The organism is Mesorhizobium sp. ArgA1 (assembly GCF_053714375.1).
Genome location: NZ_JBSKBQ010000005.1, coordinates 110208 through 313141, shown reverse-complemented (window position 1 = coordinate 313141; position 202934 = coordinate 110208). Strand labels below are relative to the sequence as shown.

Here is a 202934-nt window from a genome sequence, read left to right as displayed (position 1 = left end):
TTCTTCCTGTCGCGGCGCTCGCTCAAGGCATCACCCAATTCCGGCATGCCGGTGTGGCAGGACAAGCTGTTCATCGGACTGGCCCGCACCGCTGCCGATGCGACCGAGTATTTCCAGATCCCGACCGGGCGCGTGGTTGAAATCGGCACGCAGGTAGCGATCTGACAGAGAGGCCGTGCCCGAAGGCACGGCCTTTGGCGTTCTGCGCTACGGCGTAGTTCTACCCAGCCAGCGCGGCGCTGTTCGTCTCCAGAAACTGCTTCAGCGGTACCGATTTGCGGCCTGAAAGCTTTTCGACCGCATCGGTCACCATGCCGAGATCACCGGCGCGTGCGGCGGCATCGAACGATACCAGGACCTTGGCGAAGGATTCGGGCAGGCCGGCCGACTTCATGCCCTCGGTCAAGGCTTCATCCGACAGCTGGATGACCTGGATCGGCTTGCTGGTGACTTCGGTGACGAACGCTGCGACTTCGGCGGCAGTGTAGGCCTTGGGGCCCGTCAGCGTGTAGGTCGTGCTTTCGCCGGTGTCCGAGGCAAGCCCGGCAGCGATCGCCGCCGCGAAGTCGTCGCGCCTGCCATAGGAAATGGCGCCGTCGCCAGCGGAAGTGTACCACTGGCCCGACGCCAGGATCTGCGGCAGCGCCATGAACAGGTTCTCACCATACCAGCCGTTGCGGAAGATCGTGTAAGGGATGCCGCTCGCCTTGATGGCTTGCTCCGTGTCGTAGTGGTCGGGCGCGAAGACCACCGGGGAGCCCGGCTCCGGGTTGGGCATCGAGGTGTAGAGCAGGTGGCCGACGCCTGCCTGTCTGGCTGCGGCGACGGCTGCCAGCTGCTGTTCGCGCCGCTTTCCCCGAACCTCGACCTGGTCGGTCGAGATGATCAGCGCCCGGTCGGCGCCGGCGAAGGCCTTGTCAAGCGAGGCCTGATCGTCGAAGTCGGCCGCCCGGACGGTGACGCCGCGCGCCGCAAGATCGGCGAGGTTGGCGGGCGTGCGGGTGGTGGCGATGATGCGGCTTGCCGGAACTTTTAGCGTGTCGAGCAGGTGGTTGATGACGCCGCGGCCGAGCTGGCCGGAAGCGCCGGTGACGAGAAGGGTTGCGGTCATGGGGGATCCTGACGTTTGCGCCGGAATGGCGGGTGCTTTGGTGGTCTCAAAAAGAGACCAGCACTAAAATAGGAATTGACCCCATGCCGTAAAGAAGGCAGTTTTCCGGGAGGTAGGCACACGCAGGGAACCAGCGATGGACGGCAAGATCGTCAATCTGAAATCGAAGATCGAGATCTACAGAGCCATGACGGGCGGCGCCAATTTCGGCGATTGCCCGGTTCGTGACGTTATCAAGGGCATCAACGGCAAATGGAGCCCATTGCTGGCGATGGCGCTGGCGGAAAAGCCTTATCGCTTCGGTGAATTGCGGCGGCTTGTGCCTGACATCTCGCAGCGCATGCTCACCCAGACACTGCTTGAGCTGCAGCGCGACGGCTATGTGCATCGCGAAGTTTTCCCGACCAAGCCGCCAAGCGTCGAATACAGCCTGACCGACCTCGGACGCTCGATGTTCGGCGCCCTGCATCAATTGATCCTGTGGGCGGAGCTCAACCACGACGCGGTGCGCGACGCGCGTGCCGGTTTTGATGCCGCCCAGGGCTGAACAGCCGAAGGGCCGCCGCGACTTGATTTCATCCGGCCGCTGAAGGATTGTCCCGGCCAGATCGGCTTGGGGACACTGGCATTTCCTACGATATCGCAATTGCAGGCGCCGGCCCGGCGGGGCTGGCCACGGCGCTCTATCTCAAACGCGCCGGGCATAACGTCACCATCTTCGAACGCTTCGAGGAGCCGAAGCCGGTCGGCTCCGGCCTGATCCTGCAACCGACAGGGCTGAGCGTGCTCGCCGATCTCGGCCTGATCGACGACATTCTGGCGCTGGGCAGCCGCATCGAGCGTTTGCACGGCGCCGATGCCGCCACCGGCCGCACCGTGCTCGCTGTGCGCTACGATGCGCAGCCCGGCGGACGCTTCGGGCTGGCGGTGCACCGGGCGGCGCTGTTCAACGTGTTGTTCCGCGCCGCACAGCGCCAGGGCATCGTCATCGAAACCGGCGTCGAGATCGAGACGATGGACGTGGGCGAGCGAGCGAACCTGGTCTTCGATACCGGGCGAAGGGCAGGGCCGTTCGACCTTGTCGTCGACGCCAGCGGGTCGCGCTCGAAGCTGCGCCGGTGCCTGAATGATCCGGCGGAACCACGGCCCCTTACCTATGGCGCGTTCTGGGCCTCGCTCGGCTGGCGCGAAGGCTTCGACGAAAATGCGCTGCTGCAGCGCTACGACAAGGCCAGCGTGATGATCGGCGTGCTGCCGATCGGCCGGCCGCAGCCAAGCGCCGAGAAGATGGCGGCGTTCTTCTGGAGCCTGAAGCCGGCGGATGTCGAAAGCGTGCGCGTGGCAGGGCTTGACGCCTGGAAGGCGAGACTGGTCTCGCTGTGGCCAGCGTGCGAGGCGTTCACCAGCCAGATCGACAGTTTCGACCAGCTGTCGCTGGCCCGCTATGGCCACCACACGATGAGGCTGCCCGCCGGACGGCGCCTGGCGGTGATCGGCGACGCCGCGCATTCGACCAGCCCGCAGCTTGGCCAAGGCGCCAACATGGCGCTGCTCGATGCGGCAGCACTCAGCCATGCGCTGGCGCAAGCGGGCGGCGTCGACGAAGCGCTGGAAGCCTATGCCAAAGCGCGCCGTTGGCATGTCCGGCTCTTCCAATTGCTGTCGCTGGCGCTGACGCCCTTCTACCAGTCGGACTCTCTGGCGATGCCCTTTTTCCGCGACAGGCTGGTGGCGACCATCGCGAAAATCCCGCCAGTGCCGGGCGTCCTTGCCTCAATGGTGGCCGGAACGCTGATCGATCCGTTCAGGCAGATCGGGCTAAGGGAAGCGCTGTGGCCAGATCATCCGGCGGGATCAGGTTCGACAGAAACGCCTCTTTCGCGCGCAGGAATTGACGCAGGCGCTGCGGATAGTCAGGCGCCACGGCGTCCCTGATCGAGGCGCGTTCGCTCAGCCTCTTGCGCCAGGCCTGGACCAGCGGCTTGCCGTCGAGAATGCCGAAACTGCCGATCTCATCGAAAGTGTCGAGATAGCGGAAGACCGGACCGTAGACGGCGTCGACGAGACAGAAGCGCTCGCCGGCGAACCATGGTCCCGTCTGGTCGGCCAGTTCGTTCTCTATGCGGTCGAACATGGCCGACAGTGCGCTGGCTTCGGCAAGAAAACCCGCCTCTGTCGACGCCGAGTAGAACCGGCCGATGGCATTCAGCGTCGCCGAACCGAACTCGATCCAGGCGCGATGGCGGGCGCGGGCGTAGGGATCGGCCGGGTGGAGCGGATTGGGCTGCGTTTCCTCCAAAAACTCGAGGATGACGGCGGATTCGAAGATCACCGTCTCGGCGCCATTCGCCTGCACGATGAGCAAAGGCACCTTGCCCAGCGGCGAGACCGCCTTGAACCAGTCGGGCTTGTCTGTGAGGTCGATGGTGACACGCTCGAACGGAACGCGCTTCTCGGTCAGCGAAATCGCCGCGCGCTGGACATAGGGGCACAGATGATGGCTGACGAGAATGAGCTTGTTGGTCATTTCATTCTTCCCAGGCATGTCACTCACCCCAGACATAGTTCAACGCGCCGTCCTCGACGCGCGTCGACAGGAACATCAAGCGGGATGCTTTTGGCGCCGGACCTTCGAGCCGGTCGCCTGATGCCATGTCGAAGGCGGCGCCGTGCCATTGGCAGACCAGCCTGCCGTCCTTGCAATCGAGCGGCCCGCCGAAATGCAGACAGACATTGGCGGCGGCGCGGATGCCATCACCACTGCGCCAGACATGGACCTCGCGGCCGAAGAACGGTGCGATCAGGCTGCCCGTCTGCGGGACGTCGGCGACTTTGCAGATTTCGTGTCTCATGGATTTTTCCAGATTGATGCGATTGCATGTATATAGATGCAGATGCATTGACAGTCAAGCTTGATGCAGTTGCATCTATCGTCTAGGATGCGGGCATGACCGAGAAAGCCACGCCTTCGCCGGAAGCCATCAAGGCCTGGGCCCGCCTGATGCGCGTTTCGCGCCAGCTCATCGAACAGGCAGAACAGGCTTTGAAGGACAGTGGTTTGCCGCCGCTCGACTGGTACGACGTGCTGCATGAGCTAGCCGAGGCGGGCGAGGGCGGGCTGCGACCGTTCCAGCTGACCGAGCGGACCCTGTTTGCGCAGTACAACATCTCGCGGCTGCTGGCGCGGCTCGAGGCTGATGGACTGGTCGAGAAGCTGAAGGTCGCCGATGATGGCCGCGGCCAGACCATCCGTATTTCGGCCAAGGGCCGCGAGATGCGCCGGCTGATGTGGGCGGTCTACGGACGCTCGATCACCGAGTTGGTCGGCGACAAGCTCTCGGGGGACGAGTTGAGCATGCTTTCGGCCTTGCTCGGCCGACTGCGCCACCCGCCGGCTACAGACTGAGAGGACTGCGCTGCGGGCCTGACGATATTCGGCCGGCTATCAGGCCGAATGGCTGCCCCAGAGATAGGCCAGCGTCGCCAGCACGCCCAATCCGGCGCGCACCAGGTGCATAGTGCCCCATTTGACGATCAGGGCTCTGGCTTGCGGATTGTCGACGCTCGCGTCCATCGCTTCCAGCACCTTGTTGGTCGGCATCATTACCATCAGCGTCCACGGCCATGGCAGGATGATCAGAATCGCTCCAACGAGAAAGGCGAAACCGCCGGTCTGCCACCAGCCGATCAGGCCGAGAACGCAGGCGACAACGGCGATCGACGCCTGCATCGCCGCGCCGCGCTTGTAGGAAGGCTGCCATTCCCTGAGCAGCGCCTTGTCGTCGAGGCCAAGCCGCGCCGGCTGTTCGGCGACGCTGACATAGATAGCGGCGCCGGCAAATGCCGCGGCGACCGTCAAGGTGAGCAATCCGACCAGCATCTTCTTTCCCGCGGCAGACATGAAGTGAACCGTCCGAGCAGAAATAGGGCTTGCAAGGGCAAGAGCAATACGGCATAGAACGGCGAACCGTAACGTACGGTACGGCTTAGCCGCGCATTGCTGGCTTGGCCCTGCCGCCGAGGAACGACTGTGTTGCAGGCAAGCGCCGACATCGACACCAGCGCGACGCTGACGGAGCGGCAGAAGGCCGTTCTGGACGCAGCCTTGCGCTTGCTGGTCGAGGAGGGCGACAATCTGACCATGACGGCGGTTGCGCGCCGCGCAAGCTGCTCCAAGGAAACGCTCTACAAATGGTTCGGCGACCGCGACGGGCTGTTGACGGCGACGGTTCAGTGGCAGGCCTCGAAAGTGCGCGTGGTGCCGGTCGATGGTGAAAAACTCGACCTTGCCTCGCTGACGGTAAGCCTCGAAGGTTTCGCCTCGGACTGGCTGAAGGTGATCTCGAGCGACACGTCGATCGCGCTGAACCGCGTCGCAGTCGGCCATGCCGGCTCCGGTAAGGATGATCTCGGCGCCATTGTGCTGGAGAATGGCCGCTTTGCACTGGCCAGGCGGCTGAAGCCGGTGCTGCTTGCCGGCAGGCAGGCAGGGCTGCTCGATTTTACGGACGCCGAAACGGCGTTCCGCAGCTTTTTCGGGCTGGTCGCCCGCGACGTGCAGATCCGTCTCCTGCTCGGCGACCGGCTGGAATTGACTGAAGCGGCGATCGGCGGCGACGCCGTCCGGGCAACGCAACAGTTTCTCGCTCTTTTCGGAGCAAAAACCGGGCCGCAAGGCCTCTGATTCATAAAACGGGAAGGAAGACCAAAATGCGTGTCTATTACGATCGCGACGCCGATCTCAACCTGATCAAGGGCAAGAAGGTCGCCATCATCGGCTATGGTAGCCAGGGCCGGGCGCATGCGCTCAACCTCAAGGATTCCGGCGCCAAGGACATCGCCATCGGCCTCAAGGCCGGCTCGCCGACCGCCAAGAAGGTCGAGGCCGACGGGCTCAAGGTGATGAGCGTGGCGGACGCCGCCAAATGGGCCGACCTGATGATGATGGCGACGCCCGACGAATTGCAGGCCGACATCTACAAGAACGAGATCGCGCCGAACATCCGCGACGGCGCCGCGATCGCCTTCGCGCACGGCCTCAACGTGCATTTCGGCCTGATCGAGCCGAAGTCGACGGTCGACGTCGTCATGATCGCGCCGAAAGGCCCCGGCCACACGGTGCGCGGCGAATACCAGAAGGGCGGCGGCGTGCCTTGCCTGGTCGCCGTCAACCAGGACGCTTCGGGCAATGCGCTCGATCTCGCTCTGTCCTACGCCTGCGGCGTCGGTGGCGGTCGTTCGGGCATCATCGAGACCAATTTCCGCGAGGAATGCGAGACCGATCTGTTCGGCGAGCAGGTCGTGCTGTGCGGTGGTCTGGTCGAACTGATCCGTGCCGGTTTCGAGACGCTGGTGGAAGCCGGCTACGCGCCCGAAATGGCCTATTTCGAGTGCCTGCACGAGGTCAAGCTGATCGTCGATCTGATCTATGAAGGCGGCATCGCCAACATGAACTACTCGATCTCGAACACCGCCGAATGGGGCGAATATGTCTCTGGTCCGCGCATCATCACCGCCGAGACCAAGGCCGAGATGAAGCGCGTGCTGAAGGACATCCAGACCGGCAAGTTCACTTCGGAATGGATGCAGGAGTACCGCGCCGGCATGTCCCGCTTCAAGGGCATCCGCCGCAACAATGACAGCCACCAGATCGAGGAAGTCGGCGCCAAGCTGCGCGCCATGATGCCGTGGATCTCGAAGAACAAGCTGGTCGACAAGGCCAAGAACTGATCTGCGATTTCATCGTTGAACAGAAAAGGCCGGCGGAGCGATCCGCCGGCTTTTTCACGCCTGTTATCGATCAGCGGTAAAACGCTCAGCCATAGTGCCAGTGCGGCTTCGGTTCGGTGCCGATGAACTCGACGCCGATCCGGTCTTCTCTGCGCCAGCGCACGATGGACTTGTAGCCGATGCCGTCGACCGGCACGTAGAGCAGGAATTCGTCCGGCACGCGCGCGTCGATCGGCACCTTCAGCTCGGCGCCGCCGGCATGCATGTTGCGCACCGTGCATGTGACCTCGGAATTGTTGAGGCCGGTCAGGATCGTCGCGCCTTTCAGCACGCGCTGCCGGTATTTGTTTCTCAGTTCGTTGTCGGCCATGAAGGCACGTCCTTCGCTGCCGGATTGGGCGCGGTCGTCAGATGGGGGCACCGTATCATGGATAGACCGAGCCGATAAACAGGTGGTTAGCGGCAAGAGATCCAACGCTCTCGCCCAAAAACGGAACGGCGCCGCGATGGGCGGCGCCGTCATGCATTGTCGCTTACAACTCAGCTATAGGGCGACCAGCATTGCTGGCGCGGGCCATTATAGGGCTGGAACGTGTTGTCCCAGGACCGGTAAGACCGGTAGCGGTCGTAGCACCACTGGACATGGGCGCTGGAAAGACGCTGCGTACGATAATAGCGCCGGGGCGCCGGCTGCACGTAGTAGCCGTTGTTGTAATAGCCGTTGTTGTAGATGCTGCCGAGGCCGAGGCCGAGACCCAGGCCGAGAACCGCGGCGGCGCCGGTATCAAAATCGCGGCTGTGACGATGGCGATGATGGCGCCAGCGCCAGTTGTCGTCGCCATTCCAGTTGTCGTTGTTCCAGTTGCCCGACCGGGCATAGCGACGGCCGTCGTGGCGACGCCACTGCCAATCGTTGAAGGAGCGGCGGTCATTGCCGCCCGCCCATTCGTCGCGAACCGGCGTGATCGTCGGGGCTGCGGTGCTTGACGGAATCGACAGGTCTGGCTGCAGGATCGGGCCGGCGGCGGACGGCGCCGTGAGACCCGAGACGATCCCGAGCGCTATCAGCCCGGATTTGACCGTGGAAGAAAAGAGCGAGTTCATTGCACTCTCCAAGAGATACAGGCCCCACGCCCAGAATACCCCAGGGAAGAGGCCTATTGATGGAACTTTCCATCTGAACGGAGGATGAACAGAAAGGTTCCATCAACCGTGGCGAGCAAGGGCGAGACCCTTGTTTTCGACACCGCTTGCAGGCAAAGGTCACGGCCATGTCGCTGCGCCTCGCCACCTTCAATGTCGAAAACCTGATGAACAGGTTCGATTTCTCCGGCTACCGCAACCAGCTCAACGAAGACCGCACGCTGGCGCTTTTCGACATTCAGAGCGAGGCCGAATACAGGATGCTGGAGCAGGCGCGTGCGATCGCGCAGTCCGACGATACGCGCCAGCTGACGGCGCTGGCGATAGCCGCCACGCGCGCGGACATCATCTGTATGCAGGAGGTCGACAACATCGAGGCCCTGAAGGCCTTCGAATATGGCTATCTCTTCAAGATGGTGGGCGAGGGCTACCGGCAGAAATACACCACCGCCGGCAATGATTCGCGCGGTATCGACGTTGCCGTGATGATGCGCAACGAGACGGCGCAGGGGCAGCCGATCGAATTCGTGCGCATGACCAGCCATGCCTATGTCACCTTCGAGCAGTTCGGCCTGTTCACGCCGGAGCTGGAGGCACTCGGAAACCAGGCCAATGATCGGATATTCCGGCGCGACTGCCTGGAGATCGACCTCAAGGTCGGCGGTGTGCCGCTGACGCTCTATCTCGTACATTTCAAATCGATGGGCTCGCCGCGCAACGGGCTCGACGGGCGCGAAGCGACGATGCCGATGCGCATCGCCGAGGCGCAGGCCGTACGACACATCATCGAGGAGCGCTTCAGCAAGGATCACGCGGCCGACAAGCGATGGGCGATCTGCGGCGACATGAACGACTACCGGCAGAGGGTGAAGATCGAGGGCGACGCCGTCGACGGCTACCGCTTCCAGGTGATCGACGAGAGCCAGTCCTGCATCAACGTGCTGACCGCTGGCGGCTTTTGCGAGAACGTCGTCGAGCGCCGGCCGGAGATGGACCGCTGGAGCTTCTATCACACGCGCGGGCCGAAGGAGCGGCATCTGTGCCAGCTCGACTACATCCTGTTGTCGAAGGGGTTGGCGGCAAAGAATGCGACGGCGGTTCCCGACATCATCCGCAACGGCCAGCCCTGGCGCACCATCTTTCCGGCTGGCCAGGCGGTGGAGCGTTTTCCGCGCGCCGGCTGGGACCGGCCGAAAGCCTCAGACCATTGTCCGGTGGCGATCACGCTGGACATGGCCTGAACGTGAGCTTCGACCTGCCGCGCAACGTCATCCTGCCGGTCGACGAAATCGACGTGCGCCTCGACCCAGGCCCGCATGCGTTCGAGCGCGACAATCAGCTGGCGATCGAGGAGAACTGGCGCCGGGAAATCGCTGCCAAGCCGGCACTGTTCGACGGCACCGTGGTGCTGCTCTCGGCGCTCGCCTGGCGCGACAACCGTCTGGTCGGGCGCTGTCACGCGGTAAAGTACTCGACCTTCATGTTGTGGCGACAGAACCGGCAAGGGAGCGGGGCCGAGCATGCCTATGGCCACGCCATGCTGGTCGCCGGCGACAATGCGCTGGTGGCGATCCGCATGGGGCCTCACACGGCCATGGCTGGTCGCGTCTATTTCGCCGCCGGCTCGTTCGAGCCAATCGATTTTCGCGACGGCCGCGTCGATGTCGATTTGAACATGATCCGCGAAGTGCGCGAGGAGACCGGGCTTGACCTGACGACAGCTGCGCGCGGCAGGCACTACCACGCGCTGTCGACTTCGACCGGCACGGTTCTCTTCCGCCGCTACCACGTCGATGAGCCGGCCAGTGAGATTGCGCGGCGCATCAGCGCCTTCGTCGCCACCGAGGCCGACCCGGAGATCGAAGGACCGGTGATCATCCGCCATGCCGCGGACCTGCCGGAGGGGCTGGCGCCGCATATGAAGCCCCTGGTCGAGTGGCATTTTGCCCGCAGCGGTGAGGACCCCTGATCAGGGGAAGAGCGGCGGCAGCGTCTCCTGTGACGCGCTTTCCCGAGGTTCCGAACTTGCTGCCGGTTGCGGCCGGGTCGGGGCGCCGTCGTCCTTGTAGTAGTAGCTGTAGCCGTTGATCGCCGGCGCGCCGCCGAGATGCGCGTAGAGAATTCTCGACCCCTCGGGGAAGAAACCTTTGCGGGTCAGGTCGATCAGTCCCTGCATCGACTTTCCCTCATAGACCGGATCGGTGATCATCGCCTCGGTGCGGGCTGCCAGCCGGATTGCATCGTTGGTCTCATCCGAGGGGACGCCATAGGCCGGATAGGCATAGTCGGGATTGATGACGATCTCGTCGTCGCGCACGGTGCGGCCGAGCCCGACGAGGGCGGCGGTGTCGTCGACGATGCGGCGTACCTGGGCGCGGGTCTGGTCGAGCGTACCGGAGGCGTCGATGCCGATCACCCGGTCGGCGCGGTCTTGCGCGGCGAAGCCGACGATCATGCCGGCCTGCGTCGATCCGGTCACCACGCAGACAATGATGTAGTCGAAGGTGAAGCCGAGCTCGGCTTCCTGGCTCGCCACCTCCTCGGCGAAGCCGACATAGCCCAGCCCGCCGAATTTGTGCACCGAGGCGCCGGCGGGAATCGGGTAGGGCATGCCGCCGGCGTCCTTCACCGACTGGATGGCGTCCTCCCAGCTCTTGCGGATGCCGATGTCGAAGCCGTCATCGACCAGCCGGCTGTCCGCGCCCATCAGCCGCGTCATCAGGATGTTTCCGACCCGATCGTAAACCGAGTCGTAGTGGGGCACCCATTTCTCCTGGATCACCACGCACTTCATGCCGATCTTGGCGGCGGTCGCGGCCACCATGCGCGTATGGTTCGACTGGACGCCGCCGATCGACACCAGCGTGTCGGCGCCGGAGGCAATGGCGTCCGGGACGATATATTCGAGCTTGCGCAATTTGTTGCCGCCCATGGCAAGCCCGGAATTGCAGTCGTCGCGCTTGGCGTAGACCTGCACCTTTCCGCCCAGCGCCGCGCTCAGCCGCGGCAGATGCTCGATCGGCGTCGTGCCGAAGGTCAGGGGATAACGTTCGAATTTTGCGAGGAGTGACATCGATCTGTCTCCGCCGTGATCGTTTTCGATCGGCGGAAGATAGGCGCAATTATGCGAAAGGTGCTCTCGAACTTGCGCCAACGATTCTTGCATGCTTCACAGATGGGCGATCCGATTGCCCAGATCATCCATGAAGGATCATCGAAATGGAAGAAGCTTCCACGCCGGCCCTTGACCGCATCGACATGAAAATCCTGCGCGCGCTCCAGGCTGAGGGGCGGCTGACAAATGCGGAACTGGCGGCCCGCGTCAATGTCAGCGCCGCCACATGCCATCGGCGCACGCAGCGCCTGTTTGAAGAGGGCTACATCACCGGGGTGAGGGCGGAGATCGCACCGGTTGCGGTCGGCCTTGGCGCGCTGGTCATGGTCGGCGTCGTGCTCGACCGTTCGACACCGGAAAGCTTCGCGGCTTTCGAAGAGGCCGTGCTCGAACTCAAGGAGGTGCTGGACTGCAATCTGGTGGCCGGCGACTTCGACTATCTCCTGAAGATCAGGGTCCGGGACATGGCCGATTTCAACAAGCTGCATGGGCAGAAACTGATCGCGCTGCCGGGCGTTCGGCAAACCCGCACCTTCTTCGTCATGAAGGAGGTCAAGGAGAATGCGAGACTGCCGTTCTGACAGGTCTCAAAGCGCTAAGTCAGCGTGGCGTCTTTTGCTGCGCCGCCTTGCGGTCGCTGCGGGCTGCGGCGACAAACAGGATGACGCCGAGACCAAGCAACCCGCCCATCGCGGTCCCCATCGTCTGGCCGACTACGCCCTGAAAATCGGCTGTGACGCGATCAGGATTGGCCATGCCGTAGCGGGCCAGATACCACCAGATGCTGGCAAGGGCGCCTTCGATGATGACCATCGCCAGGATCAGTCGTGCTTTCTTGCTCATTGCCACTCCTCGACCAGAAATGCTTTGCCCTAGCATCGCAGACCGGACGATGACAGTGTTGTCAGCGTCAGCAGGCACCCAAGTTGTGGATAGCAATTTACTCGTGCCGCAGCGCGTCGATCGGGTCGAGCCTGGCGCCGCGCAGCGCCGGGAAGAAGCCGAACACCATGCCGATCAGCGCCGAAAAGCCGACGGCAAGCAGGATGACCGCCGGGCTCGGCGCAAACGGTATGGCCAGCGTCGCCGAGGCGAGGCCGGCCAGCGCCAGGCCGATCAGGATGCCGATGATGCCGCCGAGCAGCGACAGCACCGTCGCCTCGACCAGGAACTGGATGAGGATGTGCTTTTCATGCGCGCCGATGGCCAGCCTGATGCCGATCTCGCGGGTGCGCTCGGTGACCGACACCAACATGATGTTCATGATGCCGATGCCGCCGACCAGCAGGCTGACACCGGCGACTGCGCCCAGCATGCCGGTCATGGTGGTGGTGGCGCTGGCCATGGCGTCGGCGATCTGGGTCATGTCGCGGATCGAGAAATCGTCTTCGCGGTCGGGCGTGATGCGCCTTGTATCGCGCAAGATGTCCTCGAGGCGCGGCTGCAGTTCGGTGGTCGGCGTGCGGTCATCGGCAGCGACATAGATGTTGTCGATGTCGCGGTTGCCGGCGATGCGGCGCTGATAGGCGGCGAGCGGCATCAGGACGACATTGTCCTGGTCCTGGCCGAAGCCGGTATAGCCCTTGGGTTCGAGTAGGCCGATGATCTTGCACGAGGTGCGGTTGACGCGGATGATCTCGCCCTCGGGATCGCCGGCGCCGAAGAATTGCTGGCGCACCGTCTCGCCGATCAGGCAGACGCCGGTGCCGGAGCGTGTCTCCGAATCCGAGAACGGCCGTCCTGAAACCAGCTTCCAGTCGCGCGCGTCGAGATAGGCGCTGTCGGTGCCGGTGACGCCCGAGGTCAGGCTCTCGGTGCCGAAGATGACACGCACCTGTTTTTGCGAGGCCGGCGCAATGGCGCGCGCCCCGGCCAGATGGGCGACGAGTGCGGCAACATCCTTGTCGGCCAGCGGCCGCACTGCCTGGTCGAGCCCGCCCGGTCCGCCCATGCCTGCCGGGCGGCCGGAACGGACGACGAGCAGGTTGGAGCCGAGCTTGGCGATGTCGGATTTGACCTTGGCCGTGGTGCCCGAGCCGATGGTCAGCATGGCGATGACGGCGGCGACGCCGATGACGATGCCGAGCAGCGTCAGGAACGAGCGCAGCACATTGCGGCGGATGGAGCGTAGCGAGAGGCGGACGGTTTCCCAGATCATTGGGCTACCTCGAGATCCTTGGAATCGGAAGCCACGTGGCCGTCGAGGAAGCGGATAGTGCGTTCGGCATAATCAGCGACGTCGGCCTCGTGGGTGACCATGGCGATGGTCAGGCCAAGCTCGCGGTTCAGCCGCGTCAACAGCTCCATGATCTCATGCGTGCGGGCGGTGTCGAGATTGCCGGTCGGCTCGTCGGCGACGAGAAGCGTCGGCCGGGTGACGATGGCGCGCGCGATCGCCACGCGCTGCTGCTGGCCGCCGGAGAGTTCGGCCGGCGTGTGGTGCTCGCGGCCGACAAGGCCGACCTCGGCCAGGGCCTGCATGGCGAGGTCGCGGCGCTCGCGGGCCGGAGCGCCGCGATAGATCAGCGGCAGCTCGACATTCTCCGCCGCCGTGGTGCGCGGCAGCAGATTGTAGCCCTGGAAGACGAAGCCGATATAGAGATTGCGCAGAAGGGCGCGGCGGTTGCGGTCGAGCCTGCCGGCATCGATGCCCATGAAGGAGTAGGTGCCGGCGGTCGGCGTGTCGAGGCAGCCGATGATATTCATCGCCGTCGATTTGCCAGAACCCGACGGACCCATGATTGCGACGAATTCGCCGCGCCGGATGGCGAGGTCGACGCCGGCCAGCGCATGCACCTTGGCTTCGCCCTGGCCATAACTCTTCCAGACCGTGTCGAAGCCGATGAGGGTCGCGCCCGCGGCCACGGCGTCAGCTCCGCAGCTGCGAGGCGGTGATAACCTCTGCGCCTTCGTCGAGGCCGAACGTGATCTCGGTCGACTCGCCGTCGGTGGAGCCGATCTTGACGTTGACCGGATGCGGCCGGCCATTCTCCAGCACGTAGAGCATGCGCGAGCCGTCGGTGGGCGCCTTCGCCGCGTCGCGCTGCCGATTGGGGCGGCCCATGCGGCCGGTGAACAGGTCGCTCAGGCTCCAGCCGCGGGCCGCCTGCTGCGCCGGCCGGTAGCGGAAGGCGGTGGAGGGTACGGTGAGCACGCTTTTGGCCTGCCTGGTGACGACCGAAACCGTGGCGGTCATGCCCGGCCGCAGCAGCAGCTCATTGTTGTCGACCTCGAGCCGCGCATTGTAGGTGACGACGCCATCTGTGGTGACGGAGGCATACGAGATGTCGCGGATCTCGGCGTCGAACGGCCGCTCCGGAAAGGCATCGACGGTGAAGCGCGCATGCTGGCCGGGTCTGACCGCGCCTATATCGGCCTCGTCGACCGCCGCCACCAGCTCCATGTTCCTCAAATCGGCGGCGATGATGAACAGCACCGGCGCCTGCAGCGAGGAGGCGACCGTCTGGCCGGGGTCGACCGAGCGGGTCAGCACGATGCCGTCGATCGGCGCATAGATGGTGCTCTTGGCAAGGTCGGTCTGCTGCGCCTTGAGGTCGGCCTCAGCGATGGCGAGATTGGCTTGCGCGCTGTCGAGCGCCGCCCTGGCGCGGTCGCGCGTGGCGGTTGCGGCTTCGAGCGACTGGTCGGTCGCCATGCCGCGTTTGGTGAGGGCTGCCGCGCGGGTCAGGGCGCTTTCGTTTTCCTGCAGTGTCACCTTGGCGGTCTCGACGGCTGCCGCAGCCGCCTTGGCGGAGGCTTCGGCGCGTTCGATCTGGACCTCGAGTTTCACCGTGTCGAGCGTCGCCAGCACGTCGCCCTTCTTGACCTGCTGGTTCTCTTCGGCCGAGACCGAACGGATGATGCCGGACAGTTCGCTTGAGATGTCGACCTGGGTGAGGGGCTGCAGCGTGCCGGTCGCCGACACCGCGACGGTGAGGTCGGCAATTGTGGCCGGCGTGGTGGTGTAGTCGATCTTGGCGGGAGCGCCGGCATACCATTGGTAGCCGGCGAGGCCGCCGGCAAAGGCGATCAGCGCCAGCAGCGCGTAAAGCCAGAAGCGGCGGCGGTTCTTGCGCACGCCATTTTGGTCGAGCCCCAGTGCCACCTCGATGGCGGAATCCGATTCCGTCTTTGGCAGATTGACAAGCTGGTCCACGCCGGACCCCTATGAAAGCGCAATGTCCCTATATGTGCACAGATCAGGCTTGGTGGTTCGAATATCAAATTAAATTTCGGCCATGTTCGGATTGAGGCGGAAGGTTTTCCAAGATGCAGACGCGCAATTACTTGCTCTACGATGTGTTCACGACCGAACGGCTGGCCGGCAATCCGCTGGCTGTCGTGCTCGACAGCAAGGGGCTGGATACATCAGCGATGCAGGCCATCGCCCGCGAGTTCAACCTGTCCGAATCGGTTTTCGTGCTGCCGCCGGACGATCCAAAACATCGCAACCGTATCCGCATCTTCACGCCCGACTATGAAATGCCGTTTGCCGGTCACCCGACCGTCGGCGCGGCGATTGCGCTGGCCGAACTGGCAGGCGAGGGCGACGCCGGAATCTTCGTGCTGGAGGAGAATATCGGCCCGGTGCGCTGCGCGGTGAGCAAGCATGATGGCGCCACCTTTGCCGAGTTCGACCTGGCCAAGTTGCCGGAGCCGTTGAAGCTGGAGGCCGACCCGCATGCGATTGGTGCTGCCCTTGGCCTGGCGCCGCACGAAATCGGCTTCGAGAATCACCTGGTATCGTTCTGGTCCGCCGGCGTGCCCTACGTCACCATTCCCGTCGCCAACCTGGAGGTGGTGGGCCGGATCAAGCTGGACAACCAGGCCTGGTCGGAACTGGCACCGCGCAAGAGCGAATGGGCTTTTGCCAGCCCGTATGTCTATTGCCGCCAGACGGTGAACCATGACAGCGCTTTCCATGTCCGCATGATCGTGCCGGGCACGCCATCCTACGAAGACCCGGCAACGGGTTCTGCTGCAGCCGCCTTTGCCGGCGCCATCATGCATTTCGACGGGCCGACCGACGGCATTTCGCAGCTGTGGATCGAGCAGGGGCTGGAGATGGGCAGGCCGTCGCGCATCCGGCTCGAGCTCACTGTCGAGGCCGGAAAACTGGCCTCCGCGCGCATAGGCGGCCATGCGGTGAAGGTGGCGGAAGGCAAGCTGTTCGTTTGAGCATCTGCGGCACTTCGGCGTTTTGTCGGGAAATGATTCCGGCAGGGCTGGACAGGACCGGTATCGGCGGCTATATGCCCGCCAACACCGGTTTTGCCGGTCGAGTGGGTGCGTAGCTCAGTTGGTAGAGCAGCTGACTCTTAATCAGCGGGTCCACAGTTCAATCCTGTGCGCACCCACCAAATTCCTCAAGGAATTCAGTGGGATATTATTTCGGAGCCGAAACGTTCGGTTGTCCGAAAAGCCATTTGGGCACGTTTTCGGGCACGAAGCCGGCCAAGGTGTTCCGCCCGTTCGTCGCCGGTCGATACCGGCATAGTCAGGAATGCAGGTGAAGAACACCGGCCGCTGATCCCGGCCGGCCGATTTGCGTCGCAATCCCTAGATGCGCGTAGTGCTATTCTCACGGCTACCAAAATGTCGCGTCGGCGCCGGCCGATCGGCGCTTCGCTCTTGGTCTGATCCGCCGCCCACCTCAATGATTCCGACCAGTGCGCGAACAAACTGAACCATATCGTTTGCCGTGATGGCTGCCTCATCAGGACTTTGCCCAATGTGCTCGGCGGCTGCGCAACATGACAGGCGGATGAGATCGTAGTGTGTATCCCTTTCATCCTCGGGAAACGCCGCTATTTTAAGGGCTCGGCGATGAATCAACCGCAGCAATTGTTCGAGAGCTGCTCCGACGACACTCATGCGTTTGCTCCGCATTGGTCGAGCGTTTTCCGGCGCTCCAGGGCGCGCGTTGTAACGTCGATGAGGGAGGTGGTTTCCCGTCCCCGTGATGTGGAGGGTGCGTCACAGCCGTTAATATATCGTTTCTTTCTAATATAAGACGCATCGCAGAAGCCGCCCTGCAACCAGGCTGGGGCCGGGCGCCTCCTCAGAAATCGTTCGTGTAAGCATCATTGTAAAGCAGGCGCCGGCTCACAAAAAGGCCCAGAAGCCGTAGCCGCCGGGCCAATTCATTGGCGCGCTCATCATGGAAGCCAGCTGGCAGTAGCAGCTGGGACGATGGCGAAGCCGGTGAGGAGCAGGTACGTCAAAGGTTGAAGTCGGTTCGCCCTATGGCGATCTCGCTGGGGCAACCGATCTGAGCGACGCTTAATGTCAGCACCACCGAGTTTTGAGTTGCTGTTATGCGTTTTGAATCTCTGACCATTGGAGACAGGCGTTCCGAGCTTCATCGACTTGTGCGTCTTCGCTTTCGGATTATGCGGCGCCTTGATGAGGTCGACCGCTCGGCAGACCTTGTCCTGTCGGCTGCGGCCGAGTTGATCGAAGCTGTCAAAGTTGAGCAGGCCCAGATGGTCAGGGAAGCCTTGCCGGAAAGCTGGACTTTGGGGCTGTGACGCAGGAGCAAGAGCACCGACGTTGGTTCTTGGCACCTCTTTCCTCCGAAGCCCTCTTGCGGCGTTGGTGACGTTCTCGACGTTTCGCGATTTTGGCGGTCTAAAATCTCCTTTTCGGTAAAAAGTGTCGGTGACGGTCTCTTCTCTGTCTCGTGTAACCGTCTCCGTCTCCGTCTCCGTCTCCGTCTCCGTCTCCGTCTCCGTCTCCGTCTCCGTAGTAAGAGACTGTTCGCGAACTGTTCGACAACGGTTCCGAGTCATGATGCCGACGCCTTGTCATGAAGTTCGTCCCGACGAGGCGCGAACCTCCCGCGTTCAAGGTTTCGATAGTGCTGGGGGGTAGCCGTTGCGGTTATCTCCGAGCCACACTGACAAAACGGGGCGGCCCAGATCTGGTTGCGCTGAGCGGTGTCTAGTTCTCCGAAACTCCGGCCTCGGCAAAGCTCGCCATCCTGGTATGGCATTCCAGCGCCGAGCGCACGATGTTGACAGCGAGGCAGGCGCCGGAGCCTTCGCCGAGCCGCATGCCGAGATCGAGCAGCGGCGGCAGGCCGAGCGCTTCGAGCAGGCGGCGGTGGCCGGATTCGGCCGAAACGTGGGCGGCAATGGTGTGGGCGAGGCCGCTTGGGTGCAGCCGTGCCAGGGGCGCTGCGGCAGCGGTGCAGACGAAGCCGTCGAGCAGCACAGGCACATTGTTGCGGCGCGCGGCGAGTGTGGCGCCGAAGATGGCGGCGAGTTCGCGGCCGCCAAGGGCGGCTGCGATCTTCAGTGGATCGGACAGTGCGGCGGCATGGCGCTCGAGGCCGGCTTCTATTGCGGTGACCTTGCGCTTCAGCCCGGCATCGTCGACGCCGGTGCCTCTGCCCGTCCATTTTTCCGCGCCGCCGCCGAACAGAGCGGTTGAAATGGCGGCCGCCGGGGTGGTGTTGCCGATGCCCATCTCGCCGAAGCAGACGAGGTCGATATCGCCGGTCACAGCGTCGTAGCCGGCCGAGACGGCTGTAAGGAAGGTCTTTTCGTCCATCGCCAGGGTCTGCGTGAAGTCACCGGTCGGATGGTCGAGGTCGAGCGGGATGACGTCGAGTTCCGCACCCGCGATGCGGGCAAGCTGGTTGATGGCAGCACCGCCGCCGGCGAAATTCGCCACCATCTGCACGGTCACCTCAGACGGGAAGGCCGATACGCCCTGCGCGGTCACGCCATGGTTGCCAGCGAAGACGAAGACTTTGACGCGGTCCAGCTTCGGCATGTCGCGGCCCTGCCAGCGCGCCAGCCAGGCGGCGATGGTCTCCAGCCGGCCAAGGCTGCCTTGCGGCTTGGTCAGCGTGTCCTGACGGCGGGCGACGGCATTGGCCGCGGCGTCGCTGCCTGTGGGCAAATCGAGGCAGGCTGCGCGCAGTTCATCGAGCGATTTGAAGGGCATGGGGGCAGGATCTCCAAAGATGATTCAGGAAAGGGAAACGGAAGCGACGAGCAGGACGGTGATCTCGCCAAGCTGCTGCAGGGCGCCGATCGTATCGCCGGTCTGGCCGCCGATCTGGTTGAGGCAAAGCGCGCGAAAGGCGCTGAAGACGAGGGCAAGCAGGATGAGCGCGGCAAGTCCGCCGCCGAGGCCCAGAGCCAGCAGGGCGACGGCGCCGATGGCGGCGCCGAGCACTGCGGTTTGCAGGGAGATATCGCCGGCGCCGGCAGACAGGCCGTCATGGCGCGCCGGCGCCGCCAGATGCATGAACGCGCCCAGCAGGCCGCGCGAGGCGGCATGGGCGGCAATCAGCGCAAACAGCACGCTGGTTGGATTGGCTATCTGCGACAACGCGCTCCAGCGGATGAGCAGCGACAGGCCAAGGGCCGAAGCGCCATAGGCGCCGATTCGGCTGTCGCGCATGATCTCCAGTTTTTTATCGCGGGTCTTGCCGCCGCCAAAGCCGTCGGCGACATCCGACAGCCCGTCCTCATGCAGGCAGCCGGTGGCGAGCAGCGTTGCGGCAAGGGCAAGTGCGGCCGCCGGACCTGCGGCAAGGCCGAGCTTTACACCGATGGCGTAGACAACGGCGCCAACCAGCGCCACGGCGAGGCCAGCGATTGGCGCGGCCCAGATCGCATCGGCAAGGCTGCGGCCGCGAAAGTCGAAGACCGGCAGCGGCAGCCGTGTGAAGAAGACGAGGCAGAGCGCGGTGTCGTCGAGCGCCTGCCGGGGTGAGGGAACTGTGCTCATCCGCACCTCGCAATGGCATGGAAAAAGGTGCCGCTGACATGGCCGCGCCGGTAGCCGGAAGCGCCGAGCGGATTGCCCTGGCCGTCCGCAAGGTCGGCGAGCGGCTCGTCATTGCCGGTGGCAGCCATCTGCGCATAGTGGAATTCGTGGCCGCGGATCAGCGCGCCCAGCGCCCCCAGCGGACAGGCGGCTCGCAGCCGCGCCTCGCGGTAGCCGAGGTTCATCTTGCGCTTGGCGAAGCTGGTGGAATGTCCGAGCAGGCCGAGCATGGCGTGCGTCTCGCCAGACGCGTCCTCCAGCGCTTCGCCCAGCACCATGAACCCGCCGCACTCGCCATGGATGGGTTTTGCCTCGGCAAACCTTGCCATGCCAGTGCGGAAATTCGTTGCCGCCGCGAGGCGCCCGGCGTGAAGCTCGGGATAACCGCCGGGCAGCCAGCAGACATCGCAATCCTGCGCCGGCGCCTCGTCGGCGAGTGGGGAGAACGGCACGATCTCCGCGCCGGCCTGGCGCCAATGGGCGGCGACATGCGGATACAGGAAGGTGAAGGCGGCGTCTTCCGCCAGCGCAATGCGGTGGCCGGGCGGTGGCAAGGCGTCACCGAAACTGCCCGCTTCAGGCGCAAACGGCGCGGCCAGCGCCATGATGGCGTCGAGGTCGAGCGATTTTTCGACCATGTCGGCGAGACGATCAAGATGCGCCATCAGGTCGGCATATTCGCCGGCCTGGACGAGGCCGAGATGGCGCTCCGGCAGATTGAGCGCGGGATCGCGCAAGATCGAGCCGACGACCGGCAGACCGAGTGCTTGGATGGCTTCGCTGCACAGCTTGCGGTGACGTTCGCTGCCGAGGCGGTTGAGCACTACGCCGGCTATGCGCACATCGGAATCGTAAGTGGCAAAACCCTTGGCCACAGCCGCCGCCGTCGTCGACTGGCCGGAGACATCGAGCACCAAAAGCACCGGCAGGTGGTAGAGCCGTGCCAGATCGGCGGCCGAGCCGGTGCGGCCTTGTGCGGCCGGTATGCCGTCGAACAGGCCCATGGCGCTTTCGAGGAAAATGAAATCGGCATCCTCGGTGGCGTTCCCCGCCAACGCATTGAGCAGATCGGGCGACATTGCCCAGCTGTCGAGATTGACGCCGGACAGGCCGGTCGCCGCAGTGTGAAAGCCGGGATCGATATAGTCTGGACCGGATTTGGCGCCACGCACTCTGATGCCGCGCCGGGCGAGAGCGCGCAAAATGCCGATGGTGACGCTGGTCTTGCCCGAACCGGAGCGCGGCGCGCCGATGATGATGGCGCGGGTCATTGATCGCCCGCCAGTGCCGCGCGCATGGCGACGATGCCGCCAACGACAATCAATGCCGGCGAGGCGAGCCCGGCAGCGGCGGCAGCCTCGGCGATAGTGGCAAGCGTGGCGGTGACAATGCGCTCCTGCGGCGTTGTCGCCGAAACGATGACCGCCGCCGGCGTCGATGGCGCCAGCCCGCCTTCTAGCATCGACGCGGCGATCACGGGCAGATTGGCCATGCCCATATAGATGACCACAGGCTGGCCGGTGCGGGCGATTGCCGCCCAGTCGAGATCGTCATCGGTGCCGGCGGCGTGTCCGGTCGCCAGGATGACCGCCTTGTTGATGCCGCGCATGGTAGCCGGGATGCCGGTGGCGGCCAGCGCACTCAGGCCCGATGTCAGGCCGGGCAGCACGCGGAACGGGATGGTTTCGCGCGCCAGCGCCAGTGCTTCTTCGCCGCCACGGCCGAAAATATAGGGATCGCCGCCCTTCAGCCTCACGACCCGGCGGCCTTCGCGCGCCAGCCGTACCAGGAGGGCGGTGATGTCGTCCTGCTTCATTGACGGCTTGCCGCCGCGTTTTCCCGCGAAGAACAACTCGGCATTCTCCGCAACGGCCACGACACCCGGCGAGACGAGCGCATCATAGACGAGGGCATCGCATTGGCCGAGTGCGGCCAGCACTTCCAGCGTCAGGCAGCCGGGATCGCCGGGGCCGGCGCCGGCCAGCCAGACATGGCCGGGCTCCAGCACGCGCGGCTTGAAGTTGAGCCGGGCGAGCGCCTGGTCGAGCGTGGCGCCGTTATCCTTGGTATTGCCGCTCACAATCCGTCCCGTCCGCGAAAACGCCGCTGGTAATGGGCGTCGTACAATGAACTCTCGCCAAACCCTTCCGCTGCCAGCGAGCGGCCGACGAAGATGATCGCCGTGCGCTCCATCGGGTCGGCGGCAAGCAGCGCCTCGATGGTGGCCAGCGTGCCGGTCAGCACGCGCTCATCCGGCCACGAGGCGCGAAAGACAATGGCCACCGGGCAATCGCCGCCATAATGCGGCGTCAATTCGGCGACGACACGGTCGATGGCGTGGATGGCGAGATGTATGGCGAGCGTAGCGCCGGTGCGGCCAAAGCCGGCCAGCGTTTCGCCGGGCGGCATTTTCGAGGCGCGGCCGGAGACGCGGGTCAGCACCAGGCTTTGCGCCACCTCAGGAATGGTCAGTTCGCGGCGCAGCGCTGCGGCAGCGGCGGCGAAGGAGGGGACGCCGGGCGTCAGCGTGTAAGGGATGCCGTGCCTTTCCAGCCGGCGGATCTGCTCGGCCACCGCACTCCACACCGACAGGTCGCCGGAATGCAGGCGGGCGACATCGTGGCCGGCCTTGTGGGCGGCCACATATTCAGCCTCGATCTCGTCGAGCGACATCGGCGCGGTGTCGATCAGTTTCGTTCCCGGCGTGCAGTGCTGCAGCAATTCGGGCGCGACGATCGAGCCGGCATGCAGGCAGACCGGGCAGCTTGCCAGCAGTCGCGCGCCGCGCAGCGTGATGAGGTCTGCGGCACCTGGACCGGCGCCGATGAAATGGACGGTCATGGCGCGTCTCCGCTGATGGCGATGGCGCAGGTGACCGGGCCGAGCACCGTGCGGGGCCCGAGCAGTTTTGCACCGGCGCCGGCGACGGCAAGGGCGGAGGCTTCGGAGACCGATGGCGTGCCGGCGCGTTCTTGCGAGAGATCGGAATGGCTGAGCACTGCCGGCGACGCGGACTGAAGGGCTGCGTCATCGACGATGATGACCGGAAGATTGAGCGTGCGGGCGGCGGCGGCGATCGCTTCTTCATCCTTCTTGGGCGCGGCTGTGGCCAGTGCGGACAGCGCCGTCATCGTCAGGCCGTGCGCTTCAACAGCGGTTTCGATAGCGGCGAGCACATCTTCAACGCTCACACCCTTCCGGCTGCCGATGCCCGCGACCATCATGGCTTCACCCAGCTCCATTGGGTGACCGGCATGGCCGGCCGCCAGGCCTGCATCGAGCCGACAGGGGAAGCGCGGGAAATGGTGATGCGGGTGAGATCGCCGCCACGCTTTGTGTGCTGGGCCAGAAGCAGCGCCTCCATCTCCAGCGTCACCGCATTGGCGACGAGACGGCCGCCGGATGGCAGCGCCTTGATGGCGGCATTCAGCACGCCGATGTCACTGCCGCCACCGCCGATGAAGATAGCGTCCGGCGTCTCCAGCTTGTGAAGCGCCTTGGGTGCCGACCCTTCCACCACGACAAGACCGGGCACGCCGCAATGCGCGGCGTTGCGGGCGATGCGTGCGGCGCGGTCGCTGTTGGCCTCGATGGCGACGGTGCGCATCGAGGGATGAGCGAGCATCCATTCGATGCCGATGGAGCCGGAACCGGCACCGATATCCCACAGCAATTCGCCACGCCGCGGTGCCAAAGCTGCAAGCGTCATGGCGCGGATATCGTGCTTGGTGATCTGGCCATCATGCTCGAACAGATGATCGGCGCGGCCAACGGTCAGCGCCAGGATGCGCGCTTCCGGTGTCGATTCAAGTTCGAGCGCCAGCACGTTGAGCGGATTGATATCTCCAAGATCGAAAGCGTCGGCACGAGCCGAGCGCTGCTTCTCGTTTGGCCCGCCGAGCGCTTCAAGGACCGTCAGCCGCGAAGCGCCGAAATCGAGCTCAGTGAGCAGGCGCGCGATCGCTGCGGGCGCGTCGCCGTCCGATGTCAGCGCCAGGATGCGCGCATTGGGCTGCAGCAATGGCCGGATCAGGTCGAGCGGCCGGCCATGCAGCGAGACGGTCTCGATATCCTGCAAGGGCCAGCCAAGCCGCGCCGCCGCCAGCGAAATGGCCGAGGGTGCAGGGATGACATGCATCTGCTCAGGCTTCACCTTGCGGGCCAGGGTGGCGCCGACGCCATGGAAGAACGGGTCGCCGGAGGCGAGCACGCAGACGCGCCGGCCGGCGAGCGCCAGCACGTTCGCCATGCCCGGATCGAAGGGAACCGGCCAGGAACGCGGCTCGCCCTTGGCGAGCGAAGCGACCAGTGCCAGATGCCGCTTGCCGCCGAAGATGATCTCGGCCTCTGCGATCAGCCGCTTGGCCTCGTCGCCGAGACCCGCTAAACCGTCCTCGCCAATGCCGACGATGGAGAGCCATCTGGCGTCGCGCGGACCCTTAGCAGGCATGATGACCCACCGCATTCTGATCCTCGGCGGCACCAGCGAAGCCCGGCAACTGGCGGGAAAGCTGGCCGCGCGGAGCGATCTGTCTATTACCCTGTCGCTGGCCGGCCGTACCGAAAGCCCGGTCGCGCAAGGCGTGCCGGTGCGCAGCGGCGGGTTTGGCGGCGTCGACGGGCTGGTCGCCTATCTCGGGGAGACTGGCATCGACCTGCTGATCGACGTCACGCATCCCTATGCCGCGCGCATTTCGGCCAATGCGGCGCAAGCCGCGCGCATTGCCGGCGTACCGATCGTTGCCCTGCGCCGCCCCGGCTGGGATCCGGCCGCAAGCGATCGCTGGACGCTGGCCGACACGGTCAGCGACGCCGCACAGGCGCTTGGGCCGGCGCCGCGCCGTGCGTTCCTGGCTCTCGGCCGGCAGGAGGTTGCGGCTTTCGAGGCGGCGCCTCAACATCACTATCTCATCCGCAGCGTCGATCCGGTCGAACCGAAACTGGCGGTGCCGGATGCGACTTACCTTTTGGCGCGCGGGCCGTTCCACGAGGCGGATGAACGCGTGCTGCTCGAAAGCCATCGCATCGATGTCGTCGTGTCCAAGAACAGCGGCGGCGAAGCGACCTACGGCAAGATTGCGGCGGCACGGGCGCTTGGCATCGAGGTGGTCATGATACGCAGGCCCGTCCTGCCGGGCGTGCCTTCCGCCGAAACCGTCGATGAGCTCGCCGCGCTGGTCGATCATGTTGTCGACCCTGTCGCGGAACGCGGCGTGTAGACCAGCGCCGGCTTGTCGCCACGCTTGATGATCCTGGTTTCCGGCGAACCGATAATGATGCAGGTCGCCATATCGGCCTTTTCGGCCTCGACATCGGCCAGCAGAAACACCTCGATACGCTCATCCGGCCTGCCGGCGGCGCGGCCGAAGATCACCGGCGTGGTGCCGGGCAGGATCGCGGTGAGGCATTCGAAGGCGCGGCCAAGCTGCCACGGTCGCGCCTTGCTGATCGGGTTGTAGAGCGCGATGACGAAGCCGGCGCCGGCCGCCGCCAAGAGGCGCAGTTCGATCAGGTCCCAAGGTTTGAGATTGTCCGACAGCGAGATGGCGCAGAAATCATGGCCGAGCGGCGCGCCGATCCGGGCGGCAACCGCAAGCATGGCGGTGACGCCGGGCACGACGGCGACATCGACGGCGCCCCATTCGGCCGGCCCGGCCTCGATGGCCTCGCAGACGGCAGCCGCCATGGCGAACACGCCGGGATCGCCGCCGGAGACGACGGCGACGTCATGGCCCTCGGCGGCCTTTGCCAGCGCGTCCCTGGAGCGGGCGAGTTCCTCGCGATTGTCGGAGGCGACGCGGGTCTGGTCCGGGCGCAGGTCCAGCCGGTCGAGATAGGGCTTGTAGCCATAGAAGAACTTTGCTTCCGCCACGGCGCGGCTGGCCTGCGGCGTCACCTGATCGGCATTGCCGGGCCCGAGGCCGATGACGGTAATGCGGCCGCTCATGGCTTGGCTCCCATTCCCATAACGCCAGGCCGGCCGGACCAGCCGGCGACCAGCACGATGGCGAAATAGGGCGCCTTGTCGTCAGGCTTGTCGGCGAGCTTCATCGAGACGCTGCCGGCCATGGTGCCGCGCTCGACATAGACGGCGCGGGCGAGTTTGCCGGTTGCCTCCAGCGCCCGCCTGATCTTGGGCAGGTTGCGGCCGACCTTCATGATGACGGCAGCATCGGTGTCGGCGAGACGGCGAGTCAGCTCGAACTCGCTCATCGTGCCGGGCAGCACGGTCAGCACATCGTCGCCCTGAACGATCGGCACACCGGTCTGCGACCAGCAGCCGGACATTGCGGTGACGCCGGGGATCACTTCAGTCGGGTAGCGGTGCGCGAGGCGCACATGCAGGTGCATGTAGGAGCCGTAGAACAGCGGGTCGCCTTCCGACAGCACGGCGACCATCCGGCCGGCTTCGAGGTGCTCGGCGACCTTCTCGGCGGACTGCTCGTAGAAATCGGTGATCTGCGAGCGGTAGTCGTCGTGATCCTTGTCGATCTCGGTGGTGACGGGATAGAGCAGCGGCAGTTCCAGCATGTCGGCACGAAAGCGCGCCTCGACGATGGCGCGGGCGTTGCTGTTGTTGCCGCGCTTGGCGAAATACGCCACGACATCGGCCTCAGCCAGGACGCGCGCGGCCTTCAGCGTCAACAGTTCCGGGTCGCCGGGACCGGTGCCGACGCCGACGAGGCGGCCTTTGGCCGACCCTTCTTGGACAAGCGCGTTCACAGGCCGGGCCTCGCCAGCGAATTGAGCGCGGCGGCGGTCACGGCGCTGCCGCCAAGCCTGCCGCGCACGATGGCGTAAGGCACGCCATAGGAATTCTCAGCCAGCGCATCCTTGGATTCGGCCGCGCCGACGAAACCCACCGGCATGCCGATAATGGCTGCGGGTTTAGGTGCGCCGTCGCGCAGTTTTTCCAGGAGATAGAACAGTGCCGTCGGCGCATTGCCGATGGCGACGATCGAACCGGCCATGCGCTCGCCCCAGAGGTCGATCGCGGCGGCCGAGCGGGTGTTGCCGATCTTCCTGGCGATGTCGTGCGTGCGTGCGTCGCGCAGCGTGCAAATCACCTCATTGCCGGCCGACAGCCGGGCGCGGGTGACGCCGTGGGAAACCATTTCGGCGTCGCAGAAGACCGGCGCGCCTGCTGCCAAAGCGGCGCGGGCGGCGGCAACGAAATCGCTGGAGAAAACGAAATGGCTGGCGGCCTCGACCTGGCCGCAGGCATGGATCATGCGGATGGCGACATCGGCTTCGGCGTCCGAAAAGCGCGACAGGTCCGCCTCGGCGCGGATGATGGCGAAGGAGCGCTCGTAGATCGCGTTGCCGTCATGGATATAGTCGTAGGCGGCCATGCTCATTTTCCGTTTTTAGTTTGGGCCTGTCGGTAAGCCTCGGCGATTGCCGCCGGCCCGAGCCTTGTCAGGCAGGCGGCGGCGGTTTCGCCTTGATATCGTGCGCTGCGGACCATTGCGGCGATGCGACCGATGCCGCGCGCGGCGTCATAGCCCGGCCTGTAGCCCGCAGGAAGGGCCTTTGCCGTCGCGTTCACGACAAGTCCGGCTCCGTTTTCGCCGCCGACCAACGTTAGCGCAGCCGGGCCGGGGTGCGCGCAGCCCTTGGCGCAACCGGAAATGTGGAGGGTGAAGTCGAGGATGTCGGCGTTTTGCGCGGCGATCGTCGCGGCGATGTCGCGGGTGGCGATGTGGCCCGAGGCGCAGGCAGGGGTGCCGGGACAAGCGGCAATGCGGATGCGCGGGTCGGTGGCGGTGGTGACGAAGCCGAGGGATTTTGCTTTGGCTTCGAGGAGGTGGTCGGCGGCGGCTGGCTGGCCGAGGAAGAGGAGAGCACGACCCGGGGCGAGGCGGATTCCTGATGTGCCGAGGGTGAGAGCCTGTTGGGCAAGCGCGATGAGCTTGTCGGCCGGCATGCTGCCGTAGGGGAGGCCGATGCCGAGGGCGGTGGCGTTTGCGGTCAGGTCGAAAGTTCCGATAGGTCGGCGATCCTGCACACCCCCCTCTGTCCTGCCGGACATCTCCCCCGGCAGGACAGAGGGAGGTGTGGCGGAGTGCCAACCTGCGAGAGAATTCAGCTGCCGCTCCGTCAAATCCCGCGCATGCGCCTCGCGGCCTTTTTCCGCGAGCATTCGGAGCGCGGCCACAGCAACATCGCGGGCCGTATCCGCATCAACCACCGCGAGCCGCCTCGCGTTCTGCCCATCGCCCGCGACAGACACTTGCCACTGAATTCCAGCATCCGCGCGAACCGCACTCAGCCTGACATCCGCGATCATCGCATCCAGCGTCAACTGCCCGCTGCCGTCGACAGCCACCGAAACCTTCGGCCCCAGCCGTGCCGTTAGCCCGGCTTCCTCAACTGCCATCCTGATCCGCTCAGCCAGAGCCCGCGGATCGGCGATCTCATGCGGATCGATGCCCGCCAGCGGCCCGGTCTCGACCGGCACGCCAGCGCGCACCGTGATCCCCAGCGCGTCGACCTCCGCCGCCAGCAGCGCCGCACTTTCCGCCGTGAGCCCGCGTATCTGCAAACTACCGCGCGCGGTGACTTCCATGATGCCGTTGCCGTGCCGCAGAGCGGTTTCGCAGAGTCCGATCAACGATTTGGGGGAAAGTCCTCCAGCAACCGGGTTGAGCCGCACCAGCAGGCCGTCACCGGTTTGCATCGGCGCCGACAGGGCCGGGCAGGCGCCGCGCCTTGAGAAGGCGTTCATGCCGCAACCCCAAGCGCCTCGGCCTCGGCGATCAGTGCGGCGAGATCGTCGTCGATGGAATTGCGCAAGGGATGCCACAGCCCACGTCGGCGCGCCGACAGGAAGCGTTCGGCAATGACTTTCGCGGCGGCGGGATTTTCGCGCAAGATGAAGGCACGCACCAGGGGATCGCCGACATAGGCGTCATGCACGGCTTCGATCAGCGCGCCGGAAATGGCGTGCGTGGTCTCGGCGAAGCCGATGAGACGGTCGACCGTCTCGGCGAATTCGGAGGCGCCGCGCGGGCCGTGCCGCATCTGGCCAGCGATGAAACGGGCGTTCACGGCACGCGCCCGCACCACCCGCGACACGGCTTCGCCGACCGAACGCGGCTTTGGCTTTTGCGGATCCGTGGTGTCGAGGACAATGACATCGGCATTTCGGCCCAGCGTCGCCAGGGCCGCCGAAAAGCCGCCGATGAAGGCGACATCGGCGGAACCTTCGAGAATGTCGCGGCCGGGGTCGTCGCCGGTGTGGACGAGAAGATCGGCCTCGGCGATGCGGGTCTCGAAGGCGCCGGGGGAGGCGATGCCTTCGCCGTCGGCGCCGCCATAGGCATGCGATGTGGCATCGAGATAGGCGCGGCCGATCTCTTCGCGCGCGCCCCAGTCGCCGCTGGCCAGAAGATCCTCGACGCCGGCGCCATAGGTGCCGGGCGAGGTGCCGAAGATGCGCGGACTGATCCTGCCGTCAGCGCGTGTCCTGGCGGCAAGCGGGTTTTCCGAATCCTCCTCATCGCGGGCGGCGACAGCGTTGGCGGCGGCATCGATCAGTGCGATCTGGGTCGGGAACATGTCGCGGAACAGGCCCGAAATGCGCCACGTCACATCGACGCGCGGGCGGCCGAGCGTGGCCGGCGGCAGCACTTCGATGCCGGTGATGCGACCGGTGGCCGTGTCCCATTGCGGCCGGCAGCCCATCAGCGCCAGGCCCTGCGCTATCTCTTCGCCGCCGGTGCGCAGCGAGGCCGAACCCCAGAGATCGATGACCAGCGAGCCCGGCCAGTCGCCATGCGATTGCAGGTAGCCGCGCACGACTTCCTCTGCAGCTGCCTTGCCGAGTTCGCAGGCGGTCGGTGTCGGCATGGTGCGCGGGTCGGAGGTGAATAGATTGCGGCCGGTGGGGAGCACGTCGGAGCGGCCGCGCGCGGGCGCGCCGGCCGGGCCTGCCTTGACGTGGCGACCGTCGAGCGCCGCCAGCAGCGCTGCCTTCTCGGCTTGCGCGCTTTGGCGGCGCATGGCGTCGGGTTCGTCGTCGGGCGCGCGACCGTAAATGTGCAGGCCATCCTTGATGGCGAAATCCTTGAGGTCGCAGAGCCAGGCATCGATGCGGCGCAGCGCCTCGTCGGGCGCGTCGGTTTTCGCGACGCCGGCTTCGGAGGCGAGACCGGTCTTTTGGGCGGTGTCGACTATCAGTTTGGCCAGCCGGTCGCGGCGGCGGCGGTCGAGGCCGTCGGCCTGGGCATATTCGTCGACCAGCCGCTCGAGCCTGTGCTGCTCCTCGTCCAATCCGGCGCCGGTCAGCGGCGGTGGCAGATGGCCAAGCGTGACAGCGGCGATGCGCCGCTTCGCCTGTGCGGCCTCGCCCGGGTTGGAGACGATGAAGGGATAGATGACGGGCAGCGAGCCGGTGACAATCTCGGGGAAGCAATTTTGCGAAAGTGCAACTGTTTTGCCCGGCAGCCATTCCAGCGTGCCGTGCGCGCCGACATGGATGATGGCATGAACGCCGAGCGATTTGCGCAGCCACAGGCCGAAGGCGATGAGGTCGTGGCGCGGGGGCAGCGTCGGGTCATGGTAATCGGCGCGGCGGTCGGCGGAACGGCCACGGTCGGGGGCAAGTGCGACTGTGATGTTGCCGAAGGTCGCGGCGCGGAAGGGGAAATGTGGGGTGCTCGCCGATGATTGGCGTTCCTTCACACCCCCCTCTGTCCTGCCGGACGTCTCCCCCGCAAGGGGGGAGATCAATCCGGCTTCTGGGATTTCGCCAATCGCCAACGATGGTGTTGCGCGGTTGGCGGAACCGCTGATCTCCCCCCTTGCGGGGGAGATGTCCGGCAGGACAGAGGGGGGTGCCTCGCGCAAACTTATCTCTTCTGCCTTTCCCCACGCCGCCTCTACCGCAGCAATAGCTTTAACCGGCAGACCCTTCGAGAAGTGGCGATACTCCTCCACCTCCAGCCCGTCGCCGCTCCGCTCCAGCAGATCCAGCAGCCCTCGCGGCGTTTGCGGAATCCCTTCAACCGCATAGCCCTGCGCCTTCAGGTCATGCAGCATCGCCAGCACGCTGGACGGCACATCCAGGCCCACGGCATAGCCGGTGCGGCCGGGCGCACTCGGATAATCCGGAATCAGGATCGCCAGCTTGCGCTCGGCGAGAGCTGTCTCCTGCAACCGGATGAAGGCCGCTACCCTGTCCGCGACCTGCTCCACACGATCCGGCTCCGGCCGGTTGGCGAAGGCGCGGTGGCCGAGTGCGGGATCGGTCTCGCTCTCGCCCTTGAAGGAAATCGCGCCGGCGAGGATGCGGCCGTCGAGTTCGGGCAGCACGACATGCATGGCGAGGTCGGCGGGCGCCAGGCCGCGCTGGTTCCTGTCCCAGACGTCGCGGCGTGTGGTGGCGACGATGACCTGGAAGACCGGCACGCCGGCACGGTCGAACAGGGTTTCGACGCCGGGTTCGGCGCCGGAAGCGAAGGCGGTCGCGGTGATGATGGCGGCGGGGTTTAGCGAGGCCAGTGCGGTTTCGACGAAGGCCAGCGACGTCGGGTCTTTCAGGCTTGAGATGAAGATCGGGACGGGGAGGATGCCGCGCTGCTTCAGCGCCTCGAAAAGGGCGTCGATAGGGGCGACATCGGCGGCCAGCAACATCGAGCGATAGAAGAGGATGGGGATGATGGCGATATTGTCAGCGTCGCGTTCCCGCCCACCCCCCTCTGTCCTGCCGGACATCTCCCCCGCAAGGGGGGAGATTGAGCCGTCATCGACGGTTTCGCCAATGGCAGATGCAGCAGTAGATCCCATTGTTGAGCTGGCAGAGGAGGGGCCGAGGCCGGCGACGGCTGATCTCCCCCCTTGCGGGGGAGATGTCCGGCAGGACCGAGGGGGGTGTGCAGGATTGCCAACCTCAATAACCCCACGCCCCGGCTCGTAATACCCCGCCTTAGGCACCGCGACCGGCTCAGCCGCCGCCCCACCGGACCCAGTCAGCCCCGCCAGCCGCTGCATCAGCGCCGTCATATTCGCTGGCCCGCCCTCGCGGAAATAGCCGAGCAGGGCGTCCAGCTCCGCGCGCGGCAGCGTCGAGGCTTCGATCAGCCTGAGATCCTCGTCATGGCTTTCGCCAGGCAGAAGCGCCAGGTTTATGCCCCGCTCACGAGCAGTCGCGGCAAGCTGGTCGCAGCCATAGCGCCACCAGTCGTAGCCGCCGAGGATGCGCACCAAGATCACCTTGGCGTGGCGGGCGACGCTGTCGACCCAGAGGTCGACGGACATGGGATGGCGGAGATCGCGGAGCGCGGCCAGCCGCATCGAGGGCAGGCGGCCGGCATCGGCCTTCCATGCCGCGGCGAGGCCGGCGAGGTCGCTGTCGGTGAAGGACAGGGCCACGATATCCGCCGGCGTCTGCCTGAGATCAACTGGCTCGGCGAGATCGTCGAGCGAGGCGGATGTGGTCGTGAGTATATGCATCGCTGCCCGTGTTTTCGCGTCAGCCGGCCAGTATAGCCTCGATCGCCGGGCGGTTCAGCCCCTTCAGGCCAATGACGACGAGGCGCGAGCGGCGGTCGTCCTCGGCGGTCCAGGCGCGGTCATAGTAATGGTTGACGCGCGGGCCCACGGCCTGCAGCAGAAGCCGCATCGGCTTGCCGCCGACATCGACGAAGCCTTTCACCCGCAACACATTCTCTTCCTCGGCAACGGTGGCGACACGCTTTGCCAGGTCATCCGGATTGGCGATTGAGGGAATGTCGACAATGAAGGTGTCGAAATCGTCATGCTCGTGGTCGAAGGCGCCGTCATGATGCGACTTGCGGTTCTCGATGTCGTCCTCGACGGCGAGGCCGAGGCCGAGCAGCACCGAGGGGTCGACCTTGCCATGCGCGGTCGGCACGATTTTTACGGCACGGGCGGAGTGCTCGTTGATGATGGCGTTGGCGCGGGTCGAACCGGCCGAGTCCATCAAATCGCTCTTCGACAGGATGATCAGGTCGGCGCAGGCGATCTGGTCCTCGAAGACTTCCTCGACCGGATCGTCGTGATCGAGCGTCTCGTCAGCTACGCGCTGCGCCTGAAGCGCGTCCATGTCGTTGGCGACGCGGCCTTCGGCCAGCGCCGGGCCGTCGACCACGGCGATAACGCCGTCGACCGTCACCCGGCTCTTCACGCTCGGCCACTGGAACGCCTGGACCAGCGGCTTGGGCAGGGCCAGGCCCGATGTCTCGATCAGGATGTGGTCGACCTTCGGGGTCAGCGCCAGGATCTGGTCGAGCGCCGGCACGAAATCGTCGGCGACGGTGCAGCAGATGCAGCCATTGGCCAGTTCGACGATGTTTTCCTCGGGGCAGGTGTCGATGCCGCAGCCTTTCAGGATCTCGCCATCGATGCCGATGTCGCCGAACTCGTTGACGATGATGGCGATGCGCTTGCCTCCCGCGTTTTCCAGGAGATGGCGGACCAGCGTCGTCTTGCCGGCGCCAAGGAAGCCGGTGACGACAGTGCAGGGAACACGGGAAACGGAAGCGGTCATGGTCAGTCCTTCAGCACATCGAGGGGTGGGATGCGGGCAACGAGGCCGCGCTTGAGGCTATCGGGCCGGCCGCGCCAGGGGATGAGGCCGTCGGTCGAGGTAGCGAAGAGTTTTGCGCCGGTGACGAGATCGGCGCCGCTGGTCGCGGTCAGATCGCCGAAGACATAGCTCCAGCAGCCATCGCGCAGGATCGCGGCGCTGAGCCTTCGCTTGCAATTGCCGAGGCATTCGACCGTGCGGACGCGGATGTTGTCAGCCGCCGCGGCGCGGCGTGTGTCGTCCGCCAGCAATTGGCCGGCGCGGGGATGGGCGTCGGAGCCGGTCTCGTCGCGGCAGGAGGCGCAGACGATGACGGTTACGCCAGCCAAGGCATCGCTATCGGCGGACGAAACATCCGCTGTGCCAGCCGAAAATCTGCTGTTCTGGTCCAAAAACCGGGCTCCTTGCCCGGAAACCCGCCGGGCGATCGGACTATATAGTCGCAGACGGCAGGTCTCCTGGCTCGCGAGTCGTCGCCTTGGTTAGCCGCCTTCCCGGTGTTACCCAGTGGCTTTCGGCCTTGGCTCTTCGCTTACAGTTGCGGGGACAGCCGCGGACTAGGGATTTTGTCCCGCACCGCATTCCCTCTTGGCCCTTGCCGTTGCGGGCAGGGGACCGTCTGGACCGGATTTAGGCTTTTGCGGGCAGCGGTGTCAACGCACGGCTACGACACGGCGATGTCGGTCAGCGCCGGGCCTAGATCGCCGGCTGGCGTCACTTCCATGCGCTCAAGCCCAAGCCAGCCCTGCATCTGCTTCAATTCCTCGAAGAGTTGGGCGGCTGTCTCCGTTGGCGCGCCGGGCTCGGCGTAGGCGGCATGGACGCGGAGCACGCTGGCGGGCCGATCGGCCTTGAGGTCGACGCGGGCGACGATGCGGTCGCCAAGCAGGAAGGGCAGGACATAGTAGCCGTATTGGCGCTTTTCGGCCGGGGTGTAGATCTCGATGCGGTAGTGGAAATCGAACAGCCGCTCCGAGCGCGAGCGCTCGAAGACGACAGGGTCGAACGGCGCCAGCAGCGCGCGAGCCTCGATTTTTCGGGGGATGCGGGCGTCCCGGTGGAAGTAAGCCGGCTTGTCCCAGCCTTCGACGCGCATCGGCAGCAGTTCACCCGTCTCGACCAGTTCCTCCAGCCGGCCCTTCATGTCGGTCGGCGACAGGCGGAAATAGTCGCGCAGGTCGCCGGAGGTCGCGATGCCATGGGCGCGGGCGGAAATGCGCAGCAATTCGCGATGCGCGTCCTCGGCGACCGGCACCGGCAGATCGAGGATCGCCTGCGGCAGCACGCGCTCGGGCAGGTCGTAGAAGCGCTCGAAGCCACGCCGGTGCGCCGTGGTGATGCGGCCGGCCCAGAACAGCCATTCGAAGGCATGCTTGGCATGGCTCCAGCCCCACCAGCCGCCAGAGCCCTTCTGGCCTTCCAGTGCCGAAGCGGCGATCGGGCCGCGCTCGGCGACCGCGCGATAGATCTCTTCGATATAGGCGGAATGTTCGCGGCCCCATTTGGCGAGGCCGAGATACATTTCGTCGCCCTGTTCGGCGCGCTGCATGCGCCAGCGCATCAGCGGGTACATCTCGACCGGCAGGAAAGAGGCCTCATGCGCCCAGTATTCGAACACGGTGCGCTTGCGGGTGACGGCGGCATTGTCGAGCAAAGCCAGCGGGTAGGGGCCAAGGCGCGAATAGAGCGGCATATAGTGGGCGCGCACCACGGCGCTGACGGAATCGATCTGCAGCAGGCCGGTGCGCGAGAGCACGCGGGCGAGGTGGCGGCGGTCCGGTGTGCCGCCTGGGCGCGGGTCGGTAAAACCCTGCGCGCCAAGGGCGATCCGCCTGGCCATGGCGAGCGATATTTTGTCCTTCATCAAGATGCCTTTGCCCCTGGTCCTGTTGCCGTATTTTTAGCCGGTGATTCCGGCCATGCTAGCAGGCTTGTGGCGGGAGACATGTCAGGAGACAAAAGTGGAGTAAAAAGTGAAGGAAATCAAACAAGAGCGGATCGGACCAGTTTTTCCCGACCTGCCGTCCAGCACTGCGTTTTGAACAAGGTTTGACTTGCTTCGCCGAAAGCCCTGCGCTAACCCTCGCCGCGTTGCAGCATAGGCACCTAAAACGGTTCAGCGGTTAAACTGTCACGCTTCCGCATTAGGGTTGGTTGCTGTAATCAACGTGGATTGGCCGCCAAGGGAAAGCCGCAGCATGAACGCACTGCTCAGTTCGTACCTGCCCATCGTCCTCTTCATCGCCGTGGCGGCGGTCATTGGCCTGGTGCTTATCATAGCGCCGTTCCTGGTGGCCTACCGCAGTCCCGATCCCGAAAAGCTTTCCGCCTACGAGTGCGGCTTCAACTCGTTCGACGATGCCCGCATGAAGTTCGACATCCGCTTCTACTTGGTGTCGATCCTGTTCATCATCTTCGACCTGGAAGTGGCCTTCCTGTTTCCGTGGGCGGTGTCGTTCTCGAAGATCGGCATGCTCGGTTTCTGGTCGATGATGGTGTTTTTGGCAGTGCTGACCATCGGCTTTGCCTATGAATGGAAAAAAGGAGCGCTGGAATGGGATTGAACGACAGTTCCGGTACGCTCGTTGCGCCGAAGCCCAAAGGCCTGATCGACCCCAATACCGGTCGTCCGGTCGGTTCTGACGATCCGTTCTTCCTCGAGATCAACAATGAACTCGCCGACAAGGGTTTTCTGGTCACCTCGACCGAGGCGCTGATCACCTGGGCACGCAGCGGTTCGCTGATGTTCATGACCTTCGGTCTGGCCTGCTGCGCCGTCGAGATGATCCATACGTCTATGCCGCGCTATGATTCGGAACGCTTCGGCGTTGCGCCGCGCGCGTCTCCGCGCCAGTCCGACATCATGATCGTCGCCGGCACGCTGACCAACAAGATGGCGCCGGCGCTGCGCAAGGTCTACGACCAGATGCCGGAGCCGCGCTACGTAATCTCGATGGGCTCCTGCGCCAATGGCGGCGGCTATTACCACTATTCCTATTCTGTGGTCCGCGGCTGCGACCGTGTCGTGCCGGTCGACATCTATGTCCCCGGCTGCCCGCCGAGCGCCGAAGCGCTGCTCTACGGCATTCTTCTGCTGCAGAAGAAGATCCGCCGCACCGGCACGATCGAACGGTAAATCCATGGCCGCATCCCTTAGCGAACTGTCGACCTATCTCGGCGAAAAGCTGCCGCATCGCGTCCATGACCCGGTGCTGGCCTATGGCGAACTGACGATCTCGGTCGAGCCCGGCGACCTGATCGACGTGGTGACTTTCCTGCGCGGCGATTCGGGCTGCCAGTTCATCTCGATCATCGATGTCTGCGGCGCCGACTACCCGTCGCGCGCCAAGCGCTTCGACGTTGTCTATCACCTGCTGTCGCCGAAGCAGAATTTGCGCATCCGCATCAAGGTCCAGGCCGACGAAGAGACGCTGGTGCCGTCGCTGACATCAGTTTATCCCGGCGCCGACTGGTTCGAGCGCGAGACCTATGATCTCTATGGCGTGCTGTTCTCGGGCCATCCGGATCTGCGCCGCATCCTCACCGACTACGGTTTCGAGGGTCATCCGCTGCGCAAGGATTTTCCGCTGACCGGGTTTGTCGAAGTCCGTTACGACGACGAAGCCAAGCGCGTCATCTACGAGCCGGTCGAGCTCAAGCAGGAATTCCGTAATTTCGATTTTCTTTCCCCTTGGGAAGGCACCGACTACGTGCTGCCCGGGGACGAAAAAGCCAAGACGAATTGAGGCGCCAGAATGGCCGAAACCTCCGTCCGCAATTTTAATATCAACTTCGGACCTCAACACCCGGCGGCGCATGGTGTTTTGAGGTTGGTGCTTGAGTTGGACGGCGAAGTGGTCGACCGCGTCGATCCGCATATCGGCTTGCTCCACCGCGGCACCGAAAAGCTGATTGAGCACAAGACCTATCTGCAGGCGGTGCCCTATCTCGACCGGCTCGATTATTGCGCGCCGATGAACCAGGAGCATGCCTTCGCGCTTGCCGCCGAGCGGCTGCTCGGCATCGAGGTGCCGAAGCGCGGCCAGCTGATCCGCGTGCTCTATTGCGAGATCGGCCGCATCATGTCGCACATCCTCAATGTGACGACGCAGGCGCTTGATATCGGCGCGCTGACGCCGCCGCTATGGGGCTTCGTCGAACGCGAAAAGCTGATGGTTTTCTATGAGCGCGCCTCCGGTTCGCGCATGCATGCGGCCTATTTCCGCCCCGGCGGCGTCCATCAGGACTTGCCGGCGAAGCTGGTCGAGGACATCGGCAAGTGGATCGATCCGTTCCTGAAGTCGCTTGACGATCTCGACAAGCTCTTGACCGGCAACCGCATCTTCAAGCAGCGCAATGTCGACATCGGCACGGTGTCCTTGGCCGATGCCTGGGCCTGGGGTTTTTCCGGCGTCATGGTGCGCGGCTCGGGTGCAGCCTGGGACCTGCGCAAGTCGCAGCCTTATGAGTGCTATTCCGAGATGGATTTCGACATTCCGATCGGCAAGAACGGCGACTGCTACGACCGTTACCTCGTGCGCATGGAAGAGATGCGCCAGTCGGCCAAGATCATGCGCCAGTGCGTCGACCTTCTGCTCGGCAAGGAAAGTACCGGCCCGGTATCGAACCTCGACGGCAAGGTGGTGCCACCCAAGCGCCAGGCCATGAAGCGCTCGATGGAAGCGCTGATCCATCACTTCAAGCTCTACACTGAGGGCTATCGCGTGCCGGCCGGCGAAGTCTATGCCGCCGTCGAGGCGCCGAAAGGCGAGTTCGGCGTCTATCTTGTCTCCGATGGCACCAACAAGCCCTATCGCTGCAAGCTGCGCGCCCCCGGTTTCGCGCATCTGCAAGCCATGGATTTCCTCTGCCGGGGTCACATGCTGGCCGACGTCACCGCCGTTCTCGGCTCCCTCGACATCGTGTTTGGTGAGGTCGATCGCTAAATGTCAGTCCGCCGTCTCGCAGAAGCCAGCGTCCAGCCAGCCTCCTTCGCCTTCAACCGGGCGAATGCAGCGGCCGCCAAGCAATGGATCAAGAAATATCCGAGGGGCCGCGAGCAATCGGCGATCATTCCCTTGCTGATGATCGCGCAGGAGCAGGAGGGCTGGGTCACCAAGGCGGCGATCGAGACCATCTCGGACATGCTCGGCATGCCGCGCATCCGCGGGCTCGAGGTCGCGACCTTCTACACGCAGTACCAGCTCAATCCGGTCGGCACTCGTGCCCATATCCAGGTCTGCGGCACCACACCCTGCATGCTGCGCGGGTCGGAAGCGCTGATGGATGTGTGCCGTTCGAAAATCCATCACGACCAGTTCCACACCAACGACAAAGGCACGCTGTCGTGGGAGGAGGTCGAGTGCCTTGGCGCCTGCGTCAACGCACCGATGGTCATGGTCTTCAAGGACACGTTCGAGGATCTGACGCCGGAGCGGCTGGCCGAGATCATCGATCTCTACGATGCGGGCAAGGGTGCCACGGTTCCCACAGGACCGCAGAACGGTCGAACCGGCTCCGAGCCGGCGCCTGGCCTGACGACGCTGACGAGCGAAAAGGCGATCCTCAAGGCGACGCGCGACAAGGAAGCCAAAACGGCGACCAAGGCTGCCAAAGCGGCGCCAGCCGCAGTTGCGCCGGCCGCTACGGTTTCGCAGGCGCCGGCCGCAGCGCCGGTTGCGCCGTCCAAGGCCGGCAAGCCAAAGACCGATGCTCCAGAGACCAGTCCGGCTCTGAAGTCGCCATCGCCAGTCAAGGTCGCGCCCGAGGTGGAAAAAGCAGCGAGCGTTGCCGCACCGCTGCATTCGGCTGCCAATGCCAATCTGGCTGCGCCGGAAGTCGAGGAGGTCTCGAAACAGCGTAGCGGCCCCAGGAGCAAAGCCGAGCCGGCGGCTGCCTTCAAGGCGCCGGAAGTCAAGATACCAGCCGCCAAGCCGGCAAAGCCGTCGCTGGAAGACAAGAACCGTCCGGCCGGCATCGACAGGCCGGCAGCGGTCGACGATCTCAAGCTGATCTCGGGCGTCGGCCCGAAGATCGAGGGCGTCCTGCATACGCTGGGCATCTTCACCTTCGCGCAGGTCGCTTCCTGGAAGAAGGCCGAGCGCGACTGGGTGGACGGCTATCTCGCCTTCCAGGGCCGTATCGACCGCGACGACTGGGTCGGCCAGGCCAAGGCGCTCGCCAAGGGCGGCGTCGCCGAATACATCCGCGTCTTCGGCAAGAAGCCGGTCTGAGGGACGAACAATGCTTCAGGATAAAGACCGCATCTTCAACAACATCTACGGCCTCTTCGACAAGTCGCTGGCCGGCGCCATGGCGCGCGGCGCCTGGGACAACACGCCGGGCATCATCGCCAAGGGGCGCGAGTGGATTGTCAACGAGATGAAGGCGTCGGGCTTGCGTGGCCGCGGCGGCGCCGGCTTCCCGACCGGGCTGAAATGGTCGTTCATGCCCAAGCAGAGCGACGGCCGGCCGAGCTATCTCGTTGTCAACGCCGACGAATCCGAGCCTGGCACCTGCAAGGACCGCGATATTCTGCGCAACGACCCGCACACGCTGGTCGAGGGGTCGTTCATTGCCGGCTTCGCCATGGGCGCGGTCGCCGCCTACATCTATGTGCGCGGCGAGTTTGTCCGCGAGCGCGAGGCGCTGCAGCGCGCCATCGACGAGGCCTATGAGGCCAAGCTGATCGGCAAGAACAACACGTCGGGCTATGATTTCGACATCTACATGCATCACGGCGCCGGCGCCTATATCTGCGGCGAGGAAACCGCGCTGCTCGAAAGCCTGGAAGGCAAGAAGGGCCAGCCGCGCCTGAAGCCGCCATTCCCGGCCAATGTCGGCTTGTACGGTTGTCCGACAACCGTGAACAATGTCGAATCGATCGCCGTGGCGCCGACCATTTTGCGCCGGGGTGCGGCCTGGTTCTCATCCTTCGGCCGGCCCAACAATGTCGGCACCAAGCTGTTTTGCATCTCGGGCCACGTCAACAATCCGTGCACCGTCGAAGAGGCGATGTCGATCCCGTTCCGCGAGCTGATCGAGACGCATTGCGGCGGCATTCGCGGCGGCTGGGACAATCTGCTCGCGGTCATTCCGGGCGGCGCTTCGGTGCCGCTGGTGCCGGCCGAGCAGATCATCGATGCGCCGATGGATTTCGACGCGCTGCGCGACCTGAAATCGGGCCTCGGCACGGCAGCTGTCATCGTCATGGACAAGTCGACCGATATCGTGAAGGCCATCGCGCGGCTGTCCTATTTCTACAAGCACGAAAGCTGCGGCCAGTGCACGCCGTGCCGCGAGGGCACCGGCTGGATGTGGCGGGTGATGGAGCGGCTGGTGCGCGGGGAAGCACAGAAGCGCGAGATCGACATGCTGCTTGACGTCACCAAGCAGGTGGAAGGCCACACGATCTGCGCGCTCGGCGATGCGGCGGCATGGCCGATCCAGGGCCTGATGCGGCATTTCCGCGGCGAGGTGGAGCGGCGCATCGACGAGTTTTCCCGCAACGCGCACCGGGCCGAACCGGTGATGGTGGCGGCGGAATAGACGACGACTTTTGGAATACGGGCGCAAGCCCAAGACTAAAGGCATGGGGCGGGGCAAACGAAGAAACGACCAGGAGAATTCTATGGCGCCGTATTCGAACCCTTTGATGCCCAATTTGGACCAGCTTGAGAAGATGAACCAGGATTTGACCAGGATGATGCCGAGGGAGATGGCCAGCGCCGTCAACCTTCTTGCGCATCCTGTCGCCGGTGCCGCCGCCATGTCGGCGCTGGGCTTCGGCCTCGCCAACCACGCCTTTGGCGTCTGGCTGGGCGCCTTGTCGGGCGCGGCCGAGGCTTCGCAGCGGATTTTCCAGCCGATCATCGACGATTTCGACCAACGCGCCGAGCGTTATTCGGAGACCGCCCCGGCCTCCAAGGCGCGCGCCGCGACCAAGACCCTGATCGCCGAGGCGCAGACCTTTGCCCAGGACGTGACCGATATTGCCGCCCGCACCGTCGATGCCGAGCCGGAGAAGGCGGTTCCGGTTGCCGAAGACGCGGCGACCGGGTTGATGCCGGAGGATTTCAGGCAGCCCAAGACCATTGCGCGTCCGTCCAAGCCGTCGGATCTCAAGGCAATAACGGGTGTTGGGCCGAAGCTGGAAAAAGTGCTGAACGGCCTCGGCATCTGGACCTTTGCCCAGATCGCTGCGTGGACGCCGGAAGAGATCGCCTGGGTCGAGGATTACCTGTCGCTCAAGGGCCGCATCGGCCGCGACGAGTGGACCCGCCAGGCGGCGGCGCTGACGCTCGCAGCCAAGGCGAAGAGGTAGGGGGCAGGCATGGAGGTCCACGACAGGAGCGATGTTCTCGATGTGCGCAATGCCATCGTCAGCAACTCCAGATTTGACGATGTGAACCTGTCGAACACGCAGTTTCACAACGTCAACCTGTCGGCGGCCATGGTGGACGACGCGAACCTCTCGAACGCGTTTTTCACCAATGTGAATATGAGCAACGTGAAGATAGAAAACGCTGAAGTCGCCGGCATGATGATCAATGGCATCAGGTTGTGCGATCTGTTTCAGGCATATGAGACGGCGCAGACCGCCGGGGGCAATTGATGGCAAAGCTCAAGGTCGACGGGAAAGAAATCACTGTACCCGACCACTACACGCTGCTGCAGGCGGCCGAGGACGCGGGCGCGGAAGTGCCGCGCTTCTGCTTCCATGAGCGGCTGTCGATCGCCGGCAATTGCCGCATGTGCCTGATCGAGGTGAAGGGCGGACCGCCCAAGCCGCAGGCCTCCTGCGCCATGGGCGTGCGCGACCTGCGACCGGGCCCGAATGGCGAAACGCCGGAAATCTTCACCAACACGCCGATGGTTAAGAAGGCCCGGGAAGGCGTGATGGAATTCTTGCTGATCAACCATCCGCTGGATTGTCCGATCTGCGACCAGGGCGGCGAATGCGACCTGCAGGACCAGGCCATGGCCTTCGGCGTCGATTCCTCGCGCTATCACGAGAACAAGCGGGCGGTCGAAGACAAGTATATCGGGCCGCTGGTCAAGACGGTGATGAACCGCTGCATCCACTGCACGCGCTGCGTCCGCTTCACCACGGAAGTTGCCGGCATTTCCGAGCTCGGCCTGATCGGCCGCGGCGAGGATGCCGAGATCACGACCTATCTCGAAAGCGCTATGACCTCGGAGCTGCAGGGCAACGTCATCGACCTTTGCCCGGTCGGCGCGCTGACCTCAAAGCCGTTCGCCTTCCAGGCGCGGCCGTGGGAGCTCACCAAGACCGAATCCATCGACGTGATGGACGCCGTCGGCTCGGCGATCCGCGTCGATAGCCGCGGCCGCGAAGTGATGCGCATCCTGCCGCGCGTCAACGAGGCGGTGAACGAGGAATGGATTTCCGACAAGACCCGTTTCATCTGGGACGGCCTGCGCACGCAGCGCCTCGATCGCCCCTATGTGCGCAAGGACGGCAAGCTCGCCCCCGCAAGCTGGGCTGAGGCGTTTGCTGCGATCAAGGATGCGGTGTCCAAGGCTGCGCCCGAAAAGATTGGTGCGATTGCCGGCGATCTGGCTGCGGTTGAGGAAATCTACGCGCTGAAGCAGCTCATGGCTTCGCTCGGCTCGAAGAACACCGATTGCCGCCAGGATGGCGCAGCACTCGATCCGGCGCTGGGCCGCGCCAGCTATATCTTCAACCCGACCATAGAGGGCATCGAGCAGGCCGACGCTGTGCTGATCATCGGCGCCAATCCGCGCTTCGAGGCTTCGGTGCTCAACGCCCGCATCCGCAAGCGCTGGCGTATCGGCAATCTGCCGGTCGGTGTCATCGGCGAGGTCGGCGACACACGTTATGACTATGAGCAGCTGGGCGCCGGTCCGGAATCGCTGAAGGATCTGGCCGACGGCAACGGCAAGTTCTTCCAGGTGCTGAAGAAGGCGACGCATCCGCTGATCATTGTCGGCCAGGGCGCGTTGGCGCGCGCCGACGGAGCCGCCGTGCTCGGCCAGGCGGCCAAGCTCGCCGCTGTCCTCAACGCGGCGCGGGCCGACTGGAACGGCTTTGCCGTGCTGCACAATGCGGCGGCCCGCGTCGGCGGCCTCGATGTCGGCTTCGTGCCGGGCGAGGGCGGCAAGAATGTCGCCGGCATGCTCGGCGACAGCGACGTGCTGTTCCTGCTCGGCGCCGACGAGATCGAAATGGGCAAGACCGGCGGCGCTTTCGTCGTCTATGTCGGCACCCATGGTGACGCCGGCGCGCATCGCGCCAATGTGATCCTGCCGGGCGCCGCGTACACCGAAAAGTCCGGCACCTATGTCAACACCGAGGGACGCGTGCAGCAGACCAACCGCGCCGGCTTCGCGCCGGGCGATGCGCGCGAAGACTGGGCCATCATGCGGGCGCTGTCGGATGTGCTGGGCAAGAAGCTGCCCTTCGATTCGCTGCAGCAACTGCGCGCCAAGCTCTATGGCGAATATCCGCATCTCGCCCGCATCGACCATGTCGAGGCAGGCAGTGCCGACGATATCGCCAAGGTGGCGAAGATCGGCGGGCGGCTGAACAAGGGCACTTTCACCTCGCCGGTCGCGGATTTCTATCTGACTAACCCGATCGCACGGGCCTCCGCCGTCATGGCGGAATGCTCGGCGCTGGCGAAGAGCGGCTTCAAGCAGGCGGCGGAATAAGCATGGACACTTTCTTCTTCCTCTATGTGGTGCCGGCGTTCTGGATTGTGGCCGAGTCGGTGCTCCTCATCGTTGTCCTGCTCATCGGCGTCGCCTATCTGCTTTATGCCGACCGCAAGATCTGGGCGGCGGTGCAGCTGCGCCGCGGCCCGAACGTCGTCGGCCCCTGGGGCACGCTGCAGGCTTTCGCCGACCTGTTGAAATTCGTCTTCAAGGAACCGGTCATTCCGTCCGGCGCCAACAAGGGCGTGTTCCTGCTGGCGCCGCTGGTGTCGGCCGTGCTCGCGATCTCGGCCTGGGCGGTCATCCCGGTCAATGCCGGTTGGGCGATCGCCAGCGTCAATGTCGGCATTCTCTATGTCTTCGCCATCTCCTCGCTCGAGGTCTATGGCGTGATCATGGGCGGCTGGGCGTCCAACTCGAAATATCCCTTCCTCGGCGCGCTGCGCTCGGCAGCGCAAATGGTCTCCTACGAAGTCTCGATCGGCTTCGTCATCGTCACCGTGCTTTTGTGCGTCGGCTCGCTCAACCTGTCGGACATCGTCATGTCGCAGCAGGACGGCCTGGGCACAAGGCTTGGCCTGCCCAACACCTTCCTCGACTGGCATTGGCTGTCGCTGTTCCCGATGTTCGTCATCTTCTTCATCTCGGCGCTGGCCGAAACCAACCGGCCGCCCTTCGACCTCGTGGAAGCCGAGTCGGAACTGGTTGCCGGCCACATGGTCGAATATTCCTCGACGCCGTTCCTGCTGTTCTTCCTCGGCGAATATGTCGCCGTGGTGCTGATGTGCGCGCTGGCGACGATCCTGTTCCTCGGCGGCTGGCTGCCGCCGTTCGACTTCGCGCCCTTCACCTGGGTGCCCGGCGTGATCTGGTTCGTGCTCAAGATCTGCCTGATGTTCTTCATGTTCTCGATGGTGAAGGCCTTCGTTCCGCGCTACCGCTATGACCAGCTGATGCGGCTGGGCTGGAAGGTCTTCCTGCCGATCTCGCTGGCGATGGTGGTTCTCACCGCAGCCTTCCTCAAGATCACGGGGTTTGCGTGATGTCCGTTCTCGGCCAGGCCGCCAAGTCCCTGCTGCTGCAGGATTTCGTCAGCGCCTTCTTCCTGTCGATGCGCCAATTCTTCGCGCCGAAGGAGACGATCAACTATCCGCACGAGAAGGGGCCGGTCAGCCCGCGCTTTCGTGGCGAGCACGCGCTGCGCCGCTATCCCAATGGAGAGGAACGCTGCATCGCCTGCAAGCTGTGCGAAGCGATCTGCCCGGCGCAGGCGATCACCATCGAGGCCGGCCCGCGCCGCAATGACGGCACGCGGCGCACCGTGCGCTACGACATCGACATGGTGAAGTGCATTTATTGCGGCTTCTGCCAGGAAGCCTGCCCGGTCGACGCGATCGTCGAGGGGCCGAATTTCGAATTCGCGACGGAGACGCGCGAGGAACTTTACTACGACAAGGACAAGCTGCTGGCGAATGGCGACCGGTGGGAGCGCGAACTGGCGCGCAACATCTCGCTGGATGCGCCGTACCGCTGACATTTGACGCATGGACGGGGCGAGGGGCCTCGTCTAAGGAACACGCAACTTGCCGGCCGGAGGCGGTCGCAAATATCGAACAGGACGAGCGTCCTGTTTCGGACAGGAACCCGGGGGATCCCCAATGCTGAGTGGACTAGAGGCGGCCTTTTTCTACCTCTTCGCCTTTGTCGCGGTGGCGTCGGCCTTCATGGTCATTTCGTCGCGTAACCCCGTGCATTCCGTGCTGTTCCTGATTCTGACCTTCTTCAATGCCGCCGGCCTCTTCATGCTGACCGGCGCCGAGTTCCTGGCGATGATCCTGCTCGTCGTCTATGTCGGCGCGGTCATGGTGCTGTTCCTGTTCGTCGTCATGATGCTCGATGTCGACTTCGCCGAGATGAAGGAAGGCGCCCTGCAATATGCGCCTATCGGTGCGTTGGTCGGACTGATCCTGGCGGCGGAGCTGATCGTGGTGCTCGGCGGCTACACCTTCGCGCCCCAACTGGCGTCGACGGTGTCGAAGCCGATCCCGGACCTCGCCGCGCGGACCAACACGGCCGCACTCGGCGACATCCTCTATACGGACTACCTCTACTACTTCCAGATTTCTGGCCTCGTGCTGCTGGTTGCCATGATCGGCGCCATCGTGCTGACGCTGCGTCACAAGGAAGGGGTCAAGCGGCAGTCGATCGCAGCCCAGGTCGGCCGCACGCCGGCAACGGGCATGGAAATCCGCAAGGTCAAGTCGGGCGAGGGGCTCTGAGATGGTCGTCGGCATCGCACATTACTTGACCGTATCGGCGATCCTGTTCACGCTCGGCGTGTTCGGCATCTTCCTGAACCGCCGCAACATCATCGTCATCCTGATGTCGGTCGAGCTGATCCTGTTGGCGGTCAACATCAATTTCGTCGCCTTTTCGGCGGCACTCGGCGATCTCGTCGGACAGGTCTTCGCCCTGTTCGTGTTGACGGTCGCCGCCGCCGAGGCGGCTATCGGACTTGCCATTCTCGTCGTCTTCTTCCGCAACCGCGGCTCGATCGCGGTCGAAGACGTGAACCAGATGAAGGGTTGACGGGGCTAACATGTATCAAGCGATCGTCTTCCTTCCGCTGCTCGGCTTCCTGATCGTCGGCCTGTTCGGCAATTCGCTCGGCGCCAAGGCCTCGGAATACATCACCTCGGGCTTCCTGGTGATCTCGGCCGTGCTGTCCTGGGTCGCCTTCTTCTCCGTCGGCTTCGGCGAGGGCGAAGTGTTCACCGTGCCCGTGCTGCGCTGGATCCAGTCCGGTGGCCTCGACGCCTCCTGGGCGCTCAGGATCGACACGTTGACCGTGGTGATGCTGGTCGTCGTCAACACCGTTTCGGCGCTGGTCCACATCTACTCGATCGGCTACATGCACCATGATCCGAACCGGCCGCGCTTCTTTGCCTATCTGTCGCTGTTCACCTTCGCCATGCTGATGCTGGTGACGGCCGACAATCTGGTGCAGATGTTCTTCGGCTGGGAAGGGGTGGGTCTCGCCTCCTATCTGCTGATCGGCTTCTGGTACAAGAAGCCATCGGCCAACGCCGCGGCCATCAAGGCCTTCGTCGTCAACCGCGTCGGCGATTTTGGCTTCGCTCTCGGCATTTTCGGCGTCTTCGTTTTGTTCGGCTCGGTCAATCTCGGCACCATCTTTGCCAATGCCGCGACCTTCATTCCGGCCGAAGGCGCTGAGCACGGTGCTGCTGTGCTGACCTTCCTCGGCTATGCGCTCGACAAGCATTCCGCCATGACCATCGTCTGCCTGCTGCTGTTCATGGGCGCCATGGGCAAGTCGGCGCAGGTGCCGTTGCACACCTGGCTGCCGGACGCCATGGAGGGCCCGACGCCGGTCTCCGCGCTCATCCATGCCGCCACCATGGTGACCGCCGGCGTGTTCATGCTGGCGCGCCTGTCGCCGCTGTTCGAGCTGTCGCATTCGGCGCTGACGGTCGTGACCTTCATCGGCGCCTTCACCGCCTTCTTCGCCGCCACCGTCGGCCTGGTCCAGAACGACATCAAGCGCGTCATCGCCTATTCGACCTGCTCGCAGCTCGGCTACATGTTCGTGGCGCTCGGCGTCGGCGCTTATGGCGCGGCCATCTTCCATCTGTTCACGCATGCCTTCTTCAAGGCGCTGCTGTTCCTCGGTTCGGGCTCGGTCATCCATGCCGTCTCCGACGAGCAGGACATGCGCAAGATGGGTGGTCTCCGGACGCTCATTCCCAAGACCTACTGGATGATGGTGATCGGCACGCTGGCGCTGACCGGCGTCGGCATTCCGGTGACGGTCATCGGCACCGCCGGCTTCTTCTCCAAGGATGCCATCATCGAGGCTGCCTTTGCTGGGCACAATTCGGTTGCCGGCCTCGCTTTTATCCTGCTGGTCATCGCCGCCTGCTTCACCTCCTTCTACTCCTGGCGGTTGATCTTCATGACTTTCCATGGCGAGCCGCGGGCGAGCCACGAGGTCATGCACCATGTCCATGAATCGCCGCCGGTGATGCTGGTGCCGCTGTTCATCCTGGCGGCCGGCGCGCTGTTTGCCGGCATTATCTTCCACGGCGCCTTCATCGGCGAGGGCTATGCCGAGTTCTGGAAGGCCTCGCTGTTCACGCTGCCGGACAACCAAATCCTGCACGAGATCCACGAATTGCCCTTGTGGGTCGAGCTGGCGCCGTTCGTCGCCATGGTCATCGGCTTTGCCGTCGCCTGGAAGTTCTACATACGCTCGCCGGAATTGCCCCGGAGTGTCGCCGCCAACCATCGCCTACTCTACGCCTTCCTGCTCAACAAGTGGTATTTCGACGAGCTCTATGACGTGCTGTTCGTGCGCCCTGCCAAGGCGCTGGGCCGGTTCCTGTGGAAGACCGGCGATGGCGCCATCATTGATGGGCTCGGCCCGGACGGAGTATCGGCGCGCGTCGTCGACGTCACCAACCGCGTCGTCAAGCTGCAGACCGGCTACCTCTATCACTATGCCTTCGCCATGCTGATCGGCGTGGCCGCACTCGTCACCTGGATGATGCTCTGATGACCGCCTGGCCAATCCTCTCGCTGGTCACCTTCCTGCCGCTGGTTGGTGTGCTGCTGATCCTGTTCATCAGGGACGACAGCGAAAACGCACGCCGCAACATCCGCGCCATCGCGTTCCTGACCACGGCGGCCACCTTCATCATCTCGCTGTTCATCTGGACCGGCTTCGACAATTCTCAGGCCGGCTTCCAGTTCGTCGAGAAGTTTGCCTGGCTGGATTCCGGCATCTCCTACCATATGGGCGTCGACGGCATTTCGATGCTGTTCGTCATCCTGACGACGTTCCTGATGCCGCTCTGCATCCTGGCGTCGTGGGAAGCGATCGACAAGCGCGTCAAGGCCTACATGATTGCCTTCCTGCTCCTGGAAACGCTGATGATCGGCGTGTTCTGCGCGCTCGACATCGTGCTGTTCTACGTCTTCTTCGAAGCCGGCCTGATCCCGATGTTCATCATCATCGGCGTCTGGGGCGGCAAGCGCCGCGTCTATGCCTCGTTCAAGTTCTTCCTCTACACGCTGGCCGGCTCGGTGCTGATGCTGCTCGCCATCATGGCGATGTTCTTCCAGTCCGGCACCACCGACATCCCGACGCTTCTGACGCACAACTTCCCGGCCAATATGCAGACTTGGCTATGGCTCGCCTTCTTCGCCTCCTTCGCGGTCAAGATGCCGATGTGGCCCGTGCACACCTGGCTGCCCGACGCTCACGTCGAAGCGCCGACAGCTGGTTCGGTGATCCTGGCCGCCATCCTTCTGAAGATGGGCGGGTACGGCTTCCTGCGCTTCTCCCTGCCGATGTTCCCGCTGGCGTCCGAAATGTTCGCGCCGCTGGTGTTCACGCTGTCGGTCGTCGCCATCATCTACACCTCGCTGGTGGCGCTGATGCAGGAGGACATGAAGAAGCTGATCGCCTATTCCTCCGTCGCCCATATGGGCTTCGTCACCATGGGCATCTTCGCCATGAACCAGGAAGGCGTGCAGGGCGCGATCTTCCAGATGCTGTCGCACGGCCTCGTCTCCGGCGCGCTGTTCCTGTGCGTCGGCGTCATCTACGACCGCATGCACACGCGCGAGATCGACGCCTATGGCGGGCTGGTCAACAATATGCCGAAATACGCCACGGTGTTCATGGTCTTCACCATGGCCAATGTCGGCCTGCCCGGCACCTCAGGCTTCGTCGGCGAATTCCTGACCATGCTCGGCGTGTTCCGGGTCAACACCTGGGTGGCGTTCTTCGCCGCCACCGGCGTCATCCTGTCGGCCGCCTACGCGCTCTGGCTCTACCGGCGGGTGATCTTCGGCGCGCTGACCAAGGAGAGCCTGAAGGGCCTGTTCGATCTCTCGACGCGCGAGAAGACGATCATCTACCCGCTGGTCGTGCTGGTCATCTTCTTCGGCGTCTATCCCGCCCCCGTCTTCGATGCCACGGCCCAGTCGGTCAAGGCGCTCGTCACCAATGTCACCGCATCCATCGGCGCCGCGCAGACCGCGGCGGCGAACTGACCAGAGGTTTTGCGAACCATGACGCCGGACCTTTATTCCAGTCTTTCGCTCTCGACGCCGGAGCTGATCCTCGCCATCGGCGCGCTGGCGCTCTTGATGGTCGGCGCCTATTCGCGCGCCAACATGGTCAACCTGGTGACAGGCCTTGCCGTCGCGGTGCTGGTGATCGCCGGCCTGTGGCTGGTCTTTTCCACGGGGCAGGGCAGCGCCTATGGCAACGCCTTCATCCAGGATCCCTTTTCCCGCTTCATGAAGGTGCTGTCGCTGGTCGGTTCGGCGGTGACGCTGGTGATGTCGATGCGCTTCGCCAAGCAGGAGCATTTCGACAAGTTCGAATACCCCGTCCTGATCCTGCTGTGCACGCTCGGCATGATGCTGATGATCTCGGCCAACGGCATGATCGGGCTCTATCTCGGCCTCGAACTGCAATCGCTGGCGATCTACGTGCTGGCTGCGATCAACCGCGACAATCTGCGTTCGACCGAAGCCGGCCTGAAATACTTTGTGCTCGGCGCGCTGTCGTCAGGCATGCTGCTGTATGGCATCAGCCTGGTCTACGGCTACACCGGCAATGTCGGCTTCCAGGAAATCGCCTCGGCGCTCGGCAGCGGCGAACGCCAGCTTGGCCTCGTCGTCGGCCTGGTCTTCGTTTTGGCCGGCCTCGCTTTCAAGATATCGGCGGTGCCGTTCCATATGTGGACGCCAGATGTCTATGAGGGCGCACCGACGCCGGTCACCGCCTTCCTTGCGGCAGCCCCCAAGATGGCGGCGATGGCGCTGATCGTGCGCGTCACCATGGGCGCCTTCAAGCCGATCGCCTCGGACTGGCAGCAGATCGTGGTCTTCATTTCGATCGCCTCGATGGCGCTCGGCGCCTTTGCCGCGATCGGCCAGACCAACATCAAGCGGCTGATGGCGTACTCCTCGATCGGCCATATGGGCTACGCGCTGGTCGGCCTTGCCGCCAACAGCGAGGCCGGCGTGCGCGGCGTCGCCATCTACATGCTGATCTATCTGGTGATGACGCTCGGCACCTTCGCCTTCATCCTCGCCATGCGGCGCAAGGAAGGCAATGTCGAGCAGATCAGCGATCTGGCCGGTCTATCCTCGACCAACCCGATCATGGCGACGATCCTGACCATCCTGATGTTCTCGCTGGCCGGCATCCCGCCGCTCGCCGGCTTCTGGGGGAAGTGGTACGTCTTCCTCGCCGCCATCAACACCAACCTCTACGCGCTGGCGATCATCGGCGTGCTGGCCTCGGTGGTGGGCGCCTATTACTATCTGCGCATCATCAAGATCATGTGGTTCGACGAACCCGCCGGCGGCTTCGTGCCGATGGCCAGCGAACTGCGCCTGGTGCTCGGCGTCAGTGGCGCCTTCGTGCTGTTCTATGTGCTGATCGGCGGTCCGATCGCGACCTACGCCGAAGCCGCCGCCAAGACATTTTTCTGAGCGGGATGGCATTTCGGCTGGCTCCAACCTCCGAGACGGAAGGGTTCCGGCTCGAGGTCCATGACAGTATCGGCTCCACCAATACGGTGGCACTGGACCATGCAAGGGCAGGTGACCCCGGCAAATTGTGGGTCGTTTCCAAGAAGCAGGAAAGCGGGCGCGGCCGGCGTGGCCGTGCCTGGGTATCGCCCGAAGGCAATCTGGCAGCGACTTTGCTCGTCATCACCGGCGGTGAGCTTCGCCTTGCCGCGACGCTGGGTTTCGTCGCCGGCCTGTCGCTGGCCGATGCGCTCGAGGCCGTCGTGCCGAAGGGCAGGATCGCAATCGGCCTCGATGGCGGCAGTGAGGGCAAAAACCGGTTCGAGCTGAAATGGCCGAACGATGTGCTGGCGTCCGGCGCCAAGCTGGCCGGCATCCTGCTGGAATCGGCCATTCTCGACGGCGGCCGTTTCGCGGTAGCGGTCGGCATCGGCGTCAATGTGGTGGCACATCCCACTGATATGCCGTATCCGGCGACATCGCTGCAGGCGCTCGGTGCTGCATGCGATGCCGAAACGCTGTTTCTGGCGCTGTCGGATGCCTGGACCGACAATGCCCGGCTGTGGGATGACGGACGCGGGCTCGACGCCATCAGGCGGCGCTGGCTGGCGCGCGCGGCCGGGCTTGGCGGCGAGGTTGCTGTCAGGATTGACGGGAGTGTCGTGCGCGGTACCTTCGAGACCATTGACGAGGACTGCCGTTTCGTGATCCGCGATGATGAGGGGTCGGTTGTGACGGTCGCCGCCGGCGACGTGCATTTCGGCGCAGTAGCGTCGGCAAAAGTTTAGGGGCTGGCCCCACATGGGGTAGAGCATGATGTTATCCGAAAACCGCTCACACTTTTCGGCATCATGCTCTAGTGGCCAGGAAGGGAAAGATTGATGGCGAAAGCGCAAAACGCCGAACTCGTCTTCGTGCCGCTCGGCGGCGTCGGCGAGATCGGCATGAACTTCGCCCTTTACGGCTACGGGCCGCCCAGTGCGCGCGAATGGATCGTCGTCGATGTCGGCGTGACCTTTCCCGATGCGGCGCATCCGGGCGTCGACCTGATCCTGCCTGACACACGCTTCATCGAGGAGAACCTCGCCAATCTGCGCGGCATCATCATCACCCATGCGCATGAAGACCATTACGGCGCGCTGCTCGACACCTGGCCAAAGCTGAAGGCGCCGGTGTGGATGACGCCGTTCAGTGCGGGCCTGCTGGACGCAAAGCGGCAGGGTGAGCAGGGCGCGCCGAAAATCCCGGTGTCGATCTACCGGGCCGGCGAAAAGTTCACCGTCGGGCCGTTCGAGATCGAGGCCATTCCGGTGGCGCACTCCATCCCCGAGCCGATGTCGCTGGCGATTACATCGCCGGCCGGTACCGTCATCCATACCGGCGACTGGAAGATCGATCCGGAGCCGACGATCGGTCCCAAGACCGACGAGACGCGTTTCCGCGCCTATGGCGACAAGGGCGTGCTGGCGCTGGTCTGCGATTCGACCAATGCGCTGCGGGAAGGCGAATCGCCGTCGGAAGTGGCGGTTGGCGAGGGCCTGAGGGGTGTCATCCAGAGCGCCGTCGGTCGTGTCGCGGTCACCACCTTCTCTTCCAATGTCGGGCGCATCGTCTCGATCGCCAAAGCGGCGCGCGATGCCGGCCGCCAATGCCTGGTGCTCGGCCGCTCGCTGAAGCGGGTCATCGATGTCGCCGACGAGCTCGGCTACATGGACGGGCTGCCGGAGTTCATCGCCGAGGAGGATTTCGGTTTCATCCCGCGCGAGAACCTGGTCATCATCTGCACCGGCAGCCAGGGCGAGCCGCTGGCGGCGCTGGCCAAACTGTCGCGCGACGAGATGAAGTCGGTGTCGCTGACGGCCGGCGACACGGTCGTGTTTTCCTCGCGCACCATTCCCGGCAATGAGAAGGCGATCCTCGAGATCAAGAACCGTCTCATCGATCTCGGCATCAAGATCATCGAGGACGGCGACGCGCTGGTGCACGTATCCGGCCATCCCCGCCGCAGCGAACTGCGCAAGATGTATGAATGGGTGCGCCCGCAAATCGGCGTTCCCGTGCATGGCGAGGCCGCACATCTGGTGGCGCAGGGGTCGCTGATGTCGACCTCCGGCATCGGCCAGGTGGCGCAGGTGCGCGACGGCGACATGCTGCGGCTGGCGCCCGGCCCGGCCACGATCATCGACCAGGTGCCGTTTGGCCGCATCTACAAGGATGGCAGGCTGATCGGCACCGACCAGGCGATGGGTATTCGCGACCGGCGCAAGCTGTCGTTCGCAGGCCATGTCGCGGTCAATGTCGTGCTCGACGACAAATATGAGCTGGCCGGCGATCCCGACCTGGTCGCCATCGGCGTCGCCGAGGCGGATGCACGTGGCGAGAACATGGAAGATCTGATGCTCGACGCGGCCGTCGGCGCGGTGGACTCCATCCCGCGCCAGCGGCGGAAGGACCTCGATCTGGTGCAGGAAGCGGTGCGGCGCGCGGTGCGCGGCGCCGCCAACGAAGCCTGGGGAAAGAAGCCGCTGGTGACGGTGTTCGTCACGAGATAGGCGAAGCCAAGCGCTGGTTCAGCTGGTGGCGGGAAGCCAGCGAAAGGTCCCGTCGACCTGCTCGATGTGCCCGAGACCCGGAAACGGCATATGATAGCCGGCGACAAGCAGCCGGTGTTCGGCGGCCATTTTCAGCAAGCGCTTGCGGGTCTCGACGGCCTGCTCCTTCTCGTCGTCGAGATCGGCCTGCCACTCAGGCCGCTGGATCGAAACGACAGAGTGCAGAAAGGCGTCCGACCAGATGAGCAATTGCTGCCCATCGCTCTCGACGTGAAACGCCAGCAACCCTGGGGAATGGCCGGCGGCTTCGATCGCGGTGATGCCGGGCACGACCTCGTCTCCCGGCGCTACGAATTGCGCCCGGTCGGCAAGGCCGATGCAGACGCGCCGGAACAGGTCGCGGTTGCTCAGTCTGGCTTCGCGCACAGCATCGGCTTCGGTCCAGAAGACGAATTCGGCCGCGCCGAAGACATAGCGCGCCCGGCTGAAAACGGTTTCGCCGTTGTGTACGAGGCCCCCGATGTGGTCGGGGTGGCCATGCGTGATGACCACCAAATCGATATCGGCGGGTTCGAGCCCGAGGTCTTGCAGGCATTGCAGCAGGCGACTGTCGGCGTCGCCGAAACCGGTGTCGAACAGGATTTTTTCCACGCCGGTGTCGACAAGCGTCGGGATGAAGCAATGCTCGTATCGATCAGGATCGATGAAGTTCGACATGGCGAGTTCCCGCACCGCGTCCGGCGATTGTCCAGGGGCGAAGGCAGCCGCGAGATTGTCGCGGAGATCGACGGCGTCGAGCAGGGCGGCGACCCTGAACGAGCCAAGATCGAAGCTGAAAACGCGGAGGCGGGCATCGGACATTGCCGTTTGTACTTCGCCGACACCGATTGGAACAGGCCGGCGGTTCACCCAAGTGCGACCTTGCGCGCCTCCGCAAAGGCTATTGATGTCGGCCGATTTGCCGTAAGACGCCAGAATGGAAGCTGGAGGTTTCATGCTGGGACGCCTGAACCATGTCGCGCTTGCCGTGCCGGATCTGGCGGCGGCGATCACCGCCTATCGCGACACGCTGGGCGCCCGGGTGACCGCGCCGCAGGCGCTGCCGGAGCACGGCGTGACGGTGGTGTTCGTCGATGTCGGCAACACCAAGATCGAACTGTTGGAGCCGCTGGGCGAAGGCTCGCCGATCGCGGCTTTCCTGGAGAAAAACCCCTCGGGCGGCATGCATCATGTCTGCTATGAGGTCGACGATATCCTTGCCGCGCGCGATCATCTCAAGGCGAGCGGCGCCCGCGTGCTGGGCGACGGCAATCCCAAAACCGGCGCCCATGGCAAGCCGGTATTGTTCCTGCATCCCAAGGATTTCTTCGGCACGCTGGTCGAACTGGAGCAGGCATGAGCTGGATTTCGTTTGCCGCGCTGTTCTTCATCACATGGTGGCTGATGCTGTTCATCGTGCTGCCGTTCAGCGTGCATACGCAGGATGACGATCACGACGTGACGCTGGGCACCGTTGCCAGCGCCCCGCGCGGGCCGCATATGCTGCGCGCCGTGATCCGCACCACCATCGTCACGGCTGTCGTCATGGGCATTTTCTACGGCTTGACGCATGGGCTGGGTTACAGCCTCGACGAAGTCCCGCACATCATCCCCGAAGCCAGCCAGGCACCGGCTAACTAAAGCACTTTCCTGCCGAAAAAATCGGGCGGGCAGCATGCGGCTTTTTGTGCCTATTTTCGGAGCATCGGACTCCAGTTTCGGCGCCTCGGGCTGAAGTTGGCAACTCCGCCCGCAAGCATAGCCAATCCTGATAGAATCGCGACCCAGATCACGTCGGCGCAAGCTCACGTGATTTGGCAACAGGTCGATCTAACCAGATGATTGGCCAAAAAAAATGCAAGGCACAAGGCCTTGCAATTTAAACGCGTTCCGATCTGTTTTCCGGTTTCCGGCGGCAGCGGGTAACCGCGCCTAGATCGCATCCTCCCAAGACTTTGACCGCGTAGGAGAGCAGATTTTTCTCTACCCTCTCGGTTATCGGGGCACACTAGCCTAACCCCGATGAAATTGTCACGCAGAATTTTGCCCGCAAATGGGCAATCCTGTGCTGCACTGCACAATAGTACGGCAGGCTTTGCTTGCGAAACGAACAACAGCGGCGCCGCCCAATGAATTTGGCCAGGTGTGCTGCGTCGCTCGGACGCGCAAAGCGTGTGTCAGCACTTTGCAGCCATGCCCGGCACCTTGCATCGAAAGCATCATCGTTTTCGGTTCGAAGGTCTTTGGAAGAAGAATCGATTTGCGATTTCGGGCCGGTGCGGCCGGTCGGGTTTCCATTCCGTCACGAAATAGCTATGAAGCCGGGGCAAGCAAGCCAACCGCGCCGATTCCGGTGCAGCCTCCTCTCTCACGGACCTGTCCATGCGTTTGTCGCAGTTTTTCCTGCCCATCCTGAAAGAAAATCCGCGTGAGGCCGAGATCGTCTCGCACCGGCTGATGCTGCGTGCCGGCATGATCCGCCAGCAGGGGCAGGGCAGCTTTTCCTGGCTGCCGCTGGGCAAGCTGGTTCTGGACAAGGTCTGCCGCATCATCCGCGAGGAGCAGAACCGCGCCGGCGCGCTGGAAATCCTGATGCCGACCATCCAGTCGGCCGATCTGTGGCGCGAAAGCGGCCGCTATGACGACTATGGCAAGGAGATGCTGCGCATCAAGGACCGACAGGACCGCGACATGCTCTACGGTCCGACCAATGAGGAAGTGGTCACCGAGATCGTGCGCGCCTACGTCAAGTCCTACAAGGACCTGCCGCTCAACCTCTACCATATCCAGTGGAAGTTCCGCGACGAGGTGCGGCCGCGCTTCGGCGTCATGCGTTCACGCGAGTTCCTGATGAAGGACGCCTATTCCTTCGACCTCGATTTCGAGGGCGCCAAAGCAGCCTATAACAGGATGTTCGTCTCCTATCTCAGGACGTTCACGCGCATGGGGCTGCAGGCGATCCCGATGCGGGCCGACACGGGGCCGATCGGCGGCGATCTCAGCCATGAATTCATCATCCTGGCCGACACCGGCGAGAGCCAAGTCTATTGCGACCGCGAGTATCTGTCGCTCCAGGTGCCCGGCGAAAACACCGACTTTGCCAACGACGGCGAGATCGCCGACATCGTCAAGACCTGGACGACACCCTACGCCGCCACCGACGAGATGCATGACGAGGCGGCCTGGGACAAGCTCGGCGAAGCCGAACGGGTCTCGGCGCGCGGCATCGAGGTCGGCCACATCTTCCATTTCGGCGACAAATATTCCAAGCCCATGGGCGCCAAGGTGACCGGGCCCGACGGCAAGGATCATTTCGTCTCCGGCGGCTCCTACGGCATCGGGCCGTCGCGCCTGGTGGCGGCGATCATCGAGGCCAGCCATGACGATAACGGCATCATCTGGCCGGACGCGGTGGCGCCGTTCGACATCGGCCTGATCAACATGAAGGTGGGCGATGCCGACTGCGACCGGGTCTGCGGCGAGCTCTATGCCGCCTTCACCGGCGCCGGCAAGGACGTGCTCTATGACGACACCGACCAGCGGCCGGGCGGCAAGTTCGCCACCGCCGATTTGATCGGTCTGCCCTGGCAGGTGATCGTCGGCCCGCGCGGCGTTGCTGCCGGCGAGATCGAGATCAAGAACCGCAGGACCGGCGAGCGCGAGACGCTGCCGGTCGCGGAGGCCAGGAAACGCTTCGGTGCAACCGCATGAGCGAAGCCGCGGCAGCGAAATCTCCGGTCGCCAAATCTCCGGTCGGCAAGTCGCCGGTCGCCAAGTCTCCAGTCGCTGGCCCGTTCTCCATGTTCGAACGCATGGTCGCCTGGCGCTATTTGCGGTCGCGCCGCAAGGAAACGGTGATCTCGGTCATCGCCTCGATCTCCTTCCTTGGCATCATGCTCGGCGTCGCCACGCTGATCGTCGTCATGGCGGTGATGAACGGGTTCAGGGCTGAGCTTCTGACCCGCATCCTCGGCGTCAACGGCCATCTGATCGTCCAGCCGCTGGATTCGCCGCTTGAGGACTATGCGCAGGTTGCCGCCCGCATCAACGGCGTGGCCGGCGTCAAATACGCCATTCCGCTCATCGACGGCCAGGTGCTGGCGCAAGGCAATGTCGGCGGCGGCATGGGCGCGCTGGTGCGCGGCATACGTGCTGAAGACCTCGGCAAGATCGCCATAGTCGCCCAAAACGTCAAACAAGGCACGCTTGACGGCTTCGATTCCGGCGAGGGCGTCGCCATCGGCAAGCGCATGGCGGAGAATCTCGGCCTCGTGCTCGGCGACACCATCACGCTGATCTCGCCGGAAGGCGATGTGACGCCGATGGGCACGACGCCGCGGCTGAAGGGCTACAAGGTGGCGGCGATCTTCGAAGTCGGCATGTCGGAGTATGACAGCTCCATCGTCTACATGCCGTTTTCGGAAGCCCAGCTCTATTTCAACATGGACGGCAGGGCGCAGACGATCGAGATCTATGTCGACAATCCCGATAATGTCGACGCGCTGAAACCGCTGGTCGACGTGGCGGCGCAGCGGCCGATCGACATGGTCGACTGGCGCCAGCGCAACGAGACGTTCTTTTCAGCACTGCAGGTCGAGCGCAACGTCATGTTCATGATCCTGACGCTGATCGTGCTGGTGGCGGCGCTCAACATCATCTCCGGCCTGATCATGCTGGTGAAGGACAAGGGCCACGACATCGCCATCCTGCGCACGATGGGCGCATCGCGCGGCGCCATCCTGCGCATCTTCCTGATGACGGGCGCGGCGATCGGCGTCACCGGCACGCTCGCCGGCGTGCTGCTCGGGGTGCTGATATGCACCAACATCGAATCGATCCGCCAGTTCTTTTCCTGGATGACCGGCAAGGTGCTGTTCAATCCGGAGCTCTACTTCCTCAGCCAGCTGCCTGCGAAGATGGACCCGCGCGAGACAACCTATGTCATCCTGATGGCGCTCGGCCTGTCTTTCCTGGCAACCGTGTTTCCGGCGTGGCGGGCCGCCCGTCTCGATCCGGTCGAGGCCTTGAGATACGAATGAAGTCCGAGATCATTATCGAGCTGAAGAGCGTCGAGCGGCACTATGTCCAGGGGCCGCGCAAGCTCACCATTTTGAACGGCGCCGATTTTTCGCTGAAGCGCGGCGAGATGGTGGCGCTGGTGGCGCCATCGGGCACCGGCAAGTCGACGCTTTTACACACAGCAGGGCTGCTTGAGCGCCCCGACGCCGGCGACGTCATTTTGGCCGGCCGCGCCTGCGGACGGCTTTCCGACGACGAGCGCACCGCGATCCGCCGCAACGATGTCGGCTTCGTCTATCAGTTCCATCATCTGCTGCCGGAGTTTTCGGCGCTCGAAAACATCATGATGCCGCAGCTGATCAAGGGGCTGTCGCGCAAGGAAGCGGCGGAGCGCGCGGCGCAACTGCTCGATTACATGCAGATCGGCAAGCGCGCCTCGCACCGACCGTCGGAACTGTCCGGCGGCGAGCAGCAGCGCGTCGCCATCGCGCGTGCGGTCGCCAACGCGCCCTTGCTGCTCTTGGCCGACGAGCCGACCGGCAATCTCGACCCGGTCACCGCCTCCTATGTGTTCGAGGCGCTGGGCGCGCTGGTCAAGCAGTCCGGTCTGGCTGCGCTGATCGCAACCCACAATCACGAGCTGGCCTCTCGGATGGATCGCCGGGTGACGCTGCAAGAGGGTAAGGTCGTCCCGCTGTAGGGCACGTCGATACTCAGGTGAGGCCGGCCTGCGAAAGGCGGCTTCCTGCGCTTCCGGTGCTCACGTACCCAAAAGTACGCTCCGCTCCGGTTCTCGGTATCCACCATTCTCGACTCGGCCTGACCTGAGTCTCGACATGCCCTGGGTCGGCGCTCGGCAAACGCGCATTTGTCTCGTCAACCTTTCCTTAACCCTGCCGAATTGATCGCTGCGATTTCCGGATAAGCCCGGATCGCGGTCGTTGACATTCGAACAAAATTAGAACAAATTATGAACATAGCAACAACAGGAGAGAGTTATGAGCGATCTTGTTCAGGACGTCGTTTCGTTGGTGTGCATGAGTGCGTTTCTCGTTTCCATGGCGGTCTGGATCGGCGCCATGTGATGGATCTGCGGTCCGCCGCAGTATGTTAGGGCGGGCAGGAGGGCGTTGCGCCGTTAAGCCTTTCTTGCCGCCATGACGCTAGGGTGCCCTGCCAAAGACGGGGAGCAAACGCCCAAGTGTCGCCAATCGTGACGGTCCTTCTCGTGGCCGGTAATCTCGGACTGATTTTCTTTTTGCTGACCGCGCCGCTCGGCTTGCGCACGGTGAGGCTCAGCCGCGTGGTGGCCATGGACCGGCAGCGCCTCTGGCAGGCGCTGTGGCCGCTCGGCGGCGATGCCGGCTGGTCAGGAGAGATACTCTCGGCCGAGCCGTTGGACGGGCAGGGCACGGCCCGCATCATGTTGTCTTGGGAAGGCCGTGACGGCCAGCCGATCGAGCGCAGGTCGCGCTTCGAAGACGTCGTCGAAGGCAGTCGTTTTTCGATGCGCGTTATCGAGGATACCGCCCTCGATGCTTCGTTCTGGAAGGATTTTTATGAGACCACCGAACTTGTTTCGGAAGGCGCCGCCACGCGGGTGACGCTCAGCCAGACCGACCGCTATCGCGGCGTCGCCTTCCTGGTGTTCCGCTACTTCGCCATGCGACGCGAGCTTGGCAAGCTGCAACATTGGGCGAGGACCGGACAGTATCGCAAGGGCGGCTGGTTCGAGCATCCGCTGAGCCAGGTCGGCTTTGCCATTCTGTCGGCCTTCATCCTGTGGCCGTTCTTCGGGCTCAATCGCGGTGGCTTTGCGCTGGCCTCGATCCTGACCTCAGTGGTCGCCCTGCATGAACTCGGCCATATGGCGGCCTTTCGGCTGACCGGTCATCGCAAGGCGCGGATGATCTTCATCCCGCTGCTCGGTGGCATCGCCATTGGCGGCCGGCCCTATGACAGCCGCTTCGAGGTCGCCTTCGTGGCGCTTATGGGTGCCGGCTTTTCCGCTTTCCTGGTGCCGCTGCTGATCGTCGCCAGCGGCTACGCGTCCGGCGAGGGGCATCGGCTGGCCGCGGCCCTTCTGGCGACGCTCGCAGGCTTTGCCGCATTGTTCAACATCGCCAATCTGGTGCCAGTTTGGAAATTCGACGGCGGCCAGGTGCTGCGCCAGATCTGCCCGGGTCCGATCATGCTGGCACTGGCCTCTTTTTCCCTGCTCTCTGCCTTGCTCGCGATCGGTTGGCTGGCCGGCTTTTCCCAAAGCTTTCTGCTGGTGGCGGGCGCTGTCTTTGCGATCCTCAGCCTGCTGACCGTGGGAAGCGGGGTAAAGCCGCGCCACGAGCTGAAGCCGATCCGCACCGTCGACCGTTTCGCCATGGCCGGCGCGTTGCTGGCAGTCTTCGCCATACACGGTTACGGGTTGTTGTGGGCCTCGGCGCGGTTGCTTTGAGCGTTTGATCAAGCCGAGGCGTCAGCCGGCCTTGCGCTCCGGTTCGGCAGAAATGCCTTCGGCCGCGCCAAAAACATCCTCGAAGGAAGACTTCAGCGCCAGGTCGAAATCGGTCATGGTCACGGGCAGGCCAAGATCGACAAGGCTGGTCACGCCGTGGTCTGGCACGCCGCAGGGCACGATGCCGCTGAAATGGCTGAGATCCGGTTCGACATTGACGGCGATGCCGTGAAAGCTCACCCAGCGCCGCAGCCGGATGCCGATGGCCGCGATCTTGTCTTCGGCCGGCGAGCCGTCGGGCAGGGAAGGGCGATCGGGTCGCACCACCCAGACGCCGACGCGGTCCACGCGGCGTTCGCCGCGCACGTTGAAGGCGGCAAGCGTTCCGATGATCCATTGTTCGAGCGCGGCGACGAAGGCGCGCACATCCTCGCGCCGGCGCTTCAAATCAAGCATCACATAGGCGACCCGCTGGCCCGGTCCGTGATAGGTGTATTCGCCGCCGCGCCCGGCGGCAAAGACCGGGAAACGGTCGGGGTCGATCAGGTCCTCGATGCGAGCGCTGGTGCCGGCGGTGTAAAGCGGCGGGTGCTCGACCAGCCAGACCATTTCGGCGGCCGCACCGGTGCGGATCGCCTCGGCGCGCGCTTCCATCAGGGCAAGCGCATCGGTGTAGCCGGTCAAACCGGGCTCGATGCGCCATTCGACGGATGCTGAACCGGGCAAGGGCAGGAAGGACGTGGCGATCTGGCTGCGTTCTGTCATGGCTTTTCGTTTTTCGCGCAATGCATGCCGGCTTCTGAAACCGCCTTGCGCCCTGGGGCGGAATGCATCTGCCCTTCATATGGCGGTATCAGGCTGAAACGTCCAGATATCAGCGCATTTCGGCCTTCCCCGCCGTTATGCCAATTCCCAGCGATTATTGCACGCCGCGCCCTTGTTTCGCCGGAAACGATTTGCTACACGCCGCGAGCCGGTTCGTTCCGGCTCCTACCACGGGCGGTCGTGGCGGAATTGGTAGACGCGCAGCGTTGAGGTCGCTGTGGGGCAACCCGTGGAAGTTCGAGTCTTCTCGACCGCACCATTGCCATGATTCAGTAAGTGGCTGATTTTAAAGTAAAATAGGCGGCTAGGCCGCCTTTTTTATTGGCAATTCGGTCAAAATTGCACTGCATGTTGCATCATGGGCAATTATGCGGCAAGCCGTTTCTGACAATAATGACCTGGAGCAGGGTCGAGCCGGACTGGAAGGTCGCCTCGGGGAACGGATCAGCTCTCAGCGCAAATCAACAACCGGCTTCGCTGACCCCTAGCTACTGCCTTAAGCCGTCATCACGACACGCCCAAAGGGGCGTCCCTCGATCAGATAGCGGAGAGCATCCGGCGCCTGGTTGAGCGGGAACGTCTTGGCGACGGTGGGCTGGAGCTTTTTTTCGGTCAGATATTCCCGGAGTTTCGCCTGTGCCGCGCCCAGCGTTTCCGGGGCGAACAGCCTCATCGTAAAGCCTCGGATCGTGGCGGCCTTCCAGATGATGTCGGTCACGTCGACTTCCGCCTCGCGGCCTCCGGCATAGCCGACAACGGCGAGCAGTCCGCCCTGGGCGAGTGACCCGACGGAGTCTTTTGTGAGCTTACCGCTTACGCAGTCGACAACGACGTCCACGCCCTTGCCGTCAGTAATGCGCATCACGCCGTCCTTCATGCTCTCCCTGGAAAGATCGATAACGTGTTCGTATCCCGCGGCCTTGGCCTGCTCGGTCTTGGCCGTCGTACTGGCCGTGGAAATGGCCTTCGAAGCTCTAAAGACCTTTGCGAGCTGCACCGCTTCCATGCCAACTGCACCGCCGACGCCCGGAGCAAGGATGGTCTGGCCTTGCTTGAATTGCGTGAATTCGGTGAGTACCAGATAGGCAGTCAGGTATCCTGCGCCCGCCAGGAAGGCAGCGGCGTGCGCGTCGTCAACATGGTCCGGTACTTTAGCCAGTCCGGCCGCGGGAGCGGCGACATATTCCCGCCAGGTGCCGTCAGCGACGAGGCCGAAGCCACGTCCGGTCACGAACACCCGGTCACCGACTGCGAAGTTCGCGGATTTGGATTCGACGACGATGCCCACACCCGTCTGGCCACCGATCCGCGGCAGGTTTTCGGCAGTTGCTGCGTAGAAGTGGCCGGACCGGAATGTGTTGTCGAGAGGGTTGATGCCGAACGCTTTCATGTCGACGAGAACCTCGCCTTCGGCCGCCTGGGGCTTCGGCAGGTCCACCACCCGGTTCTGATGGTAGTCGCCGTAAGCCTGATACTGGACTGCTTTCATGTCGAATTTCCTTCTGTGTCGGGATAAATGGTGATTGGAGCCCTCAGGCGGACTTCCGCGCGAGAAAAGCCTTGGCTGCGTGGGCGGCACCCCACAGGGATCCGGGGTTGATCCGGTCGGGGTAAAGCTCGATCATGTGATCATACAGCTCCTGCGCGGTGGCCGTCTGGCTATCGAGCCGATCGGAGGTCTCGACGTACTTCCGGGTGGCGACGAGATGCGCCGCTGCATGGTCTGGATCGAGCGGACCATGACCGACAACGACATGGCGCGGTTGGAGCGCGGAGATTTTGTCGATGGCGGCAATCCACTCCAGGCGTCCAGCATGATCGGACTCGCCAAGATACGGATGTGTGCCGTTGTAGGCAGCATCTCCCGCCACGACGAGACCTATCGATGGCACGAACAAACTGGTCGTGTGATCGGTGTCCGTGTGGCCGACCTCGATAGGAACGAGCTTGTCGCCTTCCAGCTCGAACCCGTCGGAGCCGACTTCGTCGGCGGCGACAAGCGTTTCAGGGATCTGGCCTGGAAATCGCTTCTCCCAGTTCTCGGCAACGAATTCGGGCGTAATGATCTTGCGCATCAGGGCGACGACCTGCGGCAGGGCGATCGCGCGGGCGGTTGGAAACCGTTTCAGAAGCAGTGCAAGCCCAAAAAAATGATCAGGATGGGCATGGGTGACGTAGATCCAGCGCAGGGTCTTGTGACGCGCCTCTATCCAGTCCGCGAGTTCGCTGTTCTGCTGGTCGCTGAGCACTGTGTCAACGAGAACCGCATCGCTGTCACCGTAGATGAGTGTGACCGCGTTCGATACCCATTTGAGGTCGTCCGTGCCGGACGGAACGCCTTGGGTTGCGCTAGCGCGCTTGCGGATAAACACGTCCCATTTCAGGGGTAGGGCACTCTTGTCTTTCGCCATGATCGCACTCCGACAAAGTGGTTTAATTTTGCAACTTGATTAGCTGTACGCGATTGGTTTAATTTTGCAACTAATTTTTTTCATGGTATGATCTGCCAGATCGTAGGGGCGGCCGTTGCCCTCGTGTTGAAGGGAACTGACATCTTGAAGGGAAAGCGCACAAATTTCGGGAAGAGCGCATGCGCCATAGCGCGCACTGTGGGCGAAATCGGAGACTGGTGGTCTCTGTTAATCGTTCGCAACGCATTCTATGGCACGCGTCGATTCAGCGACTTCCAGAAAAGACTGGGTCTAGCAAAGAACATTCTTGCTGCCCGCCTCAAGAAGCTGGTGGGCGAACGAATCCTTGAGATGGTCCCAGCTTCGGATGGCAGCGCTTATCAGGAATATGTGCTGACCGAAAAAGGCAGGGATCTGCATGTGATCATTGTCGCTCTCTGGCAGTGGGGTGAGAAGCACACATTCGAACCTGGGGAACTCAAGGCAAGCATGGTGGACAGCAAGCGCCACGAGGTGCTGCCGCCCGTGGTACTCAAGGCGGTGGACGGACGTGAACTCGACGGTTACGGATTTGAGTGGCAACGGTACGAGGGTGTTGATTTCCGCTGAGAGCTGACCCGGGGGGATGCGGATAAAAAGTTGGACTATTTATACGGTTAGGCCGAGTCTTCTTCGATATTCGACTGGACTTCGTGAGCCCAGGGATAATTTGATGCGCTTTTCATTGTACCATCGGATGTACGCGGCCGCTCTCCCTCCTCTCCGGCCTGCTCATCTGCGGCAGCTGCGTCGGGCGCTATGGCCTGTTCACACGAGACCGCTATGCCTGCCTCAACCACCAGCGCCGGGCCATCTGCGACAATAGCCGCACTATCACCCGTGAGAAGATCGAGCAGCGCCTACCCGCAACCAACACACTTCCAATGCGAACCGTCCGCATTTAGCTGCCATGAAGCGTGGAATTGTGGGGATCCTTAATCAGTATCCTTGCTACCGGGTCGCCAGACCATACGAGATCATACGAAGGATATAAGGTAGCTATCCATCCGCTAAGCCATTGTTTTTCTTGTAAGTTCCTACACCCTCCGGGCCTACCAATCTCGAAGGAAGGTGGCAAATCCGTGAGGACTCTGCGGCAGATCCCGGGCTTCTCAGTCGGCGATCCTCGACATGGGGTTCGTGGAGCGTATTCATATCTACCGAACCGGCGGCAAAATGCACTACCAATTGCACTACAAAAATTCAAAATATGACCGCTAACTATATGATTTATAACATTTAAATTTTTGTTCGCGTCTTCTCGACCGCACCAAAATTCACTCTCGATCCGTCGGTATCGCCGCCATCCAGAGCCAGACAGCGATCATGTCTCGACGTCCTGCTGTGTCTTGCGACCAGCAGCTCTCCCGCGAAGTGAGTACGAGCTCGGGCAGAAGTCATTTTTCCTCAAGCCATCGAACTTTAAAATCCTTTTTCTATCGAATTTGTAGAATTAGGCTTGAATAAGACCCCAGCACTGTTCGCCAAGTTCTGACGTCTTCGCCTCCAAAGTGACGATCGGCGCTTTGTACCAACCAAGACAACTCCGTTTTTCGGGGGTGCTCCGCCGATCGCTATGCGGCCGGCAAACGGCGGAGCTTTGCCAGCAGCCCGCGGTTTCAGAGGATAGAGGTTTCCATGACCAAGCTTGTCTCCGTAGATCAGATCATTCCGCAAGCCGATATTGTCCCGCTTACCGGACGTGTCGGCGCAGAGATCAGGAACATACGGCTTTCCGGCGACCTGCCGCAGCAGACGGTAGCGGCGATCAACCAGATCCTTCTGCGGCACAAGGTTGTCTTCTTCCGCGATCAGGCGCATCTCGACGACGTCGAGCAGGAGCGCTTCGCGCATCGTCTCGGCGACCTCGTGCCGCATCCGACCCAGGGTCCCGTCAAGGGAACGGCGTCCATTCTCGAGCTCGATTCAAGCCGTGGCGGCGGTCGCGCCGATCAGTGGCATACCGACGTCACCTTCGTAGACGCCTATCCGAAATTCTCCGTTCTTCGCGGCGTCGTCATACCGCCGGCCGGCGGCGACACCATCTGGTCGAACACGGCCGCGGCCTACCAGGACCTGCCCGAGCCGTTGAAGCTGCTCGCGGACAATCTCTGGGCGGTTCACAGCAACGTCTACGACTACGCTGCGGTCCGGCCGCGGGCGAGCGCCGCGGAAAGGAAGCACTTCGAGGAGGTCTTCACCTCGACGATCTACGAGACCGAGCATCCCGTTGTCCGCGTCCATCCCGAAACAGGCGAGCGCACGCTGTTGCTCGGCAATTTCGTGCAACGGCTGATCGGTCTTTCCAAGAGCGATTCAGCGCGGCTCTACGAGGTGTTCCAGTCTTATGTCACCGCACCGGAGAACACTGTTCGCTGGCGCTGGAAAGCCGGCGATGTGGCGATCTGGGACAACCGGGCCACGCAGCACTACGCAGTCAACGACTATGGCGATCAGCACCGGGTGGTCCGTCGCGCCACGGTCGACGGCGACGTCCCGGTCAGCGTCGACGGGCGTCGCAGCGTCACCCGCACCAAGGTTGCGAAGCCGGCGACCGACAAGGCTGCCTGAGCTCCAGGCCGCCTGAGGTCTGGGCCGCTTGAGGCGGGGTCGAACTTGAGGGGCCGCTGTTCAGGCGGCCTTCTTAGCCCGCGCCAGCGTATCGGCAACCACCACCCGAAGGGAGATACCGACCGCCACGTCGGCGTCGCAAATGGCGTGACCGACGGCGTTGCGCTTACCTATACTGCCCATGACAATTTCATCCAGGGGCATCGGGCATGTTGGGTAATTTTCGTGCGGTGGTCGTCGGTGGCGGCTGTGTCGGTGCAGGTATTCTTTATGGTTTGGCGAAGCGCGGCTGGAGCGATATCGCGCTGCTCGAGCGGACGCAGCTCACTGCCGGTTCGACATGGCATGCGGCGGGGCTGATACCCTCCTATGCCCGCAGTCTCAACGTCGGGCGGATGATCGCCAAATCCATTGAGATCTATGAGGGCCTCGAAGCCGAAACCGGCCAGAAGGTCGGCTGGCACAAATGCGGCCAGCTGCGCATCGCCAACACGCGCGACAGGCTCGACGAATACCGCAGCTATATCGATGTCGCCGAGGTTCAGGGCATACGGGCGCGGATCGTAGCGCCCGCCGAGGCGCGAGAAATCTGGCCGCTGCTCAACAACAGCGGCATGCTTGGCGCGCTCTATCACCCCGATGACGGTCACATCGCACCCGCCGACGTGACCCAGGCCATGGCCAAGGGTGCACGAGACCTCGGCGCAAAGATCCACCTCGGCACCGAAGTGACGGGATTCGAGCGGATGCCGGGCGGCGAGTGGAAGGTCAGAACCTCCCGTGGCGACATGGTCTGCGAACACGTAATCCTTGCCACTGGCAATTATGCACGCCAGACAGGCGCCATGCTGGGCCTCGACATTCCGGCAATTCCGATCGTGCATCAGTATTGGATCACCGACGCGGTGCCCGAAGTCGTGGAGCGCAAGCGGCAGGGCCTTCCGGAAATGCCGATCCTGAGGGACGAGGGTTACGAGGGCTATCTGCGTGAGGAGGGGGACGGGCTGCTGTTCGGCCCCTACGAGCGCACCGAACAGCTCAAGCTGTTCGCCGAAAATGGCGTGCCGGAATGGTTCGGCGCCGACCTGCTCGATGAGGATTTCGATGCCGTTTCCTGGAACTGGGAGCGGGCGACGGAACTCGTGCCCGCGCTCGGACGCGCCGGCATCAAGAGAAACGTCCGCGGACCGTTCCAGATGACGGCCGACGAGCTGCCGCTGATGGGGCCGGCCTGTGGGCTTGAGAACGTCTGGCTCGCCGAAGGCGTGCCGGGCGGCATCCTGTGGGGCGGATCGATCGGCCACTATCTTTCGGAGCGGATTGTCGAAGGCGGCAACAGCATCGATACGGCGGAACTGGATCCGAGGCGCTTTGGCGACCATGCCAACAAGAACTGGGCCCGGGAGAAGGTCCGGGAAGCCTGGGGCACCCACGCAACACAGCATTATCCGGGTCAGGACATGCCGGCGGCACGACCGCAGAAAACAGCTCCGTCCTACGACCTCCTGAGCCAGCTCGGCGCTGTGTGGGATGTGCTGAACGGCTGGGAAATGCCAAGCTGGTTCGCACCTTCGGGCGTCGAGGCTCGCAATTCGTACAGCTGGCGCTGGACGGCCAAGGGCACCTATGTCGGCGAAGAAGTCCAGGCGGTCCGGCAAGCCGTCGGTCTGGTCGAAATGACCCCGATGACGAAATTCGAGGTCAGCGGCCCGGGAGCCGAGCGCTGGCTCGACGGGATCCTCGCCAATCGCTTGCCGCGCCTCGGCCGCATCGCGCTCGCCCACCATCTCACGCCGGCAGGTGGCGTGCAGGCCGAATATGTCGTGGCGCGATTGCAAGGCGACCTGTTCTACCTCGTCTCGACGCCGCGCGCCGAGCGTTGGAACTACGACGACCTCAACCGGCTGCTGCCGAAGGACGGCAGCGTACAACTGCGCAACGTCACCAACGATCGCGGCAGCTTCACAGTGGTCGGTCCCAAGGCGCGCGACGTTCTGCAGCCGCTGACGGAGATCGATCTGTCGAACGAGGCTTTCCCCTGGTTCAGCGTGCAGTCGGCGACCGTCGGCCTGGCCAGCGACGTGCGGCTGATGCGTGTCAACTATTCGGGCGAACTCGGCTGGGAACTCTATCATCCGCTCTGCTATCAACGGCATTTGCTGGACGCGCTTCTGTCATCAGGTGAGGCGCACGGGCTCAGGCTGGTCGGGCTGCAGGCGCTGGAATCGCTGCGTCTCGACAAGTCTTTCCGCGCCATGTACCGCGACATGAACCTCGAACTGTCGGCCTGGGAGAGCGGTCTCGACCGCTTCGTCAGGCTCGACAAGGGTGACTTCATCGGCCGCGCCGCTCTGGGCGCGAAGCAGAAGCGGGGCCTGGCACGCCGGATCGTCACGCTGTCCATCGATACCGATGGCGCGAGCGCCTTTGCCTATGAGGGCGTCTATCGCGACGGCAGCCTTGTCGGCCGCGTCACGTCGGCGGGCTACTCCTACACGTTCGGCCATGACATAGCATTGGCGCTGCTGCCGCCGGAGCTTGGCACGCCCGGCACGGCGCTGGAGGTGTCAATTCTCGGCGAGCGGCGCCCGGCAACGGTGATTGTCGATTCTCCCTATGATTCGGAGGGTGCGCGCGGGCGCATGTGAGGGATCCATAGCACAGTCGTTGAGGTGCCCGCCGTCTGAACCTGACGCCGGAGGTTTTGAAAATCACGCCGCCTTCTTCGTCCGCGCCGTGGTCGATCAGCTTCGGACGATGACGCCAGGTGACGTTGGTCGCACTGCGAAAACCGAGCCTATCCGGTCCACCCCAGGCCGGACGAAATACAATTGATCGAGACAAGCAGCGCATCTGTCGCCCGCTTTTGATCCGCCGCGCCGGTATTCGCCCTGACTTCTCGCAGCAGATCGACCTGCAGCCGGTGGATGTCGTCCATCTGGCCCCGCAGGCTGTCGAAACGCCGCTTGAACATGGGAAAGCGCACGGAAAGGTCGCCTCCGGTGAGGTCGCGGATCAGGCGTCGCGTCAATTCGTACTCGGCGGCGATGCGCGTGTGGATTCTTGCCGCGGCATCGCTGTCGGACACCAGGCCGGCGTAGAGCCGCGCGATCTCCATGTCGGACTGGTAGAGCGTCTTCTCCGCCTCGTCGACGATCAAACGGAAGAAGCGCGAGTGTTCGAACATGCGTGCCAGAAGGTCTCGCCCGGCATCGCCGCGCACCGCGACGAAGGAACTCAGCGCGCTGCCGATGCCATACCAGCCAGTCAGCAGATGGCGGTTCTGGCTCCAGGCGAACACCCAGGGGATGGCGCGCAGATCGGCAATGCCGCCGGCGCCGAAACGGCGCTCCGGCCGTGAGCCCATTTTCAGCAGCCCCAGCTCCGCCACCGGGCTCGCCTGGTTGAAATAGTCGAGGAAGCCTGGCTCCGCCATCAACCTGGCATAGGAGGCCTGCGACATGCCGGCCAACGCTTCCAGCGCTTCCTCGAACTCAGGCGTTTGCTTCGCCTCGACATCGCTGGGTGAACCGACACTGTGGGCCAGCACGCCGGCGGCGAGGATCTCGAGCTGGTTGAGGCCGGTGCCGCGATTGGCGAATTTCGACGACACGACCTCGCCCTGTTCCGTCACCCGCATGGACCCAGTGACGGTGCCTGCCGGCTGCGCGGCGATCGCCCGGCCGGTCGGCGCGCCGCCACGGCTGACGGAGCCGCCACGGCCGTGGAAGAAGCTGATCCGGACCTTTTGCTTGCGCCCGACCGCCGCGAGGCGCTTCTGCGCCTTTGCCAGTTCCCAGTTGGAGGCCAGGAAACCGCCGTCCTTGTTGGAATCGGAATAGCCAAGCATGATTTCCTGGCGCGCGCCGAAATCGCGCACCGTGCGCCGTACCAGCGATGTGTCGAGCAAGCCGTTGAGGATGGCAGGGGCGGCCTGCAGGTCGGCGATGGTCTCGAACAAGGGAACGATCCGCAGCCTGATCGTGCCGCCGCTGCCGGTCGACAGCCCGCAATATTGCGCCAGCAGATAGACCGCGAGCAGGTCGTCGACCGAGCGGGTCATCGAGAGAACGAAACTGCCGACGGCATCGGCATCGGAGCCGGAAGTGGCGATGACCGCGAATGTCGAAAGCAGTTCTTGTGCTTCGGGCGAGAGGCGGCCGGCGTCGATCTCCAATTGCTCGCTTTGGCTGAGGGCTGAGCGTATGCGCGCCGACCACTGCGGCGTGCCGGCCGCGACGGGATCGGCGGTCAGCGCAAACAGCTCGGCCAGCACGCGGTTGACGACCGTGGAGTTCTGCCTGACATCGAGCGAGACCGTCCGAAAGCCGAAGCTTCCGACTTGCTGGAGCAGTGGCTGGACGAAACGCCTGGCCACAGCTCGGCCTCCGATCGCCTCAAGGACGGAAGACAGCCCGCTGAGATCGGCACCGAACGCTTCTGCCGAGGGGTACGCTGCCACACCGCCATCTCGCGTGGCCTCAAGCCGGGCCAACAAGGCCGAAGCGAACTGGCGCAGCGGTTCTTCAGGGTTGCGCGCGACGATGTCGTGCGCTTGTCCGCTTTTGTCGAGTGCCTTTTGCAGCAGCGGCGTGAAGCTTTCCGGCAGGTCGACGACGTTCGAACTGACGCTGAGCACCGTCACCAGCCGCTGCATTTGCGTCAGGTACCAGCCAATGGCGGTGTTGCGGTATTCGGCCAAGGCACGGGCGGTCATGGCGGCGGTCACGTTCGGATTGCCGTCGCGGTCACCGCCGATCCACGAGGCATAGCGCATGAAGGAAGGAATTCTGACCGGCTCTCCGGGATAGTGACGCTGGAAGGCGTCCTGAAGCTTGCCGTAGAGCTGTGGCGTCGCCTCGAAAATGACTTCGCGAAAGAAATGCAGGCCCCAGGCGATTTCGCGTTCGACCGTCGGGCGCTCCAGCCGCAATTCGCCCGTCATCCACAAAAGCTCGACCTCGCTTTCCAGATCGGCCACCAGAAGATCGCGTTCGCGTGGCGCCCAGCGCGGCTGGTCGAGCTCGGTCAGCTTGCGATAGATGCGGCGGTGGATTTCGAGAACGGTGACGCGTTTGGCCTCCGTCGGGTGCGCTGTCATGGTCGGGCCGACGCAGAGCCCGTCGAGTGTCGCCTGGACTTCCTGCGCCGAGAGGCCGTTCGCCGCCATCTGCGCGATCACGCTGGCGAAGGATCCGGGCACTTCGTCGGCGCCGGCACATTGTTCGAGTTCGCGGCGCGTGCGCATGGCAAGCAACTCATCTGATATCGCCAGCAACTGGAACCATACGCCGCTCGCCTGAAGGGCCGGGATGCGCTGTTCCGGGGCCAGCGAGACAAGCGACCTGCGCCCGCTCAGAACGGCGGCGATCTCGGGCTCGCGCGCGCTTGCGACCTGAAGCAGCAGCCGCAACAAAAGGCTGCGCTCGTCCTCGCGAAATTTTATGGGTTTGCTCTGTTCCAACCGCTTTCCTCCTCGGGCCGAGGTTGGCCTGTGGTCAGGCGACCCGATCTGGCACCGGGCGGCCCTCGAAGAAGGCGGTCAGGTTCTCCACCACCTTCATGCCCATCGCCACCCGCGTTTCCTCGGTCGCGGAGCCCAGATGCGGCAACAGGACCACGTTCTCCAGCCGCTTCAGTGCTTCTGGAACAGCCGGTTCGCCGTCAAAAACATCGAGGCCCGCGCCGGCGATTTCGCGCCTTTCCAGCGCACCGATCAGGGCGTCCTGATCGACGACGTCGCCTCGTGCCGTGTTGATCAGGAAGGCGCCGGGTTTCATCAGCCGCAGGCTGCGGGCGTCGATGAGGTGGCGGTTTTCCGCGCCACCCGGACAGTGCAAGGACACGAAGTCGGATGCCGTGAGCAGTCCTTCCAGGGTTTGCATCTGGACGGCGCCCATGGCGCGGGTCTCGTCGTCGTCGATCGGCGAGCGGTTGAAGAACACGATCCTCATGCCGAAACCGAAATGCGCGCGCCTGGCGGTTGCCTTGCCGATGCGGCCCATGCCGACAATGCCGAGCGTCTTGCCCGACACTTTCGCGCCGGCCATGTGCGTCGGCGACCAGCCGCGCCATTCTCCGGCGCGTAGCTGGCGCTCGCCTTCGCCGGTCCGCCGCGCCACAGCCAGGATCAGGCTGAGCGCCAGGTCGGCGGTGCAATCGGTCAGCACACCCGGCGTGTTGGTCACCACGATGTCGCGTTCGCGGGCGGCCGCGACATCGATATGACTGAAGCCGACGCCGAAATTGGCGATGATCCGGGTGCGAGCGGAGGATTCTGGAAACACCTCGTCTGGCAAGCGGTCGCTGACCGTTGCCAGGATCGCATCATAGTCGGCGAAAGCCGATCCAATCGCGGCCGGGCTCAAGGGCGTGTCGCTGATGTTGAACGTCGTGTCGAAGCGCTCGGCGAGGATCGCTTCGACCGCGGCCGGCCATTTGCGGGTGACAATCAAACGCGGTTTCATCTGACATCCTGCCAATCGACGGGGTTGGCGATGGCGCCAACCCTCACATTCCGGATATTCAGGCGTTGGCCTCACGCCGCTTTCTTCATCCGCGACAGCGTATCGGCCACCACCTCGCCGAAGGACGACGGCGTCGGCACGATGACGACGCCCGCGTCTTTGAGGATTTCGACCTTCTCCTGCGCCGACTCGCCGAAGGCCGAGATGATGGCGCCGGCGTGGCCCATGCGGCGGCCTTTCGGAGCGGAGAGGCCGGCGATGTACGCGATCAGCGGCTTCCTCATATTGTCGCGCGCCCAGATCGCGGCTTCGGCTTCCTGTGGACCGCCGATCTCGCCGATCATCACCACGGCGTCGGTCTCGTCATCCTGCTCGAACAGCTTCAGCATATCTTTGAACGAAGAGCCGTTGATCGGATCGCCGCCGATGCCGACGCTGGTCGAAACGCCGATGCCGAGCGCCTTCATCTGCGACGCGGCTTCGTAGCCCAACGTGCCGGAGCGGCCGACAATGCCGACGCGGCCGGGCAGATAGATCGAGCCCGGCATGATGCCCATCAGCGCCTGTCCCGGCGTAATGACGCCGGCGCAGTTCGGGCCGATCAGCCGCATGCGGTCTTCGTAGCGGTAGCGGCGCATGTAGCGTTTGACCTGCATCATGTCCTGCGAAGGGATGCCGTCGGTGATGCAGACGCAGAGCTTGATGCCGGCATCCGCCGCTTCCATGATCGAATCGGCGGCGAAGGGCGGCGGCACGAAGACGATGCTGGCCTCGGCGCGGGTCTCGCGCACCGCGCCCTTGACCGTGTTGAAGACGGGCAGGCCGAGATGCTTCTGGCCGCCCTTGCCGGGGGTGACGCCGCCGACCAGCTTGGTGCCGTAGCGCTTCATGTCCTCGGCATGAAAACTGCCGATCTTGCCGGTGAACCCCTGGACGATGACGCGGGTGCTGCGGTTGAGCAGGATTGCCATGTGTTCTCCCTCCCTCAGGCTGCTTTTTTCTTGGTGGCCGCGCGCCATGCGGCGACGGCCTTTTCGGCGGCTTCGGCCAGCGTGTCGGCAACGATCACCGCTTCGCCGGAATCGGCCAGGATTTTTCGACCTTCCTCGGCCTTGGTGCCGGAGAGCCGCACCACCAGCGGCACGGTGACGCCGACCTCGCGGATCGCCTTGATGACGCCCTCGGCGACCCAGTCGCAGCGGTTGATGCCGGCAAAGATGTTGACCAGGATGGTCTCGACATTCTTGTCGCCGAGCACGGCTCGGAAGGATTTCGCCACACGCTCGGGCGAGGCGCCGCCGCCAATGTCGAGGAAGTTGGCCGGCTCGCCGCCGGCGATCTTGATCATGTCCATGGTGGCCATAGCCAAGCCCGCGCCATTGATGATGCAGCCTATGTTGCCGTCGAGGCCGACATAGGAGAGGCCACGGTCGCTGGCGAAGGTTTCGCGCGGGTCTTCCTGGCTCTTGTCGCGCAGTTCGGAGATTTCCGGCCGCCGGAACAGCGCGTTCTCGTCGAACGACATCTTTGCGTCGAGCGCGATCAGATTGCCGTCGCGGGTCACCACCAGCGGGTTGATCTCCAGCATCGAGGCGTCGTAGTCGCGGAACACCTGGTAGCAGCTGAAGATGGTTTCGGTCGCCTTGCCGATCAGATTGTCCTCAAGCCCAAGCCCGAAGGCGATTTCGCGCGCCTGGAAGCGCTGCATGCCGACGCCGGGATCGACCGCCGCGCGGATGATCGAATCCGGCGCAGTCTCGGCGATCTCCTCGATTTCCATGCCGCCCGCTGCCGAAGCGACGATCATGACGCGCTCCTCCTTCCGGTCGAGGACGAAGCCGAGATAGAGCTCCTGCGCGATATCGACGGCTTCCTCGAGATAGAGACGCGAGATCAGTTTTCCGCGCGGGCCGGTCTGGTTGGTCACCAGCTTGCGGCCGAGCATCGCTTCGGCGGCGTTGGAAATCTCGTCGTCATTGACGCACAGCTTGATGCCGCCTGCCTTGCCGCGCGCGCCGGAGTGAACCTGCGCCTTCAGCACCCATTTGCCGCCGCCGATTTCGCGCGCCCTGTAGGTCGCCTGCTCGGGGCTGTAGGCCAGTCCGCCGCGCGGCACGTGCACGCCGTGGCGGGCCAGCAGTTCCTTGGCCTGGTATTCGTGGATGTCCATCTTGTCCTCCCGGTGTATTAGTGCGCGGCGACGCGGGCCTGGCCCGCGCGTTCGATCGCTTCGTTCACCACCAGCACGTTGCGCGCCATGCGCTCCGACGCGGCGTCGATCATCTTGCCGTCGAGCGCTGCCGCGCCCTTGCCGGCGGCCTCGGCCTCCTTCAGCACCTCAAGGATGCGCCTGGCGCGGGTGACTTCCTTTTCCGGCGGCGAGAAGACGTCGTTGGCAAGCGCGATCTGCGACGGGTGGATGGCCCATTTGCCTTCGATGCCCAGCGCCGCGGCGCGCCTGGCGCCGGCGATGTAGCCCTCCGGATCGGAGAAGTCGCCGAACGGCCCGTCAATGGCGCGCAGGCCATAGGCGCGGCAGGCGACGGTCATGCGCGACAGCGCGAAATGCCACTGGTCGCCGGGATAATCGGGGTTGAGGCCGCCAATGTTGACGGTGCGGGCCTTGCAGCTAGCGGCGTAATCGGCGACGCCGAAATGCATGGCTTCCAGCCGGCCGGGCGTGGCGGCAATCGCCTCGACATTGGCCATGCCGAGCGCGGTTTCGATCAGCGCCTCGAGACCGACGCGGGTCTTGTAGCCCTTCGCCATCTCGATCTGGCTGACCATGGCCTCGACCATGTAGAGGTCGGCCGGCACGCCGACTTTCGGCACCAGAATGGTGTCCAGCCTGTCGCCGGCCTGTTCCATGACGTCGACCACGTCGCGGTACATGTAATGGGTGTCGAGCCCGTTGATGCGCACCGAGACGGTCTTGCCCTTGGCGCGCCAGTCGATGTCGTTCAGCGCCTGGATGATGTTCTTGCGGGCGCGCTCCTTGTCGGGCGGGGCGACCGCATCCTCGATGTCGAGGAAGATGAAGTCGGCGGCGCTGTTGGCCGCCTTGTCGATCATCTCCGGGCTGGAGCCGGGAACCGCAAGTTCGCTGCGCTGCAGCCGCAGTTTCTTCAAATGGTTGATGGTGTGGCTCATCGTCTTGTCCCTCAGGCGGCTTCGGCGACCGGCACGGCGGCCGAGGCGCGGAAATGCTGGATGGCGGCACCGACACCGGAGCCTGGCGCCAGCCGGACGCCGCAATCGAGCAGCGTAAGTTCAGCCGCGGACAGAGAGGCCAGCACCATCACCTCGTTCAGCCAGCCGAGATGGCCGATGCGGAAGACCTTGCCGGCCACCTTGTTCAGCCCGCCGCCAAGAGAGGTCTGGTAGGCCCCGGCTGCACGCTTGACGACGTTGGCGCTGTCGATGCCTTCCGGCACCAGAATGGCGCTGACCGTATCGGAGTGCCATTTCGGCGCCTTGGCGCATAGCTTCAGGCCCCAGGCATCGACCGCCTTGCGCACGCCTTCGGCCAGACGATGGTGGCGGGAAAAAATGGTTTCGAGCCCTTCCTCGGCGATCAGGTCGAGCGAGGCGCGCAGGCCGCGCAGCAGCTGTGTAGCCGGCGTATAGGGAAAATAGCCGGTGTCGTTGGTACGGATCATGTCCTCGAAGGAGAAGTAGCAGCGGCGGTGCGTCGCCGTGCGCGATGCGGCGAGCGCTTTCTGGCTGACGGAGAGGAAACCGAGGCCGGCGGGCAGCATGAAACCTTTCTGTGAGCCCGAGACAGCGCAGTCGACGCCCCATTCCTCCTGGCGGAAGTCGATCGAGCCGATCGACGAGACGCCGTCGACAAACAGCAGGGCAGGGTGGTTTGCGTCGTCGAGCGCGGCGCGGCAGCCAGCGACATCGCTGGTGACACCGGTCGCCGTCTCGTTCTGGGTGCAGAAGACCGCCTTGATCTGGTGCGCCTTGTCGGCCTTCAGCCGCTCGGCATAGAGCTCGAGCGGCACACCCGTTCCCCATTCGCAGTCGATGACATCGACCTCGAAGCCGAGGCGCTCGGCCATGTCGACCCACAGATGCGAGAACTGGCCGAAGCGCGACATCAGCACGCGGTCGCCGGGGCTGAGCACATTGGTCATCGCCGCTTCCCAGGCGCCGGTGCCGGAGGAGGGGTAGATGAAGACGCGGCCGGTCTCGTTCTTGAAAACTTTTTTGATGTCTTCGAACAGCGGCAAAGTGAGATCCGGGAAGGACGCGGCGCGCATATCCTCCATCGGCAGGTTCATCGCCTGCCGGACCTGCTCGGGAATATTGGTCGGTCCGGGAATGAAAAGATGGGTGAAACCGGCCATGGTGCGAACTCCTCCTGATCCAGCAAAGCGGTGATGATGGGGAGTTTCGTTTCGACGGCTAAAGGCGACAACACCTTGCCGGGTAACATCTCACTGCCTGCGGGTGGGGGAGGCCTACCCGATCGGCCTACCCGGGTAGCACGGTGTTTGTCCTACCCGAAAGGTTGTTTCGAGGTGCGCCTTTCCCTCGAATAGAGGGCGACAGCCATGGCCCGATTGCGGACGTCGAGCTTGTCGTAGAGATTCTTGAGGTGGTATTTTACCGTATTCTCGGAAATCCCCGTCCGCGTTGCGATCTGCAGATTGGTCCAGCCGTCGGACAGCACCGCCAGCAGTTCGCGCTCGCGCACGGTGAGCTGCGCCAAGGGCGTGTCGTTGACCTTGTTGATGTCGATATAGGGGATGCAGATGCGGCCATGCGCGACCGCCAGGATCGTTTCGAAGATGATCGACGGGTCGTCGAACTGGAAGCAGTAGCCCTGGGCGCCGAGCCGCACGCACTGCTTCAGGATGCCGATGTCGTGGTCGTTGGAAAACACCGCGATGCGCACGCCGAGCTTGCGGCTGTGAACCTCGGCCAACACATCGGCGCCGTCCATGTCGGCGAGCTTCCAGCCGATGACGGCGACGTCGAATTCACCTTCCGCTGCCAGCTCGATGAAACGCCTGCCGCTTTGCACACAGGCCAGGAGCTCGAAGCGCCCGTCGCAGTCCAGCATTTCGCGTAGCGCCGATATCACGAGCGGATTGCGTTCGGCCACGACCACGCGCACGCGCCGTTCCGCGGTTGCCTTGGTTTCTGTCTGTGACCTGGTCTTCAAGGGCTTCCGGCTGTTCTGGTTGCGGGCCTGGGCGGGTCCGGCTGATATCGGGACCTGCATCATGACAATTCTGCCTCAACCGCTAGGGGGTGCTCTTTCCCCAGCGACATGCGCTGTCGCGCTGCCTTAAGCCGGTGGGGCATCGGTTTTTGATGGAAACGGCATCGTTGCTGCGGCTGGAGCGATCTTGCTGCCCGGTGTCGTCAATTGACCGGATAGGGTGTATTTCGTTTGATATTCCGTGCGTTAGGGCGATAGGTTCGCAAATCGAATCGTACTGCCGCTTCATGCTCTATTCCTAAGATTGCAGTTTGTCCGGAATCCTGATGGCGGGAGGCGCCGGTGGAAGGCGAACACGAACAGACGAGCGGCGCCAAAGCCGCTGACGACACCCACGTCGACATCTATGGCGAGGACGGCGTCGTTCTGTCGTCGTTCCTGGCGCAGATCGGCGCTGCCATCGCCGATCGCGACACGCTGACGCTGAAGCGCGAAGTCGACGACCTGCACCAGTCGGAACTCGGCGATCTGCTCGAGGCGCTGCACCCCGAACAGCGCCGCGCCCTGGTCGAGCTTCTCGGCACCGATTTCGACTTTTCGGCGCTGACCGAAGTCGACGAGGCGATCCGCCGCGACATCGTCGACAGCCTGCCCAACGAACAGATCGCCCAGGGCGTTCAGGACCTCGATTCCGACGACGCGGTCTACATTCTCGAAGACCTCGAAAAGGAAGACCAGGACGAGATCCTGTCGCAACTGCCGTTCACCGAGCGGATCAGGCTGCGCCGCTCGCTCGACTATCCCGAAGAGACGGCCGGCCGCCGCATGCAGACCGAGTTCGTCGCCGTGCCGCCGTTCTGGACCATCGGCCAGACGATCGACTACATGCGTGAGGACAAGAACCTTCCCGACCGTTTCAGCCAGATCTTCGTCATCGATCCGAGCTTCAAGCTGCTTGGGGCTATCGACCTCGACCAGATCCTGCGCACCAAGCGCGCGGTCAAGGTCGAGGAGGTGATGCATGAGACGCGTCACGCCATCCCGGCCACCATGGACCAGGAAGAGGCGGCGCGGGACTTCGAACAGTACGATCTTCTCTCCGCCGCCGTCGTCGACGAGAACGAACGGCTGGTCGGCGTGCTGACCATTGACGATGTCGTCGACGTCATCCAGCAGGAGGCCGAGGAAGATCTGTTGCGAATGGGCGGCGTCGGCGACGAAGAGTTGTCCGACAGCATCCTGTCGACCTCGCGCTCGCGCGTTCCCTGGCTGCTCGTAAATTTGCTGACCGCGTTCCTCGCAGCATCGGTGATCGGCCTGTTCGACCGCACCATCGAGCACATCGTGGCGCTGGCCGTACTGATGCCGATCGTGGCCGGCATGGGCGGCAATGCGGGCTCGCAGACCATGACCGTCACCGTGCGTGCGCTGGCGACGAAGGACCTCGACATCTACAATGCCGGACGCATCATCCGCCGCGAAATGGGCGTGGGTTCGATCAACGGCATCATCTTTGCCGTGCTGATAGGCATCGTCGCTGCGGCCTGGTTCCGCGATCCCAATCTGGGCGGCATCATCGCGGCGGCGATGATCATCAACATGTTCGTGGCCGCCCTTGCCGGCATCCTGATCCCGCTGTTGCTCGACCGCTTCAAGATCGATCCGGCGGTGGCGTCGGCGGTTTTCGTCACCACGGTCACCGACGTCGTTGGTTTTTTTGCCTTTCTTGGCCTGGCGACCTGGTGGTTCGCGGTGCCCTAGAGAAAGGGCAGCGCGGCCTCAATTGACTTTTACGTAAATGCCGTGCGACGTTCGTGTCGGGGTTTCACGCCGAGTCCGGCTTGGAACGGGGTTGATCGGAATGCGTTGGAAATGCCGGCGACCGGTCATTTTCCAATGTCCGACATTTGGAGCGAGAATGCGGGAATATTATTCGATCACCGAACTGACGCGCGAATTCGACGTGTCGACGCGCACGCTGCGCTTTTACGAGGATGAGGGGCTGGTGCAGCCGGTCCGGCGCGGCCGCACAAGGCTGTTTCGACCTTCGGACCGACATCTGATCCGCCAGATCATGCGTGGAAAGCGACTCGGCTTCTCGATCAACGAGATTCGCGAAATCATCCAGATGTACAAGGAGCCGCCAGGCGAGGTCGGCCAGCTCAACCTGATGATCAGGCGCATCGAGGAAAAGCGCGAGGATCTCAGGCAGAAGCGGCGGGATCTTGAAGAAACGCTGGCGGAACTCGACCAGGCGGAAGAGTCGTGCGTGGAGCGGCTGGTGGAGCTAGGGGTTAATACCTGAACCTTCGTCATTCTAGGGCGAAGCAGGAGCGGAAGCTCCGTCGCGAAGACCCTGGAATCCATTCCGTGACCTTGGCCGTGGAGTGCCGCGGCGCATAATTTCGCAACTCGCTGCTTGCTCCGCCCGTGGGCGTATCAGTCACTCGCCGAAGTACCGCTCTCAGATCCAGCGCCGGACCCGCTTGGCGTAGTCGCGATACTTCTTGCCGAATTTGGCCGCCAGCACTTTTTCCTCGCTCTCGATCGCGACCTTCTGGGTGGCGAAGGCCGCGATCAGCGCCAGCGGCAGGAACCAGACGATCCCTGAAACGAAGGCGGCGCCAATCAGCAGCAGCGTGTTGGCGAGATACATCGGATTGCGGGTGACGCCGAACGGGCCTGACGTCACCAGATGCTCCGGCACGCCATTGGGGTTCATGGTCGTCCTGGCCCGCATCATGGTGCGGATCGCGGTGAACCACAGTGCGGCGACGGCAAACAGCACCACAAAGCCGGCGGCGAACAAAAGGTCGCCCAGCAGGTCGCCGATCCAGGGCAGGGGATAGAGTAAGCCGAGCACGACACTGATGGCGATGGCGGCGCAGTAGATCAGCGGCGGCCACGGAATCAGTCCTCGTTTCGGCGGCCCGGGTTTTGGCGCCTTGTCGGTCATTGTTGCCCTCCCTGCGTCATCGGGCTCTCCTCCGTCTTGGCGGTGCAGATGCCGGCGAGTTCACCGAGATGCGCCTTGAACTCCGGGGTCTGGTCGCCATTGTAGAGCCGGTCGAATGCTGCCTCGCCTTGCAGCGTGTCCAGCATGCACACACAATAGCTGGCGCAGAACTCCGTGTCGCGCTGCTGTTCGCAGGATACCTGGCATTCCTTGAGGAACACCACTTCCCGTGTCTCGACCGGCGCCGGCGCGATCTGCGAGAACAGCCAGACACAGCCGAACAGCAACGGCTGGTGGATCAGGTAGAAAGCCAGGCTGTGGCGGCCGATGAAGGTGAGCGGCTTGGCCCAGCTTCCTGATGTCAGCGTCGCCAGCCGCGCCAGCACGCCGCTGGTGGAGGCGAGTTTTGCCGCGGCGATGCCGAAAAGCACCGCGCCGTACCATGGAAACAGCGGCACATAATCGTTGGAGCGCGGGTTGATCGCCGACAGGCCGACCCACCAAAGTGCTGGATGATCGAAGGCTTCGGATCGGAGATAGAGGGGGGCTGCGATCACCATCGCCGCCACGACCAGCGTCAGCAGCGCCGGCAGCCGCAGGAACAGAAGGCCGAGCAGGCTGGCCAGCGCGATCTCGTGCAGGATGCCGAAGAAGATGAAGCTGTCGGGCGTGATGAAATACGTGACCGCCGATATGGCCACCGCCGCGACGGCTACCATGGCGAACCGCTTCCAGAAGCCGTTCCAGCGGATCTGCCTGCCATGGGCGAGGAACAGGCTGACGCCGACCAGGAACAGGAAGGTCGAGGCGATGCAGCGCGCATAGATCTTCCACCAGCCGACGGCGGTAAGGCCGGGATCGGTGTAGTGGAAATTTTCGAGATCCCAGGTGAAGTGGTAGCTGGCCATGGCGATCAGCGCGATGCCGCGCACGATGTCGATGGCGACGATGCGCTTCGGTCGATCTCCAGGGGGTGCGGTATGAATGCTCATGGTCTCGCGATCTGAATCAGCCCTTGAAGACGACTATCACGGTTGCACCGGACAAAAGAAGGCCGCCCGCGCTTGCCTGCGGGGCGCATCGCGCATGCTGCATCAGCCGACGCTTGAGGCCTGCGGCGGAAGGCCTTTGACCGAATTCGTTTTTTGCCGGGAACGGATCGGTGTTCGCCACGCCCAGCGTGCTGGCGCGGTCTGCGGCTTCGCAACGTGGCGCTATCTGCCGAAGTCTCTCTGAGGATCAGAGCGCCGCGTGCCGCTCGCGCACCCAGTTGTGGAAGCGGTGCAGATCGTATTCCTCGGGCATCAGCACGCCCGCCTGGTGGCGCATCGAGCGCAGGCCTTTCTGGTTGATCTCGCAGATCGCGGCATCCTCCTCCAGCACCTGGGTGCCGAAGGCGACGACATTGTCGATGTCGGTCTCAGCCAGTGCCTCCGGCGCGAACAGCCATTCGGCGGTGAGTTCGGTCTGCTCGGGGCCGAGCGGTGTCAGCCGCACGGTGCGGACATAGTCGACATGGCCGACGATGAACATCGAGGGCAGATTGGTGGCATAGGTCTGGCCGGCCGCGCGCTCGGCCGGCGTCAGGCCGGAGAAGACCGGGCCATGGGCGTGTCCATCGCGCGACCAGGTCTCGGCGCCGGCGCGCAAGCCACCGGAAAACTCCGGCGCGTCATTGTCGGCATGGCGAACCCATTCGGGGTCGTCGTGCCGGCTCATCAGGCCGCGGCCGTAAATCGGCACCAGCCGCGACAGGTCCTTGTGGACGCCGGGGCAGTGCAAGCACTCGTTGAAGTTCTCCCAAAAGATCTTCCAGTTGCAGTTCATCACCTTGCGCAGCACATGGCCTGATATCAGCGTTTCCAGCGGCCAGTTGCCGAGGTTGCCGGATGCCGGATCGAAGGATGCCTGGGCCGAGCCGGTGGCATCCTCCTGCAGGTTGACGAAGACAAAGCCGCGCCAGACCGAGAGCGCCACGCGGTAGAGCGGATGGTCGGCCTTGTCGAAACCCTCGGGCAGCAATTTCGAGGGAACGCGCACGAGGTCGCCGCGCAGCGAATAGGACCAGGCGTGGTAGGGGCAGGTGATGAGCCGCGCCTTCAGCCGGCCCTCGCTCTCCTGGCACAGTTGCGAACCGCGATGCCGGCAGGTGTTGTGGAAGGCGCGCAGTTCGCCGGTGTCGTCGCGCAGCACGACGATCTCCTGCGTGCCGACGCGGAAGGTCCTGAACGCCAAAGGCTGGGCAAGGTCGGCCTCGCGGCAGACGAGCAGCCAGCTTTTGTACCAGATGGCGTCGAGATCGCGCTGGTAGCTTTCCGCGTCCCAATAGGCCGAGGACGGCAGCGTCGGTTCGGCCTTGGTCAGGCCGTTGTAGGGGGCGCGCTGGCTTGGATTGGGTTGCATGGCTGGCGTCCTCTAAGGATACGCCAGCCGACACCCCGGCAAATCGTTTGTCAATCAGGGTGCCGCATTGCCGGTTTGGGGCGCGGCGCATAATCATGTCGTGGATATGGGGGATTCGGAACGTGGCCGCACGACAGATGTCGCTTACGCCGGAATTGGTCGCGCGCTGCTGGCGCGAGATCGCCGACGCCGGACCTGACCCGGAGGCGATGCACCTCGATGACAGCGACTACGATGCGCTGCTGGACGAACTTCAGGCCGAACTCCCCGATAGCGAACCGCTGTGGCTGTTCGGCTACGGCTCGCTGATCTGGAAACCGGAAATCGATTATGTCGAGGACCGCGTCGCCCTGGCGCGCGGCTGGCACCGCTCCTTTTGCATGAACATGACGCGCTGGCGGGGCACCAAGGAAAGCCCGGGCCTGATGATGGCGCTCGACAGTGGCGGACAGTGCAAGGGCGTCGCCTTCCGGCTGGCCGATGACAACCGGCGAGAGCAGTTGGGCCGGCTGTTCCGGCGCGAAATCACACTGAAGCCGACAAGCTACCGGCCGCGCATGCTGAAGCTTGCAAGCGAGGCCGGTCCGCTCAGAGCCCTGGCTTTCGTCATCAACCGCAACGGGCTGACCTATTCCGGCCCGCTCGACGAAGCGAAGATCGTCGACAGGCTGGCCACATCCTGCGGGCACTGGGGGTCGGGCGCCGACTATCTCTACAACACGGTGAAGAATCTGGAGGAGCGCGGCATTCACGATCGTCATCTGTGGCGGCTGCAGCGGCTGGTTGCCGATCGGATCACCGCCTTGAACACGTAACGCTGCATGGCGCATTCGCGCTGTTGGCCGGCGGAATTTGGTTTGCCGGATGCGGCTGTTTCAGCCTATAGTCACGCATGTCGTCGGTTCCATTAGGGACCAAGAGGGAATGCGGTGAGGGCTGACTTGTTGCCCGATGCCGTGGCTGCCCCCGCAACTGTGTGCGGTAGTCCTCTCCAAGCCACTGAGGATTTTTCTTCGGGAAGGTGGGGAAGGGCGCTGATCCGCGAGCCAGGAGACCTGCCGGCGACAGGGAACTGACTTCGATGCCCTCGGGTGGAGGGCGAAAGGACAAGATATGAATACCGCTTCCGTCTCCCTCGGCGCTTCCGTCTCCTCGCAGTCGCGCTTCATGCAGCTCGTGCTAAGCGCGTTTCTAGGCATTTTCGTCATCGGCGTTGTCGGCTTCTCGCATATCGATGCTGTCCACAATGCCGCGCACGACTATCGCCATTCGATGGCGTTTCCCTGCCACTGACGAGGATCTGACATCATGAACCTGTTTCGCAACGTCGTGTTCGTCGCGGCGATTGCCGGGCTCGTGGCTGGCGTCGTTCTCGCCTGCATGCAGGCCTATGCCACCGTGCCGCTCATCTTGAAGGCGGAAGTCTACGAACAGGCCGGTGGCGGCCATGACCATGAGCATGCTGCGGCGCCCGCCGCCAACGCTGCGGGCACCAAGGCCATGAGCACCGCTGCGCCGGCGGAAAATGCCATGAGCACCGCAGCACCCGCACCGGCTGAAGCGGCCGCGCCGGCGGAGGACGAAGGCTGGGCGCCGGCCGATGGCTTCGAGCGCTTCGCGTTCAGCGTGCTGGCCAATATCGTCACCGGCATCGGCTTCGCGCTGGTCCTGGTGGCGGTTTCCGAATTCGCCGGTGGCATCGGCAACTGGCGCCAGGGCGTATTCTGGGGTCTGGCCGGCTTTGCCGTGTTCACGCTGGCGCCGGGCCTCGGCCTGCCGCCGGAACTGCCGGCAATGCCGGCGGCCGATCTCATGCCGCGCCAGATCTGGTGGTGGTCAACGGTGGCGGCGACCGCCATTGGCCTTGCCTTGATCGCCTTCCGCACCTCGGCGCCGCTGACTGTCCTTGCCGTTGTCCTGATTGTCGCCCCGCATATTGTCGGCGCGCCACAGCCCGACAGTTTCGAGACGCCGATCCCGGAAGGCCTGCACCATCAGTTCGTGGTGGCGGTGACGGTGACCAATCTGGTGTTCTGGCTGGTGCTCGGCGCCGTCATTGGCGTGGTGCGCGGACGCTTCACCGGTACGACGACCAGCCTGCGCGACAGCTTTGCCTGATCGCAGTTTGACCTTCATCATCGGCGGTGCGCGCTCCGGCAAGAGCGCGCACGCCGAGACCCTGGCGACGGCACTGCCGCCGTCATGGATCTATATCGCCACCGCTGAAGCCTATGACGACGAGATGCGCGCGCGCATCGCGTTGCATAGGTCGCGGCGCGGCGAGGGGTGGGCGACCATCGATGCGCCGCTCGACCTCGCCGGCGCGCTCAAGGCGCTACCCGACAACCAGCCAGTGCTCGTCGACTGCCTGACGCTGTGGTTGACCAATCATATGCTTTCCGACCATGATCTTGACGCAGAATGCCGGCGGCTTGGCGATGTGCTGGCGCGGCCGCGCGGACCGTGGTTCGTGGTCTCCAACGAAGTCGGGCAAGGCATCGTACCCGAAAATGCGCTGGCGCGCCGTTTCCGCGACGCTGCCGGCCGGCTCAACCAGCAGGTCGCGGCCATTGCCGATACGGTGCTATTGATGGTGGCCGGGCTGCCGCTCAAGGTGAAATAATGACCGATATCGACGCAAGAGACGAAGAACGCCACCGCGCCAAGATGGCCAAGCGCAAGGCGGTGCAGGATGCCGAGGTTGCGGAAAAGACGGTCGAGAAGGGGCTGCTGATCGTCAACACAGGCCCCGGCAAGGGCAAGACCACGGCTGCCTTCGGGCTGGCGTTGCGCATGCTCGGCTACGGCAAGCGTGTCGGCGTCGTCCAGTTCATCAAGGGCAAATGGCACACCGGCGAAAAGGATGCCTTTGCCGCCTTCGGCGACCGCGTCGTCTGGCACACGATGGGCGAGGGTTTCACTTGGGAAACGCAGGATCTGAAGCGCGACATCGCGGCTGCCGAAGCCGCCTGGGCCAAGGCGCTGGAGCTGATCGCCGAACCCTCTATCAGCCTTGTCGTGCTCGACGAACTGAACATCGCGCTGCGCTACGACTATCTCGACCTCGACAAGGTGGTGGCGGCGTTGAAAGCGCGGCGCGAAGGCCTGCATGTCGTCGTCACCGGCCGCAACGCCAAGCCGGCACTGGTCGAGGCCGCCGACCTCGTCACGGAAATGGGCGTGACCAAGCATCATTTCTCGGCCGGCGTGAAAGCGCAGCAGGGGATCGAGTTCTAACCTATTTCAGAACGTCAGATAGATCAGTACCGCCGAGAGCAATCCGAACAACCCAATCAGCAGATAATCCGCGACCTGATAGAGTTTCAGCGCCCGCCTGATGTCCAGGCTCTCCGCCTCGCGCCGGCCGCCTTCGCCCATGAACGCATCCTCAACGACAACGCCCCCATAGCTGCGCGGGCCGGCGAGCGCCAGGCCGAGGGCGCCGGCCATAGCGGCCTCTGGCCAGCCGGCATTGGGCGAGCGATGCTTTTTGGCGTCGCGCCGCACTGCTTCCCAAGCGTTGCGGGGATCGGCGCCACTGACAAGAAAGGCGGCGCCAATGATGAGCAGCGCGGTCAGCCGGGAGGCCGGCAGGTTGATCCAGTCGTCGAAAAGTGCTGCCGCCCGGCCGAAGGCCTCGTGGCGCGGGGTGCGGTGGCCGATCATCGAATCGGCGGTGTTGGCGGCCTTGTAGGCGACGCCGCCGGCCAGCCCGCAAACGCCGGTCCAGAAGGCGGGTGCGACGATGCCATCGGAAAAATTCTCTGCCAGGCTTTCGATCGCGGCGCGGCTGACGCCGGCGTGATCGAGCTTTTCGGGATCGCGGCCGACGATGCGCGCAACCGCAATGCGCCCGAGCGCCAGTCCGCCTGTGTCCAGCGCATCGGCCACGGCTTCGACATGTTCGGTGAGACTCTTCTGCGACAGCAGCGACGATGCCAGGATCGCCGTGACGATCATGCCGGCAGGAAAGAGCTGCCAGAGCAGGATTTGTACGATGAAGGCAATCACCGCCGGCACCAGCACAATGACCAGCAGCGCGTGTACGCCGCGGCGGCGACGCAAGGCGTCGGAATCAGCGGCGCGGTTGAGCCTGAGGTCGAGAAAGGATATCAGCCTGCCGAACCAGGTGACGGGATGGCCAACGGCACGGAACAGCCAGTCCGGGTAGCCCAGGATGCGTTCGATGACCAGTGACAGGAAAGCGATCAGGACCGACATGAAGCTTTCTGATGGAGCGATTGCTGCGGTGGATCACGGTGGATCCCTTGGCCGGGCGAGCGCGCTCTTCCCCCACGCGCCACAGCCTTTCGTCGATCTCTCGACGGGTATCAATCCGCACTCCTACCCGCTTTTCGAGCTGCCCGCCACCGCTCTGTCACGATTGCCGGAAGCGGCGCGTCTGCGTGAGCTGGCCAGGATCGCGGCAGGCGCCTATGGCGCGCCTTCGGCAGCTCATGTGGCATCCGCCCCGGGCACGCAGATCCTGCTGCCGCGCGTCGCTTCGCTAGTGGGCCCCGGCCGGGCGCTGGTGTTGGGGCCGACCTATGCCGAGCACCCCAGGGCCGCTGCGATTGCCGGCCATGCCGTCGCGGAGGCCGACGATGTCAAGGCGCTTGCTGCGGCCGACCTCGCCATCGTCGTCAATCCAAACAACCCGGACGGGCGCGTTGTGCCGCGGGAAAGTCTGCTGCGACTTGCGGCGGAATTGCGCGCCAGAGGCGGACTACTGGTCGTCGACGAGGCCTTCATGGATGTCGGCCCGGATGCGGAAAGCCTCGCCGGTGATGTCGGGCAGGGCGGTATCGTCGTGCTGCGTTCCTTCGGCAAGTTCTTCGGCCTTGCCGGCCTGCGGCTCGGCTTTGCGCTTGCCGATGCGTTGACGGTCGAAAGGCTTGAAACGCAATTCGGCCCGTGGGCCGTCGCCGGCCCAGCACTGGAGTATGGCATCCGCGCGCTTGCCGACAGCGGCTGGCAAGCTGACATGCGGCGGCGGCTGGCCCAGGATGCGGCGCGGCTTGATGCGCTGTTTGCACGCTTCGGTGTCGCTGTCACCGGTGGCACGACGCTGTTTCGCTATCTTCAAATGCCGGACGCCGTCGGGCTGTTTTCGGCGCTCGGTGAGCACGGCATCCTGCTTCGGCATTTTGCCGACCGGCCGCAGGTACTGCGTGCCGGGCTGCCGGGGTCCAATGAGGAATGGCGGCGGCTCGAATCGGCGCTTGCAGAGTGGCACGCACGGCGCGACGATGGCGCCAGGGAGATTGCGCGATGATCCATGTCTGTTCGCTGGCAAAGCTCGAGGATACGGTGGCCAGAAGCGGCGCCGAGCGCGTGCTGTCGCTGCTTGCTGCCGGCACCGAGGTGACGCGGCCGGCCTCGATCTCCAGGGAAAACCACCTGCATCTGGTCATGCACGATATTGCGGTGGCGCAGGACGGGATGACCATGCCGGGCGAAGACCATGTGCGCAATCTGCTCGACTTCGCCCGCAAATGGGATCGCGCGAAGCCAATGGTCGTGCATTGCTATGCCGGCATCAGCCGCTCGACCGCCTCGGCCTACATCATTGCGGCGGCGCTCGCTCCGAAGCGCAACGAGGTGGAGCTGGCGCAGACGTTGCGGAAGCTTTCGCCCTCGGCGACGCCCAACCCGCGGCTGATCGCCGTCGCGGACACTCTGCTTGGCCGCGATGGCCGCATGATCGAAGCGATCGAGGCGATCGGGCGTGGCGCCGATGCTTTTGAGGGCACGCCTTTCGTTCTCAGGATCGACGGCTGAGCGCCAAGCCTTCTACGCCAGCCAGTCGGCAAGCTTGGCCTTACGCACATCCCTGAGCAGGCTGATGAAGCCATCGGCCTGATGCTCCGCGGTCAGCCGGCCTTTTTCCGCCGTGGCAATGCTGGCGTCGCCGACGACGCCGTTGGGGTTGAGATCGCTCGCGATCCAGGCGAAGGCGTGTGTGCCTGTGTGGCGCAGCAGCGCAAATTCGCTCTCGGCGCGGGCCACCTTGGAGACAAAATTATCGGCCTTGCCCCTGTCGACGAGGTCAGGGCGGAAATGCAGCATCAACGAGGTCTCGACATCGCCGCCATGAATGCCGTGGCGGTCCTCGAGCTCGGTGTACATGCCGGCAGGGCGGCCAAAACGCTGCCAGCTGGTCTTCACCGCCAGCATCCTTTCACGCACGCGCAGCTCGCGGGTGACGATGCCCATGATCTCTTCATTGCCGCCATGCGAATTGACGACGATCAGTTTTCTCACCCCGGCGCGGGCGACTGACAGGCCAAGCTCGGTCCAAGCATCGACCAAGGTCGTCGCCGGCAGGGTCAGCGTGCCCGGCGCATGCAAATGCTCGTTCGACTTGCCGACCGCCTGGACCGGCAGGATTCGGATGTCGAGATCGGTTGGCAGGCGGGCAATGACCGTCTCCAGCATGCCGTTCATGATTGAGGTGTCGGTCGAAACCGGCAGATGCGGGCCGTGCTGCTCGATCGCCGCCACCGGTAGAACGGCAACAGTCGCCTCCGGGTCGATCGCGGCGTATTCAGTGGTTCGGTAATCGCCCCACCACACGCGTCTGTTTGCAACGGTCATGGCATGCCTCTTCAAACGGATGAACCAGACCTAGCGCGGCAATCATTGACTGTCGATCACCCCGCGGCGATCACCTCGACCTCGACCTTGAATTCGGGCCGCGCAAAGCCCGATACGATCATCAGTGTCGAGGCGGGCGCGGGGCTGGTAAACAGCCGGTCGCGGACATCCATATAGGGCCGCAGATGCGCACGGTCGGTGACGTAGGCGTTGATGCGCACGATATCGCCTAGCCCCAGGCCGGCCTCGCCGAGGATCGCTGCTATGTTCTGAAAGCACAATTCGGCTTGCGCCCCGGCATCCTCCGGGATCTGGTCATCCGCCGTGATGGCGACCTGACCGGAGCAGAGCACCAGCCGCTTGCCCGCCGGCACTTCGACGCCATGGCTGTAGCGGGCGAAAGGCGGCTTGATCGACTTCGGGGTGAGGAATCTGAACATGGCAATCTCCGGTTTGCGGTCAAGCCTAGGGCTGGAAAGCAAGTCCCTCAAGATGCGGTGCATGTCGCCGGGCGATTGTGGACAGGCGTCCAAAAAATAGGCACGATGCTTTCTGCACAGCATGACCCGTCCGGTCTTGGCAATGACTGCCGCGTAGAGCAGGCGGTCCGGGCGGTGGCATGTGTTTTGCTTCTTAGACCAATGGTGTCGAGCCCGGCGCGTGACGCTCCGGAGCCAACAAAGGGTGGTGTCGATGTACGGAAGACAGAAGATTTGGGCTGGCGCGCTCGCGCTGCTTGGAGCCAGCACGCTGGGTGCGGCGGCGAACGAGAAGGTCACCTTCGGCACCAATTGGCTGGCCGAGCCCGAGCATGGCGGTTACTATCAGGCTGTCGCCGACGGCACTTATGCCGCATGCGGTCTCGATGTGACGATTTCGCAGGGCGGTCCGCAAGTCAGCGGCCGGCCGCTGCTGCTGGCCGGCAAGCTCGATTTCTACATGGGCGGCAACCTTCTGTCGGCCTTCGACGCCGTCCAGCAGGGCATTCCGATGCGCGTCGTCGCGGCCGATTTCCAGAAGGACCCGCAGGTCATCATGTCCCAGCCGGGGCAGGGGCTGGACAAGTGGGAAGATCTGAAAAACGCCGACCAGTACATACTGGGCGACGAAGGCGCGCAGACCTTCTTCCAGTGGATGGTCACCGAGCTCGGCTTCGATGCCGCCAAGCGCGTGCCCTACACCTTCAATCCGGCGCCCTTCATCGCCAACAAGAAGTCGATCCAGCAGGGCTATGTTACCTCGGAGCCGTTCGCGGTGCAGAAAGCGGGCGGCTTCCTGCCCAACCAGTTCCTGCTCGCCGACTATGGCTGGGAGACCTATGCGACCACGGTCGAGGTCATGCAGGACACGATCGACAAGCGGCCTGAGGTCGTCCAGTGCTTCGTCGATGGCTCGGCCAAGGGCTGGTACAATTACCTCTATGGCGACAACAAGGCCGCCAACGACATGATCAAGAAGGACAATCCTGACATGACGGATGAGCAGATCGCCTTCTCGATCGAACAGCTGAAGAAGTTCGGCGTGGTCGATTCCGGCGATTCGGAAAAACTCGGCATCGGCGCCATGACCGATGCGCGCATCCAGAATTTCTATGACAAGATGGTCAAGGCCAAGGTCGCGCAGCCCGGCATCGACATCAAGAAGGCCTATACGCTGGCCTTCATCAACAAGGGTGTCGGGCTCGAGCTGAAGAAGTAATCGTGAGACTGGAGAAAATGGCGCAGACGCCCATGACGGCATCGGGTGAAAGCCCGATGCTGCTGGCGCTGCGCCATGTCGGCAAGGTCTTCTCCAACGGCGTGACGGCGCTGAGCGATGTCGATCTTGCCATTCGCGAGGGCGATTTTCTCAGCCTGCTCGGGCCATCCGGTTGTGGCAAGTCGACGGCGCTCAGGCTCATCGCCGGCCTGTCGACGCCGACCTCAGGCGTGCTCGACTGGCGCGGTTCGATCGACCGCTCGAACATCGGCTTCGTCTTCCAGGAGCCGACGCTGCTGCCCTGGGCCAATGTCTTCGACAATGTCTGGTTGCCGCTTAGGCTGAAAGGCATCTCGCGCGCCAAGGCGGCGCCGGCGGTGACGGAGATGCTGGCGCGGGTACACCTGACCGGCTTCGAGAACGCCGTGCCGCGCGAACTTTCGGGCGGCATGAAGATGCGCGTTTCGATCGCGCGCGCCATGGTGACCAAGCCGCGCATCCTGCTGATGGACGAGCCGTTCGCCGCACTCGACGAGATCACTCGCTTCAAGCTCAACAACGATCTTCTGGAACTGTGGCAGGACGAACGCTTCACCGTTGTCTTCGTCACCCACAGCGTCTTCGAAAGCGTGTTCTTGTCGAACCGCGTCGTCGTCATGGCTGCACGGCCTGGCCGCGTCCATGCCGAGTTGGCGATAGATGCCGCCTATCCACGCGACGAGGTGTTCCGCACCTCGCCCGATTATGCCGCGCTCTGCCGCCAGGCCTCGGATATCCTGGTCAACGCCATCAACACATCAGCCGGACCGCATCATGACGGCCATTGAGCAACCCGTGCTGACGCTCGATCCCGAGGAAGCCGGTCGCGTACGCCAGGAGCGGCTGGAGCGGATCGGCCGGTGGGTGTTGCCGCTGGCAATCATGATCCTGGCGATCTGGTTCTGGGACCGTATCTGCGTCTGGAACGAAATCCCGAAATACATCCTGCCGCGCCCGGGTGTCGTGCTGCAGACGCTTTATGACGATTCCGGGCTCTTGTTCTCCTCGCTGCTGGTGACGCTCAGGATCACCTTCCTTAGCCTGGTACTTGCCGTCATCGGCGGTGTCGGGCTGGCGGTGCTGTTCGCGCAATCGAAATGGGTGGAAATGTCGTTCTTTCCCTTCGCCATCGTGCTGCAAGTGACGCCGATCGTCGCGATCTTCCCGCTGATCAACATCTATGTGAACAACCAGACGGTGAAGCTGCTGCTGTGCGCCTGGATCGTCGCCTTCTTCCCGATCCTGTCCAACACCACGCTCGGCCTCAATTCCGTCGACCGCAATCTGCGCGACATGTTCAAACTCAACGGCGCGACGCGCTGGCAGCAATTGCGCTATCTCAGGCTGCCGGCGGCGATGCCGTATTTCCTCGGCGGGCTGAAAATCGCCGGAGGCCTGTCGCTGATCGGCGCCGTGGTGGCCGAGTTCGTCGCCGGCGCGCAGGGGCAATCGTCGGGGCTGGCGTCGCGCATCATCGAGGCCGGCTACCGTCTCAACGCGCCGCGGCTGTTTGCGGCGCTGATCCTGATCTCGCTCACCGGCATCTTGATCTTCCTGGTGCTGTCGCTGGTGTCGCATCTCATCCTGCGCCGCTGGCACGAGAGCGCGCTGAAGCAGGAGCGGTAGGGTGACGTCAGCGATCAGCATCCCGCAGGACGGTTCGTACGTCCTGGCCAACGTTCGCCTTCACCGGTCGCTGACATCAGGTCTTGCCGCCACCTTCGACAGCGATGGTTTCACGCTGGCCGACATCTCTGTCACCGATGGCAAGATCTCAGGCATTGTCGCGCACAAGAAATCAAAAGTGACGACAGACGCCATCGACCTTGCCGGTCGCATCGTGCTGCCGTGTTTCGTCGATTGCCACACCCATATCGACAAGGGCCATATCTGGCCCAGAAAACCCAATCCAGACGGCACCTTCATCGGCGCACTCAACGCCACCGGCGCCGACCGCGCTGCGCGCTGGAGCGCCGACGACGTGGCACGGCGCATGGATTTCTCGCTGCGCTCGGCCTATGCGCACGGCACCAGGGCCTTGCGCACGCATCTCGACAGCGTGCCACCGCAGGAGGAGATTTCCTGGCCGGTGTTCGAGACGATGCGGGAGACATGGCGCGGCCGCATCGAGTTGCAGGCGGCCTGCCTGCTCGGCATTGAAGGCGTGCGCGACACAAAATGGTTCGAGAGGCTGGCCAAGCGCGTCGCCGCGGCCAAGGGCGTGCTCGGCGTCGTCACCTATATGGTGCCGGATCTCGAACAGCTTCTCGACAAGGCGTTCGCCGAGGCGATCAAGCATGGGCTCGATCTCGATTTCCACGCCGACGAGACCGACGATGTCGCGGCTATCTCGCTGAAGAAGATCGCCGAGGCTGCCCTCTGGAACGGCTTTGAGGGCAATATCCTGGTCGGACATTGCTGCTCGCTGGCGCGTCAGCCGGATCTCGACGTGCTGGACACACTCGACAAGGTGGCCAAGGCCGGGCTGGCGGTGGTGTCGCTGCCAATGTGCAATCTCTATCTGCAGGACCGGCGTGCCGACCAGACCACGCCACGCTGGCGCGGCGTGACGCTGCTGCACGAGATGAAGGCGAGGGGCATTGCGGTGGCGGTGGCCTCCGACAACACCCGCGACCCGTTTTATGCCTATGGCGATCTCGACATGCTGGAGGTCTACCGCATGGCGACGCGCATTCTGCATTTCGACCATCCGGTCGGCGACTGGCCGCAAGCAGTGGCGGCGACGCCAGCCAAGGTGATGCGGCTCGACGGTGTCGGCACGCTGGCCGCTGGCGGCAGCGCCGACTTCATCGTGTTCAAAGGCCGGAGCTGGACGGAATTGCTGTCGCGGCCCGAATCGGATCGCATCGTCGTGCGCGCGGGCCGCGCGATCGACCGGCAATTGCCCGACTATGCCGAGCTCGACGAACTGATGGTGGACTAATGGATGTTTCGGCGCTTAAACGCGATCTGGATGGGATAAAGCTCGACGACAATCCGGCCATCGTCCAGCAGAAGAGCCGCGATTTCTACTGGTACAGCCCGGTGCTGAAACAGCAGCTCGACCATGTCACCGGTGACCTGATCGTGACGCCGAAGAACGAGACGGAGCTGATCCGCGTGCTTGCCGCCTGCCATCGGCATGGCATTCCGGTGACGCCGCGCGGCAGCGGCACCGGCAATTACGGCCAGGCGATGCCGCTGTCAGGCGGCGTGGTGCTCAACCTTGCCGAGATGAACGAGATCAAGGCCATCGCGCCGGGGCGCGTGGTGACCGGACCGGGCGCGGTTCTGGCCGACATCGATCGCGCTACGCGCGCGCATTCCAGACAGGAACTACGCATGTCGCCGTCCACCTACAACACGGCCTCTATCGGCGGCTTCGTCGCCGGCGGCTCCGGCGGTGTCGGCTCGATCCGCTGGGGCGGGTTGCGCGATCTTGGCAACGTCATCAGGCTGCGCACGGTCACGATGGAGGCCGAGCCGCGCGTGATGGATCTCACCGGCGAGGAGGTGCTCAAGGTCATGCACGCTTATGGCACCAACGGCATCATCACCGAGGTCGAGATGCCGCTGACGGCCTCTTACGACTGGATCGATGTCATCGTCGGTTTCGACGATTTCATGGACGCGGCCGGCTTCGGCAACGACCTTGCCGTTCAGGACGGCATACTGGCGAAGCTGATCACGCCGATCGCCGCACCCGTCCCTTACGACTATTTCAAGCGGCACCAGAAATTCTTCCGGCGCGAGCAGAGCATCGTGGTGTGCATGATCGCGCCGCACGCCATGGACGCTTTTGTGGCCTTCGTCCGCAGCGGCAAGGGCGAGATCGTCTTCCGCGCCGACCAGGAGGCCGACCTCAAGGGGTTACCGCCGGCCTATGAACTGACGTGGAACCACACGACGCTGCGCGCCATCAGGGTCGATCCGACGATCACCTATCTGCAGGCACGCTATCCGTCACCGGACCATCTCGCGCACGTCAAGGCGATGGTCGACCGCTTCGGCGACGAGGTGCCCGCGCATCTCGAATTCATCCGCTTCGACGGCGCGATCGGCGCCGCCGGCCTGCCGTTGGTGCGCTACACTACGGAAGAGCGGCTCGACGAGATCATCCGCATCCATGAGGACAATGGCTGCTGGATCTTCAACCCGCACCGCTACACGCTGGAAGAGGGCGGCATGAAGCAGACCGATGAAATCCAGCTCGCCTTCAAGCGCGAGACCGATCCGCAAGGTCTGCTCAACCCCGGCAAGATGATCGCCTGGGAAAATCCCGACTACGACTATCGCTCGGGCCGGACGTTCCTGTTCAAGGGACTGCAAAGGGCAGGGTAATGAAAGTCCTCGTCCTCTATGCGCATCCGGTGGAGACCAGCTTCAATGCCGGCCTGCACCGGACGATCGTCGAGCGGCTGACGGCGGCGGGCCATGCGGTCGATAACTGCGATCTCTATGCCGAGGATTTCGATCCCAGGCTGACGCGCGGGGAGAGGCTGGATTATCACAATCAACGCGGCCCCGCGGATCCGGCCGCACCCTATGTCGAGCGGCTGCTGCGGGCCGAGGCGCTGGTGCTGTCCTATCCCGTCTGGAATTATGGCTTTCCGGCCATCCTGAAAGGCTTTTTCGACCGCGTCTTCCTTCCCGGCGTGTCGTTCAAGCTGGTCGCCGGCAAGGCGCAGCCGTCCTTGCACAACATCGGCAAGCTCGCAGCGATCACCACCTATGGCGGCAGCCGGTTCCGCGCCATGCTGATGGGCGATCCACCGCGCCGGCTGGTCAAGCGCATGCTGCGCGCGACGATCAAGCCGGGCGCTTCGGTATCCTACCTCGCGCATTATTCGATGAACCTGTCGACTGACGAAACGCGCCGGGCTTTCATTGCCAAGGTTGCGTCCGGGATGGATGAATTCTGATGCGCGTGCTGGTGGTCTATTGCCATCCGGTGCCCGAAAGTTTTTGCGCCGCGATCAGAAATACCGCCGTCGACGTGCTGACGCGAAGGGGCTGGGAGGTGCGGCTGCTCGACCTCTATGCCGAAAAATTCGACCCGGTGATGGGCACTGCAGAGCGGCGCGCCTACAACGACCGAGCGCCGGATGATCCGGCGCTGAAGCCGCATTTCGATCATCTCGCCTGGGCTGAGGCGATCCTCTTCATCTACCCGACCTGGTGGTACGGACTGCCGGCGATGCTGAAGGGCTGGCTCGACCGGGTGTGGGCGACCGACGTCGCTTTCAAGCTGCCGGCGGGCAAAGGGCGGATCCAGTCGCTGATGAGGCATGTCAGCAAGGTCGGCGTCATCACCACCTGCGGTGCGCCGACCTGGTGGAGCGTCGTCGTCGGCCAGCCCGGCCGCAAGACCCTCTTACGCGGCATGCGGGCGCTCTGCGCGACGCGTTGCCAGACTTTCTTCCTGGCGCATTACCTGATGGACGCCTCGACGCCGAAGACGCGGGCGGCGTTTCTGGGGAAAGTGCGGGCCAAGCTGGAGCGGTTTTGAGGGTCGGTCTTCCCTTCTCCCCGTGTGGGAGAAGGTGGATCGGCGCATAGCGCCGAGACGGATGAGGGGTGTGCGAAGGAATGAGGCAAGGAAGAATCTGGCGCTGTCAGGTGCTTATACCCTTTGAAGTTGCGATCCTTCCAACACCCCTCATCCGTCCGAGCTTCGCTCGGCCACCTTCTCCCACAAGGGGAGAAGGAAAAAGAGGCGCTACATCCTCACCCGCTCAGCCTTCGGGTCATACATCGGCTTCAGCGACGCTTCCGCCGCAAAACGCTCGCCGGCGATCTCGATCTCGTATGACGAGGAAAGCACATCCGCCTCGCTGTCGCCCTTGCACGGCACATAACCCAACCCGATCGCGCCGCCAAGATGGTGGCCGTAATTGCCTGAGGTGATCGGGCCGACGATCTTGCCGTCGCGCAGGATCGCCTCATTGTGGACGAGCAGGGGCTCGGGGTCCTTCAGGCGGAACTGCACCAGCCGGCGTGACAGGCCGGCTTCCTTCTTTTTCAACACTTCGTCGCGGCCGATGAAGTCGCCCTTGCTCGTCTTCACCGCGAAGCCGAGGCCGGCCTCCAGCACATTGTCCTCGTCGGTGATGTCGTGGCCGAAATGACGGAAGGCCTTTTCGATGCGGCAGGAATCGAGCGTATGCAGGCCGCAGAGTTTCAGGCCGACATCCGCGCCGGCCTCGTCGATCGCCTCGAAGACATGGGCGGCCTGGTCGGTCGAGACATAGAGCTCCCAGCCAAGCTCGCCGACATAGGTGACGCGGTGGGCGCGGGCGAGGCCCATACCGATCTCGATTTCCTGGAAGGTGCCGAACGGATTGTTCTCGTTGGAGAAATCGTTGGGGCTGACCTTCTGGATCAGTTTTCGCGCATCCGGGCCCATCAGGCAGAGCACGCTTTCGGCTGCCGTGATATCGGTGATGACGACGAAGTCTTCGCCGATATGCCGCCGCAGCCAGGCGAGGTCGCGCTGCAACGTGGCGCCCGGCACGACGAGGAAATAGGCCGTCTCAGACAGCCGCGACACGGTGAGATCGCTCTCGATGCCGCCGCGCTGGTTGAGCATCTGGGTGTAGACGATCTTGCCTGGCGCCACATCCATGTCGTTGGCGCAAAGCCTTTGCAGGAACGCACAGGCGTCACGGCCCTCGACGCGGATCTTGCCGAACGAGGTCATGTCGAACAGGCCGACCTTGTTGCGGACGGCGAGATGTTCCTCGCGCTGGTTGTCGAACCAGTTCTGTCTTTTCCAGGAATAGCGGTATTCGCGCTCCTGTCCTTCACGCGCGAACCAGTTGGCGCGTTCCCAGCCGGCGACCTCGCCGAAGACCGCGCCGCGCACCTTCAAATGCTCATGCAAGGGTGAGCGGCGCACGCCGCGCGAGGTCGCCATCTGGCGGTAGGGGAAATGGTCGGCATAGAGCAGGCCGAGCGTTTCGGAGACGCGCTGCCTGAGGTAACGGCGGTTCTTCTGGAACGGCTGGGCGCGGCGGATGTCGACCTCCCAGAGGTCGAAGGGCGCTTCACCGTCATTGATCCATTGCGCCAGCGCCATGCCGGCGCCGCCGGAGGAGACGATCCCGATCGAATTGTAGCCGGTCGCCATCCAGTAGCCGGATAGTTCCGGCGCCTCGCCGAGATAGTAGCGGTCGTCGGGGGTGAAGCTCTCGGGGCCGTTGAAGAAAGTATGGATGCCTGCGGTGGCCAGCATCGGCATGCGGTTGACGCCCATTTCGAGAATGGGCTCGAAATGCTCCATATCCTCGGGCAACTGGTCGAAGCAGAAATCCTCGCGGATGCCATCCATGCCCCAGGGTTTGGCCACCGGCTCGAAAGCGCCGAGCATCATCTTGCCGGCATCTTCCTTGTAGTAGGCGCACTCGTCCGGCACACGCAGCACCGGCAGGCGGCCGAGACCGGGGATCGGCTCGGTGACGAGATAGAAATGCTCGCAGGCATGCAGCGGGATAGTGACGCCGTTCTGTGCGCCGAGTTCACGCGCCCACATGCCGGCGCAGTTGACGACGATGTCGGCCTCGATGGTGCCCTGATCCTCGCCTTGCGCCCATGACACGCCGGCGACGCGGCCGGCCTTGGTGTGAACCTTGGTGACCTTGACGTTCTCGGCGATGGTGGCGCCGCGCTGGCGCGCGCCTTTTGCGAGTGCCATGGCGATGTTGGCCGGATCGCACTGGCCGTCGAGCGGCAGGTGCACGGCGCCGACGACGTCGGACACGTTGAGATGCGGATACATCTCACTGACTTCCCTCGGAGAAATCTCGCGCACGTCGACATCGAAGGCGCGGGCGAGCGAGGCCTGCCGATAGATTTCGTGCTTGCGCTCCTCGGTCAGCGCAACCGTGATCGAGCCGACCTGGCGCATGCCGGTGCCGACTTCGGTTTCGGCCTCCAGCTTGACGTAGAGGTCGGCCGAATATTTCGCCAGCCGCGTCATGTTCTGTGAACCGCGCAGCTGGCCGATCAGGCCGGCGGCGTGCCACGTTGTGCCGGATGTCAGCTGCTTGCGTTCGAGCAGCACGATGTCGGTCCAGCCGAGCTTGGCCAGGTGATAGGCGACGGAGCAGCCGGAGACGCCGCCGCCGATGATCACGGCCCTCGCTTTGCCAGGAATGGCCTTTGTGGGAATAGTCTTGGTCATGCAGCCTCGCGGCGATAGCTGGATGCGAAGCGGCGCAGGCGTTTTGCGGCTTCCTCGAGAACGGGTTCAGGCTGGCAGAGGCTGATGCGGATATGGCCGGCGGCGGCGTCGCCGAAACTGGAGCCAGGCATGACGCTGATCTTTTCGGCGTCGAGAAAAGCCCAGGCGAATTTCTCGTCGTCGGGCTCGACGGCCGAAATATCGAGCATGACATACATGCCGCCTTCGGAGCCGTGCACGCTGACATTGTTCATGCCACGCACGGCGTCGAGCAGGACGAGACGGCGCGCCGCGTAGCGCTCGGCGATCTCCTTGACGCCATAGCGGTTTTCCAGCGCCTCGGCGCAGGCGATCGAGATGAAGGCCGGCAGGCCGTAGGTCGTCACCAGATTGAGGTTGGTCAAAAGCGTGATCATCTTGGCCGGGCCGCTCAGCCAGCCCATGCGCCAGCCGGTCATACCGTGGCTCTTGGACATCGAATTGATGACCAGCGTGCGCTCGGCCATGCCGGGCAGGCCGCGAGGCGAGATGTGCTCGCCGCCGCCCAGTGTCCAGTAAACCTCGTCCGAAAGCAGCCAGAGATCGCGCTCTTTGCAGATGTCGGCCAGCTCTTCCAGCCGCTCGCGCGAATAGACGGCGCCCGTCGGGTTGTTCGGCGTGTTGATCAATATGGCGCGCGTGTTGGGCTTGAGTGCCGCGCGGATCCTGTCGGCGCGTGGCTGGAAACCGTCCTCGGCCGGCGTCTCGACCACGGTGAAACTGGCGCCGGCGGCGCTGAATGTGTTGGGATAGGTGGCGTAGTAGGGCGCCACCACGATGGCGTGGTCGCCCTGGTCGAGCACAGCCTGCACCGCCGCATAAAGGGCAGCTTGGCCGCCGGGCGTGGCGATCACCTGCTCGGGGCCTGTTTCGATGCCGGTGCAGGCGGTCGATGCCGCCGCCATTGCCCTGCGCAGGCGCGGAACGCCGGAAAGCGGGGTGTAGTGGTGGTTGCTGCCGCGCACCGCCGTTACGCAGGCCTCGATGGTCTGCGACGGCGTGTCGAAGTCATGGTCGCCGACCGACAGCATGATGATGTCCTGGCCGGCCTCCTTGCGGGCCCAGGCTTCGGTGTGGACCTCCCACCCATCCTTGCCCGAAGGCACGATGCCGGTAATGCGCTTTGATGGGCTGGGCATCATTGAACTCCCGAAATCTGGTACCCGGCCTGTTCGAGCCGGTCACGCAAGGCAGAGATGTGGGCGGGGCCGACCTCGCAGCAACCGCCGACGATGGTGGCGCCGGCCTCGACCCAGCCGAGCGCCTGATCGGCATAGGCATCAGGACCAAGGTCGTGGCGAGCGTGCAGCACATCGACGGTGCCGCCGTGCTTGAGCGCTTCGGTAGAGGTGAAGCCGTTGGCATAGGCGCCGACCGGGCCGCCGAGATCGATCAGCTCGGGCAGTGCCGCTGCGATCGCTTCCGGCCGGCAGCAGTTGAGCAGCCGCGCCGCCACGGGCAGGTCGTCAAGCGCACCGACCGCCGCTGCAATCGTCTCGCCGCTGCGCAGGCGCGGGCTACCGTGGTCGGCCAGCGTCCATGACACCCAGACCGGCTTGCCGCTTTCCGATGCCGCCGTGACAGCCGCACGCGCTTCATCGGCCGAGGCCATGGTTTCGCACAGAAAGAGATCGACGCCGTCCGCCTGCTCGGCAACGATGCGGCGGTAGATGTCGAGCGTTTCCTGATAGGAAATGGTCAACGCCGGCGCATAGCTGCCGAACAGCGGCGACAGGCAGCCGGCGATGGTTGCCTCTCCGGCCTGCTCGCAAGCTTGCCTTGCGAGCTCGATGCCGCGCTTCTGCAATGGCTTGAACAGGTCTTCTGCTCCTTCCCGCGCGAGCCGCTCCGGGGTGGCCGAATAGGTGTTGATGGTGATGACGCGGGCGCCGGCACGGATAAATTCCGCATGCAGGTCGCGCACCAGATCAGGCTCGTCGATCAGCACCCTGGCCGACCACAGCGGCGTCGGCTCGGACTTGCTGCGGCGGACCAGCTCCTGGCCCATACCGCCATCGGTGAGGATAACAGTCTTCACGCCCGCAGCCTCTCATTCTTCGGATCCCAAAGCGGCTCGTCCTTTTGCACGACCGCCTTGAAGCGGTCGCCAAAAATTTCGATCTCGATGGCGGTATCCGGTTCAGCCAGGTCGGCGCGCAGCATGCCGAGCGCGATCGACTTGTCGATGCGATGACCCCAGCCGCCCGAGGTCGTCTCGCCGACGATCTTGCCGTCATGCCACAGCGTCGACACCGAAGGCGCATCGCAATCGCCGGGGTTTTCGACCACCAGGGTGACGAAGCGCTTTTTCACGCCTTGCTGCTTTTCGTTCTGCAGGGCTGTCTTGCCGCGGAATTCCGACTTGTCCCATTTGACGAAGCGCTCGAGCCCGCCTTGCAGGATCGTGTAGTCGGTCGACAGGTCGCCCTTCCAGGTGCGGTAGCCCTTTTCGAGGCGCAGCGAATCCAGCGCATACATGCCGAACGGTTTCAGGCCATGTTTTTGTCCCGCCGCCCAGACGGCGTCGAAGATGGCGGCGGTGTCGCCCACCTTGGTGTGGATTTCCCAGCCGAGTTCGCCGGCGAAGGACACGCGCACAAGTTTCGCCCAGCGGCCGGCGATGGTGGTTTCCTGATGCGTCAGCCAGGGCAGCGAGAGATCCGCATCGCAGACCTCGGCCAGGATCTTGCGCGAATTGGGACCGGCGAGGATTTGCGTCGAATAGTCTTCGGTCCTGTCGGTGAGGGTGAAAGCCGCGTCCTTTGGCAGGCGCGACTTCAGCCATTCGAAATCGTGCCACTGCGCTACCGCCGCGGTGATCAGCGTCATCAGCTCTTCGCCATGGCGCACCACCGACATCTCGGTGACGATGCGGCCCTTGTCGTCGGCGAAATAGACGAGGCCGATGCGGCCGGGTTTGGGCACCAGGCCGGTGACCTGCAGCGCCAGCCATTCGGCTGCGCCGGGGCCTTCGAGATTGAAGCGCGAGAAGCCGGGCAGGTCCAGAATGCCGGCGGCGTCGCGCACCGCCAGGCATTCTTCGCGCACGCGATGCTGCCAGGGTCCGTCGCGGCGGAAGGTCAGCGTTGCTTCTTCCGACGTGTCGTCGCCTTCCTTCGCATACCAGGTGGCACGCTCCCAGCCATTGTAGGCGTCGAACTGGGCGCCGAGCGCCTTGATTCGATCGTGGATCGGCGACAGCTTGCGGTCGCGGCCGGCCGGCCAGGCATGCCTGGGGAACTGGATGGCGTATTCATTGCCGTAGATCTCCACGCCCTTGGCGACGGCATAGTCGGGTGCGGCGGCAAAGGCGGTAAAGCGGCGCGGATCGCAGGACCACATGTCCCATTCGGTCTGGCCTTCGGTCACCCATTCGGCCAGCACCTTGCCGGCGCCGCCACCCTGGGCGATGCCGAAGGTGAAAACGCAGGCCTCGAAAGCGTTGGGAACGCCGGGCATCGGACCGATCAGCGGGTTGCCGTCCGGGGCATAGGGGATCGGTCCGTTGATGACCTTGGACAGGCCGGCGGTGCCGAGGATCGGCACGCGGGCTACGGCGTCCGCCAGATAATGTTCGAGACGGTCGAGATCGTCGGGGAACAGCTGGAAGGAGAAATCCTCCGGCATCGGATCGTTATGGGTCGCCCAATGCGCACGGCAATTGCGCTCATATGGACCGAGATTCATGCCGTTCTTTTCCTGGCGAAGATAGTAGGAGGTGTCGACGTCGCGCAGCAGCGGCAGTTTCTTGCCCTGTTCCTTCGACCAGGCCATCAGTTCGGGGATTTCCTCGAACAATATGTACTGGTGGCTCATGACCATCATCGGGACGTCGCGGCCAAACATTTTGCCGACTTCGGCGGCTCGGTAGCCGGCGGCGTTGACGACGATCTCGCAGCGGATCTCGCCTTGCGGGGTTACAACCACCCATTCGTCGTTGTCGCGGCGCACACCGGTGACGGGGCAGAAGCGGACGATTTTCGCGCCCATGTCGCGTGCGCCCTTGGCCAGCGCCTGCGTCAACTGCGCCGCGTCGATGTCGCCGTCGCTCGGGTCGTAGAGCGCGCCCTTCAGATCATGCGTCTCGATGAAGGGGTAGCGGCGCTTGATCTCGTCGGGGCCGACAATGTCGATGTCCATTCCCTGATAGCGGCCCATGCCCTTGGCGCGCTGGAATTCCTGCATGCGCTCTTTGGTGTGGGCGAGACGGAGCGAGCCGGTGACATGGTAGTTCATGGGGTAGTCGACCGCGTCGGCGAGGCCGCGATAGAGCTCGGTCGAATAGCGCTGCATGTTCATCAGCGACCAGGACGAAGAAAAGGTCGGCACGTTGCCGGCGGCATGCCAGGTCGAGCCCGAAGTCAGCTCGTTCTTTTCAAGCAGCACGCAGTCGGTCCAGCCCGCCTTGCAAAGGTGGTAGAGCGAGGAGGTGCCGACGACACCGCCTCCGATGATCACCACGCGTGCCGTGGCAGGCAAACCGGCCATGTCAAAACCCCTCGTTCAATAAACAGGCGGCGAAACCACCCAGATGACCACTGCCGGCTCGGTGCCGGGATTGCGCCAGCGGTACGGTTTGCGCTCGAAGCGGAAGGAATCGCCTTCAACGAGCCGGTGCCAGACGCCTGCTATCTCGATCTCGAAAATGCCCGAAGCGATGTAGCCGGCCTCTTCGGTTGGCCGCAGCTGCTCGCTCTTCAGCTCCGCGCCCGGCGCGAAGATCGAACGGACCATCTCGAAACTACCGCCGAGATCGGGCGACAGAAGCTCCTCCACCAGGCCGGATTCGCTTGTGCCAAGCGTGCGCCGGCTGCCGGCGCGAACGACAACGCCGCGCTCCTTCTCGATCGGCACGTCATGGCTGAAGAACAGGCTGAGCGGCACGCCGAACAGGTCGGCGAAGGCCCTGAGGTCGCCGAGCGAAGGGGTCGACAGGCCGCGCTCGACCTGGCTGACCCAGCCGACGGAGCGGCCGAGCTTCAGCGCGATCTCGGAAAGCGTCAGCCCACGCGCCTTGCGCAGCGCACGGATATCGCTCGCCAGCAGGCGTTCGTCAGGTCCCTGCAATGTTCCGGCGGTAGCTGAAGGCACAGCGGTCACATGATGAAAAATCGGAGGTGAATTTCATGAGAGACCACACCCATGAAAAAATCAAGAGGATTTTCATGGGACCACAAGATTTGCTTGCGCGATTTTGACGGTTCATGCAAAGGCTCGGCCACGAACGGTTGAATTGGGGGCGTCCGGTCGACGACCAAGGTTTGGAATCGGCGCATGATTTTTCCGGAAGCCCGTTCAGCTTGACGGTATGCGCAAAGGGACGGCCCATGCTGGAAAAAGAAGCCCAAATTGCGCAAGATGCGGCTGTTGTCGACGAGGCGATCCTGACGCGCCGTTCGGTGCGCGCTTTCCTGCCCGACATGGTCGACGACGATACAATCCGCGCCATTCTTTCCGTTGCCGCGCGTGCGCCTTCGGGCACCAATATGCAGCCCTGGCGCGTCTATGTGACCAAGGGCGAGATCAAGCGGCAGATCACCGATGCCATCCTCAATTCCGGCATCCGCGCCGAAAAGGCGGATTGGGACGAGTATCGCTACTATCCCACCCAGTTCTTCGAGCCCTATCTCACCCGCCGGCGCGCCAACGGCTTCGGGCTTTACGGCGCGCTCGGCATCGGCCGTCGCGAGGTCGACAAGATGCGCGCCCAGCACGACCGCAACTTCGTCTTTTTCGATGCGCCGGTCGGCATGATCTTCACCATCGACCGCCGGCTGAACCAGGGTTCTTGGATCGACTACGGCATGTTCCTGCAAAACATCATGGTGGCGGCGCGGGGCAGGGGCCTGCACACCTGCCCGCAAGCCGCCTTTGCACCCTATCACCGGCAGATCCGGCCGGTGCTGAACATTCCGGACGAGGAGATTGTCGTCTGCGGCATGGCACTCGGCCATGAGGATACGTCCAAGCCCGAAAACGACTTCCGCACCGACCGCGTGCCGCTGGAAGAGTGGGTGACGTTCAGCGAGTAGGGGTGCACCACGTAAAGCTGGTGCACGTCTATTCCACGCTCAATTGCGCTCCGTGGCCGCTGACATGGGCACCGTCCTGCGGGGTCAGCTTGAGATAGGCGATCAGCGCGCAGAGCGTGATGATGCCCTCAACCACGAACAGGATGCGGAAGTCGTTGGTCACGGCCGGCCCGCCGCCGGCCAGGAATGAGAGCAGTGCGGCTGCCAGGCCGACGCTGATCGCCACCGCCAGCTGCCACAGGATGTAATAGAGGGCGCTGAAGCGGGCGAGTTGGTCTGGCGCGATGTCGGAATAGGCGAGATTGCCCGTCGAAGCCCATTGCGCCGAGCGCAGAACACCGAAGGCGAAGATGTAGGCAAGCACGATCCAGACCGGCGTGGTTGCCTCAATCAGGGCGAAGCCCGCAACCATGGCGGCAACGATCGGCGTGTTGATGACCAGCACGCGGCGAAAGCCGAAGCGGTTGAGCAGGCGCGGCATGAAGACACGCATGATCAGCGAGCCGATCGCCGCAACGAAGGTCAGCGATCCCGCCCGCACCGCGCTCATGCCGAAGCCGAGCTGGAACATCAGCGGCAAAAGGAAGACGACCGAACTCAGGCCGATCGTGTCCAGCCCGCCGCCGGTGAGGAAGGAGATGCGGAAGGTGCGGATGCGCAACAGCTTGAGATCAAGCAAGGGATTGCAAGCGCGCAGGCAGTAGAATGAGGCAACCGTCAGGATGACGATCGCCAGCGCCAGCTCAGCCGCAATCATGCTGCTGCTCGCGTCTTTCGCGGCAAGCGAATCCATGCCGAAGACCAGCAGCACCATGCCGCTGCCGACCAGCAGGAAACCCGGAAAATCAAACGGCGTGCGCACCGGTTTGGTGACCGTCGGAAACAGCGAGGCGGCAAGCACGGCCGCTGCCAGTGCGAATGGCACGTTGATGAAGAAGATCCAGCGCCAGGAGATGTAGGTGGTCAGCGCGCCGCCGACGAGCGGGCCGACCAACGGTCCGGACTGGCCGGCGAGCGAGATATACATATTGATCTTGAGCGTGCGGCTGCGCGGGAAGGTCGACAGGATAACGACCTGGCCGAGCGTCCCCATCAAGGCGCCGCCGAAGCCTTGCAACGCACGGGCGCCGACCAGCGTCCAGATGTCGTTGGACAGCCCGCACAGCGCCGATGACGCCGCAAACACCAGCAAGGCAAAGCAGTAGACATTGCGCAGGCCGAAGCGGTCGGCGGCCCAGCCGCCAAGCGGCATCGAGATGATCAGGCTGGCGACATAGACGGTGATCAACAGGCCGAGCTGGCTCGGCGGGCGCGCGAGGCTTTCGCCGATCCCGGGCAGGGCGGTGACCACGACATTCTGGTCGAGGCTGGTCATGAACACGCCGCAGGCGACCGTCAGCGGCAGCAAGAGCAAGGCTCTGGCCGACACATCGGCGCGATCCGTGGCGCCGGCGGATATTTCTGCAGTCATGGGGATGTTCGAACCAAACGACGATGCCGACTCTGAGACGGGATTCTTTTAAACCCCTTGGACCGGTTGGGCGGCCACGTTTCCCACCATGGCCTTCCGCGGCAGGATTCTCTAGCGGCAGAACCGGTTGGCCTTGATGCCAGAGGCCGGATGACGGAGCCTTTTTCCGCTTCCGCTACTGCACTTCGTAGCCGACTTCCTCGCTGGCATGGCAGAGGGCCTTCCAGAACGAACGAGCAAAGGAGCGGAAGACATAGATGTCGAACTGGTCGGCGCCGGTGCGCTGGATCTGGGCGAAGACGTCGTGATGGGTGGTCGAGCGGCCGGCGCCGATGGGGAAGGCGGGCAGGGCGAAGTCGATGGCAAAGAATTTCCCCAGCACCCATTCCGCCTTCGGCCCGGCGATGCGGATCGCGGTGCGGCCATGCGACAGGTCGGTCACCGTGCCCATGGCCGGGGTGACGACCTTTGCAAAGGCCGCTGCCAGGTCCTCGGCCGCATCGACGACGGTGAATTTGCCCGGCGCAAAGCCGAACACAGCTTTGGCGCCATCGGCGATGCCGCCGCCGGCGCCATCGGGCAGAGCGAGGCCGGTGACACTGCGGATGGCGGCGATGAGTTTCTTCTCCTCGCCGGGCCATGCGGCGAGCTGCGCGATCGAGGCCGGCCTGGTTTCGGACAACAGGACTTCAACGCCATGCTCGAAATTGCCGTGCGAGCCATGATGAAAGACCGGTTCAAGCGGTGATTGACGCTCAACCATGCATGCGGCTCCCGTCCGGGTCGTAGAAGTGGTTGGAGACGATCTCCACCGGCCCGAACCGCTTGCGCAGCGGATCGGAGACGAACGCGCGAGTCCCATGACGCGCCTTGCCGCCCTCGACCAAAGCGAGCGCGATGTGCTTGCCCAGCGCCGGCGAATAGCAGCAGGCGGTGATGTGGCCGATGGAATCGTGCGGGTTGGCCTCGTCCAGTTCCTCGACAATATGGGCGCCGCCATTGAACGGCCGGTTGTCGAGCGAGACCAGGCCGACCAGTTGCAGCCGGTCCGGCGCGATCAGGCCTTCGCGATCCATCATCGCCGAGCCGATGAACGGCTTCTTCTTCGACAGCATCCAGTCGAGATGCAGGTCGCGCGCCGTGGTGCGGCCGTCGATCTCGGCGCCGGTGACGTGGCCTTTCTCGATGCGCATGGTGCCCAGCGCTTCCAGTCCGTAGGTGACCAGCCCGAACGGCTTGCCGGCCTCGACCAGCGCTTCCCAGACATGAGTGCCGTGGCCGGCGCCGGAATAGACCTCGAACGCCATCTCGCCGGAGAAGGACAGCCGGCAAATCATCACCGGAACGCCGGCAATCTGGCCGTGCACAATGCCCATGAAGGGCAGGGCTGTGTTGTCTACCGCAGTGCCGGTGACGCAAGCGGCCAGGATGGCGCGGGCCTTGGGTCCGCCTATTGCCGCGCCCGCCCATTCGTCGGTCACCGAGGTGACGTGCACCTTCAACTCCGGCCAGATGACATCGAGGAAATATTCCAGATGCTGCATCACCTTGCCGGCGTTGGCCGTGGTGGTGGTCATCAGGAAATCCTGTTCGCCAAGCCGCCAGGTGGTGCCGTCGTCGAAGGCAAGCCCATCCTCGCGCAGCATCAGCCCGTAGCGGGCCTTGCCGACGGCGAGGGTGGAAAACATGTTCGTGTAGACGCGGTCGAGCAATTCCGCCGCATCCGGTCCCTGTACGGCGATCTTGCCCAGCGTCGAGACATCGACAATGCCGGCGCTTTCGCGCGTCGCCTTGGCTTCACGAACATAGGCCTGCTCGATCGTCTCGCCGGCAAGGCCGTAGATCATCGGCCGGAACCAGAGGCCGGCAGAATACATCGTCGCGCCATTGGCGAGGTGCCAGTCATGCATCGGCGTCAGCCGCTCGGGCTTCAGATCGCCGAAACGCTCCGCCGCCAGCGAGCCGATCGATACCGCCGAATAGGGCGGGCGGAACCGCGTCGTGCCGACTTCGGGGATCGGCTTGCCCAACGCCTCAGCCATGATGGCGAGACCCGGTACGTTGGAGTTCTTGCCCTGGTCGGTCGCCATGCCGAGCGTGGTGTAGCGCTTCAGGTGCTCGACCGAGACAAAGCCCTCGCGATGCGCCAGCCGCACGTCCTCGGCGGTGACGTCATGCTGGAAATCGACGAAGCTTTTGCCTTTCGCCTTGATCTCGAACACCGGCGCCGGATCGGGATTGCCGGGCGCTGCTTCGACATCCGGCAAGGCTGCTGGCGCACTCGCGCCGCCTGCCGCGGACAGGCCGGCGGCGCGGCCCTCAGTGATGGCTTCGACGGTCGAGAAACTGCCGTTGAAGGCGCCGGCGCCAATCCATTGCCGAGTCGGTTTCGGCGGCAGGAAGGCCTGACGGTCGGCGTTCCATTCTGCCCTGGCGCCGGCCTGGCTGGCGAGGTGGATAGTCGGCGACCAGCCGCCCGACATCAGCAGGCAATCGGCGTGGATGCTCCTGATATCGCCGCTCAGCACGCCCGAGTTCATGTCGAAGCGCTGCACCTTGAGGCCACTCAGCGCCTTGCCGCCTTCGGTGGCGACCACCGCATGGCCGGAGAGGATTTCGGCTTCGGCCTCGGTGGCGAGGCTGCGCATCTCGGCGGACAGTTCGGGGCGAACGTCGACGATGGCGACGATGGCCGCGCCGGCCATCTTCAGCGCCAGCGCCGAGCGATAGGCGCTGTCATTGTTGGTGAACAGCGCGATCCTGTCGCCCGGCAGCACGCCATAGTCATTGGCATAGCGCTCACCGGCATGTGCCAGCATGACGCCCGGCCGGTCATTGCCCGGAAATACCAGCGGCCGCTCGAACGAGCCCGAGGCCAGCACCACCGTCTTGGCGCGGATCGCCCAGTAGCGATGGCGCGGTTCGCCTTTCCCGGGCGTTTCCTTGTGGTCGGTGACGCGCTCGAGTGCGGCGAGCGTGTTGCCGTCATAATAGCCCCACACCGTGGTGCGTGGCAGCAGACGGACCGTGTCATGGCCTTCGAGTTGGCTGACGGTGCGCGCCGCCCATTCGGCGGCCGGCGTGCCGTCGATGGTTTCGCCGGACCAGTTGGCCGAGCCGCCGAAACGCGGCTCGAGTTCGGCAACGATGACGCGGGCGCCCTGGTCAGCAGCCGTCTTTGCGGCCGACAGGCCGGCCGGACCGGAGCCGACCACCAGCACGTCGCAGAACGCGTTCATGCGCTCGTAGCGTGAGGTGTCGGCGGCAATGCCGGCGCGGCCTAGCCCGGCGGCGCGGCGGATGAAATGCTCGCAGAACATCCAGAAGCGGGTGCCTTTCAGCGGGCCGAAGACCGGACCCATGAAGGTCTTGTAGTAGAAGCCGGCGGCCAGGATCTTGCCGCCAAGCTGGTTGACGGCGTTGACGTCCCAGGCGAGCGAGGGAAAGCGGTTCTGGCTGACGGCCACCAGCCCGTCATAGATCTCGACCATGGTCGCGGCGATGTTCGGCTCGCGCACCTCGCCGCGTAGCACCGTCACCAGCGCGTTAGGCTCCTCGACGCCGGCCGACAGCAGGCCGCGCGGGCGGTGGTACTTGAACGAGCGGCCGAACAGAGTGATGCCGTTGGCAAGCAGCGCCGAGGCCAGCGTGTCGCCGGCATGGCCGGTATAGGGCGTGCCGTCGAAGGTGAAGCGGATGGTGCGCAGCCGGTCGATGCGGCCGCCGGTCTCGATGCGACGCGGGCTCACGACTTGCCTCCGGCCTTGTGACGGGCGGCGGCGTTGTGGTCGCCGCGCGCGAAACCAGTGCTGGAAATCTCATGCGTGACCGTGTTGCGCACCATCCTCAGATGGGTGCGGCAACCGCCGGAATGCTGCCAGATCTCATTGTGGTCGCCGGCCGGGTTCAGCCGGTCGTAGACATAGGCGTTCCAGGCGTCGAGGTCCTGCGAGGCGGGCTGCGGGCGCTCGCGGTTGCCGTCGCCCTGATAGGTGAATTCGATGACGTCGCGCGGGCCGCAATAGGGACAGGTAATAAGCATTTTTCTTTCCCTAGTGCAGCCGGGGCGTCGCGCCCTGGCCTTTGTCGTCGATCACCAGGCCGCGATAAAACCGGTCGAGCGTGAACGGCGCGTTGAACGCGTGCGGCTCGTCCTTGGCGATGGTGTATGCAAAGCACCAGCCCGAGGCCGGCGTCGCCTTGAAGCCGCCATAGCACCAGCCGCAGTTGAGATACATGCCGGGCAGCGGCCCGGTGGCGATGATCGGCGAACCGTCCATCGACATATCGCAGACGCCGCCCCAGGAGCGCAGCATGCGCACGCGGGCAAGGCCCGGAAACAGCGCCAGCATCTCGCTCATCACCTCGTCGACGATCGGCAGATTGCCGCGCTGGGCGTAGCTGTTGTAGCCGTCAATGTCGCCGCCATAGACGAGGCCGCCCTTGTCGGACTGCGACATGTAGAAATGCCCCATCCCGAAGGTCAGCACCGTATCTATGAAGGGTTTCAGCGATTCGGTGACGAATGCCTGCAGCACATGGCTTTCGATCGGCATTCTGTCGACGCCGGCAAGCTGCATCACCCGTCCGGTGCTGCCGGCCACGGCGACCGCAACCTTCTTGCCGCGGATTTCGCCGCGCGTCGTCTGCACGCCGGTGACGCGGTCTCCGTCGCGCAGGAAGCCGGTGACTTCGCAATTCTCGATAATGTCGACGCCGCGGCGGTCTGCGCCGCGCGCATAACCCCAGGCGACGGCGTCGTGGCGGGCGGTGCCGGCGCGCGGCTGCATCAGGCCGCCGACGATCGGAAAGCGCGCCGAGGCCGACATGTCGAGCGCCGGGACCAGCCGCTTGATCTCTGCCGTGCTCATCAGTTCTGCGTCAACGCCGAGATGGCGCATGGCGTTGCCACGCCGTGCATAGTCGTCGAACTGGGCCGGCGTGTGGGCAAGGTTCAGGCAGCCGCGCTGCGAGAACATGACGTTGTAGTTGAGGTCGTGCGACAGGTTCTCCCACATCTTCATGGAATGTTCGTAGAAACGGGTGTTGGAGGGCAGAAGGTAGTTCGAGCGCACCGCCGTGGTGTTGCGGCCGACATTGCCGGAACCCAGCCAGCCCTTCTCCAGCACCGCGACATTGGTGATCCCGTGCTCCTTGGCCAGATAATAGGCCGTCGACAGGCCATGGCCGCCGCCGCCGATGATGATGACATCATAGGAAGCCTTGGGATCCGGCTTGCGCCAAGCCGGCTTCCAGTTCTGGTTTCCCTTGAGCGCGTTCGTGAGAAGCGAAAAGGCTGAATATTCCGCCATTCTTCATGCCATCCCTAGAGCATGATGCCGAAAAGTGTGAAGCGGTTTTCGGGCGACATCATGCTCTATATCTTTGATTTTCAGAGCCGGATGATCTCAGGTCGAACAGACCTGAGATCATCCGGCTCGGGTGCGATGCGGCAGACTATAGAGCAGGCCGCGGGTGCAAAGCCAAGATTGCGCCATGGCTTTTCGACTGGCCGACTCCGCGATGCGACGGCTTGCCCCACGATATGGCCGTCTTTATCAAGGACAGGTTTTCTGAATGCCTTTGCCGCCCGTGAGTCGCCAATAGTCATGCTTTTGAGATTGCTTCGCCTCATTTTGGCTTTCACGCTGATCATTTCGGCGTCGTCTTCGTTCGAGGCGATGGCGCAGGCGCTGGGCCAGGGCTCCGCCGGCTTGATCACCGATCAGCAGAAGGTCATCCAGGGCCTGACGGCCAAGACCGACGATCTCGAGAAGAAATTACAGCAGGACGGCCAGGACGATGCCTCCCTGGTCGACATCCGTCTGCAGCTGGAGGATCTGTCGCGGGCGGCGCTGACCAGTGCGCTGGTGTTTCGTTCGCGGCTCACCGACATCAACAATCGCATCGAGGTGCTGGGTCCGCCGCCGGCGGCTGGCCAGCCGCAGGAGCCCGACATCGTGACCGGCGAGCGCCAGGCGCTGGCATCGGAAAAGGCCGAGATCAACGCGGTTGTCGCCAGCGCTCAGAACCTGTCGATCCGCATCAGCGGGCTGATCGACAAGATCGGCAATATGCGCAGTGAGCAGTTCCGCAACTTTTTGACCAAGCGCTACGCATTGTCCGAGGCGCTGAGCTCGCAGGTGTTCTCCGACGCAAGGGACGAATACGCCAGCCTTTTCAGGGCGGTATCGTCGTGGCTGAGCTTTGCCTTCAAGTTCAAGTTCCAGGCGATGCTTGCCGCGACGTTCATGTCGCTGGGGCTGGCGGCGGTGCTTCTCGTCGGGGGACGCCGTCTGTTCGGGCGTATCTTCGAAGCCGATCCGTCGGTTGAGGATCCCACCTATCTCAGCCGCCTATCGGTGGCGTTCTGGTCGACCTTGCTGCCGACGCTGGCGGTCAGCGCCTTCCTCGCCTCGACGGTCTTTCTCTACAATTATTACAATGTGCTGCGCGGCGACATAGGCGTCTTCCTCAATGCGCTGGCCGCCGTCATCGCCATAGTGTTCTGCGTCAACCGCCTGACCAATGCTGCGCTGGAACCACGGATGCCGAACTGGCGCCTGATCCAGGTCGAGACCGGCCCGGCGCGCTGGCTGGTACGGCTGACGACGGCCATGGCGGTCGTCATCGGCGTCAATAACTTCCTGTCGATCGTCAACGACAAGATGGGTTCGCCATTGTCGCTGACAATCGCCAGAAGTTTTGTCGCCACTGTCATCGTCGGCGTCATCCTGATCCTGATGGCGTTGCTGAGGCCGTATAAGAGAGCCGACGGAAGCTGGCGCCCCTGGCCGGCCTGGCTGCGCTATACCTGCGTCGCGCTCGGCCTGTTCACCATCACGGCGGCGTTGTTCGGCTATATCGGCCTCGCCATCTTCGTCTCGCTGCAGGTCGTGGTCACCGGCACCATCCTGCTCACCGCCTATATCGGCTTCCTCTCGGCGCGCGAGATCGGCGAGGAGGGTGGCTTCGCCGGCACCTCGATCGGGCGCTGGCTGAAGACCAACTCCAGCTATGAGGATACTGCGCTAGACCAACTCGGCCTGGTGGTCAGCGTCGCCATCAATCTGATGATCGTGCTGGTGTTCCTGCCGCTGATCCTGTTGATGTGGGGGTTCCAGCCCGGCGACATCCAGGCCTGGGCATACAAACTGGCGACAGGCATCACCATTGGCTCGGTGACGATTTCGGTCACCGGCATCCTCACCGGTATCGTCGTCTTCATCATCGGCTATTTCCTGACCCGATGGTTCCAGGGCTGGCTCGACGGCTCGGTGATGGCGCGCGGCAAGGTCGATACCGGCGTGCGCAATTCGATCCGGCTGGCGGTCGGCTATGCCGGCGTCGCCGTTGCCGGTCTCGTCGGCATCTCGGCTGCGGGTATCGATCTCTCCAACCTGGCGCTCGTTGCCGGCGCACTTTCGCTGGGTATCGGCTTCGGCCTGCAGAATGTCGTGTCCAACTTCGTGTCAGGCCTGATCCTGCTCGCCGAGCGGCCCTTCAAGGTCGGCGACTGGATCGTCGCCGGCGACACCTCGGGCACGGTCAAGAAGATCAGCGTGCGCGCCACCGAGATCGAGACCTTCCAGCGGCAGTCGGTGATCCTGCCCAACTCGAACCTGATCAACAATGCCGTCGGCAACTGGACGCACCGCAACAAGCTCGGCCGTGTGGAGATCAAGGTCGGCGTCGCCTATGGCAGCGACGTCAAGCGGGTGCACGCCATCCTGCTCGAGATTGCGCGCGGCCATGCGCTGGTGCTGAAGAACCCGGAGCCGTTCGTTCTGTTCACCAATTTCGGGCCGGCGGCACTCGAATTCGAGATCCGCGTGTTCCTGGCCGACGTGCTGAACGGCGCGATCGTTCAGAACGATATCCGCTTTGCCGTACTCGATGCCTTCGAGAGCGAGCATATCGAGATCCCCTCGACGCCGCGCGCCGAGATCAAGGTCAAGCAGACCGAGGCATGGCCGCTCGACGACGACAAGATCGAAGTCGAGTTCGCTGCGAAGGAGCAGGCCGAAGCCGAAGCGGCAGCCGAGAAGGCGCGCCTGGCCAAATCGGGCCGAAAGGCGCGCAAACCCGATCCCAGTTAGGGGCCCGGGGGCTCCTCCCAAACCAATTGCGGCATGAATGCGGCATTCAGTTGCGGTTCAGCTTGCATCTCATATAAGCTCCCATGCAAAGGCGAGAATGCCTTGCCAAATGCAACAGAGGCGGTGTGGAAACACCGATATTGCAAAATGTGGAAGTCGCTCGTCGTTGCCATCGCTCTTACCGCAGCGAGTGGCTCGGCCTTTGCCGCCAGCGCGGTCAACAAGGACGCTGAGACCCGTACGCTGATCGTGACGGAAGGCGGCGGCAAGACGGAGCTGGCGCTGGCCGCCGGCGAGACCGTGGAATTCTGCCCGAACGGCTGTTTCGTCACCTTGCCCAATGGCGACCTCGAGGCCCTGACCGGCTCGGAAACGGTCGAAATCTCGGGCGGCGTTGCCCGCATCAAGTAAAGTAGGCAGACAGCTCTTGCAGAGGCCGGGCAATGCCCGGCCTTTTATTGTTGGTGGTAGTGATTGCTTAACAATGACGCAGGAAATATCGTGGCACCTACCCGCTGCAACCAGGCGTTTTAACGTTCACTATGCCGTTCTGCCGCTATACCCATGTGAAGACGCCCAAATACGGCGCGACGGGTTTATGAGCAGGACAGGACAGACATGGATGCGCGGTCGGACAAGAACGCAATCCCACTTGCGGTCGACCTCGACGGCACGCTGATTGCGACCGACCTTCTGTGGGAAGGCCTGTTCATCCTTCTCAAGAAGAATCCGCTCTATATCTTCCTGGTTCCATTCTGGCTGGCCGCCGGCCCTGCGCGGCTGAAGCAAGCCATCGCCGACCGCATCGACATCGATCCGGCCTCGCTGCCCTATCGCGAAGCGCTGCTGCAGCGCCTGCGCGCCGAGCATGCCGACGGCCGCAAGATCGTGCTGGCGACAGGTACGCCACGCAAGTTCGCCGAGGCGATTGCCGCGCATCTGGGCATCTTCGACTATGTGCTGGCGACCGACGGTCCGCACAACATGACCTCAGGCCGCAAGCGCGACGCGCTCATCGCCGCCTATGGCGATGGCGGTTTCGACTATGCCGGCAACAGCCGTCACGATCTCAAGGTTTTCGAATCCGCGCGCGACGCCATCGTCGTGGCGCCCGACCGCCATGCGAAGCGCTGGCAGGCCACGCATAGCGCCGAAACGATGCCTGCGCCGAAAAGGACATTGAAGACATTCGTCAAGATGTTGCGGATGCATCAGTGGCTGAAGAATTCCCTGATCGCGGTGCCGATGGTGCTGTCGCACGAATACTTCAACCCCAACATGATCTGGCAGTGCCTGCTGGCGTTCGTCTCCTTCAGTGCAGTGGCTTCGGCCATCTACATCCTCAATGATTTCTTCGACCTTGCGCTTGACCGCAATCACCCGACCAAACGCAACCGGCCGTTCGCCAGCGGCGCGCTGTCGATCCCGTTCGGTATCGGGGCGATGGCGGTGCTTGTGGTGATCGGCATCGCCGCCGGGCTTCTGTTGCCGATCGAGTTCCTGGGTGTGCTCGCCGGCTACATTATGGTGACCACGGCCTATTCGCTGTCGTTCAAGCGCATGCTTTTGGTCGACGTGCTGACGCTGGCCGGCCTCTACACGCTGCGCGTGCTGGCGGGCGCTGCGGCGACCGGCGTCGAGGTCTCGTTCTGGCTGCTCGCCTTCTCGATCTTCTTCTTCCTGTCGCTGGCGCTGGTGAAGCGCTATGTTGAACTGCGCACCACTGCCATTCCGGTGGGCGAGCGTATTGCAGGCCGCGGCTACCGCATCGAAGACCAGGAGATCGTCGCCCAGGCCGGCATGGCGTCGGCCTTCTCCTCGGCGCTGGTGCTGGCGCTCTACATGGACAGCGCCGCCGTGCGCGAACTCTATCCGCATCCCTGGCTGGTCTGGCCGCTGGCGCCGATCGTGCTGTATTTGACCATGCGCGTCTGGATCCTGGCGCGCCGCGACGAGATGAACGACGATCCAGTTGTCTTCATCATCCGCGACTGGCGCAGCCAGATCATCGTGGCTATCGGCGCAGCACTGCTGGTCGCTGGAGGCTGGTAAGGAATGGCGGGCGCACGATTCCAGAGTTTCGGCCGCGCCACGCCTGCCGCAAAGCGGACCGTCGCGGCTGACACGGCTATCGAATTGATGAAGAGCGGCAAGGCGAGGGCAAACGGCTTGCTCGCCTATGGCAACGGTCGCTCCTACGGCGATTCCTGTCAGAACGAAGCGGGCGCGGTCGTCGACATGCGGCCGCTGAACCGTATCGGTGCCTTCAACGCCGAGACCGGCCTGATCGAGGCGGAAGCCGGCGTGTTGCTGTGCGACATCATTGCGCACGCCGCGCCCTACGGCTTCTTTCCGGCGGTGGTTCCGGGCACCCAGTTCGTGACCCTTGGCGGCGCCATCGCCAACGACGTCCACGGCAAGAACCATCACCGGCGCGGCACCTTTGGTTGCCATGTCGAATCGCTGACGCTGCTGCGCTCGGACGGGCGAACCTACACCTGCTCGGCAACCGACAATGCCCGGCTGTTCGGGGCAACGATCGGCGGCATGGGGCTGACCGGCCTGGTCCTGTCGGCCTCGATCCGGCTGATGCGAGTGCCTTCGCTGGACATCGTCGAGACGGCGACACGGTTTGCCGATCTCGGCGAATTCTTCGAACTGGCGGAGGCTGCCGACCAAGCCAATGAATATGCCGTCGCCTGGATCGACCAACTGGCTGGCGGCCATGGCCGCGGACGCGGTTTGTTGTTGACCGGCAATCATGCCGAACATGGCTCTCATGCGGCGTCTCGTGCCGGCTCTCGCCTTTCGGTGCCAGTTCAGCCGCCCTTCAATGTGCTCAACCGGCCGTTCCTGACGGCTTTCAACGCTGCCTACCGGTGGAAGAAAGGGCGCTCGGCAGAACCGCGCCAGACCGGCTATCAGGGCTTTTTCTTTCCGCTCGACGGCGTCGGCGACTGGAACAGGCTCTATGGGCCGAAGGGTCTCTACCAGCACCAGAGCGTGGTGCCGGAAAGTGCCGCGCGCCAGACCGTGCCGACGCTGCTGGAGGCTGCACGGCGGGCAGGGCAGGGCTCCTTCCTCACCGTGCTGAAGCGCTTCGGGTCGATCCGCTCGCCGGGTCTGCTGTCATTTCCGCGGGCCGGCTTCACGCTGACGCTCGATTTCCCCAATCGAGGCGGCAAGACACTGGCGCTGCTCGGCGAACTCGACCGCATCACGGTCGCGGCCGGCGGCGCGGTCAACCCTTACAAGGATGCGCGCATGAGCGCCGATGTTTTCGCGGCGTCCTTCCCGGAGTGGCAACGGCTGGAGGCGCTGCGCGACCCGGCGTTCATGTCCAGTTTCTGGCTGCGGACGGCAAAAAAGCTCGACATGCGGCCGGGGCGCGTCGAGGCGGCGGAATAGGTAGAATTCGAATAAATTACGGTCAATAGACCGTAAATCCCAGCGTAGTTCAAACATTGTCGTGGCTTCACGAAATGTTTGCAGGTTTGTAATAGGACGCTTGCAAGCGACGAGTGGAAAATATGAAATATATCGTCTTCATTCTGTTTACGGTCATGACCAACGCCGCGGCGCAGCTGATGCTCAAGCAAGGCATGATGTCGCTCGGCCCGATCTCGTTCGAAGGCACCAACCCGCTTCTGAAGCTGTTGCAGATCGTCTTCAGCCCGTGGGTGTTCCTCGGCCTGTGCACCTTCGTCATCTCGATGGCCTCGCATCTCTATGTGCTGTCCAAGGTCGAGCTCAGCTTTGCCTATCCGTTCCTCAGCCTTGCCTATGTCGCGGTTGCGATCTTTGCCTATTTCATCTTCCGCGAGGACCTCAACGCCTGGCGCATTGCCGGCATCGCCTTCATCTGCGTCGGCACCGTGCTGATCGCGCAAAGCGGGCGCGGGCATGAGGACCAGACAGCTTCCATCAGCCCCGACAAGACCAGCAGCAGCGGGATCGTCCAATGAGACATATAATTTTCGGCGGTGACGGCTTCGTCGGCCGTCATCTTGCCCACAAGCTTGTGGCCGATGGCGAGGGCGTGGTTGTCGCCGACATCGTCAAGAGCGACCTGCCGCACTACCGTTCGGTCCGTTTCGTCACCTGTGACGTCACCGATCCGGCCTCGGTGGCCAAAGTCGGCTTGAAGGCCGATGACATGGTCTACAATCTGTCGGCCAAAATGCTGTCGCCGATCCAGGTGCGGGCCAAGCGGCACCACTTCTTCTTCCCGGTGAATTTCCACGGCACCGAACACATCATGCAGGCCATGGACAAGGCCGGCGCGCCGAAGCTTGTCCACTACACCACAGACATGATCTACGGCCACACGGTGACCCAGCCGATGACCGAGGAGCACCCGGTCGCCCCGCTCGGCGAATATGGCTGGTCGAAGCAGAAGACAGAAGCGCTCGCCGCCGAATGGCGCAAGCGCGGCATGTCGATCTCGCTGTTTCGGCCGCGCCTGATCATCGGCCCCGGCCGCCTCGGCATATTGGAAAAGCTGTTCAAGCTGATCGACTGGAACCTTCCGGTGCCGATGATCGGCTCGGGCAGGAACCCCTATCAGTTCATTTCTGTCTTCGATTGTGCGGAAGCCGCGCGCGCGGCCTGGAAGGCCGGCGTGCCCAACGAGGCCTATAATCTCGGTTCGCTCAATCCGCCGCCGGTGAAGAAATTGCTGGGCGACCTGATCAAGCATGCCGGATCGAAATCGCTGTTGATCCCGACGCCGGGCTGGGCGGTCAAGCGCACGCTCGACCTGCTCGATCTCATGAACATGCCGATCATGGATCCGGAACAATATCTGATCGCCGATGAAGAGTGCGTGCTCGACGTGTCCAAGGCCGAGCGTCAGCTCGGCTGGGTACCGCAATATCGCGACGAGGACATGCTGATCGCCGCTTACAGCGAGTACCGCGCCAAAAAAGACGGCCTTGCCGTCACCGCCAATCATGTCCCCGCTGAATAATGGGACGACCAGGAGAACTCCGAGATGACCGTCATGGCCAAGCCTGAGCAGACGAACGCGCGCACGATGGTCAGCGCACCGGCGCTGTCGCCCGCCGCAATCGCCAAGCCCGACCTGATCAGCGTCGAGCAGGCGAAGGCGATGGATGTCGCGCGCATGACAGACCTGTTCAAGGCGCATCTCAACCCAGGCCAGCTGCATTTCATGAAGCTGCTCGGCTTCCACAAGATCAAGATCGAGCGCGCCGAAGGCATGTTCTACATCGACCAGAACGGCCGCAAGATCCTCGACTTCTTCGGCGGCTTCGGTTCGCTGGCGTTCGGCCACAACCATCCGCGCATCCTGGAGGCCCGCCGCAAGTTCCAGGAGGAAAAGCGCCAGGAAATCGCCATCGCCTTCATGTCGCAATATGCGGCGGCGCTGGCGCACAACATCGCCAAATGCTCGCCCGGCGATCTCGACATGGTGTTTTTGGGTTCGTCCGGCTCGGAAGCCATGGAAGCGGCGGTGAAGCTTGCCGAGCGCGCCGCCGGTCCGAAGCGTCCGAAAATCGTCTATGCCGAGAACTCCTTCCACGGCAAGACCAAGGGCGTGCTGGGCATCACCGACGGCCAGCTCTACCGCGCCGACTTCAAGATGGCAGAGAACACGGTGCGCATTCCGTTCGCCGACATTGACGCGGTCGAGCGCTTGTTCCGCTCCGACCCGGAGGTCGGTGTCATCGTGCTGGAAACCATCCAGGGCGGCGGCGGCATCATCCAGGCGCCTGCCGAGTACTGGCAGAAGCTGCGCGCGCTGTGCGACCAGTTCGGCGTGCTGTGGGTGGCCGACGAAGTGCAGTGCGGCTATGGCCGTTCCGGCCGCTTCTATGCCTTCGAGCATTACGGCGTCGTGCCGGATGTGACGGCGCTGGCCAAGTCGCTCGGCGCTGGCAAGGCGGCGGTCGGCGCGATGATCGCGCGACGCGAGGTCTACATGAAGGCCTATGGCACGCCGAAGACGGCGATGATCCATGCCATGGCGACCTTCGGCGGCATGGGCGAAGCTTGCGTCACCGCGATCGAGGGCATCAACGTGCTCTATGACGAGGGGCTGATCGACAATGCCGCCTCGACCGGCGACTATTTGCTGCAGCGGCTGCAGGCGCTGAAGGAAAAATATCCGAAGATCATCAAGGATGTGCGCGGCAAGGGCTTTATGGTCGGGCTCGAGTTCCACGACTTCTCGCAGACCTTGCCGATGGTGCTGCGGCCGATCGTCAGCGTGCTCGATGACAAGCTGAAGGGCTCGCTGTCGGGCTTCGTCGGTTCGCTGCTTCTGCGCGACTATGACGTGCTCGTCGCCTTCACCGAATACAACCGCAACGTCATCCGGCTCGAGCCGCCGCTGATCTGCCAGCGCGAGCATGTCGATCGTTTCGTCGATGCCTTCGACAGCCTGTTGTCGCGCGGCATCGTGTCGATCGTGAAGGATTTCGTCAAAAGCCAGGTCCGTTGAGTGAAGTCCCGACGATGCTGAGCAAATCCCCCGCCCCGCAAAACGCACTCGACCGGCTGACCTCGGCCGTCCTGGAGTTGGGCGAGGCGACTTATGCGCGATGGGCAGCACCGATCGGGGCGGCGGCGTTTTCGCTCTACATCCTGCTCACGGCGTTCACCGCCTGGACGATGCCTGACGCCAACTGGGACATGCTGCCCTATCTGGCGATTGCCGAGGAGGGCACTTACCCGGATGCACAGGCGCTGCATGACTATGCCTACAGCACGGTCCAGGCCGGCGTGTCGGCCGCCGACTACAAGGCGCTGACCGACGATGGCGGCGGCTTCCGCAGCCACATGGCGCAGAATGCCGCCGACTTCCATTCGCTGCTCGGCATGTACCGGATCAAGTTTCTCTACGCCGAAATGTTGTCGACGATGAGCGTGGTGATGTCGCCGGTCGAGGCGATGCGGGTGCTACAGGTCGCCTCGGTGCTGCTGTTCGGGATGATCGTGCTGTTGTGGCTCAGAACCGAAGGCGCGCTGGCGCTGGCGCCCTTGGTTGGCGCGGTGCTGATCATGGCCGATTTCGGCGATGCGGCACGCGCCTCGACGCCGGATCTGTTGTGCTCGGCGCTGTTCCTCGGCGGGTTGCTTGCCTATGTGCGCGGCCGCGAAGCGGCAACGGCCGTCCTGCTCTTCCTCGCCTTCATGGCGCGGCCGGACAACATTGTTTTCTTGGCCATCTTCGCCGTGCTGCTGCTGGTGTTCCGGCAGCGGGCATGGGGCGCGCTGGCCGGCTTTGCCGCTTCCTTCATCGCCTATTTCGCCATCTCGCACTGGGCGCAGCATCCCGGCTGGTGGCCGCATCTGTGGTTCTCCAGCATCGAGCAGCACTACAATATGGACGGGTTCGAGCCGCCGTTTTCGGTCGGTGCCTATCTCAAGGCGTTTGCCGCGTCCTTCATTCGCGCCATCAGCATCAACAGCTGGGTTGGCGTCTGCGTGCTCGCGCTGGCCGGTTGGTTTGCGCTCAGCCGCGCCGGCTTTCGGCTCGAACGCCGCGCCGGCATCCTGCTTGCAGCACTTGTGCTCGGCGTGCTGGCGAAATTCACCGTCTTCCCGATCCACGATACCCGCATCTACTTCCCCAACCTTCTGCCACCGTTCCTGCTGCTGGTGGGGCCGATCATGGCGCTGTGGGCGTCGGCAAGCTTGAATGGAAGGCGGCCCATCGCCTTGCAGGTCGTATCAGGAGATAAGCCTTGAGTTCTGTATCCGGCCTGGCGCGCATTGCCCTTTCACTCGGTCTGCCCGCCGGTCTGCTCGATCGCGGACCGGCGCTGCGCGGCACGAAATTCCTGGCCAAGGCGGCGCTTAAGGCGCGTCTCAGTGGCCGGCAACCGTTCCAGATGGTAAATGTCGGCGCCTGCGACGGCGCGCTGTTCGACGACGTCACACCTTGGTTGCATCGCATTCCCCGCGCCCGGGCCGTGCTGGTCGAGCCGATCCCGTACAACCAGAAACGCCTGCGCGCCAACTATCCCGACGCGGAACGCTTCGTCATCGAGCCGGTGGCAGTGACGAAGACCAAGGGGACGATCACCGTCCACACCTTCGATGCCGCAGCACTCGAGGCCGGCACGCTGCCTATCGAGTTCATCGGCTGCTCGTCGGTCACCGACACCAATCTGATGTCGGGCAAGAATGCCTGGGGGGAGGACGACGCCAACTTCAACGAGTTCGCGCCGCACCTCAGGGATATCGAGGTGCCGTCGGAAACCCTGCAGACGCTGCTCGACCGCAACGGCGTTACGCACATCGACGCCTTTCTGGTCGATTGCGAGGGCGCCGACTGGATCGTCTTCGAACAGCTCGACCTCAAGCGCTACCGCCCCGGCATGATCAAGGTCGAGGTCGGCGCGCTGCCGGCGGCGGAAATCGGCCATGTCGTGGTCAAGCTGAAGACATCAGGCTACCAGGTCGGTTTCCAGGCCGAGGATATCTGGGCTTTCGCCTGACGACAAAAGGCTTTGACGGCGAGCTTGCGTCCGCCGTCGCGCCGTACTTGCGGCGTGTCGCAAACAGGCGGTAGCTCGGTCCTCGTCCTCTGCATATTGTGCGCCATTCGAACGGGCGCCGGCGCGCCCGCGTATTCCTTTGGAGCAGCGGTCAATGGCAGAGTTTCCGAAACAGGCGAAGGTCGTCATCGTCGGCCTGGGCGGCATTGTCGGCGCATCGATCGCCCATCATTTGATCGAACGCGGCTGGACCGACATTGTCGGCATCGACAAGTCGGGCATCCCGACCGACATCGGCTCGACGGCGCACGCCTCGGACTTCTGCTACACGACCAGCCATGACTTCCTGTCCTGCTGGACGACGCTCTACTCAATCGATTTCTACGAGAAGATGGGCCATTACGCCCGCATCGGCGGCCTTGAGGTCGCCCGCGTCGGCGACGACAGCCGCATGGACGAGATCAAGCGCAAGATCGCCTCGGCCAAATCCTTCGGCACGCGCGCCCGGCTGATCGAGCCGGCCGAGATCAAGGAAAAATTCCCGCTGATCGAAGAATCGATGGTGCAGGGCGGCCTGTGGGATCCGGATGCCGGCCTGGTCATTCCGCGTTCGCAGACGGTCGCCGGCAAGCTGGTCGACCAGGCGGAAGCGTCGGGCAAGCTCAAATCCTTCGCCAACACGCCGGCGAAATCCCTCATCGTCGAAGAGGGCCGCATCAAGGGCGTCGTCACCGACCGCGGCACGATCATGGCCGACTATGTCGTCGTCTGCGCCGGCATATGGGGCCGGCTGATCGCGGAAATGGTCGGCGAGGACCTGCCGGTGATGCCGATCGACCACCCGCTGACCTTCTTCGGCCCCTACACCGAGTTTGCCGGCACCGGCAAGGAGATCGGCTGGCCGCTGCTGCGCGACCAGGGCAATTCGGCCTATATGCGCGACACCGGCGATCCCAAGACCGCCGAGGGCGGCCAGATCGAATGGGGCTATTACGAGGAGACCAATCCGCGTCTCTGCCATCCGCGCGACCTGCTGGAAAAGGACCAGGCGCGGCTGTCGCCGTCGCAGCGCGACCTCGACATGGAGCAGATCATCGGGCCGCTCGAACGCGCCATGGAACTGACGCCGATCCTCGGCGAGCTCGGTTACAACGAAAGCCATTCCTTCAACGGCCTGCTGCAGGTGACCGCCGATGGCGGTCCGTCGATGGGCGAGAGCCAGAAGGTCAGGGGTCTCTGGTACGCCGTCGCCATCTGGGTCAAGGACGGCCCCGGCATGGGCAAGCTGATCGCCGACTGGATGACCGACGGCCGCACGGAAATCGACCACCACGCCATCGACTATGCGCGCTTCTATCCGCACCAGACGAAAGAGCAGTTCATCTGGGATCGCTGCACCGAAACGGCGATGAAGGTCTACAATCCGGCAGTGCATCCGCGTGAGCCCTTCTCCAAGGGCCGCAACATCCGCCGCTCGCCGTTCTGGGAGCGCGAGAAAGAACTTGGCGGCTACTTCATGGAACTCGGCGGCTGGGAGCGCGCGCATGGCTACGCCGCCAACGAGCATCTGCTGGAGAAGTATGGCAACCGGGTTCCCGTGCGTGAGAACGAGTGGGACAACCGCCATTTCTGGCGGGTGTCCAATGCCGAGCACCTGGCGATGAGCGAGGATTGCGGCATCGTCAACCTGTCGCATTTCTCCATGTATGACATTGAGGGACCCGACCATGTCGCGCTGCTGGAATGGCTCTGCGCGGCCAAGGTCGGCGGCGACAACAACATCGGGAAGGGCATTTACACCCACTTCCTCGACGAGGAAGGCATGGTGCGCGCCGACTTCACGGTGATCCGCATGGCCGATCGCTGCCGTCTGATCGACGGCGCCGATGCCGGCCCGCGCGATTTCCGCTACATGCAGCGCACCGCGCAGGACAAAGGCTTTGACGTCACCATCACCGACGTGACGGAAAAATACGTCACCATCGGCATCTGGGGTCCGAACGCACGGGCCACGCTGCAGAAGGTGGTCGAGAATCCGGACGGCCTGTCGCCCGAGAACTTCCCGTTCGCGGCGATCAAGCCGGTCAGGATCGGCGGCAAGGATGTCACCGCCTTCCGCATCTCCTATGTCGGCGAACAGGGTTGGGAGCTGCATATGCGCTACGAAGACGGCCTCGCCGTCTGGGATGCGCTGCGCTCGACCGGCGTGATGCCGTTCGGCGTCGAGACCTATGCCAACACGCGCCGCATGGAAAAGAGCCTGCGTCTGCAGAACGCCGACCTCCTGACCGAGTACAATCTGCTGGAAGCCGATCTCGCGCGTCCGAAGGTCAAGGAGAATGATTTCTGCGGCAAGGCGAAACATGTCGAATATCGCGCCCGCGAGCATCAGCCGGCGATCCTGTGCACGCTGGTGATGACCGAGAATGTCGATTCGAAGGGTGTTGCCCGCTATCCCGTCGGCACGATGCCGGTGATGGACCCGAAGACGGGCGAGACGCTGGTCGACGAACTCGGCCGCCGGTCCTTCACGACGTCGATGGCCTATGGGCCGACCATCGGCAAGAATATCGGCCTCGCCTATCTGCCCTGGGCCCAAGCCCAGGAAGGCCGCAAGCTCGCCATCGAATATTTCGGCGAGACCTATCCGGTCGAGGTCGCGGCCGTCGGCTACAAGCCGCTCTACGATCCGGAGAATTTGAAGCCGCGAAGCTGATCCCCAGCATAGAATCGGCGTAGGCAGAATCCTGAATGCAGAGCCCGGCCCATGGCCGGGCTTTTTTCTTTGTCAGCCGCCGATTCTCGCTTACCTTGGGGTATGTCTGCATTTCCGCACGCAAGACATTTCCTTTCAGGCAGCGCCGCGCTGGCGCTGGGGCTCTGGCTGACGCCGCCGGTTGAGGCAGCCGAGCCGGTCGATGTCGAGCTGGTGCTGGCGGTCGACGTGTCGCTGTCGATGTCGCCGGGCGAACTTGAAATCCAGCGTCACGGCTATGCGGCTGCGCTGACGCACGACAATGTGCTGCAGGCCATCGCCGACGGCGCCTATGGCAAGGTCGCCGTCACCTATGTCGAATGGGCGGGCGCGACCACGCAGGTGGTCGTCGTGCCGTGGACGGTGATCGCCAGCCGCGCCGATGCCGAGCGGGTGGCGGCGCAGCTTTCCGCCCATCCGCCGGCCAGCGCCCGGCGAACCTCGATTTCAGGCGCGCTGGAGTTCGGCAGCGATCTTTTTGCGGAGAGCGGCTTCCAGGGGACAAAGCGCGTCATCGATATTTCCGGCGACGGCCCCAACAACCAGGGCGCGCCAGTCGACGTCGCCCGCGACGCGGTGGTCAAGCAAGGTATCATCATCAATGGCCTGCCGCTGATGACGCGCGGCAGCGGGTTTGGCGGCTATGACGTCAACAATCTCGACCGCTACTACAGCGACTGTGTCATCGGCGGCCCCGGCGCCTTCATGATCCCGGTCAATGACTGGACGCAGTTTCCCGAAGCGATCCGCCGCAAGCTCGTGCTGGAACTGGCCGGCCCCGCTTCGCCGCAATGGGCGAGCGAAGAGGCCGTGCATCTACAGGTGGTGCTGGCGCAGGACCGCCCCTCCGACTGCCAGGTCGGCGAAAAAATGTGGCGCGACCGCAGCTGGATGTTCGACGCCCGCTGACCAGGCTGCGCTTTCGTCGTCCGCAGCCAGTCGCCTCCGCAGACATCGCCGATTGCGGCTCCATCGTACACGTTCCTGTTCATTGACAAGCAGAATAGCGTCTGTGAACACTTCGCCATCCAACACAATAAGAAGGGGAACCGACATGAACAGGATCACCAAACTTGCCGCGGCATTGACCCTTGCGGCAGGCTTTTCAGCTCCGGCCATGGCTGCCACCTCAGTCACCATCGGCATCAGTGGCTGGACCGGCTTTGCGCCGCTGACACTCGCCAAGCAGGCGGGCATTTTTGAAAAGCATGGCCTCGACGTCACCTTGAAGAAGGTGCCGCAGGCGAGCCGCCCGCTCGCCATCGCCAGCGGCGATCTGCAATGCGCCGCCACCACGGTCGAAACCTGGCTGGTGTGGAACGCCAGCGGCGTCACCACCAAGCAGATTTTCCAGCTCGACAAATCCTATGGCGCCGACGGCATTGTCGTGCGCAACGACATCAAGACCGTCGCCGATCTCAAGGGCAAGAATGTCGCGTCCTCGGCGCCGGGAACTTCGCCCTATTTCATGTTGGCTTGGGTGCTGAACAAGAACGGCCTGTCGACCAAGGACGTGACAGTCGTCAACTTGGAGCCGGATGCGGCAGCGCAGGCCTTCCTCGCCGGGCAGAACGATGCCGCCGTCACCTATGAGCCGTTCATCTCGGCGGTGCGCGACAAGGCCGACCAGGGCCACATATTGGCGACGACACTCGATTATCCGATGGTGCTCGATACGGTCGGCTGCACGCCTGAATTCCTGACGGCCAACCCCGATGCAGCCAAGGGGCTGGCCGACAGCTATTTCGAGGCACTCGACCTGATCAAGAAGGATCCGCAGAAATCCTACGAGATCATGGGCGCCGACGTAAAACAGTCGGCCAAGGAATTCGAGGATTCGGCGAAGTATCTGAAATGGGCCGACAAGGCTGAGAACAAGCAGTTCTTCACCAAGGAATTCCAGGATTTTTCCAAGACGGCCGGCGAACTCCTGCTGCAGATGGGGCTGATCAAGGAGGCGCCGGATGTCGCCACGCTGGCCGACACCAGCGCGGTGTCGAACTGACAGTCCGGCCTTTGACTGTTGCGCGGCGCCGCCTGGCGCCGCCGCCTTCTCCTGGACAAAGCACGATTTGAGCATGGGGGACCATTGAAGATGGCGACGATTCGATGATGCGCCCCTTGCATCCGGTGTCGCCGGGCCTTCGCACCGTGCTCGGCATTTCCTTCTTCGTGCTGTTCGTCGCCTTCTGGGCGTGGATCACGTTTGGCGGTCACGTCAACCGCATCTTCCTCGCCGATCCGCTGTCGATGCTGAGGGATGGCTGGCGGCTGCTGGTCGAAGACCGTTTCTGGCTCGACATACTGATTACCATCTGGCGGGTGTTCGGCGGCTTTGTGCTGGCGTCGCTCGTCGCGGTGCCGATCGGTATTGCCATGGGCGCCTGGAAGCCGGTGGAGGCGTTTCTGGAACCGTTCGTCTCCTTTGCCCGCTATTTGCCGGCCTCGGCCTTCATTCCGCTGCTCATCCTGTGGGCCGGCATCGGCGAGCTGGAAAAACTGCTCGTCATCTTCGTCGGTTCGGTGTTCCAGATCATCCTGATCATCGCGGTCAAGGTTGGCTCCACGCGGCGCGATCTGGTCGAGGCTGCCTATACGCTGGGCTCGACCAACAACGGCATCGTGCGGCGTGTGATCCTGCCGGCCAATGCGCCCGAGATTGCCGAGACGCTGCGGCTGGTGCTCGGCTGGGCGTGGACGTACGTCATCGTCGCCGAGCTGATCGGCTCGTCGTCCGGCATCGGCTACATGATCATCAACAGCCAGTCTCGGCTGGCGACCGGGCAGATCATCTTTGGCATCATCGTCATCGGGCTGATCGGACTGTTGTCCGATTTCGCCTTCAAGGCGCTCAACCGCTGGCTCTTTCCGTGGAGCCTGGCATGAGCAAGCTTTTGATCGAAGGCGTCTCCCGCACCTTCGCCGGCGTGCGCGGCGGGCAGCCGGTCAAGGCGCTGATGCCGGTCGACCTGACGGTCGCCGCCAACGACTTCATCACCATCCTGGGACCGTCGGGCTGCGGAAAGTCGACGCTGCTCAGGATCGTCGCCGGACTTGAAGCGCCCAGCGAAGGCCGTGTGCTGCTCGACGGCAAGGCGGTGACAAGGCCCGGCCCGGATCGCGGCATGGTGTTCCAGTCCTACACGCTGTTTCCCTGGTTGACGGTGGCACAGAATATCGCCTTTGGCCTGCACGAGCGGAAATTGGCCGAGCGGGAGCGGGCCGAAATCGTCGCCTCCTATGTAGATCTCGTTGGGCTGAAAGGCTTCGAGAACCACTGGCCAAAACAGCTTTCCGGCGGCATGCAGCAGCGCACCGCGATCGCCCGGGCGCTGGCCAATGATCCCGAGATCCTGTTACTGGACGAGCCGTTCGGCGCGCTCGACAACCAGACCCGCGGGTTGATGCAGGAGCTTTTGCTCGGCATCTGGGAGCGGCGCAAGAAGACGGTGCTGTTCGTTACCCACGACATCGAAGAGGCGATCTTCATGGCCTCGCGGGTGATCGTGATGAGCGCGCGGCCCGGCCGCATCAAGTCCGATGTCGCCGTCGACCTGCCGCACCCGCGCCATTACACGCTGAAGACCAGCCCGGAATTTTCGGTGCTCAAGGCGCGGCTCACAGAGGATATCCGCGTCGAGGCGATGCGCACGGCCGAGGTGCAACCGGCCGGGGCCTGATCCTTTCGGATCAGGCGGCCAAAAGCTGCTTGCGGTCGACGCGCTCCTGCTGCGGCGAGCGGGCGTAGAGTTCGCGGTAGCATTTCGAGAAATGCGAGGCCGAGACGAAGCCGCAGGCGACGGCAACCTCGACTACCGGCATTGACGACTGAATTAGCAGATGCCGGGCGCGGTCGAGGCGGATCTCGAGATAGTAGCGGGCAGGGGAGCGCCCCATCTCGGTGCGGAACAGGCGCTCGATCTGACGGCGCGACAGGTCGACATGGTCGGCGATCTCGATCAGCGACAGCGGCTCGGAGAGGTTGCCTTCCATCAGTTCGATGATGGTCAGCACCTTGGAATTCTGCACGCCGAGGCGGGCGCGCAGCGGCAGGCGCTGGCGATCGGTCGGGCTGCGCACGCGGTCGGTCAGCACCTGCTCGCAGACACGGTTGACCAGATTGTCGTCGAAATCGTCGCCGATCAGCTTCAGCATCATGTCGAGGGCTGCGGTGCCACCGGCACAGGTGTAAATGTTCTGGTCGATTTCGAAGAGGTCGGCAAAAACGTTGGCTTTCGGGAAGGCTTCGGAGAAGCCCGGCAGGTTTTCCCAATGGATGGCGCAGCGCTTGTTGGAGAGCAGGCCGGCGGCGGCAAGGATATGCGCGCCGGTGCACAGGCCGCCGACGGCGACGCCTCTGTTGTACTCCTCGCGCAGCCAGGCGAAGGCCGACCTGTTCTGGTACCGCTCGACATTCATGCCGCTGCAGACGATGGCCATATTCGGCCGATCCGGCCCTGCCATTTTCTTGCGCTCTTCCTCGAGCGAGGTGTCGACGGCACATTCGACGCCGTTGGAGGCGCGCACCGGCTTGCCGTCAATGCTGGCGAGGCGCCAGCGATAGGCCTCATAGCCAAGCATGCGGTTGGCCGAGCGCAGCGGGTCGAGCGCCGTCGCAAAGGCGATCATAGTGAAGTCGGGGATGAGGAAGAATACAAACGATCGTTTGACCGGATGCTTTACGGCGTTCAAGGGAACCTCACGCAGCCATGGCGCGAACAGGATGTCGCGAACAGCATAGCGACATCAGGAAAAACCATTCCTGTCAATCGGCTAGAAGGCCAAGCGGCAACTAAATTTGCGACATGGGTCGCAAATGGGCAATGGTCCGGCACGATGGGCAGGGGCTGCCGCCGGATTGAGCATCGCTATCCGGCAACATCGGCGTAAGAACGAAAAACGCCGCCTCGGTCAAACCGAAGCGGCGCTGTTATCGGCTGTCGCCAGGGGCAGGGAAGCGCGGCGCGGTAGCCGTTATCTCAGGCGACGAAGCCGAGGCGCACCGCATTCATGGCGCCGGTCTGGCCGGGCATGGTGTTGGCAAGGCGCTGGCGCTCGAGAGCGGTCGTCAGGTTCATTTCGCGGCGGGCAAAGAGGCGGGCAAAAAGCTTCATCATCATCTCCTATCGGTTGCTCAGACGGGTCGCCTTCGCTTGATGGAGTGGGGCAGCTCGTTTGCTGGGGCTGATATAGGCTTGCGTGAGGGAAAACTAAATCGCAAATGCGAAGCGCTAGATCAGAAAAGCGACATCGATTGCGACATTTTTGTGCATGATGCTCAGAATTTATGTTTACTTACAACATTTTAACCGCGACGCTCAAGCGCTATGCAACTTGCACATAAGCGGCATGCAATGGCCGCATGGCTCTAAAAAGTCGTTTGAGTGCAAATAATTTTCAGCAAGGCTGGTGCTAAAATAGAGAAGACCTGCCGGGCTGGTGCGCGCGGCAGGCCTTCAGCACATGGTACACAATTGTTTACTTTGCTCCAGCCCAGGATCCGACGCCGTGGCGTGCACCGGTCTTGGTGTCGGCAGCTTCAGGCCAGCCGATATCCTTCTGCAGTTCGATCGGCAGCGAGCGGATCGCACGTTCGGTCTGGAAGCGGGCGCGGGCTGCGGTGAACTCGGTCGCAAGCCGACCGATGGATGACAGGATAGACATCTCATTCTCCTTGGTTGTGGCACGTCCCGCATGAACGCGTTTCGTCGCCGGGATATTCCGCATCGAATGCAGTTTCGTGTCAGGATGTTTCGAGGCGATGACACGTCCTGCCTTCGATGGAGTTGACTATCCTCCCAATCTGATGTTCAATCAAACGAAATGGAATGATGCTTCACATCAGAAAAATTGAAGGTCGGTCCCGATGAACGCCCCACTCAATCATCCGCTGCCGCTGCTCGATCTCGACGTTTTGCGCACCTTTGTGGCCATTGCCGAGACCGGCAGCTTCACCACCGCGGCCAATGCGGTGTTTCGCACGCCGTCGGCGGTCTCTATGCAGATCAAGAAGCTCGAGGACATTCTCGGCCGTTCCGTCTTTGCCCGCGATGCGCGCTCGGTGACGCTGACCACCGATGGCGAGATGCTGCTTGGCTATGCCCGCCGGCTTTTGTCGATCAACCGCGAAGTGGTGTCGAAGTTCATCATCCCCGAGATCGTCGGCGTGGTGCGGCTCGGCTCGCCGGACGACTATGGCGAGCGCGTGCTGCCGCATGTCTTGAAGCGCTTCGCGCAGTCGCATCCGTCGATCGCCGTCGACGTAACCATTGACCAGAGCAGCAATCTGCGCCGGCGCATGGATGACCGCGCGCTCGACATCACGCTGCTAACCAATTCCTACAAGACCAGCGCGCTCGGCGCCGAAGTGCTGTTGACCGAGCCGATCGTCTGGGCTGGCGCCAAGGGCGGCTGCGCGCATCTGCGCGAGCCATTGCCGGTGTCGCTATGGGAAGAGGGCTGCGCCTGGCGGGCCGGCGCGCTCGAAGCTCTCGGTCGCGAGGGCCGCAACTACCGCATCGCCTATATGAGTGCGCACACCGCCGGCCAGCGCGCCGCCATCATGTCGGATCTCGCGGTGGCGCCGCTGCCGAAGTCGTTCCTCGGCAACGACATGGTCGAGCTTTGCCCGAAGGACGGCATGCCTGACATCGGCACCTACAATCTGGCGATGGTTGTGGCGCCTGACGCCAGCGCGCCGGTCAAGGCGGTCGCCGACCATATACGCGCGACGTTCGAACTGTTCCGCGAGACCGGCAAGTTCTGATCGTTCTTTGTCGGACGCAACTGCGCAAGGGAAAGCGCTACACACTTTTCCTGGAGTTGCGCTATTCCGCTGCTTCCGCAGGGCGCGCCGCGAAGGCGGTTCGCGCTCTGCGCCGCGCATTTGCGCGCCGCTTGGTGGGCTCACCGGCGAGGAAAATGACGATGCTGTCCCTGGCGCGCCGCGTTTCCGGCATCTCGATCAGCGGCCAGACGTGGAACATGCCTTCCTCGTAGACCACGTCGATATCGACGCCGGCGGCACGCGCTTTTTCGGCAAAGATCAGATTGTCGGGGCTGAGCAGATCGCGCGAGCCGGCCAGCAGCAGCGTCTTCGGCAACACCGAGAGATCGCCGTAGAGCGGGCTGATGTGCCAGTCGCGGCTGTCGATGCCGGCGCTGTACATCCGGATCGCTTCCAGGCCGCCCGGAATGCCCAGCCACGGATCGTTGCGCTCTGCCTCGAAGACCTCGGGATTGGCGAGCGACATGTCGAGCCCGGGCGAGATCAGCACATGGAGCGACGGCAGGGGCAGGCCTTCCTCGGCCGCCATCATGGTCAGCACCACGGCCATGTTGCCGCCGGCGGAATCGCCCATGAAAACGATATCTTCGGCGTCCGTCTCATCCAGCATCTGACGGTAGACGTCGCCGACCATGCCGAACATGGCGTGGAAATCGTGTTCGGGCGCGATGGGGTAGATCGGCACGGTGATGCCGAAACCCAACCGCTCCGCCATCTCGGCGATCAGCCCCCAATGATAGGAGGTGATCTGGAAGACATAGGCGCCGCCATGCATGTAGAGGATGCGCCTGCGCTCGCCGGCCTTCGGCGCGATCTCGTAGACGGGGAAGCTATCGACGCTCCGCTCGGTGATATGGAGACGCTCACGCAGCAACGCCGGCGGATGATGGTCCTCGGTCTTGCGCGCATAGGCGATCCAGCGCTGCAGGTTTTCCGGGCTGGCAAATGCCTTCTTGCGGCTATGCCGAAGAATGAAGGAAACGAGATGGCTTTTGAAACTGGGCATTCGAATACACAGGCTCGGCCGCAGCCGACTAAGAGAATTTCCCCACTACCCCGAAGATCGTACCTCCAGCCGAAATGTCAAGATTTTGGCCCAACGCAACACGGTTGTTTGATCAACCGAGTTTGCGGTTTTCCGGCAAACGGTCTCAGCGCCGAGGCAGCAGCGCAGCGCGCAGCTTGATGTCGGTGATCGCCGGGACCACACGGCGGTCCCGGCGCTTGGCCAGCAATTTGCACTTGTCGGCGAAGGTCATCAGCGTCCCGAGCCCAGGATCAGGCGCGTCAGATTGGCCTGAGCGTCGATGCGCGGCGACACGGGCCAGCCGATGTCCTTCTGCACTTCGGGCGGCAGGCTGTTCATGGCACGCACGGACTGGGCATGCTTGATGGCCGCGCGAAAACGGCCGAGGGTCTCGAACATCGTTATCTCCTTTGAAGCGTTGTGACGGCGCAATAGTCCGGCCCGCCTTTCGGTGTCCGTTAAATGCTTCACGTCTGTATCGGGTGGATTGCGCGAAAACAGCGCTTCGGTTTCCAGATCGGGGCGATCTGGAAACATTTGCATACAAATGAAATTATAAAGAATTCGCCAGCCTTGGCGGCCGGCCTATTCCCGACTGCGCCTGGCCGCGTGGCCTTCGCGCGAACGCCGGCGCGGTGCAGCGTCACCGGCGACGCCATCCTCGCTTACCGTCTTGCGCGGCGGCAATTTCACCGCCGCCGACAGTTTCGGGAACGGATCGACCTTGTTCGGCAGCGCCATGGCATAGACGAAATGCTCCTGGAATTTCGGCTCGAGCGCGGTCTCGATCTTCTCGATATGGCTGACCGTGTCCTCGATCTCGCGGCGATAGCCGCGATTGAGCAGCGCCATGCGGGCGCCGGCGCCGGCGGCGTTGCCGACGGCTGACACCTTGTCGAGGTCGCAATCCGGGATCAGGCCAAGCACCATGGCGTATTTCGGATCGATGAAGGAACCGAAGGCGCCGGCGAAATGGATACGGTCGACCTGCTCGGTGTTCTGCTTTTCCATCAGAAGCTTGGTGCCGGCATAGAGTGCTGCCTTGGCAAGCTGGATGGCGCGCACGTCGGTCTGGGTGATGGTGATCTTGGGTTCGCCTTCCTTCAGCACATAGGAGAAGGTGCGGCCATTGGCGGTGACGCGTGGCGACCGGGCGGCAAGGGAGCCATCGACAACGCCGTCCTCGGAGATGATGCCGGCGAGGTACATCTCGGCTACGATCTCGATGATGCCGGAGCCACAGATGCCGGTGACGCCGGTTGCCTGCACGCTGTCGAGGAAGCCTGGTTCGTCGGACCAGAGTTCAGAGCCGATGACGCGGTATTTTGGTTCCAGCGTGTCGGGATCAATGCGCACGCGCTCGATGGCACCGGGGGCGGCGCGCTGGCCGCCGGAGATTTCAGCGCCCTCAAAGGCCGGACCAGTGGGCGAGGACGCCGCGACAACGCGCGTGCGGTTGCCGAGCACGATCTCGGCATTGGTACCGACGTCGACGATCAGCATCATCTCGTCCTGGCGGTGCGGGCCTTCCGACAAAGTCACGGCCGCGGCGTCAGCGCCGACATGGCCGGCGATGCAAGGCAGCATGTAAAGGCGGGCGCCCTGGTTGAGCTTCAGCCCGATATCGGCAGCCTTTATGCGCACGGCACCCGAAACGGCTAGCGCGAAGGGAGCGCCGCCGAGCTCGGTCGGATCGATGCCGAGGAACAGATGGTGCATAATCGGATTGCCGACGAACACCGAATCCAGGATGTCGTTGCGCTGGACGTTGCCTTCGGCACAGACCTTGTCGACGAGGCCGGAGATCGCCTCGCGCACCGCGACCGTCATGCCTTCGCGGCCGTCAGGGTTCATCATCACATAGGAGACGCGGCTCATCAGATCCTCGCCGAAGCGGATCTGCGGATTGGATGTGCCCGAGGAAGCAGCGACGCGGCCTGACAGCAGCGACACAAGGTGCATGGCAATGGTGGTCGAGCCGATGTCGCAGGCCAGCCCATAGGCCTCGTTCTTGAGGCCGGGCCACAGCGCGATGACGCGGGCGATGTCGCTCTCGGCATCCTTGTGGATGGCGGCGGTCGCGGTCCAGTTGCCCTTCCGCAGAATGCCTTGCACCTGCGGCATCAGGTAGAAATCGAATTCGAGGTTTTTGAAGCCCCAATCCTTCATCAAGGCGATCTTCAGGCGGTCGAGATCCCCGAGCGGCTTGTGCATGTCGGGCTCTTCGATCTCGACATAGCACATGCGGATCGCCGCATCGCGGGCGATGACCCTGGTGTCGGCATCCTTGCGGATGGTCTGCGCATTGATGACAGTGTCCTGCGGCACGTCAATGACGAGGTCGCCGAGGATCTGCGCCGAGCAGGAGAGGCGGCGCCGCTCGGGCAGGCCGCGCACGCGCTCGTAGCGCTCTTCCTTGGCGCCCTTGGGCGAGATGTGGTCGTTGGACGAGACGATCTTGTGCTTGGCGAAATTGCCTTCCTGCACCTCGATCTGGCAGCGTCCGCAGGTGGCGCGGCCACCGCAGACGCTTTCGACATAGACGCCAAGCTGGCGCGCGGCATCGAGCACCGGCGTGCCGACCGGAAACCGCCCGCGCTTGCCCGACGGCATGAACAGCACGAGCGGATCGGTGATGTTGGCAGGCGAGTTCACGATTGCGCGCTTATCCCCTGGCCATGCGGGCTTCACGGCCGCCGCGCCGGCGGCCACCATTGCCGCCAGCTTCGCCCGGAGCGTTGACCGCCACGGGCGCGGCAACCGCCTGGCCACCTTCGGCCGGCTTGTAGTCCTTGTAGGTCCTGATCCAGTTGGTGCAGTTCTCGTCGGTGCCGTTGAGCACATTGGCGCCGCGCACGGCTTCCATTTCCTGCGGCCGCACCGGGTTCATGATCGCCGAGGTCATGCCGGCGCCGATCACCATCGGGATGAAGGCGGCGTTGATGCCGTGGCGGTGCGGCAGGCCGAACGAGATGTTGGAGAGGCCGCAGGTGGTGTTGACCTTGAGCTCTTCGCGCAGGCGACGTAGCAGCGCAAACACCTGGCGGCCGGCATCGCCCAGCGCGCCGATCGGCATCACCAGCGGATCGACGACGACGTCATGCGCCGGAATGCCATGGTCGGCGCAGCGCTCGACGATCTTCTTGGCCACGGCAAAGCGCACATCCGGATCCATCGAAATGCCGGTCTCGTCATTGGAGATGGCGACGACCGGCACATTGTATTTCTTGACCAGCGGCAGGATGGCTTCGAGCTTTTCTTCCTCGCCGGTGACGGAGTTGACCAGCGGGCGGCCCTTGGCCACCTTGAGAGCTGCCTCGATGGCGGCAGTGACAGAGCTATCGATCGACAGCGGCAAATCGACCAGCCCCTGGACGATCTCAAGTGTTTGCACGAGGAGGCCCGGTTCAGTTTCGTTCGGGTTGACCGAGGTGACGCCGGCATTGACGTCGAGCATGGTGGCGCCGCAGGCGGCCTGTTCCAGTGCGTCCTTGATGACGGTCTCGAAATTGCCGGCGATCATCTCGGCGGCCAGCTTCTTGCGGCCGGTCGGGTTGATGCGCTCACCAATCACGCAAAAGGGCTGGTCGAAGCCGATGATGATCTCTCGTGTCGCCGAGGCGACGATGGTCCGGGTCATGAAGTCTCTCCGCCTGATATAAAGTGCTTCTTTATATCGTCTCTGGTTTCGTTCCAGGTCTGGTGCTTGGCCGCTTAGTGCGCGGTCTTTACCATGTCCACCTGCGTTTCGGTAATCTCGTCATGCAATATGTGTTCGAGCCGGTCGGCGACCATCTGGTCGTCGTGGCGGATCTCACGTTTCCACGGCTGGCGGCCTTTCAGCACGCCCGATTCATCGACGATCTCGGCGACATATTCCTCCTGGCGGTAGGCCATCACATGGATGCCGGAGACGCCTGGGATTTCCTTCACCTCATTGATGATGTCGGTGCAGAGCTGTTTGCCTTCCTTCTTCTGGTCCTGCGCGCCTTCCAGCCGCTTGATGATCGCGTCCGGGATATGGATGCCCGGCACGTTGGAGCGGATCCATTTGGCCGTCTTGGCCGAGGCCAGCGGGCCGACGCCGCACAGGATGAAGACCTTTTCGGTGTGGCCGAGATCGCGCGCCTTCTGCATGAAGGTTTTGAACATCGGCACGTCGAAGCAGTACTGCGTCTGCACGAACTGCGCGCCGGCGGCGATCTTCTTGCCGAGGTGAATCGGACGGAAGTCGAAGGGCGGCGCGAAGGGATTGACGGCGGCGCCGAGGAAAATCTGCGGCGGTGTCGTCAGCTTGCGGCCGGACAGGAACTTGCCGTTGTCGCGCATGATGCGGCAGGTTTCGAGCAGCGACATGGAATCGAGATCGAACACGGGCTTGGCGCCGGGCTGGTCGCCGGCCTGCACGCCGTCGCCGGTGAGGCACAGCATGTTGGCCACGCCCATCGCAGCCCCACCCAGCACGTCGCCCTGGATGGCGATGCGGTTCCTGTCGCGGCAGGCGATCTGCATGATCGGGGCATAGCCCATGCGGGTCAAAAGCGCGCAGATGCCGACCGACGACATGTGGCAGTTGGCGCCCGACGCATCGACCGCGTTGATGGCATCGACCCAGCCGTCGAAGATCTTGGCCCGGTTATAGACGTCTTCCGGATCGGCGCTGTCGGGCGGGTTGAGCTCGGTGGTGACAGCGAATTCGCCGCGCCGCAGCACGCGCTCCAGCCGGCCGCGTGAGGAGTGGCCGGGCAGGGGATCGAGCGGCAGATGGATGCCGGCCGGGTTCTCGTCGCGCTGGCGGGCGATCATGCGGCGGCTCCCGTCCTGGCATTGGCCGCGGCCTCGCGGGCTGCTGCCGACTGCGCCGTCACCCGCAGCCAGGCCGATGTTTCGCGCAGCGACTGGTCGACCGGCTTCTGCACGGTCAGGATCTTGTCGCCATGCTCCATGTTCTGCGAGCCTTCCCAGGCCTTGACCCAGACGCAAGGCATATCGGGCTCGACCTCGCAATTGCCGTTGGCGCGCACGCCGCCGCAAGGGCCGTTGCGCAGCTGCTTGGGGCAATTCATCGGGCACGACATGCCGGTCGAGGACAGGATGCACTGGCCGCACATGCGGCAGTCGAACATGAAGCCTTTGACGCGCTTTTCAACGAACTTGATCGGCGCCTCGACGCGTCCGTAGCCAAGGCCTTTCCACAAAGGATGGAGAAGCAGGAACATGTCGGCGAACCGAGAGTAGAACCATTCGAGGAGGCGCGAATGGCGGATCGACCACAGCCTGACGGCAAACGAGCGCTGCACGCGCCGCTGCGGCGACACGTCGGCCGGCTTGTAGTCGGATTTCGGCGCTGCCTTCTTGACCAGAGTGGCCTGGGTAACCGTCTGGATTTCCCTTTGGCCGTCTTTGCCAGGAACAGTTTCAGACATTTTCTTTCCCACCCGCCTTGACCAGAGCGACCAGCCGCTCGCGGTCGTATTTCGCATCGAGTTGCTGAAAGGCCTTCTCGACTTCGGCTTCGAGATCGTCGCCGACCGGAACCGGTTCGGCCTTGCGCCATTCGGCGAGGTAGTCGTCGGTGCCGCCGGCGCCGGTGCGCATGGCGCACATGTCGATCGCCTCGGTGAAGCGCAGCGGCAGTTCGCGCTTGGCGTTCTGCCGGCCCTTCTTGACGATGACCTGGGCAGGGATGTCGCGCCAGTAGACGACAATCAGATCGGCCATGAAACTCTCACTCCCGTAGAACGCCGTGCGTCCAGTTGGACGCACAAAGGACGCTCTACCGCTTTATTCAGCAGTGTCGAGCATTGCCGCATGCGCCATGAGGCTGCTTGTTATGGGACGACGCGCGCGCATTCAAAAACGACGCTATTGGAAGTCGCAAAAAGAAAGGCGAGATTCGCAGGCGAAACCCGGCTACCACACGCGCCTGGTGAGGCCGGTCCAGAGGTAGAACCAGATGGTCGGGTGGTACCACTGTCTCGACGGCAGGTCCGGCTCGATCGTCGTCAGTCTGCCCGTCAGTGCATCGCGGACCGCCTCGACGCAGATGTCGCGCGAGAACGCCGCCTGGCGTAGCGCATAGCTCGAAATTGTGTCGCCGGGCTTGGGCCTGCCGCGCGCCTGTTTCAGCACGCCGCCGGTGTCGACGCCGGCATCCACCAGATGCACGGTGGTGCCGAAATTTTCGGGATCACCGGAAGCCAGCGCCCAGTAGCCGCCATTCATGCCGCGATATTTCGGCGCGATGCCGGCGTGGTAGTTGAGCACCGGGCACGGCATTTGCGCCAGCGTCTGCCTCGACAGCAGCCGGCAGCCGGCGAGCAGCACCACACCCGGGCGGATGTCGGCGATCGCCTGCAGGCAATCGGCTGCGTCGGCCGAGGAGACGTGGATGATCTTTTGTCCCGGTTTCGGCTCGGTCCGCAATTTCTGTTCGGCAATCAGCCGCTCGGCATGGCCGGCGAAAAAGCGCTTGCCGAGCCTGGTCAGCACCATCGTGCCGAGCTGGCCGATTGCTAGAAGCCAGCCCTGGCGGCGGGCGCGGCCAAGCAGCAATTGCTTTTTGGATTCAGGGCTTTCGAGGATGACGCTGACAGGGCCGAGCTGGTCGGCGACGGCGTTGACGATGGCCCAGATGTGCGGCCCGCCTTCGGTGACAACGACGATTGCAGCACTGTTCTTATCAGCTGAAGCCATGGTGCGCCTTCCTGCCGGCGCGCATCCATTTGTACCGCGCTGCCCGGCGCAATTCTGTGCCGGGCGGGGTTAAATCTTGATGACCGCGGGTGTGAGAGACCAACAGCTCAGCGCTTCAATTCCATGATGTCGAGATGCGATTCGTAGTAGGGCGCCGGGAATTCGATGCGCCATTCAGTGGCGCTGTTGCGGAAGGCGTAGCCGATCTGGTCGCTTTCAGGGCCGCTGCCATAGGGTTTTGGCTTGTTGTCATTGACATAGCCGGAGCCGAGATAGATTGCGCGTTTCTCGCTATCATCGAAGAAGCGGCCAGTTGTGCGCTGAGAGCCGCTGATCTTTTCCAGCCGCCAGCCGGAGCCGTCGTCGCTCACCTTGCATTTGAACCAACCGTAGATGACCAACGGGCTGATGCCGCCGACCTTGATGGTGCGGCATTGCCAGTTGCCGGTCAGGTCCTTGTCGGAAAAGGCCACCAGTGGCTTTGCCAGCAATGCGTCGAGTTGACTGACCTCTGCGGGTTCTCCGGCTTTTGCCTCGGCCAGGGCCGCCTTGCGGGTCTCGCCATATTTGTCGAGGCGCACCTTGTCGACCGGCGTGATGATCTTCTGCACCTCGCCGTCGGCGTGAGCGGGCAGGACGAGGCAGAGGAGGCCAAGGGCGGCGAGCAGGAGGCGTGGGGTCATCGGGACGTTTCCGTGTTCGGATGGCTGAATCAGGCTGTTGCTTTTGGCGCACAACTTACCCATTCAGGGCGGCCTGTCATCTGCTCTCGACGGTGTCGCGGCTCAAGAATTTCTTCAGGCGTGGGCGGCGGCCTGCGCCAGCTCGACCGTCAGGTCGCCATAGCCGGTGGCGCGGCGCTCATAGACGAGACCGAGCAGCTTGGCGGCCTTCTCGGCGACCTTGTCGAGTTCGGGATCGTCGGTCTGGGCGATGTAGATCAGTTTCTCGTAGTTGCCGAAATAGTCCTTGATCAGCTCCGGATGCTTGTCGAGGCCAAGCGGCTTCATGAAGAAGGCATCGAACTGGCGGCACAGGAAATCGGTCATATAGAACGACATCATGTCGTCGTCGGCGACCTTCGCATAGGCATCCATGCCCTGGTAAAAGGCAAAACAGTGGGGGCCGGCCATGCGCTCGACACCGTGCTTCTCCAGCACCCGGTCGAGCAGGCCGCCAGTGCCGCAATCGGCATAGCCGACGAAGATGTTCTGGTAGCCGTCCGCCTTGGCCTTCTCGATCGCCTTGTCCATCGCCGGCGCGATTCGGTCGGGATAGAAATGGAACTCCGCCGGCAGGCAGGTCAGGTCGAGATGGTCGAGCTTGAGCTGCTCCTTGACGGCCAAAACTTCGCGCGCGATCATTCCACAGGCGATGACCAGCAGCCTGTCGTCTTGATTCGGTTTCGTTTTTTGTTTCCTGGCCATGGAACCCGGTCGAAACGGCCTTCGTTGCTGTGGGGCGAATCTATCGAGAGAGGGATAAACCGTCCATGAAACTGTTACGCGTTGCGCCGATCGCAATCCTTGCTTGCGTACTGGCTCTCACGGCCTGTGCCAACACCGTCCGCGGCGTCGGCCGGGATATCAAATCGACCGCGAAAGCCATCGACGACACCGTTACCAAACCCTGACGGCTCTATCCGTTCCAATAGCTGGGAACAAAAAAGCCGCGCTGCAAGGCGCGGCTTTCGATTGTTGGCCAGACGCCTTGCTGAAAAGATCAGGCTGAAGCGCGCACGTTATGCTTGCGCTTCATGAAGTCCTTGGCGGTCTCGACCGCCACCGCCGCGTCGCGGCAATAGGCGTCTGCGCCGACGGCCTTGCCGAATTCCTCGTTGAGCGGCGCACCGCCGACCAGCACGACATAGTCGTCGCGGATGCCCTTTTCCTTCATCGTGTCGATGACGACCTTCATATAGGGCATGGTCGTGGTCAGAAGCGCCGACATGCCGATGATGTCGGGCTGGTGCTGTTCGATGGCGTCGAGATATTTCTCCACCGCATTGTTGATGCCGAGGTCGATGACATCGAAGCCGGCGCCTTCCATCATCATGCCGACGAGGTTCTTGCCGATGTCGTGGATGTCGCCCTTGACGGTGCCGATGACCATCTTGCCCTGCTTCGGCGCGCCGGTGGCGGCGAGCAGCGGACGCAGGATGAACATGCCGGCCTTCATCGCGTTGGCCGACAGCAGCACTTCGGGAACGAACAGGATGCCATCGCGAAAGTCCTCGCCGACGATGCGCATGCCTTCGACCAGCGCTTCGGTCAACACCTTGTAGGGCGCCCAGCCGCGCTCGAGCAGGATGTTGGTGCCTTCCTCGATCTCTTCCTTCAGCCCGTCATAGAGATCGTCGTGCATCTGCTGCACCAACTCGTCGTCGGAAAGCTCGGAGAGGATGATCTCGTCGTCGGACATTTTTCTCAGGCTCCTTGCCGCGCGGGATGAGATCACGGCGGCTCAAATTTATCGCGTCAATACCTAACCCGGCGGGGGCGTGTATCCATAGCTGATTTGCGACTTCCCGCAAAAGGAAAGCGACCGCAAATCTATTGGAATTCTTGTCGATTTTGCGACAGGCGTTGGCGCTGGCGGGCCGTTTCGAATAGGGTGCATGGCTACGATCCGGGCGAGAAGCCGCGATATGCGGCCGCAAACGGTTTTTAGGGAAAACGATCATGAGTGAGAACGCGTCAGTCGACCAGGAAGCGTCCAATGCGCGACGCGGGCGTGCGGCCAGCGGCGGCGCAGCCGCCAGGCGCGCGGCGCGCTCGGGTGGCGGACCGGGCACGCAGCTGACCTACATCAAGCGCAAGATCAACATCTATGAGGTGCTCAACGAGGAAGGCCTGGCGATCATCGAAAACAACACCGACACGGTGCTGGAAGAGATAGGCATCATCTTTCGCGACGATGCCGAGGCGCTGCAGCTGTGGAAAGAGGCCGGCGCCGACGTCAAGGGCGAGCGCGTGCATTTTCCCAAGGGGCTGTGCCGCTCGCTGCTCAAGACCGCGCCGCCCATCTACACCCAGCATGCGCGCAATCCAGAGCGTTCGGTGCAGATCGGCGGCAATGCCACCGTCTTCGCGCCGGTCTACGGCCCGCCCTTCGTGCGCGATCTCAACGGTGTCAGACGCTACGCAACGATCGAGGACTTCCAGAATTTCGTGAAGCTCGCCTATATGGCGCCGTCGATCCACCATTCGGGTGGCACGGTGTGCGAGCCGGTCGACGTGCCGGTCAACAAGCGCCATCTCGACATGGTCTATTCGCACATAAAATATTCCGACAAGCCGTTCATGGGCTCGGTCACCGCGCCCGAGCGGGCCGAAGACACCGTCGCCATGGCCAAGATCGTGTTCGGCGACGATTTCGTCGAAAACAACACGGTGCTGACAAGCCTGATCAACGCCAACTCGCCGATGGTGTTCGACGAAACCATGCTGGGCGCGCTGAAAGTCTATTCGCGCCACAACCAGGCCTGCATCGTCACGCCGTTCATCCTTGCCGGCGCGATGAGCCCGGTGACCGTCGCCGGCACGCTGACACAGGTTCTGGCCGAGGTGCTGGCCGGCGCCTCGTTCACGCAGCTGATCCGCCCGGGCGCGCCGGTGCTGTTCGGCACGTTCGCCTCGTCGATCTCGATGCAATCGGGCGCGCCGACCTTCGGCACGCCGGAGCCATCGCTGGTCTCCTATGGCGCCGCACAGCTGGCGCGCCGGCTCGGGCTGCCGTTCCGCACCGGCGGCTCGCTCTGCGCCTCCAAGGTTCCGGACGCGCAAGCCGCCTATGAAAGCGCCAACACGTTGAACTCGACCATTCTGGCCGGCACCAATTTCGTGCTGCATTCGGCCGGCTGGCTCGAAGGTGGGCTCGCCTCCTGCTACGAAAAATTCATGATGGACATCGACCAGCTCGGCATGCAGCAGAAATTTGCCGAAGGCGTCGACCTGTCGGAAAACGGCCAGGCGATGGACGCCATCCGCCAGGTCGGTCCTGGCAGCCACTATCTCGGCTGTGACCACACGCAGGCGAATTTCCAGACCGCCTTCTATCGCTCCAGCATCGCCGACAACAATTCCTACGAGCAGTGGCTTGCCGAGGGCGAGAAGACAGCACCCCAGCGCGCCAATGAGCTCGCCCGCCGCTGGCTGGAAAGCTACGAGGCGCCTTATCTCGATCCGTCGATCGATGAGGCGCTGAAGGATTTCATCGCCAAGAAGAAGGGGTCGATGGCCGACGCCTTCACGTGAAAGGAGCCCGAGTCAGGCGGGGCTAAAGTCGCCAACATCATCCACAAGGAAGTCTGGCGGAGCGCTTTCTCCGACCCGGACAAGAAGGGATGATTGCGCGCGGCACCGCTGACGACATAGCGGCTGCGCTTTCCGCCAACGGCCTCATCCTTCGCGGCTGTGTCACGTTCGCCGAAGGCGAGGAGGTACCCTCTGGCCTGTCACGCGCTTCCGCCAAATCAGCCCTTTTGGTCGGGCATGCGGGCGCGGCACCCTGGCAGCATTTCCTGCGCTGGCGCGAGCGGCAAGCGCAAACCATCGCCAATCCGCTCGACACCTGGTCGCGTGAAGTGATCGGAGCGGTTGCGCAGGATTTTGGAGCGCGCGCGGTGTCGCCCTCGGACAAACCCTATCTGCCGTTCCAGCAATGGGCGATGCGGGCGGAGGGGCTTAAACCGTCGCCGCTCGGCATTCTCATGCATCCGAAATACGGGCTTTGGCACGCCTATCGCGGCGCTTTGCTTTTCGAGGATGAGATCGCGGTCGAGGCGTCTCAGGCATCGATTCACCTTTGCGATGCATGTGTCGAAAAACCCTGCATGAAATCCTGTCCGGTCGACGCCTATTCGCAGGATGGCTTTGCCTATCAGTCGTGCCTCGCGCATGTGCGCGGCGCGGATGGTTCGCCTTGCCGGACCGGCGGCTGCCTCGACCGCAACGCCTGCCCCTACGGTACAGGCTATCGCTATCCCGCTGACGTTCAGGCCTTTCACATGGCGGCGTTCGTGCGCTGAGGTTCCGCGCCACCGGCAAAACGGATTTGTGAACGCGGCGGGCCTTTGATTGGCTTGCCCCACCGCCCGGCACGGATATGTATCGCGCGACAATGAGACGGAGCGGGTCATGGCCAAGCGAGATATCGAGATCGAGACTAGGGATGGCGTGGCCAAAGCGGGGCTGTTTCGGCCAGCCAGGCCGTCGAAGGCCGGCGTGATCCTCTATATGGACGCCTTCGGGCCGCGCCCCGTGCTCGATGAGATGGCGGAACGGCTGGCAGGGCACGGTTATGCCGTGCTGGTGCCGGACCTTTTCTATCGCAATGCGCCCTATGGGCCGTTCGATGCCAAGTCGGCTTTTGCCGTCGAGGAAACGAAGGTGGCGCTGATGGCGCTGGTCACCGGCACGACGCAGGACATGACCATCCGCGATAGCGGCGCGTTCCTCGATGCACTGGCTTCGGAGGGCATCAGTGGACCGATTGGTACCGTCGGCTATTGCATGGGCGGTGGCCGAGCATTGAACGCGGCGGCTACCTATCCCGACCGCATCGCCGCCGCGGCGAGCTTCCATGGCGGCAATCTGGCGAGCGACGCCGCCGACAGCCCGCACCGCAAGGCGGCCTCGATCAAGGCGCGCGTCTATGTCGGCACCGCCGGCGTCGACCGCAGCTTTCCGCCGGAACAGTCGGCGCGGCTGGCCGAAGCGCTGAGGGTGGCCGAGGTCGACCATGTCATCGAGAATTATGTCGGCTCCGGCCATGGCTGGTGTGTGCCCGATCACAATTCCTACGACGAGGCCGGCGCGGAACGCCACTGGAAGCGGCTGCTGGGGTTCTTTGCCGAAACGCTGATCTGAAGAAGCGCTGGTCACGACGTTGCCTGCGCACGCACCGAAGCGGTAGAGACGGCACACAGCGCCGTTTGCAAAGGCGGCAGTCGAGCGGGAACAGTCTTGCTGATGAAATCCTACGATGTGGTCGTGATCGGCGCAGGTGCGGCCGGAATGATGTGCGCCATCGAGGCGGGCAAGCGTGGCCGCTCGGTTCTGGTGCTCGATCACGCGTCGAAGCCCGGCGAGAAGATCCGCATCTCCGGCGGTGGCCGCTGCAATTTCACCAACATCCACACCAGCCCGAAGAATTTTCTCTCGGGCAATCCGCATTTCTGTATCTCGGCGCTCAGCCGCTACACGCAGCGCGACTTCATCGGGCTCGTCGAACGCCACGGCATCGCCTATCACGAGAAGACGCTGGGCCAGCTGTTTTGCGATGGCTCGGCGCGCCAGATCATCGATATGCTGGTCGCGGAGATGCGAGGCCGGGGTGCGGAATTGGCGCTGTCGACCGAGGTCCGGGATGTCGCCAGGACGGCGGAAGGGTTTGAGCTTTCGCTCTCCAGTAGAATGGTCGCCTGCCAATCGCTGGTGGTGGCTTGCGGCGGCAAGTCTATCCCCAAGATGGGCGCGACGGGTTTCGGCTACGAACTGGCCGCGCAATTTGGTCTCGCCGTGGTGGAGACGCGGCCGGCTCTGGTGCCGCTGACCTTCGACGCCAGGACGCTGGAGCGACTTGCGCCGCTGTCCGGCAACGCCGTCGACGCTGAAGTCGCTTGCGGCAAGACGCGGTTTTCGGAGGCAATGCTGTTTACCCATCGCGGCCTGAGCGGGCCGTCCATCCTGCAGATATCGTCCTACTGGCGCGAAGGCGACGAGATTCGCATCGCCATGCTGCCTGGACTGGATGTGGCCGAGCAACTGCGCGGGGCCCGGCGCGTCAACGGCCGGCAAGCGCTGCAGACGGTACTGGCAAACCATCTGCCGAAGCGCTTGGCGCAAGCGGTGGCCGAGCGTACGGGGATCGACGGCAATCTCGCCGATTTGACGGACCTGCAAATGAAAACCGTCGAAGCCGCGGTCAATGACTGGCGTATCAAGCCGGCCGGCTCCGAAGGCTATCGTACCGCCGAAGTGACGCTGGGCGGTGTCGATACCAGCGCGCTCGACCAGAAGACGATGCAGGCGAAATCCGTGCCGGGACTGTTTTTCATCGGCGAAGTCGTCGATGTCACCGGTTGGCTCGGCGGCTATAACTTCCAATGGGCTTGGTCGTCCGGCTGGGTGGCAGGACAAGCCGTCTAGCTTCAAAAAGCGCCTGCCTGAAAAAAATCTTTCCATAACCCCAAGGATTGGCCATTAGCCTTCGTCCAACAGGCAAATGATGGCGATGATGCTGGATGAGAGCGAAGCCTCCGACGCCGAGTTGATCGGGCGGGCGAAGGGCGGAGACAGGGGTGCCTTCGGCAAATTGCTGGAGCGGCACTATGACTTCGTCTATCGCGCCGCCTATCGCTGGTGCGGCAGGAAGGCCGATGCAGAAGACATCGCCCAGGAAGTCTGCGTCCGTCTCGGCAAGGCAATCCGCGACTATCGCGGCGGCGGCGCGTTCACGACATGGCTGTATTCCGTGACGATGAACGCGGCGCGCGACATGATGCGCAAGACCACGCGCGAAAACGTCAAGACCGAAGCCTACGGCGCCTACAGCATGATATCGGGAGAGGCATCCGCCGAACCCGAGGATCCCACTGAGGCGCTCTGGGCAGCGGTGCGGCAATTGCCGGACAAACAGCGCGATGCAGTGCTCCTGGTCTATGGCGAAGGTTTGAGCCATTCGGCCGCCGCCGAGGCGATGGCAATCTCGGAGACGACGGTTTCCTGGCACATCCATGAAGCGAAGAAACGGCTGAAGACGTTGATGCGTTCAGCCGGGGAAGTGTGACCATGGTCGACGACAACGAACTCAACAGGCTGCGCGACGCAGCAATACCGGCGCCGGGCGAGAGCGCGAAGACGCGCGCCTTCGAAGCCGCCATGCGCGCCTATGATCAGGAAAATATTTCTGCCGTCACCCAAGGATCGGCTGGCGGGCTTCGTCTCACGGAACGAGCACACAAGCTCTGGAGTGAGATCATGCAAAAGAAACTCATCGCCACGCCGGCCATTGCCGGGCTCGTCGCCCTGCCGATCGCCGGATACGCCACCTTCCATATGCTGAGGGAACAGCCGTCGCCGTTCGGCAACGACGAGAAGATCACCGAGACGCTGGCCGACAAGCCTGCGCTCAATGCGCCTGGAAAAGACAAGCAGGCGCCGGTTGCCGAGGGCGACCTGAAGAAGACCGACGCGGATGAACGAAGCCGCGACGGCGACGCGCTTGTTACACCGACCGCACCGCCGAAGACCGAGGCTCCCGCGACGGCGAACGAATCCGAGTACGGGACTTTGCAGACTTACCAGCAGGCGCCTGAGCCCGTGCCAAGCACCGAGGCCGCGCCGTCGGGTGGCAGAGTTATCATGCAAATGGCACCACCTGCGCCCGCGGCAGACGCCGCGCGGGCCAGCCGTGTCCAGGGGACCGCCGAATCCAAGCTGATAACGCCCCAGCAGCCTTCGACATTGCCGGCCGACCAGATTGCGCCGCAGGAGGAAAACCGCGACCGTGTCGAGGATTTCAAGACCAATCCGGTGCATGCAGCCCTTCAGGATCCGGTCTCGACCTTCTCGATCGATGTCGACACCGCCTCCTATTCCTTCGTGCGCAGCTCGCTGAAGCAGGGCTACCTGCCGCAGGCCGACACGGTGCGCGTCGAGGAGATGGTCAACTACTTCCCCTATGATTGGAAAGGACCGGACTCCGCGTCGACGCCGTTCAACTCGACCGTCAGCGTCATGCCGACACCGTGGAATGGGCACACCAAGCTGATGCACGTCGCCATCAAGGGGTTCGACACAAAGCCGGCCGAGCAGCCCAAGGCCAATCTGGTCTTCCTGATCGACGTCTCGGGTTCGATGGACGAGCCGGACAAGCTGCCGCTGCTCAAGTCGGCGTTCCGGCTGCTGGTCAGCAAGCTCAAGGCGGACGACACGATCTCGATCGTCACCTATGCCGGTGATGCCGGCACGGTGCTGATGCCGACGAAGGTCACCGAGAAGGACAAGATCCTCAACGCCATCGACAATCTCCAGCCGGGCGGCTCGACGGCAGGCGAGGCGGGCATCAAGGAAGCCTACAAGCTTGCCCAGCAGTCCTTCGTCAAGGAGGGTATCAACCGTGTGATGCTAGCCACAGACGGCGACTTCAATGTCGGCCAGACCGATGACGAGGACCTGAAGCGGTTGATCGAGCAGGAGCGCAAGACGGGCGTCTTCCTGTCGGTGTTCGGCTTCGGCCGCGGCAATCTGAACGACCAGATGATGCAGACCATCGCCCAGAACGGCAACGGCACCGCTGCCTATATCGACACGCTGGCCGAGGCGGAAAAGGTTCTGGTCGAGGATGCTTCCTCGACGCTGTTCACCATCGCCAAGGACGTCAAGATCCAGGTCGAGTTCAATCCGGACAAGGTCTCGGAGTACCGGCTGATCGGCTACGAAACCCGCGCCTTGAACCGCGAGGATTTCAACAATGACCGGGTCGATGCCGGCGATATCGGCTCTGGCCATTCGGTCACCGCCATCTATGAGATCACGCCGAAAGGCAGTGGCGGCGAGCAGATGGATCCGCTCCGCTACGGCCAGGCGACCGTCAACAATGGCGGCGTCGCCAATGCCGACGAATATGCCTTCGTGAAGATCCGCTACAAGCTGCCGAACGAAGACGTCTCGAAGCTGATCACCACGCCGGTGACATCGGCCAACGAGGTCGAGTCGTTCGACCAGGCCAGCACCGACCAGCGCTTCTCCGTCGCTGTCGCAGCCTTCGGCCAGAAGCTGCGCGACGAGGATGCGACCGCGAAGTTCAGCTACGACAAGATCATGGAGATTGCCACCGCCGCCCGAGGAGCCGACCCGTTTGGGTACAGGTCCGAGTTCCTTTCGCTTGTGCGCCTTGCCTCGGCGCTGGGCGGCAACCGGTAGTGGCAATAACGCCGGTTCCTTTCAGACGGGGGTCGTTCTGATACGGGGGAACCGGCTACGGGCGGGTGAGGCAGGCCGGCGGGGGAAACCCTGCCGGCCTTTTTCCGGATCCATTGAGATTCAGGTCAGGCCGGCCTGACCTCAATCTCGACAGATCCTGCGCGCCTCGAACAAAGGGGTGATGCCGGATCGTTAAATTGTGCGGCAATTCCGGAACGGGATCGCAATTTCCTCTTGTTACGAAGAGCTAATACAGGGCTTTGGGGGCCGAATTGCAGATCAGAGACATTGCGACTTCGCCAAGGGACGTTCAGTCGACCGGTTCGCAGGCGCCTTCAGCGGAATCTCGGCGCATCATGAATGATGTGGCCGCGGCTAGAACCACGGCGATGTCGGCGCTGAACAACGACCGCTTCCGCGTCATGCTTGAGCAGATCACCGATCCCGGCGCATCGGGTACGCTGATGACATTGGGCGGCGACGCGGGCGGCACCAGCACGGATTTCAAGACGGCGCTATCGCGTTACGCTGAAAATAGCGAATAATGGAAACAGCCACCGATCGATATCAGGCGCGGCTGCGACGGCGTTCGCGGCGGGCTTCGCTGGTCTCGGCGGTGTTTTCCGTCGCCACCTTGTTGCGCATCGGGCCGATGCGCTCGACGATCGCCGCAACAGTCGGACGATCCGCCTTGGTGTGTGCGTCGAGCGCCTTGCGCATGGCGGCAAGATGCTGGAACGAGGTGCCGCAGCAGCCGCCGACGATCTTGGCGCCGGCATCGACCGCCAGCCTGACATAGTCGGCCATCAGCTCCGGCGTGCCGGAATAGTGGATCTCGGTGCCGCGGAATTCCGGAATGCCACAATTGCCCTTGACGATCACCGTCGCCTCCGGCTTCGCCTCGGTCATGTCGAGCAGCGAGGCCAGGATGTCGGAAGCGCCGACACCGCAATTGGCGCCGACGCCGAGCGGTGTCTCGGAAAGTCCGTCGACGACGCCGTGGATATCCCTCGGAAGCAGCCCCATCATGGTGCGGCCGGCGGTGTCGAAGGAGCCGGTATAGGTGTAGGGCAGGCCGACGCGGATGGCGGCTTCGGCCGCGGCGCGGATTTCGTCCGGGGCCGACATGGTTTCGATCCAGGCGACTTCGGCGCCGCCTTCCTTCAGACCCTCGATCTGTTCGGCGAAGGCTGCGACCGCTTCGTCATAGGTCATGGCGCCGAGCGGCACCAGCAACTCGCCGGTCGGGCCGACCGAGCCGGCGACGATGACTTTCCTGCCGGCCTTGTCGGCGACTGCGCGGGCGATCTGTGCGGCGCGCCTGTTCAGCGCATGCACGCGGTCCTGTGCATGATGCAGCTTCAGCCGGTGGCGGGTGCCGCCGAAGGAGTTGGTCAGGATGATGTCGGCGCCGGCATCGACGAAATTCTGGTGCAGGCTGGTGATGGTGTCAGGCGCCGTCTCGTTGAGCAACTCGGGCGCTTCACCGGCCTCCAGGCCCATCGCGAACAGATTGGTGCCGGTGGCGCCGTCAGCGAGCAGCACACCCTTTTCGGCCAGCAGTGCATCGATGGGATTGGTCGCGGTCATCGGATCGGCTTTCAGATTTTCGAATGGAATAAGGATATAAAGAAGTCTTTATGTCCAGTCAATGTATTTGCGACCCCATGATTGCCGCGCGGCGCACCTTTTAGGGGCATTGGCGATCAGGCAGAACCTGATGGAAATGAGGCGCCGGCCAGATTGCGCGCGTAGCTTGCCGCCTCATGCGGGTTGATGTCGGCGGCACGGATCAGATTGTCGAAATGCCGGGTCAGCGCCTGGACCGGCTGGGTGGCGTTCAGCACCACATACATGTCGCCGACATAGATGGCGGCGCGATAGGGACCGAAGATGGTCAGCGGGATCGAATAGCGCATGCGGCCATCATAGAGAAACAGCCGGAAGGTCGGATAGAGATCGTCAAGCAGCGTCGCCATATGGGCGAGCTGCTGCCGCCGGTCTGCTTCTGGAAAACGGTCCCAGACGCCCAGGCCGCGGGCAAAAATCTCCAGCGTGTGGCGCGGCATGCAGACCTCCATATCGGTCTCCGGGCGCCGGTTGTACTCAATGCGGTACTGGGTCTCGCTGGCCTGCGCCAGACGGCTGCGGTTGGTGATGTTGGCTTCGTAGTCGACCAGTTGGCGTGTACGCAGAAGATCGGGAATGCCGGCCGGCACATAGCGGATTTTGGTGCCCGCGGCTTCCGCGAACCATTTGGCGAGCAGCGTGCGGTCGAAACCGTCGGGCGCCTCCTCGATCTCAAGGCTTTCGCGGATTTCGCCAGTGACGCCTTCGTCCTGGGAGAGGCCAAGCAGCCAGTCCAGCGAGACCTTGAACTCGGCGGCGATGTTGAGCAGCGTTTCGGCGCGCGGCAGCCGCGTCGAGGCGCCCGACATCAGTTGCGACAGCGCCGATCGATCGATGCCGACTGCTGACGCGAAGGCCGACTGGTTGAGGTCGGACCGTGTCAGGAGCAGCTTGAGACGCTCCCGAAAGATGGCTGACAGATCCCGTTTGTCCACTGTTCGTCCTCCGCGCTCTTAGAGGAAAAATTTGCGCCAGAGCCGTCGAATCAGCGCTCTAGGCGTAAATGAATCCCTAAGGTTGTTTACAATGTGTAACATGTGCGGTCAAAAATGCGCAATCGCAACATTTTGTACACTTTGTCTCGTTGAGTGGAATCGCGTCTCCTGACACAATGCTGTCAGGAACCAATTGGGGTTCCGGCGACTGAGGGACAGTGGTCGATAGCATGGCAGGCAAGAGCATCAAGCGACACAACGCAGCGGCCATCGAATGGCCAACCGTGGTCCTCGCCATCTTCTGTTACGGAATGTGGCTTGCTGTCGGGTTCCTGCTCTGGCCCTCTTACCCGATCCTGGCTCTCGCTCTCCTCGGCTTCATCCTGGCCTTGCAATCGTCGATCATGCACGAGGTGCTGCATGGCCATCCGACGCGCAGCGCGCTGATCAACGAAGCCTTCGTCTTCCTGCCGATCGGCCTGGTCTGGCCGTTCCGCCGTTTCAAGACGCTTCACCTGCGCCACCACGCCGACGAGCGCCTGACAGATCCGCTCGACGATCCCGAGAGCTATTACCAGGCGCTGTGGATGCATGACGATCTGCCGCCAGCGATGAAATTCCTGCTCAAGATCAACAACACCATGGTCGGCCGTTTCTTCCTCGGCCCCTGGCTGTCCTGCATCGGCTTCTTCATCGACGATGCCAAGCATATGATTGCCGGCGACAAGGCGATCCGAAAGGCGTGGCTGTTGCACGCCATCGGCCTCGCCATCGTACTGCCGGTCGTACAGTTCGGCTTCGGCATCCCCGTATGGCTCTACATCCTGGGGCCGGTCTGGCTCGGTCAGTCGCTGATCGCCGTCCGCACCTTCGCCGAACATCAGTGGTCCGAGCACCCTGAAGGACGCACGGTGATCATCGAGCGCTCACCGCTGTCGTTCCTGTTCCTCAACAACAATCTGCACTTCGTCCACCACAAGACCCCGACGGTGGCCTGGTACAAGCTGCCGAAGCTGTTTGCCGACTGCCGCGACGAGTGGCTGAAGATGAACAACGGCTATGCCTACCCGAACTATTTCGCGCTGATCAAAGCCTACGCCTTCAAGGCCAAGGAGCCGATCGTGCACCCGGTGCTGCGGCGCCAGGCCGAGCCGGGCAGGGCGTTCAAGCCGCGCATCAGGGCGCGTAGCGTCAGCGGGCTTGGCAGCGCGCCGGTTCCCGCCGAGCCGCCCAAGGAATAATTTCGCGCATCTGGGGACCCCGTGTCGGCCAATTCTGATTGGACGCCGCGTTTGTGCGATCCATTCTTGAGACATGATGATTGAGTGTCGGCATGAGTGAATTGGTTGCGGCTTTGCCGATGTATGACTGGCCCGAAGCGCGCGGCGAGGTCGACGCGCAATGGGCGCTGCTGCGCGATGCCTTCCGGCAAAAAGGCATCGACGCGCCGAGAACGATCGTGCGCCGCAATGGTGAGCTGCCAGCGGTGCCGGGCGGCATCCGTGATGCCGAGGGAAAGCTGATCGCGCCCGACCCGGCGACACTGCCGCCGAACGAACTCGATTTCCATAAGCTCTGGCTGCATCCGGCGCTGCTGTTTGCGCAGACCTGTTGGGGGCCGATGGAGCTCGGCCTCTCCAGCCATGTGCAGGTGGTCGGGCAGCCAAGCTACGACGCCTACGAGGGCGGGCATGGCGAACTCTATTCGAGCGCGCTGGTGATGCGGGCAGGCGAGGGGCCGGAGCTTCGCTCGCCCGCCGACGGCAAGCCCGTCATCCCGCTCGCGCTGATCCGTGGCAAGCGCTTCACCTTCAACAGCCTCGATTCCATGTCCGGCATCATCGCGCCGACTCGCGATCTGGAGGCGCTGGGCGAAAGTCTCGACATCTTTGCCTCACGCAGCGAAAGCGGCGGCCATCGCGACTCGATCGTCGCCGTTGCCGAGGGTTGGGCGGATGTCGCCGCGATCGACTGCGAAAGCTGGGCGCTGGCGCGGCGTTTCGAGCCTGCCGCACAAAAGGTGGTGGTCGTCGGCTGGACGGGAATGCGCAAAGGCTTGCCGTTCATCACTGCCAGGACGACGCCGGAAAAGACCGTCAGGGCGCTGCGGGAAGCGCTTGCCGGGCTAGCCGAGAAGCCTCGCATCCAGCGGGTAGGTTGAGAGCTTCTCATTGCCGGTCTCGGTGATCAGGATCTGTTCCTCGATCTTGACGCCTTCACGCCCGCCAAGCCGGCCGATATAGCTTTCCACGCACAGCACCATGCCCGGTTCCAGTACGCCGTCCGGCGTGTCTGAAGTCCAGTCGCTGGCATGCGGCAGGGTCGGATATTCGTCGGCCAGACCGACGCCATGATAGAGCACGCCGTAGCGGGTCGGGAAGCAGTCTCCCGGCGGCACCACGGAGCGCTCGACCAGGTCGCGGAACGAGGTGCCCGGGTGCATCAATGCGGTGTTGTGAGCGATCTGGTCGGCGGCGATGCGGAAGAGATCGCGCTGTTCGTTCGACGGCCTTGCATCGCCGCACAGCCAGGTGCGCGACAGGTCGGCGCAGAAGCCGTAGGGACCGATCAGGTCGGTGTCGAAGGCGACGAGGTCGCCTTCCTCGATGACACGCGACGAGCATTCCTGGAACCACGGATTGGTGCGCGGCCCTGACGCCAGCAGCCGGGTTTCGATCCATTCGCCGCCGCGCGCAATATTGCCGCGGTGGAGTTCGGCCCACAATTCGTTTTCGGAGATGCCCGGCTTTAGCGCGTTCTCCATCTCGCCCATTGCCGCTTCGCAAGCGACGATGGCGCGGCGCATGGCGAGGATTTCGTCGGCCGATTTGATCAGCCGCGCATTTTCCATCACCGCTTCGCCATTGCCGATGGCGATACCGAGCCGGGCGAGTTCCTCGACGCCTTCCGGGTTGATGTGGTCGACGGCGATGCGGCTGTTGCCGCCGCCATGTTCCCTGACCAGATCGGCGATGCCGACAGCCCAGCGGCGGACCTTCTGTTCGGTCAGTTCGCCGCTATAGAGATACATCCACGATACTGCCGGCCGCACATCGTCGACGACGCCGGAATGGTCGGACAGATGTTCGCAGGAGAAATAGTCGAACAGCACCACCGGTCCCTCAGTGGCGACGAAGCAGTGGCGGGTCGGGTTGTGCGCGACCCAGAGCTGCATGTTGGTCGAATCGGTGGCGTAGCGGATGTTGACGGGGTCGTAGAGCAGGGCGCCGGCATAGCCGCGGCGCTTTAGTTCAATGCGGATGCGCTCGAGCCGGTATTGGCGCATCGCGGCAAGGTCGGGCGCTGCGATGCCTGCTGCCTGCCATTCGGTCTCAGCCAGCGCGCCATAGCCCAGAACATGCTGGTTCAGCGACGCCGCCTTCTGGCGCGAGGCGTCGCGCAAGGCCGCGACCGAGCCCGGCTCGAACGGCATAATCTTGCGGTGACGACCGAACCCTTGCTTCTCCACTCGACCCCTCCCTGCCGATGCTATTGTGGTGCCGCGCCTGCCGCGGCCGCCACCTTCTTCAGCCGCGTGACCATCACTATGCGGGTGGGCGGGTCGCTGCCGAACAGCTGCGGCACAGCAAGCTGCTGCGGCGGGCCGTCCGCCACATAGCCAGCCTGATCCAGCAGCTCGAGGACGGCTTCGACATCCTCCTTGTCGTTCGTCGTGACGAGCACCGCCGGCTCTTTCAGCAACTGGCTGAAGTCCGGCAACTCTTCATCGAGGACGATGAGATCGGGATCGATGACACGCAGATTTCCTAACCAGTGCCAGCTCGATACCGTTGTGCGGACTGGTCCGTTTGCCGTCAGCTGGGCGTAAAGAGCCTTGTAGTCCATGCGCACCATGCTGCCTCGGCTGCTGCCGCCATAAAGGTGCGCGTACCAGGTCACCGGCAGCACCAGGATGGCAAGCGTTGCGCCGACAAAGACGATGACGTCCTGCCACTTCCGTCCCTTGTTGCCCCGGGCGTCCATTCGCACGGCCAATGCAACCGGCAGCAGCACAAGCACAGGAAGCATCCAGCGGTCGCGAAACTGCGTTGCGCCGCTCGCCAGGACCAACACGATGGTGATGGCGAGGGCAAAAGCGATGGTGCGCCACACCAGTTTTTCGGACCACGGCGTCGGTTGCGGACTTGGCGCGGGCCTCTTCCATGCGATGAGGAAAGCCACCGCGAATACGCCGACCGGCAGCACCGCGAAATACAGCATCGCTTTACCCAGTCCGCGCATGCCGTTGAATGCCGTTGCTATCACGCCGCTTTCCCTGGTCATGCCGAAGCCGCGGGCGTGCGACAGCAACTGGTCGGTGTGCGTCAGGCTCCAGGTGAGTGTCGGCAGGCAAAGCAGCAGCGCCACCACCACGCTGATCAAAAACTGGCGGTTAAGGATCACGCTGCGTGTTTCGCGCAGCGACAGGGTGGACAGCAGCAGCGCGCTGAGAAAAATCACATTGTTGTATTTCGACAGGATGGCGGCCGCGATGGCCACGCCGAACAAAACATAGGCTGTCAGCGATCGCCGCTGCACCAGTTCGACGAGTGCAAGAAACAGCACCACTGAAAAACAGAAGGCGGCGATGGAGTGGGTGAGGGCATGCTGCATCTCCCACACCATCTGCGGAAACAAAAGCAGGCCGAACATCGCGGCGGTGCCAGCCCGGCTGGAATAGCCCAGCCGGCGCACGGCAAGGAAGGACGACGCCAGTGCCCCGGCGATCAAGAGGTATTTCACGATCTTGAGCGCGAGGATATTCGTTCCGACCACGGCGGCGACGAGACGGGCAAGCCATGTGTAAAGCGGTGGCTGCGACCCGCCGTAGCCGGCCCAGAGATAGCGCATGTACATCAGCTGTTCGGAATCGTCGACGCCGACACCGGTTCCGACGATATGGGATGACAGCGTCATCACCGCGATCTGGACGAGGCAGTAGACCGCGAGACAGAAGAGCGCAGCGTTGAAGGGACCGACCTTGCCGTTGCAGAGCCAGTCCGTCCATTTCTCTAGATAGTGCAAGGGGATCGTCTTCTCATCGGGGGAAAAGCCTGCGGCCAGCTGCCGAAGGCCCCTTACACGATCTCACGCGCGCTGTCGTCTTTTTAGGTCCGCATCTTCTCGCCGCTCGGATCGAATGGCGCCTCGACATTAATGCGGGCCGGGCGCCTGTGTCCGAGGATTTCGATCTCGAACAGGCCGGCGCTTTCATCCTCGGCGAGTGCAGCCGGCACGTAGCCTTGCGCCATCGACTTCCGCACATGATGCGCATAGCCACCCGACGTCACCCAGCCGACCACGCGCCAGTCGCCATCGACGATGCCACGTACGGCCGAAGCGCCCTCGGCAGCCTTGGAACCGCGGACCTCCTTGCCCGCCGTGTCGAAACGCGGCGCGCCGTAACCATGCGGCTTTTCGACCGTGCCGAAATCCTTGCTGACCTTGGCCCAGATCGGCTCGTCGCCCATCACGTCGGCATCGGCCGCATCGACGATGAAAGAGACACGGCGCAGCTTTGGGCCTTCCACCTGTTCCTTGGCGGCGGCCTCGCGGCCGATGAAGTCGTTCTTCTCGAGCTTGATGAAGCGGTCCATCGAACCTTCGAACGGCCCGTAGATCGGCCGAAGCTCGCGGAACCAGGTAGGGAAGTTCTTTTCCAGGCGCATCGACAGCAGGGCGCGCATGCCGAAATCGACCAGGCCGAACTCTTCCCCGGCGTCCTTGATCGCCCTATAGACCAGGCGCTGATAGGCAGGCGCCATCCAGATCTCATAGCCGAGATCGCCGGTGTAGGTGATGCGGTTGACCATGCAGGGCGCGCCGCCGACCGCCATTTCGCGGAAGTCCATGAAGCGGAAGGCCTTGGTCGAAATGTCGACATCGACCAGCTTCTGCAAGAGGTCGCGCGATTTCGGACCGGCGATGGAGAGACCGACCAGCGTCTGGTCGAAGCGGTGGATGCGCACCGAACCGTCCTTCGGCAGGTGCTTTTCAAACCAACGCATGTGGTATTTCTGCGCGGCCGACGAACCCCAGATCATGAAGCGGTCTTCGCCGGCCTTGGCGATGGTGAAGTCGCCGATCAACTTGCCGAATTCGTTGATCATCGGCGTCAGCACGATGCGGCCGATCTTCGGCATGCGGTTGGTCATCAGGCGGTTGAGGAAATCCTCAGCCGCAGGTCCCGACACTTCGTATTTGGCAAAGTTGGCGATCTCGGTAACGCCGACACGTTCGCGCGTGGCGCGTACTTCCTCGCCGATCGGGCCGAAATCGTTGGAACGGTGGAAGGAGACGATGTCCTTCGGCTCCTTGCCCTTCGGCGCGAACCAAAGCGGCGTTTCCAGACCCCAGCTGTCGCCCATGACGGCGTTGTTGGCGAGCATGGTGTCGTAGAGCGGCGTGGTCTGCGCCGGGCGCGCTGCCGGCAATTCCTCATTGGGGAAGCGAATCGAGAAGCGGCGCGAATAGTTTTCGCGCACCTTGGCGTTGGTGTAACGCAGGCCGGCCCACTCGCCGAAGCGGGCGACATCCATGCCCCAGACGTCGAAGCCCGGGTCGCCATGCACCATCCAGTTGGACAGTGCGAGACCGACGCCGCCGCCCTGGCTGAAGCCGGCCATGACGGCGCAGGCGCACCAGAAATTGGTCAGGCCCTGCACCGGTCCGACCAGCGGGTTGCCGTCGAGCGCGAAGGTGAACGGGCCGTTGATGATCTGCTTGATGCCGGCCTTCTCGATGCCGGGGAAGTGCTTGAAGCCGATCTCCAGCGACGGTGCGATACGGTCGAGGTCTGGCGGCAAGAGTTCATGGCCGAAATCCCACGGCGTGTTGACCGGCGACCACGGCTTGCAGGCCTTTTCATAAGTGCCGAGCAGGATGCCGTTGCGCTCCTGGCGGGTGTAGATCTCGCCCTTGAAGTCGAGCACGCCGATCATCTCGCGTCCGGTCGACTTGTTGAACTCCTCGACCTCCGGCATCGGCTCGGTGAGCAGGTACATATGCTCCATCGCCAGCACCGGCAGTTCGACGCCGACCATGCGGCCTATCTCGCGCGCCCACAGGCCGCCGCAATTGACGACATGCTCGGCATGAACCGTGCCCTGTTCGGTGACAACGTTCCAGGTGCCGTCGGGCTGCTGCGTGAGATCTACGACGCGGTTGCGCAGCACGATCTCGGCGCCGAGTTTCTTGGCCGCTTTGGAGTAGGCGATGGTGGTGCCGGACGGGTCGAGATGGCCTTCGACCGGATCCCACATGGCGCCGACGAAATTCGTCTCGTCCATCAGGGGAAACATCGCCTTGGCTTCGGAGGGCGTGATCAGCTCGGTGTCCATGCCGAGATAGCGGCCCTTGGCGTGGGCCAGGCGAAGAAAATCCATGCGCTCGGGCGTATCGGCCATCATCACACCACCGGTCAAATGCAGCGAGCAGGATTGGCCGGAGATCTCCTCGATCTCCTTGTACAGCTGGACTGTGTAGGCCTGCAGCTTGGCGACGTTCGGGTCGCCGTTCAGCGTGTGGAAGCCGCCCGCCGCATGCCAGGACGAGCCGGAGGTGAGCTCCGAGCGCTCGATCAGCATGATGTCGGTCCAGCCGGCCTTGGCCAGATGGTAGAGCACCGAACAGCCGACGACGCCGCCACCGATGACAACCGCTTTTACGTGAGATTTCATAAAGGTAGATCCGTTTTTGGGTAAATTGAATCAGGTGTTGGCCAGCGGCGTGACGAACGCTGCGCTCTGTGTCGTTCAGAAATCGGTCGGTGCGCCGCCTTCGGACGTGCGCTTTTCGACGAAGTCGTTTAGTTCTTCGCGGATCGCCGGGTCCATATAGGGTTCCTCGTAGGACGCCAGCCGTTCCTTCCAGACCTTGTTGGCCTTTTCCAGTGCGGTCGGCGAGCCGGCTTCCGCCCAGGTCTCGAAATTGCGCCAGTCGGAGAGGATGGGCGAGTAGAAGGCGGTTTTGTAGCGGTCCTGCGTGTGCTGGGTGCCGAAGAAATGGCCGCCGGGGCCGACCGACTGGATGGCGTCGAAGCCGAGCGCCTCGTCGGAGAGGTCGAGCGGGGTCAGGAATTCTGCCACCATCTGCAACAGGTCGATGTCCAGGATGGTCTTTTCGTAGGAGCAGCGCAGGCCGCCTTCCAGCCAGCCGGCGCCGTGCATCATCAGATTGCCGCCGCCCTGGATGGCGCCCCACAAAGAGAACACGCTTTCATAGGCGGCCTGGGCGTCCACCGTGTTGGCTGCGCAGGTGTTGGAGGTGCGGTAGGGGATCTTGTAGCGGCGGGCAAGCTGGCCGCCGACCAGCTGTGCCTTCATGTATTCGGGCGTGCCGAAGGCCGGCGAACCGGACTTCATGTCGACATTGGAGGTGAAGCCGCCATAGCCAACCGGCGCGCCTTTTTTCACCATCTGCGCAAAGGCTATGCCCGACAGCGCCTCGGCATTCTGCTGCACCAGCGCGCCGGCAATGGTCACCGGCGCCATGGCGCCGGACAGGGTGAAGGGCGTGACGACGACGACCTGGCCCTTGCTCGACATCTGGATGATGCCTTCCATCATCGGCACGTCGAGCTTCAGCGGTGAATTGGTGTTGATGATGGTGAAGACGGACGGCTCTTCCAGCATCTGCTCGTGGCTGATGCCGCGCGCGATCCTGGCGATCTCGATGCCGTCGACATTGCGCTCCTTGCCGAGCGAATAGATGTGGAACACCTTGTCGGTCAGCGTGGCGAGGTCGCGGATGCATTCGAGATGGCGCACCGACGGGTGGATGTCGGTCGGCTCGACCGGATAGCCGCCGGTGCAGTTCAGGATGTTGTGCATCTGCGCCAGGCGCAGGAAGTTGCGGTAGTCGGCCTGGTTGCCCGGGCGGCGGCCGCGGTCGAGGTCGGAGCAGTTCGGCGCCGAGGCCATCATCGACAGGATCACATTGTTGCCGCCGAAGCGGACATTGTGCGCCGGGTTGCGAGCATGCAGCGTAAATTCTGACGGGCAATTCGAGATCAGATCGAGGATCATGTCGCTGTCGAAACGCACCCGCTCGCTGCCCGCGGTCACGTCAGCGCCATTTTCCTTCATGATGCGACGCGCTTCGTCGTGCAGCACGTCGACGCCGATCTCCCTCAAGACGCGCAGCGAGGCGAGGTGGATCGATTCCAGCTCGTCGTCGGAGACCAGCTTGGTCGGCGTCAGCGGGTTTCTCAGCTGCCGGAAAGCCGGCTGCTCGAAGGCGGCCGAGCCGCCGGCGCGCTTGCCCGCGCGGCCACCGCGACGGGCGCGGTCGGTTGCCAAAGGCGGTTCGGCTGGGTGCAGGGCAGCGGTCATGATGGTCCTCGTACAATGCTTGTAGCGGGCGGCATAATGGACCGGCTGACATCCGGCTATTGCGGAGGCGGCGACCACTAGGACGAGGGAAGCGACATGATCGAAGGGCAGTCTGCGACAGCTGACAAGCCTGACGGAACAGGCTGACAGGACGCGCCCACTGGGCCGCTTGGCGCAAGGGGATTTCGTCCGCGGCTCTTCCTTTCCCAGAAACGAACCGCTAGCTCAGTGGTTTGCCGCTGGTGGGTCGGCAATTCACTGGAAAGGCAGCATGGCCGCGACCGAGTCGAGCGAGGGCGAAGCGGCGACGCAATGGGCGGCGCTTGCCGGCGTCACCGCGGCACTTGCCATGTTCGGCGCCGCGCAAGGCTTAAGCTATCCGCTGTTCACGCTTTTGATGCAGCGGCAGGGCATGTCGCCGGCGTTGATTGGCCTTTCCGCCGCTATGATGCCGGTCGGCCTGATCCTGTCGGCGTCCTTCGTGCCGGCGGCGGTGCGGCAGTTCGGCGCCCGCAACCTCGCTGTCGGCTGTTCGCTGATCGGGGCGCTGTGCTTTCTGGGGATCGGCTATTTGCAGGACTGGGTCGCCTGGTTCGTCATCCGCTTTCTCGTCGGCGTGGTCATCAACCCGCTCTATGTGCTTGGCGAAGTGTGGGCGCTGTCGCTGGCGCCGCCGTCGCGGCGCGGGCGGGTGATGGGTGTGTTCAATGCGCTGATGGGCGCCGGCTACGCAGCGGGGCCGCTCATCCTGATCACCGTCGGCGCCTCGGGATGGCCACCCTTCATTGCCGCGATAGCAGGCTTTGGGCTCTGCGCGCTGATCCTGCGCGCGGTGTCGTCGAAGCTGACCGGCTTCGAGGATGACGGTCAGCCCGCCAGCGGCCTTTTCGGCTTTGCCATGTTGGCGCCGGCACTGCTGCTGGCGGTGCTGGTTTCGGCGGCGGTGCAGCAGAGCACTTATTCGCTGATCCCGGTCTTCGGCGCCGGCTATTCGCTTCCCGAGGCAAAGCTCGCGGCGCTGGTGATGGCGCTGTCGGCCGGCAACATCCTTCTGCAGATTCCGCTCGGGCTGATGGCCGAACGCTTCGGCGGCCGGGCGATGATCGTCTTTTGCGCGCTGGCGACGGCGGCGTGTGCGTTGTCGCTGCCGGTGCTGATCACCACGCCGCTGGTGTGGCCGGTGCAGGTGGTGATGGGCGCGGTCGGCTACGGCGTCTACACGATGGCGCTGGTCGAACTCGGCAGCCGCTTCAAGGGAACGGTGCTGGTCGCCGGCAACGCCGCCTTCGCGCTGATGTGGGGCGCCGGTGGCATTGTCGGGCCACCTGGTGCCGGTGCGTTGATGCAGGTCATCGGTCCGCTCGGCCTGCCTGTCGTCATCGCCGGCCTCGATGCGCTGCTGGTGAGCTTTGCGCTCTACCGATCCTTCAAGCGCCAAAACGCCTGACTGGCTTTCCCAGGGACAGGGCTTACTCCCGTCGGTGCTAATGACCTTCCGTCACCATCTTGAATAAAACCGCCTGGGACGCGATGTAGGCAGGGCCGCCCGCCAATAGCTTGGAGACCATGCGTGACCCAATCGACGACAAAACGCCAGACGGATGCCGCTGCGGACGATAGTTTCCTCTGGCTGGAGGACCGCACCAGCAACGAGTCGCTCGACTGGGTGCACCGCCAGAACGAGGTGACGGTGGGCGAGTTGCAGGGCGACCCGTCCTACCAGGCGGAGTTCGAGACCGCGCTCGACCTGATGACGGCCGAAGACAACATTGCGGTCGGCGCTGCGCTCAACGGCCATGTCTATAATTTCTGGCAGGACAAGACCAATGTGCTCGGCCTCTGGCGCCGCACGACGGTCGCCTCCTACAAGACCGAGAAGCCGGACTGGGAAACGATCATCGACTTCGACGTGCTGTCGGCCAGGGAGGGTGTGAAGTGGGTGTTCAGCGGCGCCAGCCGTCTCTATCCCGATTTCAACCTTTGCCTGGTGGCGATGTCGCCGGATGGCGGCGATGCCAGCGAAATGCGCGAGTTCGACATTGAGGCCAGATCCTTCGTCGAGGGCGGCTTCCAGGCTCCCGCCTCCAAGTCCGGCTTTTCCTGGCTGGACAAGGACACCGTCCTTGTCTCGGCCGCCTTCGAGGAAGTGGACAAGACCCAGTCCGGCTATCCGCGGGTCGTCAAGCTGTGGAGGCGCGGCACCCGCCTGGAAGACGCGACGCCGATCTTCGAGGCGGAGAAGCAGGATCTCGCGGCCGGTGTCGGGGTCGAATATGACGGCGACAGACAGTATTTATTTCTGGCCCGCGCGATCGCCTTCTTTTCTTCGCACAGCTTCCTGCGCCTGCCATCGGGCGAGAACCGGCGCATCCCGCTGCCGGACGATGTTACCGACACCGCACTGTTCAAGGGCCGGTTTGTGTTCAGCGTTCGCAGCCCGTGGACCGCACCCGACGGCACCGAGTGCCAACCTGACGGGCTCTATTCCCTGGATTTCGAACGCTGGATCGACACCGGCGATTTGGGACCTGTAGAAACCATGCTCGAGCCGGCGCATCGCGTGTCCATCGCCGGCATTGCCCGCACGCAGGACCGGCTGTTCATCAACCTGATGGACAATGTGCGCGGCAAGGTCATCGTCGCCGAGCGCATTGGGAAAGGCTGGTCGCTCAAGCCGGTGGCGTTGCCCGAAAACGGCAATGTCGGGATCGCCCATGCCGAGCATTTCGGCTCCAGCGTTTCCTTCTCCTTCACCGATTTCCTGACGCCGAGCTCGATCATCTGGTCGGACGACGATGGCGAGACGCTGGCCACTGTGAAGTCGCAGCCGGCGCGTTTCGATGCAGCGCCGCTGATTTCCGAACAGTTCGAGGCGCGTTCGAAGGACGGCACGATGGTCCCGTACTTCGTCGTCAGGCGGCGGGACCAGGAAGGTCCGGTGCCGACGCTGCTCTACGGCTATGGCGGCTTCGAAGTGCCGCTGCTGCCCGGCTATGCCGGCGTGCGCGGCAGGCTGTGGCTGGAAAAGGGCAATGCCTATGTGCAGGCCTGCATCCGCGGCGGCGGCGAGTTCGGACCGGCCTGGCACCAGGCGGCACTGAAAGGCAACCGCCAGAATGCCTTCGACGATTTCGCCGCGGTGGCGCAGGATGTCGTCAAGCGCGGCATCGCAACGGCCGGCTCGCTCGGCATCCAGGGCGGTTCGAATGGTGGTCTGCTGACCGGCGTGTCTCTGACCCAGCATCCCGAGTTGTTCGGCGCCGTCATCATCGAGGTGCCGCTGCTCGACATGCTGCGCTACACCGAACTGCCGCCCGGCGCCTCGTGGATGGGCGAATATGGCGACCCGTCGCAACCGGAAGAGGCCAAGTGGCTGGGCGCCTACTCGCCCTACCAGCATGTATCGGGCGATGCCGCCTATCCGCCGGTGCTGTTGACGACGTCGACCGCGGACGATCGCGTCCATCCCGGCCATGCCCGCAAGATGGCGGCGCGATTGCAGGAAGCCGGCCACGGCAGGACGCTGTTCTTCGAGGAGACCGAGGGCGGCCATGGCGGGCGCGGCGATCGCCGGCCGCAGGCGGCGCAAACGGCGATGAAATACGTCTTCCTGCAAAGGGCGCTGTCCGCCAAAGCCTAGACGGATCCCCTCGTGGGCCAAGCAAAGGGTGGTTCACCTCGACCAGCCTTTGCTCTAAGGTGCGGCCATGGCTCTTGTCAGGATCTTGGTCAGCGCCTTTGGGGCTCGCGTATTTCGGATCGCGGTGACACCGTCACCGCGCACGTTGCGCGCCGAGCTTTTGCGGTTGTGCGCCCGCATTGGCTATTCACCACCTGCTATCCTCTGACGAATTCGCCCCGGCGCCGCCGGAATGATTTCAGAGGAAAGATCCAGACATGACCTATCAGAACTATTCGCTGAAGCAGCTTCAGCAGATCGACGCCGCGCATCATCTGCATCCCTTCACCGGCCACAAGGAATTGCGCGAGACCGGCTCGCGTATCATCACCCATGCCAACGGCCCGTTTATCTACGATGCCGACGGCACCGAGATCCTCGACGGCATGGCCGGGCTGTGGTGCGTCAATGTCGGCTACGGCCGCGACGAGCTGGCCGACGCGGCTTACGCGCAGATGAAGGAATTGCCCTACTATAACTCATTCTTCAAATGCTCGACGCCGACGCCGGTGCTGTTGTCGAAGAAGCTGGCGGAGCTGGCGCCAAAGGGCATCGCCCAGGTGTTTTACGGCTCCTCCGGTTCGGAGGCCAACGACACGGCGCTGCGGCTCGTGCGCCACTATTGGGCGCTGGAAGGCAAGCCCGAGAAGAACCGTATCATCTCGCGCAAGATGGGCTATCACGGTTCGACCATCGCCGGCACCTCGCTGGGCGGCATGGAACCGATGCACAAGCAGCTCGGCGGCGCTGTTCCCAACATCGTCCATGTGATGATGCCTTATGCCTATGAGCTCGCACTGCCCGGCGAAAGCGACCATGATTTCGGCCTGCGCGCGGCAAAGGCCGTCGAGGACGCCATTCTCGAGGCCGGGGCCGACAAGGTTGCGGCCTTCATCGGCGAGCCGGTGATGGGGGCGGGCGGGGTGAAAATCCCGCCGATGAGCTACTGGCCGGAAGTGCAACGGATCTGCCGCAAATACGATGTGCTTTTGATGCTGGACGAGGTCATCACCGGCTATGGCCGCACCGGCGAATGGTTTGCCGCGCAGACCTTCGGTATCGAGCCCGACACCATCACCACGGCCAAGGCGCTGACGTCTGGCTACCAGCCGCTGTCGGCCCTGCTGGTCGGCGACCGCATCACTGCGACGTTGGTCGAAAAAGGCGGCGAGTTCTACCACGGCTATACCTATTCCGGTCACCCCGTGGCCTGCGCGGTGGCGCTGAAGAACCTTGAGATCATGGAGCGCGAGGGCCTGGTCGACCGGGTCAAGAACGACACCGGACCTTACTTCGCCCAGGCGCTGCAGGAGCGCATTGCCGGCCACGAGCTGGTCGGCGAGGTGCGTTCGATCGGGCTGATGGGGGCGATCGAGATTGTCAAGGACAAGGCGACCAAGGAGCGTTTCCTGCCGGCGGGCAGTGCCGCCGTCACCATTCGCGACCACGCTATCGCCCAGGGCCTGATGCTGCGCGCCACCGGCGACACGATGATCCTGTCGCCGCCGCTGATCTGGACACGCGAGACGATCGACATGGCTTGCGAGCGCATCGCCAGGGCGTTGGATCTGGCGCAAGCGGATCTGCGCAAGAAGTAGGCGGAACGATCGCCGGGCGCCCTGCAATCCGGGCGTCCGGCCTCAAAAGCAACTTCCGTGGCGACAAGAGGGAACGAATAGCCCTTGTCGCGCGTAGTGTTGCGGGACGGGCCAAGACCGGCTGCATTGGGGTCAGGATTTTCATGACAAAGACAGGCAAGAGCCGGCGGGCGCTGGAGGCGGCCGGGATAGGCCAGGATTTGATGCTGGCGCCGCTGGTGGCGATGATGCGCCTGCCGCTGATGGCCGCGGATGCACAGAGCGGCCGGGGCTGGAGCCCTGAAACCGCCCGCGCGGTGCAGGAGAAAGCTACGGCTGTTGCCGAAGGCGCGTTTGCCGCGCAAATGGCGCTGTTCCAGTCGGCCGCGCGCTTCTGGCCCGAGGTCCTCTCCGGCCGCTCGCCGTCGCTGTTCAACGGCACCGCGGCGGCGAATTCGGTCAGCGCTGCGCTGAAACCCGCCAGCCGCGCGGTGAAAGCGAATTTTCGCCGGCTGTCGTCGAAAGGCTGATTGAGGCTTTCACCTGTCCGACTTTGGCGACGGGGTGAAAGCCGGTTTTCGGTTTGGCCACGCCTGCGCTAGACTCCCGCGCGGCAGTCTTTGCCGATGGGGGAGATGATGGCAGTACAGCCGCTCAACCAGCCCGCCGATATTCCGCCAGAACTCGACCGCTGGAACTGGGGCGCGTTTTTCCTCAACTGGATCTGGGGCCTCGGCAACAACACATTCATCGCGCTGCTGATGTTCGTCCCGCTGGTCAACATCGTCATGCTCTTCGTGCTGGGCGCCAAGGGCAGCCGCTGGGCATGGCAGAATGTATCCTGGCGCGATGTCGAGCATTTCCGAAGGGTGCAACGCAACTGGGCGATCGCCGGGTTCAGCCTGTTCGTCATCGGGCTTCTGAGTATTGCCGCCGTGATCGTCGTCGTCCCTCGCATGATGAAGAATAGCGACGCCTACCGGCTAACCATGGAGACGGTGCGCGCCGATGGCCGTGTCAAGGCCGCGCTTGGTGAAGATATTGACGCCGGCCATTGGGTGGTCGGCAGCGTTCAGATCTTCGGAAACGGCTTGGGCGACGCCCAACTCAGCATTCCTGTCCACGGTAGCCGTGGATGGGGCTGGGTGATGTCGCATGCCGTGCGCAACGCTGGGAAATGGAACCAGCGCCTGCTTGTCATCATGGCTGGAGGGGCGCCAATCGTGCTGGTTGACGAGGATCACATCGGCAGTCCAGGCACGGCAACCAAAATATAACTGGACGCCGCAGCAATAGTTCCCAGAAACGCAAAAACCGCGTCCCATCGGGAACGCGGCTTTGCCAGATACGCATGGCGTTTCGCCAACAATACACTTGCGAAACTTACGGGCTCCGGTACGCGAGACCTGATCCGGAGCGCCGGGCGGATGCGATATGTCCGCCTCGCCGTCCGTTGTATAGGCACATCGTTACCGCCGGGTTATCGAGAGTTTAAGCAAATCTAAATTTGCCGTTTTTCTTCGCAATAAAAATCGAGAAAATCCCTGCAAAATTCGAAACTTATAGAGAATTGCCGCGCAGGAAATTTATGATACCTGAGAAATCGGCGCCGCCATTTCCCTGCGCGTTGAACAGCGCATAGAGCTGGGCCGCTTCGGCCCCCATCGGCGTCACCGCGCCGGCACTTTGCGCGGCTTCCTGTGCCAGTTTCAGGTCCTTCAGCATGAGTGCCGCGGCAAAGCCGGGCTTGTAATCCTTGTTGGCCGGCGATTCCGGCACCGGGCCAGGCACCGGGCAGTAGGTGGTCAGCGACCAGCACTGGCCAGACGAGGTAGAGGCGACGTCGAACAGCGCCTGATGCGAGAGGCCGAGCTTTTCGGCCAGCACGAAGGCTTCGGCGACGCCGATCATCGAAATGCCGAGCATCATGTTGTTGCAGATCTTGGCCGCCTGGCCGGCGCCGTCATCGCCGCAATGGACGATGCGGCCGGCCATCGGCTCGAGGATCGGTTCGGCGGCAGCAAAAGCTTCGCCCGACCCTCCGGCCATGAAGGTGAGGGTGCCGGCGGCAGCCCCGCCGGTGCCGCCGGAGACCGGTGCATCGATCGAATGCAGCCCGTGTTTCTTTGCTTCGGCATGGGCTTTTCTGGCCGACTCGACATCGATGGTCGAGGAATCGATGAACAGCGCGCCTTGCTTGGCCTTGGGCGCGATGTCCTCGTAGACCGAGAGCACATGCTTGCCGGCGGGAAGCATCGTAATCACCACATCGGCGTCCTTCACCGCGGCAACGGCATTGGCCATGACAATGACGCCGTGCTCGCGCGCAACCGTCAGATTCTCCGGCATCAGATCGAAGCCGTGCACCGTATACCCCGCCTTGACCAAATTGGCGGCCATTGGATTGCCCATATTGCCGAGGCCGATGAAGGCGATCGTCGTCATTGTTCTCTCCCGGTATGCTGGCTTTAACGGCCGATCAGTGCCCGCGCTATGATCACGCGCATGATCTCGTTGGTGCCTTCGAGGATCTGGTGGACGCGCAGGTCACGGACCAGTTTTTCGATTCCGTAATCGTGCAGATAGCCATAGCCGCCATGCAGTTGCAGCGCCTCGTTGGCAACGTTGAAGCCGATATCGGTGACGAAGCGCTTGGCCATCGCCGACCATTTGCCGGCGTCCGCCCCCTTGCGGTCGAGTTTCGAGGCGGCGGCGTAAAGAAAGATGCGCGCCGCCTGCAGTTCCGTTTCCATGTCGGCCAGCCTGAATTGCAGCGCCTGGAACTGGTTGATCTTCGAGCCGAAGGCCTTGCGCTCTCCTGTATAGGTCAGCGCCTTGTCGAGCGCGGATTGCGCGCCGCCGAGCGAGCAGGCGGCGATGTTGAGCCGGCCGCCATCGAGGCCGGCCATGGCGATGCCGAAACCCGCGCCTTCGGCCGACAGCAGGTTTTGCGCCGGCACCTTGCAGTCGTCGAAGATGACCTGTCGGGTCGACTGCATGTGCCAGCCCATCTTGTGCTCGTTGGCGCCGAAGGCTAGGCCGGGCGCGTCCTTGGGCACGACGAAGGTGGAAATGCCCTTCGGACCATCGGCGCCGGTGCGCGCCATGACGACATAGAGGTCGCTGTCGCCGGCGCCGGAAATGAACTGCTTGGCGCCGTTGAGCACATAGCCGTCGCCGTTCTTCACCGCGCGCGTCTTCAGCGCCGCGGCGTCGGAGCCGGAGCCCGGTTCGGTCAGGCAGTAGCTTGCCAGCCATTCCATCGAGGTCAGCTTCGGCAGGAAGCGCTGGCGCTGCTCGTCACTTCCGAAGCGATCGATCATCGACGCCGCCATGTTGTGGATCGAGATGAAGGAGGAAAATGCCGGATCGGCGTGCGCCAGCGCCTCGAAGATCAGCACGGCGTCGAGCCGGCCGAGCGCGGAACCGCCGACATCGTCCCGGACATAGATGCCGCCGAGGCCGAGCGGACCGGTCTCGCGGATCACATCGGCGGGAAAGTGTTTTGCGCGGTCCCATTCGAGCGCATTCGGCGCGACGCGATCGGCGGCGAAGGCCTGGGCCATCTCCTGGATGGCGCGCTGCTCCTCGTTGAGTTCGAACTGGCTGGTGCTCGCATCGACCGCGGCGTCCATGGCGTGCTCCCTGTGTTTCCTGGGCGGGGGTTGGCCTGCTGGCCTGTTGTTTTTGGCTTTGCGCGCCGCCCAATCTAGACCAATGATGCCGCCGCGCAACCCGGCCTGCTGCGCAGTGGCTGTGCATGAATGGATCAACGGAGCAGAGAGTGCCGACATATTTCGATCAACTGCTCGACCGCTTCCATGCCTATCTCCGGGGTGTGGACGACGCACTGGTGCGGGACGCTGTCGCCCGGATCGCCTGGACAATGCCGGCTCGTCCGCTCGAACCGCATCCGCTGCCTTGTGTTGGTCTGCTCGACCGAATCGTCAAACTGGCGCCGCCGGACGCACAGGCGCTGGTGCGATTGCTGGCGGAGCGTCGCGGCGATCTGTGCTGGGGACAGACCTACAATGCGGCAGATTTCGGCGAAACGTTCCTGCAGAACTATGGCTGGCTGGAAGTCTTCGGGCTGCGCGGTCATTTCGCCAATGACGAGGCCGCGGCCGGATTGCTGATCCTGGGACCCGGCATTACCTATCCCGACCATCATCATATTGCAGAGGAGATCTACATTCCGCTGACCGGCGGCACAGAATGGCGCATGGGCGAGGGCGGCTTTACCGTCCGACAGGCGGGCGAGGTGATCCATCACGCCTCCAATGTCAGCCATGCCATGCGCACCGGCAGCGAGCCGCTGCTCGCGCTCTACATCTGGCGCGGTGGGCCGCTGGCGCAGAAGTCGACCATTCCCGACGCGCAGGGCAGGGTCTGAGCCATGGCCAAGGCGATCATGCTGCAAGGCACGGGCTCGGATGTCGGCAAGACCGTGCTGGTGGCGGGGCTGTGCCGCGCGGCCAGGAATCGCGGGCTGAAGGTCAGGCCGTTCAAGCCGCAGAACATGTCCAACAATGCCGCGGTGGCCGACATTCCCGGTGAGAGCGGCGGTGGCGAGATCGGTCGCGGGCAATGGCTGCAGGCGCTGGCCTGCGGGATCGCGCCATCGGTGCACATGAACCCGGTGCTGCTCAAGCCGCAGACCGATCTCGGGGCGCAGGTCATCGTCCAGGGAAAGGTGTTCGGCGAGGCGCGGGCGCGCGACTATCAGACGCTGAAAGGCCGGCTGATGGATGCCGTGCAGGACTCCTGGGCGAAGGTCGGCGCGGGCGCCGATCTCGTCATCGTCGAGGGAGCCGGCTCGCCGGCCGAAATCAACCTGCGCAGCCGCGACATCGCCAATATGGGCTTTGCCACGCGTTCCGACGTGCCGGTCATCCTGGTCGGCGACATCGACCGCGGCGGCGTCATCGCTTCGGTCGCCGGCACGCATCTGATCCTGCCGGATGAGGACCGGCGAATGATCGTCGGCTACCTCATCAACAAGTTTCGCGGTGACGTCTCGCTTTTTGACGACGGCATCAAGGCGATCGATCAATTCACCGGCTGGCGCTGCTTCGGCGTCGTTCCGTGGCTGAAGGCGGCGGCGCGATTGCCTTCGGAGGATTCCGTGGTGCTCGAACGCTTGGCTTCAGGCGGGAAACGGGCGCTGAAAGTCGCCGTGCCGATGCTTGGCCGCATCGCCAATTTCGACGATCTCGATCCGCTCAAGTCCGAACCGCAGGTCGAAGTGGTGTTCGTGCCGCCGGGACAGCACCTGCCTGAGGATGCCGGCCTGGTGGTGGTTCCCGGCTCGAAGTCGACGATCGGCGATCTCATTAAGTTCCGCGAGAATGGCTGGGACCGCGATCTTCTGGCGCACCGAAAACGCGGCGGCCATGTCGTCGGCATCTGCGGCGGCTTCCAGATGCTCGGCCGCATGGTGCGCGATCCCGATGGCATCGAGGGCAGCGTCACCGAAGCGGAAGGCCTTGGCCTGCTCGACATCGAGACGGTAATGGAACCGGAAAAGACGGTGCGCAATTCAAGCGCGCGCTCTGTGCCGTTCGGCCTGCCGCTCGAGGGCTACGAGATCCATCTCGGCCGCACCACCGGGCCGGACACCGCGCGGCCATCCGCCGTGATCAACGGCGCCGATGACGGCGCCATCTCCGCCGACGGCAAGGTTTTCGGCACCTATCTGCATGGCTTGTTTTCCGCCGACGCTTTCCGCGCAGCATATCTTGCCAGCCTTGGCGTCAAGGGCGGCGGCATCGACTATCGTGCCGAAGTCGAAAAAGCGCTGGACGCGATCGCAGCCGAGCTGGAGACGCATCTCGACTGCGACGCGATTTTCGGGCTGGCGCGGTAGCGGCGCCATCGGTTTAAGCCTTCTCGCCCGCCTTCGGCCAATACGTTCCGAACGACCAAACATTGCCTTCCGGATCGCGGCAGATGAATTCGCGGCTGCCGTAGTCGCGGTCGGTCAGTTCCTGGATGATCGTGGCGCCGGCCTTCCTGGCCCTGGCATGGGCGGCGTCGGCATCGTCGACAGCGACATAGATCGACTTGCCGCCGCCGGAGCCGGGCTCGCCGACCATCTTGCCGTAGTCGTCGCTGCGCGCTGTACCCAGCATGATCATCGAGGAGCCGAAGGTGAGTTCGGCGTGGTGCACGATGTCGCCCTCGCCGTAGCGGGCGCGGACCTCGAAGCCAAAGGCCTCGCCCAGCCAGTCGATCATTTTTCCTGCATTCTTGTAGCGCAGGGCAGGGTAGAGCCGGGGCGCTTCGCCGGTGGTGGGCATGGAAACCTCCTTCATTCAAGTTGGTCGATAACCCACTCTGTTCGAAGGCCGTCCCGCCGTCTTGAAGAATTGTTACCTCAGCGCCGTTGGGGGATCGCCGGCGAGCTGGCGGAACTCGCGCACCAGATGCGCCTGGTCGGCATAGCCGCAATCGGCGGCGATATAGGCCCAGTCGCTTTGGTCCTGCCGCGACAGGCCGAGCGCCCGGTTGAAGCGGACGATACGCGACAGCGTTTTCGGCCCGATGCCGGTCGCATCGGAGAATTTGCCGGCGAGATGCTTGCGGCTCCAGCCCAGTTTTTCGGCGATGGAGGAAATGCGGGCGCGGCCGCCGGACGCGATAATACGCTCATAAGCCCATACGATTTCGGACGAGGTTTCAGCGGCATTGCCGAGACGGGTGGCGACGAATGTTTCGGCGATGTCGAAACGTGTCGACCAGTCCAGGGCATTGCCGAGCCTTTCACGCAGCGCCAAGCCCTCGGCGCCAAGCACATCGTCGAGCACGATCATGCTGTCGGTCAGCTCGCTCATCGGCAGGCCGAAGAAGCGGCGCGCGCCGAGCGGGGTGAAGTTGATCTGCACGCAGCAGGCGTCGCCGAACGATTCGATGGTCACCGGGCCGGCAAACAGGCCGGCGGCGAAACTGGCGAAACGGTCATTGTCCCCGGGGCTGCGGCCAAGGCCGATGGCGAAGGGTTCGGCGAAGCTGATCACCAGCGGCACGGTCAGCGAGGCATATTCGATGTTGCGGAAATGGCCAGGCGCGGTTTCGCGATAGCCGCAAATGTCGGACACAATGCCCTCGAGCCCGAGCGGCGGTGCCCGCCGGCGCATCTCGAATCGCCCGGCGATGGAGCGGTCCTGTTCCTTGCGGCGCTGCATCTCGATCGGCATCGGCCATCCTTTGCCGACCGAATCTAGCAGACGCTCCGATCTGAATCAAAACGGGCCGAAAGCAAAAGCGCCCGGCTTTTGGCCGGGCGCTTCGGTTGCCCTGAGATATGCGTGCTCAGGCGCCACGCATCATGCAGCCGGCGGCAAGCACGATATAGGCGATGAGCACAATCCAGACCGATGCCAAGGGAATAAACGCAAGAACGCCAAGCGCGGCGAGAACGCCGATGATGGCGATGACAAGGGATATGATGAAAATAAGCTGAGTGGGTGCACTAAGATTCATGTGTGGTCCCTCCAACATGATTCGTACGACTGCATTCTATCAGGGCGTGGGCTCATACACCAATTAGCTGGCGTAATGGGTTTGCAGGATCGGCCAGCAGCTTGACCGCCAGCGCCAGGCAGATGATCACCAGCAGCGGCTTGATCAGCCTTGCGCCGATGCGGATGGCGAGGCTGGCGCCGAGACGCGCGCCGAGGAACTGGGCGACGCCCATCATCAGCCCGATCTTCCAGTAGATGACGCCGGCCACGGCAAAGACTATGAAGCCGCCGATGTTGGAGGCGAAATTGAGCAGTTTGGTGTGCGCCGTCGCCTTCAGCACGCCGAAGCCGGCGAGGCTGACGAAGGCGAGCATGTAGAAGGAGCCGGCGCCGGGTCCGAACAGGCCGTCATAGAAGCCGACCGCGGGTGCGATCGTCAGCCCGAACAGGAAGGGTGACAGACGCTCAGCGCGGTCGACATCATTCATGTTGGGCTTGACGGCGAAGTAGATCGCGATGGCGATCAGCAGCAGCGGCAGCAGCGCCCGCAAGAGGTCGCCGGGCACGAAGGCCGCCAGCAAGGCACCGACGGCACTGCCGGCAAGGGCCAGAAGTGCGGACGGCAACTGACGGCGCAGATCGACATGGCCATTCATGGCGTAGTGGATGGTCGCCGACGCGGTGCCGAAAATGCCCTGCAGCTTGTTGGTTCCAAGTGCTGCAACCGGCGGGAAACCGGCAAGCAGCAAGGCTGGAATGGTGATCAGGCCGCCGCCGCCGGCTATCGAATCGACAAAGCCGGCTGCAAAGGCGGCGAAGGCAAGCATGATGACGGTCTGGGTGGCGAGGTCGAACATCGGGATTTTCTGGGCATTCCGGCGGGAAAAGAGATGCCGCGCCTTCGATCATGGCGACCCGATTTGCGCAAGACCGAATCCGCGCTACGTCTTATCCAGGCACCTTGCTCTTGGATTTCCTGTAGTGCATGTCATTATCCCGAAGCCGCCGAGCACTTTGGGGTCATAGGCGATGGGCGGACTAGTAAAAGGGACGCTGTTGGCGATGGCATTGCTCGACCAGATACGCTCGATCTTCGATGGCGACCCCGGCGTGCGCAAGGTTGCCGATGACCCGGTGCTGTCGGCGGAACTCTTGATGCTGTTTCGCATGATCCTGGCCGATGGCTCGGTGTCGGAGAGCGAGATGGTTGCCTTCAGGCGCATCTGCAAGGACGCTTTCGGTATCCCGGAAACCAGCATCGACGCAGTCATCGAATATCTCAACGAGTTCGGCTACGAGACCAACGGTTCGCAGGCCATCGCTCTGTTTCGCGATCTCGATGTCGAGCGGCGCAAGCTGCTGGCGCTCCACATGGCGGAAATCGCCAAGGCCGATTCGAAACTGGCCGAGAGCGAGGTGCGGCTGCTGCGCCGCACGCTTGACCTGCTCGACATCAGCCCGGTAGATGTGGTGAAGCCGGAGGAGTAAGCCGCCCGCCCGGCCAGCTGGGTCCCCGCTGCTTCGCAGCGTCCTTAGCCCTTCGGGCGTTCAGCTCCCTTCAAAAGGTCCACTGGACCTTTTGATCCGCCCGAAGGCGGACCGGGGCTTCGTGACCTTTCATCGTGCCACCGGCACGGTGAATTCGCTGCGCAAACCGGCCACTCACCCTTGCTCTTGCATCCGGTGTGCGATCGCCCGATGCAGATCTGGCGCTGCCGCCACCAGCGCTTTGGCGGCCTCCGATTGCGGATGGTCGAGCACATCGCCGGTCTTGCCGCGCTCGACGATGCTGCCGTCATGCATGACCAGCACCTCGTCGGTGATGGCGCGGGCGACTGTAAGATCGTGGGTGATGAAGAGGTAGGCGATTCCAAGCTTCTGGTTGAGTTCGGCGAACAGGTCGAGGATCTGGGCGCGGATCGAGACGTCGAGCGCCGAGACCGGCTCGTCGGCGACGACCAGCTTCGGCCTGGTGATGATGGCGCGGGCGATCGACAGGCGTTGGCGCTGGCCGCCGGAAAATTCATGCGGATATTTGTCCATGTCGCTGACGCTGAGGCCGACCTCATGCAGCGCATGCGCCACCATCTCGCGGCGCTCGACCGGTGTCGGTCTCGTTTCCAGCACATGCAGCGGTTCGGCCACCAGTTTCTCGACCTTCTGGCGCGGGTCGAAGGAGCCGTAGGGGTCCTGGAACACGACCTGCATGTCGCGTCGCGCGGCTTTGAGCTCCGCCTCGCTCCTGCCGGTGATGGTCTGGCCGCGAAAGCGGATGGTTCCCGATGTCGATTTGTCGAGCGCCAGGATCATGCGGGCAAGCGTTGACTTGCCGCAACCGGAGCGGCCGACCAGCGCCACAGACTGACCGGGCGCCAGCGACAAGGAAACGTCGTCGACAGCGCGGATTGGGGGAGCGGGTTTGAACAGGGATGTACGCCGTCCCAGATAGTCACGCGTCACGCCTTCGACCTCAAGCAGCGGTTTGCCCCGGACCGCGGCATGGCTTTTGGGGCGTGCCGGCACGTGCATGGAGGCCAGCGCCAGCTGCCGCGTGTAGGGATGAAGCTGTTCCGACAGTGTACGTGAGGTGTCGCCGGCCTCCATCACCTCGCCATGGCGCAGGATGGTGATGCGGTCGGCCATCTCGGTCACGACGGCGAGGTCGTGCGAGATCAACAGCAGCCCCATGCGGCTTTCGCTGACAAGGCCGCGCAGCAGGTCGAGAATCTGCGCCTGCAGCACCACGTCGAGTGCCGTCGTCGGCTCGTCGGCGATAAGCAGCTTGGGTTTCAGCGCGCAGGCAATGGCGATGACGACGCGCTGGCGCTGGCCGCCCGACAGTTCGTGAGGATAGCGCGACAGCGGGAATTTGCCTTGCGGAAGGCCGACCCGGTCGAGCATTTTACGCGCCCGGTCTTCTGCGTCGGCGCGGCTGGCCTTGGTGTGCCAGCGTATGCCTTCGGCGACCTGTTCGCCGATGGTCTTTACCGGGTTGAGCGCCGTCATCGGCTCCTGGAAGACCATGCCGATGTCGTCGCCGCGCAGGGCGCACATCTGGTCCTCGGTGGCCGCCAGGATGTCGATGCCGTCGAAGGCGACGCGCCCGCTGGCGCGCGCCGCATGCGGCAGAAGCCGCATGACCGTCAGCGCCGTCATCGACTTGCCGGAGCCGGATTCTCCGACCAGCCCCATCACCTCGCCGGGTGCCACAGAGAGTTCGACCCCCTTCAGGATCGGCGTGTCGCCGATCGAAAGCGACAGGTTCGCGATCTCGAGCAGGCTCATCGCTGCCGCCGCGATTTCGGATCGAGAATGTCGGCAATGCCGTCGCCGAGCAGATTGAGGCCGAGCACGGTGATGACGATGGCCATGCCCGGGAAAATCGCCATCCACGGCGCCACAACCATGCGCGTCTGCGCGTCGAACAGCATCCGGCCCCAGCTCGGCATTGGCGGCTGGGCGCCGAGGCCGACATAGGACAGGCCGGCTTCCGCGAGGATGCCGAGCGCGAACTGGATGGTGCCTTGCACCAGAAGCAGCGTGGCGATGTTGGGCAGCACGTGCTCGATGCTGATCTGCGTCTTGCTCTTGCCGGCAGCACGCGCTGCAAGGATGAACTCGCGCGGCCAGATCGCCAGCGCCCCGGCGCGGGCGACGCGCGCAAACACCGGAATGTTGAAAATGCCGATGGCGATGATGGCGTTGATCGCGCCGGGTCCGAAGATGGCGGTGATCATGATTGCCGACAACAGCGCCGGGAAGGCGAAGACGAGGTCGTTCAGCCGCATCAGCGCTTCGTCGACAAACCCGCCGCGTGCGGCGGCGAAGGCGCCGAGCGGCACGCCGACACCCATGCCGATGCCGACCGCGACCAGCGCCACGGCGATCGAATTGCGGGCGCCGACCATGATCATCGACAGGATGTCGCGGCCGAAATGGTCTGTGCCGAAGCAGTGCGCCGCAGAGGGCGCCAGCGTCTTGTCCGAGATCACCAGTTTGGTCACGTCGTAAGGCGTCCAGACATAGGAGACGAGTGCCATTGCAGCCACGAGCACAGTGATGGCGAAACCGATGAGGAAGGAGCGGTTGCGAAAAGCCTTGGCCAGAATGCTGCCCAACGTCTCCTGCGGGATGTCGATGTGCAGCGTCATTGCCGGCCTCGCAGGCGCGGATCGACGATGCCATAGGAGATGTCGACAACGAGGTTGACCGCAATGACGGCGACGACCAGCAGCATGACGATGCTTTCGACGACAATCAGGTCGCGCTGGGTGATCGCCTGGAACACCAGCCGTCCCAGACCGGGCAGATAGAAGACGTTTTCGATGATGATGGTCCCGGCGAGCAGGAAGGCGAATTGCAGACCCAAAATGGTCAGCACCGGGATCATCGCATTGCGCAGCGCGTGCCGCCACAGCACCGCGCGGTAGGGCAGGCCCTTGGCGCGGGCGGTGCGGATATAGTCCTCGTTCAGCACCTCGATCAGCGCCGAGCGGGCAACGCGGGCCAGGATCGCCGCCTGCGGCAGAGCAAGTGCTAGGGCCGGCAGCAGCAGCGATTTCAGCGCCGGCCAGACACCGGCACCCCAGCCGGGAAAGCCGCCGGCCGGTGCCAGTCGCAGCCAGACGGCAAAGAGGTAGATCAGCATCAGCGCGAACCAGAAGTTCGGCACGGCGACGCCGAGCTGGGCCATACCCATGGCAAAGGTGTCGCCGGCCCGGCCGCGCCGGCTGGCGGAATAAAGCCCGACCGGGATGGCGATGACGGTGGACAGCGCCAGCGCGATCAGCGCCAGCGGCAGTGAAACCGCCATGCGTTCGCGCACCAGGTCGATGACCGGCACCGAATAGGTGTAGGAGCGGCCGAAATCGAGGCTGAGCAGGCCGCCGACCCAGGAGAGGTAACGCAGGACAAGCGGTGCGTTGAGGCCCATCTGGTTGCGCAGCAGCTCGACCTGCTCGGCGCTGGCGTTGAGACCCAGCATCAGCCGCGCCGGGTCGCCGGGCAGGATTTCGAGCACAGCGAAGACGACCATCGAAGCCAGGATCAAGGTCGCGATGGCGATGGTGAGGCGTTTGAGGAGGTAGGCGGTCAATCCGTCCACTTCACCTTGGTCAGATCATTCGCCTGGATCGGCGCGTTCTCCCACAGCCCCTGCAGCTTGGCGTCCCAGACCCCAACCTTCGGCAGTTCGTAGAGGAAGCCGACCACGGCATCGTCGGCCAGGATCTTCTGCGCTTCGCCCAGCAACGTGTTGCGCTTGGCGTCGTCGGAGGTGACGTTTAGTTCGGTGATGATCTTGTCGAAAGCCGGGTTGTCATAGTTGAAGTAATAATCCTTGCGCGAATAAATATCGATGTCATTTGGCTCGGTGTGGGAGACGATGGTCAGGTCGTAATCCTTCTTGGTGAACACCTGATCCAGCCACTGCGCCCATTCGACGGGGACGATCTCAAGGTCGATGCCGACATCGCGCAGCTGCGAGGCGATGATTTCGCCGCCGAGCCTCGCATAGGAGGGCGGCGGCAGTTTCAGCGTCGCCTTGAAGCCGTTCTCAAGGCCGGCCTGCTTCAGCAGTTCCTTGGCCTTGTCGACATTATGCGGATAGAGGCCGGTGAGGTCGACATAGGCCTTGCTGGCGGGCGACATATGCGAGCCGATCGGCACGCCGAGGCCGGCCGAGGCGCCGTCGATGATCGCCTTGCGGTCAAGCGCGAAGGCAATCGCCTGCCGCACCTCGAGTTTGTCGAAAGGCGGCTTCTTGTTGTTGATCGACAGGATGGTTTCGCCCTCGGTCGAGCCAATCACCACATGGAAGCGCGGATCGTCCTTGACCTGGGCGACGCTGTCGGGATCGAAGAAAGGGAAGGCCTGGATGTCGCCGGAGAGCAGCGCCGGCACGGCGGCCGCAGCATCGGGGACGATGCGGAACTCGGCCTTGTCGAGGAACACCGGAGCGCCCCAGTAATTGTCCGATTTGACCAATGTGATCGACGAGCCCTTGGCCCAGTTCTGGAATTTGAACGGTCCGGTGCCGATGGGCTTTTCCTTGTTGGTATCGGCGCTCTCCGGCGCCACGATCACCGCGTCGCCCCAGCCCATATTGTACAGGAACGACCCCTGCGGGTTCTTCAGCGTCACCTTCACCGTCGCCGGATCGACGACTTCGACCGTATCGATGGCCGCGAACAGGCCCTTTTGCGCGTTGACCGAATTGTCGGCGCGGGCGCGGTCGAGCGAGAATTTCACGTCGCTGGCGTCGAAATCGGTGCCGTCATGGAATTTGACGCCGGTGTGGAGCTTGAAGATGTAGACCTTGCCGTCGTCCGAGATAGCCCAGCTTTCGGCGAGATCGGGCAGCACTTCGCCGCTCGGGCCGATGCGGGTCAGGCCCTCGAAGACGTTGGCGTAGAGCACTTCGTCGATCGCCGCGGGGGCACCGGCGGTCGGATCAAGATGGGGCGGTTCGAGCGGAATGCCGATAACCAGGTCGGTACGCGCGGCAAATGCCTGACTGCCGGTTGCGAGCGCCAACAGCGCGGCGGCAAGAATGGTTTTCCACAATTTCATCGTGCAACTCCCAAATGCTCGAACCTTGGTGCGATAGAAGCGTGATTTCGAGGTGGAGTAAATTGCGTTTCGTGCTCTGCAACGGCGCCGGGAGGAATGTTTTTTCAGCTGATGCCGGTGGATCAGCCGGTAGCCGTTCCTCTGAGCAGCACGTTCAGCCCGATCGCCATCACTTTGGCCGACTCCACCATGTCCGAAATCCCGACCCATTCGTCGGGTCGGTGGGCGAGATCGAGAATACCCGGACCGTAGGCGATGCAATCATAAATGTGGCCGATGCGGGCAATGTGCTTCTGGTCGTAAGTGCCTGGCGAAATGACATAATCCGGTTCGCGGTCGAAGATCGCCATGATGCCTTGGGCCACCGCCTGGACCACCGGCGCATCGCGCTCGGTCATCAGCGGCAGCACCTCCATCAGGTCGCGGATTTCGTAGTCGAATTTTTTGCGCTCGCGCTTCAACCGGTCGAGGATATCGGTCACCTCGCTTTTGACCGTGGCAAGATCTTCCTCGAGCAGGAAGCGGCGGTCGATGGTCAGCCGGCAGGCATCCGGCACGTTGGGCGACGGCAGGCCGGGGCGAAAATCCTCGGTTTGGCCGCCGTGGATCGAGTTGATGTTCATGGTCGAGCGCTTTGCGCCTTCGGGCACCACCGGCATGCGCGTCACCTTGCGGTCGAGCGCCGGAAACAGTTCGTCCTCGAAGGCCTGCAGCACGGCGCCCATGTGGCGCACCGCGTTGTCGCCGAGGAACGGCATCGAGCCATGCGCGATCTCGCCCTTGGTCTCGATCTCCGCCCACCAGACACCGCGATGGCCAAGGCAGATGCGGTCCTTGTTCAGCGGCTCGGGGATGATGACGTGGTCGACCTTGGGTTTGGAGAAATAGCCAAGCTTCGCCAAGTGGGCGACGCCGCCGAAGCCGCCGGACTCCTCGTCGACCGTGCCGGAGATTTCGATGGCGCCGGGAAAGTCGGGGAAAACCTCCATGAAGGCCTCGGCCGCGATGATCGAGGCGGCGAGGCCTCCCTTCATGTCGCAGGCGCCGCGGCCGTAAACCTTGCCGTCCTTCACCACGCCGGCAAAGGGATCGACGCTCCAGCCTTCACCGGCTTCGACCACATCGATATGCGAGTTGAAATGGACGCAGGCGCCCGGCGAGCGGCCGTCGAAGCGGGCGACGACATTGACGCGCGGGTAGCGGTCGGTGTCTCCGGGCGTGCCCTCGGCGCGGATGAATTCGGTTTCGAAGCCAAGTTTCCTTAGCCGTGCACCGATATATTCGGCGCAGGGGCGATAGGCTTCGCCCGGTGGATTGATGGTCGGGAAGCGGATCAGGTCGGCGGTCAGTGCGACCAGTTCATCGGAACGGTCGTCGATCACTTTGAGGAGTCGTTCGTTCATCAGGGGAGTTGAGCAACGAACGGGTGGTTTTTGCAAGTGTCACGCCGCTAGCCCTGAAACTACGTGTTGCGGCGGCAACTATGGCGGGAAATCGTTCAAATTCGCTGCTTTAGATTGGCGATTTTATCAAGGAGTGTGTGTTAGATCACTCACCTGTCGTTAAAAAGATGAAAAACCGCGTGATGACAGAGCAGGCAAGGGGCATCAAAGGGGTTTGATCTCATGAATAAAATCGTTCTCATGGCGGCAGCTTTTGCTGCGATGCTGTTCGGCACGTCCATCGAAAGCCGGGCTGCTTCGCTGGTCGCCAGCATCGACGTCTCGTCCCAGACCATGACCGTCAGCCAATATGGCCAGGTGCTTTATCGCTGGAGCGTGTCCACCGCCCGCAGCGGCTACTTCACGCCGCGGGGCACCTATCGGCCGCAGCGGACGGCGCGGATGTGGTATTCGAAAAAATACCACATGTCGCCAATGCCTTACTCGGTGTTCTTCCATGGCGGCTACGCCATCCACGGCACCGGCGCAGTCCGGCAACTTGGGCGTCCGGCCTCGCATGGCTGCGTGCGGTTGCACACGGCAAATGCGGCGGTCTTCTATTCGATGGTGCGCGAAGTCGGCTTCGGCAATACGCGGATCGTGGTGATGAACTGACGACCTAAGATTGACGCTGCCGCTGGCCGGCAGCGTCCTTTGCCTGTCCGCGACGGCGTCGACGCCGGCCGCTGATCTCCCATCTTTTGTGGAACCACATCCACTGTCCCGGATCCTCTCGAACCCAGCGCTCGACGACGTCGGCGAGCAGTTGGGTGGTGGCTGGGACGTCGACACTGCCGCTCTCATTGCGCGGAAGCGTGAGCTTGTCTTCGATCTCGAGCCGGAAGCGGTTGCCCGGCAACCGGACGCAGCGCGCCGGATAGACATCGCAATCATAGTGGCGGGCCAGCATGCCCAGAACCGGATTGCTCTGGCACGGGCGGCCAAAGAAGGTCGTCTCCAGCCCGCTGGAGAATTTCTGGTCGACCAGGACGCCGATATTGCCGCCATTTTCGAGAATGGACGCCAGCGCGAAGGAGGCGCCGGTGGAGGAGGGCAGCAGCGCGCCCATGCTCGAGCGCCGCGTCGAGTGGATGTAGTCGGCCAGGTACGGGTTGTTGGGCGGGCGAAACAGTGCCGTGATCTTCATGCCGAAAGTGGCGGCCGCCACCGGCAAAAGCTCGAAATTGCCGAGATGGCCGGTGAACAGGATGTGCGGCTTCTGCTCGGTGGCGATGTGCTTGAAGTGATCGGCGCCGCCGACTTCGACTCGCCCGGGGGTCGTCGCATTCGGATCATAGTCGAAAAGCGCATCGAGGAAGATGTATTCAGCGGCAAGCCGGGCCATGTTGCCCCACATGTCGGAGGCGATGGCCTCGATCTCGACATCGCTCTTTTCGGGATAAGCGAGGCGCAAATTGTTGATGGCAACGCGGTGGCGTCCGACGCGCGGACCGATCCGCCGTGCGGCGCGGTCGGCAAAATTGAGCGCGCTGTCGGCAGGCAAGAGGCGCAGCAGCGAAATGATCGTCATCGCCGCGCGCGCCACCAGCCAGTGCTCCGTCTGGCGCAGTCTTCGGCCATAGCGGAACATGAAGTCCCGGCGGGCTTTCTTGAACACCTTGCCGACCATTGTGCTCAAGAAACGCGCAGGATGATCTTGCCGAACACGTCGCGGCCTTCCATGCGCTTCAGCGCGGCGTCGATGGCGTCGAAGCCGACTTCGGTGTCGATCACCGGTGCTACCTGTCCCGCCGCCATCTTCTGCATGGCGTTGGCCATGTTCTCCATGCGGCAGCCGAAGGATCCGAGCAGCTTCAATTGCTGCTGGAAGAGCTGCATCAGATTGATCTGCGTCGAAACGCCGGAGGTCGAGCCGCAAGTGACCAGGCGACCGCCGCGCTTCAGGCACAGCATCGAGGCGGCAAAGGTGTCGGCGCCGACATGCTCGAAGACGACATCGACGCCCTTCTTCCTGGTCAGCTTGCGCACGACGCCCTCAAAACGGTCCTCGCGGTAGTTGATGACATGGTCGGTGCCGAGCGCCTTGGCCTTGTCGATCTTGTCGTTCGAGCCGACCGTGGTGATGATGGTGCACCCCATGCGCTTGGCCAGCTGGATGGCCGCCGAGCCGATGCCGGAGCCACCGGCATGGATGAGGATGGTCTCGCCCGGCTGCAGCTTCGCATTGTCGAACAGCATGTGCTCGACGGTGCCGAAGGTGACGGGCGCGACGGCGGCGCCGACATCGGTCACGCCGGGCGGGGCGGGGACCAGCAGGCGTGCCGGCAGGTTGATCTTTTCCTGGGCGAAGCCGTCGAGATGGAAGCCGTGCACGCCCGAAACATGTTCGCAGAGATTGTCGCGGCCTTCGCGGCAGGCGCGGCAGAGGCCGCAGGTGCGGGCGCCATAGATCGACACCAATTGTCCCGGCAACAGGCTGGAAACGCCGGGGCCGACGGCCTCGACCTCACCCGACGCTTCGGCGCCGACGACCAGCGGCAGCTTGCGCTTGGCGAAGGCCATGCCGCGCCAGCCCCAGACGTCGATGTGGTTCAACGCCACCGCCTTGATGCGCAGCGTGACCTCGCCGAGAGCGGGGGGCGGCGGGGGCGGCAGGTCCACCGTTTCAAGACGGCGGTCCTCTATAAGTTGCAGTGCGCGCATAGGGCCTGTCGGTTCTGTTGGAGCGGAAGTGGCGACTTAAAAACGCGTGGCGCGTTTTAAGTCTTTGATTTTGTTCATGTCGTTTTCCCAAAACCGCATCGCACTTTTGGGCGACATGAATTAGACCGGTTCCCGCGCCATGACAAGGCAGGTGTTCTGGCCGCCGAAGCCGAAGGAGTTCGACAAAACCGTGCCGACTTCGGCATTGCGCTTCTTGTTCGGCACCACGTCGAGCTCGATCGCCGGGTCGGGATTGTCGTAGTTGATGGTCGGCGGAATGACGCTTTCGCGCATGGTCATCAGCGAAAAAGCCGCCTCGACGGCGCCCGCCGCCGACAGCGTGTGGCCAATCATCGACTTGTTGGACGAGACCGGCATCGAGCCTATGCGTTCGCCGAACACGGTCGATAGCGAAAGGTGCTCCATCTTGTCGTTTTCCGGCGTCGAGGTGCCGTGAGCGTTGACGTAGTCGATCTCGTCCTTGCTCAAACCAGCATCGGCAAGCGCCGCTCGAACCGCTGCGATCGCCGGCGAACCATCAGGCTTGGAGCGGGTGCGGTGGAAATCGTCGGCCTTCTCGCCGCAGCCGCGCAGGATGCCGAGAACGCTGGCGCCACGGGCAAGGGCAGCCTCAAGCGATTCCAGCACCAGCGCACCGGAGCCTTCGGCCAGCACAAAGCCGTCGCGGTCCTTGGAAAAGGGCTTCGAGGCTTTTTCCGGAATGTCGTTGTGGGTCGACAGCGCCGACAGCAGCGAGAAGCGGATCAGTGCCTCGGCCGTTGCCGAGCCGTCGGCGCCGATCGACAGCGCCCGATCGCATTCGCCGCGGCGGATCGCCTCGACGCCAAGCTGGATGGCGGTGGCGCCCGAGGCGCAGGCGGTCGACAGCGTGATCGGCAGGCCGCGCGTGCCAAAGCGGTCTGCCAGCCGGTCCGCGATCGAGCCGAACTGCGTGGTTTCGAAAATGTCCAATTCCTTCAGCCCGCGCGCGACCCGCAGCAGCCTTTCGGCGCCGGCGTCCTTGCTGTCGGAATTGTAGAGCGAGAAGCGGTCGTGCCAGTCAAGCTCGACCGGCGGCGAGGCGAGGAAGAGCGGGCCACCGAAGTCAGAGGAATCGAGGCCGGATTCGGCCACGGCCTCATCTGCTGCGGTTTCGGCTAACTCGTAGGTCAGCAGGCTGGCGCCCTTTGAGCTTGAATCGAGGAAGTCGACCATGCCGGAGATGCGGGTGTTGAGGTGATCGACAGGAAAACGGGTGATCGGGTGGATGCCCGACTTGCCGGAGGTCAGCGCCGCCCAATTGTCTGCCTTGCCGACGCCGAGCGAAGTCACCACGCCGATGCCGGTGACGGCGACGATCGGCCTGCCCATGTGATCTCTGAGATTGGCCATCCGGAACCTCTTAACTTTGCAGCATGGCCGCGCAGCACTGCTTCAAGCAGCGTTGACCAGCGCCATGCCCTCGAATTGGTGATAGCCGATCGCCGTTGCAAGCACGGTTTGCGGGATGCCTTCGAACGGCTTCTCGGCCGCGGCGTCGAAAACGGGGTAGGCGGCCTTGCGGTCGACGGCCAGCGCGGCGAGCGCCACGGCGAATGGGAACTGGGCTTCCTTCATATGGCCGGTCAGTGTCGCGAAGCCACGTGCCGATATCGCCGGATTGGCATCGAGCGCTGCCTTCTCGGCTGATGTTGCCGTGTGCGCGCCGGAAGCGCCCGACAGGGCAAGCAGCTTGCCGCTGGGGAGAGCCGCCTGTTCGAGCAAGGCCGCGATCTCGGCGTCGAGTTCGCCCCGCGAGCGCCTGGCGCGGCCGGAGACGACCGGTCCGAGCTCGGCATAGATCTTGCGGCCACGGCTTTGCGCGTGCTCGCGCTGTTCCAGCACCAGGAAGGCGCCGCCTGAGCCGGAGACCAGGCCGCCACCCTCGGCGCCCCGTCTTTGCCAGACAGGCTTCCACGGGCCGCGATGCAGATAGCCCGCCAGCTCATAGCCCAGCAGCATGTCGGAATGTTCAGTCTGGAAGGCGCCGCCGACCAGAATATGCGTCGACTGGCCGGAGCGGATGCGCGCGGCGGCCGTTTCGACGGCGGCGACGCCGGCCCCTTCCTCGCCCATGAAGGTCCTGGACGATCCGGTGACCTTGTGGACGATGGAGATGTTACCGGCGAGCAGATTGGAAAGCTGGGCCAGGAAGAGCGTCGGCCGCAATTCGGTGGTCAGCTTCTCGTTAAGCAGCACGTCGCGGTCGTTGCGGCTTTCGGAAGCGGCCAGGATGGCGGCGTCGACAGCCTCGTCGCGCTCGCCGCCGCCGGCGGCCACCACCATGTCCATGGTCGTGCAGAGCTCGTCATTGCCCTTGATGCCGGCATCGTCCAGCGCAAGACCGGCGGCATAGGTGCCGAGCCGTTGCCAGGTTTCCATCTGCCGCTGGTCGCCGCGCTTGGGGATCTGCAGGTTCCAGTCGATCTCGGGCAGCGGATGGACGGTGTAGGGCGCAAAGCGCGCGGCTTCGAGCACCGGCTGCAGGCCCGGCTGGGCCAGCTTCTGCCAGTGTGCGTCAGGGCCTTCTCCAAGCGAAGAGACAAGGCCAATGCCAGTGATGACGACGTCGCGGGGGCTGCTCATGAGCGGCTTTGTGGGTCAGGCGGCGCAGCCCGTCAAGGCCGCGCGCCAGCCGATATCAGGCGTTCTTGGCGGCGACCAGCGCGTCGATCTTGGCGCACAGGTTCTTCATGACGAAGTAATCGTCGGTCGAGGCCTTGCCGTCATTCACTTCCTGCGTCCACTTTTCCAGCGGCACCTTGATGCCGAATTCCTTGTCGATGGCAAAGACGATGTCGAGGAAATCGAGGCTGTCGATGCCGAGATCGTCGATCGTGTGGCTCTCGGGGGTGATGGTGTCGATATCGATCTCGCTGGTGTCGGCAATGATCTTGGCGACTTTCTCGAACGTGGTGGACAAGGGCTCTTCCTTCGGTTGCGGGCGGAATCTGTCCGCATCTGGTTTGGGCGCTGTCTAATCGGTTTTTCCCGGCAGGAAAAGGCCTGATGCGCCGGGCGCAGATGGGGAGGGGTCTCAAGAAACGCAAGAAGGGCCGCCGGCTGACCCGGCGGCCCTTCCATTGACGTAGCGTCAGCTCAGCTTTCGCGCAGCTTGACGATGTCGTTCAGCAGTCCGCCCGTTCCATTGTGGACGGTCAGCCGCTCGACCTTGCCGGCGATGGTTTCCAGAGCCTCAAGCTCCTTCAGCCGCAGCATCACCGGGTTCTCCGCCATCACCCTGGCCGTGTTGAGCAGGGAACGCGTGGCGTTCGTCTCCTCGCGGCGGCGGATGACGTTGGCCTCGGCCTGCTTTTCGGCCGAAACCACCTGGTTGAGGATCTCGCGCATCTCGCCCGGCAGGATCACATCCTTGAGGGCGATATCGCTGACCTCCACCCCGATCGCGGCCATGTCGGCCCGGACCTTGGCCGCCGCCTCCTCATCGACCGTCACCTTCTTTTCAAGGATCTGGTCGAGCGTCAGCGCGCCAAGCGTCTTGCGGAAGGCGTACTGCAGGGCGCGATAGAGGGCTTCGGAGAAGTCCTTCACCGTGCTCACCGCCTTGACCGGGTCGACGACCTGGTATTCGGCGGCGATGTTGACGCGGATCGTCACTCGATCCTTGGTCAGCACTTCCTGCCCGGCGACATCGAGCGACTGGCGCTTGAGATCGACGACCTTCATCTGCACCATGCGTCCGACATTCCAGAACGCATGCACGCCGGCAGTGAGCGTGCGCACCAGCACACCGTCGACGAACAGCAGTCCGGCCTGACCATCGACGATCGGATGGACGGACATCAACTCCGTCTTCCGGGCCTGACCGAGCCGGCGCATGAGCGCCGGATCGATGGCGAGATCGACTGACGTGTCGACCGTCGTCACCTTCCACGGGCCGGCATCCGTCCACAGCACAAGCTTGCGGTCCGGCGCCAGAACGGCATGCAGATTGCCGTCACGCTCGATGACGGCCACGTCGGTGCGTCCGGTGCGGACGACGGTGAAATGACGCGCGGCCACATCCGGGAGCTTGCCGAACAACGCCTTCTCATACGCCGAAACGAATTCCGGGCTCTTCAGATCGTGCCGGGACACCTCAAGGTTGCCGCGCCGGTTGACGAGCGAATGCTCGCCCGGCAGCAGGACAGCCTTGATCTCCCCCTTGTAGAGGGTGAGGGCACGTTCGTTTTCCCTTACGAGGACGCGCTCGCGTCCAAGAACCTTGTCGAGAATAGTCGTCATTGTCTTACTCCTGTCGGGCATGGCCCCATGCGAGGCGTCAAGTCATGCGTCGATCTTCCCTTCGTTTCTCGTTTCACTTCGTCTCGTACTTCCAGACCGGACACGAATGATCGGGGGACCGGTGACATCAAATCGCGGCGGACCTTCGGGAGCGGATCGCGGGGCAGCGAAGCGGGCGCCGGAGGCCGAAGCCTCCCTTGCTGGCGACACTGCGCCTTGATCATCACCGCGGGCCTGGCCGCGAGCCGATGGCGTCAGACCGTTCGAACCGGCCTTGGCCCGTGGGCTTCGGCGGCTCGTCAGGTCTTCCGCATTCCGGTCCCCGGACCGTTTTTTCAGATAACACCGTGAAAGGGTGGTGGCCTGTCAGCCATTGGAGAAGGATTCGAACCTTCGACCGTCAGATTATGAGTCTGATGCTCTACCCAAACTGAGCTATCCGTGGTGCAGACAGCAGGATTCGAACCTGCGACCTCCGGATCCAAATCCGGCGCTCTCCCAGACTGAGCTACATCCGCGATCCCAATCCCCGAAGCGGCGCCGTATACAGGGCGGCAGAGCCGCCTGCACGGGCGGAGACGAAAGCTCCAACCGTTGTGCTCGCTTCGGTTTTCGTGACCGGGAGCGCGCCTATAGACCCTGCGACGGGTTGTCGCAAGTGGCATTGTGGCGGCGAATTTGCGGCTTCTTTCAGCGGTGGTATTTCGGCAACAGTGCCAGGCTCGTCAGAAGGTGACGCGGCCGAGCACGCGCAGGCCGTCGCCCTGCGGCTCGACCACCACCGCTTCGCCTTCGCGCGGCGACACGCCGGTCAGGGCAACGATGTTTTCCAGATGAGTGACCATGACCAGATTGTCGGAGCCGGTATAGGCGCGGATTTCCTTCAGGACCGCATCGAGCTGCGCGGCCTTCTCCTTCGGATCGGTTTTCAGGAGATCGAGCGGCGCGAAAGGCTCGGGGTCGGCTTCGAAGGCGATGCGGGCGGTGTCGAGGCAGCGGCAATAGCGGCTGGACATAACACGCTCGACCGGGGCGGCTCGGGCGCCGAACAAGGCGCCGATCTTGTTCGCCTGCTGCTTGCCGCGTGCTGACAGATTGACCTGGGTGGCGCAGTTGTCGATGTCGAAATTGGCCGGATCGGTGGTGCCGGTGACCAGCGCATGGCGCAGCAGCACGACACGGCCGCCGTCCCGCAGCAGCGCCCAACCGGCGTCCGTCGCATGGGCGACGGCGGGAACAGCAAGCAGAAACAGCGCCAGCACAAATCGAATCATCTGATACCTTCCGAGAGCCGGATGTCGGCCCCGGTCATTCGCATATAGGGATCGGAAAGCCGGCACAAAGACAAGCGAAAGGCGGACCAAAGCGCGTCGCGCCCGAAACGGATTCACGCGAGGCGCTTTGGATTTTGTTTTTATGCATGTCGTTGTCCCAAAACCGGGGTCACTTTTGTGCGACATGCATTGGCGCCCGCAACTTCACTTTTTCGCCATCTGCTTCTTCGCCAGTTCGATCTTCTGGTCGGTGAGCGGGATGGGGATCGTGTAGCCGGCTTCAGTAAAGCCCTGCTTGGCGTTCTCGAAGAATTCGATCGCCTTGAGATATTCCGGCTTGCCTGCGCCGTAGCTGGCGCGGTTCCAGTGGACGTCGCCGATATTGTTCTGTTCGAAGGCCCACTGCAGCGGCTGGCTTTCGCGCGTAAACACCTTCAGCGTCGCCGTGAACGCCGCTTCGGCGTCGTTGAGATATTTGTCGGTCCGCTGGAGATTGCCGAGATTGAGCAGGCTCATACCGATGCCATTTTGAGCATTGGCCCAGTCGACCGGTGCGGCCTCGATGGTGAGTATTTCAAGCGCTGCCCGCCGCGCGGCGATCGAATCCTGCAAGGTCTTGGCATCGCCATTGGTCATGCTCAACCAGTGCAGTGTCGAGCCCAGGCCGGCCTGGGCCAGTGCCCACTGCCTCGGGTTCGTCTCGCGCTTGTATTCGCGCAACGCATTGACGTAGGCGTCGACCGCATCGCTGTAGTGCTCGGGCTTGTCGGTCACGCCGCCCAACAGCTGCAGTGTGTTGCCGAGATTGTAGTAGCTCATCGCCCAGTCCTGCGGGAACTTCCGCCTGACATAGACCTGCCGTGCAGCCTGGAAGGCTGCCGCCGACTGTTCCAGCTTGACCGCATCGCGCGTGCGCTGGCCCAGCGTCTGGTAGATCGAGCCGAGATTGTTCTGCGCCGAGGCCCAGTCCGTCGGAAAGCGCTGGCGGGTGAACACCGTCAGCGCGTCGTCATAGGCAGCCGCAGCTTCTTCAAGCGTAGCCGTGCCCATGTCGAAGCGGGCGACACCGCTCAGCGCATTTCCGAGATTGAGGCGGCTTGTCGCCCAGGACACCGGGAACGTCTCACGGGTCCGCACCTCGAGCGCGGCGCGGAAAGCATCGGCAGCCTCATAGATCTTCGCCTTGTCGTTGAATTGGATGCCTGAAGTCACCAGCGTGTTGCCGAGATTGTTCTGGACCATCGCCCATTCAACGGGCGTTTTTGCGCGCGTGTATTCCTGTAGCGCCAGCCGATAGGCGGCTTCGGCTTCGGCCAGATGCTCGCCGGCGGGTTCGCGCTGGGACAATGCATAGAGGGCGAGGCCGAGATTGTTCTGCGACGAGGCCCAGTCGAGCGGCAGTTTTTCGCGCGGGCGCTTTTCCAAGGTGGCGCGCATGGCCGCCACGGCCTGATTGAGGCGGGCCGGGTCGCTCTCGCGCTCGCCGATCTTTAGAAGCACATTGCCCAGATTGTTCTGCGCGGCGGCCCAGTTCGTGTCGTCCTTTTCGCGCTCGAACACGGCAAGCGAATCGCGAAAAATCTGCGCGGCCTCTTCGAGATGCGCGGTCTCGACCTCGCGCTCGCCGATGTTCTGGAGCACCACTGCCATGTTGTTGCGGGTGATGGCCCAGTCGCGGTTTTGTTCGCCATTGGGAATGAAGTTCAAGATGACGCGGTAGGCTTCTATCGCCTGCTGCAAGGCGTCGAGATCGCCGCTGGCGTAGCCATAGGCGTTCAGCGCCTCGGCCTCCTGGTTCTTGTAGTTCCAGCGCAGTTTTTCGTCCCACTTCTCGACCAGCGAGAACGCCTTGGCATAGTCGTCGGCGGCGGATTTGTAGTCGAAGACCAGTGCGGCGGCGTCGGCGCGTTTGGCATAGATGGCGGCGTCTGCGATACGCTTTTGCTTGACCAGATCCTCGGCCTCGTCGACCGCACCGCTGTTTTCCTCGACCCGACCGACAGCGTCATCGAGGAATTTGCGCGCCGTCACCATGGCGCCCTGGCCAATGGCCTTGTCAGCGGACGCGACCAGCCGACTGATCTCGGGGTCGTCGGTGCGCAGCGCTGCGCGTTCGGCCATCATCTTCTTCAGGCGCTCGGCCTGACCGTCGAGCACCTTTTGCAGGTCGTTCGGATCCTCGGGGATTTTCTCCGTGCCGAGCGCCTTCAGCACGCCGTAGAGCGCGTCGAGCGGCACACCGTCCTTGAGCGAGGCCAGCTCCACTTGCGCCCGCTTGGGGTCGGGCAGGTCGGAAATGGTCAGCAGCAGTTGCCGCCTTTCGCCAGTGATCAAGCCGTCGTCGCCCGTCGGCTCCGGCGGCGCGACGCCGAAATAGAGCAGACGGCGCAGGCTCTCGCTGACCCAGGGCCGTTGCTTCGCCTTGGTGTCGAGATAGACCTCTTCGGTCACCATGCGCATGACCGAGCCGAATTCGGCGCCCTTCATCGCGGTGAGATGGCGCAGCAAGGCTGCCGCATAGGGACTGTTTTCGCCGGCAGCGCCATCGAGCGCCGGGCGGCCCGGTTCGGCGGCAAAGCCGACAACCGTGCCGAGGCTGGCATCCTCCGCCGTTACATTGCCGAGCGCCTTCGCGCCACGCACCGGTTCCAGTCCGCCGGCACCGATGGGCTCGGCGGACGCCGTCGGCGCCCGGCGCACGACTGCGTCGGCCGGAAACGGATTGGTGCGGCAGGCATCGAGCAGCACGATGGTCACCGGCACGGTCTTCTTCAGCTCGTCCATGACGGTGGAAATCGGCACCAGCGCCTCCCCGGCATTCTTCAGCGAGGAGACATCGGCGTCGACCGGCACCAGATAGTTCTCGCCGCCGGCTTCGATGCCGTGGCCAGAATAGTAGATGAAAGCGACGTCGGCGCCTTCTGCATCCTCGACGAAGCGGTCGAGGTCGCGCTTGAGCTTTGCGGCATCGCGGTCGGTGACGTTGCGGGCGTCGAAGCCGAGGTCAGTCAGCATCTTGGCCATGTCGCGGGCGTCATTGGCCGGATTGGCAAGGGCTGCGATATGTTCGTAGTTCGATTGACCGATGATCAGCGCCACGCCCTTGAGGCTTTTGGTCTCGGTGGCTTGAGCCACAGATACGGCAAGGCAAAGCAGCACGGTGACGAAAGCCGCCAGCCGTCGGACAAGATTGCCTTTCGAGGTGCCGACAAAGGCCATTTGTCGTGTCGTCCGCCCAATGATCCAAACCCTCTATAAGCCTGCCAGCCGACGATGATCAAATTCGGGCGCGATTGCGCCGCGAGCATGGCTCGCTTATCCCTCGGTAAATGTCCGCGCTCACCGAAACCGTCCTCTTCGTCTTCAGTCTTGTCGCGCTCGGCTATGTCGCCGGGTGGACCGGCTATCTCAGGCCGGCGAGCGGCGAGGGCATCTCCGAATTCGCCGTCAACGTGGCGATGCCGCTGCTTCTGTTCCAGACGATGGTGCGGTCCGACTTCCACGGTGTGGCGCCATGGCCGCTGTGGTTCGCCTATTTCGCGGCGGTCGCCATCACCTGGGCCACCGGCCATCTGGTCACCACCCGTGTCTTCGGCCGCGACGCCCGTGCTGGTGTCGTCGGCGGCGTGTCGTCGGCATTTTCCAATGTGGTGCTGCTCGGCGTGCCCTTTATACTCGGCATATTCGGAGCGGCTGGCTTCGAGGTGCTGTCTCTGCTGGTCTCGGTGCATCTGCCGATCATGCTGATGGCCTCGATCGTTCTGTTCGAGATATTCGGGCGCGGCAGCGGCGAACCCGTGCATCCCTTGCGCGTTGTCCGTCGCTTCCTCAGGCGGTTGTTCATGAATCCGTTGGTCATCGGCATTCTGGCGGGGCTTGCATGGCGCATCACCGGTGCGCCGCTGCCTGCTGTCGCCATGCGCCTGGTCGATGCGCTGGCCGCTACGGCGGCGCCGGTGGCGCTGTTCGCCATGGGGCTCAGCCTGCGCCGCTTCGGCATTTCGGGCAATGTCAGGCCGGCACTGGTGCTTTCGGCGCTGAAACTGTTCCTGATGCCGGCGCTGGTGCTGGTCTTCGTCTGGCTGCTCGGCCTGCCGCCCTTGACGGCCAAGGTGGCTGTGATGGTGGCGGCGATGCCATCCGGGGTCAATTCCTATCTGATCGCCGTGCAGTTCAACACCGGCCAGGCGCTGGCGTCGAACCAGATGACCATCGCCACGGCTTGTGCCGCTTTCACGACGACCTTCTGGCTGACGGTGGTGGTTCATGTCTTTGGTTAGGGCTCGGCTCTCGTCTTGTGCTGGCCCAACCCCTATATGCCATCTTGCAATTGCTTGCGGGGCTTGCCCTAGGTAAAGAGCAGTGGCTCCAGCGTGCCGGCATCGCCGCCTTGTGCACGCTCATCGAAGAGATCCAGAAACCGGCCCGTCAGTGCGCCGAACGGAGGCTAGACCATGCTTCAGAAAACCAGCCATTTCATGCGCCAGGCCAATCTCATCAATGGCGAATGGGTTCAGGCCGACAGCGGCCAGACGGTCGACGTCAACAACCCGGCAACCGGCCTCAAGATCGGCACCGTGCCGAAGTCGGGCAAGGCGGAAACCCGCCGCGCGATAGAAGCCGCCGCCGAGGCCTTCAAGACCTGGCGCAAGACCACTGCGCTCGAGCGCTCGAAGCTCTTGCGCAAGCTGCATGACGCGATGATGGACAATCAGGACGTGCTGGCCGAACTGCTCACCATCGAGCAGGGCAAGTCGCTGTTCGAATCCAAGGGCGAGATCGGCTCGGCCGCCGCCTACATCCTGTGGTTTGCCGAGGAAGGCCGCCGTACCTATGGCGACGTCGTGCCGTCGCCGTGGGGCGATCGCCGCATCCTGGTGACCAAGGAGCCGGTCGGCGTCATCGCCGCCATCACGCCGTGGAATTTCCCGTCCTCGATGCTCGCCCGCAAGCTTGGTCCGGCACTTGCCGCCGGCTGCACCGCTGTTGTCAAGCCGGCCTCGCAGACGCCGTATTCAGGTCTCGCCTGGGGCGCGCTTGCCGAGGAAGTCGGCTTCCCCAAGGGCGTCGTCAACATCCTGACCGGTTCGGCTGCCGAAATCGGCGACGAGATCTGCGCCAATCCGCTAATATCGAAGATCACCTTCACCGGTTCGACCGAGGTCGGAAAGATTCTGATCCAGAAATCGTCCGTGACCGTCAAGAAAGTGTCGATGGAACTCGGCGGCAACGCGCCGTTCCTGGTCTTCGACGACGCCGACCTCGACCGCGCCGTCGCCGGTGCGATCACCGCGAAGTACCGCAATTCCGGCCAGACCTGCGTGTGCACCAACCGCTTCCTCGTTCAGGCCGGCATCTACGACAAGTTTGTCGAGAAGCTGGTCGCGGCCAGCAATGCTCTGAAGGTTGGCTCGGGCCTGGAAGAGGGCGTGCAGCAGGGGCCGCTGATCGACGTGAAGGCGGTCGAGAAGGTCGAGGAATTCATCGCCGACGCCACGTCCAAGGGCGGCAAGGTCGTTGCCGGCGGCAAGCGCCACGCCCTTGGCGGCTCGTTCTTCCAGCCAACGGTCATCGCCAACGCGAAGCCTGAGATGCGCTTCATGAAGGAAGAGATTTTTGGTCCTATCGCCCCGGTGTTCAAGTTCGAGACCGAGGAAGAGGCTGTCGCGCTCGCCAACGACACCGAGTTCGGCCTTGCCGCCTATTTCTACACCGGCGATCTCGGCCGCGCCTTCCGGGTCATGGAAGGTCTGAAATACGGCATGGTCGGCGTCAATGAAGGCCTGATCACCACGCCGGAAGCGCCGTTCGGCGGCGTCAAGGAATCGGGCCTCGGCAAGGAAGGCGGACATCAGGGTATCGAGGACTATCTCGACACCAAATATGTCTGCATCGGCGGCCTCGGCCTCTAAATCATTGACGGGCAGGGCAGGCCGCGTGCCTGCCCTTGCCAGACGACATTCAGCCGGCCCAGAGCGGTTCACCGTTTCACGGAAACGTCAAACCGCTCTATTTCTTTGTTTGACGCAATTCCTGACGGAAAACCGTTTCACACTTTTCCTGGAATTGCTCTAAGTCCGTAGATCGACGAAACAGCATCTGGGAATAGCAATGAAGGACGGCGAGGTCTTCGGTACGACGCAGGCGGGCGAACCGGTGCGCCGTTTCACCATCCGTGGCGGCGGCATCAGCGCCAACATCATCGGGCTCGGCGCGATCATCCAGGATTTGCGGCTTGCCGGCCATGACGCGCCGCTGGTGCTGGGGTATGACCGCTTCGAGCCGTATGAGACCGACCGGGCATTCTTCGGCGCGGTCGTTGGCCGCTATGCCAACCGCATCCGCGACGGCCGCTTCACCATCGCCGGCCAGCGCTACCAGACGGAACCCAATTTCCTGGGCAAGCACACGCTGCACGGCGGTTCGCAGGGCTATTTCCACCGGCCATGGACGGTTTCGCTGCACGGTAGGGATTTTGTCACGCTGACCCTGCACGATCCCGACGGCACGATGGGCTTCCCCGGCGCGCTCGATGTCACCTGCACCTACCGGCTGAAGATCCCCGGCACGCTCTCGATGGAACTAACCGCCACCTGCGAGGAGCCGACGCTGTGCAATCTGGCGCAGCATTCCTATTTCAATCTCGACGATGGCGGCACCACTGACATTCTCGATCACCGGCTGATGCTGAACGCCGGCGCCTATACGCCGGTCGATGGCGAGATGATCCCGACCGGCGTGGTCAAGCCTGTCGACGGCACCCCCTTCGACTTCCGCCAGGCGCGGCCGCTGCGCATGGAAACGGAAGGCGAGCAGCTTAGCTACGACGTCAATTTCTGCCTTGCATCCAGCCGTGGCCCGCTTCACCAGGTGGCATGGGCGCAAGGCGCGAATTCAGGCGTCGAGATGGAAGTCTGGACCACCGAGCCCGGCCTGCAGCTTTACACCGGCCAGTATGTCACGCCGACGTCGGGCGGCCTGGACGGGCGGCGCTACAAGGCGTTTTCCGGCTTTTGCCTCGAGGCACAGGCATGGCCCGATGCGCCGAACCGACCCTATTTCCCGCAGGCCACGCTGTGGCCCGGCCAGATCTATCATCAGGTGACGGAATACCGGTTCCGCTTGCCTTGAGGTCTTAGCCCTCGAAAGCGGTTCTTAGAACCTCGAACGGCGCCAACGCGCCGCGCACCTGCACGACGGCGGCGGCAACGCGATGCGCCCGCTGCACGGCGTCCGCCGGCGCATGGCCGGCAAGCCGGGCGGCGAGATAGCCGCCATTAAAGGAATCGCCGGCGCCGGTGGTGTCGATGGGGGTGGCGACATGCTGGGCCGGAACCGGCTGCAGGGTTCCCCTGGTGGCGATCAGTGCCGGCTCCTCGCCATTCTTGACGACGACTTCGCCGACCAGTTTTCCCATCCGCTCGGCAGTCACCTGGGGTGCCGTATCGCCGAACAGCATCTGCTCGTCGGGGAAGGTCGGCAAAGCGATGTCGGTGACGGCAAGTGCGTCGAGAATCGCGGCTTGCGCCTCCTCGCGGCTCTGCCACAGGCGCGGCCGGTAATTGGGGTCGAAGGCGACGAGTGAACCGGCAGAGCGGGCCTTGGCCACTTCTGCCAGCAACGTCTTGCGCGCGGCGGCGTCCAGAATTGCCAAAGTGATTCCGGAGAAATACACAAGCGCCTGGTTTTCAAGGCTTTTTGCCAGGGCGGCCGGGTCCGAGGCAAGCCGCCTGGCAGCCGCGTCGCTGCGCCAATAAGTGAAAGCGCGTTCGGCGCCGGTCAAGGTGATGGCGTAAAGGCCGGGCCGCGCGCCTGGAATGACCGGGCTGGCGCCGATGCCGATGCCGTTTTCGGCGAAGAACGAGATCTGGCCCTGCGAGAAGGGATCGTCGCCGAAGGCAGAGACGTAGGTGGCGGGTCGCTCGCCGCTCAGCGCATGCAGCGCCCACAGTGTGTTGAACGTGTCGCCGGCAAAGCCCATGCGCCAGTTCGGCCCGGCCTGGCCGGACAGTTCGAGCATGCACTCACCTATCGAAGCGACGCCGTCTGCTGCCATAACTCTCCCTCGGGTTTGGTTTCGGTCCTGTAGCTTTTTGCGACCGGCAGCGCCATGCTTGGCGGCGGCGGAATTTTGCGCCAGAAGCGTTTTCCCACAGAAGCGGCGGGACGCGAATTGCTCCCCGAGACGTTATGTTTGGAAGAGGAACCGGTTTGGCATCGATATGGCGTTATCTTCTTGCGGGCCTTGGTCTGGCCGCTCTGCTGGCCGGCATACTGGCAATCGTCTATCTGACCGCGCCGCAGTGGGCGCCGGGTCCGGATATTTCGCGCACGAAGAAGACCGACAATGGGCTGTATGTGGCAAGCTTCGTGCCGGAACGGGGCGTGGTGCGGCAGGGCGAACTGGAATCCTGGTTGCTGACGTTGAAGACAAAGACAGGGGCTTCGGTGGAGCGGGCCGCGATTGCCATCTCGGGCGGCATGCCGCAACACAGTCACGGTCTGCCGACCAGCCCACAGGTAACCGACTATCTGGGCGAGGGCCGTTACCGCATCGAGGGGCTGAAATTCACTATGAGTGGCTGGTGGCAATTTCGGTTTGCCATCTCGTCCGGCGCCGGCTCGGATACGGTCGTCTTCAACGTGGTGCTGTGAGCTGCCTATGAACTGCACGTTGCGTCTTCTGGCACTGGCGGCGGCTTTGCTGGTTGCTGGTTGTGGCAAGCCGGATTTTTCCGACGCCGAGAAGAAGACCATCGCTTCGCTGGCGCTGAACGCCTTGCCGGCACTCAAGCCCGATACCACCAACCGCTTCGCCGACGTGCCGGCCGCGGCGGCTTTGGGCTCCACTTTGTTCTTCGACCAGGGCATGAGCCATGACGGCAACGTGTCCTGCTCGACCTGCCACAAGATCGACCGGCAGTTCCAGGACGACCTGCCGCAGGCTGTCGGTGTCGGCCGCACCAACCGGCGCTCGATGCCGCTGGCCGGCGTGGCGCGCAATCCGTGGTTCTTCTGGGACGGAAGGCGCGACAGCCTGTGGGCGCAGGCGCTGACGCCATTGGAAAATCCGCTCGAACAGGCCGGTAACAGGGCGGCCTTCGCCCACTACATCAAGAAGCGCTTCGGCGAGCGTTATGAGCGTATTTTCGGTCCGCTGCCCGACCTTTCAGCCGTTCCGGCCAATGCCAGCCCGCTCGGCAACGAAGTCGAGCAAGCGGCGTGGAAGGCGATGACTGCCGCCCAGATGGACGACGTCAATCGCGTCTTTTCCAACATCGGCAAGGCAATCGCGGCCTTCGAACGGTCGATCGAGCCGGGAGAGACGCGCTTCGACCGCTTTGCCATCGACCTCGCGTCAGGCGCCAAGCCGACAGACGATGATGCCTTTTCGCACGAGGAAATCCTTGGGCTGAAATTGTTCATAGGCAAGGCCAATTGCGTGACGTGCCATAACGGCCCGCGCTTTACCGACAACAGTTTCCACAACACCGGCGTGCCGCCCGTCAAGGACCTGCCGCTGGATCGCGGCCGTGTCGATGCAGTGGCTGAGGTCGAGGCCGATCCGTTCAACTGCTTCGGCGCCTTCCGTGATGGTGACGCAGGCGCCTGCGGTGAGCTGCGCTTCATTGTCAAGGCCGCGCCCGAACTGAT

190 protein-coding genes, 4 tRNA genes, 2 pseudogenes and 2 riboswitches (1 of these 198 only partly in view) are annotated in these 202934 nt (G+C 63.5%); of the genes and pseudogenes, 98 read left to right on the top strand and 98 right to left on the bottom strand.

The window, feature by feature from the left end; translation table 11 throughout:
• A partial coding sequence (locus ACWGTI_RS15760; RefSeq protein ID WP_454587970.1) for a KUP/HAK/KT family potassium transporter occupies positions 1-165 on the top strand: 165 nt, incomplete at its 5' end.
• Between the two features lie 55 nt (positions 166-220).
• Here ACWGTI_RS15760 and ACWGTI_RS15755 read toward each other — a convergent pair.
• Complete coding sequence (locus ACWGTI_RS15755; protein WP_454587952.1) at positions 221-1111, bottom strand: SDR family oxidoreductase; 891 nt, start codon at positions 1109-1111, stop codon at positions 221-223.
• A 136-nt stretch (positions 1112-1247) separates the two neighbouring features.
• Here ACWGTI_RS15755 and ACWGTI_RS15750 point away from each other — a divergent pair, with 136 nt between their 5' ends.
• Both ACWGTI_RS15750 and ACWGTI_RS15745 read left to right on the top strand, forming a co-directional pair.
• Positions 1248-1658 (top strand): winged helix-turn-helix transcriptional regulator, encoded by a 411-nt coding sequence (locus tag ACWGTI_RS15750; RefSeq protein ID WP_454587951.1) that lies wholly within the window; start codon positions 1248-1250, stop codon positions 1656-1658.
• A gap of 47 nt (positions 1659-1705) precedes the next feature.
• Positions 1706-2953: pseudogene (locus ACWGTI_RS15745) on the top strand (FAD-dependent oxidoreductase); the annotation flags it as partial.
• Here the strand turns inward: ACWGTI_RS15745 and ACWGTI_RS15740 are convergent.
• Together ACWGTI_RS15740 and ACWGTI_RS15735 are read right to left on the bottom strand one after the other, a co-directional pair.
• Positions 2916-3638, bottom strand: coding sequence for a glutathione S-transferase family protein (locus tag ACWGTI_RS15740; RefSeq protein WP_454587950.1), 723 nt, complete (start codon positions 3636-3638; stop codon positions 2916-2918). The pseudogene ACWGTI_RS15745 and the gene ACWGTI_RS15740 overlap by 38 nt on opposite strands.
• A 19-nt stretch (positions 3639-3657) precedes the next feature.
• A complete protein-coding gene (locus ACWGTI_RS15735; RefSeq protein WP_454587949.1) occupies positions 3658-3963 on the bottom strand; it encodes a Rieske (2Fe-2S) protein in 306 nt (101 codons plus the stop codon).
• A 95-nt stretch (positions 3964-4058) separates the two neighbouring features.
• Here ACWGTI_RS15735 and ACWGTI_RS15730 point away from each other — a divergent pair, with 95 nt between their 5' ends.
• The gene (locus ACWGTI_RS15730) at positions 4059-4517 is read left to right on the top strand and encodes a MarR family winged helix-turn-helix transcriptional regulator (protein WP_454587948.1); all 459 of its coding nucleotides are present in this window, start codon (positions 4059-4061) and stop codon (positions 4515-4517) included.
• A gap of 39 nt (positions 4518-4556) precedes the next feature.
• On the opposite strand, the gene ACWGTI_RS15725 is transcribed toward ACWGTI_RS15730, so the two are convergent.
• Positions 4557-4988, bottom strand: coding sequence for a DUF1772 domain-containing protein (locus tag ACWGTI_RS15725; RefSeq protein WP_454587969.1), 432 nt, complete (start codon positions 4986-4988; stop codon positions 4557-4559).
• Positions 4989-5144: 156 nt separating this feature from the next.
• On the opposite strand from ACWGTI_RS15725, the gene ACWGTI_RS15720 reads away from it, so the two are divergent.
• Positions 5145-5795: a TetR/AcrR family transcriptional regulator gene (locus tag ACWGTI_RS15720; RefSeq protein WP_454587968.1), complete on the top strand. Its 651-nt coding sequence runs from the start codon at positions 5145-5147 to the stop codon at positions 5793-5795.
• A gap of 26 nt (positions 5796-5821) precedes the next feature.
• Complete coding sequence (gene ilvC / locus ACWGTI_RS15715; protein ID WP_454587947.1) at positions 5822-6841, top strand: ketol-acid reductoisomerase; 1020 nt, start codon at positions 5822-5824, stop codon at positions 6839-6841.
• 85 nt (positions 6842-6926) lie between these two features.
• Here ilvC and ACWGTI_RS15710 read toward each other — a convergent pair whose 3' ends face one another.
• Together ACWGTI_RS15710 and ACWGTI_RS15705 are read right to left on the bottom strand one after the other, a co-directional pair.
• Entirely contained in the window at positions 6927-7211 is a 285-nt protein-coding gene (locus ACWGTI_RS15710; RefSeq protein WP_454577602.1) for a PilZ domain-containing protein, read from the bottom strand.
• A gap of 170 nt (positions 7212-7381) precedes the next feature.
• Entirely contained in the window at positions 7382-7945 is a 564-nt protein-coding gene (locus ACWGTI_RS15705) for a BA14K family protein (RefSeq protein WP_454587946.1), read from the bottom strand.
• Positions 7946-8112: 167 nt separating this feature from the next.
• Here ACWGTI_RS15705 and ACWGTI_RS15700 point away from each other — a divergent pair, with 167 nt between their 5' ends.
• Together ACWGTI_RS15700 and ACWGTI_RS15695 are read left to right on the top strand one after the other, a co-directional pair.
• The gene (locus ACWGTI_RS15700) at positions 8113-9225 is read left to right on the top strand and encodes an endonuclease/exonuclease/phosphatase family protein (RefSeq protein WP_454587945.1); all 1113 of its coding nucleotides are present in this window, start codon (positions 8113-8115) and stop codon (positions 9223-9225) included.
• Positions 9226-9227: 2 nt separating this feature from the next.
• Complete coding sequence (locus tag ACWGTI_RS15695) at positions 9228-9953, top strand: hypothetical protein (RefSeq protein WP_454587944.1); 726 nt, start codon at positions 9228-9230, stop codon at positions 9951-9953.
• On the opposite strand, the gene ACWGTI_RS15690 is transcribed toward ACWGTI_RS15695, so the two are convergent.
• Positions 9954-11057: a 1-aminocyclopropane-1-carboxylate deaminase gene (locus ACWGTI_RS15690; RefSeq protein ID WP_454587943.1), complete on the bottom strand. Its 1104-nt coding sequence runs from the start codon at positions 11055-11057 to the stop codon at positions 9954-9956. It abuts the gene before it with no gap.
• Between the two features lie 146 nt (positions 11058-11203).
• Here ACWGTI_RS15690 and ACWGTI_RS15685 point away from each other — a divergent pair, with 146 nt between their 5' ends.
• Positions 11204-11680, top strand: a complete 477-nt coding sequence (locus ACWGTI_RS15685; RefSeq protein ID WP_454587942.1) for an Lrp/AsnC family transcriptional regulator — start codon at positions 11204-11206, stop codon at positions 11678-11680.
• A gap of 19 nt (positions 11681-11699) precedes the next feature.
• Here the strand turns inward: ACWGTI_RS15685 and ACWGTI_RS15680 are convergent, their stop codons facing one another.
• From ACWGTI_RS15680 to ACWGTI_RS15665, 4 genes are all read right to left on the bottom strand, one after another.
• Complete coding sequence (locus tag ACWGTI_RS15680; protein ID WP_454587941.1) at positions 11700-11942, bottom strand: hypothetical protein; 243 nt, start codon at positions 11940-11942, stop codon at positions 11700-11702.
• A 97-nt stretch (positions 11943-12039) separates the two neighbouring features.
• A complete protein-coding gene (locus ACWGTI_RS15675; protein ID WP_454587940.1) occupies positions 12040-13257 on the bottom strand; it encodes an ABC transporter permease in 1218 nt (405 codons plus the stop codon).
• Positions 13254-13964 carry an ABC transporter ATP-binding protein gene (locus tag ACWGTI_RS15670; RefSeq protein ID WP_454587939.1) on the bottom strand — a complete coding sequence of 237 codons (711 nt, stop codon included), beginning with the start codon at positions 13962-13964 and terminating at the stop codon, positions 13254-13256. The genes ACWGTI_RS15675 and ACWGTI_RS15670 overlap by 4 nt, the downstream gene beginning before the upstream one ends.
• 4 nt (positions 13965-13968) lie before the next feature.
• Positions 13969-15255, bottom strand: coding sequence for an efflux RND transporter periplasmic adaptor subunit (locus ACWGTI_RS15665; protein ID WP_454587938.1), 1287 nt, complete (start codon positions 15253-15255; stop codon positions 13969-13971).
• Positions 15256-15368: 113 nt separating this feature from the next.
• On the opposite strand from ACWGTI_RS15665, the gene ACWGTI_RS15660 reads away from it, so the two are divergent.
• Positions 15369-16277, top strand: a complete 909-nt coding sequence (locus ACWGTI_RS15660; RefSeq protein ID WP_454587937.1) for a PhzF family phenazine biosynthesis protein — start codon at positions 15369-15371, stop codon at positions 16275-16277.
• Positions 16278-16383: 106 nt separating this feature from the next.
• A tRNA-Lys gene (locus tag ACWGTI_RS15655) sits at positions 16384-16459 on the top strand.
• A gap of 199 nt (positions 16460-16658) precedes the next feature.
• Here ACWGTI_RS15655 and ACWGTI_RS15650 read toward each other — a convergent pair.
• Positions 16659-16973: a hypothetical protein gene (locus ACWGTI_RS15650; RefSeq protein ID WP_454587936.1), complete on the bottom strand. Its 315-nt coding sequence runs from the start codon at positions 16971-16973 to the stop codon at positions 16659-16661.
• A gap of 443 nt (positions 16974-17416) precedes the next feature.
• On the opposite strand from ACWGTI_RS15650, the gene ACWGTI_RS15645 reads away from it, so the two are divergent.
• Positions 17417-17629, top strand: coding sequence for a hypothetical protein (locus ACWGTI_RS15645; RefSeq protein ID WP_454587935.1), 213 nt, complete (start codon positions 17417-17419; stop codon positions 17627-17629).
• Positions 17630-18041: 412 nt separating this feature from the next.
• Here ACWGTI_RS15645 and cobT read toward each other — a convergent pair whose 3' ends face one another.
• From cobT to cbiE, 7 genes are read right to left on the bottom strand one after another with little or no spacing between them, the layout of a single operon-like run.
• Positions 18042-19052: a nicotinate-nucleotide--dimethylbenzimidazole phosphoribosyltransferase gene (cobT, locus tag ACWGTI_RS15640; RefSeq protein ID WP_454587934.1), complete on the bottom strand. Its 1011-nt coding sequence runs from the start codon at positions 19050-19052 to the stop codon at positions 18042-18044.
• Positions 19053-19076: 24 nt separating this feature from the next.
• The gene (locus tag ACWGTI_RS15635) at positions 19077-19844 is read right to left on the bottom strand and encodes an adenosylcobinamide-GDP ribazoletransferase (protein ID WP_454587933.1); all 768 of its coding nucleotides are present in this window, start codon (positions 19842-19844) and stop codon (positions 19077-19079) included.
• Positions 19841-21154 carry a cobyrinate a,c-diamide synthase gene (locus ACWGTI_RS15630; RefSeq protein WP_454587932.1) on the bottom strand — a complete coding sequence of 438 codons (1314 nt, stop codon included), beginning with the start codon at positions 21152-21154 and terminating at the stop codon, positions 19841-19843. The genes ACWGTI_RS15635 and ACWGTI_RS15630 overlap by 4 nt, the downstream gene beginning before the upstream one ends.
• The gene (cobA, locus tag ACWGTI_RS15625) at positions 21151-21963 is read right to left on the bottom strand and encodes a uroporphyrinogen-III C-methyltransferase (protein ID WP_454587931.1); all 813 of its coding nucleotides are present in this window, start codon (positions 21961-21963) and stop codon (positions 21151-21153) included. The genes ACWGTI_RS15630 and cobA overlap by 4 nt, the downstream gene beginning before the upstream one ends.
• The gene (cobM, locus tag ACWGTI_RS15620) at positions 21960-22724 is read right to left on the bottom strand and encodes a precorrin-4 C(11)-methyltransferase (RefSeq protein WP_454587930.1); all 765 of its coding nucleotides are present in this window, start codon (positions 22722-22724) and stop codon (positions 21960-21962) included. Before cobM ends, cobA begins: the two co-directional genes overlap by 4 nt.
• Entirely contained in the window at positions 22721-23107 is a 387-nt protein-coding gene (locus tag ACWGTI_RS15615; protein ID WP_454587929.1) for a cobalamin biosynthesis protein, read from the bottom strand. The genes cobM and ACWGTI_RS15615 overlap by 4 nt, the downstream gene beginning before the upstream one ends.
• Entirely contained in the window at positions 23104-24333 is a 1230-nt protein-coding gene (cbiE, locus tag ACWGTI_RS15610; protein ID WP_454587928.1) for a precorrin-6y C5,15-methyltransferase (decarboxylating) subunit CbiE, read from the bottom strand. The genes ACWGTI_RS15615 and cbiE overlap by 4 nt, the downstream gene beginning before the upstream one ends.
• Before the next feature lies 1 nt (position 24334).
• Between cbiE and ACWGTI_RS15605 the strand changes: the two genes are divergently transcribed.
• Positions 24335-25102, top strand: a complete 768-nt coding sequence (locus tag ACWGTI_RS15605; protein WP_454587927.1) for a cobalt-precorrin-6A reductase — start codon at positions 24335-24337, stop codon at positions 25100-25102.
• Here ACWGTI_RS15605 and ACWGTI_RS15600 read toward each other — a convergent pair.
• The 8 genes from ACWGTI_RS15600 to ACWGTI_RS15565 all read right to left on the bottom strand — a co-directional run bounded on the left by ACWGTI_RS15600 (position 25066) and on the right by ACWGTI_RS15565 (position 35299).
• Positions 25066-25830 carry a precorrin-3B C(17)-methyltransferase gene (locus ACWGTI_RS15600; RefSeq protein ID WP_454587926.1) on the bottom strand — a complete coding sequence of 255 codons (765 nt, stop codon included), beginning with the start codon at positions 25828-25830 and terminating at the stop codon, positions 25066-25068. The genes ACWGTI_RS15605 and ACWGTI_RS15600 overlap by 37 nt on opposite strands.
• Positions 25827-26606, bottom strand: coding sequence for a precorrin-2 C(20)-methyltransferase (locus ACWGTI_RS15595; RefSeq protein WP_454587925.1), 780 nt, complete (start codon positions 26604-26606; stop codon positions 25827-25829). The genes ACWGTI_RS15600 and ACWGTI_RS15595 overlap by 4 nt, the downstream gene beginning before the upstream one ends.
• Entirely contained in the window at positions 26603-27235 is a 633-nt protein-coding gene (locus ACWGTI_RS15590) for a precorrin-8X methylmutase (protein ID WP_454587924.1), read from the bottom strand. The genes ACWGTI_RS15595 and ACWGTI_RS15590 overlap by 4 nt, the downstream gene beginning before the upstream one ends.
• Positions 27236-27237: 2 nt before the next feature.
• Positions 27238-28611, bottom strand: a complete 1374-nt coding sequence (gene cobG / locus ACWGTI_RS15585; protein ID WP_454587923.1) for a precorrin-3B synthase — start codon at positions 28609-28611, stop codon at positions 27238-27240.
• Complete coding sequence (locus ACWGTI_RS15580; RefSeq protein WP_454587922.1) at positions 28608-32339, bottom strand: cobaltochelatase subunit CobN; 3732 nt, start codon at positions 32337-32339, stop codon at positions 28608-28610. The genes cobG and ACWGTI_RS15580 overlap by 4 nt, the downstream gene beginning before the upstream one ends.
• 19 nt (positions 32340-32358) lie before the next feature.
• Positions 32359-33396, bottom strand: a complete 1038-nt coding sequence (gene cobW / locus ACWGTI_RS15575) for a cobalamin biosynthesis protein CobW (protein ID WP_454587921.1) — start codon at positions 33394-33396, stop codon at positions 32359-32361.
• Positions 33397-33398: 2 nt separating this feature from the next.
• Entirely contained in the window at positions 33399-33827 is a 429-nt protein-coding gene (locus ACWGTI_RS15570; RefSeq protein WP_454587920.1) for a DUF1636 family protein, read from the bottom strand.
• Positions 33828-33866: 39 nt separating this feature from the next.
• A riboswitch (cobalamin riboswitch) is annotated at positions 33867-34070 on the bottom strand.
• A gap of 29 nt (positions 34071-34099) precedes the next feature.
• Positions 34100-35299: a winged helix-turn-helix domain-containing protein gene (locus tag ACWGTI_RS15565; protein WP_454587919.1), complete on the bottom strand. Its 1200-nt coding sequence runs from the start codon at positions 35297-35299 to the stop codon at positions 34100-34102.
• A gap of 334 nt (positions 35300-35633) precedes the next feature.
• Between ACWGTI_RS15565 and ACWGTI_RS15560 the strand changes: the two genes are divergently transcribed.
• From ACWGTI_RS15560 to ACWGTI_RS15475, 18 genes are all read left to right on the top strand, one after another.
• The gene (locus tag ACWGTI_RS15560) at positions 35634-35999 is read left to right on the top strand and encodes an NADH-quinone oxidoreductase subunit A (RefSeq protein WP_454577573.1); all 366 of its coding nucleotides are present in this window, start codon (positions 35634-35636) and stop codon (positions 35997-35999) included.
• Complete coding sequence (locus ACWGTI_RS15555; RefSeq protein WP_095087216.1) at positions 35990-36571, top strand: NuoB/complex I 20 kDa subunit family protein; 582 nt, start codon at positions 35990-35992, stop codon at positions 36569-36571. Before ACWGTI_RS15560 ends, ACWGTI_RS15555 begins: the two co-directional genes overlap by 10 nt.
• A gap of 4 nt (positions 36572-36575) precedes the next feature.
• Complete coding sequence (locus ACWGTI_RS15550; RefSeq protein ID WP_454587918.1) at positions 36576-37181, top strand: NADH-quinone oxidoreductase subunit C; 606 nt, start codon at positions 36576-36578, stop codon at positions 37179-37181.
• Positions 37182-37190: 9 nt separating this feature from the next.
• Complete coding sequence (locus ACWGTI_RS15545) at positions 37191-38381, top strand: NADH-quinone oxidoreductase subunit D (protein WP_192257655.1); 1191 nt, start codon at positions 37191-37193, stop codon at positions 38379-38381.
• Positions 38382-39668, top strand: a complete 1287-nt coding sequence (locus ACWGTI_RS15540; RefSeq protein ID WP_454587917.1) for an NADH-quinone oxidoreductase subunit E — start codon at positions 38382-38384, stop codon at positions 39666-39668.
• Positions 39669-39678: 10 nt separating this feature from the next.
• Positions 39679-40983 (top strand): NADH-quinone oxidoreductase subunit NuoF, encoded by a 1305-nt coding sequence (gene nuoF / locus ACWGTI_RS15535; RefSeq protein WP_192257651.1) that lies wholly within the window; start codon positions 39679-39681, stop codon positions 40981-40983.
• An 82-nt stretch (positions 40984-41065) separates the two neighbouring features.
• Complete coding sequence (locus tag ACWGTI_RS15530; RefSeq protein ID WP_454587916.1) at positions 41066-41758, top strand: NADH-ubiquinone dehydrogenase; 693 nt, start codon at positions 41066-41068, stop codon at positions 41756-41758.
• Positions 41759-41767: 9 nt separating this feature from the next.
• Positions 41768-42049: a pentapeptide repeat-containing protein gene (locus ACWGTI_RS15525; RefSeq protein WP_454587915.1), complete on the top strand. Its 282-nt coding sequence runs from the start codon at positions 41768-41770 to the stop codon at positions 42047-42049.
• Positions 42049-44130 (top strand): NADH-quinone oxidoreductase subunit NuoG, encoded by a 2082-nt coding sequence (gene nuoG, locus ACWGTI_RS15520; protein WP_454587914.1) that lies wholly within the window; start codon positions 42049-42051, stop codon positions 44128-44130. Before ACWGTI_RS15525 ends, nuoG begins: the two co-directional genes overlap by 1 nt.
• A gap of 2 nt (positions 44131-44132) precedes the next feature.
• Positions 44133-45176: an NADH-quinone oxidoreductase subunit NuoH gene (gene nuoH, locus ACWGTI_RS15515; protein ID WP_454587913.1), complete on the top strand. Its 1044-nt coding sequence runs from the start codon at positions 44133-44135 to the stop codon at positions 45174-45176.
• The gene (nuoI, locus tag ACWGTI_RS15510; RefSeq protein WP_454587912.1) at positions 45176-45667 is read left to right on the top strand and encodes an NADH-quinone oxidoreductase subunit NuoI; all 492 of its coding nucleotides are present in this window, start codon (positions 45176-45178) and stop codon (positions 45665-45667) included. Before nuoH ends, nuoI begins: the two co-directional genes overlap by 1 nt.
• A 124-nt stretch (positions 45668-45791) precedes the next feature.
• The gene (locus ACWGTI_RS15505; RefSeq protein ID WP_454587911.1) at positions 45792-46412 is read left to right on the top strand and encodes an NADH-quinone oxidoreductase subunit J; all 621 of its coding nucleotides are present in this window, start codon (positions 45792-45794) and stop codon (positions 46410-46412) included.
• A gap of 1 nt (position 46413) precedes the next feature.
• Positions 46414-46722 (top strand): NADH-quinone oxidoreductase subunit NuoK, encoded by a 309-nt coding sequence (nuoK, locus tag ACWGTI_RS15500; RefSeq protein ID WP_454587910.1) that lies wholly within the window; start codon positions 46414-46416, stop codon positions 46720-46722.
• A 10-nt stretch (positions 46723-46732) separates the two neighbouring features.
• Positions 46733-48706 carry an NADH-quinone oxidoreductase subunit L gene (gene nuoL, locus ACWGTI_RS15495; protein WP_454587909.1) on the top strand — a complete coding sequence of 658 codons (1974 nt, stop codon included), beginning with the start codon at positions 46733-46735 and terminating at the stop codon, positions 48704-48706.
• A complete protein-coding gene (locus ACWGTI_RS15490; protein WP_454587908.1) occupies positions 48706-50211 on the top strand; it encodes an NADH-quinone oxidoreductase subunit M in 1506 nt (501 codons plus the stop codon). The genes nuoL and ACWGTI_RS15490 overlap by 1 nt, the downstream gene beginning before the upstream one ends.
• 18 nt (positions 50212-50229) lie before the next feature.
• Entirely contained in the window at positions 50230-51666 is a 1437-nt protein-coding gene (gene nuoN / locus ACWGTI_RS15485; RefSeq protein ID WP_454587907.1) for an NADH-quinone oxidoreductase subunit NuoN, read from the top strand.
• 5 nt (positions 51667-51671) lie between these two features.
• Positions 51672-52493: a biotin--[acetyl-CoA-carboxylase] ligase gene (locus ACWGTI_RS15480; protein WP_454587906.1), complete on the top strand. Its 822-nt coding sequence runs from the start codon at positions 51672-51674 to the stop codon at positions 52491-52493.
• Between the two features lie 93 nt (positions 52494-52586).
• The gene (locus ACWGTI_RS15475; protein WP_454587905.1) at positions 52587-54257 is read left to right on the top strand and encodes a ribonuclease J; all 1671 of its coding nucleotides are present in this window, start codon (positions 52587-52589) and stop codon (positions 54255-54257) included.
• A gap of 18 nt (positions 54258-54275) precedes the next feature.
• Here the strand turns inward: ACWGTI_RS15475 and ACWGTI_RS15470 are convergent, their stop codons facing one another.
• A complete protein-coding gene (locus ACWGTI_RS15470; protein ID WP_454587904.1) occupies positions 54276-55118 on the bottom strand; it encodes an MBL fold metallo-hydrolase in 843 nt (280 codons plus the stop codon).
• Between the two features lie 133 nt (positions 55119-55251).
• On the opposite strand from ACWGTI_RS15470, the gene mce reads away from it, so the two are divergent.
• The 6 genes from mce (at position 55252) to ACWGTI_RS15440 (ending at position 61767) form a co-directional block, all read left to right on the top strand.
• A complete protein-coding gene (gene mce / locus ACWGTI_RS15465; RefSeq protein WP_454587903.1) occupies positions 55252-55656 on the top strand; it encodes a methylmalonyl-CoA epimerase in 405 nt (134 codons plus the stop codon).
• The gene (locus ACWGTI_RS15460; RefSeq protein WP_454577556.1) at positions 55653-55937 is read left to right on the top strand and encodes a DUF1467 family protein; all 285 of its coding nucleotides are present in this window, start codon (positions 55653-55655) and stop codon (positions 55935-55937) included. The genes mce and ACWGTI_RS15460 overlap by 4 nt, the downstream gene beginning before the upstream one ends.
• Before the next feature lie 741 nt (positions 55938-56678).
• Positions 56679-58007, top strand: coding sequence for a proline--tRNA ligase (gene proS / locus ACWGTI_RS15455; protein WP_454587902.1), 1329 nt, complete (start codon positions 56679-56681; stop codon positions 58005-58007).
• Complete coding sequence (locus ACWGTI_RS15450; protein WP_454587901.1) at positions 58004-59335, top strand: lipoprotein-releasing ABC transporter permease subunit; 1332 nt, start codon at positions 58004-58006, stop codon at positions 59333-59335. The genes proS and ACWGTI_RS15450 overlap by 4 nt, the downstream gene beginning before the upstream one ends.
• Positions 59332-60015, top strand: a complete 684-nt coding sequence (locus tag ACWGTI_RS15445) for an ABC transporter ATP-binding protein (protein WP_454587900.1) — start codon at positions 59332-59334, stop codon at positions 60013-60015. The genes ACWGTI_RS15450 and ACWGTI_RS15445 overlap by 4 nt, the downstream gene beginning before the upstream one ends.
• A 501-nt stretch (positions 60016-60516) precedes the next feature.
• Complete coding sequence (locus tag ACWGTI_RS15440; protein WP_454587899.1) at positions 60517-61767, top strand: site-2 protease family protein; 1251 nt, start codon at positions 60517-60519, stop codon at positions 61765-61767.
• A 21-nt stretch (positions 61768-61788) separates the two neighbouring features.
• Here ACWGTI_RS15440 and lipB read toward each other — a convergent pair whose 3' ends face one another.
• A complete protein-coding gene (lipB, locus tag ACWGTI_RS15435) occupies positions 61789-62532 on the bottom strand; it encodes a lipoyl(octanoyl) transferase LipB (protein ID WP_454587898.1) in 744 nt (247 codons plus the stop codon).
• A gap of 234 nt (positions 62533-62766) precedes the next feature.
• On the opposite strand from lipB, the gene ACWGTI_RS15430 reads away from it, so the two are divergent.
• Positions 62767-62851 (top strand) — tRNA-Leu (locus tag ACWGTI_RS15430).
• A gap of 237 nt (positions 62852-63088) precedes the next feature.
• Here the strand turns inward: ACWGTI_RS15430 and ACWGTI_RS15425 are convergent.
• Positions 63089-64081: a quinone oxidoreductase family protein gene (locus ACWGTI_RS15425; protein ID WP_454587897.1), complete on the bottom strand. Its 993-nt coding sequence runs from the start codon at positions 64079-64081 to the stop codon at positions 63089-63091.
• A gap of 43 nt (positions 64082-64124) precedes the next feature.
• Positions 64125-65003 (bottom strand): MBL fold metallo-hydrolase, encoded by an 879-nt coding sequence (locus tag ACWGTI_RS15420; protein WP_454587896.1) that lies wholly within the window; start codon positions 65001-65003, stop codon positions 64125-64127.
• Between the two features lie 144 nt (positions 65004-65147).
• Here ACWGTI_RS15420 and ACWGTI_RS15415 point away from each other — a divergent pair, with 144 nt between their 5' ends.
• The gene (locus tag ACWGTI_RS15415) at positions 65148-65612 is read left to right on the top strand and encodes a winged helix-turn-helix transcriptional regulator (RefSeq protein ID WP_454587895.1); all 465 of its coding nucleotides are present in this window, start codon (positions 65148-65150) and stop codon (positions 65610-65612) included.
• Between the two features lie 39 nt (positions 65613-65651).
• On the opposite strand, the pseudogene ACWGTI_RS15410 reads toward ACWGTI_RS15415, so the two are convergent.
• Positions 65652-65747, bottom strand: a pseudogene (locus tag ACWGTI_RS15410) (IS3 family transposase); the annotation flags it as partial.
• Here ACWGTI_RS15410 and ACWGTI_RS15405 point away from each other — a divergent pair.
• Both ACWGTI_RS15405 and ACWGTI_RS15400 read left to right on the top strand, forming a co-directional pair.
• A complete protein-coding gene (locus ACWGTI_RS15405; RefSeq protein WP_454587967.1) occupies positions 65735-65947 on the top strand; it encodes a zinc ribbon domain-containing protein in 213 nt (70 codons plus the stop codon). The pseudogene ACWGTI_RS15410 and the gene ACWGTI_RS15405 sit on opposite strands and share 13 nt — an antisense overlap.
• Positions 65948-66680: 733 nt before the next feature.
• Positions 66681-67613 carry a TauD/TfdA dioxygenase family protein gene (locus tag ACWGTI_RS15400; protein WP_454587894.1) on the top strand — a complete coding sequence of 311 codons (933 nt, stop codon included), beginning with the start codon at positions 66681-66683 and terminating at the stop codon, positions 67611-67613.
• A gap of 60 nt (positions 67614-67673) precedes the next feature.
• Here the strand turns inward: ACWGTI_RS15400 and ACWGTI_RS15395 are convergent, their stop codons facing one another.
• On the bottom strand, positions 67674-67796 hold the full coding sequence (locus ACWGTI_RS15395) for a hypothetical protein (RefSeq protein WP_454587893.1): 123 nt from the start codon (positions 67794-67796) through the stop codon (positions 67674-67676).
• A 26-nt stretch (positions 67797-67822) separates the two neighbouring features.
• Between ACWGTI_RS15395 and ACWGTI_RS15390 the strand changes: the two genes are divergently transcribed.
• On the top strand, positions 67823-70261 hold the full coding sequence (locus ACWGTI_RS15390) for a GcvT family protein (RefSeq protein WP_454587892.1): 2439 nt from the start codon (positions 67823-67825) through the stop codon (positions 70259-70261).
• A 149-nt stretch (positions 70262-70410) separates the two neighbouring features.
• Here ACWGTI_RS15390 and ACWGTI_RS15385 read toward each other — a convergent pair whose 3' ends face one another.
• The 7 genes from ACWGTI_RS15385 to ACWGTI_RS15355 form a co-directional block, all read right to left on the bottom strand.
• Positions 70411-73077, bottom strand: a complete 2667-nt coding sequence (locus ACWGTI_RS15385; RefSeq protein WP_454587891.1) for a phosphoenolpyruvate carboxylase — start codon at positions 73075-73077, stop codon at positions 70411-70413.
• A 34-nt stretch (positions 73078-73111) separates the two neighbouring features.
• Positions 73112-74080: a 2-hydroxyacid dehydrogenase gene (locus ACWGTI_RS15380; RefSeq protein WP_454587890.1), complete on the bottom strand. Its 969-nt coding sequence runs from the start codon at positions 74078-74080 to the stop codon at positions 73112-73114.
• A gap of 71 nt (positions 74081-74151) precedes the next feature.
• Positions 74152-75051: a succinate--CoA ligase subunit alpha gene (gene sucD, locus ACWGTI_RS15375; RefSeq protein WP_454577546.1), complete on the bottom strand. Its 900-nt coding sequence runs from the start codon at positions 75049-75051 to the stop codon at positions 74152-74154.
• Between the two features lie 14 nt (positions 75052-75065).
• Positions 75066-76250: a malate--CoA ligase subunit beta gene (locus tag ACWGTI_RS15370; protein ID WP_454577545.1), complete on the bottom strand. Its 1185-nt coding sequence runs from the start codon at positions 76248-76250 to the stop codon at positions 75066-75068.
• A gap of 17 nt (positions 76251-76267) precedes the next feature.
• A complete protein-coding gene (locus ACWGTI_RS15365; protein ID WP_454587889.1) occupies positions 76268-77230 on the bottom strand; it encodes an HpcH/HpaI aldolase/citrate lyase family protein in 963 nt (320 codons plus the stop codon).
• An 11-nt stretch (positions 77231-77241) separates the two neighbouring features.
• Positions 77242-78432 carry an aminotransferase class V-fold PLP-dependent enzyme gene (locus ACWGTI_RS15360; RefSeq protein WP_454587888.1) on the bottom strand — a complete coding sequence of 397 codons (1191 nt, stop codon included), beginning with the start codon at positions 78430-78432 and terminating at the stop codon, positions 77242-77244.
• Between the two features lie 152 nt (positions 78433-78584).
• The gene (locus tag ACWGTI_RS15355; protein WP_454587966.1) at positions 78585-79205 is read right to left on the bottom strand and encodes a response regulator transcription factor; all 621 of its coding nucleotides are present in this window, start codon (positions 79203-79205) and stop codon (positions 78585-78587) included.
• Positions 79206-79595: 390 nt separating this feature from the next.
• Here ACWGTI_RS15355 and mgtE point away from each other — a divergent pair, with 390 nt between their 5' ends.
• Together mgtE and ACWGTI_RS15345 are read left to right on the top strand one after the other, a co-directional pair.
• Positions 79596-81014 carry a magnesium transporter gene (gene mgtE / locus ACWGTI_RS15350; RefSeq protein ID WP_454587887.1) on the top strand — a complete coding sequence of 473 codons (1419 nt, stop codon included), beginning with the start codon at positions 79596-79598 and terminating at the stop codon, positions 81012-81014.
• A 157-nt stretch (positions 81015-81171) separates the two neighbouring features.
• Positions 81172-81558 (top strand): MerR family transcriptional regulator, encoded by a 387-nt coding sequence (locus tag ACWGTI_RS15345; RefSeq protein ID WP_095494799.1) that lies wholly within the window; start codon positions 81172-81174, stop codon positions 81556-81558.
• A gap of 159 nt (positions 81559-81717) precedes the next feature.
• Here the strand turns inward: ACWGTI_RS15345 and ACWGTI_RS15340 are convergent, their stop codons facing one another.
• From ACWGTI_RS15340 to ACWGTI_RS15330, 3 genes are all read right to left on the bottom strand, one after another.
• Positions 81718-82209: a methyltransferase family protein gene (locus tag ACWGTI_RS15340; RefSeq protein WP_454587886.1), complete on the bottom strand. Its 492-nt coding sequence runs from the start codon at positions 82207-82209 to the stop codon at positions 81718-81720.
• A complete protein-coding gene (locus tag ACWGTI_RS15335) occupies positions 82206-83201 on the bottom strand; it encodes a DUF1624 domain-containing protein (RefSeq protein ID WP_454587885.1) in 996 nt (331 codons plus the stop codon). Before ACWGTI_RS15335 ends, ACWGTI_RS15340 begins: the two co-directional genes overlap by 4 nt.
• A 247-nt stretch (positions 83202-83448) precedes the next feature.
• Positions 83449-84612 carry an aromatic ring-hydroxylating oxygenase subunit alpha gene (locus ACWGTI_RS15330; RefSeq protein ID WP_454587884.1) on the bottom strand — a complete coding sequence of 388 codons (1164 nt, stop codon included), beginning with the start codon at positions 84610-84612 and terminating at the stop codon, positions 83449-83451.
• Between the two features lie 122 nt (positions 84613-84734).
• On the opposite strand from ACWGTI_RS15330, the gene ACWGTI_RS15325 reads away from it, so the two are divergent.
• The 5 genes from ACWGTI_RS15325 (at position 84735) to cobO (ending at position 87849) form a co-directional block, all read left to right on the top strand.
• Positions 84735-85427, top strand: a complete 693-nt coding sequence (locus ACWGTI_RS15325; protein ID WP_454587883.1) for a gamma-glutamylcyclotransferase — start codon at positions 84735-84737, stop codon at positions 85425-85427.
• Positions 85428-85494: 67 nt separating this feature from the next.
• Positions 85495-85689: riboswitch (cobalamin riboswitch) on the top strand.
• 36 nt (positions 85690-85725) lie between these two features.
• A complete protein-coding gene (locus ACWGTI_RS15320; protein WP_112565177.1) occupies positions 85726-85905 on the top strand; it encodes a CbtB domain-containing protein in 180 nt (59 codons plus the stop codon).
• 15 nt (positions 85906-85920) lie between these two features.
• Positions 85921-86730, top strand: coding sequence for a CbtA family protein (locus ACWGTI_RS15315; protein WP_454587882.1), 810 nt, complete (start codon positions 85921-85923; stop codon positions 86728-86730).
• Entirely contained in the window at positions 86723-87235 is a 513-nt protein-coding gene (gene cobU, locus ACWGTI_RS15310) for a bifunctional adenosylcobinamide kinase/adenosylcobinamide-phosphate guanylyltransferase (protein WP_454587881.1), read from the top strand. Before ACWGTI_RS15315 ends, cobU begins: the two co-directional genes overlap by 8 nt.
• Positions 87235-87849 carry a cob(I)yrinic acid a,c-diamide adenosyltransferase gene (cobO, locus tag ACWGTI_RS15305; protein ID WP_454587880.1) on the top strand — a complete coding sequence of 205 codons (615 nt, stop codon included), beginning with the start codon at positions 87235-87237 and terminating at the stop codon, positions 87847-87849. The genes cobU and cobO overlap by 1 nt, the downstream gene beginning before the upstream one ends.
• Before the next feature lie 6 nt (positions 87850-87855).
• Here the strand turns inward: cobO and cbiB are convergent, their stop codons facing one another.
• Entirely contained in the window at positions 87856-88833 is a 978-nt protein-coding gene (cbiB, locus tag ACWGTI_RS15300) for an adenosylcobinamide-phosphate synthase CbiB (protein ID WP_454587879.1), read from the bottom strand.
• Between cbiB and cobD the strand changes: the two genes are divergently transcribed.
• Together cobD and ACWGTI_RS15290 are read left to right on the top strand one after the other, a co-directional pair.
• Positions 88832-89887 (top strand): threonine-phosphate decarboxylase CobD, encoded by a 1056-nt coding sequence (cobD, locus tag ACWGTI_RS15295; protein ID WP_454587965.1) that lies wholly within the window; start codon positions 88832-88834, stop codon positions 89885-89887. The genes cbiB and cobD overlap by 2 nt on opposite strands.
• Positions 89884-90393 carry a tyrosine phosphatase family protein gene (locus ACWGTI_RS15290; protein WP_454587878.1) on the top strand — a complete coding sequence of 170 codons (510 nt, stop codon included), beginning with the start codon at positions 89884-89886 and terminating at the stop codon, positions 90391-90393. Before cobD ends, ACWGTI_RS15290 begins: the two co-directional genes overlap by 4 nt.
• A 12-nt stretch (positions 90394-90405) precedes the next feature.
• Here ACWGTI_RS15290 and ACWGTI_RS15285 read toward each other — a convergent pair whose 3' ends face one another.
• Positions 90406-91209 (bottom strand): creatininase family protein, encoded by an 804-nt coding sequence (locus ACWGTI_RS15285; RefSeq protein ID WP_454587877.1) that lies wholly within the window; start codon positions 91207-91209, stop codon positions 90406-90408.
• Between the two features lie 56 nt (positions 91210-91265).
• Complete coding sequence (locus ACWGTI_RS15280; protein WP_454587876.1) at positions 91266-91649, bottom strand: RidA family protein; 384 nt, start codon at positions 91647-91649, stop codon at positions 91266-91268.
• Positions 91650-91902: 253 nt separating this feature from the next.
• On the opposite strand from ACWGTI_RS15280, the gene ACWGTI_RS15275 reads away from it, so the two are divergent.
• The 7 genes from ACWGTI_RS15275 to ACWGTI_RS15245 are packed head-to-tail and all read left to right on the top strand — an operon-like array spanning position 91903 to position 98455.
• Entirely contained in the window at positions 91903-92907 is a 1005-nt protein-coding gene (locus ACWGTI_RS15275) for an ABC transporter substrate-binding protein (RefSeq protein ID WP_454587875.1), read from the top strand.
• A 17-nt stretch (positions 92908-92924) separates the two neighbouring features.
• Entirely contained in the window at positions 92925-93734 is an 810-nt protein-coding gene (locus tag ACWGTI_RS15270; RefSeq protein WP_454587874.1) for an ABC transporter ATP-binding protein, read from the top strand.
• The gene (locus ACWGTI_RS15265) at positions 93721-94572 is read left to right on the top strand and encodes an ABC transporter permease (protein WP_454587873.1); all 852 of its coding nucleotides are present in this window, start codon (positions 93721-93723) and stop codon (positions 94570-94572) included. The genes ACWGTI_RS15270 and ACWGTI_RS15265 overlap by 14 nt, the downstream gene beginning before the upstream one ends.
• Position 94573: 1 nt before the next feature.
• Positions 94574-95890 (top strand): cytosine deaminase, encoded by a 1317-nt coding sequence (locus ACWGTI_RS15260; RefSeq protein ID WP_454587872.1) that lies wholly within the window; start codon positions 94574-94576, stop codon positions 95888-95890.
• Positions 95890-97287: an FAD-binding oxidoreductase gene (locus tag ACWGTI_RS15255; RefSeq protein WP_454587871.1), complete on the top strand. Its 1398-nt coding sequence runs from the start codon at positions 95890-95892 to the stop codon at positions 97285-97287. Before ACWGTI_RS15260 ends, ACWGTI_RS15255 begins: the two co-directional genes overlap by 1 nt.
• Entirely contained in the window at positions 97287-97868 is a 582-nt protein-coding gene (locus ACWGTI_RS15250) for an NAD(P)H-dependent oxidoreductase (protein ID WP_454587870.1), read from the top strand. The genes ACWGTI_RS15255 and ACWGTI_RS15250 overlap by 1 nt, the downstream gene beginning before the upstream one ends.
• The gene (locus ACWGTI_RS15245; RefSeq protein WP_454587869.1) at positions 97868-98455 is read left to right on the top strand and encodes an NAD(P)H-dependent oxidoreductase; all 588 of its coding nucleotides are present in this window, start codon (positions 97868-97870) and stop codon (positions 98453-98455) included. The genes ACWGTI_RS15250 and ACWGTI_RS15245 overlap by 1 nt, the downstream gene beginning before the upstream one ends.
• Positions 98456-98665: 210 nt before the next feature.
• Here ACWGTI_RS15245 and ACWGTI_RS15240 read toward each other — a convergent pair whose 3' ends face one another.
• Genes ACWGTI_RS15240 through ACWGTI_RS15220 form a run of 5 tightly spaced genes read right to left on the bottom strand, consistent with a single transcriptional unit; the run spans position 98666 to position 106213 of the window.
• A complete protein-coding gene (locus ACWGTI_RS15240; protein ID WP_454587868.1) occupies positions 98666-101128 on the bottom strand; it encodes a GcvT family protein in 2463 nt (820 codons plus the stop codon).
• Positions 101125-102306, bottom strand: a complete 1182-nt coding sequence (locus ACWGTI_RS15235) for a pyridoxal phosphate-dependent aminotransferase (protein ID WP_454587867.1) — start codon at positions 102304-102306, stop codon at positions 101125-101127. Before ACWGTI_RS15235 ends, ACWGTI_RS15240 begins: the two co-directional genes overlap by 4 nt.
• On the bottom strand, positions 102306-103205 hold the full coding sequence (locus tag ACWGTI_RS15230; protein ID WP_454587866.1) for a homocysteine S-methyltransferase family protein: 900 nt from the start codon (positions 103203-103205) through the stop codon (positions 102306-102308). Before ACWGTI_RS15230 ends, ACWGTI_RS15235 begins: the two co-directional genes overlap by 1 nt.
• Positions 103202-105655 carry a GcvT family protein gene (locus ACWGTI_RS15225; protein ID WP_454587865.1) on the bottom strand — a complete coding sequence of 818 codons (2454 nt, stop codon included), beginning with the start codon at positions 105653-105655 and terminating at the stop codon, positions 103202-103204. The genes ACWGTI_RS15230 and ACWGTI_RS15225 overlap by 4 nt, the downstream gene beginning before the upstream one ends.
• 15 nt (positions 105656-105670) lie before the next feature.
• Positions 105671-106213 carry a helix-turn-helix domain-containing protein gene (locus ACWGTI_RS15220; RefSeq protein WP_454587964.1) on the bottom strand — a complete coding sequence of 181 codons (543 nt, stop codon included), beginning with the start codon at positions 106211-106213 and terminating at the stop codon, positions 105671-105673.
• A 281-nt stretch (positions 106214-106494) separates the two neighbouring features.
• Here ACWGTI_RS15220 and ACWGTI_RS15215 point away from each other — a divergent pair, with 281 nt between their 5' ends.
• Positions 106495-107199, top strand: coding sequence for a nitroreductase (locus tag ACWGTI_RS15215; RefSeq protein ID WP_454587864.1), 705 nt, complete (start codon positions 106495-106497; stop codon positions 107197-107199).
• A gap of 28 nt (positions 107200-107227) precedes the next feature.
• Here ACWGTI_RS15215 and ACWGTI_RS15210 read toward each other — a convergent pair whose 3' ends face one another.
• The 5 genes from ACWGTI_RS15210 to ACWGTI_RS15190 all read right to left on the bottom strand — a co-directional run bounded on the left by ACWGTI_RS15210 (position 107228) and on the right by ACWGTI_RS15190 (position 113982).
• Positions 107228-108670 (bottom strand): MFS transporter, encoded by a 1443-nt coding sequence (locus ACWGTI_RS15210; RefSeq protein ID WP_454587863.1) that lies wholly within the window; start codon positions 108668-108670, stop codon positions 107228-107230.
• A 175-nt stretch (positions 108671-108845) separates the two neighbouring features.
• A complete protein-coding gene (soxG, locus tag ACWGTI_RS15205; RefSeq protein ID WP_454587862.1) occupies positions 108846-109433 on the bottom strand; it encodes a sarcosine oxidase subunit gamma family protein in 588 nt (195 codons plus the stop codon).
• On the bottom strand, positions 109426-112419 hold the full coding sequence (locus ACWGTI_RS15200; protein ID WP_454587861.1) for a sarcosine oxidase subunit alpha: 2994 nt from the start codon (positions 112417-112419) through the stop codon (positions 109426-109428). Before ACWGTI_RS15200 ends, soxG begins: the two co-directional genes overlap by 8 nt.
• Entirely contained in the window at positions 112416-112712 is a 297-nt protein-coding gene (locus tag ACWGTI_RS15195; protein ID WP_023688092.1) for a sarcosine oxidase subunit delta, read from the bottom strand. The genes ACWGTI_RS15200 and ACWGTI_RS15195 overlap by 4 nt, the downstream gene beginning before the upstream one ends.
• Positions 112713-112722: 10 nt before the next feature.
• Entirely contained in the window at positions 112723-113982 is a 1260-nt protein-coding gene (locus ACWGTI_RS15190; RefSeq protein ID WP_454587860.1) for a sarcosine oxidase subunit beta, read from the bottom strand.
• Between the two features lie 297 nt (positions 113983-114279).
• On the opposite strand from ACWGTI_RS15190, the gene ACWGTI_RS15185 reads away from it, so the two are divergent.
• The 14 genes from ACWGTI_RS15185 (at position 114280) to ACWGTI_RS15120 (ending at position 131672) form a co-directional block, all read left to right on the top strand.
• Positions 114280-116769, top strand: coding sequence for a mechanosensitive ion channel family protein (locus ACWGTI_RS15185; protein WP_454587859.1), 2490 nt, complete (start codon positions 114280-114282; stop codon positions 116767-116769).
• A 147-nt stretch (positions 116770-116916) separates the two neighbouring features.
• Complete coding sequence (locus ACWGTI_RS15180; protein WP_023670370.1) at positions 116917-117180, top strand: hypothetical protein; 264 nt, start codon at positions 116917-116919, stop codon at positions 117178-117180.
• Positions 117181-117387: 207 nt separating this feature from the next.
• Positions 117388-118821: a UbiA family prenyltransferase gene (locus ACWGTI_RS15175; protein ID WP_454587858.1), complete on the top strand. Its 1434-nt coding sequence runs from the start codon at positions 117388-117390 to the stop codon at positions 118819-118821.
• A gap of 3 nt (positions 118822-118824) precedes the next feature.
• Positions 118825-120177, top strand: a complete 1353-nt coding sequence (locus ACWGTI_RS15170) for an FAD-binding oxidoreductase (protein WP_454587857.1) — start codon at positions 118825-118827, stop codon at positions 120175-120177.
• A gap of 122 nt (positions 120178-120299) precedes the next feature.
• The gene (locus tag ACWGTI_RS15165; RefSeq protein ID WP_454587856.1) at positions 120300-120734 is read left to right on the top strand and encodes an EamA family transporter; all 435 of its coding nucleotides are present in this window, start codon (positions 120300-120302) and stop codon (positions 120732-120734) included.
• Complete coding sequence (locus ACWGTI_RS15160) at positions 120731-121738, top strand: NAD-dependent epimerase/dehydratase family protein (RefSeq protein WP_454587855.1); 1008 nt, start codon at positions 120731-120733, stop codon at positions 121736-121738. Before ACWGTI_RS15165 ends, ACWGTI_RS15160 begins: the two co-directional genes overlap by 4 nt.
• 66 nt (positions 121739-121804) lie before the next feature.
• Positions 121805-123235 (top strand): aspartate aminotransferase family protein, encoded by a 1431-nt coding sequence (locus ACWGTI_RS15155; RefSeq protein WP_454587963.1) that lies wholly within the window; start codon positions 121805-121807, stop codon positions 123233-123235.
• Positions 123236-123249: 14 nt separating this feature from the next.
• On the top strand, positions 123250-124485 hold the full coding sequence (locus tag ACWGTI_RS15150; RefSeq protein WP_454587854.1) for a hypothetical protein: 1236 nt from the start codon (positions 123250-123252) through the stop codon (positions 124483-124485).
• A complete protein-coding gene (locus ACWGTI_RS15145) occupies positions 124482-125237 on the top strand; it encodes an FkbM family methyltransferase (RefSeq protein ID WP_454587853.1) in 756 nt (251 codons plus the stop codon). The genes ACWGTI_RS15150 and ACWGTI_RS15145 overlap by 4 nt, the downstream gene beginning before the upstream one ends.
• Before the next feature lie 154 nt (positions 125238-125391).
• A complete protein-coding gene (locus tag ACWGTI_RS15140; RefSeq protein ID WP_454587852.1) occupies positions 125392-127953 on the top strand; it encodes a GcvT family protein in 2562 nt (853 codons plus the stop codon).
• 102 nt (positions 127954-128055) lie between these two features.
• Entirely contained in the window at positions 128056-128901 is an 846-nt protein-coding gene (locus tag ACWGTI_RS15135; RefSeq protein WP_454587851.1) for a DUF1194 domain-containing protein, read from the top strand.
• A gap of 145 nt (positions 128902-129046) precedes the next feature.
• On the top strand, positions 129047-129997 hold the full coding sequence (locus ACWGTI_RS15130; RefSeq protein WP_454587850.1) for an ABC transporter substrate-binding protein: 951 nt from the start codon (positions 129047-129049) through the stop codon (positions 129995-129997).
• Between the two features lie 107 nt (positions 129998-130104).
• The gene (locus ACWGTI_RS15125; RefSeq protein WP_454587962.1) at positions 130105-130878 is read left to right on the top strand and encodes an ABC transporter permease; all 774 of its coding nucleotides are present in this window, start codon (positions 130105-130107) and stop codon (positions 130876-130878) included.
• Positions 130875-131672, top strand: a complete 798-nt coding sequence (locus tag ACWGTI_RS15120) for an ABC transporter ATP-binding protein (protein ID WP_454587849.1) — start codon at positions 130875-130877, stop codon at positions 131670-131672. The genes ACWGTI_RS15125 and ACWGTI_RS15120 overlap by 4 nt, the downstream gene beginning before the upstream one ends.
• 10 nt (positions 131673-131682) lie before the next feature.
• Here the strand turns inward: ACWGTI_RS15120 and ACWGTI_RS15115 are convergent, their stop codons facing one another.
• The 3 genes from ACWGTI_RS15115 to ACWGTI_RS15105 all read right to left on the bottom strand — a co-directional run bounded on the left by ACWGTI_RS15115 (position 131683) and on the right by ACWGTI_RS15105 (position 133656).
• Positions 131683-132621 carry a GlxA family transcriptional regulator gene (locus ACWGTI_RS15115; RefSeq protein ID WP_454574385.1) on the bottom strand — a complete coding sequence of 313 codons (939 nt, stop codon included), beginning with the start codon at positions 132619-132621 and terminating at the stop codon, positions 131683-131685.
• A gap of 350 nt (positions 132622-132971) precedes the next feature.
• The gene (locus ACWGTI_RS15110) at positions 132972-133106 is read right to left on the bottom strand and encodes a hypothetical protein (RefSeq protein WP_023681787.1); all 135 of its coding nucleotides are present in this window, start codon (positions 133104-133106) and stop codon (positions 132972-132974) included.
• Positions 133107-133470: 364 nt separating this feature from the next.
• Positions 133471-133656, bottom strand: coding sequence for a hypothetical protein (locus ACWGTI_RS15105; protein ID WP_454587848.1), 186 nt, complete (start codon positions 133654-133656; stop codon positions 133471-133473).
• 202 nt (positions 133657-133858) lie between these two features.
• Here ACWGTI_RS15105 and ACWGTI_RS15100 point away from each other — a divergent pair, with 202 nt between their 5' ends.
• Positions 133859-134758 carry a LysR substrate-binding domain-containing protein gene (locus ACWGTI_RS15100; protein WP_454574353.1) on the top strand — a complete coding sequence of 300 codons (900 nt, stop codon included), beginning with the start codon at positions 133859-133861 and terminating at the stop codon, positions 134756-134758.
• A 61-nt stretch (positions 134759-134819) separates the two neighbouring features.
• Here the strand turns inward: ACWGTI_RS15100 and ACWGTI_RS15095 are convergent, their stop codons facing one another.
• The 10 genes from ACWGTI_RS15095 to ACWGTI_RS15050 all read right to left on the bottom strand — a co-directional run bounded on the left by ACWGTI_RS15095 (position 134820) and on the right by ACWGTI_RS15050 (position 143929).
• The gene (locus tag ACWGTI_RS15095; RefSeq protein ID WP_454587847.1) at positions 134820-135785 is read right to left on the bottom strand and encodes an alpha/beta hydrolase; all 966 of its coding nucleotides are present in this window, start codon (positions 135783-135785) and stop codon (positions 134820-134822) included.
• A gap of 252 nt (positions 135786-136037) precedes the next feature.
• Positions 136038-136205, bottom strand: a complete 168-nt coding sequence (locus ACWGTI_RS15090; protein WP_454574351.1) for a hypothetical protein — start codon at positions 136203-136205, stop codon at positions 136038-136040.
• Between the two features lie 186 nt (positions 136206-136391).
• The gene (locus ACWGTI_RS15085; protein WP_454587846.1) at positions 136392-138521 is read right to left on the bottom strand and encodes an ASKHA domain-containing protein; all 2130 of its coding nucleotides are present in this window, start codon (positions 138519-138521) and stop codon (positions 136392-136394) included.
• The gene (locus ACWGTI_RS15080; protein ID WP_454587845.1) at positions 138472-139446 is read right to left on the bottom strand and encodes a methyltetrahydrofolate cobalamin methyltransferase; all 975 of its coding nucleotides are present in this window, start codon (positions 139444-139446) and stop codon (positions 138472-138474) included. Before ACWGTI_RS15080 ends, ACWGTI_RS15085 begins: the two co-directional genes overlap by 50 nt.
• A gap of 74 nt (positions 139447-139520) precedes the next feature.
• Positions 139521-140612 (bottom strand): methylenetetrahydrofolate reductase, encoded by a 1092-nt coding sequence (locus tag ACWGTI_RS15075; RefSeq protein WP_454587844.1) that lies wholly within the window; start codon positions 140610-140612, stop codon positions 139521-139523.
• Entirely contained in the window at positions 140609-141232 is a 624-nt protein-coding gene (locus tag ACWGTI_RS15070; RefSeq protein WP_454587843.1) for a methylenetetrahydrofolate reductase C-terminal domain-containing protein, read from the bottom strand. The genes ACWGTI_RS15075 and ACWGTI_RS15070 overlap by 4 nt, the downstream gene beginning before the upstream one ends.
• Complete coding sequence (locus ACWGTI_RS15065; protein WP_454587842.1) at positions 141225-141527, bottom strand: virulence factor; 303 nt, start codon at positions 141525-141527, stop codon at positions 141225-141227. The genes ACWGTI_RS15070 and ACWGTI_RS15065 overlap by 8 nt, the downstream gene beginning before the upstream one ends.
• 192 nt (positions 141528-141719) lie before the next feature.
• Positions 141720-142502 carry a formyl transferase gene (locus ACWGTI_RS15060; protein WP_454587841.1) on the bottom strand — a complete coding sequence of 261 codons (783 nt, stop codon included), beginning with the start codon at positions 142500-142502 and terminating at the stop codon, positions 141720-141722.
• 107 nt (positions 142503-142609) lie between these two features.
• Positions 142610-143185: a DUF4893 domain-containing protein gene (locus ACWGTI_RS15055; RefSeq protein ID WP_454587840.1), complete on the bottom strand. Its 576-nt coding sequence runs from the start codon at positions 143183-143185 to the stop codon at positions 142610-142612.
• Between the two features lie 114 nt (positions 143186-143299).
• Positions 143300-143929 carry a DUF1638 domain-containing protein gene (locus tag ACWGTI_RS15050; RefSeq protein WP_454587839.1) on the bottom strand — a complete coding sequence of 210 codons (630 nt, stop codon included), beginning with the start codon at positions 143927-143929 and terminating at the stop codon, positions 143300-143302.
• A 65-nt stretch (positions 143930-143994) separates the two neighbouring features.
• On the opposite strand from ACWGTI_RS15050, the gene ACWGTI_RS15045 reads away from it, so the two are divergent.
• Positions 143995-144135 carry an EncA/B family entericidin gene (locus ACWGTI_RS15045; protein ID WP_454574340.1) on the top strand — a complete coding sequence of 47 codons (141 nt, stop codon included), beginning with the start codon at positions 143995-143997 and terminating at the stop codon, positions 144133-144135.
• An 89-nt stretch (positions 144136-144224) separates the two neighbouring features.
• On the opposite strand, the gene ACWGTI_RS15040 is transcribed toward ACWGTI_RS15045, so the two are convergent.
• Complete coding sequence (locus ACWGTI_RS15040) at positions 144225-144923, bottom strand: corrinoid protein (protein ID WP_013531175.1); 699 nt, start codon at positions 144921-144923, stop codon at positions 144225-144227.
• Between the two features lie 260 nt (positions 144924-145183).
• Here ACWGTI_RS15040 and ACWGTI_RS15035 point away from each other — a divergent pair, with 260 nt between their 5' ends.
• From ACWGTI_RS15035 to ACWGTI_RS15005, 7 genes are all read left to right on the top strand, one after another.
• Complete coding sequence (locus tag ACWGTI_RS15035; protein ID WP_454587838.1) at positions 145184-146758, top strand: trimethylamine methyltransferase family protein; 1575 nt, start codon at positions 145184-145186, stop codon at positions 146756-146758.
• Positions 146759-146847: 89 nt separating this feature from the next.
• Entirely contained in the window at positions 146848-147531 is a 684-nt protein-coding gene (locus ACWGTI_RS15030; RefSeq protein ID WP_454587837.1) for a hypothetical protein, read from the top strand.
• Between the two features lie 109 nt (positions 147532-147640).
• Positions 147641-148372: a dienelactone hydrolase family protein gene (locus ACWGTI_RS15025; protein ID WP_454587836.1), complete on the top strand. Its 732-nt coding sequence runs from the start codon at positions 147641-147643 to the stop codon at positions 148370-148372.
• A 102-nt stretch (positions 148373-148474) separates the two neighbouring features.
• Positions 148475-149653, top strand: a complete 1179-nt coding sequence (locus ACWGTI_RS15020; protein ID WP_454587835.1) for an NAD(P)/FAD-dependent oxidoreductase — start codon at positions 148475-148477, stop codon at positions 149651-149653.
• Positions 149654-149732: 79 nt separating this feature from the next.
• Positions 149733-150293: an RNA polymerase sigma factor gene (locus ACWGTI_RS15015; protein WP_454587834.1), complete on the top strand. Its 561-nt coding sequence runs from the start codon at positions 149733-149735 to the stop codon at positions 150291-150293.
• Between the two features lie 2 nt (positions 150294-150295).
• Positions 150296-152431 (top strand): vWA domain-containing protein, encoded by a 2136-nt coding sequence (locus tag ACWGTI_RS15010; RefSeq protein WP_454587833.1) that lies wholly within the window; start codon positions 150296-150298, stop codon positions 152429-152431.
• A 356-nt stretch (positions 152432-152787) separates the two neighbouring features.
• Complete coding sequence (locus ACWGTI_RS15005; RefSeq protein ID WP_454587832.1) at positions 152788-152976, top strand: hypothetical protein; 189 nt, start codon at positions 152788-152790, stop codon at positions 152974-152976.
• A 22-nt stretch (positions 152977-152998) separates the two neighbouring features.
• Here the strand turns inward: ACWGTI_RS15005 and bmt are convergent, their stop codons facing one another.
• The gene (gene bmt / locus ACWGTI_RS15000; protein WP_454587831.1) at positions 152999-154021 is read right to left on the bottom strand and encodes a betaine--homocysteine S-methyltransferase; all 1023 of its coding nucleotides are present in this window, start codon (positions 154019-154021) and stop codon (positions 152999-153001) included.
• A gap of 116 nt (positions 154022-154137) precedes the next feature.
• Entirely contained in the window at positions 154138-154995 is an 858-nt protein-coding gene (locus ACWGTI_RS14995; RefSeq protein ID WP_454587830.1) for a helix-turn-helix domain-containing protein, read from the bottom strand.
• A 230-nt stretch (positions 154996-155225) separates the two neighbouring features.
• Between ACWGTI_RS14995 and ACWGTI_RS14990 the strand changes: the two genes are divergently transcribed.
• Together ACWGTI_RS14990 and ACWGTI_RS14985 are read left to right on the top strand one after the other, a co-directional pair.
• Positions 155226-156236, top strand: coding sequence for a fatty acid desaturase (locus ACWGTI_RS14990; protein WP_454587829.1), 1011 nt, complete (start codon positions 155226-155228; stop codon positions 156234-156236).
• A gap of 92 nt (positions 156237-156328) precedes the next feature.
• The gene (locus tag ACWGTI_RS14985) at positions 156329-157156 is read left to right on the top strand and encodes a phosphate/phosphite/phosphonate ABC transporter substrate-binding protein (protein ID WP_454587828.1); all 828 of its coding nucleotides are present in this window, start codon (positions 156329-156331) and stop codon (positions 157154-157156) included.
• Here the strand turns inward: ACWGTI_RS14985 and ACWGTI_RS14980 are convergent.
• The 4 genes from ACWGTI_RS14980 to ACWGTI_RS14965 all read right to left on the bottom strand — a co-directional run bounded on the left by ACWGTI_RS14980 (position 157121) and on the right by ACWGTI_RS14965 (position 164327).
• Complete coding sequence (locus ACWGTI_RS14980) at positions 157121-158428, bottom strand: M24 family metallopeptidase (protein WP_454587961.1); 1308 nt, start codon at positions 158426-158428, stop codon at positions 157121-157123. The two genes, ACWGTI_RS14985 and ACWGTI_RS14980, sit on opposite strands and share 36 nt — an antisense overlap.
• A gap of 56 nt (positions 158429-158484) precedes the next feature.
• Positions 158485-159852 (bottom strand): ArnT family glycosyltransferase, encoded by a 1368-nt coding sequence (locus ACWGTI_RS14975; RefSeq protein WP_454587827.1) that lies wholly within the window; start codon positions 159850-159852, stop codon positions 158485-158487.
• 251 nt (positions 159853-160103) lie between these two features.
• Positions 160104-162674 (bottom strand): GcvT family protein, encoded by a 2571-nt coding sequence (locus ACWGTI_RS14970; protein ID WP_454587826.1) that lies wholly within the window; start codon positions 162672-162674, stop codon positions 160104-160106.
• Between the two features lie 75 nt (positions 162675-162749).
• A complete protein-coding gene (locus ACWGTI_RS14965) occupies positions 162750-164327 on the bottom strand; it encodes a trimethylamine methyltransferase family protein (protein WP_454587825.1) in 1578 nt (525 codons plus the stop codon).
• Between the two features lie 271 nt (positions 164328-164598).
• Between ACWGTI_RS14965 and ACWGTI_RS14960 the strand changes: the two genes are divergently transcribed.
• The 5 genes from ACWGTI_RS14960 to ACWGTI_RS14940 all read left to right on the top strand — a co-directional run bounded on the left by ACWGTI_RS14960 (position 164599) and on the right by ACWGTI_RS14940 (position 170860).
• Positions 164599-165774, top strand: coding sequence for an MFS transporter (locus tag ACWGTI_RS14960; RefSeq protein WP_454587824.1), 1176 nt, complete (start codon positions 164599-164601; stop codon positions 165772-165774).
• A 123-nt stretch (positions 165775-165897) separates the two neighbouring features.
• Positions 165898-167967 (top strand): prolyl oligopeptidase family serine peptidase, encoded by a 2070-nt coding sequence (locus tag ACWGTI_RS14955; RefSeq protein ID WP_454587823.1) that lies wholly within the window; start codon positions 165898-165900, stop codon positions 167965-167967.
• 257 nt (positions 167968-168224) lie between these two features.
• On the top strand, positions 168225-169604 hold the full coding sequence (locus tag ACWGTI_RS14950; protein ID WP_454587822.1) for an aspartate aminotransferase family protein: 1380 nt from the start codon (positions 168225-168227) through the stop codon (positions 169602-169604).
• A 143-nt stretch (positions 169605-169747) separates the two neighbouring features.
• Complete coding sequence (locus ACWGTI_RS14945; protein ID WP_454587821.1) at positions 169748-170113, top strand: hypothetical protein; 366 nt, start codon at positions 169748-169750, stop codon at positions 170111-170113.
• A 105-nt stretch (positions 170114-170218) separates the two neighbouring features.
• Positions 170219-170860, top strand: coding sequence for a cytochrome c oxidase assembly factor Coa1 family protein (locus tag ACWGTI_RS14940; RefSeq protein WP_454587820.1), 642 nt, complete (start codon positions 170219-170221; stop codon positions 170858-170860).
• 283 nt (positions 170861-171143) lie between these two features.
• On the opposite strand, the gene mmsB is transcribed toward ACWGTI_RS14940, so the two are convergent.
• Together mmsB and ACWGTI_RS14930 are read right to left on the bottom strand one after the other, a co-directional pair.
• Complete coding sequence (gene mmsB / locus ACWGTI_RS14935; RefSeq protein WP_454587819.1) at positions 171144-172028, bottom strand: 3-hydroxyisobutyrate dehydrogenase; 885 nt, start codon at positions 172026-172028, stop codon at positions 171144-171146.
• A gap of 23 nt (positions 172029-172051) precedes the next feature.
• Positions 172052-173218 (bottom strand): isobutyryl-CoA dehydrogenase, encoded by a 1167-nt coding sequence (locus ACWGTI_RS14930; RefSeq protein ID WP_454587818.1) that lies wholly within the window; start codon positions 173216-173218, stop codon positions 172052-172054.
• A 149-nt stretch (positions 173219-173367) separates the two neighbouring features.
• Here ACWGTI_RS14930 and ACWGTI_RS14925 point away from each other — a divergent pair, with 149 nt between their 5' ends.
• Positions 173368-173976: a dimethylsulfonioproprionate lyase family protein gene (locus tag ACWGTI_RS14925; RefSeq protein WP_454587817.1), complete on the top strand. Its 609-nt coding sequence runs from the start codon at positions 173368-173370 to the stop codon at positions 173974-173976.
• Between the two features lie 3 nt (positions 173977-173979).
• Positions 173980-175449 carry a cobyric acid synthase gene (locus ACWGTI_RS14920; protein WP_454587816.1) on the top strand — a complete coding sequence of 490 codons (1470 nt, stop codon included), beginning with the start codon at positions 173980-173982 and terminating at the stop codon, positions 175447-175449.
• A 13-nt stretch (positions 175450-175462) separates the two neighbouring features.
• Here the strand turns inward: ACWGTI_RS14920 and ACWGTI_RS14915 are convergent, their stop codons facing one another.
• From ACWGTI_RS14915 to ACWGTI_RS14900, 4 genes are all read right to left on the bottom strand, one after another.
• Positions 175463-175882, bottom strand: coding sequence for a VOC family protein (locus ACWGTI_RS14915; RefSeq protein WP_454587815.1), 420 nt, complete (start codon positions 175880-175882; stop codon positions 175463-175465).
• Between the two features lie 72 nt (positions 175883-175954).
• Positions 175955-176779, bottom strand: a complete 825-nt coding sequence (locus ACWGTI_RS14910) for a helix-turn-helix domain-containing protein (RefSeq protein WP_454587814.1) — start codon at positions 176777-176779, stop codon at positions 175955-175957.
• Between the two features lie 115 nt (positions 176780-176894).
• Positions 176895-177065, bottom strand: a complete 171-nt coding sequence (locus ACWGTI_RS14905) for a hypothetical protein (protein WP_454587813.1) — start codon at positions 177063-177065, stop codon at positions 176895-176897.
• A 52-nt stretch (positions 177066-177117) separates the two neighbouring features.
• On the bottom strand, positions 177118-177903 hold the full coding sequence (locus tag ACWGTI_RS14900) for a TSUP family transporter (protein WP_454574312.1): 786 nt from the start codon (positions 177901-177903) through the stop codon (positions 177118-177120).
• Between the two features lie 199 nt (positions 177904-178102).
• Between ACWGTI_RS14900 and ACWGTI_RS14895 the strand changes: the two genes are divergently transcribed.
• Positions 178103-178534 (top strand): TerB family tellurite resistance protein, encoded by a 432-nt coding sequence (locus ACWGTI_RS14895; RefSeq protein WP_454574383.1) that lies wholly within the window; start codon positions 178103-178105, stop codon positions 178532-178534.
• A 174-nt stretch (positions 178535-178708) separates the two neighbouring features.
• Here ACWGTI_RS14895 and ACWGTI_RS14890 read toward each other — a convergent pair whose 3' ends face one another.
• The 5 genes from ACWGTI_RS14890 to ACWGTI_RS14870 all read right to left on the bottom strand — a co-directional run bounded on the left by ACWGTI_RS14890 (position 178709) and on the right by ACWGTI_RS14870 (position 185019).
• Complete coding sequence (locus ACWGTI_RS14890; protein WP_454587812.1) at positions 178709-180331, bottom strand: ABC transporter ATP-binding protein; 1623 nt, start codon at positions 180329-180331, stop codon at positions 178709-178711.
• Positions 180328-181197: an ABC transporter permease gene (locus tag ACWGTI_RS14885; RefSeq protein WP_454587811.1), complete on the bottom strand. Its 870-nt coding sequence runs from the start codon at positions 181195-181197 to the stop codon at positions 180328-180330. The genes ACWGTI_RS14890 and ACWGTI_RS14885 overlap by 4 nt, the downstream gene beginning before the upstream one ends.
• A complete protein-coding gene (locus tag ACWGTI_RS14880; RefSeq protein WP_454587810.1) occupies positions 181194-182141 on the bottom strand; it encodes an ABC transporter permease in 948 nt (315 codons plus the stop codon). Before ACWGTI_RS14880 ends, ACWGTI_RS14885 begins: the two co-directional genes overlap by 4 nt.
• Entirely contained in the window at positions 182138-183616 is a 1479-nt protein-coding gene (locus ACWGTI_RS14875; RefSeq protein ID WP_454587809.1) for an ABC transporter substrate-binding protein, read from the bottom strand. Before ACWGTI_RS14875 ends, ACWGTI_RS14880 begins: the two co-directional genes overlap by 4 nt.
• 122 nt (positions 183617-183738) lie before the next feature.
• Positions 183739-185019, bottom strand: coding sequence for an acetylornithine deacetylase/succinyl-diaminopimelate desuccinylase family protein (locus ACWGTI_RS14870; protein ID WP_454587808.1), 1281 nt, complete (start codon positions 185017-185019; stop codon positions 183739-183741).
• A gap of 222 nt (positions 185020-185241) precedes the next feature.
• Here ACWGTI_RS14870 and ACWGTI_RS14865 point away from each other — a divergent pair, with 222 nt between their 5' ends.
• Complete coding sequence (locus ACWGTI_RS14865; protein ID WP_454587807.1) at positions 185242-185673, top strand: L,D-transpeptidase; 432 nt, start codon at positions 185242-185244, stop codon at positions 185671-185673.
• 4 nt (positions 185674-185677) lie between these two features.
• Here ACWGTI_RS14865 and ACWGTI_RS14860 read toward each other — a convergent pair whose 3' ends face one another.
• From ACWGTI_RS14860 to ACWGTI_RS14815, 10 genes are all read right to left on the bottom strand, one after another.
• Positions 185678-186688 carry a lipid A biosynthesis lauroyl acyltransferase gene (locus tag ACWGTI_RS14860; RefSeq protein WP_454587960.1) on the bottom strand — a complete coding sequence of 337 codons (1011 nt, stop codon included), beginning with the start codon at positions 186686-186688 and terminating at the stop codon, positions 185678-185680.
• A 5-nt stretch (positions 186689-186693) separates the two neighbouring features.
• Positions 186694-187722, bottom strand: a complete 1029-nt coding sequence (locus ACWGTI_RS14855; RefSeq protein WP_454587806.1) for a zinc-binding dehydrogenase — start codon at positions 187720-187722, stop codon at positions 186694-186696.
• 120 nt (positions 187723-187842) lie between these two features.
• Positions 187843-189114, bottom strand: a complete 1272-nt coding sequence (locus tag ACWGTI_RS14850; RefSeq protein ID WP_454587805.1) for a beta-ketoacyl-ACP synthase — start codon at positions 189112-189114, stop codon at positions 187843-187845.
• A 42-nt stretch (positions 189115-189156) separates the two neighbouring features.
• Positions 189157-190347: a beta-ketoacyl-ACP synthase gene (locus ACWGTI_RS14845; protein WP_454587804.1), complete on the bottom strand. Its 1191-nt coding sequence runs from the start codon at positions 190345-190347 to the stop codon at positions 189157-189159.
• 55 nt (positions 190348-190402) lie between these two features.
• The gene (locus ACWGTI_RS14840; RefSeq protein WP_040981809.1) at positions 190403-190684 is read right to left on the bottom strand and encodes an acyl carrier protein; all 282 of its coding nucleotides are present in this window, start codon (positions 190682-190684) and stop codon (positions 190403-190405) included.
• A gap of 176 nt (positions 190685-190860) precedes the next feature.
• Positions 190861-192006: a slipin family protein gene (locus ACWGTI_RS14835; RefSeq protein WP_454587803.1), complete on the bottom strand. Its 1146-nt coding sequence runs from the start codon at positions 192004-192006 to the stop codon at positions 190861-190863.
• Between the two features lie 374 nt (positions 192007-192380).
• Positions 192381-192447, bottom strand: a tRNA-Met gene (locus ACWGTI_RS14830).
• Between the two features lies 1 nt (position 192448).
• A tRNA-OTHER gene (locus ACWGTI_RS14825) sits at positions 192449-192524 on the bottom strand.
• Between the two features lie 207 nt (positions 192525-192731).
• Complete coding sequence (locus ACWGTI_RS14820; protein ID WP_454574300.1) at positions 192732-193280, bottom strand: histidine phosphatase family protein; 549 nt, start codon at positions 193278-193280, stop codon at positions 192732-192734.
• A 204-nt stretch (positions 193281-193484) separates the two neighbouring features.
• Positions 193485-196499 carry a caspase family protein gene (locus ACWGTI_RS14815; protein ID WP_454587802.1) on the bottom strand — a complete coding sequence of 1005 codons (3015 nt, stop codon included), beginning with the start codon at positions 196497-196499 and terminating at the stop codon, positions 193485-193487.
• Between the two features lie 110 nt (positions 196500-196609).
• Here ACWGTI_RS14815 and ACWGTI_RS14810 point away from each other — a divergent pair, with 110 nt between their 5' ends.
• The 3 genes from ACWGTI_RS14810 (at position 196610) to ACWGTI_RS14800 (ending at position 200411) form a co-directional block, all read left to right on the top strand.
• Positions 196610-197560 (top strand): AEC family transporter, encoded by a 951-nt coding sequence (locus tag ACWGTI_RS14810; RefSeq protein ID WP_454587801.1) that lies wholly within the window; start codon positions 196610-196612, stop codon positions 197558-197560.
• Between the two features lie 174 nt (positions 197561-197734).
• The gene (locus ACWGTI_RS14805) at positions 197735-199192 is read left to right on the top strand and encodes an NAD-dependent succinate-semialdehyde dehydrogenase (protein ID WP_454587800.1); all 1458 of its coding nucleotides are present in this window, start codon (positions 197735-197737) and stop codon (positions 199190-199192) included.
• Between the two features lie 193 nt (positions 199193-199385).
• On the top strand, positions 199386-200411 hold the full coding sequence (locus tag ACWGTI_RS14800) for an aldose epimerase family protein (RefSeq protein ID WP_454587959.1): 1026 nt from the start codon (positions 199386-199388) through the stop codon (positions 200409-200411).
• A 4-nt stretch (positions 200412-200415) separates the two neighbouring features.
• On the opposite strand, the gene ACWGTI_RS14795 is transcribed toward ACWGTI_RS14800, so the two are convergent.
• Complete coding sequence (locus ACWGTI_RS14795) at positions 200416-201336, bottom strand: sugar kinase (protein ID WP_454587799.1); 921 nt, start codon at positions 201334-201336, stop codon at positions 200416-200418.
• A gap of 155 nt (positions 201337-201491) precedes the next feature.
• Here ACWGTI_RS14795 and ACWGTI_RS14790 point away from each other — a divergent pair, with 155 nt between their 5' ends.
• Positions 201492-201935, top strand: coding sequence for a FixH family protein (locus ACWGTI_RS14790; protein WP_454587798.1), 444 nt, complete (start codon positions 201492-201494; stop codon positions 201933-201935).
• Positions 201936-201942: 7 nt separating this feature from the next.
• Positions 201943-202934: the 5' portion of a cytochrome-c peroxidase gene (locus ACWGTI_RS14785; protein ID WP_454587797.1), read on the top strand. It continues 208 nt past the right edge of the window; the window shows 992 of its 1200 coding nt (coding positions 1-992); it begins with the start codon at positions 201943-201945; its stop codon lies off the right edge, out of view.

Excerpts from the sequence above, each read along its gene's own strand:
- ACWGTI_RS15755 (WP_454587952.1), bottom strand. The coding sequence starts at position 1,111 with ATGACCGCAACCCTTCTCGTCACCGGCGCTTCCGGCCAGCTCGGCCGC.
- ACWGTI_RS15750 (WP_454587951.1), top strand. The coding sequence starts at position 1,248 with ATGGACGGCAAGATCGTCAATCTGAAATCGAAGATCGAGATCTACAGA.
- ACWGTI_RS15740 (WP_454587950.1), bottom strand. The coding sequence starts at position 3,638 with ATGACCAACAAGCTCATTCTCGTCAGCCATCATCTGTGCCCCTATGTC.
- ACWGTI_RS15735 (WP_454587949.1), bottom strand. The coding sequence starts at position 3,963 with ATGAGACACGAAATCTGCAAAGTCGCCGACGTCCCGCAGACGGGCAGC.
- ACWGTI_RS15730 (WP_454587948.1), top strand. The coding sequence starts at position 4,059 with ATGACCGAGAAAGCCACGCCTTCGCCGGAAGCCATCAAGGCCTGGGCC.
- ilvC (WP_454587947.1), top strand. The coding sequence starts at position 5,822 with ATGCGTGTCTATTACGATCGCGACGCCGATCTCAACCTGATCAAGGGC.
- ACWGTI_RS15710 (WP_454577602.1), bottom strand. The coding sequence starts at position 7,211 with ATGGCCGACAACGAACTGAGAAACAAATACCGGCAGCGCGTGCTGAAA.
- ACWGTI_RS15705 (WP_454587946.1), bottom strand. The coding sequence starts at position 7,945 with ATGAACTCGCTCTTTTCTTCCACGGTCAAATCCGGGCTGATAGCGCTC.
- ACWGTI_RS15700 (WP_454587945.1), top strand. The coding sequence starts at position 8,113 with ATGTCGCTGCGCCTCGCCACCTTCAATGTCGAAAACCTGATGAACAGG.
- ACWGTI_RS15690 (WP_454587943.1), bottom strand. The coding sequence starts at position 11,057 with ATGTCACTCCTCGCAAAATTCGAACGTTATCCCCTGACCTTCGGCACG.
- ACWGTI_RS15685 (WP_454587942.1), top strand. The coding sequence starts at position 11,204 with ATGGAAGAAGCTTCCACGCCGGCCCTTGACCGCATCGACATGAAAATC.
- ACWGTI_RS15680 (WP_454587941.1), bottom strand. The coding sequence starts at position 11,942 with ATGAGCAAGAAAGCACGACTGATCCTGGCGATGGTCATCATCGAAGGC.
- ACWGTI_RS15675 (WP_454587940.1), bottom strand. The coding sequence starts at position 13,257 with ATGATCTGGGAAACCGTCCGCCTCTCGCTACGCTCCATCCGCCGCAAT.
- ACWGTI_RS15660 (WP_454587937.1), top strand. The coding sequence starts at position 15,369 with ATGCAGACGCGCAATTACTTGCTCTACGATGTGTTCACGACCGAACGG.
- ACWGTI_RS15650 (WP_454587936.1), bottom strand. The coding sequence starts at position 16,973 with ATGAGTGTCGTCGGAGCAGCTCTCGAACAATTGCTGCGGTTGATTCAT.
- ACWGTI_RS15645 (WP_454587935.1), top strand. The coding sequence starts at position 17,417 with ATGCGTTTTGAATCTCTGACCATTGGAGACAGGCGTTCCGAGCTTCAT.
- cobT (WP_454587934.1), bottom strand. The coding sequence starts at position 19,052 with ATGCCCTTCAAATCGCTCGATGAACTGCGCGCAGCCTGCCTCGATTTG.
- ACWGTI_RS15635 (WP_454587933.1), bottom strand. The coding sequence starts at position 19,844 with ATGAGCACAGTTCCCTCACCCCGGCAGGCGCTCGACGACACCGCGCTC.
- ACWGTI_RS15630 (WP_454587932.1), bottom strand. The coding sequence starts at position 21,154 with ATGACCCGCGCCATCATCATCGGCGCGCCGCGCTCCGGTTCGGGCAAG.
- cobM (WP_454587930.1), bottom strand. The coding sequence starts at position 22,724 with ATGACCGTCCATTTCATCGGCGCCGGTCCAGGTGCCGCAGACCTCATC.
- ACWGTI_RS15615 (WP_454587929.1), bottom strand. The coding sequence starts at position 23,107 with ATGATGGTCGCGGGCATCGGCAGCCGGAAGGGTGTGAGCGTTGAAGAT.
- cbiE (WP_454587928.1), bottom strand. The coding sequence starts at position 24,333 with ATGCCTGCTAAGGGTCCGCGCGACGCCAGATGGCTCTCCATCGTCGGC.
- ACWGTI_RS15605 (WP_454587927.1), top strand. The coding sequence starts at position 24,335 with ATGACCCACCGCATTCTGATCCTCGGCGGCACCAGCGAAGCCCGGCAA.
- ACWGTI_RS15600 (WP_454587926.1), bottom strand. The coding sequence starts at position 25,830 with ATGAGCGGCCGCATTACCGTCATCGGCCTCGGGCCCGGCAATGCCGAT.
- ACWGTI_RS15590 (WP_454587924.1), bottom strand. The coding sequence starts at position 27,235 with ATGGCCGCCTACGACTATATCCATGACGGCAACGCGATCTACGAGCGC.
- cobG (WP_454587923.1), bottom strand. The coding sequence starts at position 28,611 with ATGAACGCCTTCTCAAGGCGCGGCGCCTGCCCGGCCCTGTCGGCGCCG.
- ACWGTI_RS15580 (WP_454587922.1), bottom strand. The coding sequence starts at position 32,339 with ATGCATATACTCACGACCACATCCGCCTCGCTCGACGATCTCGCCGAG.
- cobW (WP_454587921.1), bottom strand. The coding sequence starts at position 33,396 with ATGACCGCTTCCGTTTCCCGTGTTCCCTGCACTGTCGTCACCGGCTTC.
- ACWGTI_RS15565 (WP_454587919.1), bottom strand. The coding sequence starts at position 35,299 with ATGAAGGACAAAATATCGCTCGCCATGGCCAGGCGGATCGCCCTTGGC.
- ACWGTI_RS15560 (WP_454577573.1), top strand. The coding sequence starts at position 35,634 with ATGAACGCACTGCTCAGTTCGTACCTGCCCATCGTCCTCTTCATCGCC.
- ACWGTI_RS15555 (WP_095087216.1), top strand. The coding sequence starts at position 35,990 with ATGGGATTGAACGACAGTTCCGGTACGCTCGTTGCGCCGAAGCCCAAA.
- ACWGTI_RS15550 (WP_454587918.1), top strand. The coding sequence starts at position 36,576 with ATGGCCGCATCCCTTAGCGAACTGTCGACCTATCTCGGCGAAAAGCTG.
- ACWGTI_RS15545 (WP_192257655.1), top strand. The coding sequence starts at position 37,191 with ATGGCCGAAACCTCCGTCCGCAATTTTAATATCAACTTCGGACCTCAA.
- ACWGTI_RS15540 (WP_454587917.1), top strand. The coding sequence starts at position 38,382 with ATGTCAGTCCGCCGTCTCGCAGAAGCCAGCGTCCAGCCAGCCTCCTTC.
- nuoF (WP_192257651.1), top strand. The coding sequence starts at position 39,679 with ATGCTTCAGGATAAAGACCGCATCTTCAACAACATCTACGGCCTCTTC.
- ACWGTI_RS15530 (WP_454587916.1), top strand. The coding sequence starts at position 41,066 with ATGGCGCCGTATTCGAACCCTTTGATGCCCAATTTGGACCAGCTTGAG.
- ACWGTI_RS15525 (WP_454587915.1), top strand. The coding sequence starts at position 41,768 with ATGGAGGTCCACGACAGGAGCGATGTTCTCGATGTGCGCAATGCCATC.
- nuoG (WP_454587914.1), top strand. The coding sequence starts at position 42,049 with ATGGCAAAGCTCAAGGTCGACGGGAAAGAAATCACTGTACCCGACCAC.
- nuoH (WP_454587913.1), top strand. The coding sequence starts at position 44,133 with ATGGACACTTTCTTCTTCCTCTATGTGGTGCCGGCGTTCTGGATTGTG.
- nuoI (WP_454587912.1), top strand. The coding sequence starts at position 45,176 with ATGTCCGTTCTCGGCCAGGCCGCCAAGTCCCTGCTGCTGCAGGATTTC.
- ACWGTI_RS15505 (WP_454587911.1), top strand. The coding sequence starts at position 45,792 with ATGCTGAGTGGACTAGAGGCGGCCTTTTTCTACCTCTTCGCCTTTGTC.
- nuoK (WP_454587910.1), top strand. The coding sequence starts at position 46,414 with ATGGTCGTCGGCATCGCACATTACTTGACCGTATCGGCGATCCTGTTC.
- nuoL (WP_454587909.1), top strand. The coding sequence starts at position 46,733 with ATGTATCAAGCGATCGTCTTCCTTCCGCTGCTCGGCTTCCTGATCGTC.
- ACWGTI_RS15490 (WP_454587908.1), top strand. The coding sequence starts at position 48,706 with ATGACCGCCTGGCCAATCCTCTCGCTGGTCACCTTCCTGCCGCTGGTT.
- nuoN (WP_454587907.1), top strand. The coding sequence starts at position 50,230 with ATGACGCCGGACCTTTATTCCAGTCTTTCGCTCTCGACGCCGGAGCTG.
- ACWGTI_RS15480 (WP_454587906.1), top strand. The coding sequence starts at position 51,672 with ATGGCATTTCGGCTGGCTCCAACCTCCGAGACGGAAGGGTTCCGGCTC.
- ACWGTI_RS15475 (WP_454587905.1), top strand. The coding sequence starts at position 52,587 with ATGGCGAAAGCGCAAAACGCCGAACTCGTCTTCGTGCCGCTCGGCGGC.
- ACWGTI_RS15470 (WP_454587904.1), bottom strand. The coding sequence starts at position 55,118 with ATGTCCGATGCCCGCCTCCGCGTTTTCAGCTTCGATCTTGGCTCGTTC.
- mce (WP_454587903.1), top strand. The coding sequence starts at position 55,252 with ATGCTGGGACGCCTGAACCATGTCGCGCTTGCCGTGCCGGATCTGGCG.
- ACWGTI_RS15460 (WP_454577556.1), top strand. The coding sequence starts at position 55,653 with ATGAGCTGGATTTCGTTTGCCGCGCTGTTCTTCATCACATGGTGGCTG.
- proS (WP_454587902.1), top strand. The coding sequence starts at position 56,679 with ATGCGTTTGTCGCAGTTTTTCCTGCCCATCCTGAAAGAAAATCCGCGT.
- ACWGTI_RS15450 (WP_454587901.1), top strand. The coding sequence starts at position 58,004 with ATGAGCGAAGCCGCGGCAGCGAAATCTCCGGTCGCCAAATCTCCGGTC.
- ACWGTI_RS15445 (WP_454587900.1), top strand. The coding sequence starts at position 59,332 with ATGAAGTCCGAGATCATTATCGAGCTGAAGAGCGTCGAGCGGCACTAT.
- lipB (WP_454587898.1), bottom strand. The coding sequence starts at position 62,532 with ATGACAGAACGCAGCCAGATCGCCACGTCCTTCCTGCCCTTGCCCGGT.
- ACWGTI_RS15425 (WP_454587897.1), bottom strand. The coding sequence starts at position 64,081 with ATGAAAGCAGTCCAGTATCAGGCTTACGGCGACTACCATCAGAACCGG.
- ACWGTI_RS15420 (WP_454587896.1), bottom strand. The coding sequence starts at position 65,003 with ATGGCGAAAGACAAGAGTGCCCTACCCCTGAAATGGGACGTGTTTATC.
- ACWGTI_RS15400 (WP_454587894.1), top strand. The coding sequence starts at position 66,681 with ATGACCAAGCTTGTCTCCGTAGATCAGATCATTCCGCAAGCCGATATT.
- ACWGTI_RS15395 (WP_454587893.1), bottom strand. The coding sequence starts at position 67,796 with ATGGGCAGTATAGGTAAGCGCAACGCCGTCGGTCACGCCATTTGCGAC.
- ACWGTI_RS15390 (WP_454587892.1), top strand. The coding sequence starts at position 67,823 with ATGTTGGGTAATTTTCGTGCGGTGGTCGTCGGTGGCGGCTGTGTCGGT.
- ACWGTI_RS15380 (WP_454587890.1), bottom strand. The coding sequence starts at position 74,080 with ATGAAACCGCGTTTGATTGTCACCCGCAAATGGCCGGCCGCGGTCGAA.
- sucD (WP_454577546.1), bottom strand. The coding sequence starts at position 75,051 with ATGGCAATCCTGCTCAACCGCAGCACCCGCGTCATCGTCCAGGGGTTC.
- ACWGTI_RS15370 (WP_454577545.1), bottom strand. The coding sequence starts at position 76,250 with ATGGACATCCACGAATACCAGGCCAAGGAACTGCTGGCCCGCCACGGC.
- ACWGTI_RS15365 (WP_454587889.1), bottom strand. The coding sequence starts at position 77,230 with ATGAGCCACACCATCAACCATTTGAAGAAACTGCGGCTGCAGCGCAGC.
- ACWGTI_RS15360 (WP_454587888.1), bottom strand. The coding sequence starts at position 78,432 with ATGGCCGGTTTCACCCATCTTTTCATTCCCGGACCGACCAATATTCCC.
- ACWGTI_RS15345 (WP_095494799.1), top strand. The coding sequence starts at position 81,172 with ATGCGGGAATATTATTCGATCACCGAACTGACGCGCGAATTCGACGTG.
- ACWGTI_RS15340 (WP_454587886.1), bottom strand. The coding sequence starts at position 82,209 with ATGACCGACAAGGCGCCAAAACCCGGGCCGCCGAAACGAGGACTGATT.
- ACWGTI_RS15335 (WP_454587885.1), bottom strand. The coding sequence starts at position 83,201 with ATGAGCATTCATACCGCACCCCCTGGAGATCGACCGAAGCGCATCGTC.
- ACWGTI_RS15330 (WP_454587884.1), bottom strand. The coding sequence starts at position 84,612 with ATGCAACCCAATCCAAGCCAGCGCGCCCCCTACAACGGCCTGACCAAG.
- ACWGTI_RS15320 (WP_112565177.1), top strand. The coding sequence starts at position 85,726 with ATGAATACCGCTTCCGTCTCCCTCGGCGCTTCCGTCTCCTCGCAGTCG.
- ACWGTI_RS15315 (WP_454587882.1), top strand. The coding sequence starts at position 85,921 with ATGAACCTGTTTCGCAACGTCGTGTTCGTCGCGGCGATTGCCGGGCTC.
- cobO (WP_454587880.1), top strand. The coding sequence starts at position 87,235 with ATGACCGATATCGACGCAAGAGACGAAGAACGCCACCGCGCCAAGATG.
- cobD (WP_454587965.1), top strand. The coding sequence starts at position 88,832 with ATGAAGCTTTCTGATGGAGCGATTGCTGCGGTGGATCACGGTGGATCC.
- cbiB (WP_454587879.1), bottom strand. The coding sequence starts at position 88,833 with ATGTCGGTCCTGATCGCTTTCCTGTCACTGGTCATCGAACGCATCCTG.
- ACWGTI_RS15290 (WP_454587878.1), top strand. The coding sequence starts at position 89,884 with ATGATCCATGTCTGTTCGCTGGCAAAGCTCGAGGATACGGTGGCCAGA.
- ACWGTI_RS15285 (WP_454587877.1), bottom strand. The coding sequence starts at position 91,209 with ATGACCGTTGCAAACAGACGCGTGTGGTGGGGCGATTACCGAACCACT.
- ACWGTI_RS15280 (WP_454587876.1), bottom strand. The coding sequence starts at position 91,649 with ATGTTCAGATTCCTCACCCCGAAGTCGATCAAGCCGCCTTTCGCCCGC.
- ACWGTI_RS15275 (WP_454587875.1), top strand. The coding sequence starts at position 91,903 with ATGTACGGAAGACAGAAGATTTGGGCTGGCGCGCTCGCGCTGCTTGGA.
- ACWGTI_RS15270 (WP_454587874.1), top strand. The coding sequence starts at position 92,925 with ATGGCGCAGACGCCCATGACGGCATCGGGTGAAAGCCCGATGCTGCTG.
- ACWGTI_RS15265 (WP_454587873.1), top strand. The coding sequence starts at position 93,721 with ATGACGGCCATTGAGCAACCCGTGCTGACGCTCGATCCCGAGGAAGCC.
- ACWGTI_RS15255 (WP_454587871.1), top strand. The coding sequence starts at position 95,890 with ATGGATGTTTCGGCGCTTAAACGCGATCTGGATGGGATAAAGCTCGAC.
- ACWGTI_RS15250 (WP_454587870.1), top strand. The coding sequence starts at position 97,287 with ATGAAAGTCCTCGTCCTCTATGCGCATCCGGTGGAGACCAGCTTCAAT.
- ACWGTI_RS15245 (WP_454587869.1), top strand. The coding sequence starts at position 97,868 with ATGCGCGTGCTGGTGGTCTATTGCCATCCGGTGCCCGAAAGTTTTTGC.
- ACWGTI_RS15240 (WP_454587868.1), bottom strand. The coding sequence starts at position 101,128 with ATGACCAAGACTATTCCCACAAAGGCCATTCCTGGCAAAGCGAGGGCC.
- ACWGTI_RS15235 (WP_454587867.1), bottom strand. The coding sequence starts at position 102,306 with ATGCCCAGCCCATCAAAGCGCATTACCGGCATCGTGCCTTCGGGCAAG.
- ACWGTI_RS15225 (WP_454587865.1), bottom strand. The coding sequence starts at position 105,655 with ATGGCCGGTTTGCCTGCCACGGCACGCGTGGTGATCATCGGAGGCGGT.
- ACWGTI_RS15215 (WP_454587864.1), top strand. The coding sequence starts at position 106,495 with ATGCTGGAAAAAGAAGCCCAAATTGCGCAAGATGCGGCTGTTGTCGAC.
- ACWGTI_RS15210 (WP_454587863.1), bottom strand. The coding sequence starts at position 108,670 with ATGACTGCAGAAATATCCGCCGGCGCCACGGATCGCGCCGATGTGTCG.
- soxG (WP_454587862.1), bottom strand. The coding sequence starts at position 109,433 with ATGGTTGAGCGTCAATCACCGCTTGAACCGGTCTTTCATCATGGCTCG.
- ACWGTI_RS15195 (WP_023688092.1), bottom strand. The coding sequence starts at position 112,712 with ATGCTTATTACCTGTCCCTATTGCGGCCCGCGCGACGTCATCGAATTC.
- ACWGTI_RS15190 (WP_454587860.1), bottom strand. The coding sequence starts at position 113,982 with ATGGCGGAATATTCAGCCTTTTCGCTTCTCACGAACGCGCTCAAGGGA.
- ACWGTI_RS15185 (WP_454587859.1), top strand. The coding sequence starts at position 114,280 with ATGCTTTTGAGATTGCTTCGCCTCATTTTGGCTTTCACGCTGATCATT.
- ACWGTI_RS15180 (WP_023670370.1), top strand. The coding sequence starts at position 116,917 with ATGTGGAAGTCGCTCGTCGTTGCCATCGCTCTTACCGCAGCGAGTGGC.
- ACWGTI_RS15175 (WP_454587858.1), top strand. The coding sequence starts at position 117,388 with ATGGATGCGCGGTCGGACAAGAACGCAATCCCACTTGCGGTCGACCTC.
- ACWGTI_RS15170 (WP_454587857.1), top strand. The coding sequence starts at position 118,825 with ATGGCGGGCGCACGATTCCAGAGTTTCGGCCGCGCCACGCCTGCCGCA.
- ACWGTI_RS15165 (WP_454587856.1), top strand. The coding sequence starts at position 120,300 with ATGAAATATATCGTCTTCATTCTGTTTACGGTCATGACCAACGCCGCG.
- ACWGTI_RS15160 (WP_454587855.1), top strand. The coding sequence starts at position 120,731 with ATGAGACATATAATTTTCGGCGGTGACGGCTTCGTCGGCCGTCATCTT.
- ACWGTI_RS15155 (WP_454587963.1), top strand. The coding sequence starts at position 121,805 with ATGGTCAGCGCACCGGCGCTGTCGCCCGCCGCAATCGCCAAGCCCGAC.
- ACWGTI_RS15150 (WP_454587854.1), top strand. The coding sequence starts at position 123,250 with ATGCTGAGCAAATCCCCCGCCCCGCAAAACGCACTCGACCGGCTGACC.
- ACWGTI_RS15140 (WP_454587852.1), top strand. The coding sequence starts at position 125,392 with ATGGCAGAGTTTCCGAAACAGGCGAAGGTCGTCATCGTCGGCCTGGGC.
- ACWGTI_RS15135 (WP_454587851.1), top strand. The coding sequence starts at position 128,056 with ATGTCTGCATTTCCGCACGCAAGACATTTCCTTTCAGGCAGCGCCGCG.
- ACWGTI_RS15130 (WP_454587850.1), top strand. The coding sequence starts at position 129,047 with ATGAACAGGATCACCAAACTTGCCGCGGCATTGACCCTTGCGGCAGGC.
- ACWGTI_RS15125 (WP_454587962.1), top strand. The coding sequence starts at position 130,105 with ATGCGCCCCTTGCATCCGGTGTCGCCGGGCCTTCGCACCGTGCTCGGC.
- ACWGTI_RS15120 (WP_454587849.1), top strand. The coding sequence starts at position 130,875 with ATGAGCAAGCTTTTGATCGAAGGCGTCTCCCGCACCTTCGCCGGCGTG.
- ACWGTI_RS15115 (WP_454574385.1), bottom strand. The coding sequence starts at position 132,621 with ATGATCGCCTTTGCGACGGCGCTCGACCCGCTGCGCTCGGCCAACCGC.
- ACWGTI_RS15110 (WP_023681787.1), bottom strand. The coding sequence starts at position 133,106 with ATGAAGCTTTTTGCCCGCCTCTTTGCCCGCCGCGAAATGAACCTGACG.
- ACWGTI_RS15105 (WP_454587848.1), bottom strand. The coding sequence starts at position 133,656 with ATGTCTATCCTGTCATCCATCGGTCGGCTTGCGACCGAGTTCACCGCA.
- ACWGTI_RS15100 (WP_454574353.1), top strand. The coding sequence starts at position 133,859 with ATGAACGCCCCACTCAATCATCCGCTGCCGCTGCTCGATCTCGACGTT.
- ACWGTI_RS15095 (WP_454587847.1), bottom strand. The coding sequence starts at position 135,785 with ATGCCCAGTTTCAAAAGCCATCTCGTTTCCTTCATTCTTCGGCATAGC.
- ACWGTI_RS15090 (WP_454574351.1), bottom strand. The coding sequence starts at position 136,205 with ATGTTCGAGACCCTCGGCCGTTTTCGCGCGGCCATCAAGCATGCCCAG.
- ACWGTI_RS15085 (WP_454587846.1), bottom strand. The coding sequence starts at position 138,521 with ATGGTGGCCGCCGGCGCGGCGGCCGTGAAGCCCGCATGGCCAGGGGAT.
- ACWGTI_RS15080 (WP_454587845.1), bottom strand. The coding sequence starts at position 139,446 with ATGACCCGGACCATCGTCGCCTCGGCGACACGAGAGATCATCATCGGC.
- ACWGTI_RS15075 (WP_454587844.1), bottom strand. The coding sequence starts at position 140,612 with ATGATCGCCCGCCAGCGCGACGAGAACCCGGCCGGCATCCATCTGCCG.
- ACWGTI_RS15070 (WP_454587843.1), bottom strand. The coding sequence starts at position 141,232 with ATGTCTGAAACTGTTCCTGGCAAAGACGGCCAAAGGGAAATCCAGACG.
- ACWGTI_RS15065 (WP_454587842.1), bottom strand. The coding sequence starts at position 141,527 with ATGGCCGATCTGATTGTCGTCTACTGGCGCGACATCCCTGCCCAGGTC.
- ACWGTI_RS15060 (WP_454587841.1), bottom strand. The coding sequence starts at position 142,502 with ATGGCTTCAGCTGATAAGAACAGTGCTGCAATCGTCGTTGTCACCGAA.
- ACWGTI_RS15055 (WP_454587840.1), bottom strand. The coding sequence starts at position 143,185 with ATGACCCCACGCCTCCTGCTCGCCGCCCTTGGCCTCCTCTGCCTCGTC.
- ACWGTI_RS15050 (WP_454587839.1), bottom strand. The coding sequence starts at position 143,929 with ATGGCCAGGAAACAAAAAACGAAACCGAATCAAGACGACAGGCTGCTG.
- ACWGTI_RS15045 (WP_454574340.1), top strand. The coding sequence starts at position 143,995 with ATGAAACTGTTACGCGTTGCGCCGATCGCAATCCTTGCTTGCGTACTG.
- ACWGTI_RS15040 (WP_013531175.1), bottom strand. The coding sequence starts at position 144,923 with ATGTCCGACGACGAGATCATCCTCTCCGAGCTTTCCGACGACGAGTTG.
- ACWGTI_RS15035 (WP_454587838.1), top strand. The coding sequence starts at position 145,184 with ATGAGTGAGAACGCGTCAGTCGACCAGGAAGCGTCCAATGCGCGACGC.
- ACWGTI_RS15030 (WP_454587837.1), top strand. The coding sequence starts at position 146,848 with ATGATTGCGCGCGGCACCGCTGACGACATAGCGGCTGCGCTTTCCGCC.
- ACWGTI_RS15025 (WP_454587836.1), top strand. The coding sequence starts at position 147,641 with ATGGCCAAGCGAGATATCGAGATCGAGACTAGGGATGGCGTGGCCAAA.
- ACWGTI_RS15020 (WP_454587835.1), top strand. The coding sequence starts at position 148,475 with ATGAAATCCTACGATGTGGTCGTGATCGGCGCAGGTGCGGCCGGAATG.
- ACWGTI_RS15015 (WP_454587834.1), top strand. The coding sequence starts at position 149,733 with ATGGCGATGATGCTGGATGAGAGCGAAGCCTCCGACGCCGAGTTGATC.
- ACWGTI_RS15010 (WP_454587833.1), top strand. The coding sequence starts at position 150,296 with ATGGTCGACGACAACGAACTCAACAGGCTGCGCGACGCAGCAATACCG.
- ACWGTI_RS15005 (WP_454587832.1), top strand. The coding sequence starts at position 152,788 with ATGAATGATGTGGCCGCGGCTAGAACCACGGCGATGTCGGCGCTGAAC.
- bmt (WP_454587831.1), bottom strand. The coding sequence starts at position 154,021 with ATGACCGCGACCAATCCCATCGATGCACTGCTGGCCGAAAAGGGTGTG.
- ACWGTI_RS14990 (WP_454587829.1), top strand. The coding sequence starts at position 155,226 with ATGGCAGGCAAGAGCATCAAGCGACACAACGCAGCGGCCATCGAATGG.
- ACWGTI_RS14985 (WP_454587828.1), top strand. The coding sequence starts at position 156,329 with ATGAGTGAATTGGTTGCGGCTTTGCCGATGTATGACTGGCCCGAAGCG.
- ACWGTI_RS14980 (WP_454587961.1), bottom strand. The coding sequence starts at position 158,428 with ATGCCGTTCGAGCCGGGCTCGGTCGCGGCCTTGCGCGACGCCTCGCGC.
- ACWGTI_RS14975 (WP_454587827.1), bottom strand. The coding sequence starts at position 159,852 with ATGTACATGCGCTATCTCTGGGCCGGCTACGGCGGGTCGCAGCCACCG.
- ACWGTI_RS14970 (WP_454587826.1), bottom strand. The coding sequence starts at position 162,674 with ATGAAATCTCACGTAAAAGCGGTTGTCATCGGTGGCGGCGTCGTCGGC.
- ACWGTI_RS14965 (WP_454587825.1), bottom strand. The coding sequence starts at position 164,327 with ATGACCGCTGCCCTGCACCCAGCCGAACCGCCTTTGGCAACCGACCGC.
- ACWGTI_RS14960 (WP_454587824.1), top strand. The coding sequence starts at position 164,599 with ATGGCCGCGACCGAGTCGAGCGAGGGCGAAGCGGCGACGCAATGGGCG.
- ACWGTI_RS14950 (WP_454587822.1), top strand. The coding sequence starts at position 168,225 with ATGACCTATCAGAACTATTCGCTGAAGCAGCTTCAGCAGATCGACGCC.
- ACWGTI_RS14945 (WP_454587821.1), top strand. The coding sequence starts at position 169,748 with ATGACAAAGACAGGCAAGAGCCGGCGGGCGCTGGAGGCGGCCGGGATA.
- ACWGTI_RS14940 (WP_454587820.1), top strand. The coding sequence starts at position 170,219 with ATGATGGCAGTACAGCCGCTCAACCAGCCCGCCGATATTCCGCCAGAA.
- mmsB (WP_454587819.1), bottom strand. The coding sequence starts at position 172,028 with ATGACGACGATCGCCTTCATCGGCCTCGGCAATATGGGCAATCCAATG.
- ACWGTI_RS14930 (WP_454587818.1), bottom strand. The coding sequence starts at position 173,218 with ATGGACGCCGCGGTCGATGCGAGCACCAGCCAGTTCGAACTCAACGAG.
- ACWGTI_RS14920 (WP_454587816.1), top strand. The coding sequence starts at position 173,980 with ATGGCCAAGGCGATCATGCTGCAAGGCACGGGCTCGGATGTCGGCAAG.
- ACWGTI_RS14915 (WP_454587815.1), bottom strand. The coding sequence starts at position 175,882 with ATGCCCACCACCGGCGAAGCGCCCCGGCTCTACCCTGCCCTGCGCTAC.
- ACWGTI_RS14910 (WP_454587814.1), bottom strand. The coding sequence starts at position 176,779 with ATGCCGATCGAGATGCAGCGCCGCAAGGAACAGGACCGCTCCATCGCC.
- ACWGTI_RS14905 (WP_454587813.1), bottom strand. The coding sequence starts at position 177,065 with ATGAATCTTAGTGCACCCACTCAGCTTATTTTCATCATATCCCTTGTC.
- ACWGTI_RS14900 (WP_454574312.1), bottom strand. The coding sequence starts at position 177,903 with ATGTTCGACCTCGCCACCCAGACCGTCATCATGCTTGCCTTCGCCGCC.
- ACWGTI_RS14890 (WP_454587812.1), bottom strand. The coding sequence starts at position 180,331 with ATGAGCCTGCTCGAGATCGCGAACCTGTCGCTTTCGATCGGCGACACG.
- ACWGTI_RS14885 (WP_454587811.1), bottom strand. The coding sequence starts at position 181,197 with ATGACGCTGCACATCGACATCCCGCAGGAGACGTTGGGCAGCATTCTG.
- ACWGTI_RS14875 (WP_454587809.1), bottom strand. The coding sequence starts at position 183,616 with ATGAAATTGTGGAAAACCATTCTTGCCGCCGCGCTGTTGGCGCTCGCA.
- ACWGTI_RS14870 (WP_454587808.1), bottom strand. The coding sequence starts at position 185,019 with ATGAACGAACGACTCCTCAAAGTGATCGACGACCGTTCCGATGAACTG.
- ACWGTI_RS14865 (WP_454587807.1), top strand. The coding sequence starts at position 185,242 with ATGAATAAAATCGTTCTCATGGCGGCAGCTTTTGCTGCGATGCTGTTC.
- ACWGTI_RS14860 (WP_454587960.1), bottom strand. The coding sequence starts at position 186,688 with ATGGTCGGCAAGGTGTTCAAGAAAGCCCGCCGGGACTTCATGTTCCGC.
- ACWGTI_RS14855 (WP_454587806.1), bottom strand. The coding sequence starts at position 187,722 with ATGCGCGCACTGCAACTTATAGAGGACCGCCGTCTTGAAACGGTGGAC.
- ACWGTI_RS14850 (WP_454587805.1), bottom strand. The coding sequence starts at position 189,114 with ATGGCCAATCTCAGAGATCACATGGGCAGGCCGATCGTCGCCGTCACC.
- ACWGTI_RS14845 (WP_454587804.1), bottom strand. The coding sequence starts at position 190,347 with ATGAGCAGCCCCCGCGACGTCGTCATCACTGGCATTGGCCTTGTCTCT.
- ACWGTI_RS14835 (WP_454587803.1), bottom strand. The coding sequence starts at position 192,006 with ATGACGACTATTCTCGACAAGGTTCTTGGACGCGAGCGCGTCCTCGTA.
- ACWGTI_RS14820 (WP_454574300.1), bottom strand. The coding sequence starts at position 193,280 with ATGATTCGATTTGTGCTGGCGCTGTTTCTGCTTGCTGTTCCCGCCGTC.
- ACWGTI_RS14815 (WP_454587802.1), bottom strand. The coding sequence starts at position 196,499 with ATGGCCTTTGTCGGCACCTCGAAAGGCAATCTTGTCCGACGGCTGGCG.
- ACWGTI_RS14810 (WP_454587801.1), top strand. The coding sequence starts at position 196,610 with ATGTCCGCGCTCACCGAAACCGTCCTCTTCGTCTTCAGTCTTGTCGCG.
- ACWGTI_RS14805 (WP_454587800.1), top strand. The coding sequence starts at position 197,735 with ATGCTTCAGAAAACCAGCCATTTCATGCGCCAGGCCAATCTCATCAAT.
- ACWGTI_RS14795 (WP_454587799.1), bottom strand. The coding sequence starts at position 201,336 with ATGGCAGCAGACGGCGTCGCTTCGATAGGTGAGTGCATGCTCGAACTG.